A 230686-nucleotide genomic window follows, 5' to 3' on the forward strand; every position below is an offset into this window, starting at 1 on the left:
CGATCATCGTGCGGATCTGGAAGACCAGCAGCCAGGCGATGAGCCCGGGCAGGAAGATCAGCCCGCACAGCACCGTCACCGCCGTCAGCCAGTTGTCGCGCTCCCGGCGGATGCGGTTCGCCGCCAGGCAGTGCTCGACGACGACCTGGGGTTCGGTGCCGAACGACTGGATGAGCGCGCCGCGGCCGCTGCCGAGCATCCGGTCGTGCACGGCCCGCGAGAACGCCTCGCCCAGATTGGGCACGAAGAGCTTGAGCTTGCCCGCCTTGACCGTCGACTTGTGCCATTCGTTGTTGGCCTTGAGGATCTCCCCGACCTCGTTGTCCCGGTACGCCGCCGAGGCCAGGGCGAAGGTCGCCGCCGTCTGGCCTGCGGCACCCGAGAGCGGGACCTGTGCCCCGGGCCTGAAATCGAATCCCTCGTCCGCCACTGCCGCCCCCATCGCCGCCATGCTCCGCTGCTGCGGCTTTTCCCGACTTCCGTGCTCCGCACACCTGTTGATCAGGTCATCGTCTTGATCAGGTTCTCAGAGTATCCGCCGGGACCGACATCCGTCGGCGGACAGCACAAGCTGCCCGCCGACCCGGAGGGGTGATCGACCGGTGTTTCAACTAGGTGTTTCCCTGCGCCTGTTCGCGGATCTTCTCCGCCAACTGCGCCGGCATCGGCTCGTGTCGGGCGTATGTGCGGTTGAAGCGCGCGGTGCCGTGCGAGAGGGAGCGCAGGTCGACCCCGTACCGTCCGATCTCGATCTCGGGGACCTCGGCCCGTACGAGCGTGCGGTTGCCGCCGGCCTGCTCGGTGCCGACGACGCGACCGCGCCGCCCCGACAGATCGCTCATCACGGCGCCCACGTACTCGTCGCCGACCAGGACCGTCACCTCGGCGACCGGCTCCAGGAGATGGATCCGGGCGTCGACCGCGGCCTCCCGCAGGGCGAGCGCCCCGGCGGTCTGGAACGCGGCGTCCGAGGAGTCCACCGAGTGCGCCTTGCCGTCGAGCAGCGTGATCCGTATGTCGATCAGCGCGTAGCCCGCGGCCACGCCCTTGGCGGCCTGCGCGCGCACGCCCTTCTCGACGGACGGGATGAACTGCCGTGGCACGGCTCCGCCGACGACCTTGTCGACGAACTCGATGCCGGACCCTCCGGGCAGCGGCTCCACCTCGATCGCGCAGATCGCGTACTGCCCGTGCCCGCCCGACTGCTTCACATGACGGCCGCGCCCGGCCGACCTGTCGGCGAACGTCTCCCGTAGGGAGACCTTGTGGGGTACGACATCGACCTGGACGCCGTAGCGGCTGCGCAGCCGTTCCAGGGCGACGTCCGCGTGAGCCTCGCCCAGGCACCACAGGACGACCTGGTGGGTGTCCTGGTTCTGTTCGAGCCGCATCGTCGGGTCCTCGGCGACCAGCCGGCCCAGGCCCTGCGACAGCTTGTCCTCGTCCGCCTTGCTGTGCGCCTGGATGGCGAGCGGCAGCAGCGGGTCCGGCATCTCCCACGGCTCCATGAGCAGCGGGTCGTCCTTGGAGGAGAGCGTGTCGCCGGTCTCGGCACGGCTCAGCTTGGCCACGCAGGCGAGGTCGCCGGCGATGGCGTGCGTGAGGGCGCGCTGCTGCTTGCCGAACGGCGCGGACAGGGCGCCGATGCGCTCGTCGACGTCGTGGTCCTCGTGGCCGCGGTCGGCGAGCCCGTGTCCGGAGACGTGCACCGTCTCGTCTGGGCGCAGTGTCCCGGAGAACACGCGCACCATCGAGACACGGCCTACGTACGGGTCGGACGCGGTCTTCACGACCTCGGCGACCAGCGGTCCGTCCGGGTCGCAGGCCTTCACCTGGCGGGCCCTGCCGTCCGGGGTGGTGACCGTCGGGGCCTCGCGCTCCAGCGGGGTCGGGAAGCCGCCGGTGATCAGCTCAAGGAGCTCCACCGTGCCGAGGCCCTGTTTGGCGCCCTCGGCGGCGGGCGCGGCGGCCAGCACCGGGAAGAAGATCCCGCGCGCGACGGCCCGTTCCAGGTCCTGCACGAGTGTCTTGAAGTCGAGTTCCTCGCCGCCGAGATAGCGGTCCATGAGGGTCTCGTCCTCGCTCTCGGCGATGATCCCCTCGATCAGCCGGTTGCGGGCCTCCTCGATGAGCGGCAGTTGCTCGGGGCCCGGCTCGGACTCCTTGCGCTCCCCGGAGGCGTAGTCGAACAACCGCTGCGACAGCAGCCCGATCAGACCCGTCACGGGCGCGTGCCCGTCGGGGCCCTGCGGGCCGTGCAGCGGCAGGTAGAGCGGCAGTACGGCGTCGGGGTCGTCGGCCCCGAATGCCTCCGCGCAGGTCCGCGTCATCTCGTCGAAGTCCGCCCTGGCCGACTCCAGGTGCGTGATCACGATGGCCCGCGGCATACCGACCGCGGCGCACTCCTCCCACACCATGCGCGTCGAGCCGTCCACCCCGTCCGAGGCCGAGACGACGAAAAGGGCCGCGTCCGCCGCTCGCAGACCGGCCCTCAACTCGCCGACGAAATCGGCGTATCCGGGTGTGTCGAGAATATTGATCTTGTATCCGTCCCAGTCGACGGGTACCAGGGAGAGCTGTACCGAGCGTTGCTGCCGGTGCTCGATCTCGTCGTAGTCGGAGACGGTGCCGCCGTCCTCCACACGGCCCGCCCTGTTCACCGCTCCCGCCGTCAGCGCGAGAGCTTCCACCAGAGTCGTCTTGCCCGATCCGGAGTGGCCGACCAGCACCACATTCCGTACGGACGCGGGGTGGTCGGCCGCCGTAGCCCTGCCGGCGGCTCCGGGGTGTGCATTCGCCTTGTCGCCCATGGCCTTGCCTCCCGTGCACGGTGAGGTCACTGTGGGCGCGGACGCGCGGCGCCGCGTGCGGTGGCGGCTCCGATGACGCCCGCGGTGTCTTCGAGCTTTGCACTCGTGTCACGGTGCGTCCATACAACGGACGCGATCGCGCCGTCCCACGGATGTCATCAGGACGTGACCCGGGGTGCGGGTGCCCGACCGTCGCACAAGCGCACGCGTGGCTACGATGGGCCAGCCGGTGGCCAGCAGGGGCCGCGCGGCCACACCGACCCTCGGGAAGGCCATGCTGAACAAGTACGCGCGTGCATTCTTCACGCGTGTCCTCACACCGTTCGCCGCGTTTCTCATCCGCCGGGGGGTAAGCCCCGACACGGTCACCATCCTGGGCACGGCCGGAGTGATGGCGGGCGCGCTGGTCTTCTTCCCCCGGGGAGAGCTCTTCTGGGGCACGATCGTCATCACACTGTTCGTGTTCTCGGACATGGTCGACGGCAACATGGCCCGCCAGCTGGGCCGCTCCAGCCGCTGGGGAGCCTTCCTCGACTCGACGCTCGACCGGGTCGCCGACAGCGCGATCTTCGGCGGCTTCGCGCTCTGGTACGCGGGCGGCGGCGACGACAACGTCCTGTGCGCCGTCTCGATCTTCTGCCTGGCCAGCGGCCAGGTGGTGTCGTACACCAAGGCCCGCGGCGAGTCGATCGGGCTGCCCGTCGCCGTCAACGGCCTCGTCGAGCGGGCCGAGCGTCTGGTGATCTCGCTGGTCGCGGCCGGCCTCGCGGGCTTCCACAAGACGTTCGGCGTGCCCGGTATCGAGATCCTGCTGCCCATCGCGCTGTGGATCGTCGCCGTCGGCAGTGTCGTCACGCTGATCCAGCGCGTCGTCACGGTCCGCCGGGAGTCCGCCGAGGCGGATGCCGCGGCCGAGGCCTCTCCCTCCACCACCGCCTCCCCGGACAACGCCTCGCACAGCAGCGAGGCCACACCGTGAGCGGTCTGAAGGGCCAGCTCACGTACGCGGCGTACGCGGCGGGCTGGGGAGCCGTCAAGAAGCTCCCCGAGCCCGTCGCCGTACGCCTGGGCCGGACCATCGCCGACATCGCCTGGAAGCGACGCGGCAAGGGCGTACGACGCCTCGAATCCAACTACGCGCGCGTGCTGCCCGACGCGAGCCCGGAGCGGCTCACCGAGCTCTCCAGGGCCGGCATGCGCTCGTACCTGCGTTACTGGATGGAGTCCTTCCGGCTGCCCGCCTGGAGCCGGGAGCGCATCAAGGACGGCTTCGACGTGAAGGACGTCCACCACCTCACCGACGGGCTCGCCGCCGGGAAGGGCGTCATCCTCGCGCTGCCGCACCTGGCCAACTGGGACCTCGCCGGAGCCTGGGTCACCACCAAGCTGGACACGCCGTTCACGACGGTCGCCGAGCGGCTGGAGCCGGCGAAGCTGTACGACCGGTTCGTCGCCTATCGCGAGAGCCTCGGTATGGAGGTCCTGCCGCACAGCGGCGGCACCGCGTTCGGCACACTGGCCCGGCGGCTGCGCGACGGCGGCCTCGTCTGTCTGGTCGCCGAGCGCGATCTGTCCGCCTCCGGGGTCGAGGTCAAGTTCTTCGGGGACGCCACCCGGATGCCCGCGGGTCCGGCACTACTTGCCCAGCAGACCGGTGCGCTGCTGCTGCCGGTGACACTCTGGTACGACGACTCGCCCGTGATGCGGGGCCGGGTCCATCCACCCGTCGACGTCCCCGAGTCAGGTAGCCGGGCCGAGAAGACGTCTGTCATGACGCAGGCGCTGGCCGACGCCTTCGCCACGGGTATCGCCGACCATCCGGAGGACTGGCACATGCTGCAGCGCTTGTGGCTCGCCGACCTGGAGCCCCGCTCCGGGCCGGCCGAGGGGGAACAGCCGTGAGAATCGGCATCGTCTGTCCGTACTCCTGGGACGTGCCCGGGGGAGTCCAGTTCCACATCCGCGATCTGGCGGACCACCTCATCGGCCTCGGACACGATGTCTCCGTCCTCGCTCCGGCCGATGACGACACCCCCCTTCCGCCGTACGTCGTCTCGGCCGGCCGTGCCGTCCCGGTGCCGTACAACGGCTCGGTCGCGCGCCTCAACTTCGGGTTCCTGTCGGCCGCGCGGGTGCGGCGCTGGCTGCACGACGGCACGTTCGACGTGATCCACATCCACGAGCCGGCGTCGCCGTCCCTCGGCCTGCTCTCCTGCTGGGCCGCACAGGGGCCGATCGTCGCCACCTTCCACACGTCGAACCCGCGGTCCCGGGCGATGATCGCGGCGTACCCGATCCTGCAGCCCGCCCTGGAGAAGATCAGCGCGCGCATCGCGGTGAGCGAGTACGCGCGGCGCACCCTCGTCGAGCACCTGGGCGGCGACGCCGTCGTCATCCCGAACGGTGTCGACGTGGACTTCTTCGCGAAGGCGGAGCCCAAGGGCGAGTGGCAGGGAGAAACGATCGGCTTCATAGGGCGTATCGACGAGCCCCGCAAGGGACTGCCGGTCCTCATGAAGGCGCTGCCGAAGATCCTCGCCGAGCGGCCGGGGGCCCGGCTCCTGGTCGCCGGGCGCGGCGACGAGGAGGAGGCGGTCGAGAAGCTCCCCGCGGAGCTGCGGTCGCGCGTCGAGTTCCTCGGCATGGTCAGCGACGAGGACAAGGCGCGGTTCCTGCGCAGCGTCGACCTGTACGTCGCGCCCAACACCGGCGGCGAGAGCTTCGGGATCATCCTCGTCGAGGCCATGTCGGCGGGCGCGCCCGTGCTCGCCTCCGACCTCGACGCGTTCGCGCAGGTCCTCGACCAGGGCGCGGCGGGCGAGCTGTTCGCCAACGAGGACGCCGACGCGCTGGCCGCCTCGGCGGTACGGCTGCTCGGCGACCCGGCGCGCCGCGCGGAACTGCGCGAGCGGGGGAGCGCGCATGTGCGGCGTTTCGACTGGTCGACGGTCGGCGCGGACATCCTGTCCGTCTACGAGACGGTCACCGACGGAGCCGCCGCGGTCGCCGCCGACGAGCCGCACGAGCCGGGCGGGCTGCTGGCCCGACTCGGCCTGGTCCGGGACTGAGAGCGGGAGGGAACGCGCGTGGTGGGGGACATGGGTGGCGGGGGGACGTGCGTGAAGTCCGGGAGGTGCCCCAGGAGGCCACCAGGACCCCTCTGGCGGCCGAGGAGGAGCTGCGCACCCGCTCGGTCTTCGCCACCGAGATCGGCGCGCAGCTGGCCCGCCAGGGGTGGGCCGTCTTTCCCGCGCACACTCCGGAGGAGCGCATCCGGCTCTTCGCTGTGGCGCGGATCATCGAGGAGCGGCTCGGACACCGGGTCGAGGCCGTACCGGAAGACATCCTTTCCATGCGGTTCACGCTCGTGGGCGCCGCCCCTGAGGTCGGCCCGGCGGCCGGCGCAGCCGGACAGCCGAACGGCTGAGGCCCTCGGCGGCGCCCCGCGCAAGGCGCCGCCGAGGGCGACGGAGGGGCCGGGCCGGTTTCCGCGCCCCGGGGGAGGCAGCCCGCCCCGTCCCGGTGCTCCAGTGAGAGCACTGCCGAGGCGCCGCCCGTCGCAGCACTGCCGTCGCGCCTTCCCGCGGCTCGGTCGCTGATCGTCGTGCGGGGCGATGCCGGGGCGGGCGGCCCGGGACGCACCGGTAGCCTGTGCGCCCGTGACCTCCACACTGATCTGGATCGTGGTCGCCCTCGTGGCGATCGGCCTCTACCTGAGCTGGACCGCGGGCCGTCTCGACCGGCTGCACTCGCGGATCGACGCGGCACGGGCCGCGCTCGACGCCCAGTTGCTCCGGAGGGCGTCGGTGGCACAGGAACTGGCCACCTCCGGAGTGCTCGACCCGGCCGCCTCGATCGTGCTCTACGAAGCGGCGCACGCGGCCCGCCAGGCCGAGGAGGACAACAGGGAGGTCGCCGAGAGCGACCTCAGCCAGGCGCTGCGGGCCGTCTTCGGAGAGGTCCAGCAGGTCGAGGCGGTGCAGGCGGTCCCCGGTGGCGAGGACGCGGCACGTGAACTCGCCCAGGCGGTCCGCCGGGTGCCGATGGCCCGGCGCTTCCACAACGACGCCGTACGGGCGGCCCGTGCCCTGCGCCGCCACCGCAAGGTGCGCTGGTTCCGGCTGGCCGGCCACGCGCCCTTCCCGCTGGCCTTCGAGATGGACGACGAGGCTCCGGTCGCCCTCGCGGACCGCCCGGGAACGTAGTCCACGCGCGCGTGGACCCCGGGAAAGGCTTCCAGCCACGGGATCCGACGCCGTCGGGCACACCGCACGACGTCCCTGGTCACGGCCCCGGCCGCCCCACCTGACCACGGGAAACGCGCCCGGAGGCGCGGAAAATGAGCCACCGCCTCCCCATTGGCCCTTGCAGTGGCCTGGTCCTCAAGCGTTTCCTCGGTGTCTGCAGAAGCCCTCTTTCACCGAGTGAGGTCAACCCTTGTCCAGCACGCTCTCCACTCCCGCCCAGCCCACCGACACCCCTGCCACCGGCACCGCGCGCGTGAAGCGCGGCATGGCCGAGCAGCTCAAGGGCGGCGTGATCATGGACGTCGTCACGCCGGAGCAGGCGAAGATCGCCGAGGACGCGGGCGCCGTGGCCGTCATGGCCCTGGAGCGCGTGCCCGCCGACATCCGCAAGGACGGCGGCGTGGCGCGCATGTCCGACCCCGACATGATCGAGGGCATCATCGAGGCCGTGTCCATCCCGGTGATGGCCAAGTCGCGCATCGGCCACTTCGTGGAGGCCCAGGTCCTGCAGTCCCTCGGCGTCGACTACATCGACGAGTCCGAGGTCCTCACCCCCGCGGACGAGGTCAACCACTCCGACAAGTGGGCCTTCACGACCCCCTTCGTCTGTGGCGCCACCAACCTGGGCGAGGCCCTGCGCCGCATAGCCGAGGGCGCCGCCATGATCCGCTCCAAGGGCGAGGCCGGCACCGGCAACGTCGTCGAGGCCGTCCGCCACCTGCGCCAGATCAAGAACGAGATCGCCAAGCTCCGCGGCTACGACAACAACGAGCTGTACGCCGCCGCCAAGGAACTGCGCGCCCCGTACGAGATCGTCAAGGAGGTCGCCGAACTCGGCAAGCTCCCGGTCGTCCTGTTCTCCGCCGGTGGTGTGGCCACTCCCGCCGACGCCGCGCTGATGCGCCAGCTCGGCGCCGAGGGCGTCTTCGTCGGCTCCGGCATCTTCAAGTCCGGCGACCCGGCCAAGCGCGCCGCCGCCATCGTGAAGGCCACCACCTTCTACGACGACCCGAAGATCATCGCGGAGGCGTCCCGCAACCTCGGCGAGGCCATGGTCGGCATCAACTGCGACACCCTCCCCGAGGCCGAGCGCTACGCGAACCGCGGCTGGTAACCACCCATGACCGAGGTACCTGTCGTAGGTGTCCTGGCTCTCCAGGGCGACGTACGGGAGCACCTGGTCGCCCTGGCCGCGGCGGACGCCGTGGGCAGGGCGGTCCGGCGCCCCGAGGAACTCGCCGAGGTCGACGGACTCGTCATCCCCGGCGGCGAGTCCACCACCATTTCCAAACTGGCCGTCCTCTTCGGCCTGATGGAACCCCTCCGCGCGCGTGTGCGGGCCGGGATGCCCGTCTACGGCACCTGCGCGGGCATGATCATGCTCGCCGACAAGATCCTCGACCCGCGCTCGGGCCAGGAGACCATCGGCGGCATCGACATGATCGTGCGCCGCAACGCCTTCGGACGGCAGAACGAATCCTTCGAGGCGACGGTCGACGTGAAGGGCGTGGCGGGCGATGCCGTGGAGGGCGTCTTCATCCGTGCCCCCTGGGTCGAGTCCGTGGGCGCGGAGGCGGAGGTGCTGGCCGAGCACGACGGCCACATCGTCGCCGTGCGTCAGGGCAACGCGCTCGCCACGTCGTTCCACCCGGAACTGACCGGCGACCACCGCGTGCACGGCCTGTTCGTCGAGATGGTGCGCGCGAACCTGGCTCCGGGGTCCTAGTAGGATTCCTGGGGTTCGTAAAGAGTTGGGTTACGCGAAGGAGACAGGCAGATGTCCGGCCACTCTAAATGGGCTACGACGAAGCACAAGAAGGCCGTGATCGACGCCAAGCGCGGCAAGCTCTTCGCGAAGATGATCAAGAACATCGAGGTCGCGGCCCGTACCGGCGGTGCCGACCCCGCCGGTAACCCGACGCTCTTCGACGCCATCCAGAAGGCCAAGAAGAGCTCGGTCCCGAACAAGAACATCGACTCCGCGGTCAAGCGCGGTGCCGGTCTCGAAGCCGGTGGCGCCGACTACGAGACGATCATGTACGAGGGCTACGGCCCGAACGGTGTCGCGGTGCTCATCGAGTGCCTCACCGACAACCGCAACCGCGCCGCCTCGGACGTACGCGTCGCCATGACCCGCAACGGCGGCAACATGGCCGACCCGGGTTCCGTCTCGTACCTCTTCAACCGCAAGGGTGTCGTCATCGTCCCCAAGGGCGAGCTGGGCGAGGACGACGTCCTGGGTGCCGTGCTCGACGCGGGCGCCGAGGAGGTCAACGACCTGGGCGAGTCCTTCGAGGTCATCTCCGAGGCCACCGACCTGGTCGCGGTGCGCACCGCCCTTCAGGACGCCGGGATCGACTACGACTCCGCCGACGCCAACTTCGTCCCGACCATGCAGGTCGAGCTGGACGAGGAGGGCGCCAGGAAGATCTTCAAGCTCATCGACGCCCTTGAGGACAGCGACGACGTGCAGAACGTCTTCGCCAACTTCGACGTGAGCGACGAGGTCATGGAGAAGGTGGACGCGTAGCGCCGCCACGAGCCGCACGGGTTCAACGGGCCGACGGGACACACTCCGTCGGCCCGTCGCTTTGTCGGGCGTCGCTGGTGAGCGATGTCGGTGGCACCCGATAGCCTGCACGAACTGGGGGTACCTCCCAGCGGTGGCCGGGGGAGATCGAAGGAGGGGCAGGGGTGCGGGTACTGGGCGTTGACCCCGGACTGACCCGGTGCGGTGTCGGTGTGGTCGAAGGTGTCGCAGGCCGGCCCCTGACCATGCGCGGCGTCGGTGTCGTACGCACGCCCGCCGACGCGGAGTTGGGGCAGCGCCTCGTCGCCATCGAGCAGGGCATCGAGCAGTGGCTCGACGAGCACCGGCCCGAATTCGTCGCTGTGGAGCGGGTGTTCAGCCAGCACAACGTCCGTACGGTGATGGGCACGGCCCAGGCCAGCGCGGTCGCCATGCTGTGCGCCGCCCGGCGCGGGATTCCCGTGGCCCTGCACACGCCGAGCGAGGTCAAGGCCGCCGTCACCGGTAACGGCCGCGCCGACAAGGCCCAGGTCGGTGCCATGGTCACCCGGCTCCTCCGGCTCGACGCACCCCCGAAGCCCGCCGACGCGGCGGACGCCCTGGCCCTCGCGATCTGCCACATCTGGCGCGCGCCCGCGCAGAACCGCCTGCAGCAGGCCGTCGCCCAGAACCGGCTCCAGCAGGCCGCCGCCCTGCACGCGTCGAAACTCGCCTCGCAACAAGCACCGGGCCGCGCGGCGACCGACGGACCGAACCACGCACCGCCCCACGCACCGCCCCACGCACCGAAAGGCCGTACCGCATGATCGCCTTCGTCAGCGGCCCCGTCGCCGCCCTCGCGCCAGACTCCGCGGTGGTCGAGGTGGGCGGCATCGGCATCGCGGTCCAGTGCACACCGAACACGCTCTCCGGACTCCGCATGGGCCGGCCCGCCAAGCTCGCCACCTCCCTCGTCGTACGGGAGGACTCACTGACGCTGTACGGCTTCGCCGACGACGACGAGCGGGGGACCTTCGAGCTGCTGCAGACCGCGAGCGGAGTAGGCCCGCGCCTGGCCCAGGCCATGCTCGCGGTGCACAGCCCCGACGCCCTGCGCCGCGCGGTGTCCACCGGTGACGAGAAGTCCCTCACCGCCGTCCCGGGCATCGGCAAGAAGGGTGCCCAGAAGCTCCTCCTGGAGCTCAAGGACCGCCTCGGCGAGCCCCTCGGCACCGGCGGTCAGGCCATCGGCACGCCCGTCACGGCCGGCTGGCGCGAGCAGCTGCACGCCGCGCTGATCGGCCTCGGGTACGCGACCCGCGAGGCCGACGAGGCGGTCTCCGCGGTGGCGCCGCAGGCGGAGGCGGCCGGGACGCCGCAGATCGGCCAGCTGCTGAAGGCCGCCCTGCAGACCCTCAACAGAGCGCGTTGAGCTCCGCGGGAGGTGCGGTCGTGAAACTGCGGGTCCGCTGTGGCTGGTCGCGCAGTTCGCCGCGCCCCTCCGGTGCGCGGCCCCGCCCGCCCCATGCCCGTACGACCCGGACCCACTACCTCGCGAGGCACAGCACATGAACTGGGACGACACGGCCGACGACGACACCGCCGAGCGGCTCGTCGGTGCGTCCGCCGATCATGAGGAGCAGGCCGTCGAGGCCGCCCTGCGTCCCAAGGACCTCGGCGAGTTCATCGGCCAGGAGAAGGTCCGCGAGCAGCTGGACCTCGTCCTGCGGGCCGCACGCGCGCGTGGCGCCACCGCCGACCACGTCCTGCTCTCCGGCGCCCCCGGCCTCGGCAAGACCACCCTGTCGATGATCATCGCCGCCGAGATGGAAGCCCCCATCCGCATCACCAGCGGCCCCGCCATCCAGCACGCGGGCGACCTCGCCGCGATCCTCTCCTCCCTCCAGGAGGGCGAGGTCCTCTTCCTCGACGAGATCCACCGCATGTCGCGGCCCGCCGAGGAGATGCTCTACATGGCGATGGAGGACTTCCGCGTCGACGTGATCGTCGGCAAGGGCCCCGGCGCCACCGCCATCCCGCTCGAACTGCCGCCCTTCACGCTCGTCGGAGCCACCACGCGCGCGGGCCTGCTGCCGCCCCCGCTGCGGGACCGCTTCGGCTTCACCGCCCACATGGAGTTCTACGAGCCCGCCGAGCTGGAGCGCGTCATCCACCGCTCGGCGAACCTGCTGGACGTCGAGATCGACACCGCGGGCGCCGCCGAGATCGCGGGCCGCTCACGCGGCACACCCCGTATCGCCAACCGCCTCCTGCGCCGCGTCCGCGACTACGCCCAGGTCAAGGCCGACGGCTTCGTCACGCGCGAGATCGCCGGCGCCGCCCTCGCCGTCTACGAAGTGGACAGCCGGGGCCTCGACCGCCTGGACCGCGGTGTCCTCGAAGCGCTGATCAAGCTCTTCGGCGGCGGCCCGGTCGGTCTGTCCACGCTCGCCGTCGCCGTGGGGGAGGAGCGCGAGACCGTGGAGGAGGTGGCCGAGCCCTTCCTCGTCCGTGAGGGGCTACTGGCCCGTACGCCCCGCGGGCGGGTGGCGACACCGGCGGCGTGGGCGCATTTCGGCCTCACCCCGCCCCGGCCGTCAACCGGTGGAAACGGACAACAGGACCTGTTCGGGGCGTGACGGCGAGGGGGCTCGCGGGGTCAGGAACCCCGGTGCCATGCTGAGCGTTGTTCCTTGACGGCGGACTCGCTTAGACTCCGCCGATGCCGCCTTTGCCGGCGGCGCACATACCCCATCCATCAGGCCGCTCACCATCGCGGTCGAATGAAGGAAGTTCCGTCCCGTGAGTCTCGTGACCCTCCTCCCGTTCATCGTGCTCATCGGGGCCATGTTCCTGATGACCCGGTCGGCCAAGAAGAAGCAGAATGCGGCTGCGCAGATGCGCAACGACATGCAGCCCGGCTCCGGCGTCCGCACGATCGGTGGCATGTACGCAACGGTGAAGGAGGTCAACGAGGACACGGTCCTCCTTGACGCGGGCCCGGGAGTCGACCTGCTCTTCGCGAAGAACGCGATCGGCGCGGTCCTCAGCGACGACGAGTACAACCGCCTCGTTCACGGCATCGAGCACGACCTCAAGGAAGACGAGTCCGTCGTCCCGGACGACGCCTCCTCCCTCACCGAGACCGACGAGCCCGCCGACGCTTCCGACGACAAGCCCATCGACCTCGGCAAGAAGGACGCGGCAGACGAGCCCGTCGAGGAGTCCGCGGACGCGGAGCCGAAGAAGGCCGATGAGGCTGACCTGAAGAAGTCCGACGGCGAGTCCGACGCGAAGTAGTCATGACCGGGGACCGCGGAGTGCGCCGCTCGCGCGCCGCGGTCCCCGGGACGTGTGGCTTCGCACGGAATCTCGACACCATTCATGCCCGTCCGCGCAGGTACTTCGGTCACCGGGCGGACGAAGAGGGAGAACGAGAAGGTGGCAGCACCTAAGAAGGGCCGACAGGGCACCCAGGGCAGGCCGGGGCGCACCTTGGCCCTGATCCTGATCGCCATCGTGGCGCTCACCGGCGGCATGTTCGCCTCCGGACACTCGACGCCGCGCCTCGGCATCGACCTCGCCGGCGGTACGAGCATCACGCTCCAGGCGAAGAACGAGCCGGGCCAGAAGAACGCGATCAACCCGACCAACATGAACACCGCGGTCGACATCATGAACCGCCGTGTCAACGGTCTGGGCGTCACCGAGGCGGAGGTGCAGACCCAGGGCGACAGCAACATCATCGTCAACATCCCCAAGGGCACCAACTCCGAGCAGGCCCGGGAACAGGTCGGCACCACCGCCAAGCTCTACTTCCGTCCCGTCCTGACCACCGAGGTCTCCGGTGGGGACCCGGCGGCCAGCCCCTCGCCGAGCGCCTCCAGCAGCGCCTCCACGGGTTCGGACAAGGACACAGACAAGGACAAGGCCACCGACAAGGCCACCTCGTCCGCGTCGCCCTCGGCGACTTCCAGCACGCAGGGCCGTGCGGTCACCGACGCGCTGAAGGCCGACCCCACCCCGTCGGGCAGCGGTTCCGCCTCGTCCAGCCCGTCCGCCTCGCCGTCCGCGAGCACCGACCCGGCGACCGCCAAGCTCCAGGCGGAGTACACCGCACTGGACTGCACCAAGAAGACGGTCCGCGCGAAGGCCGGTGACGGCGCCAAGGCCAGCGACCCGACCGTCGCCTGTGGTCAGAACTCCCAGGGCCAGTGGCAGAAGTACATCCTCGGCCCGGCCGAGGTCGAGGGCACGGACGTCGACAAGGCCTCGGCCCTGTTCGACACCCAGGGTGCCGCGGGCTGGAAGGTCACCATGGACTTCACGTCCAAGGGAGCCAAGAAGTTCGCGAGCATCACGGGCAAGCTGGCGCAGAACCAGTCCCCGCAGAACCAGTTCGCCATCGTCCTCGACGGTGAGGTCGTCTCCGACCCGTACGTCAGCCAGGCGCTGACCGGCGGCAGCGCGGAGATCTCCGGCAGCTTCAAGCAGCAGGAGGCCGAGGACCTGGCCAACATGCTGTCGTACGGCGCGCTGCCGCTCACCTTCACGGAGGCGAGCGTCGACACCGTCACCGCCGCGCTCGGCGGCGAGCAGCTGGAGGCCGGTCTGATCGCCGGCGCCATCGGTCTGGCGCTGGTCATCATCTACCTGGTGGCCTACTACCGGGGTCTGTCGCTCATCGCCATCGCCTCGCTGCTGGTCTCCGCGGTCATGACCTACGTGATCATGTCGCTGCTCGGCCCGGCCATCGGCTTCGCCCTGAACCTGCCGGCGGTCTGCGGCGCCATCGTGGCCATCGGCATCACGGCGGACTCGTTCATCGTGTTCTTCGAACGCATCCGTGACGAGATCCGCGAGGGCCGTACGCTGCGGCCCGCGGTCGAGCGCGGCTGGCCGCGCGCCCGGCGCACCATCCTGGTCTCCGACTTCGTGTCGTTCCTCGCCGCAGCCGTGCTCTTCGTCGTCACGGTCGGCAAGGTCCAGGGCTTCGCTTTCACACTGGGTCTGACCACCCTGCTCGACGTGGTCGTCGTCTTCTTCTTCACCAAGCCGCTGATGACGATCCTCGCCCGCAAGAAGTTCTTCGCGGAGGGCCACAGCTGGTCCGGCCTCGACCCGAAGCGACTGGGCGTCCAGCCGCCGCTGCGCCGCACCCGTCGCGTGTCCGCTCCCGTCGACACGAAGGAGGCCTGAGATGTCGAAACTCGGCACCCTCGGCGCCCGGCTCCACCGCGGCGAGATCGGCTACGACTTCGTAGGCAAGCGCAAGCTCTGGTACGGCATCTCCATCCTGATCACCATCACGGCCATCGTCGGCCTGGCGGTGCGCGGCCTGAACATGGGCATCGAGTTCCAGGGCGGCGCCGTCTTCACCACCGAGAGGACCAGCGTCTCGGTGAGCCAGGCCGAGACGTACGCGGAAGAGGCCTCCGGCCACGACGCGATCGTCCAGAAGCTCGGCAACGGCGCACTGCGCATCCAGATCGCCGGCATCGACACCGGCAAGTCCGACCAGATCAAGCAGGAACTCGCCAAGGACCTGAAGGTCAACCCGGAGAAGATCAACGCCGCCCTGGTCGGTCCCAGCTGGGGTGATCAGGTCGCCAACAAGGCCTGGCAGGGCCTGGCGATCTTCCTGGTCCTGGTCGTGATCTATCTGGCCATCGCCTTCGAGTGGCGTATGGCGGTGGCCGCGCTCGTGGCGCTCATCCACGACATCACCATCACGGTCGGTGTCTACGCCCTGGTCGGCTTCGAGGTCACCCCGGGAACGGTGATCGGTCTGCTGACGATCCTCGGTTACTCGCTCTACGACACGGTCGTCGTCTTCGACAGTCTCAAGGAGCAGACGAAGGACATCACCAAACAGACCCGCTGGACCTACAGCGAGATCGCGGACCGCTCGATCAACGGCACCCTGGTGCGTTCCATCAACACCACGGTGGTCGCGCTGCTCCCGGTCGGCGGCCTGCTGTTCATCGGTGGCGGCGTGCTCGGCGCGGGCATGCTCAACGACATCTCGCTGTCGCTGTTCGTCGGCCTCGCGGCCGGTGCGTACTCCTCGATCTTCATCGCCACGCCGCTCGTCGCCGACCTCAAGGAGCGCGAGCCGCAGATGAAGGCCCTCCGCAAGCGCGTGCTCGCCAAGCGCGCCGCGGCCGCCGCGAAGGGCGAGTCCCTGGAGGCCCCGGTCGTCGACGACGGCTATGACGAGGACCACGAAGACGCCGACGCGACGCCCGCGGTCGTCGGACCGCGTGCCCAGCGTGCCCAGCCGTCGTCCCGTGGCAGGGGGCGCGGCCGGCCGTCCGGGAAGCGCCGATGACCGGCATCGAGGAGCTGCTGCTCAGCCGCATCCGTGACGTCCAGGACTATCCGGAGCCGGGAGTGACGTTCAAGGACATCACCCCGCTCCTGGCCGACCCGGCGGCGTTCACGGTGCTCACCGACGCGCTGGCCGAGATCAGCGTCCGCAGCGGCGCCACGAAGATCGTGGGCCTGGAGGCCCGCGGCTTCATCCTGGGCGCGCCCGTCGCGGTCCGCGCCGGGCTCGGCTTCATCCCCGTACGCAAGGCGGGCAAGCTCCCCGGAGCGACGCTCGGCCAGACGTACGACCTGGAGTACGGCTCCGCCGAGATCGAGGTGCACGCTGAGGACCTGAGCGCGGACGACCGCGTCATGGTCGTCGACGACGTCCTCGCCACCGGCGGCACCGCCGAGGCCTCGCTCCAGCTGATCCGGCGGGCCGGTGCCCGGGTCGCCGGCGTCGCCGTCCTCATGGAGCTCGGGTTCCTGGGCGGCCGCGCCCGGCTTGAGCCGGCCCTGGAGGGCGCCCCGCTGGAGGCGCTGCTCAAGGTCTGAGCAAAACCCCCCTGAGCAACCCCTGAGGCACCCGCAGGACACCCCTGAGGCACCTGCAGGACACCGCGGAGGCGGGCCCGGAGGAATCCGGTGCCCGCCTCTCGCGTTTCTCCCGTAGAAGGCGGTCTCACCGGCCGAAGGCGAGTCCGGAGCCCAGGATCGCTACCATGGGGTCTCCGGAGCCTGACCGGGGACCCGGATCGCGCACGAGGAGTCCTCTTGCCAGACGAGGCCCAGCCACTCACCGCCGCCAAGCCCGAGAAGTCCGCGGCGCCCGCAGGCACGCCCGCACCGCCCGCGAGCGCGCCCGCGAAGAACGGCTCCGCCGAGCCCGCGGCCGGAGCCAAGGCGGCCGAGCGGCCACGCCCCGAGCCGGCCGCCCCCGAGCGTCAGGCACCCGCGTCCGCGGCCCGTCCCACGGCCGGCCAGCCCGCACGCTCCGGCGGCGGCTCCTCCAACCGCGTGCGCGCCCGGCTGGCCCGTCTCGGAGTCCAGCGGTCCAACCCGTACAACCCGGTCCTGGAGCCCCTGCTGCGGATAGTGCGCAGCAACGACCCGAAGATCGAGACGTCCACGCTCCGCCAGGTCGAGCGCGCCTACCAGGTCGCCGAGCGCTGGCACCGCGGCCAGAAGCGCAAGAGCGGCGACCCGTACATCACGCACCCGCTCGCCGTGACGACGATCCTCGCCGAGCTGGGCATGGACCCGGCCACGCTCATGGCGGGCCTGCTGCACGACACCGTCGAGGACACCGAGTACGGCCTGGACACCCTCAAGCGGGACTTCGGCGACCAGGTCGCGCTGCTCGTCGACGGCGTCACCAAGCTCGACAAGGTCAAGTTCGGCGAGGCCGCGCAGGCCGAGACCGTCCGCAAGATGGTCGTCGCCATGGCCAAGGACCCGCGCGTCCTGGTCATCAAGCTCGCCGACCGTCTGCACAACATGCGCACGATGCGCTACCTCAAGCGCGAGAAGCAGGAGAAGAAGGCCCGCGAGACGCTGGAGATCTACGCTCCGCTGGCGCACCGCCTGGGCATGAACACCATCAAGTGGGAGCTGGAGGACCTCGCCTTCGCGATCCTCTACCCCAAGATGTACGACGAGATCGTGCGCCTGGTCGCCGAGCGCGCCCCCAAGCGCGACGAGTACCTCGCCATAGTGACCGACGAGGTCCAGTCCGACCTGCGCGCGGCCCGCATCAAGGCGACCGTCACCGGCCGCCCGAAGCACTACTACAGCGTCTACCAGAAGATGATCGTCCGCGGCCGTGACTTCGCGGAGATCTACGACCTGGTGGGCATCCGAGTCCTCGTCGACACGGTCCGCGACTGCTATGCGGCGCTGGGCACGGTCCACGCCCGCTGGAACCCGGTTCCGGGGCGGTTCAAGGACTACATCGCGATGCCCAAGTTCAACATGTACCAGTCGCTGCACACGACGGTGATCGGTCCGAACGGCAAACCGGTCGAACTCCAGATCCGTACGTTCGACATGCACCGCCGCGCCGAGTACGGCATCGCCGCGCACTGGAAGTACAAGCAGGAGCCGTCCGCCGGCGCCTCCAAGGTGCGCACGGACGCGCCCAAGGGACTCGGCAAGGACAAGGACGCCGTCAACGACATGGCGTGGCTGCGCCAGTTGCTCGACTGGCAGAAGGAGACCGAGGACCCCAGCGAGTTCCTGGAGTCCCTGCGCTTCGACCTGTCCCGCAACGAGGTCTTCGTCTTCACGCCGAAGGGCGACGTCATAGCGCTCCCGGCCGGGGCGACGCCGGTGGACTTCGCGTACGCGGTCCACACGGAGGTCGGCCACCGGACCATAGGAGCGAGGGTCAACGGACGCCTCGTACCGCTCGAATCCACCCTGGACAACGGCGACCTGGTCGAGGTCTTCACCTCGAAGGCCGCCGGCGCGGGCCCGTCCCGCGACTGGCTGGGCTTCGTGAAGTCCCCGCGCGCCCGCAACAAGATCAGGGCCTGGTTCTCCAAGGAGCGCCGCGACGAGGCGATCGAGCAGGGCAAGGACGCCATCGCGCGCGCCATGCGCAAGCAGAACCTGCCGATCCAGCGCATCCTCACCGGCGACTCGCTGGTCACGCTCGCGCACGAGATGCGCTACCCCGACATCTCGTCCCTGTACGCGGCGATCGGCGAGGGCCATGTGGCCGCGCAGAACGTGGTGCAGAAGCTCGTCCAGGCGCTCGGCGGCGAGGAGGCGGCCACCGAGGAGATCGACGAGAGCGTCCCGCCCGCCCGCGGCCGCGGCCGCAAACGCCGGTCGAACGCCGACCCGGGCGTCGTCGTCAAGGGCGTCGACGACGTGTGGGTCAAGCTCGCCCGCTGTTGTACGCCCGTGCCCGGCGACCCGATCATGGGCTTCGTCACGCGCGGCAGCGGCGTATCGGTCCACCGCACCGACTGCGTCAACGTCGACTCGCTGTCCCGCGAACCCGAGCGCATCCTCGAGGTCGAGTGGGCGCCCACCCAGTCCTCGGTCTTCCTGGTCGCCATCCAGGTGGAGGCGCTGGACCGCTCACGGCTCCTGTCGGACGTCACCAGGGTCCTGTCCGACCAGCACGTCAACATCCTGTCGGCGGCCGTCCAGACGTCCCGCGACCGGGTGGCCACCTCCCGCTTCACCTTCGAGATGGGCGACCCGAAGCACCTGGGCCACGTCCTGAAGGCGGTCAGGGGAGTCGAGGGCGTGTACGACGTGTACCGGGTGACATCGGCGCGCAGACCGTAATCGGGCACTACGTAGAGGGGCTTCACGTACGTCACGTACGGAAGCCCCTCTACGTAGAAGCGGAAAAACTCAGCCGCCGAACTCCTGCAGACCCTTCAGAGCCTGCTCAAGGAGCGCCTGGCGGCCGTCGAGCTCCTTCTGGAGCTTGTCCGCCCGCGCGTTGTTGCCGGAGGACCGCGCAGACTCGATCTGGCCCCGGAGCTTGTCCACGGCCGCCTGGAGCTGCCCGGTCAGACCCTCGGCACGCGCGCGTGCCTCCGGGTTCGTCCGGCGCCACTCGGCGTCCTCGGACTCCTGGAGGGCCCGCTCCACCGTGTGCATCCGGCCCTCGACCTTCGGGCGGGCGTCACGCGGCACATGGCCGATGGCCTCCCACCGCTCGTTGATCGAGCGGAAGGCGGCCCGCGCCGCCTTCAGGTCGTGCACCGGGAGGAGCTTCTCGGCCTCCTCGGCCAGCTCCTCCTTGAGCTTCAGGTTCTCCGTCTGCTCCGCGTCCCGCTCGGCGAAGACCGAGCTGCGCGCCGCGAAGAACACGTCCTGGGCACCGCGGAAACGGTTCCACAGATCGTCCTCGTGCTCGCGCTGGGCACGGCCCGCGGCCTTCCAGTCCGCCATCAGCTCGCGGTAGCGGGCGGCCGTCGGACCCCAGTCCGTCGAGCCGGACAGCGACTCGGCCTCCGCGACCAGCTTCTCCTTGGTCTTGCGGGCCTCCTCGCGCTGCGCGTCGAGCGACGCGAAGTGCGCCTTGCGGCGCTTGGAGAACGCCGAGCGCGCGTGCGAGAAGCGGTGCCACAGCTCGTCGTCGGACTTCCGGTCGAGCCGAGGCAGACCCTTCCAGGTGTCCACGAGCGCCCGCAGCCGCTCACCGGCGGCCCGCCACTGGTCGGACTGGGCCAGCTCCTCCGCCTCGGTGACCAGCGCCTCCTTGGAGTGCCGGGCCTCGTCGGACTGCTTCGCCCGCTGGGCCTTGCGCTCCTCGCGGCGTGCCTCGACCGTCTCGACGAGCTTGTCCAGCCGTACCTTCAGCGCGTCCAGATCCCCGACCGCGTGGTGGGCGTCCACCTGCTCGCGAATGTGGTCGATGGCGATCTGGGCGTCCTTCGCGGACAGGTCGGTGGTCTTCACTCGTCGCTCGAGGAGGCCGATCTCCACGACCAGGCCCTCGTACTTGCGCTCGAAGTAGGCCAGTGCCTCGTCGGGAGAACCGGCCTGCCAGGAACCGACGACCTGCTCGCCGTCGGCCGTACGCACGTACACGGTCCCCGTCTCGTCGACGCGGCCCCATGGGTCGCTGCTCACAGCGCCTCCTCCACATGATGCCTGCGTGGGGCTGCTTTGCCCCCGGGCATCGTCCACAGTTTCGTCACGGCCAACATAGGCGACCGGCGGGGCGGCTGTCCGCATCCCGCGCGACCGAAATTTCGCTGCTGGAGGTCAGGATTTCGTTACGGTCGCCTTGTCGATCACGACGGTCGCATTGGGTGCGCCGTCGCCCTGGCCAGTGCTCTCGCCGGCCTTGGCGATTTTCTCCATGACCTTCATGCCCGATTCGGAAATAGTGCCGAACGGTGTGTAGTTGGCCGGCAACGGACTGTCCTGGTACACGAGGAAGAACTGGCTGCCGCCGGAGTTGCGGCCTTCCTTCGTCTGCGCGTTGTACTGGTTGGCCATCGCCACCGTGCCCGCCGGATACACGCCGCCCTTGAGGCGCTTGTCCTTGAGGTTCTCGTCCGGAATCGTGTAGCCGGGACCGCCCATGCCGGTGCCCTGCGGGTCGCCGCACTGCAGCACGAAGATGCCGTTCGTGGTCAGGCGGTGGCACTTGGTGTGGTCCAGATAGCCCTTGCCCACCAGGAAGTTGAACGAGTTCACGGTGCGCGGGGCCTTCGAGGCCGGCATGTCGATGTCTATCGTGCCGCAGGTCGTCTGCAGCTTCATCGTGTAGTCCGCCGACTTGTCGACGGTCATCGCCGGCTCCTTCTTGTAGCTCAGCGACTTCACCTTGCCCGCCGCGGCCTTCTCGCAGGGGTCCGGTGCCTTGCTGGGCGCGGAGGGGCTCGGGCTGGCCTCGGCCGCCGCGTCCGACTTGTTGTCGTCGCTCTTGAAGACCCCGGTCGCGTACGACACCACGCTGCCCACGACGACGACGCCGAGGACCGACGCGATCACCGCGTTGCGAGCGTGGGCCTTGCGCCGAGCGGACGTGCGCCGCTGCTGTTGCCGCAAGAACTTCTCCCGGGCGAGCTGACGCCGCCGCTGTTCCTGGGTGACCACCGGGTTATCTCCTCATGCGTCTCGTACGTCAGGTGGGACGCGTGCGTCTGTTGAGCCGACCGCCTGCGTGTGACCCGTACCGTATATGGGTTCGCTGTGGTTCCGGCAGCGCCGGTAGGCTCTGATCCACAGCCAGGCCATTCCCCTGTACGACATACCGAAGGACGAACGTGCTCATTGCCGGGTTCCCCGCCGGGGCCTGGGGCACCAACTGTTATCTGGTCGCCCCCGCCGCAGGCGAGGAGTGCGTGATCATCGACCCGGGCCATCAGGCCGCCCAGGGAGTCGAGGAAGCGCTGAAGAAGCATCGGCTCAAGCCCGTCGCGGTCGTCCTCACCCATGGCCACATCGACCATGTCGCCTCGGTCGTCCCGGTGTGCGGAGCGCACGACGTACCGGCGTGGATCCACCCCGAGGACCGGTACATGATGAGCGACCCGGAGCGGGCGCTCGGCCGTTCCATCGGGATGCCGCTGATGGGCGAGCTGACCATCGGGGAGCCGGACGACGTGAAGGAGCTGACGGACGGCGCCGCGCTGAAGCTGGCCGGTCTCGACTTCTCCGTCGCGCACGCGCCCGGCCATACGAAGGGGTCGGTGACGTTCCGGATGCCCGAGAACACGGAGATCCCGTCCGTGTTCTTCTCCGGGGATCTGCTCTTCGCCGGCTCCATCGGACGCACCGACCTGCCCGGCGGCTCCCACACCGAGATCCTCGACTCGCTGGCCCGTGTGTGCCTGCCGCTCGACGACTCGACCGTGGTGCTGTCCGGCCACGGCCCCCAGACGACCATCGGCCAGGAGCGCGCCACCAACCCGTACTTGCGGCAGGTGGCGGCGGCCGGCCCGGGAGCGGACCCGACCTCCGCTCCTCGACGAGGAATGTGACGAGACTTCCCGTGAGCACCTTCAAGGCCCCCAAGGGCACGTACGACCTGATTCCGCCGGACAGCGCGACGTTCCTCGCGGTGCGCGAGGCGATCGCCGCGCCCCTGCGGAACTCCGGTTACGGATACATCGAGACGCCCGGATTCGAGAACGTCGAACTCTTCGCGCGCGGGGTCGGTGAGTCCACCGACATCGTGACCAAGGAGATGTACGCCTTCGAGACCAAGGGCGGTGACCAGCTGGCGCTGCGCCCCGAGGGCACGGCCTCCGTGCTGCGCGCCGCCCTCGAAGCCAACCTGCACAAGGTGGGCAACCTCCCCGTCAAGCTCTGGTACTCCGGCTCGTACTACCGCTACGAGCGCCCCCAGAAGGGCCGTTACCGCCACTTCTCGCAGGTCGGCGCCGAGGCGATCGGGGCCGAGGACCCGGCGCTGGACGCCGAGTTGATCATCCTGGCCGACCAGGCGTACCGCTCGCTCGGGCTGCGGAACTTCCGGATCCTCCTCAACTCGCTGGGCGACCAGGAGTGCCGGCCCGTCTACCGGGCCGCGCTCCAGGACTTCCTGCGGGGGCTGAACCTGGACGAGGAGACGCTCCGGCGGGCCGAGATCAACCCGTTGCGGGTTCTCGACGACAAGCGGGACGACGTCCAGAAGCAGCTGGTGGGCGCCCCGCTGCTGCGGGACTATCTCTGCGACTCGTGCAAGGCGTACCACGAGGAGGTGCGCGAGCTGATCACGGCCGCCGGTGTCTCCTTCGAGGACGATCCGAAGCTGGTCCGCGGGCTGGACTACTACACCCGCACCACCTTCGAGTTCGTGCACGACGGTCTCGGTTCGCAGTCCGCGGTCGGTGGCGGCGGTCGCTATGACGGCCTGTCCGAGATGATCGGCGGCCCTGCGCTGCCGTCCGTCGGGTGGGCCCTCGGGGTCGACCGTACGGTCCTCGCGCTGGAGGCCGAGGGTGTGTCCCTCGAACTGCCCGCGTCCACCAGTGTGTTCGCGGTGCCGCTCGGGGACGAGGCTCGGCGGGTGCTGTTCCGGGTGGTGACCGAGTTGCGCAGGAACGGGGTCGCGGCCGACTTCTCCTACGGTGGCAAGGGGCTCAAGGGGGCCATGAAGAACGCCAACCGTAGTGGCGCCCGCTACACCGTCGTCGCCGGTGAGCGTGACCTCGCCGAAGGCGTCGTCCAGCTCAAGGACATGGAGTCCGGCGAGCAGGTCGCCTTCGGCGTGAACGAGATCGTGGCGGAACTGGAATCCCGGCTGAGCTGAGCGGCGACGGGCTGGGGCTTGCGTTTCCTCGCCCCCGCCGCCCCTACCCGTCCCGTCCCTGGGGGCTCCGCCCCCAGACCCCCGTATCGCGCTGACGCGCTCGTCCTCAAACGCCGGACGGGCTGAAAATCAGCCCCTCCGGCGTTTGAGGAGCGGGGGTTCGGGGGCCGGCCCCCGAAAGGGACGGGAATGGGTAGGGGCGGCGGGGGCGAGAGATCCTCAGTCGAGGAGACCGAATCGCATCGCGTACGTCACCGCCGCCGTGCGGTCGGTCACCCCCAGTTTGCCGAACGCTCGCAGCAGATGCGTCTTCACCGTCGACTCGCCGATGAAGAGCCGACGCCCGATCTCCGAGTTCGTACAGCCGTCCGCGACCAGCCGCAGAACGGCAACCTCCCGCCCGGACAACCGCGGCCGCTCCGACTGCGTACGGAGCCGGTCGACCAGCCGGGCGGCAACGGCCGGTGCCAACACGGTCTCGCCCCGCGCGGCGGCCCGTACCGCGTCCGCCAACGCCCCACGCGGCAGATCCTTGAGGAGATAGCCCGCGGCCCCGGCCTCGACGGCCCGCAGGATGTCCCGGTCGGTGTCGTACGTGGTGAGCACGATGACGCGGCACGGCAGCCCCGCCTCCGTCATCCGGAGGATCGAGTCGACACCCCCGCCACCGGGCATCCGCAGATCCATGAGGACGATGTCGGGCCGCAACTCGGCGGCGAGGGCCTCGGCCTGCGGCCCGCTGGAGGCGTCGGCGACGACTTCGAGGTCGGGCTCGGCGCTGAGCATCGCGCGCAGGCCCTCGCGTACGACGGGATGATCGTCGGCGAGGACGATCCGGATCACGGGGTACTCCTTTCGGGTGTGGGTGGTACCGGCAGCCGGACGGTGATCGTCGTGCCGTCGCCGGGGGCGCTGTGCACCCGGGCGGTCCCGCCCACCTCGGCGGCCCGTGCGCGCAGCCCAGCGAGCCCGTAGCCAGGGGCCGGTGCCATCGGGTCGAAGCCGCACCCCTCGTCGCGTACGGACACGGTGAGCGCCGCGTCGGCGTACGTGAGCGCGACACTGACCGGAGCCGAACTCCCCGCGTGTTTGCGGGCGTTGGCGAGTGCCTCCTGGCAGGAACGGAGGACCACGACCTCCGGCCCGGCGGGCAGCGCGCGGACGGGGCCGGAGACGGTCACCGACGCCCCGTGGCGCGCGGCGAGCCGGCGCAGCGCGTCCGGCAGTGAGGCGCCGTCGAGGTCGGCGGGCGTGCCACCGGCGACGAGGGCCCGAGCCTCGGCGAGACTCTGCCGCGCGGTCTCGTCCATCAGGGCCAGATGGCGGCGGGCCTGTGCCACGTCGGAGCGGTCCAGCTCGGCCTCGACCGCCTGAGTCAGCATCAGCAGACTGGTGAAGCCCTGCGCGAGCGTGTCGTGGATCTCCCGGGAGAGGCGTTCGCGCTCGGCCAGCGCGCCATGTGCTGCCGAGAGCCTGGACAGTTCATGGCGGCTGGCGTCCAACTCGGCGATGAGATCGGCCCGTTCCCGGCTCTGCTCGATGACACGGATGATCCAGCTGCCGATGGCCGCCGAGAAGACGACACTGACCACCGCGGAGACGGAGTTGACGAAGAGGATCCGCGGTCCCGGCCGCCAGAGCAGCGACCAGCCCACCACCGGCACGACGTTGATGACGAGCACGGCCGCCATCGCCCAGCGCATCCGCAGCGCCATGAAGCACTGCGGGATGAGGGCGAAGGTCAGCACCCGGGTCTCGCCGACCATGATGCCGGGCGGCAGGAAGAGGAGGACCGCCCCGGCGACATAGCCGAGGGACCGCCGCTCGTCCCGGCCCTCGGCCAGCAGGACCGGCCGTCCCACCAGCACGTACCAGGGAACGAGGAGCGCGAGCAGGCCGATGGTGACCAGTCGCACCGGTCGTCCCGGATCCGCCGCGCCCAGCACGAACACCACTGTGGCCGCCCACACCACCGCGAAGTACGGATCCCAGAGCCGGAAGGTCCGTTCCCAGACGTTCGGTCCCGCGGGCCCTGCCCCTGACGCGTCGCACGATTCCACCGCGGCGCTCACCGGTCGCGCTCGCTCTTCCAGCGGAAGGTCAGCAGGCACAGCAGCAATCCTCCGACGCACCAGGCCCCCAACACCAGGGCCACGCGCCCGAACTCCCAGCTCCCCGCCTGTTCGAGGACCTGCGCCGACTCCGGCAGGAACACCCCGCGCAGGCCCTGGCACATCCACTTCAGCGGGAACAGCGCGCCGATGTCGAGCATCCAGTCGGGGATGGTGCCGACGGAGATGTACACGCCGGAGATGAACTGCAGGACCAGGAAGGGGAGTACGACCACGGACGTGGCGCTCTTGCCGGAGCTGGGGACCGAGCTGATCGCGATGCCCAGCAGGGCGCACGCGGTCAGACCGAGGACGAAGATCCATGCGAAGTCGAACCACTTCCCGGCGCTCGAAGGCAGCTCCACGTCGTACAGCGTCGTACCGACGACGAGCATGACCGCCGTCTCCAGGACACCGGTGACCAGGACCAGCCAGATCTTCCCGAGGAAGTACGCGGCCGGGGGCATCGGTGTGCCGCGCAGCCGGCGCAGCACCTTCTCGTCCCGCTCGATCGCGATCGACGTACCGAGCGACTGGAAGCTGGTGGTCATGATGCCCGCGGCCATCATCGCGGGGACGTACAGCTGCGAGGCCGTGATGCCCGCGCCCGCCACGTCATCGCTGAAGATCGACGCGAAGAGGAACAGGAAGACGATCGGGAAGGCGAAGGTGAACACCGCCTGGTCGCGCTGGCGGAAGAACAGTCTGATCTCCAGGGCGCCCCGATGGAGGCCCAGTCCCCAGGCTGCGGGGAGCTGTCCGGTGGCGGCCCCGGACCGTACGGAGGTCGTGGTCATGGTGCCGCCTCCTGCCCGGTCAGCCGTAGGTAGACGTCCTCCAGGGTGGGGCGGCTCACCCGCAGTCCCGGGATCTCTCCGTCGAAGCGGCGCATCAGCCCGGCGATCGTGCGCGTGGGCGTTCCGGTGTGTTCGCGACCCTGGGTGCCGTCGGGTTCCGTCCATTGGACGGTGGCCTCGGTGCCGTACCGGTCGCGCAGGGTCGCCGGTTCTCCCTCGGCCACCACCTGCCCCTTCGCGATCACCGCGAGCCGGTGTGCGAGTGCCTCCGCCTCCTCCAGGTAGTGCGTGGTCAGCAGGATCGTCGTGCCCTCGGCGGACAGCTTCCGGATCAGGTCCCAGAACCGGCGGCGGGCTCCCGGGTCGAAGCCGGTCGTGGGCTCGTCCAGGAGCAGCAGTTCGGGGTCGCCGATCACACCGAGCGCCACGTCGAGCCGTCGCCGCTGACCGCCCGACAGCGCCTTGATCCGGCTGCCCGCCTTCTCCTCAAGACCCACCAGGCCGATGACCTCATCCGGGTCGCGCGGCCTCGCGTAGTAGCGCGCGAAATGCCGCACGGTCTCCCGGACCGTCAACTCGGCGGGTGCGGATTCGTCCTGCCAGACGATGCCGACTCGCGAGCGCCACGCGCGCGTGCCCGTCGATGGATCCGAACCCAGGACCGAGACGTCACCCGCGTCCCTGGAACGGTTGCCCTGGAGGATCTCCACGGTGGTGCTCTTGCCCGCTCCATTGGGTCCGAGCAGGCCGAAGACCTCGCCCCGCCGTATCCCGAGATCGATGCCGTCGACGGCGGTCACGTCCCCGTACCGCTTGCGCAGTCCTCGTACGTGCACCGCGAGTTCGTTCGCGTGTGCTGTCATGCCGTCGAGCGTCCCGCCGAAGCGAACGTTCCGGGACCACCGCGCGTACTTCCTTATGTCCATCGAACGGTGGACACGCGTGTGTGTGCGGCACAATGACCGTGCCCGGAAGGCCCCCTCAAGCTACGGAAACGGCGTGATGAGCAAGACGACAGTCAGGGAAGGCATCAGCACCGACTCCCACGACCAGGAAGGCGCCGAGGCCCCACGGTCCGTGGGCGGCGGTCGTTTCCTCGCTGTTCTGCTGGTGATCACGGGCGCGGCCGGACTGCTGGCCTCCTGGGTCATCACCATCGACAAGTTCAAGCTGCTGGAGGACCCGAACTTCACCCCGGGCTGCAGCCTGAACCCGGTGGTCTCCTGCGGCAACATCATGAAGAGCGACCAGGCCTCCGCCTTCGGGTTCCCGAACCCGATGATGGGCCTCGTCGCGTACGGCATCGTGATCTGCGTCGGCATGAGCCTGCTCGGCCGTGCCACCTTCCCGCGCTGGTACTGGCTGACCTTCAACGCGGGCACGCTGTTCGGCGTCGGCTTCTGCACCTGGCTGCAGTACCAGTCGCTGTACAACATCAACTCGCTGTGCCTGTGGTGCTCCCTGGCCTGGGTCGCGACGATCATCATGTTCTGGTCCGTGACCTCGCACAACGTCCGCAACGGCTTCCTGCCCGCGCCGGGCTGGGTCAAGGGCTTCCTCGCCGAGTTCGCCTGGGTGCTGCCGGTCATGCACATCGGGATCATCGGCATGCTGATCCTCACGCGCTGGTGGGACTTCTGGACCAGCTGACGGATCGGCCGCCGGTGAACGACGTTCCGGCGGAACCGGTGAACTCCACCGGGCCGACGGCGTTGTCAGTGGCGTGACATAGGGTTTTGGACGTGGAGCCCGACCTGTTCACCGCCGCAGCCGAAGAACGCCAGGAGAAGGACCCGTCCAGCAGTCCCCTGGCCGTACGGATGCGCCCGCGCACCCTCGACGAGGTGGTGGGCCAGCAGCATCTGCTGAAGCCGGGCTCACCCCTGCGCAGACTGGTCGGTGACGGCGGAGGTCCGGCGGGCCAGTCCTCGGTCATCCTCTGGGGACCCCCGGGCACCGGCAAGACGACCCTGGCGTACGTGGTCTCCAAGGCCACCGACAAGCGTTTCGTGGAGCTGTCCGCGATCACCGCCGGTGTCAAGGAGGTCCGCGCGGTCATCGAGGGCGCCCGCCGTGCCACCGGAGGCTTCGGCAAGGAGACCGTCCTCTTCCTCGACGAGATCCACCGCTTCAGCAAGGCCCAGCAGGACTCCCTCCTCCCGGCCGTCGAGAACCGCTGGGTGACGCTGATCGCCGCGACCACCGAGAATCCGTACTTCTCGGTGATCTCTCCGCTCCTGTCCCGCTCACTGCTCCTGACCCTTGAACCCCTCACGGACGACGACCTGCGCGGACTGCTCCGCCGGGCCCTCGCCGACGAGCGCGGCCTCAAGGACGCCGTCACCCTCCCCGAGGACACCGAGGAACACCTGCTGCGGATCGCAGGCGGTGACGCCCGCCGCGCGCTGACCGCGCTGGAGGCCGCGGCCGGATCCGCGCTCGACAAGGGCGAGCCGGAGATCACCCTCCAGACCCTGGAGGAGACGGTCGACCGGGCCGCCGTGAAGTACGACCGCGACGGCGACCAGCACTACGACGTGGCGAGCGCCCTGATCAAGTCCATCCGCGGCTCGGACGTGGACGCCGCGCTGCACTACCTCGCCCGGATGATCGAGGCCGGCGAGGACCCCCGGTTCATCGCCCGCCGCCTCATGATCTCCGCCAGCGAGGACATCGGCCTGGCCGATCCGACCGCGCTGCCGACAGCCGTCGCCGCCGCCCAGGCCGTCGCCATGATCGGCTTCCCCGAGGCCGCGCTCACCCTCAGCCACGCCACCATCGCCCTCGCCCTGGCCCCGAAGTCCAACGCGGCGACGACGGCGATCGGCGCCGCCATGGAAGACGTACGCAAGGGCCACGCGGGCCCGGTGCCGATGCATCTGCGCGACGGGCACTACAAGGGCGCGGCCAAGCTCGGCCACGCGCAGGGGTACGTGTATCCCCACGACCTGCCCGAGGGAATCGCCGCCCAGCAGTACGCGCCCGAGGAGCTCAAGGACCGCGAGTACTACACCCCGACCCGCCACGGAGCCGAGGCGCGCTACGCGGACGCGGTGGAGTGGACCAGGAAGCACCTCGGTCGAGGGCGGTCCTGACCACCCTGTAGACTCCTCGAAGCGCTGCGTCCCGTGTCCGGCCTCCTGTAATAAGGCAGCCGACATCACCAGAACGGGACATCCAGCCGGAGCCCTCACCGCAAGGCGGGGATTCCAGGAGCGTCGCGCACCGTCGAAGGTGTCGCGGGCAGCCCACCACCCTCTCGGATTCCCGGGAATCGGTCGGTGGGCCACTCGCGTGCTGCACGTATGTGCCCAGCACAGGGAGCGGCTGCCCCGCAGGTCCGACCGACCGGACCCGCAGGGTTTCCCTGGCTGCGGATTGCGACCTCCCCTAACCCTGGTGAAGCCGTATTCGCATCAGAAACATGAGGTGTTTGGTTCATGCCGAACCAGTCCCGCCCCAAGGTCAAGAAGTCGCGTGCCCTCGGCATCGCGCTGACCCCGAAGGCTGTCAAGTACTTCGAGGCCCGCCCCTACCCGCCGGGCGAGCACGGCCGTGGCCGTAAGCAGAACTCGGACTACAAGGTCCGTCTGCTCGAGAAGCAGCGTCTGCGTGCGCAGTACGACGTGTCCGAGCGCCAGCTCGTCCGCGCCTACGAGCGTGCCGCCAAGACGCAGGGCAAGACCGGTGAGGCCCTGGTCATCGAGCTGGAGCGTCGTCTCGACGCCCTGGTTCTGCGTTCGGGCATCGCCCGCACGATCTACCAGGCCCGCCAGATGGTCGTTCACGGCCACATCGAGGTCAACGGTGGCAAGGTCGACAAGCCGTCGTTCCGCGTCAAGCCCGACGACGTCGTGATGGTCCGCGAGCGCAGCCGCGAGAAGCCGCTGTTCCAGGTTTCCCGCGAGGGCGGCTTCGCCCCCGACGGCGAGACCCCGCGTTACCTCCAGGTGAACCTCCGCGCCCTGGCCTTCCGCCTGGACCGCGAGCCGAACCGCAAGGAGATCCCGGTGATCTGCGACGAGCAGCTCGTCGTCGAGTACTACGCCCGCTGATCACCCTCAGCCGGATGTAGCACCACCTGTGCGTCAACCCGTCGTCTCCCCACCCTTGCGGGTGGGCGAGGCGGCGGGTTTTCGCATGTCGGGGGGTTCCGGCAGCCCGCGCGGCGGCGGCAGCGCACCGAGCAGCCGCGGCCGGGTGTGCCCGAGCGCCCGGCCCACCGCCGCCTGCCGGCCGAGCCGCGCACCCGCCCGTACGCACTCCTCGTACCGCTCGTCGCCCAGCCGTTCCCGGGCCGTCGCCTCGCACTGCTCGTGCGGGGCGTTGTAGTAGGCGGAGCCGAACAGCGGCAGGCCCACCGACGGCCACATCCGGGACGCGGAGCCCTGGAGGACCGCGGCCTCGGCGGCGTCGCCCTCCGCCGCCGTGATCAGCGCGAGCAGCTCCATCGCCAGGACCGTGCCGAGCAGGTCGTTGAAGACGTGGTTGATGTCCAGGCACTCGACCAGCAACTGCCGGGCGCCTGCCAGATCTCCCTCGGTCCAGGCCGCGTACGCCAGGACGTACAGCGCGTAGGCGAGGGTCCAGCGCTCGCCGTGGTCCGTACAGACGCGGCGCACGTCCTCGCACAGCCGGACCGCGCCCGGCAGATCGCCCTGGAAGGCCAGCGTCATCGCCAGCTCGACCTGGCCCATCAGCACATTGCTGTTGAGCTCGCCGATCTCGTGATAGCGGTCGAGCGCCGAACGCAGCAGTGTCTCCGCGCGGGCCATGTCGTCGGTGACCAGGGCAAGACAGCCGGTGCGGTGCTCGGCGTAGGCCAGCGCGAGGGGGTTGCCGCTGTCCTCCGCCTTCTCCCGGCACTCGGCGAGCGCGGCGAGCGCCGACACCGTGTCGCCCTGGAGGATCGCCACATAGCCGAGCACCCACAGCGCCTTCAGCCGCGAGCGCTCGTGCTCGGTGTCGAGGCGAACGGTCCGCTCCAGCCAGTGCCGCCCCTCCGACAGCCGGCCGCAGCCGACCCAGTAGAACCAGAGCGTGCCCGCGAGGTACTGGCCGAGATGGCCGCCGCCGGGCTCGGACAGACACTGCTCCAGGGCGCAGCGCAGATTCGGCAGCTCAGCCTCGACGCGCGCGGCCACCTCGCGCTGCCGGGGCGAGAACCAGTCGAGCTCGCACCAGGTGGCGAGCCCCATGTACCAGTCGCGGTGGCGCCGCCGCAGCCGAGCCGTGTCGTCCGTCGCCGCCAGCCAGTCGGTGCCGTACGCCCGGACCGTGTCCAGCATGCGGTAGCGCACACCGGCCCGGGTCTCCTCGCGGGTGACCACCGACTGCGCGAGCAACTCGCCCAGCACGTCGAGGATGTTGTCGGGGTGCAGGCCGTCGCCCCCGCACACGTACTCCACGGCCTCCAGGTCGAACTGCCCGGCGAACACCGAGAGCCTCGCCCACAGCAGCCGCTCCTCCGGTGTGCACAGCTCATGGCTCCAGCCGATCGCCGTCCGCAGCGTCTGGTGGCGGGGGAGCGCGTCACGCCCGCCACCCGTCAGCAGCCGGAAACGGTCGTCGAGCCGCGTCAGCAGCTGAGCGGGGGAGAGGGTCCGCAGCCGTCCCGCCGCCAGCTCGACCGCGAGCGGCAGGCCGTCGAGCCGGCGGCACAGTTCGTGCACGTCCGCGCGGTTGCCGTCATGGAGGGTGAACCCCGGAGTGCTCGCGGCCGCGCGGTCCGCGAACAGCTCGGCGGCCTCCCGCTCGGTCAGCGGCGCCAGCGGGAACAGCCGCTCGCCCTCCACCGCCAGCGGCCTGCGCCCCACGGCGAGCACCCGCAGCCCCGGCACCCGCCGCAGCAACTCGCCGACCAGCGAGGCACACGCGTCCACCAGATGCTCGAACCCGTCGAGTACGAGCAGGAGTTGACGCTTCGACAGATGGTCGAGCAGCACCTGGCGGGGCGGCCGGGACGTGTGGTCCGTCAGACCGAGGGCCTCCACGACCGCGTACTCGACGAGCTCCGCCTCCCGCACCGCGGCCAGCTCCACGCGCCACACCCCGTCGCGCGGCCGGGTTCTGGCCGCCGCACGCGCCGCGAGCCGTGACTTGCCGACCCCGCCGGGCCCCGTCACGGTGACCAGGCGTGCCGCACCGAGGGCCGCACCCAGCTGCGTGAGTTCGGCCGCGCGGCCCACGAACGCGTTGAGCTCCAGGGGCAGATTCCCGGCCCGGTGACCGCCGGCCCCCGCACCGGAACGCTGAGAACGTCGCATGGGGAACGGAGCGTACTCATCCGTAAGCACTCCGTACAATCGCTTCGTGCAACTCCGGCTCCGGCGGGCGGTAATCCGGTACGGAGCCCCAGCCCCGGCGCGATAGGCTCGGGGGACGACTTTTCGATGTTTTCGATGTTGAGGCACGATCCAGGGAGCGGGTGCGCAGTGTCCGGTGGAGAGGTGGCCGGGATCCTGGTGGCCGTCTTCTGGGCGATCCTGGTCTCCTTCCTCGCGGTGGCACTCGCGAGGCTGGCCCAGACGCTCAGGGCGACCACCAAGCTCGTCGCGGACGTGACCGACCAGGCCGTCCCGCTCCTGGCAGACGCCTCCTCGGCCGTGCGCTCCGCACAGACCCAGATCGACCGGGTGGACGCCATCGCGTCGGACGTCCAGGAGGTCACGTCGAACGCGTCGGCGCTCTCCACGACCGTCGCGTCCACGTTCGGCGGCCCGCTCGTGAAGGTCGCGGCGTTCGGCTACGGCGTGCGCCGGGCCATCGGCCGCCGCGAGGACGCGCCCGCCAAGCCCGCGCGACGTACCGTGATCGTGGGCCGCACCGTCCCGTCGGCGCGACGGGGAAAGCGGAAGAAGGACTGACGCAGCGATGTTCCGCCGTACGTTCTGGTTCACCGCGGGCGCAGCCGCCGGTGTGTGGGCCACCACCAAGGTCAACCGCAAGCTCAGGCAGCTGACGCCCGAGAGCCTCGCGGCCCAGGCCGCCGACAAGGCGCTCGCAGCGGGCCACCGCATCAAGGACTTCGCACTCGACGTCCGCGACGGAATGGTCCAGCGGGAGGCCGAACTCGGCGAGGTGCTCGGGCTGAACGCCGATCCCGAACTGCCCTCCCCGCGGCGCGTCGCCGCCATCGAGAACAGCAACGACCCGAAGTACAGCAAGAACCCGACGTATGTCGAGAGGTCGACGTACTCGTACAACCGGAATGAGGACCACTGATGGAGTCGGCCGAGATTCGTCGCCGCTGGTTGAGCTTCTTCGAGGAGCGCGGTCACACCGTCGTCCCTTCGGCGTCGCTCATCGCGGACGACCCGACTCTGCTCCTGGTCCCGGCCGGCATGGTGCCCTTCAAGCCCTACTTCCTGGGTGAGGTCAAGCCGCCCTACGCCCGCGCCACCAGCGTCCAGAAGTGCGTCCGTACGCCGGACATCGAAGAGGTCGGCAAGACCACCCGGCACGGCACGTTCTTCCAGATGTGCGGCAACTTCTCCTTCGGCGACTACTTCAAGGAAGGCGCCATCAAGTACGCCTGGGAGCTGCTCACCAGCCCCCAGGACAAGGGCGGTTACGGCCTGGAGCCGGAGAAGCTCTGGATCACCGTGTACCTGGAGGACGACGAGGCCGAGCGCATCTGGCACGAGGTCGTCGGCGTGCCCAAGGAGCGCATCCAGCGCCTCGGCAAGAAGGACAACTACTGGTCCATGGGCGTCCCGGGCCCCTGCGGCCCGTGTTCCGAGATCAACTACGACCGCGGCCCCGAGTTCGGCGTCGAGGGCGGCCCGGCCGTCAACGACGAGCGGTACGTGGAGATCTGGAACCTCGTCTTCATGCAGTACGAGCGCGGCGAGGGCACCTCGAAGGAGGACTTCGAGATCCTCGGCGACCTGCCGAGCCAGAACATCGACACCGGCCTCGGCCTGGAACGCCTCGCCATGATTCTGCAGGACGTGCAGAACCTGTACGAGATCGACACCTCCATGGCCGTCATCAAGAAGGCCACCGACCTGACCGGTGTCGAGTACGGCAGCGGCAAGGACTCCGACGTCTCCCTGCGCGTGGTCACCGACCACATGCGCACGTCCGTGATGCTCATCGGCGACGGTGTCACCCCGGGCAACGAGGGCCGCGGCTATGTGCTGCGCCGCATCATGCGCCGCGCCATCCGCAACATGCGTCTGCTGGGCGCCACGGGTCCGGTGGTCAAGGACCTCGTCGACACCGTCATCGAGATGATGGGCCAGCAGTACCCGGAACTCGTCTCCGACCGCGAGCGCATCGAGAAGGTCGCCGTCGCCGAGGAGAACGCCTTCGTCAAGACGCTGAAGGCCGGCACGAACATCCTCGACACCGCCGTCACCGAGACCAAGGCCGCCGGCGGCCAGGTCCTCGCCGGCGACAAGGCCTTCCTGCTCCACGACACCTGGGGCTTCCCGATCGACCTCACCCTGGAGATGGCCGCCGAACAGGGCCTCTCCGTGGACGAGGACGGATTCCGGCGCCTGATGAAGGAGCAGCGGGAGCGCGCCAAGGCCGACGCCAAGTCCAAGAAGACCGGCCACGCCGACATGGGCGCCTACCGCGAGATCGCGGACGCCGCCGGCGAGACCGACTTCATCGGCTACTCGGACACCGAGGGCGAGTCCACGGTCGTCGGCATCCTGGTCGACGGTGTCTCCTCGCCGGCCGCCACCGAGGGCGACGAGGTCGAGATCGTCCTCGACCGCACCCCGTTCTACGCCGAGGGCGGCGGCCAGATCGGCGACACCGGCCGCATCAAGGTCGACACCGGTGCCGTCGTGGAGATCCGTGACTGTCAAAAGCCGGTCCCGGGGGTGTACGTCCACAAGGGCGTCGTCCAGGTCGGCGAGGTGACCGTCGGCGCCAAGGCCCAGGCCGTCATCGACGTGCGCCGCCGCACGGCCATCGCCCGTGCCCACTCGGCCACGCACCTCACGCACCAGGCCCTGCGCGACGCCCTCGGCCCGACGGCCGCCCAGGCCGGTTCCGAGAACCAGCCCGGCCGCTTCCGCTTCGACTTCGGCTCCCCGGCCGCCGTGCCCACGGCCGTGATGACGGACGTCGAGCAGAAGATCAACGAGGTGCTCGCCCGTGACCTGGACGTCCACGCCGAGATCCTGAGCATCGACGAGGCCAAGAAGCAGGGCGCCATCGCCGAGTTCGGCGAGAAGTACGGCGAGCGTGTCCGCGTCGTCACCATCGGCGACTTCTCCAAGGAGCTGTGCGGCGGCACGCATGTGCACAACACCGCCCAGCTGGGCCTGGTGAAGCTGCTCGGCGAGTCGTCGATCGGTTCCGGTGTACGCCGTATCGAGGCCCTGGTGGGTGTCGACGCCTACAACTTCCTCGCCCGTGAGCACACGGTCGTCGCCCAGCTCCAGGAGCTGATCAAGGGACGTCCGGAGGAGCTCCCGGAGAAGGTCTCCGCCATGCTCGGCAAGCTGAAGGACGCCGAGAAGGAGATCGAGAAGTTCCGCGCCGAGAAGGTGCTGCAGGCCGCCGCCGGTCTCGCCGGTTCCGCCAAGGACGTACGCGGTATCGCCCTGGTCACCGGTCAGGTGCCGGACGGCACGGGTGCCGACGACCTGCGCAAGCTGGTCCTCGACGTCCGCGGCCGTATCCAGGGCGGACGGGCCGCCGTGGTGGCCCTGTTCACCACGGTCAACGGCAAGCCGCTGACGGTCATCGCCACCAACGAGGCCGCCCGCGAGCGCGGCCTCAAGGCCGGTGACCTGGTGCGTACGGCCGCCAAGACCCTCGGTGGCGGCGGTGGCGGCAAGCCGGACGTCGCCCAGGGCGGCGGCCAGAACCCGGCCGCCATCGGTGACGCCGTCGACGCCGTCGAACGCCTCGTGGCCGAGTCGGCCAAGTGAGCGAGGGCGAGCGGGTCATGCGCCGCGGCCGCCGTCTCGCCATCGACGTCGGGGACGCCCGGATCGGGGTCGCCTCGTGCGACCCCGACGGGATCCTCGCCACTCCGGTGGAGACCGTGCCGGGACGCGATGTCCCCGCCGCCCACCGGCGCCTGAAGCAGTTGGTCGAGGAGTACGAGCCGATCGAGGTCGTCGTCGGACTCCCTCGCTCCCTCAAAGGGGGCGAGGGCCCGGCCGCCGTCAAGGTCCGCGCCTTCGCACAGGAGCTCGCCCGGGGGATCGCACCCGTTCCGGTGCGGCTCCTGGACGAGAGGATGACCACAGTGACGGCCAGTCAGGGACTGCGCGCCTCGGGCGTGAAGTCCAAGAAGGGCAGATCGGTCATTGACCAGGCAGCGGCCGTGATCATCCTCCAGCAGGCACTGGAGTCCGAACGGGCGTCAGGTACATCTCCGGGCGAGGGCGTCGAAGTGGTCATCTGATCGCGGTACGGTAACGTTCCGCGCGATGCGTTGGTGTTCGAATAACCTCCGCACAGGAGAGAGGCGGACGGGAGCCGAGCCACAGCCACCGCGACCGCCGCCTCGCGGCTCTAGGGGATCGATGACTGAGTATGGCCGGGGCCCAGGCTCCGAACCGTGGCATCCGGAGGACCCGTTGTACGGGGACGGCGGATGGGGAGGACAGGAGGCCAACGCGGCCCAGTCCCCCTACGGCGGCCAGCCGCAGCAGCATCCGCAGGAGCCGCAGCAGCAGTACGGCGACTGGGGAGCCGCCCAGCAGGCCGGCTACGACCAGGGCCAGCAGCAGTACTACCCCCAGGGTCACCAGCAGCAGTACGTCCAGGATCAGCAGTACGGCGGTCAGGCTCCGCAGCAGTACAACGGCCAGGGCGGGCAGGGGTACCACGACCAGGGTGGTCAGCAGTACAACAACGGTCAGCAGTACGGCGACGGCCAGCAGTACAACGGTCAGCAGTACAACAACGGCCAGCAGTACAACGGTGGCTGGGACAACACGGGCCAGCAGCACCCGCAACAGCATCAGCAGAACCAGCAGCAGCCGCAGGTCCCGTACGGCGTCGATCCGAACGATCCCTACGGCGGCCAGGCCGCCGCGTACGGCGGTCAGCAGTCCGACTACTACGGGACCCCCGACGCGTATCCGCCGCCGGAGCCGCCGAGCCGCCGCGGAGTCGAGCCGGAGCCGCCGCAGACCGACTGGGACCCGGGTCCCGACCAGGGCGAGCACGCGTTCTTCGCGGGTGGCAATGACGACGACGATGACGACGACCTCGATGAGGACGCCAAAGGCCGTCGGCGCGGCAAGGCCGGAAAAGGCGACAAGGGGAACAAGAACAAAGGCGAGAAGAAGAGCCGGGGCGGCTGTGCCTGTCTGGTCGTGGCGCTCGCCCTCACCGGAGTGGTCGGCGGTGGCGGCTATTTCGGCTACCAGTTCTACCAGGATCGTTTCGGCTCGGCGCCGGACTACGCGGGCGACGGTACGAGCGACCAGGTGACCGTCGTGATTCCCAAGGGCGCCTTCGGATCGGTGATCGGCCAGAAGCTGAAGGCGGCGGGCGTCGTCAAGAGTGTGGACGCCTTCGTGTCGGCCCAGGGGAAGAATCCGGACGGCGACAAGATTCAGGCGGGCTCCTATCTGCTCAAGAAGGAGATGTCCGCAGAAAGCGCTGTCGCGCTGATGCTCGACCCCAAGAGCCAGAACAACCTGGTCGTCAGGGAAGGCCAGCGGAACGTCACGGTCTACGAGGCGATCGACAAACAGCTGGGGCTTTCCAAGGGCACCACCGCGGATGTCGCCGAGAAGAAGTACAAGAGCCTCGGACTTCCGGACTGGGCGAACAACGACAGCGACATCAAGGACCCGCTGGAAGGATTCCTCTATCCGGCGACCTACCCCGCAGCCAAGGGAATGAAGCCCGAGGCGGTCCTCAAGGAAATGGTGTCGCAGGCCAAGCGGGAGTACGCCAAGTACGACCTGGAGAAGAAGGCCAAGGAACTCAACCTGAACGACCCGTTGCAGGTCGTCACGGTTGCGAGCCTCGTCCAGGCCGAGGGAATCACGCACGACGACTTCAAGAAGATGGCCGCCGTCGTCTACAACCGGCTGAAGTCGACGAACGACGTCACCAACCAGAAGCTTGAATTCGACTCGACCTACAACTACCTCAAGGGTCAGAGCAAGATCGACATTGCGACGAGCGAGATCCGCAATTACGACGACCCGTACAACACGTACTTCTACAAGGGTCTTCCGCCCGGGCCGATCGGAAATCCGGGTGCCGACGCGATGAAGGCGTCGGTGAGTCCGGACGGCGGTGCGTGGATGTTCTTCATCTCCATCGACGGGAAGAAGACGGACTTCACGAAGACCTTGAGCGAGCACGAGAAACTGGTTAAGGAATTCAATGCACGGCGCAACAAGGACTGACGGAGACCGGAAGCGTCGAGCCGCCGTACTCGGTTCCCCGATCGCCCATTCCCTTTCCCCGGTGCTGCACCGGGCCGCATACCAGGAACTGGGCCTCGACGACTGGTCGTACGACCGTTTCGAGGTCGACGAGGCGGCGCTGCCGGAATTCGTCGGGAAACTCGGTCCCGAATGGGCCGGGCTGTCGCTGACGATGCCGCTGAAGCGGGCGGTCATTCCACTGCTCGACGAGATCAGTGAGACCGCCTCCGCCGTCGAGGCCGTGAACACGGTGGTGTTCACCGAGGACGGGCGGCGCCTCGGCGACAACACCGACGTCCCCGGGATGGTCGCCGCCCTGCGAGAGCGGGGGATCGAGCAGGTGGACTCCGCGGCGATCCTCGGCGCGGGCGCCACCGCCTCCTCCGCGCTGGCAGCCCTCTCCAGGATCTGTACGGGCGAGGTCGTCGCATACGTCCGCAGCGAGGCGCGCGCCGCCGAGATGCGGCAGTGGGGCGAGCGGCTCGACGTAGAGGTGCGTACGGAGGATTGGGCGGACGCGGAGCATGCCCTGCGCGCGCCGCTCGTCATCGCCACCACCCCCGCGGGTACCACCGATGTCCTCTCCTCCACGGTCCCCGAGCGGCCCGCCACGCTCTTCGACGTGCTGTACGACCCGTGGCCCACCGAGCTCGCGGCGCGCTGGTCAGCCTATGGAGGAGCCGTCGTCAGCGGCCTCGACCTGCTGGTGCACCAGGCGGTGCTCCAGGTCGAGCAGATGACCGGGCGTGTGCCGGCCCCGCTGGACGCCATGCGCACAGCGGGCGAGAAGGCGCTCGCGAGCAGGTAGGACCGGCCTATACGATTCGGCCTTCGGTTCCGCAGGGGGCGGAACTCGGGGGAGCCGGGGGGCTGATCCATGCGTGTGACGCTGGCGTCGTGGAAGTCGGAGATCTTCGATGTAGTGCTGCGCTTTCTGCCGGACTGGGTGCAGCTGGCCGTGCTCTGTCTCGTGGTGGCCGTCGTACTCGCGACCTGGGCCTACAAGCTGAAGCACAAGCTCGCCCACCGGCGGGCGGTGCGCGCGGGACAGCCCGTCCACGCGGCGGCGCAGTACGGGCAGGGCCGCGGCGCCGACTACCTCGGTGCCTACGCACCCCAGGCCCGCCAGGACGACGCCACGACCTGACCACCTCGCCGTCCGCCTGATGGACCTGCGGCGGGGCGGGCGGCGCGGACGTGGGAGGATCGTTACCGGCGGGCCAGGGCCGCGCACCCGGTCACGCCGTCGCCGTACGCGAGGACGCGCGTACGCAAAGGCAGCACGCAGTACCAGGGCGCGAGCATGAGGAGCACCGTTGAGCAGGTTGCGCTGGCTGACCGCGGGGGAGTCCCACGGTCCCGCACTTGTCGCGACGCTGGAGGGACTTCCCGCCGGCGTGCCGATCACCACGGAGATGGTGGCCGACCACCTGGCCAGGCGGCGCCTCGGGTATGGACGCGGCGCGCGCATGAAGTTCGAGCGCGACGAGATCACCTTCCTGGGCGGCGTACGGCACGGTCTCACGCTGGGCTCCCCGGTCGCGATCATGGTGGGCAACACCGAGTGGCCCAAGTGGGAGCAGGTGATGGCGGCCGACCCCGTCGACCCGCAGATCCTCGCCGAACTGGCCCGCAACGCCCCGCTGACCCGGCCCCGGCCCGGTCACGCCGACCTCGCCGGTATGCAGAAGTACGGCTTCGACGAGGCCCGGCCCATCCTGGAGCGGGCCTCGGCGCGCGAGACCGCTGCCCGGGTGGCACTGGGCGCGGTGGCGCGTTCGTACCTGAAGGAGACGGCTGGCATCGAGGTCGTCTCGCACGTCGTCGAGCTGGCCGCCGCGAAGGCGCCGTACGGCGTCTACCCGACCCCCGCCGATGTGGAGCGGCTCGACGCCGACCCGGTGCGCTGCCTCGACGCGGACGCGTCGAAGGCGATGGTCGCGGAGATCGACCAGGCCCACAAGGACGGCGACACGCTCGGTGGCGTGGTCGAGGTCCTCGCGTACGACGTGCCGGTGGGCCTCGGCTCGCACGTGCACTGGGACCGTCGGCTCGACGCCCGGCTCGCGGCCGCGCTCATGGGCATCCAGGCCATCAAGGGCGTCGAGGTCGGCGACGGCTTCGACCTCGCGCGGGTGCCTGGCTCCAAGGCCCACGACGAGATCGTGCGGACCGACGAGGGCATCAAGCGGACCTCGGGGCGCTCCGGCGGCACCGAGGGCGGTCTGACGACCGGCGAACTCCTGCGCGTACGGGCCGCCATGAAGCCCATCGCGACCGTGCCGCGCGCGCTGGCCACCATCGACGTGGCCACCGGCGAGGCGACCAAGGCGCACCACCAGCGCTCGGACGTGTGCGCGGTCCCCGCCGCGGGCATCGTCGCCGAGGCCATGGTGGCGCTGGTCCTCGCGGACGCGGTGGCGGAGAAGTTCGGTGGTGACTCCGTGCCCGAGACCCGGCGCAACGTCGAGTCGTACCTCCAGAACCTGGTCGTGCGGTGAGCGCTCCGCGCGTGATCCTGGTCGGCCCCATGGGGGTCGGCAAGTCCACGGTGGGCGAGCTGGTCGCCGAGCGGCTCGGCTGCGCCTACCGGGACACCGACGGCGACATCGTGGCCGAGCAGGGCCGCACCATCGCGGACATCTTCGTCGACGAGGGCGAGCCCGCCTTCCGCGCGATCGAGAAGCAGGCGGTGCACCGCGCCCTGGCCGGGTACGACGGCGTGCTGGCACTCGGCGGCGGCGCGATCCTCGACGCGGACACCAGGGCGCTGCTGGCCGGACAGCCCGTCGTGTACCTGTCGATGGACGTCGAGGAGGCGGTCAAGCGCACAGGTCTGAACACGGCAAGGCCGCTGCTCGCCGTCAACCCGCGCCGGCAGTGGCGCGAGCTGATGGACGCCCGCCGCCACCTCTACACCGAGGTCGCGACCGCCGTGGTGGCCACCGACGGCCGCACCCCCGAAGAGGTCGCCCAGGCGGTCCTCGACGCACTGGAGTTGAAGGAAGCATGAGCGAGGCAGTGACGCGGATCCACGTCGGCGGCACGGCGGGCAGCGAGCCGTACGAGGTCCTGGTCGGACGCCAACTGCTCGGTGAACTGGGCACGTTGGTCGGGGAGCGGGCCAAGCGGGTCGCGGTGATCCACCCCGAGGCGCTCGCCGAGACCGGCGAGGCGCTGCGGGCCGACCTGGCCGGGCAGGGCTTCGAGGCCGTCGCCATCCAGGTGCCCAACGCGGAGGAGGCCAAGACCGCCGAGGTCGCCGCGTACTGCTGGAAGGCGCTCGGACAGTCCGGCTTCACCCGCACCGACGTGATCGTCGGCGTGGGCGGCGGGGCGACCACCGACCTCGCCGGGTTCGTGGCGGCGACCTGGCTGCGCGGAGTGCGCTGGATCGCCATCCCGACCACCGTGCTGGGCATGGTGGACGCGGCGGTCGGCGGAAAGACCGGCATCAACACCGCCGAGGGCAAGAACCTCGTCGGCGCCTTCCACCCGCCCGCCGGTGTGCTGTGCGACCTGGCCGCCCTCGAATCGCTGCCGGTCAACGACTTCGTGTCCGGACTCGCCGAGATCATCAAGGCCGGCTTCATCGCCGACCCGGCGATCCTCGAACTCATCGAGGCCGACCCGCAGGGCGCCCGCACCCCCGCGGGACCGCACACCGCCGAGCTCATCGAGCGCTCCATCAAGGTCAAGGCCGAGGTCGTCTCGTCCGATCTGAAGGAGTCCGGGCTGCGCGAGATCCTCAACTACGGGCACACCCTCGCCCACGCCATCGAGAAGAACGAGCGCTACGAGTGGCGGCACGGCGCGGCGGTCGCGGTGGGCATGCACTTCGCGGCCGAACTGGGCCGACTCGCGGGGCGCCTCGACGACGCGACCGCGGACCGGCACCGCACGATCCTTGAGTCGGTCGGGCTGCCGCTGAGCTACCGCTACGACCAGTGGCCCAAGCTCCTGGAGACCATGAAGGTCGACAAGAAGTCCCGCGGCAACCTCCTCCGCTTCATCGTCCTCGACGGACTGGGCAAGCCCACCGTCCTGGAGGGCCCCGACCCGGCGGTGCTCCTCGCCGCCTACGGCGAAGTGGGCGAATAGCCCCCTCCAGCGAAACTTGGTCTGATTTGCCTTGTGCGGAGGGGCACTTCGGACCGTTCCCCGCCGTTCACCAAACGGCGGCCGAGGACGGTACCGTTCGGTAGGGAGCGGGGCGGGTGCCCCGCTCCCAGCGCCAATTGCCTGCGGCGAGTCGGCCAAAGACACGAGACGGAGTGGCACCGGATGCAGCACGCAGTGGGGTCTCCGCTGCCGCCGCCCCACCAGCCGGGGCACGGACCGGCCGCCGGCTGGTCGCCGGCCGCACAACACCCGGGACCGCACCACCCGGGCGCCCACCCGGGTTCCGCGCCTGCGCCCCAGGGGCCCGCGGGCCCGCCCCCCGGCTTCGCCGGAGCGCCGACCGGGCCCACCGCCCCCCATCCGCCCGGCCACGCGCCCGCCCCGCATCACGCGGTCCCGCACCACGCCCCTCCGACACCGGACACCACGGGCCACGTACAGCTGCCGCCGGGCGGTCCCGTTCCGATGCCGAGCGCGCCGCCGACCGCAGGCACGCCCGATCCGACGTCCACCACCCTCGCCGTCCTGCTCATCGGACCCGCGGGCGCCGGCAAGACCAGCGTCGCCAAGTACTGGGCGGACCACCGCAGGGTGCCCACCGCGCACATCAGCCTGGACGACGTACGTGAATGGGTGCGCTCGGGCTTCGCGGACCCGCAGTCGGGGTGGAACGACCACTCGGAGGCGCAGTATCGTCTCGCCCGCCGCACCTGCGGCTTCGCGGCCCGCAACTTCCTGGCCAACAACATCTCCTGCATCCTCGACGACGCGGTCTTCCCCGACCGTCCCGTCGTCGGCCTCGGCGGCTGGAAGCGGCACGTCGGTCCCGGCCTGCTGCCGGTCGTCCTCCTTCCGGGCCTGGAGATAGTCCTGGAGCGCAACGCCGAGCGCTCCGGAAACCGCCGCCTCACCGACGAGGAGGTCGCCCGCATCCACGGCCGCATGGCGGGCTGGTACGGCTCGGGCCTCCCGATCATCGACAACTCCCAACTCGACGTCCCCCAGACGGCCCGAGTCCTGGACGACGTACTGGCAAGATCAATCGCAAGCCCCCCGCAGTGGTAGTGGTAGGGGACTGGTAGGGAACTTCGAAGAGGGGCCGAGCCCCTCCCACCCAAGGGGCGCGGGGAACTGCGCGACCAGCCCCCACTCACCCGCACCCGGCACACAACCTCCGGTCGCACCCCCGCCCTCCGTCCGGACCCCCACTCGGCCTCCCTCAACCGGCGCCAACCCCGCGGAGCTCATACGCTCGGGTCATGTCAGAGGCGTACGCGGCCCGCCGCGACCGGCTGAGAGAGCGCTGCACGGCAAGCGGCAGCGCCACCGCGCTGATCTCCCGCCCCGCCAACGTCCGCTACCTCGCGGGCGTGGCCCCCCACGGCGCCGTTCTCCTGCTGGGGAAGACCGAGGACCTGCTCGTGTACGGCGGTCCGCCCGAAAGCCCGCTCGACGAGGGCAGGCCGGACGAGGCCCTCCGGGTGCACACGCTGCCGAGTCCCGGAGGCGACCCCGCCGTCGCCGCCGCTGACCTCGCCGCGGCCCAGGGCGCCGACTCCCTCGCCGTCGAGGAGCACCACCTGACCGTGACCCGGCACCGGGCGATCGGCTCGGTGGCGCCCCGGCTGCGCCTGGGAGACCTCGGCGCGGCCGTCGAGCAGCTGCGTGTGATCAAGGACGAGGAGGAGATCTCCTGCCTGCGGATCGGCTCGGAGATCGCCGACCAGGCGCTGAGCGAGCTCCTGGAGTCCATCCTCGTAGGCCGCACCGAACGCCATCTCGCCCTGGAACTCGAACGCCGTCTGGTCGACCACGGCGCCGACGGCCCGGCCTTCACGACCTCGGTCGGCACGGGCCCGAACTCCGGGCGCCGCGGCCACCGGCCCTCCGACCGCCGGGTCGAGGAAGGAGATTTTCTCTCCGTCTGCCTCGGCGCGACCTACCGCGGCTACCGCTGCGAGATCGGCCGCACCTTCGTCATCGGGACCTCGCCCGCCGACTGGCAGATCGAGCTGTACGACCTCGTCTTCGCATCCCAGCGGGCCGGCCGCGAGGCTCTGGTGCCCGGCGCCGCCTACCGTGACGTGGACCGTGCGGCCCGCCAGGTTCTCGACTCCGCGGGCTATGCGGACGGCCTTCCTCCGCTGACCGGACACGGTGTGGGGCTCGAAATCGACGAGGACCCGCAGCTGGCCCCCGCGGCCATGGGTAAACTGGACGCTTGCGTGCCGGTCACCGTCGAACCGGGGGTCCACATCCCGGGCCGGGGCGGTGTCCGGATCGATGACACGCTCGTCGTGCGCCCCGAGGCGGACGGCGGACCCGAGCTACTCACCATCACGACCAAGGAGCTGCTCGCGCTCTAGCTTCCCGCTGTGCGCGTGTTCCGGGGTCGTCCACGTCAGTCCAGGAGATTCCGCAACCGTGGCTTCCACGAACGACCTCAAGAACGGCCTGGTGCTCAAGCTCGAAGGCGGCCAGCTCTGGTCCGTCGTCGAGTTCCAGCACGTCAAGCCCGGCAAGGGCCCGGCCTTCGTGCGCACCAAGCTGAAGAACGTGCTTTCCGGCAAGGTCGTCGACAAGACGTTCAACGCCGGCGTCAAGGTCGAGACGGCCACTGTCGACAAGCGTGACATGCAGTTCTCCTACATGGACGGCGAGTACTTCGTCTTCATGGACATGGAGACCTACGACCAGCTGATGGTCGACCGCAAGGCCGTCGGCGACGCCGCCAACTTCCTGATCGAGGGCTTCACCGCCACCGTCGCCCAGCACGAGGGCGAGGTGCTCTTCGTCGAGCTGCCGGCCGCCGTCGAGCTGGTCATCCAGGAGACCGAGCCCGGCGTCCAGGGCGACCGTTCCACCGGCGGCACCAAGCCCGCCACCCTGGAGACCGGTTACCAGATCCAGGTCCCGCTCTTCATCACCACCGGTGAGAAGATCAAGGTCGACACCCGTTCCAGCGACTACCTCGGCCGGGTGAACAGCTAACCGTGGCTGCCCGCAACACGGCCCGCAAGCGCGCCTTCCAGATCCTCTTCGAGGCTGACCAGCGCGGCGTGGACGTCCAGACGGTCCTGGGTGACTGGATCCGGCACTCCCGGACCGACACCCGGCAGCCGCCGGTGAGCGAGTACACCATGCAGCTCGTCGAGGGCTACGCGAAGTACGCGAAGCGCATCGACGAGCTGATCTCGCAGTACGCGGTGAGCTGGACGCTCGACAGGATGCCGGTCGTCGACCGGAACATCCTGCGTCTTGGCGCCTATGAGCTGATCTGGGTCGACGAGACCCCGGATGCCGTGGTGCTCGACGAGGCCGTGCAGCTCGCCCAGGAGTTCTCCACGGATGAGTCGCCCGCCTTTGTGAACGGTCTGCTCGGCCGGTTCAAGGAGCTCAAGTCGTCGCTTCGGCGCGACGACGCCTGAGCCTTGGCCTCAGCGCGCCGTACGGTGCGATGTGACGTGCGGGTCGTGGGGCTGGTCGCGCAGTTCCCCGCGCCCCTTCGGGGCGCTCCCGTACGGAACGAGGCTTGACGAAAGAACGCCGGAGGGCCCCAGCATCGCGCTGGGGCCCTCCGGCGTTCCCGTACCTCCAAGACGTCCTCTGCGGCCCGCAGAAAGCCGCCGGGGTGGCCGGAACCGTTTGGTTCCGGCCACCCCGGCGGCACGTTTCTTCTTAGTGCTGGTGCGGGTCAGGCGTCCTCGTGGGAGACCGCGCGGCGCGCGTCGGCGTCCAGGACGCCCCAGCTGATCAGCTGCTCGGTGAGGACCGAGGGGGACTGGTCGTAGATGACGGCGAGCGTGCGCAGGTCGTCCTGGCGGATCGACAGCACCTTGCCGTTGTAGTCGCCGCGCTGGGACTGGATCGTCGCCGCGTAGCGCTGCAGGGGGCCTGCCTTCTCGGCCGGCACGTGGGCCAGCCGCTCAAGGTCCAGGACCAGCTTCGGCGGCGGCTCGGCGGCGCCGCCCGGAGTGGTGCCGGGCAGCAGCTCCTGCACCGGCACGCCGTAGAAGTCCGCCAGCTCGGCGAGACGCTGCACGGTCACGGCGCGGTCGCCGCGCTCATAGGAACCGACCACGACCGCCTTCCAGCGGCCCTGGGACTTCTCCTCGACGCCGTGGAGGGAAAGGCCCTGCTGGGTGCGGATGGCGCGGAGCTTGGCCCCGAGCTGTTTGGCGTATTCGCTGGACATATAGCTCCCCGGCACTGTGTCGACGTGCGGCTCGGCCGCGCGGCTGGTGACTCACTGTGAGGTTACGCAGCGTGACTCTGCCTCGTCAAGCCGAATGGTCCGGACCGACCCTTCCGTGGAGGCCCGGTACGGCTGGTGCCAAGGGGGTGATCAGGGGCGTTGCCGGGCTGGTACCGTGGATGGCGCAATTCCGACGTCCTTTAATGATCCGTCCCGTGAGGCGGAGAAGGAGGTCCGTTTCGTATGGACTCAGAGCAGGACAAGCAGCAGTACGAGGCCGACGCACGGCCCGTTCTGGAAGCCCCCGACATCGCGCGGGTGCTGACCCGCATCGCCCACGAGATCGTCGAACGCGCCAAGGGCGCCGACGACGTGGTGCTTCTCGGCATTCCGACCAGGGGCGTCTTCCTCGCCCAGCGGCTGGCCGCCAAGCTGGAGGAGATCACCGACCGCAAGATCCCGGTCGGCTCCCTCGACATCACCATGTACCGAGACGACCTGCGCATGCATCCGCCGCGCGCGCTGGCCCGTACCGACATTCCCGGTGACGGCATCGACGGCCGTCTGGTCGTCCTCGTCGACGACGTGCTCTTCTCGGGCCGCACCATCCGGGCCGCCCTCGACGCGCTGAACGACATAGGGCGTCCCCGCGCGGTACAGCTCGCGGTCCTCGTCGACAGAGGTCACCGCGAACTCCCGATCCGCGCCGACTACGTCGGCAAGAACCTCCCCACGTCGTTGCGGGAGACGGTCAAGGTCCAGCTCGCCGAGGAGGACGGTCGCGACACCGTGCTGCTCGGTGTGAAGCGGACCGCCCGGCCCGGCGAGCAGTAGCGGCACACCGCCGTACGTCCGCTCGTACGACCCCGAGTGCGCTTTCGCGCGCCCGCGTCCGCCCGGCCGTGCCCTTTCGAGGGGACACCTCCCGGGCCCCCGCTTCCCGACCTGAACTGCCTTACGGAGCCTGAAAGATGCAGCGTCATCTCATCTCGGCCGCCGACCTCACCCGCGACGACGCCGTCCTGATCCTCGACACCGCCGAGGAGATGGCCCGGGTCGCCGACCGGCCGATCAAGAAACTGCCGACCCTGCGCGGCCGCACCGTCGTCAACCTCTTCTTCGAGGACTCCACCCGGACGAGGATCTCGTTCGAGGCCGCGGAGAAGCGTCTCTCCGCGGACGTCATCAACTTCACCGCCAAGGGATCCAGCGTCTCCAAGGGCGAGTCCCTGAAGGACACCGCGCAGACCCTCGAAGCCATGGGCGTCGACGCCGTCGTCATCCGGCACGGCGCCTCCGGGGCCCCGTACCGGCTCGCCACCTCCGGCTGGATCGACGCCGCCGTCATCAACGCGGGCGACGGCACCCACCAGCACCCCACCCAGGCCCTGCTCGACGCCTTCACCATGCGGCGCCGGCTGGTCGGCCGGGACGCGGGCCTCGGCCAGGACCTGGCGGGCAGGCGCATCACGCTCGTCGGCGACATCCTGCACAGCCGGGTCGCCCGCTCGAACGTCGACCTGCTGCACACCCTCGGCGCGGAGGTCACCCTCGTGGCTCCGCCGACCCTGGTGCCCGTCGGCGTCGAGTCCTGGCCCTGCGAGGTCTCGTACGACCTGGACAGCACGCTCTCCAAGTCCGATGCCGTGATGCTGCTGCGTGTGCAGCGCGAGCGGATGAACGCGGCGTTCTTCCCGACCGAGCGCGAGTACTCACGGCGCTACGGGCTCGACGGGGACCGGATGGCGAAGATGCCCGAGCACGCCATCGTGATGCACCCCGGGCCGATGGTCCGCGGCATGGAGATCACCGCCGAGGTCGCAGACTCCGAGCGCTGCACCGCCATCGAGCAGGTCACCAACGGTGTCTCGATCCGGATGGCCGTGCTCTACCTGCTTCTGGGCGGCAACGAGCCCGCCGTCACCCACACCCGTACCGAGGAGAAGTAAGTCACATGAGCAAGATCCTTATCCGTGGTGCGAAGGTGCTCGGCGGCGAGCCGCAGGACGTCCTGATCGACGGTTCCGAGATCGCGGCCGTGGGCAGCGGCCTGTCGGCCGAGGGCGCCGAGGTCGTCGAGGCCGACGGCAAGGTGCTCCTGCCGGGGCTCGTGGACCTGCACACCCATCTGCGCGAGCCGGGCCGAGAGGACTCCGAGACCGTCCTGACCGGTACGCGCGCGGCGGCCAGCGGCGGCTACACCGCCGTGTTCGCCATGGCCAACACCTTCCCGGTCGCCGACACCGCCGGTGTCGTCGAGCAGGTCTACCGGCTGGGCCAGGAGCACGGCTACTGCGACGTGCAGCCCATCGGCGCCGTCACCGTCGGCCTGGAGGGCAAGAAGCTCGCCGAGCTGGGCGCGATGCACGAGTCCGCCGCCGGCGTCACGGTTTTCTCCGACGACGGCAAGTGCGTCGACGACGCCGTGATCATGCGGCGCGCTCTCGAATACGTGAAGGCCTTCGGCGGGGTCGTCGCCCAGCACGCGCAGGAGCCCCGGCTCACCGAGGGCGCCCAGATGAACGAGGGCGTCGTCTCCGCCGAGCTGGGCCTGGGCGGCTGGCCCGCGGTGGCCGAGGAATCGATCATCGCCCGGGACGTCCTGCTCGCCGAGCACGTCGGATCGCGCGTGCACATCTGCCACCTGTCGACCGCGGGATCGGTGGAGATCGTGCGCTGGGCGAAGTCCCGCGGCATCGACGTCACCGCCGAGGTCACCCCGCACCACCTCCTCCTCACCGACGAGCTGGTGCGCTCGTACAACCCCGTCTACAAGGTCAACCCGCCCCTGCGCACCGAGCGCGACGTGATGGCCCTGCGCGAGGCGCTCGCCGACGGCACGATCGACATCGTCGCCACCGACCACGCCCCGCACCCGCACGAGGACAAGGACTGCGAGTGGGCCGCGGCCGCCATGGGCATGGTGGGCCTGGAGACCGCGCTGTCCGTCGTCCAGCAGACGATGGTCGAGACCGGGCTGCTGGACTGGGCAGGCGTCGCCGACCGCATGTCGTTCAGGCCCGCCGGCATCGGCCGGGCGCAGGGCCACGGCCGTCCCGTCTCGGCAGGCGAGCCCGCCAACCTCACCCTTGTCGACACGGCATACCGTGGAGCCGTGGACCCCGCGGGCTTCGCTTCGCGCAGCCGCAACACTCCGTACGAGGGTCGTGAGCTGCCGGGCCGTGTCACGCACACGTGGCTGCGGGGCAGGGCCACGCTCGTCGACGGGAAGCTCGCGTGACATCACTCACCCCCATTGCAGCGCAGATCACGGCGGACATCGCCGCGGAACAGAAGTCCGCGGAGGTGACCGACTGGGCCGCCCGCATCGGCTGGCTCGTCGGCCTCGTCCTGTTCATCGCGCTCGTCTACTGGCTGATGCGCGAGGGCTGGAAGTGGCGCGGCGCACTCCAGGGCGACCTTCCGGAGCTGCCCACCGCGCCGGAAGAGCCCGGCGAGGCCAGACTGACGATGAGCGGCCGCTACCACGGCTCCACCACTGCCGGGCAGTGGCTCGACCGCATCGTGGCGCACGGACTGGGCACCCGCAGCCGGGCCGAGGTCACGCTGACGGACGAGGGTCTCGATGTCGTACGCCCCGGAGCCGCCGACTTCTTCGTGCCCGTCGCGCAACTGCGTGAGGCCCGGCTCGACAAGGGCATCGCGGGCAAGGTCCTCACCGAGGGCGGGCTCCTCGTCATCACCTGGGAGCACGGCGACCGGCTGATCGACTCCGGCTTCCGCTCCGACCACGCGGCCGAACACAACGAGTGGGTCGACACCCTGAACCACATGATCAACACGAGCGACAAGAGCGACAAGACGGAAGGCGCACGATGACGACCTCCATCCAGGGAACCGCCTCACAGAGGCGAAAGGCGGCTCCCGCCGTACTCGTCCTGGAGGACGGCCGGACCTTCCGCGGCCGCGCCTACGGGGCCGTGGGGGTGACCTTCGGCGAAGCGGTGTTCTCCACCGGCATGACCGGCTACCAGGAGACCCTCACCGACCCGTCGTACCACCGCCAGGTCGTCGTGATGACCGCCCCGCACGTCGGCAACACCGGCGTGAACGACGACGACCCCGAGTCGAAGCGCATCTGGGTCGCCGGTTACGTCGTACGGGACCCCGCGCGCGTGCCCTCCAACTGGCGCTCCCGGCGCTCGCTGGACGAGGAGCTCGTCCGGCAGGGCGTCGTGGGCATCAGCGGGATCGACACCCGTGCGCTCACCCGCCATCTGCGCGAGCGCGGCGCCATGCGCGTCGGCATCTTCTCCGGCAACGCGCTGCCCGACGAGGGCACCATGCTCGCCGAGGTGCGCCAGGCCCCCGAGATGAAGGGCGCCAGCCTCTACGAGGAAGTGGCCACCAAGGAGACGTACGTCGTCCCCGCGATCGGCGAGAAGAAGTACACCGTCGCCGCCGTGGACCTCGGTATCAAGGGCATGACCCCGCACCGCATGGCCGAGCGCGGCATCGAGGTGCACGTGCTGCCCGCGACGGCGAGCGTCGAGGACATCTACGCGGTCGAGCCGGACGGCGTGTTCTTCTCCAACGGTCCCGGCGACCCGGAGCAGGCCGAGCACCCCGTCTCCTTGATGCGTGCCGTCCTGGAGCGGAGGACCCCGCTCTTCGGCATCTGCTTCGGCAACCAGATCCTCGGCCGCGCCCTCGGCTTCGGCACGTACAAGCTGAAGTACGGCCACCGGGGCATCAACCAGCCGGTGCAGGACCGTACGACCGGCAAGGTCGAGGTCACCGCGCACAACCACGGGTTCGCCGTCGACGCGCCGCTCGACAAGGTCTCCGAGACCCCCTACGGACGTGCCGAGGTCTCGCACGTCTGTCTGAACGACCAGGTCGTCGAGGGGCTTCAGCTGCTCGACCAGCCGGCGTTCAGCGTCCAGTACCACCCTGAAGCGGCAGCCGGCCCGCACGACGCCGCCTACCTGTTCGACCGCTTCACGTCTTTGATGGACACAGTCCTGATGGAGGGCCAGCGTGCCTAAGCGCACCGACATCCAGTCCGTCCTGGTCATCGGCTCCGGCCCGATCGTCATCGGCCAGGCCGCCGAGTTCGACTACTCCGGCACCCAGGCCTGCCGCGTCCTCAAGGCCGAGGGCCTGCGGGTGATCCTCGTCAACTCCAACCCGGCGACGATCATGACCGACCCGGAGATCGCCGACGCGACGTACGTCGAGCCGATCACCCCGGAGTTCGTCGAGAAGATCATCGCCAAGGAGCGGCCGGACACCCTGCTGCCGACGCTCGGCGGCCAGACCGCCCTCAACACCGCGATCTCCATGCACGAGCAGGGTGTGCTGGAGAAGTACGGTGTCGAGCTGATCGGCGCCAACGTCGAGGCGATCAACAAGGGCGAGGACCGCGACCTCTTCAAGGACGTTGTCGAGGCCGTCCGCGAGAAGATCGGGCACGGCGAGTCCGCCCGCTCGGTCATCTGCCACTCGATGGACGACGTGATCCAGGGCGTCGAGACGCTCGGCGGCTACCCCGTCGTCGTCCGGCCCTCCTTCACCATGGGCGGCGCCGGCTCCGGCTTCGCGCACGACGAGGAGGAACTGCGCCGGATCGCGGGCCAGGGCCTCACGCTCTCGCCGACCACCGAGGTGCTCCTGGAGGAGTCCATCCTCGGCTGGAAGGAGTACGAGCTGGAGCTGATGCGCGACAAGAACGACAACGTCGTGGTCGTCTGCTCCATCGAGAACTTCGACCCGATGGGCGTCCACACCGGCGACTCGATCACCGTGGCGCCCGCGATGACGCTGACCGACCGCGAGTACCAGCGCCTGCGCGACATCGGCATCGCGATCATCCGTGAGGTCGGCGTCGACACCGGCGGCTGCAACATCCAGTTCGCGGTGAACCCGGACGACGGCCGCATCATCGTCATCGAGATGAACCCGCGGGTGTCGCGCTCCTCGGCCCTCGCGTCGAAGGCCACCGGCTTTCCGATCGCCAAGATCGCCGCCAAGCTGGCCGTCGGCTACACCCTCGACGAGATCCCGAACGACATCACGGAGAAGACCCCGGCGTCCTTCGAGCCCACGCTCGACTACGTGGTCGTCAAGGCCCCGCGGTTCGCCTTCGAGAAGTTCCCCTCCGCCGACTCCACGCTGACCACGACCATGAAGTCGGTCGGCGAGGCCATGGCGATCGGCCGCAACTTCACCGAGGCGCTGCAGAAGGCGCTGCGGTCGCTGGAGCGGAAGGGCTCGCAGTTCACGTTCGTCGGCGAGCCCGGTGACAAGGCCCTTCTTCTGGAAGAGGCCGTCCGGCCGACCGACGGGCGCATCAACTCCGTCATGCAGGCCATCCGCGCGGGCGCCACGCCCGAGGAGGTCTTCGACGCCACGAAGATCGACCCGTGGTTCGTGGACCAGCTGTTCCTGATCAAGGAGATCGCGGACGAGCTGGCCGCCGCCGACAAGCTGGACCCGGAGCTGCTCGCCGAGGCCAAGCGCCACGGCTTCTCCGACGTCCAGATCGGTGAGATCCGCGGCCTGCGCGAGGACGTGGTGCGCGAGGTGCGGCACGCGCTGGGCGTGCGCCCGGTCTACAAGACAGTCGACACCTGTGCCGCCGAGTTCGCGGCGAAGACGCCGTACTTCTACTCCTCGTACGACGAGGAGTCCGAGGTCGCCCCGCGCGAGAAGCCCGCGGTGATCATCCTCGGCTCCGGTCCGAACCGCATCGGCCAGGGCATCGAGTTCGACTACTCCTGCGTCCACGCCTCCTTCGCGCTGAGCGACGCGGGCTACGAGACGGTGATGGTCAACTGCAACCCGGAGACCGTCTCCACGGACTACGACACCTCCGACCGCCTGTACTTCGAGCCGCTCACGCTCGAGGACGTGCTGGAGATCGTCCACGCGGAGACCCTCGCCGGACCGATCGCGGGCGTGATCGTCCAGCTCGGCGGACAGACGCCGCTTGGCCTCTCGCAGGCGCTCAAGGACAACGGCGTGCCGGTCGTGGGCACTCCGCCCGAGGCCATCCACGCCGCCGAGGACCGCGGCGCCTTCGGCCAGGTCCTCGCCGAGGCCGGCCTCCCCGCGCCGAAGCACGGCACCGCCACCACCTTCGCCGGGGCCAAGGCCATCGCCGACGAGATCGGCTACCCCGTCCTCGTCCGGCCGTCGTACGTGCTCGGCGGGCGCGGCATGGAGATCGTGTACGACGAGACGCGGCTGGCCTCGTACATCGAGGAGTCCACCGAGATCAGCCCGTCCCGGCCGGTCCTGGTCGACCGCTTCCTGGACGACGCGATCGAGATCGACGTGGACGCGCTGTACGACGGCCACGAGCTGTACCTCGGCGGAGTCATGGAGCACATCGAGGAAGCCGGCATCCACTCCGGCGACTCGGCGTGCGCGCTGCCCCCGATCACACTGGGCGGCTTCGACATCAAGCGCCTGAGGGCCTCCACGGAGGCCATCGCTCGCGGAGTGGGCGTGCGCGGACTGATCAACATCCAGTTCGCGCTGGCGGGCGACATCCTGTACGTCCTCGAAGCCAACCCGCGTGCCTCGCGCACCGTTCCCTTCACCTCGAAGGCGACCGCGGTGCCGCTGGCGAAGGCCGCCGCCCGGATCTCGCTGGGCGCGACCGTCGCCGAACTGCGCGCCGAGGGGCTGCTGCCGGCCGTCGGTGACGGCGGTGAACTGCCGCTGGACGCCCCGATCTCCGTCAAGGAGGCCGTCATGCCGTGGTCGCGCTTCCGCGACATCCACGGCCGTGGCGTCGACACGATCCTCGGCCCGGAGATGCGCTCCACCGGCGAGGTCATGGGCATCGACTCGGTGTTCGGCACGGCGTACGCCAAGTCCCAGGCGGGCGCATACGGTCCGCTGCCGACCAAGGGCCGTGCCTTCATCTCGGTCGCCAACCGGGACAAGCGCTCGATGATCTTCCCGGCGCGTGAACTGGTCGCCCACGGCTTCGAGTTGCTCGCCACGTCCGGCACGGCCGAGGTGCTCAAGCGCAACGGCATCAACGCCACCGTGGTGCGCAAGCAGTCCGAGGGCGAGGGCCCGAACGGCGAGAAGACGATCGTCCAGCTCATCCACGAGGGCGAGGTCGACCTCATCGTCAACACGCCGTACGGCACCGGGGGTCGCCTCGACGGCTATGACATCCGTACGGCGGCGGTGGCCCGTTCGGTGCCCTGCCTGACGACCGTCCAGGCGCTTGCCGCGGCCGTCCAGGGCATCGACGCGCTCAACCGCGGTGACGTGGGCGTGCGTTCCCTCCAGGAACACGCCGAGCATCTGACCGCGGCTCGTAGCTAGGCGCTCCGCCTGCCGCAGGTGCTTCGTCCGCGGGTCCGCTGTGGCTGGTCGCGCAGTTCCCCGCGCCCCTTTGGGGCGCGGGGCTGCGGGATCAGCCTCTTCTTTAGGAAACCGACCATGTACAAGCTCTTCTTCCGGCTCGTGTTCCAGCGCATGGACCCCGAGCAGGCCCACCACCTCGCCTTCCGCTGGATCCGGCTCGCCGTCCGTGTCCCCGTTCTGCGGACCTTCGTCGCCGCAGTGCTCGCGCCCCGGCACAAGGAGCTGCGGACGGAGGCGTTCGGGCTGCGGATGCACGGGCCGTTCGGGCTCGCTGCGGGCTTCGACAAGAACGCGGTCGCCATCGACGGGATGTCGATGCTCGGCTTCGACCACGTCGAGATCGGCACGGTGACGGGGGAGGCCCAGCCGGGCAACCCCAGGAAGCGCCTGTTCCGTCTTGTGCCGGACCGCGCGCTGATCAACCGCATGGGGTTCAACAACGAGGGCTCCGAGGCCGTGGCGGGGCGCCTGGCGGCCCGTACGCCCGTCTTCAGGACCGTCGTGGGCGTCAACATCGGCAAGACGAAGGTGGTTCCGGAGGCCGAGGCCGCCGCCGACTACGTGAAGTCCACCGAACGACTGGCCGCGTACGCCGACTACCTCGTCGTCAACGTGAGCTCGCCGAACACGCCCGGACTGCGCAACCTCCAGGCCACGGAGTCGCTGCGGCCCCTGCTGACCGCCGTCCGTGAGGCCGCCGACCGGACGGTGACCACGCGCCGCGTCCCGCTATTGGTGAAGATCGCGCCCGACCTCGCCGACGAGGACGTCGACGCCGTCGCCGACCTCGCCGTCGAACTCGGCCTGGACGGGATCATCGCCACGAACACCACCATCGCGCGCGAGGGGCTCGGTCTGAAGTCCGAACCCACCCTGGTCGGAGAGACCGGCGGACTCTCGGGCGCCCCGCTCAAGGCGCGCTCCCTGGAAGTGCTGCGGCGCCTCTACGCGCGCGTGGGGGACCGGATCACCCTCGTGGGCGTCGGCGGGATCGAGAACGCCGAGGACGCCTGGCAGCGGATCCTCGCGGGCGCCACGCTCGTCCAGGGCTACAGCGCCTTCGTCTACGAGGGCCCCTTCTGGGGCCGTGCCGTCCACAAGGGCCTCGCCGCCCGCCTGCGCACCAGCCCGTATGCCAGCCTCGCCGACGCGGTCGGCGCCGACGTAAGGAAGACGACGGTATGACCGAGCCCTTCGGATCGCGGCTGCGCCGCGCCATGGACGAGCGTGGGCCGCTGTGCGTCGGGATCGACCCGCACGCCTCCCTGCTCGCGGACTGGGGTCTGAACGACGACATCGCGGGTCTTGAGCGCTTCAGCCGCACCGTCGTCGAGGCCCTGGCCGACCGGGTGGCCGTGCTCAAGCCCCAGAGCGCGTTCTTCGAGCGCTTCGGGTCGCGCGGTATCGCCGTACTGGAGAAGTCGGTCGAGGAGGCGCGGGCGGCCGGTGCGCTGGTCGTCATGGACGCCAAGCGCGGCGACATCGGCTCGACCATGGCGGCGTACGCCTCCGCCTTCCTGGAGAAGGGCTCGCCGCTCTTCTCGGACGCGCTCACCGTGTCGCCGTATCTCGGCTACGGATCACTGAAGCCTGCGGTCGACCTCGCGCGGGAGAGCGGCTCGGGACTGTTCGTGCTCGCGCTGACCTCCAACCCGGAGGGCGGCGAGGTGCAGCACGCGGTGCGCCCCGAGGACACGGCTCTGCGGAACGTGGGCGCGACGATGCTGGCCCATCTCGCCGAGGAGAACGCGGGGGAGACCCCGATGGGCTCCTTCGGGGCGGTCGTCGGCGCCACGCTCGGCGATCTGTCCTCGTACGACCTCGACATCAACGGCCCGCTCCTCGCGCCCGGAATCGGTGCCCAGGGGGCCACGCCGGCCGATCTGCCGGGCGTGTTCGGCGCGGCGGTGCACCGGGTGGTCCCGAACGTCAGCAGGGGTGTTCTGCGTCACGGACCCGACATCGGCTCGCTACGCGCGTCATCGGACCTCTTCGCCGAGCAGATCAGGGCGGCCGTGGCGGCTGCCCAGGGGTTTAAGTGAGCGTCCTTCAGGCGTCCCGAGTCTGAATACATCCTCAAATCCGGGGCATTTTGTCCGGAATGTCGGACTCGATAGAGGCTGACCAGGACTTTTCCGCTGTTCTCGCTGACTCCGGCGGACTTGCCCGCTAGTCTCCGACGCAGAGTGAACGGGCAAGAGCGTTGCTCGTTGCTCCCCAGGTGTGGGGCGACTAGGTTCCTCACCGGTCCGTATCCGACAGTTCGACATCCGAGGTGACGTAGGCGTGGCTCTTCCGCCCCTTACCCCTGAACAGCGCGCAGCCGCGCTCGAAAAGGCCGCCGCGGCTCGCCGGGAGCGGGCCGAGGTCAAGAATCGACTCAAGCACTCCGGCGCCTCCCTTCACGAGGTCATCAAGCAGGGCCAGGAGAACGACGTCATCGGCAAGATGAAGGTCTCCGCCCTCCTGGAGTCCCTGCCGGGCGTGGGCAAGGTCCGCGCCAAGCAGATCATGGAGCGACTTGGCATCTCCGAGAGCCGCCGTGTGCGCGGTCTCGGCTCCAACCAGATCGCGTCTCTTGAGCGCGAGTTCGGCGGCGGTGCTGCCTGACGTTCTCGGGCACCCCTGAGAACCTGGATAATCACCGCATGGCTGCAACACCCCGGGGGACGACCCCCGTACCCCCGGACGTACGTCCGCGGCTGACCGTGCTCTCCGGCCCCTCGGGGGTCGGCAAGAGCACGGTCGTCGCCCATATGCGCAAGGAACACCCCGAGGTCTGGCTCTCGGTGTCGGCCACGACCCGCAAGCCGCGCCCCGGGGAGAAGCACGGTGTCCACTACTTCTTCGTCAGTGACGAGGAGATGGACAAGCTGATCGCCAACGGCGAACTGCTCGAATGGGCGGAGTTCGCGGGCAACCGCTACGGGACACCGCGCAAGGCCGTGCTCGAACGGCTGGAGTCGGGCGAGCCGGTCCTCCTGGAGATCGATCTCCAGGGAGCCCGGCAGGTCCGCGAGTCCATGTCGGACGCTCTGCTGGTGTTCCTGGCTCCCCCCTCCTGGGAGGAGCTCGTGCGCAGACTCACCGGGCGGGGCACCGAGCCGCCCGAGGTGATCGAGCGCCGGCTGGAGGCCGCCAAGATCGAACTGGCGGCCGAGCCGGAGTTCGACGTGACCCTGGTCAACACCTCCGTCGAGGACGTGGCGCGCGAGCTGCTAGCCTTGATGGAAGTTGTTTGATCTTTCAGGTCACTGTCAGGTCAATTTCCACCTTTCGGAAGGCAGAGCGTGTCCTCTTCCATCACCACGCCCGAGGGCATCATCAACCCTCCGATCGACGAGCTCCTCGAGGCAACCGACTCGAAGTACAGCCTCGTGATCTACGCCGCCAAGCGCGCGCGCCAGATCAACGCGTACTACTCGCAGCTCGGTGAAGGCCTCCTTGAGTACGTCGGTCCCCTCGTCGACACCCACGTCCACGAGAAGCCGCTCTCGATCGCCCTGCGCGAGATCAACGCGGGTCTCCTGACGTCGGAGGCCGTCGAAGGCCCGGCGCAGTAATATTTTCGGCTTGCAGTTTGTTTTTCCACAGGCTCGGCAGCGCGACTGCCGAGCCTGTGGTGTGTGATGGGGACGTACGTTTTCCGAGGTCCGGGGAGAGACGTGGACAAGCCGAAGGTCGTACTGGGGGTCAGCGGTGGCATCGCCGCGTACAAGGCATGTGAGCTGCTGCGGAGACTGACGGAGTCGGGACACGACGTGCGCGTCGTGCCGACGGAGTCCGCGCTGCACTTCGTCGGCGCCGCGACCTGGTCCGCGCTCTCCGGCCACCCCGTGTCCACCGAGGTCTGGTCGGACGTCCACGAGGTGCCACACGTCCGCATCGGACAGGGGGCCGACCTGGTCGTCGTCGCCCCCGCCACCGCGGACATGCTCGCGAAGGCCGCCCACGGCCTCGCCGACGACCTGCTGACGAACACGCTGCTCACCGCCCGGTGCCCGGTCGTCTTCGCCCCCGCCATGCACACCGAGATGTGGGAGCACCCGGCCACCCAGGAGAACGTGGCGACGCTGCGCCGCCGCGGCGCCGTCGTCATCGACCCCGCGGTGGGGCGCCTGACCGGTGTGGACACCGGCAAGGGGCGGCTGCCCGAGCCGTCGGAGATCTTCGAGGTCTGCCGCAGGGTGCTCGCGCGCGGCGTCACCGAGCCCGACCTCGCCGGCCGTCACGTCGTCGTCAGCGCCGGCGGCACACGCGAACCGCTCGACCCCGTCCGCTTCCTCGGCAACCGCTCCTCCGGGAAGCAGGGGTACGCCCTCGCGCGCACCGCTGCCGCCCGGGGCGCCCGGGTCACGCTGATCGCCGCGAACACCGGCATGCCGGACCCGGCCGGTGTCGACGTCGTACAGGTCGGGACCGCCGTGCAACTGCGCGAGGCCGTGCTCAAGGCGGCGCCGGACGCCGACGCCGTGGTGATGGCGGCGGCGGTCGCCGACTTCCGGCCGGCGGCATACGCGGCCGGAAAGATCAAGAAGAAGGACGGCCAGGAACCGGAGCCGATCGTTCTGGTCCGTAATCCGGACATCCTCGCGGAGATCTCGGCGGACCGCGCCCGCCCGGGCCAGGTGGTCGTCGGTTTCGCCGCCGAGACGGACGACGTGCTGGCCAACGGCCGGACGAAGCTCCAACGCAAGGGCTGCGACCTCCTGGTGGTGAACGAGGTCGGCGAACGCAAGACCTTCGGCTCCGAGGAGAACGAGGCGGTCGTGCTCGGCGCCGACGGAAGCGAGACCCCGGTGCCGTACGGGCCCAAGGAAGCCCTGGCCGAGACCGTGTGGGATCTGGTGGCGCGTCGCATCGGGTGAATGTCCTATTCGCTTCAACAGACCCACTGGAACCGTCGGACAGGGGTGTGGGAGCCTGGCGCAGAAGGTTCGTCGTGTCGCAGAATGCCCGTGCCGCAGGTCACAGCGCTTCCGAGAGGCGAGACAGTAGCCCGGCGGCAGAGCGCGACCGATAAACTGTTCTCGGACGACGCCGGGCGCAGCTCCCGGCCGTCCGCCAATGATCAGCCAGCAGCCGCTGCAACCTCAGGGAGCGTTGTGTCCCGTCGCCTGTTCACCTCGGAGTCTGTGACCGAGGGTCACCCCGACAAGATCGCTGACCAGATCAGTGACACCATTCTCGATGCGCTTCTGCGCGAGGACCCGAAGTCCAGGGTCGCCGTGGAGACGCTGATCACCACCGGCCTGGTGCACGTGGCCGGAGAGGTCACCACCAAGGCGTACGCGCCGATCGCGCAGCTCGTGCGCGACAAGATCCTCGAGATCGGCTACGACTCCTCGAAGAAGGGCTTCGACGGCGCGTCCTGTGGCGTATCGGTGTCCATCGGCTCGCAGTCGCCCGACATCGCGCAGGGCGTCGACACGGCGTACGAGAAGCGTGTCGAGGGTGACGAGGACGAGCTCGACAAGCAGGGCGCCGGCGACCAGGGCCTGATGTTCGGCTACGCGACGGACGAGACGCCGGCGCTGATGCCGCTCCCGATCCACCTCGCGCACCGACTCTCGCGCCGCCTCTCCGAGGTCCGCAAGAACGGGACGATCCCGTACCTCCGCCCGGACGGCAAGACCCAGGTCACCATCGAGTACGACGGCGACAAGGCGGTCCGTCTGGACACGGTCGTCGTCTCCTCGCAGCACGCGTCGGACATCGACCTGGACTCCCTCCTGGCCCCCGACATCCGCGAGTTCGTGGTCGAGCCGGAGCTGAAGGCACTCCTCGACGACGGCATCAAGCTGGAGACCGAGGGCTACCGCCTGCTGGTCAACCCGACCGGCCGCTTCGAGATCGGCGGCCCGATGGGCGACGCCGGCCTCACCGGCCGCAAGATCATCATCGACACCTACGGCGGCATGGCCCGCCACGGCGGCGGCGCCTTCTCGGGCAAGGACCCGTCCAAGGTCGACCGCTCCGCCGCGTACGCCATGCGCTGGGTCGCGAAGAACGTCGTCGCCGCGGGCCTCGCCACCCGCTGCGAGGTCCAGGTCGCCTACGCCATCGGCAAGGCCGAGCCCGTCGGCCTCTTCGTCGAGACGTTCGGCACCGCCAAGATCGACGCCGAGAAGATCGAGACGGCCATCACCGAGGTCTTCGACCTCCGCCCGGCCGCGATCATCCGCGACCTCGACCTGCTCCGCCCGATCTACGCCCAGACCGCCGCGTACGGCCACTTCGGCCGTGAGCTGCCCGAGTTCACCTGGGAGAAGACGGACCGGGTGGACGCGCTGCGGAAGGCTGCGGGGCTGTAGAACCCCAGAACCCGCCGTTGGTAGGCGAACTTTTTTCGGCGAGGCCCGGCGCCCCTGAGGGGGCGGCCGGGCCTCGGCTTTTCATTCCTCGGGTTCCGCAGTTGTTTCTTCCGCGTCGTCCGTGGCCGGTCGCGCAGGGGCGAAGCGTCGCCGGAGCTCGTCTACGATGTCCGACTTGCCGTGTGCGTGGGCCAGGTGGATGAGCCGTTCGGCGAAGAGATCCAGGTCGGGATCGGCGGGTGCGAAACCGAACCACGCCAGAAACGAGTCGAGGGAGGTATCGGGCCCTGCTCCCTTGCTCGATGTGGCGGCACCCCAATCGGGCGGCTGTTCCCACTCCGGTGGCGAGTGGTGGCCTGCACGGACATCGGCATACGGTGCGGTAGGCGGGGACACCAGATGCTCGAAGACCGGTGCGACGCTCTCGTTGTTGGCCGCGGCGGACAATTGGGCCAGTAGGCCGATGTGATCGACGGCCCCCTCGACCTCCTTGTCGTTACGGGAGAGCCACCACACCACGGCGGTGCCCGTGTCCTTGAGCACGTCGTCGCCCAGATAGGCCCGCTTGCTTCGTTCGTAGTTACGCTCGTGCTCCCACACATCCTCGTCCTTGCGGACATTGGAGAGCTTGGTGAGCCGTTCCCGGTCCAGTTCGGGGAGGTTGAGCGAGACGTCCTGGGCCATAGCCATGATGCGACCGCCGGAGTCGGGGCGCATCATGCCAAGAACGCCGTCGAGTTGGTGCTGTACGAAGGCGCTCCGATTGGGCGGCTGCTCCGCGGTCACCACGCGAGCGCGCTGGAGCACGGCGTCGACGGCAAGTCCCGCGGGGTTGATGTATGGGGCGTCCTCGGCCGTTTCCAGTACCAGCCATCGCACGGTGGCGGAGAAGGAGAAGTCGTAGTCCGCGACGGAACTCGGCAGGGCCACATGCGCGATGCGTTGCTCCTGGCGCTGCGGTTCCGGGAACTGGAGGTCGGGTTCCGGACGGAATTCGCGTGGGAATGCTTCCGGCTCAGGGGCTAGCACTCTGTGTGTCACCAGTGCGATGACCAGCAGGAGCGCGGCAGTCGTGGGCCACGCCCACAGCGGCCAGGCGGCGCTCAGCCCGAGGATGACCAGTACCAATCCCAGAATGACGGTGACGAAGAGTGTCATCGTCCTCTGACCAGAACTCATGAAGGCCCCCGATATCAGGTGTCAGACGGCTTGTTCGTAGGGCTCGATGCCTTGAGCGGCGTTGATCCTCTGGAGCAGGCAGGAGACGGTGTCCGCGCGTGTTTCGGGGCCGCGGGCATCACTGCGCTGCCAGCCGAGAGCGACGCGGTAGAGGTGGCCGGAGACGCGGCTGTCCGCCGCACAGGCCGCCACGAGAATCGCAAGCGAGCGGTCGCGGTGACGGCGGTCCGTGCACGTGTCGAGCCAGTGGCCCACGGGCGTGGCCCAGGAGCCGACGGGTCGCCTCAGCACCGCGGTCCAACTCGCGGTGAGAGACTCCCTCACGGTCCGGGATCCGGTGAGCCGTGTCGGATCGGCGAGTGCCAGGAAAAGCTCGAAGTCCGCTGCCCACTGGCTCTGGTCGATGCCCGCGCTCAGTCGGTCCAGCAGGCGGCGGTAGAGCCGGCTGTCACTCTTCGCCAGGCGCAACAGCGCGTCTTGGGCATTCACTCGCACCTGGCCGTTCGCTCTGCGGGCCAGATGATGCAGCCGGACGAGTGCCTGATCAGGGTGTGAGCGGCCCATCGTCTCGGAGCACACGACGATGAGGACCCCTTTCAGCCCCGGACTCGTCTCCGTGCTCGTCGCCCAGTCGTAGATCTGCTGCCGGAAGGTACGCCCGTACTGGTCGTGGTCCAGTCCCAGCGCCAGCACCTGCGCGGCGTCGGCGACGAGATGGGCCCGAGCACCCCGCCTTGTCCATTGCTCCGCGAGCCAGGTCAGATCCTCGGGACGGCCCGTACGCAGGCTCTGCTCGGCGAACCGCTCCACCGCCTTCCTCCGGTCGAGCTGAGTGAGAGCGGGCTCGGTCAGACACGTCCTGAACCAGTCGCGCAGTTGCCTGCGGATGTCGGGCATGAAGGTCCAGAAGTGCTCCCGGACGGCACGATCGTATCCAGCACGCCGGAACTGCACCTGACCGTCCGGCAGGGTCTCGGCTCCGATACCGGTGAACTCCGCGTGAAGGTCGGCCCGGTCGAGCCGGGGCGCGGGATCCGGCGGGTGGCTGAGGATTCCGAGCAGGGCATTCGTGGCCTGGAGCACGATCCCCGGAGGGGTGCCGTGGAACATTGCGAGGGACAGCAGAAGTGCCCTTTGCCTGCCGCCGTGCCCGGTGGAGATGTCCGCCGCGACACGTGCGGTCTGGTTGTGTTGACCGGCGAGGGACTCGGAGAGCCAGTGTGAGAAGCCGCGTTCGGCTCCCGAGGTGTTCCGGCAGCGCTTGATCCGATCGGCCAGCTCCGACACGTCCCGCAGAGGTGCCTGGGCCAGGTACGAGGCCAAGTCGTGACCGCCGCCTTCTTCCGCCGATGGCAGGATGTCCTCGCACCGCAGATGGCGGACGAACACCCTCTTCGCCGCAGGGCGGCCGATCTCCACGGTGAACCGTCGCAGATTGCTCTGGAGGAGGTAGTTCAGGTGATGCGGCAGCACCACCGCGAGATGGGCGTCGTGACTGAGGATGCTGCTGCGGAAGTCAGAGAGCACCTGTTGCACGGCCACATAGCGCGACTCGTCGACCCCGGACAGGTCCAGGAGAAGCCGGTCGCCGTCGTTGATGTCATGGGTGTCGAGCGGCGACGCGGTTCTGTCGTCCGCCGTGTCGGGTAGCTCATGGAGGCTACCTCGGCTTGCGGAGAGCTCGTGGAGCAGCATCAGCGCCGCAGTACGTCGGCCGCTGCCCGGGAGCCCATCGACGAGCACCGTGTGCGAGCGGCGAAGCTCTTCGCGGGCCTGCTGCAGACGCGGGGGCGGTACGAACCGTTGGTAGAGATGATTGCGATCGCTCTGCGCGATGGTGAGGCGCCGCTTGCTCGCCTGCTCCCGCAACCGTGATTCGGCAGCACGGAGATAGAAGTTGAACTGATGCCCCTCACCGCTGTGAACCCCGCCGAGCGCCTCATTGATGTACGAGCCGATCGTTTCGTTCACTGTTCGTCGCCCTCGCGAGGAGCGCGCGGGCCGAACCGCTGACGTATGCCGCCCCGGTTGTCCCCGGCGAAGTGGTTCGAACCGTCACCGCTGATGTGAGAGCCGCCGTACAGGTTGCCCCGACCTGTGTGCAGCGGACCGTGGGCGTCGTTCACGAAGGTGCCGACCGACCCCGAGACCTGGCCGATTCCACCACTCTGGTGGTCATTGCGGACCGTCGGCTCTTGGTCGGGCACCGTGGCATCGTCGGGTCGGGTCTGGCGGTCCAGCGCTGCCAGTCCAGGTACCTGTTGTACGAGGCGGTCGCCGAGCCCGGTCAGATCCGAGTCCATGGTGTGCAGGTCGATGCGTACGTACTGGCACTCGGCGAGTTCGCCGAGCGACGAGGGCAGGCGATGCGGATCGAGCTGTTCCACGTGTCGGCCGATCAGCAGGGGAACGACCAGCGCGCCGGAGGACAGCGCCTCCTCGATCTCTCGTCGCACCCAGTCCTGGGGGTTGTCCAGCGCCCTCTTGGCGGGCTGATGCCGATCAGGGGCATCGAGCCACTCCTCGTCGATGACCGCGAGCAGAACTTGACTGCGCCGGGCTGCCTGGTCCAGGGTCTCGACGTAGTTGTTGCCAGGGGCGATGGACTTCCTGGCGAGGAAGACGCTGTCCGGGCCGAACCTGGTGGACAGCCTGTCGTCGCACCCGTACGCGACTGCCTTGCCGCCTTTGGTCCGGTAGTTGATGAAGATCTCGTGCACGGTTCGTCCTTTCTAGGAAGCGGTGCTGAAAGCCAGTGCGGAGCCCAGCTCCGGGGCGAGTGCTCGTACTGAGGCCTGACGGGAGTGCCGCCTGAGCGTGTGCGACAGCCGACGGAGATCCGCGGAGACGGTCGCGGAGCGTGTGAGCCGTACGCAGGGAAGGATGTCGCCCGCGACCGCGCATGCCTGGTCGATATCACCGGCCCCTGCATGGGCCAGCGCGCGCCGGACGCCGTATCGGGCCCGGGTCCGCAGGGCATGCTCCGGAATCCGTCGGGTCTCCACGTCGAGCGACTCGGCAGCCTGCCGCGGACGTCCGAGGTCGTACAGACACCACCCTGTGAACATCGAGACCACATCGGGTACGTGGGACGCGCCGAGCACGGGCTGATCGGCATCCGCTCCGTCCTGTGCGAGCAGCTCACGCGCTCGGTCCAGACTGCGCATGCACGAGTCGTAGTCGCCTTCGACGGCTCTGCTCTGCGCGAGATGCTGCGCCGCGAGCCCACGGACGCGAGATGGTGCCGTGCTCTCCAGGGCGCGGGTGGCGAGTTGAGCGGCCTGGGCGACGTCTCCTCGGTACAGGCTGATCAATGAGCCCCGGACGTGTGCGTACATGGCCAGACCGGTGTCCTGGCCCGCGTTCGCCAGTTGCACTGCCCGCTCGGTCCACCACAGCGCCGACGCGTCGTCGCCGCACTCCTGCGCCATCCACCCGGCGTATTCGGCATATCGCGAGGCCAGGATCAGGAGTGAGCGTCGGGTACGGGGACCGGTGCGCAGAGCGAGCTGCTCCAGGCTGTGGGTCTGCGCGATGAGCGAGGGCAGGACGCTGGCCGGCCCTGAAGCCTGGCCGAAGCGCCGGAACTGGTCGAACATGAGACGGGACGCGTCGACGACCGTCTCGGATCCCTCGTCGACCGAGGACTGGAGCCGTGGATCACCTGCTCGCATGGTCAGTACGGACGTGGCTCCGGCGGCGATGACGTCGCGCCGCGTCACAGGCCGGAATGAGCTCGAACCGTCCTTGCCCAATTGCATCAACCACACCTCATCGTCATGAACGGGACGGGGCAGAGGCGGTCGGGAGCATTCGACGGGTACGAGCTCGGCCAGCGCGCCGTCCGCCTTCAGCTGGGCGTCGCACAGCCGTGCCAGCTCTGGTGACGGACGCTTGAGACCTCGCTCCACCTTGCTGAGCTGGCTCTTGCTGTAGTGCACACGCTGTCCGAGTTGTTCCAGTGACAACTGAGCGGCCATGCGGCGCCTACGTAGTTCCTGCCCGAAGTCGTGCGACTGCTCCAGCACTTCAACCTCCGTCACTCACCGGCCAGCAGCCGATGAGCGCCGCGAATCAGCGTGCGGCTGGACGGCTGGGCCGAACAAGGCGAATAGGCGGTTTCCCGTTTCCTCTTCCGGAGGGAAGCCGACCTGGAGCGAGGTGTCGAGAAAGCGATATCGGCCATGGCTTCGACCAAGATCCATGGCAGAAGCGCCCCAGGGGCGTTCGTGATCCGGGGCCGGGCTGATCTCGGGCGCGTGGTGGTGTCAGTGGGGTCTGGTAGGAATGTTGCTGTGAGCAGCGCGGATGGGCGTGGGGAAGGTGGGGCCGAGGGTGCCCCGCCCGAGCAGCTTGCGTTGATTCGGGATGCCGTGCGGAAGGCGCCGCGGGCCAAGCCGCGGACCTGGCGGGGGGCCGCGGTCGCCAAGGAGCTGCCCGTGGCGCGGGTGCTCGTCGACAAGGGTGTGCTGCATCTCGACCGGTACTTCGACTATGCCGTGCCCGAAGAGCTCGACGCCGATGCACAACCGGGGGTGCGGGTGCGGGTGCGGTTCGGGGCCGGGCGGCATCGCGTGCGGGAGGGGCGGCGCGAGGGCGGGGGGCTGATCGACGGGTTCCTGATCGAGCGACTGGCCGAGTCCGACTACTCCGGGCCGCTGGCCGCCCTCGCTCAAGTCGTCTCGCCCGAGCCTGTGTTGAGCGAGGAGTTGCTGGGGCTCGCCCGGGCCGTCGCCGATCGGTACGCGGGGAGTCTGGCCGATGTGCTCCAGCTGGCCGTGCCGCCGCGCAACGCCAGAGCCGAGCAGAAGCCGTCGCCCGAGCCGTTGCCGGTTCCCGAGGCTCCCGGGGTCGGGTCCTGGGCCCGGTACTCGCGGGGGGCCGCCTTTGTCGAGTCGCTCGCGGGCGGCGGGGCGCCCCGGGCCGTGTGGAATGCGCTGCCGGGGCCCGGCTGGGCCGAGGAGTTGGCGCGGGCCGTGGGGGCGACGCTCGCCTCGGGCCGTGGCGCGCTCGTCGTCGTGCCGGACGGGCGGGCCGTCAGCCGGGTCGACGCCGCGCTGACCTCGGTGCTGGGCGAGGGGCAGCACGCCGTGCTCACCGCCGAGGCCGGACCCGAGAAGCGGTACCGGCAGTGGCTCGCGGTGCGGCGTGGGTCCGTACGGGCTGTTGTGGGGACCAGGGCCGCCATGTTCGCGCCTGTGCGGAATCTGGGGCTTGTCGCCATGTGGGACGACGGGGACGGCAGCCACAGCGAGCTGCACGCCCCCCAGCCGCATGCGCGGGAGGTGCTGTTGCTGCGGGCCGCACACGACAAGTGCGGGTTCCTGCTGGGGAGTTGGAGCTGCACTGTCGAGGCCGCGCAGCTCGTGGAGAGCGGTTGGGCGGCTCCGATCGTTGCCGAGCGGGAGCAGGTGCGGGGGGCGGCTCCGCTCGTACGGACCGTGGGAGACGGGGATCTCGCGCGCGACGAGGCGGCGCGCGCCGCACGGCTGCCCACCCTCGCCTGGCAGGTCGTACGGGAGGGGCTGAAGCAGGGGCCGGTGCTGGTGCAGGTGCCACGGCGTGGCTATGTGCCGCGGATGGCCTGTGCACAGTGCCGGGCGGCTGCTCGGTGTCGGCACTGTGCCGGGCCGTTGGAGGGACAGGATGCCGGCGGGCTGCGGTGTGGGTGGTGCGGGCGGGACGAGCCGGAGTGGCGCTGTCCCGAGTGCGGTGGGTTCCGGTTGCGGGCGCAGGTCGTGGGGGCGCGGCGGACCGCCGAGGAGCTCGGGCGGGCCTTTCCGGCCGTCCCTGTACGGACGTCGGGGCGCGAGCAGATCCTGGACACGGTGCCGGGAGCGCCCGCGCTGGTCGTCAGCACGCCGGGCGCTGAACCCGTGGCCGAGGGCGGGTACGCGGCCGCGCTGCTGCTCGACGGCTGGGCGATGCTGGGGCGGCCCGATCTGCGGGCCGGCGAGGACGCGTTGCGGCGGTGGATCGGGGCGGCGGCGCTCGTGCGGGGGCAGCGGGACGGCGGCACCGTGGTGGTCGTCGCCGAGCCGACGCTGCGGCCGGTGCAGGCGCTGGTGCGGTGGGATCCGGTGGGGCACGCCGTCCGTGAGCTGGCCGAGCGTGCCGAGCTGGGCTTCCCGCCCGTGTCGCGGATGGCTGCCGTGTCCGGGACGGCGGAGGCGCTCGCCGGATTCCTGGCCGCCGTCGAACTGCCGCGTGAGGCCGAGGTGTTGGGGCCCGTGCCGGTGGCTCCGGCGGATCCCGGGCGGCCACGGCGGACTGGGGCACCACCGGTGGGTGAGCCGTGGGAGCGGGCGCTGATCAGGGTGCCGCCGGGCAAGGGGGCCGCGTTGGCCTCCGCGCTGAAGAACGCTCAGGCGGCTCGGATGGCGCGTGGGGGGAGCGGTGGCAGTGCGGGCGGCGGGGGGAGTGACGTGGTGCGGATTCGGGTCGACCCGCCGGATATCGGGTGACCGTTGCCGTTGCCGTTGCCGTTGCCGTTGCCGTGCCGTGCCGTGCCGTGCCGTGCCGTGCCGTGCCGTGCCGTGCCGTGCCGTGCCGGAATCGGCTTCGGGATCGGGTTCGGGTCCGGTGAGGGCGGTCGGGTGTCTGCGGGTGTTCGTTCGGGCATATGGGTCTGCCCCCGAGCCTGGTCGGGGGCAGACAGGTGGGTGTGGGGTCAGCCGTTGCGCGGGCCCGGGAAGGCGCTCGGCCTGATGATGTCCTCGCGGAGCGTGGGGCTGCCCGATGTCGGCTGGGTGGGCATCGGGATCGGCATGGAACGGGCCGCGGGGACCGTGGGAAGGCCGGTGTTGACGGCGACCGTGCGGGAGGAACCCGACGGTTCCGTGGCGCGCTCGGCCTCGGCGGCGGCCTGGGCCGCGGCCCGGCGGGCGCCGTAACGGCGGTGCACCGCCTGTTTGGTGACCCCCAGTGCCGAGCCCACCGCGTCCCACGAGAAGCCCAGAGAGCGGTCGAAGTCCACGGCGGCGGTGACCAGGGTCTCGACGCTGTCCCGCAGCTCCTGGGCGAGGCGGACGGTCGGTGCGGGAGCCCGCCCGTAGACGACGAAGCCCGTGGACGGGCCGGAGCGGCGCGGGCGGTAGACGTTGCCCAGCTGGGCTGTCAGCGTGCGCAGTGCGTCCACCTGCCGGCGGACCCGCTCGATGTCCCGCACCAGCAAGTGCAGGCTGGCCCGAGCCTGGGCGTCGTGGGTTGCGTGGTCGGCCATGAACAAGCCTCTCGAACCGGCGTTGAAAAGGACCGGGCCGCGAGTGCGGCCCGTTTTGGTCAACTCTTTCTTGACCAACGCGTTTGAGGGTGAGTGGTCACGCTTATGGGGCGTGGGGGCATATGCGTACGCCCCCGGCGGCTGGGCGTGCGCTCGCCTCGGCCTTCTTGTTCGGCCTTCACCTTCCTTGGCGATGAGCGGGTCCCGCCCGAACTGCCCGCACCGGTCGCACGGTCCACGCCGCCCCATAGACTGGTGTGCTGCCCGTCATGAACTCGCCCGAGAGGCCGACTGCCACCCATGAAGCTCGTCTTCGCCGGTACCCCCGAGGTCGCCGTTCCCGCTCTGGACGCCCTGATCGCCTCCGGGCGGCATGAGGTGGCCGCCGTCGTCACCCGGCCCGACGCGCCGGCGGGGCGGGGGCGCAGGCTTGTCGCGAGCCCTGTCGCCCAGCGGGCGGAGGAGGCCGGCATCGAGGTGCTCAAGCCGGTGAAGCCGCGGGACGAGGCGTTTCTCGCGCGGCTGAGGGAGATCGCGCCGGACTGCTGCCCCGTGGTCGCCTACGGTGCGTTGCTGCCCCGGGTCGCGCTCGACATCCCCGCCCAGGGCTGGGTCAATCTGCACTTCTCGCTGCTGCCCGCGTGGCGTGGGGCGGCGCCCGTGCAGCACGCGGTCATGGCCGGGGACGAGATCACCGGGGCCTCCACCTTCCTCATCGAGGAGGGGCTCGACTCCGGGCCCGTCTACGGGACGGTCACCGAGGAGGTGCGGCCCACCGACACCAGCGGGGATCTGCTGACGCGGCTCGCCTTCGCGGGAGCGGGGCTGCTTGCGGCGACCATGGACGGGATCGAGGACGGCACGCTGAAGGCTGTGCCTCAGCCGGGGGAAGGCGTCACGCTGGCGCCGAAGATCAGCGTCGAGGACGCGCACGTGGACTGGGCCGCGCCCGCGCTTCGCGTCGACCGGGTCGTACGCGGGTGTACGCCCGCGCCGGGGGCGTGGACCGTGTTCCGGGGGGAGCGGCTCAAGTTGATCCAGGTTGCGCTTGCTCCTGAGCGGACGGATCTTGCTCCGGGGGCGTTGGGTGTCGGCAAGAACAATGTGTACGTGGGGACCGGGTCGTGTGCCGTTGAGTTGCTGTGGGTGCAGGCGCAGGGGAAGAAGCCGATGCGGGCGGCGGATTGGGCGCGGGGGGTTCGGATCGGGTCCGGTGAGGAGGTGGGGGGCTGAGGGGTGCTTTCCGGCGGTCGGCTCGGTGTGGGTGAGGGACGGCCGGGGTGTCGTGCGCGGGCCCGGTGGGGGCTGGTCGCGCAGTTCCCCGCGCCCCTAAAAGATGCGCAGTTCCCCGCGCCCCCAAAGGTGCGCAGTTCCCCGCGTCCCCAAAGGTGCGCCGTTGCCCGCGCCCCTGAAGAACTAGCCGTCCGTCCCCATCCATGCACGCGTGCCCTGAAAAGGAGCGCGAGCGTGTCCGCGACGTACGCTGGACCCGTACCTCTTCCACGAACCGGAGCACCTTTTACGTGAGTGAGCAGTCCCGTCGGCCCCGGCAGCAGGGCAAGCCGTACCGTCGTCCCAAGAAGGACCCCGTGCGGATGCTTGCCTTCGATGCGTTGCGGGCGGTGGACGAGAGGGACGCGTACGCGAATCTCGTGCTGCCGCCGCTGCTGCGTAAGGCGCGGGAGAAGGGGGACTTCGACGGGCGGGACGCGGCGCTGGCCACGGAGCTGGTGTACGGGACGCTGAGGCGGCAGGGGACGTACGACGCAGTCATCTCCGCGTGTGTCGACCGGCCGCTCCGCGAGGTCGACCCGCCGGTGCTGGACGTGCTGAGCCTGGGTGCGCACCAGCTGCTCGGGACGCGGATCCCGACGCACGCCGCCGTGTCCGCGTCGGTCGAGCTGGCGCGGGTCGTGCTCGGGGACGGGCGGGCGAAGTTCGTCAACGCCGTGCTGCGGAAGATCGCGCAGCACGATCTCGACGGCTGGCTGGAGCTGGTCGCGCCGCCCTACGACGAGGACCCCGAGGACCATCTCGCCGTGGTGCACTCGCATCCACGATGGGTCGTCTCGGCGTTGTGGGACTCGCTGGGCGGCGGACGCGCGGGGATCGAGGATCTCCTCGAAGCCGACAACGAGAGGCCCGAGGTGACCCTCGTGGCCCGCCCGGGGCGCTCCACCGCCGATGAGATCCTCGGCGCGCTCGGGGACGAGAACGCCCTGCCGGGGCGCTGGTCGCCGTACGCCGTGCGGCTGTCCGAGGGCGGCGAGCCGGGCGCCATCGACGCCGTACGCGAAGGGCGTGCGGGCGTGCAGGACGAGGGCAGCCAGCTCGTGGCGCTCGCCCTCGCCAACGCGCCCCTCGACGGACCGGACAAGGCATGGCTCGACGGCTGTGCCGGACCCGGCGGCAAGGCGGCCATGCTCGCCGGACTCGCCGCCGAGCGCGGGGCCCTGCTGCTCGCCTCCGAGAAGCAGCCGCACCGGGCCGGCCTCGTCGCCAAGGCGCTCGCCGGGAACCCCGGGCCCTACCAGGTCATCGCCGCCGACGGGACACGGCCGCCGTGGCGTGCGGGCACGTTCGACCGCGTACTGATGGACGTGCCCTGCACGGGTCTTGGCGCCCTGCGTCGTCGTCCCGAGGCCCGCTGGCGGCGGCGCCCCGACGACCTGGACGGGTTCGCGCCGTTGCAGCGCGGACTGCTGCGTACGGCGCTCGACTCGGTGCGGGTCGGCGGTGTCGTCGGGTACGCCACCTGCTCACCGCACCTCGCGGAGACCCGGGTCGTGGTCGACGACGTGCTCAAGCAGTACGGCGGCTCGGCCGAACTCCTCGACGCCCGCCCGCTCTTCCCGGGCGTACGGGCGCTGGGCGACGGCCCCGACGTACAGCTGTGGCCGCATCTGCACGGGACGGACGCCATGTATCTGGCGCTGATCCGCCGGACCGCCTGAGCCCAGGCGAAGGGCGGGGCTCGTCCCTTGAGCCATTGACACCGACAGGCCGGTCTACTCCGACGGGGCCGGCGGGCCTCCTGGCTTCGGCGCCGGTTCCGGAGATCCTGACCCGGACCCGGTGGGCGTCGCTCCGGTCCCGGCTCCGGCCGTCGGCGGCGGACCCGCCGCGCCCCCGTCCTCGTGGGCCAGCCGGTGCGGCCACCACACCTTCGGGCCGACGTCCAGGAACAGGGACGGCACGAGCACCGAGCGCACGATGAACGTGTCGAGCAGTACGCCCAGCGCGACCGCGAAGCCGATCTCGGCGAAGGCGACCATGGGGAGCGTGCCGAGGGCGGCGAACGTTCCCGCCAGGACCAGGCCCGCCGAGGTGATGACCGCGCCGGTGGTGGCCAGGCCCGTCACCACGCCCTTGCGGGTGCCCTGGCGGGCTGCCTCCTCGCGGATGCGGGTGGTCAGGAAGATGTTGTAGTCGATGCCCAGGGCGACCAGGAACACGAAGACGAACAGCGGGAAGTCCGTCGACTCGCCCGCGTAGTCGAAGATGTGGCGGAACGCGAGCGCACTGATCCCCAGCGCGGCGGCGAACGACAGCACCACCGTGCCGATCAGCAGCAGTGGGGCGACCAGGGCCCGGAGCACGGCGCCCAGGATCAGCAGGACCACGATGAGCACCAACGGGATGATCAGGATGTTGTCGTGCGTCGTCGCCTTGTCCATGTCGAGCAGTGAGGCCGTGCCGCCGCCCACCTGGGCGTCGGCGTCGGGTACTTCGTGCACGGCGTCCCGTACCCGCTCCACGGTCTGTTTCGCGGCCTCGCTGTCCGCGGGGGCGGTCATGGTGGCCTCGAAGAGGACCTTGCCCTCGAACTCGGGTTTCGTGCCCGGCGGCAGGCCCAGGGATTCCGGTACGACACCGCGGGTGGCCGCGACCGCCTGGCCGACCTCCTCGGCCTGGGCGCGGTTGCTGACGATGACGAGCGGATCGCCGCTGCCCGCGGGGAAGTAGCGCGCGGACACCTCCTGGCCGACGATCGAGTCGGGTTTGCCGGTGAAGGCGTCGGCGTTGCTGATGCCCTCCGCGCGCAGCTGGATCAGGCCCAGCGACAGCAGCGCGAGCGCCGCCGCCGTGACGCCCCAGATCAGCCGCGGGCGATGGGTGATGCGGTTGCCCATCCGCGCCCAGACACCGCGCTCGGTCGGGTCGGGGGAGCCGAAGTGCGGGATCACCGGCCAGAAGATCCAGCGGCCGAAGATCACCAGCAGGGCCGGGAAGAGGGTCATCATCGCGGCCAGTGCCACGGCGACGCCGATGGCCGCGACCGGGCCGAGGCCGCGCGTCGAGTTCATCTCGGCGGCGAGCAGCACCAGCATGCTCAGCACGACGGTCGCGCCGGACGCGAGCACCGCAGGGCCCGCCCGGTGCAGGGCGAGCGCCATCGCCTCGTGGCGGTCCTCGTGGCGGCGCAGTTCCTCCCGGTAGCGGGCCACCAGGAGCAGGGCATAGTCGGTCCCCGCGCCGAAGACGAGGACGGTGAGAATGCCCGCGCTCTGGCCGTTGACGGTCAGGCCCGCGTGCTCGGCGAGGAAGTAGATCACCGCCTGCGCGGTGAACAGTGCGGCGACCACGCCGAGCAGTGGTACCAGCAGCAGGGTGGGACTGCGATAGGTCAGCAGCAGCATCACGATGACGACGGCCATCGCCGAGAACAGCAGCGTGGAGTCGATGCCCTCGAAGGCCTCGGAGAAGTCCGCGGACGTACCGCCAGGGCCCGTCACATGGACGGCGAGCCCGTCGCCGCCCTTGCCGACCACGTCACGGATCGAGTCGACGGCGGGCGAGATCTCCTCCCAGCCCTTCTCGTCCATCCTGATGGGGACGAGGATCTGGGCCGCACGCGGATCGCTCTGCCGGTCGAAGACCGGGCCCCGGGTCTCCGCGCCGAGGATGCCGTGGGCGCGCAGCTCCTTGATCTGGCGTGCGTCCTCGGCGATCTCCGCCCGTTCCTCGGCGGTGAGGCCGCTCTCACGGGCGTACACGACCACCGCGGGGATCTGTTCCGGCCTGAAGTCCTCGGAAATCTCCAGGACTTGGGTGGACTCGGCGGATCCCGGCAGCCAGGACGCCGCGTCGTTGTCCTGCGCGTCGGTGAGTTTCGAGGCGAAGGGCGCCGTCAGGAACAGCAGCACCAGCCACAGTCCCACCACGATCCATTTGCTGCGTCGGCCGCACACCAGCCAGCCGACCCCGCGTCCCTGCTTCCCCTGTGCGTCCGTCATGGCGACCCCCGTAGCCGCGTGTGGAGCTGGTGGGCCGACAAGGATGGCACGGGCCACGAGGCCGGTGCAGTCCCTCGGCAGGATTGGTATATACCGACAGGTTCGGGTCGAGGACCCCGGGGACCTCGACGACCGGGGAGAACAACCGGCGCCGGGCATGGCAGGCTTAACGCATGGCCGCGCAGATCAACCCCAGCATCCTGTCCGCCGACTTCGCCCGCCTTGCCGAGGAGGCAAAGGCGGTGGAAGGGGCTGACTGGCTCCATGTCGACGTGATGGACAACCATTTCGTCCCGAACCTCACGCTAGGTGTGCCGGTCGTAGAGTCTCTGGCGCGTGCTACGGACACGCCGCTGGACTGCCATCTGATGATCGAGGACGCCGATCGGTGGGCGCCACAGTACGTAGAAGCGGGTGCCGGTTCCGTCACCTTCCATGTCGAGGCGGCCGCCGCACCCGTGCGGCTCGCCCGTGAGATCCGGGCCAAGGGCGCCCGGGCCTCCATGGCCCTGCGGCCCGCGACTCCCATCGAGCCGTACGAGGATCTGCTCCCCGAGCTCGACATGTTGCTGATCATGACCGTCGAGCCCGGCTTCGGAGGCCAGGCCTTTCTCGACATCATGCTGCCCAAGATCCGCCGCACCCGCGAGTTGATCAACAAGCACGGTCTTGAGCTGTGGCTGCAGGTCGACGGCGGGGTCTCGGCCTCCACCATCGAGCGCTGCGCCGAGGCGGGCGCCGACGTCTTCGTCGCCGGTTCGGCGGTGTACGGGGCGGCCGACCCCGCCCAGGCGGTACGTGCATTGCGCACGCAGGCGGAGGAGGCGACGGCCCAGGCAGCATGGGCATGCGACCACTGAGCCAAGGGAACGTGAACGCCGCCCCTCAGGGCTGATCAAGTACGCCGGATCTGCAAGGATGAACGGCGAATCCAGAGTGTGAACAGCAGTGAGGAGATCGCCGTGTCGGGTATGTCGGCGGGCCGGTCGGCCATGCGGATGGGACCCGCTGAGCTGGTGCAGGCGGCGGCCATGGCCCGCCGTTTCTACCTTGAGGGCAAGTCCAAGATCCAGATCGCCGAGGAGTTCGGCGTCAGCCGCTTCAAGGTGGCCCGGGTCCTGGAAACCGCTCTCGAACGGGATCTCGTGAGGATCGAGATCCGCGTCCCCGCCGAGCTGGACGCGGAGCGCTCGGACGCGCTGCGCGCCCGTTACGGCCTGCGGCATGCCGTCGTCGTCGAGTCCCCGGCGGAGGCCGAGGAGTCGCCCGACCCGGAGAACCTCGGTGAGGTCGCCGCCGACCTGCTCGGTGAACTCGTCGCCGAGGGCGATGTGCTCGGCCTCGCCTGGGGCCGTTCCACCATCCACATGGCGGCCGCGCTCGACCGGCTGCCGCCGTGCACGGTGGTGCAGTTGACGGGTGTCTACGACGCCGGGACGGCCGAGCGCGGCTCGGTCGAGGCGGTCCGCAGGGCCGCCCAGGTCTCCGGCGGGGACGCCCATCCCATCTACGCGCCGATGCTGCTGCCGGACGTGGCCACCGCGGCGGCGCTGCGCAGCCAGACGGGGATCGCCCGCGCCTTCGAGTACTTCGACAAGGTCACCGTCGCCTGTGTGTCGATCGGCTCCTGGGAGGCGGGCATCTCGACGGTGCACGACATGCTCACCGAGGAGGAGCGCGCCCACTACGCCACCCTCGGTGTGGCCGCCGAGATGTCAGCGCACCTCTTCGACTCCGAGGGCCGTCGCGTCGGCCGGGACCTGGGCGAGCGGTGCATCACCGTCGAGGCCGACCGGCTGCGGCGGATCCCCGAGGTCGTCGCGATCGCCGGCGGCCAGCGCAAGGCCGCCGCCATCGACGCGGTACTGCGCTCCGGCCTCGTCACCAGCCTGGTGACGGACACGGCGGCCGCGGACTACCTGATGACGGCGGGTCCGGCACCGCGTCCGGCACTGAACCGGGCGGACCCGGACGGGCCCTGAGCCCGCAACGCTCCGAACGGCGGCTCGGCGACGCGCCGCGTGGGGACGGCTGTGGCAGCATCGGCGACATGCTGCTCCGGTCCGTCCCCCGTCTGTTTCCGGGGCTGTTCCTCTGTCTGGTCGCATGTCTTGTCGCGGTGCTGTCGACCGGCTGTTCGTCGTCGGACACCACGACAGGGAGCGGTACCGGCACCGGGTCGGCCACGAGCGCCTCGGCCCCCTCCTGGGCCGCGGGCATGGGGACGGTCGAGGAGGCGCGGCTTCCCGCCGAGGCCCGTCGGACACTCGCCCTCATCGACGAGGGCGGCCCCTTCCCGTACGCCAAGGACGGCTCGGTGTTCGGGAACTTCGAGCGTGAACTGCCGCGGCACGAGCGCGGCTACTACCGCGAGTTCACGGTGCGGACGCCCGGCGAGCGGGACCGCGGGGCCCGGCGCATTGTCACGGGGCAGGGCGGCGAGGTCTACTACACCGATGATCACTACAACTCCTTCAGGGCGGTGCTGAGATGACGCACGACGTGGCGGGCCGCCACCTGGTCGCGCTCGACCTCGACGGCGTCGCGGACAAGGCGGGCCTCATGGAGCGCTGCGTGAGCGCCCTGGAGCTGCCGGACTGGTTCGGGCGCAACTGGGACGCGCTCGCCGACAGCCTCGGCGACTCCTCCGTCTGGCCCTCGCCCGCCGTGGAGAAGGGGCTGCTCATCGTCGTCACAGGCTGGCAGCCGTACGCGAAGGCGCGGCCCGACGAGTGGGAGATCGCGCGGGACGTGTTCTCCCGGGCGACGGACGGCACCCCGGCGCTCACCGTGGCGCTGGCGCTTGGAGGATCGCACCAGTAGCCCCCTGACCAGCCTGGACGATCGGCCCGGGGCGTGTTCACCCACCGACATGGGACAATGAGGTACGTGCTCTTCCCTCGGGCTGTCCTGTTCGGGGGCCACCTCTGAACGACTGGGATGTGCAGCACGTGCGTTTCCTCAACGACATCCAGCCCGCGTACGACCTGACGTACGACGACGTCTTCATGGTGCCGAGCCGCTCCGCGGTCGGTTCGCGGCAGGGCGTCGACCTGGCTTCGCCGGATGGCAGCGGGACCACGATTCCGCTGGTGGTGGCCAACATGACGGCCATCGCGGGCCGCCGGATGGCCGAGACGCTGGCCCGCCGGGGCGGCCTCGTCGTCATTCCGCAGGACATCCCGATCGAGGTCGTGACCGAGGTCGTCTCCTGGGTCAAGAGCCGTCATCTCGTGCTGGACACCCCGATCGTGCTGGCCCCGCACCAGACGGTCGCCGACGCGCTGTCCCTGCTGCCGAAGCGCGCGCACAACGCCGGTGTCGTGGTGGACGGCGAGGGCAGGCCGGTCGGCGTGGTCACCGACGCCGACCTGAGCGGCGTCGACCGCTTCACACAGCTGTCCGAGGTCATGTCCCGGGACCTGCTGCTGCTCGACGCGGACATCGAGCCGGGCGAGGCGTTCAACAGGCTCGACCACGCGAACCGCCGTTACGCGCCCGCCGTGGACAAGGACGGCAGGCTCGCCGGCATCCTCACCCGCAAGGGCGCCCTGCGCGCCACGCTCTACACCCCGGCCACCGACGCGGACGGCAGGCTGCGCATCGCGGCCGCCGTCGGTATCAACGGCGATGTCGCGGGCAAGGCCAAGCAGCTCCTCGCGGCCGGCGTCGACACGCTCGTCGTGGACACCGCGCACGGCCACCAGGAGTCGATGATCTCCGCGGTCAAGGCGGTCCGCGGGCTCGACCCCCAGGTGCCGATCGTCGCGGGCAACATCGTCGCCGCCGAGGGCGTACGCGACCTCATCGAGGCCGGCGCGGACATCATCAAGGTCGGTGTCGGACCCGGCGCCATGTGCACCACGCGCATGATGACCGGTGTGGGCCGCCCGCAGTTCTCGGCCGTGCTCGAATGCGCCGCCGAGGCGAAGAAGTTCGGCAAGCACGTGTGGGCCGACGGCGGTGTGCGCCACCCTCGCGACGTCGCCATGGCGCTGGCCGCCGGCGCGTCGAACGTCATGATCGGTTCCTGGTTCGCCGGTACGTACGAGTCGCCGGGCGACCTCCAGCACGACGCCAACGGGCGCCCCTACAAGGAGTCGTTCGGCATGGCGTCCGCGCGCGCGGTGCGCAACCGCACGTCGGAGGAGTCCGCGTACGACCGTGCCCGCAAGGCGCTGTTCGAGGAGGGCATCTCGACCTCCCGGATGTTCCTCGACCCGACCCGGCCGGGCGTCGAGGACCTGATCGACTCGATCATCGCGGGCGTCCGCTCCTCCTGCACCTACGCCGGTGCCAACTCCCTGGAGGAGTTCGCCGAGCGGGCCGTCGTCGGCATCCAGAGCGCGGCGGGCTACGCGGAGGGCAAGCCGCTGCACGCCAGCTGGAGCTGACGCAACTCCCTTCAGTACGGCCCCTGTTGTCCCGCTTACCGGGAAACGGGGGCCGTGCCGCTTCCCGGTGTCGCTAGGGTCGGGCGGATGAGGATCGTCGTCTGCCGGGCCGAGGACATCGCGGTGCTGGAGCGGTTCATGCCCTCGCACAGCGTGGACGGGAGCCACGGGGCTCGGTTCGCGCGGCAGGAGGCGGGCGACAGCAGCTATCTGATCCCCTGGCTCGACGGACTGCCCGTCGGCCACGCGGAGGTCCGCTGGACCGGATGCGAGGCTCCCGAGGTGCGGGCGGTCCAGCCCGGCTGTCCCGAGCTCAACGGACTGTTCGTCTGGCCCGCTTCGCTCCGCTCGCGGGGCATCGGAACGGCACTGGTGCGTGCCGCCGAGGAACAGGCCCTCGCCCGCGGCACCGGGCTCATGGGGCTCGGCGTGGGCGACGACAACCCGACGGCCGCGCGGCTCTACGCCCGGCTCGGCTACCGGCCCACCGTGCCGTACGTCGACCGCTGGGCGTATCTCGACGTGGACGGTGTGCGCCAGGAGTGCGCCGACCCCTGCGTCTTCCTGGTCAAGGATCTGTCGTCAGGCCCTCTTGACGTCAAGCCTGCCTGACGAGACGCTGGCGTCATGACGACACCGCAGAGCATCGAGCCCCAGTACACGCTGCGGACGGCCGTGGCCCGTCTCGACGAGCTGCGGGTGCGTGAGTCGCTGGCCGGGGCGGGGAGCGACGAGGAGGCCCTCGACCGGGGCGAGCTGCTCGAACTGCTCGCGCTGAGCGAAGTGGTGGCCCGCAAGGCCGCGTACGGGCGCCAGTTGAGCGTGCGCGCGGCGCGTCGGGCCGGGGCGTCCTGGTCGCAGATCGGGGCGGCCCTGGGCACCAGCAAGCAGGCTGCCTGGGAGGCCCACAACCGGTGGATCGACGAGCAGGCGGCGGTCCATGCCCATGGGCGGCCCGGGCAGCTGGGCTTCGACGAGGACGACGTGGCCGAGGCGCGGGCGCTCGCGGGAGAGCCGGACGGGGCCTGAACGAGCGGCCTCCGGGCCTGCGCCGCGATCGGGCTGCGGGCCCGGGCGGCGGTCGAGTGGCGGGCCTGGGCGGCGAGCGGAGGGACGTCCTGCGCGAGTGGCTTCCGGGTCTGCCCTACGGTCCGGCGGCGGGCCGACACGAGCGGTCTCCCGGGCCTGTGCGACGGTCGGGTGAAGGGCCTCGGTGGCGGCCGGGCGGCGGGTCCGCGCAACGGTCGAAAGGGTCCGCGCAACGAACACGCGCCTGTCCGCGATCAACGCAACGATCTTGCGGAGGCGCGCAAGGTTGCTGCATTACGGCTGGAAAGGCTGTCCTCGTAGAGTCATGCGCTGAACGTAGTGTGGCGGGGACCCCGTGCACGGTGGTCCCCTTCCTTCGGACTGCCGTGGGGCCGCGCCGCCCTGACCGGCAGCGATGAAGGAGCCAGCCGCGTGCTCGACCACGGCGCACCCCCGCAGTCCCGCAGTCACCCCACCCCCGAGCCCCCGGGAGCCGGCGCGCGCCTGATGCGCCGCAAGCCCGTGGAGAGCCTGGTCGCGGAGGGTGGCCAGGGCGAGGGCGGCAGCCTGCGGCGCTCCCTCGGCCTCTGGCAGCTGACTATGATCAGCATCGGCGCCACGCTCGGCACCGGCATCTTCGTGGTGCTCGGCGAGGCCGTCCCCAAGGCCGGCCCGGCCGTCACCGTCTCCTTCGTGATCGCCGGACTCACGGCGCTCTTCTCCGCCCTCTCGTACGCCGAGCTGGCGGGCACCATCCCGGTCGCCGGGTCCTCGTACTCGTATGCGTACGCAACCATGGGCGAGCTCATCGCCTGGATCTGCGGCTGGTGTCTGGTCCTGGAGTACGGCGTCTCCGTCGCGGCCGTCGCCGTCGGCTGGGGCGAGTACCTGAACGAACTGCTCGACGGCACGATCGGCGTCACCATCCCGGACGCGCTCTCGGCGCCACCCGGCGACGGCGGCATTTTCAACCTGCCCGCGCTCATCGTCGTACTGCTCGCCATGGCCTTCCTGCTCGGCGGTGCCCGCGAGTCGGCGCGCGCCAACACCGCCATGGTCGTCGTGAAGATCGCCGCGCTGCTGCTGTTCTGCGCGATCGGCGTCCAGGGCTTCCGCTCCGGCAACTACGATAACTTCATGCCGCTCGGCATGGCGGGCGTCAGCGCCGCCGGAGCAACCCTCTTCTTCTCGTACATCGGATTCGACGCGGCCTCCACGGCGGGCGAGGAGGCCAAGAACGCCCAGCGTGATCTGCCGCGCGCCATCATGCTCTCCCTGATCATCGTGACCGCGCTGTACGTGCTCGTCGCGGCCGTCGCCGTCGGCGCGAAGCCCTGGCAGGGCTTCACCGACTCGGAGGCCGCGCTCGCCGGGATCATGAAGGACGTCACCGGGGACGCCTTCTGGGGCACGCTGCTCGCGGCCGGCGCGGTCATCGCCATCGCCAGTGTCGTGCTGACCGTGCTCTACGGGCAGACCCGCATCCTCTTCGCCATGTCCCGCGACGGGCTCGTACCGAAGGCCTTCTCGCGCGTCCACGCGAAGACCGGAACGCCCCGCGTCAACACGGTCATCGTGTCCCTGTTCTGCGGTGTCCTCGCCGCCGCGATTCCGCTCGGGCAGCTCGCCGACGCGACCAGCATCGGCACGCTGTTCGCCTTCGCGCTGGTCAATGTGGCCGTCGTGGTGCTGCGGCGTACGCGGCCCGAGATGCCCCGTACGTTCCGGGTGCCGCTGTCGCCGGTGATGCCCGCGCTGGGCTTCGCCTTCTGCGTGTGGATGATGGGCAGCCTCGACACCGTGACCTGGGTCGTCTTCGGGGTCTGGATGGCCGTCGGGCTCGTGTTCTACTTCAGTTACGGCTATCGCCGCTCCCATCTCGCCACTCCAGAGAAGTGATCCACCCGCAGTGCTGAACGATCTCGACGAACGCATCGTGCACGCCCTCGCCGAGGACGCCCGCCGCTCCTATGCCGACATCGGGCAGGAGGTGGGGCTGTCCGCGCCCGCGGTGAAACGGCGGGTGGACCGGTTGCGGGCCACCGGGGCGATCACCGGGTTCACCGTTCGGGTCGACCCGGCTGCGCTCGGGTGGGAGACCGAGGGGTTCGTCGAGATCTACTGCCGGCGGAACACTTCGCCGGAGACGATTCAGCGGGGGCTTGAGCGGTATCAGGAGGTTGTTGCCGCGTCCACGGTTACGGGGGAGGCGGATGCGATGGTTCAGGTCTTCGCTTCTGACATGCGGCATTTCGAGCGGGTGCTTGAGCGGATTGCCGGGGAGCCGTTTGTGGAGCGGACGAAGTCCGTGTTGGTGCTTTCGCCTTTGTTGCGGAGGTTTTCTTCGGGGTCGCCCACGTAGGGGGTTGTGTGGGGTGGTGTTGCGGCTGCGGGTTCGTTGTGGCTGATCGCGCAGTTCCCCGCGCCCCTGAAGACTGCGCAGTTCCCCGCGCCCCTGAAGACTGCGCCGTTCCCCGCGCCCCTAAAAACAGGGGCGCTTCCGTCCGCGGTTGCGTGCGGGTTCGTCGTGGCTGAGTGCGCAGTTCCCCGCGCCCCTGAAAGACAAGAACGGCGCCGTCCGTGTCGTCGGTCAGAAGTCTGACTGGCCCGACTGTCTTGCCAAGGCGTTGTTCGCTATTGAGTTGTGGACGCTGAAGGTGATGGCGTCCGGGCGGTAGCGGTCGTCGGACCATTCGACGGGGCGGCCCTCGCGGGTTGTTGTGACGCGGCGGACTCGTAGGAGGGGGCTGGTGCGGCGGACGTCGAGGAGGTCGGCGTCCTGGGCGCCGGCCGCCACCGCGTCGATGACGTGCTCGCCGTAGGCGAAGACGAGGCCCGTGTCCTCGTAGAGGCGCTGGGTGACCGAAGGGCAGTCCGGTTCGACGGCCTCGACGGCGGGGGAGATCCAGGCCGCGTAGACCGTGCGCTCCAGGAGGACCGGTTCGCCGTCCAGGCCGCGTACGCGCAGGACGTGCAACACCGGGGTGCCCGTGGGCAGTTGGAGGCGGACGGAGTCCTCGGGGGTGGCCGGGCGGTACTGCGACGACACCACGTGGCCCGTCGCCTCGCGGCCCATCGCGCGGGCCCACTGGGCGAAGCTGCGCAGCTCCTCGAAGGACTGGCTGCGGCGGCTCGCGAGGACCACGCGGCGCGCGCCCTGCCGGGAACCGATGAGGCCCTCGGCGGTCAGGGCGGCGACGGCCTGGCGGACGGTACCGCGGGAGACGCCGTAGCGGGCCGCGAGGTCGGTCTCGGCGGGCAGTCGACTGCCCACGGTGTACTCCTCGCGGTCGATCGCCCGTCTGAGTTCCTCGGCGATCTCCTCGTGTCGCGTCGCCATGCTCCCCCTCTGTGCGCAGGTGTGTACCGCTTGACCAGCCTAGACGACGATCAAGGGTGACACGTGCACCCGGCGAGTGGCAGTGAAATCAAGGGCCATGGTTTCGCCAGAGTTTACGAACAGGACATCAACGCCGGGCCTACTGAGGCCAACTTGTTCAGACAAGTTGTGCTGACAAGCTCTCAGTCTCGTGTGACCCCTGCGCGCACCCCTGGAGAAGACCGTGAACGTGTCCCTGCCGAGAACAGCCGTCTTCGTCGGCGCCGCCGCACTCGCCCTGAGTGCCTGCGGAGCGGCCCCCGACGACAACGCCTCCACCACCACCGACGGCAAGAGCGCCGCCACCGCGACCTCCGCGGAGGCCTTCGGCGGCATGGACGCGCTGGTGAAGGCGGCCAAGAAGGAAGGCACGCTGCAGGCGATCGCGCTGCCCCGCGACTGGGCCAACTACGGCGCCCTCATCGACGGCTTCCAGAAGAAGTACGGCATCAAGATCGAGGTCGAGAACCCCGCCGGCAGCAGCCAGGACGAGATCAACGCCGTGACGTCGAGGAAGGGCCAGGACCGGGCGCCCGACGTCCTGGACCTCGGCAGTTCGTTCGCGCTCAGCGCCGCCCAGCAGGGACTCCTCGCGCCCTACAAGGTCGCGGGCTTCGCCGACATCCCCGAGGGGCAGAAGGACGCGCAGGGCCGCTGGTTCAACGACTACGGCGGCTACATCTCCATCGGCTGCGACGCCAAGCGCGTGAAGACCTGCCCGACCACCTTCGCGGACCTGCTGAAGCCGCAGTACAAGGGGCAGGTCGCGCTCAACGGCAACCCCACCAAGTCCGGTTCGGCCTTCGGCGGCGTCTGGGCGGCCTCCCTCGCGAGCGGCGGCTCCTTCGACGACATCCAGCCCGGCCTCGACTTCTTCGCCAAGCTGAAGAAGAACGGCAACTACACGCCCGTCGAGTCGACTCCCGCCACGGTCGAGAAGGGCGAGACGCCGATCAGCATCGACTGGGACTACCTCAACGCCGGCTACGCCGACGAGTTCAAGAAGAAGGGGCTCGACTGGAAGGTCGCGGTCCCGTCCGACGGCAAGTTCTCCCAGTACTACTCGCAGGCCATCAACAAGGACGCCCCGCATCCGGCGGCCGCCCGCCTGTGGCAGGAGTACCTCTACAGCGCCGAGGGCCAGAACCTCTGGCTCAAGGGATACGCCCGCCCGGCCCTGATGACCGCCATGGAGAAGGCCGGCACGCTCGACAAGGCCGCCGCCGCCAAGCTCCCCGAGGTCTCCGGGACGCCCGCCTTCCCGACCGAGGCCCAGCAGAGCAAGGCCAAGACCGTGCTCGGCCAGGGCTGGGGCAAGGCCGTCTCCGGATGACCGCGACCCTCACCCGTGTGGACGTGGCGCCTGTCGCTTCCCAGAAGCGGCGGCGCCACGCGCCCGGCTGGCTCGCCGTCGTCCCGCTGCTCGCCTTCGTGGCGCTCGCCTTCGGGATCCCCGCGCTGGCCATGCTGAACGGCGCGTTCACCGTCAAGGACCCGGCCACCGGGGCGACCTCGTACACCACGGCGAACCTGACCGCCTCGCTGAAGGGCGCGTATCTCACCGCCCTGCTCGGCAGCGTCAAGCTGTCCGCCGTCTCGGCGGTCATCTCGACGGTGTTCGGCTTGCTGGTAGCCCAGGCCGTGGTGACCTCCCGCTTCCGCGCTCTGCGCGAGGCCGTGCTCACCGCGTCCGGCGTGCTCGCCAACTTCGGCGGTGTCCCGCTGGCCTTCGCGTTCGTCGCCACGCTCGGCAACTCCGGTGTGCTGACCCGGCACCTGGGCCTCGCCGACAAGGGCTGGGACCTCTACAGCTTCTCGGGGCTGGTGATCGTCTATCTCTACTTCCTGATCCCGCTGATGGTCCTCACCATCACTCCCGCCCTCGACGGACTGCGCGTCCAGTGGCGCGAGGCCGCGCGGAACAACGGGGCCACCGCCGTCCAGTACTGGCGGCACATCGCCCTGCCCGTCCTCGCGCCCTCCCTCCTCGGCGGATTCGTGCTGCTCTTCGGCAGCGCCTTCGCCGCGTACGCCACCGCCGCGGCCATGGTGGGCAGTTCGGTCCCGCTGGTCACCCTGCAGATCGCCGACGCCATCTCCGGCAACGTCCTGGTCGGCCAGGAGAACGTGGCGCTCGCCCTCAGCCTCGACATGGTCCTCGTCGCGGGCCTGGTGATGGCCGTGTACCTGCCACTGCAACGACGGAGCGCGCGATGGCTCGACAACTGAACCGGTCCGTACGTCCCTGGCGCGGGGTCGTCCTCGCAGGTGCCGCGCTCTACTTCCTGGTGCCGCTGGCCGCGTCCGTCGTCTTCACCGTCGACGTGCCGGGGCAGGGCGTCACCTTCGACGCGTACACGCAGATCTTCGGCACCGACGGGTTCGTCTCCAGTCTGCTGCTCTCGCTGGAACTGGCCGCCGCCACCATCGCGATCGTGCTGCTGCTGATGGTGCCCGCGATGGTCGCGCTGCGGCTCGGCGCGCCGAAGCTGCGGCCCGTCGTCGAGATCGTCTGCTCGCTGCCGCTCGTCGTCCCGCCCATCGCGTTCGTCGCCGGGATCGGCACCGTCCTGAAGTGGGGGCCCGAACACCTCTCCCGAACCCCGCTGTTCCAGACGTTCGTGTCGATCCAGAACCCCGACTTCCCGTTCGTCCTCGTCCTCGCGTACGTCGTGATGGCGCTGCCGTTCGTGTACCGGGCCCTGGACGCCGGGCTGCGCGCGATGGACGTACGCACCCTCGTCGAGGCCGCCCGCAGTTGTGGCGCGGGCTGGCCGCAGGCGCTCGTACGGGCCGTGCTGCCGAACCTGCGCGGGGCGCTGCTCAACGCGTCGTTCCTCACACTGGCCCTGGTGCTCGGCGAGTTCACCGTCGCCCAGCTGCTCGGCTTCCAGCCGTTCGCCGTGTGGATCGTCAACGTCAGCGGTTCGCAGGCCCAGTTGTCCGTCGCCGTGTCCGTGCTCAGCCTGCTCGTCACGTGGGCACTCCTTCTCGCGCTCGCCGGGTTCGGCGGGCGCTCCCGTACCGCTCCCCGGGGATGAACCATGACCGCAACCACGCTTGAGAAAACGGCCACGACGGCCGCCACCGTCGAATTCCGGGGCCTGCGCCGGGAGTTCGGCAAGGCCGTCGCCCTCGACGGGCTCGACCTGACCGCACGGCCCGGCGAACTCCTCGCCCTGCTCGGCCCTTCCGGCTGCGGCAAGACCACGGCCCTGCGGATGCTCGCCGGGTTCGAACACCCCGACTCCGGCGAGGTGTTGGTCGACGGCGAGGACGTCACGCGCGTCCCGGCCCACCGGCGCGACGCCGGGATGGTCTTCCAGTCGTACAGCCTCTTCCCGCACCTCAGCGCGCTCGACAACGTCGCCTTCGGGCTGCGGATGCGCAAGGTGCCTACGACCGAACGGCAGTCGCGCGCGGCCGAGTTGCTCGAACTCGTCGGGCTCGGCGACAAGGGCGGGAACTTCCCGCACCAGCTCTCCGGCGGTCAGCAGCAGCGCGTCGCGCTCGCCCGCGCGCTCGCGCTTCGGCCACGCGTCCTGCTCCTCGACGAACCGCTGTCGGCGCTCGACGCCAAGGTGCGGCTCACCCTGCGCGAGGAGATCCGCCGGCTCCAGCAGGAACTCGGCATCACCACCCTGTTCGTGACGCACGATCAGGAGGAGGCCCTGTCGATGGCGGACCGGGTCGCCGTGATGCGCGCCGGACGGCTCGAACAGTGCGCCGCTCCGGCGGAGTTGTACGGGAGGCCCGCGACCGCGTTCGTCGCGGAGTTCGTCGGTACGATGAGCCGCATACCGGGCCGGGTGACCGACGGGACGGCCGAGGTGCTCGGGCAGCGGCTGCCGGTCGACGGCGAAGCGCCCGCCTCGCCGGAGGTGGACGTGCTCGTGCGGCCCGAGGCGCTGCGGGTGACGGCCGAGGACACCTCGGACGCCCGGGTCGTCTCCTCCGCCTTCCTCGGTGCGGCCACCCGCGTCACCGTCCGGCTCGCCGACGGCACCGAGGTGAAGGCCGACCTGCCGACCCACGAGGCCGCCGCGCTGGGCGCGGGCACCGCCGTGACCGTGAGCCTGCCGGAGCGTCCCGTCCTGGTCGCCGACCGCCTGTGAGAGAGAGCCGCGTGACCCCCCACATCCCCCACACCACCCCGGCCGGCCACACCCCCCGCCGTTCCCAACAGCCGCTCCAGGCCGTCCTGTTCGACATGGACGGGACCCTCGTGGACACCGAGCGGCTGTGGTGGGAGGCGGTCGAGCACGTCGCGGCGGGGCTCGGCCGGTCGCTCACGGAGGCCGACGAGGAGGACGTGCTCGGGCGGCCCGTCGAGCACACCGCCGAGATGCTGAGCCGGGCCACGGAAGCCCCGTTCGCCGAGGTCGCCGCCGATCTGCACCGGGAGTTCGCCGTCCGGGTGCGCTCCGGTGTCGTCGCCAGGCCCGGCGCGCTCCGGCTCCTCGACGCCCTGGCCGCGGACGGCGTGCCCACCGCTCTGGTGACCGCGTCGCCGCGCGCCATCGCGGACCTCGTCGTCGAGGGCCTGGGCGCCGGACGCTTCGCGGTCACCGTCACCGCCGACGACACCCCGCGCACCAAGCCCGCCCCCGACCCGTATCTCGCCGCCTGCCGCGCCCTCGGCGTCGAACCCGCCTCCTGCGTGGCCGTCGAGGACACCAGGACCGGTGTCTCCTCGGCGGAGGCGGCCGGCTGCACGGTGCTCGCGGTGCCGTCGCTCGCCCCGATCGCCGCCGCGCCCGGCCGCACGGTCCGCGAGAGCCTGGAGGACGTGACCCCGACCGGACTGCGCGACATGATCACCTCCCGCGAACCGTCCGGCCTGCCCGAACCGTCCGGCCGCCCGGACATCCCCGGCCTCCCCGACGCGTCCGACCTGCGTGAACTTCGCGTGATGAGCTGGAATCTCTGGTTCGGCGGCACCAAGGTCCGCCATCACCGCGAGAAGCAGCTCAAGATCATCCTGGAGGCCGGTGTCGACGTGGTCGGGCTGCAGGAGACGTACGGCACCGCCGCCCGGGAACTCGCCGACGCGCTGGGCTGGGAGTACCACCAGGCGGGCGAGAACCTCGGCGTCATCAGCCGGTATCCGATCACCGGCCGGCTGGGCGCCGCGGACCCCGGCTTCTACGGGGCGACCGGTGTACGCGTCACGCTCGGCGTGGGCCAGGACGTCGTGCTGTGGAGCGCCCACCTCGACTACACGCCGTACGGCCCGTACGAGGCCTCCTTCGACGGGCTCCCCGCGCCCGAACTGGCGGCCCACGAGTCCGTACGGCTGGGGCAGGTACGGGAGATCCTGGCCGCGATGGCCCCTGACCTGGCGGCCCGCGACACCACTCCCGTCCTTCTGGTCGGCGACTTCAACGCACCCTCCCACCTGGACCGCGAGGACGCCGAGTGGCCCGTGACCAGGGCCGCGGAGGAGGCCGGCCTGCGCGACTCCTACCGGGAGGCGCACCCCGACCCGGTCGGGAGCCCCGGCCACACCTGGTCGCCGGTCCACACCGAGCACGAGGACGGCAGCGGGCGCCCGGAACCGCAGGACCGGATCGACTACGTGCTGTACGCGGGCGCCGGGCTCCGGGTCCTCGACTCCCGCACCCTCGTCACCGGCACCCCGCGCACCTGGCCCGACGTCGAGGGCAACGACTGGCCGTCGGACCACGCGGCGGTGATCACGACGTTCGCGCTGGGTCGTGAAAGGGGTCCCGTCTGAGCGACCCGCGCCCCTTCAGGGGCGCGGGGAACTGCGCGACCAGTCCTCACCCGGCCCGCAGAATTAATCACCGCGCCCCCGGCTGAGCGCCTAGCATTGCTGTCATGACCTGGCGACATTGATCCACCAGCCGTGCCTCCCGAGGGGCCCGAGGACCGCCTCGGACGCCGTATCTCCGGCGTCCGAACTGTCCCTGCGGTCCCTACGGGAAGGCCTCATGACTCTCTCACCTGCGCGTGTGCCCGGCACCGGCCCTGGCTCCGGCCCCGCCGTCCGGCGGCTGACGACCACGCTGTACGGCTACGCGTTCCTCGACGACTTCGTCCTGCTCTACCCGGTCTACGCCCTGCTGTTCAGCGACACGGGGCTCACGGTCTGGCAGATCTCCTCGCTGTTCTGCCTGTGGGCGCTGACCGGCGTCCTGCTGGAGATCCCGTCCGGCGCCTGGGCCGACGCCGTGTCGCGGCGCCTGCTCCTTTGGTTCGGACCGCTGCTCACGGCCGCCGGATTCGCCCTGTGGGTACTCGCCCCGTCGTACTGGGCCTTCGCCCTCGGCTTCGTCCTCTGGGGCGCCAAGGGAGCGCTCGGCTCCGGCGCGCTGGAGGCGCTGGTGTACGAGGAGCTGGACCGGCTCGGCGCGGCCGACCGGTACGCGACCGTCATGGGCCGGGCCCGCGCGGCCGGGCTCGTGGCCGTGATGGCGGCGATGCCGGGGACCGGCCCGGTGTTCGCGTTCGGCGGCTACCCGGCCGTCGGGTTCGCAAGTGTGCTGGCCTGTCTGCTGGCGGCAGCCACCGCGGCACGCTTCCCGGAGCACCGAAAACCGGCTGACGCTGCAATGGGTCGGCGCGACGGCTGGACCCGGACGCTGCGGGCCGGGCTCGCGGAGGCCCGTGGCGACCGGTCCGTCCGTGGCGCCCTGCTGCTGGTCCCGGCCGTCACCGCCGTGTGGGGCGCCCTCGACGAGTACACACCGCTGCTCGTCCGCGACACGGGCGTCGCGGAGAGCGCGGTCCCGAACTGGCTGTTGCTGATCTGGGCGGGGGCGACGGTCGGCGGGCTGCTGGCCGGCGCGGGCAGGCGGCTGGGCACGGGCGGGTTCGCCGGTCTGCTCGCGGTCTCCGCGGTGGCACTGGCCGCGGGGGCGTGGGTGCGGACCCCGGCCGGCATCGGCCTTGTGGCGCTCTCCTTCTGCGGTTTCCAGCTGGCGAGCGTGCTGGCCGACGCCCGGCTCCAGGACCGGATCGGCGGAACCGGCCGGGCCACCCTGACCTCGGTGGCCGGGGTGGGCACCGACCTGACCACCATCGCCGTGTACGGCACCTACGGGGTGATCGGGTCGGCGACCACGCACGGTGCCGCCTTCGCCCTGTTCGCGGTGCCCTACCTCGTGACGGCCGCGCTGCTGGCGGCCGTCGGAAAGGCGGCGGCCGGGAAGAGGGCCAGCGGGAAGGGGGCCGCCCGCGCGGCTAGAACTTCGGGTTCCAAGGCACGACCGTGAAGTCTCCCGTGCCCTTCTTGACCTTCTCGAAGGGCGCGGAGCCGACGCACTTGGGCAGGTCCTTCGTCTCGACGGGGTTTCCGGTGGAGGCCCAGCTGTACCCGAGCCGGTCCTGCCCTCCGGTGTCATGGACGGTGATGCCGACCCGCTTGCCCTTGGCGCCAGGCAGGTCCGAATCGGTGACGACACCGGAGACGACGGCCACCTTGCCGCCGGTGACGAGGCAGTCCACCTCGGCCTTCGCCCAGGCACCGTCGCCGCCCGCGTAGTGGCTCCACTCGAAGGTGCCGGTGGCCTTCAGCGGATCGTCCGTGTCCTTCGCCGCCAGATGCGCGTCGAAGGAGAACGTGATGTCGTCCCCGGCCGACCGGTACAGCTTCGCCCTGCCGGTGAGCGCGGCGGCCTCACGCCGACGCTCACCGGACGCGGAGGTGGACGCGGAGGCGACGGAGGGCGCTGACGCGGTCGAGGCAGTGGACGGCGTTGAGGCCACTCCGGTGGTGGCGGTCGACGGCGTGGTGGAGGCGGTGGCGGACGAGGTGGCCCCGGCGGTCCCGGCGGTCCCCGTGGCCCCGGCGGTCACGAGCAGAGCGGCACCGAGCACGGCGGTCTTCGTACGGCGGTTCATGTCGGCCCTTCGTGGTTCGTTGGGTGGTTCGACGGCGGGTGCGGACAGCACTCACTGTCCCGGCGCCGGCGCCGCGCCACATCGCGCCGCAGGCTGCACCGCGCCTCCGCCACCCGGCGGGGGAGCGCGCCCCTGACCTGCGCCCCTGGGAGGAAGGCCCTTCATCCCAGGGGCGCAGGTCAGGGGCGCGCAACGAATCGCCGCCGTACCGCCGACGGACGCAACGATTCGTTCACCGGCGCGCAACGGCTCCTCCTTGTCCGCCCGAGCCCGTCGCCCGTACCGTCTATCTGGCCCCCCGAACCGCCTCCGATCCCGGTGAGGAACACGCATGCGCACCGCCCTGCTCCAGAGCTCCGGCCGTCCCGGCTCGGTCGTCGAGAACCTCAAGGTCCTCGACGAGGCCGCGGGCCGTGCCGCCGCCGCGGGCGCCGGGCTCCTCGCCGCCCCGGAGATGTTCCTGACCGGCTACGCGATCGGCGCCGACGTGCGCCGGCTCGCCGAGCCCGCCGACGGTGACTCCGCGGACGAGATCGCCGAGATCGCCTCCCGGCACGGCGTGGCCATCGCCTACGGCTACCCGGAGCGCGCGGGAGAGCTGGTCTTCAACTCGGCCCAGCTGATCTCCGCCGACGGCACGCGCCTCGCCAACTACCGCAAGACCCATCTCTTCGGCTGCTTCGAGCAGGAGTGGTTCACGCCCGGCGACGAGCCTGTCGTCCAGGCCGAGCTCGACGGCCTCCGCGTCGGCCTGATGATCTGCTACGACGTGGAGTTCCCGGAGAACGTCCGCGCGCACGCCCTCGCCGGCACCGACTTCCTCGTCGTGCCCACGGCCCAGATGCACCCGTTCCAGTTCGTCGCCGAGTCCGTCGTACCGGTGCGTGCCTTCGAGAACCAGATGTACGTCGCGTACGTCAACCGGGTCGGTGCGGAAGGGGAGTTCGAGTTCGTCGGGCTCTCCACGCTGGCCGGCCCCGACGGGGGCGCCCGGGCCCGAGCAGGCCGCGGCGAGGAACTCGTCCTCGGTGACGTGGACCCCGCCCTCCTCGCCGCCTCGCGCGAGGCCAACCCGTATCTGAAGGACCGCCGCCCCGGCCTCTACGGGTCCCTCGTCTGACCTCCCCCGATCCACCGGGCCTGCCCCAGCCCCCCAGGCAGCCTCACCACCCAGCTTTCCCCGCAAGGAGTCCGTACCCCATGACGTCCACGGTGCCCCCCGCCGTCCCGCACACCGACGCGCAGCCGCCGATCACCATGTTCGGCCCGGACTTCCCATACGCGTACGACGACTTCCTCGCGCACCCCGCGGGCCTCGGCCAGATACCGGCGACCGAGCTCGGCACCGAGGTCGCCGTCATCGGCGGCGGTCTGTCCGGCATCGTGGCCGCGTACGAGCTGATGAAGATGGGCCTCAAGCCCGTCGTGTACGAGGCCGACAGGATCGGCGGACGGCTGCGGACCGTGGGCTTCGACGGGTGCGACCCCTCCCTCACCGCCGAGATGGGCGCGATGCGCTTTCCGCCGTCCTCCACGGCACTCCAGCACTACATCGACCTGGTGGGGCTGCGGACCGAGCCGTTCCCCAACCCCCTCGCCGAGGCGACCCCTTCGACCGTCGTCGACCTCAAGGGCGAGTCGCACTACGCGACCAGCGTCGACGACCTGCCGCAGGTCTACCGCGACGTGATGAACGCGTGGAACGCCTGCCTCGAAGAGGGCGCCGACTTCTCCGACATGAACCAGGCCATGCGTGAGCGCGATGTGCCGCGCATCCGCGAGATCTGGGCGAAGCTCGTCGAGAAGCTCGACAACCAGACCTTCTACGGCTTCCTCTGCGAGTCGGAGTCCTTCAAGTCCTTCCGGCACCGAGAGATCTTCGGCCAGGTCGGCTTCGGTACCGGCGGCTGGGACACCGACTTCCCGAACTCCATCCTGGAGATCCTGCGCGTCGTCTACACCGAGGCCGACGACCACCACCGCGGCATCGTCGGCGGCAGCCAGCAGCTCCCGCTGCGCCTGTGGGAGCGCGAGCCGCAGAAGATCGTGCACTGGGCGTACGGCACCTCGCTCGCCACCCTGCACGACGGGACACCGCGGCCCGCCGTGACCCGTCTGAACCGCACGGCCGGCAACGGGATCACGGTCACCGACGCCTCCGGCGACATCCGTACGTACCGGGCGGCGATCTTCACCGCCCAGTCCTGGATGCTGCTGTCCAAGGTCGCCTGCGACGACGCGCTCTTCCCGATCGACCACTGGACGGCGATCGAGCGCACCCACTACATGGAGTCGAGCAAGCTCTTCGTGCCGGTCGACAGGCCGTTCTGGCTGGACAAGGCCGTCGACGACAGGGGAAATCCGACGGGCCGGGACGTCATGTCGATGACGCTCACCGACCGCATGACGCGCGGCACCTACCTCCTCGACGACGGGCCGGACAAGCCCGCCGTCATCTGCCTCTCCTACACCTGGTGCGACGACAGCCTGAAGTGGCTGCCGCTGTCCGCGAACGAGCGGATGGAGGTCATGCTGAAGTCGCTCGGCGAGATCTACCCGAAGGTCGACATCAGGAAGCACATCATCGGCAACCCGGTGACCGTGTCCTGGGAGAACGAGCCCTACTTCATGGGCGCGTTCAAGGCCAACCTGCCCGGTCACTACCGCTACCAGCGGCGCCTGTTCACCCACTTCATGCAGGACCGGCTGCCCGAGGACAAGCGGGGCATCTTCCTCGCGGGCGACGACATCTCCTGGACGGCCGGCTGGGCCGAGGGCGCCGTACAGACCGCCCTCAACGCCGTATGGGGCGTCATGCACCACTTCGGCGGCGGAACGGACCCGGCCAACCCGGGCCCCGGCGACGTATACGACGACATCGCCCCGGTGGAACTGCCCGAGGACTGAGCGCCCCAAAGGGGCGCGAGGAACTGCGCGACCAGCCCCCACCGGCCCGCAGACAGATCACAGCGTTCCCAACGGAGTGAGCAAGCACCGGCCGACCAGGCCAACCCCCGTGTCGAGCCGCTCGACGAACTCCCCGGCCAGGTCGGGGAGTTCCCGCAACGCCCACACGGCCCGCGCGGCGGACCACGCCGCGTCCCGCGCCCGGTCCAGACTCCACGCGCCGAGCAGATGGGTCAGCGGGTCGGCGATCTGGAGGAGATCGGGGCCCGGCATCAGATCTTCGCGGATCCGCTCCTCCAGCGAGACGAGGACGTCACCCACGCGATCGAACTCGTCCTCCAGCTCGGCCGGTTCGCAGCCGAGCGTACGACAGGTGTCCACCACCGCGAGCGCCAGATCGTGCCCGATGTGCGCATTGATGCCCGCAAGGGCGAACTGCAGCGGACGTACTCCGGGATGGCGCCGGAGCTGGAACAGCGGCCGCCAGCAGGCGGGCGGACGACGCTCGTCCGCCACCGCCTCGACGGCGTCCAGATAGCGCTCGGCGAACCGCACGTCCAGCGTGATCGCGGCGCGGGTGTCGATGAAGTGCCCTGTCTCCAGGCGCCGGTCGACCTCCTCGGTGACGGCGAGGTAGACACGGTTGAAGACCGCGACACCGTCCCGCTCGGGCCAGGCCGCACCCAGCGCACGCATCCGGTGCACCACCGCGTCGACGCCGTGCACGCGAGCTGTGAACTGTTCCAACGGCACCATGGGGGCAGGGTCCCAGGCCTACGCTGTGCCGAGGGCCGCCGGGCCGAGCGCTTCCCCAGAACGGGGGAACACGCGGGACCCGGCGGAGGGGGGAGCACCACGTGTCAGGGCAACGTGCCCATCGCCTGGCCGCACGCAGGGCCGAGCGCAGGCGCGCCGCCCGGCGCGGCGCCATGGTCGCCGTGGCGTCCGCGGTCGTCGTGGTCGGCACCGTGACGGGGATGATGTCCGCGCTCGACGACGGTCGGGGCAGCGACGAGGCGCGTCCCGACGTCACCAGCTCACCGCTTCTGCAGCCGCTGCCCGGCGTGCCCACGCCGTCGCCCTCGAAGACGTCCGCCTCACCGTCCCCGTCGCCCTCCCCGACGAAGGCGAAGCCGAGCCCGAAGCCCTCGAAGAGCGCGTCGACGAAACCGAGGACGGAGCCCGTGTCGGTGCAGCTGTACCGCCATCCCGAGTCCCAGGTACTCGACTGGGTCCGTGACCATCGCGACGACCCGCGCCGCCCGCTCATCGAGTCCCGGATAGCCGACCGGCCCGCCGCGGTGTGGTTCGCGGACTACACGCCGTCGAACATCACCGCCCGCGTCAGGGCGGTCACCTCGGCCGGCTCGGCGAAGGACAGGGTCCCGGTCGTCGTCCCGTACGCGATATCGAACCGGGACTGCGGAGGGGCCTCGCAGGGCGGTGCGCCGGACCTCGGGGCGTACGACGGGTGGATCGACAAGTTCGCGGCGGGCCTCGGTTCCGAGGAGGTCATCGTGGTCCTGGAGCCGGACGCGATCGCCCAGTCGGACTGCCTGTCCGAGGGCGACCGGGCCGCCCGCTTCGCCTCGCTGGCCCGCGCGGGACGCGTCCTCAAGGCGGCGAACCCGAAGGCGCGGGTCTACTTCGACGCGGGCCATTCCGACTGGAACACCCCGGAGAAGCAGGCCGGACTGCTGCGCCGGGCCGGTGCCGCGTCCGCCGCCTCCTCGGACGGCATCTTCAGCAACGTCTCGAACTTCAACCGGACGGGCGACGAGATCGCGTACGTCCGCCGGACCCTCGACGCCCTCGGCGGCCCCGCGGGCCTGGGCGCCGTCATCGACACCAGCCGCAACGGCAACGGCGCCCCGGCCGACGGCGAGTGGTGCGACCCAGCGGGCCGCAAGCTCGGACAGGCGCCGACCATGAGCACCGGAGAGGCGCGGATCGACGCCTACCTGTGGGTGAAGCTGCCCGGCGAGTCCGACGGCTGCAAGGGCGCCCCGGGGACGTTCACCCCGGACTACGCCTACGACTTGGCACGCTGACCGCCCGCCGAGTCGGATCCCGAGCCCGATGCCGAGTCGGAGCCGGAGCCGTAAGACGACGTGCCCTCGTCCAGCAGCGGCTCCTGCGACTTGAGGTGCGCGGGAGCCATGGCGCGCAGCGCGTGGTACCCGATGATGACGACGAGCGTCCCGAGCGCGATGCCGCTCAGCGAGAACGTGTCGGTGAACTCCAGCGTGACGTTGCCGACGCCGATGATGATGCCCGCCGCGGCCGGCACCAGATTCAGCGGATTGCGCAGGTCCACCCCGGCGTTGAGCCAGATCTGCGCGCCCAGCAGGCCGATCATGCCGTACAGGATGACCGTGATCCCGCCGAGCACACCGCCCGGAATGGCGGCCACGACCGCGCCGAACTTCGGGCAGAGGCCGAAGAGCAGCGCGAAGCCCGCGGCGGCCCAGTAGGCGGCCGTGGAGTAGACACGGGTCGCGGCCATGACGCCGATGTTCTCGGAGTACGTCGTGTTGGGCGGGCCGCCCACGGCGGTGGAGAGCATCGAGCCGACGCCGTCCGCGGAGATCGCCGTGCCCAGCCTGTCGTCCAGCGGGTCGCCGGTCATCTCGCCGACCGCCTTCACATGGCCCGCGTTCTCGGCGACCAGCGCGATGACGACGGGCAGCGCCACGAGGATCGCCGACCACTCGAAGGACGGGCCGTGGAAGTTCGGCAGCCCGATCCAGTCGGCCCGGCCCACGGCGGAGAGGTCGAGCCGCCAGTGATCGGTGAGTCTGCCGCTCGCGTCGACCGAGTGGATCCGCCCGAAGACGCGGTCGAAGACCCAGGAGATCCCGTACCCGAAGACCAGCCCGAGGAAGATCGCGATCCGTGACCAGAAACCGCGCAGGCACACCACGGCCAGAGCCGTGAACACCATCACGAGCAGGGCCGTCCACTGGTCCTGCGGCCAGTACGTCGAGGCGGTGACCGGCGCCAGGTTGAAGCCGATCAGCATGACGACCGCGCCCGTGACGATCGGCGGCATCGCGGCGTGGATGATCCGCGCCCCGAACCGCTGCACCGCCAGACCCACGAGGAACAGCGCGACCCCGACCACGAAGACGGCACCGGTCACGGTCGCACTGCTGCCGCCCTGCGCTCGGATCACCGCCGCGACGCCCACGAAGGACAGCGAGCAGCCGAGATAGCTGGGCACCCGGCCGCGGGTCGCGAGCAGGAAGATCACCGTCGCGACACCCGACATCATGATCGCGAGGTTCGGGTCCAGGCCCATCAGGACCGGCGCGACGAAGGACGCCCCGAACATCGCCACCACGTGCTGGGCACCGAGCCCGGCCGTACGCGGCCACGACAGCCGTTCGTCGGGGCGGACGACCGCCCCCGGCGCGGGCGTGCGCCCGTCACCGTGCAGCTTCCAGCGCACGCCGAGGTCCATGGTGGGTTCCGCTTTCTCTGTACGTCGAGATCCTGACGTCGACGGACCGACGTCAAGATCCGTAAGTGAAGATCAGCGCCATGGTAGGGCGGAGCGGGGAGGGCGACCGGTTCAGGGCCGGCGATCCGGAACCGGCGCGTCCGCCGGGCTGACCTTCCCGCCGGCGGTGCGGCCGCTGGCACGCAGCACGTTCGCGAACGAGGCGAGACCGAGAGTCAGCACCGTCACCAGGACGAACGACGTCACCAGGCTCGTCGCGTCCGCCACGGCCCCGATCGCCGACGGCGCGATCAGGCCCGAGGTGTACGTGATGGTGGCGACGCCCGCGATGGCCTGGGACGGGTTGGGGCCGCTGCGACCGGCCGCCGCGAAGCAGAGCGGGACGACGACGGCGATGCCGAGGCCCAGCAGGGCGAAGCCGGCCATGGCCGCCGCGGCGTTCTGGGCCAGTACGACGAGCAGCGCGCCGAGGGTCGCGAGGGCGCCGCTGACCCGTACCGTGCGGACCGGGCCGAAGCGGTCCACCACCGAGTCGCCGGCGAACCGCGCGATCGCCATGGTGAGCGTGAAACCCGTCGTGGACGCGGCCGCGACCCCGGCCGAGCTGTCGAGGACGTCCCGCAGATACACCGCGGACCAGTCCAGGCTCGCCCCCTCCGCGAACACCGCGCAGAAGCCGATCGCACCGATGAGCAGCGCCGACCTCGGAGGCAGCGCGAAGCGCGGGGGCGGTTCCTCGTCCTCGGTGGGACGCAGGTCCAGCACCCACTGGCAGGCGGCCACGCCGATCAGCGTGAGCGCCACGGCGGCGAGCGCGTGGTGCAGACGCGCGTCCGAGCCCAGATGGGCGGCGACGGTACCGGCCGCCGAGCCGACCAGGGCGCCCGCGCTCCACATCCCGTGCAGCCCCGACATGATCGACTTGTCGAGCCGGTTCTCTATCTCGACACCCAGGGCGTTCATCGCCACATCGGCCATGCCCGCCGTCGCGCCGTAGACGAAGAGGGCCATGCACAGGGTCAGCAGGTTCGGCGCGAGTGCCGGGAGGACGAGAGCGAGCGTCCACAGCGCGATCAGGCCGCGCAGGGCCCTGCGGGCGCCGAAGCGGTGACTGACACTGCCCGCGAGTGGCATCGCGACGGACGCGCCGATCGCCGGGAACGCGAGTGCCAGGCCGAGCTGGCCCGCGCTCACGGAGGCGTGGTCCTGGATCCACGGGACGCGGGTCGCGAACGAACCGGTGACGGCACCGTGCACGGCGAACACCACCGCCACGGCGTACCGGGAGTGCTTCACCTCGCGCCGGTCGTAGACCACTTCACCCATTTTCCCGGTCCCTCCCTGTCCTCTCCCCACTGTGCCGCCGTAAACTATCAGGGACCCTGCCTGATAGATAGGCGGTATCGGGCCCTGCCGCCCCGGCGCCCCCGATCTGGAAGGATCCCGGCATGCCCGCATCACCGAGCACCGCCCGGGCCATCAACGACCGGCTCGCCCTGCGCCTCCTGCAGCAGGAAGGCCCTTTGACGGCAGGGCAGTTGAAGCAGCTCACCGGCCTGTCCCGGCCCTCCGTCGCCGACCTGGTGGAACGCCTCGCCGCGGCCGGACTCATAGGCGTCGTGGGGGAGTCGGGCGAACAGCGACGCGGCCCGAACGCCCGCCTGTACGGGATCGTCGCCGACCGCGCGCACCTGGCCGCGCTGGACGTACGGACCGAGGGCGTGGCCGTCCTCGTGTCGGATCTGCTCGGCTCGGTGCTGGCCGAGGCGTCGGTGCCGATCGGCGACGGTACGGACACCGGGCCCGCCGTCGAGCAGGCGGTCACGCTGGTCGAACGTACGGCCAAGGAGGCGGGCGTCGAGCGGCTGCACACCATCGGCGTCGGCGCCCCCGGGCTGATCGACCCCGCCACCGGAGAGCTCCGCGACTCCTCGGGACTGCCCGAATGGCACCGCCGCCTCGCCGCGGCGTTGCAGGAGCGACTGCCGGCGCGCGTCCTCGTCGAGAACGAGACCAACCTCGCGGCGCTGGCCGAGCAGCGCGACGGGGCCGCACAGGACCGCGACACCTTCGTCCTGCTCTGGCTCGGCCACGGCATCGGCGCGGCCGTCGTCCTCGACGGCGTCCTGCGCCGGGGTGCCTCCGGCGGTACGGGCGAGATCGGCTTCCTGCCGGTGCCGGGCACGAGCGGCATGCCGTCCGCGACGGGCTGCGAGGGCGGCTTCCACTCCCTGGCGGGCGCCGCCGCGATCTCCGAACTGGCGGGGCGCTACGGGATCGTGGCGCCCGCCGCGCCGCACGAACCGTATGCGGCGGCGCTGGTGCGGGAGGCCGTGGCGCGGGTCGGGGCCGATGCCGAGGACCCCCTGGCCTCGGGTTTTCTCGACATGCTCGCCGAACGCGTTGCCCTCGGTGCCGCGTCCGTCGTCGCCGTCCTCGACCCCGGTTGCCTGGTGCTCGCGGGCGAGATCGGCGGCGCGGGCGGCGAGGTGCTGGCCGCCCGCGTCCGGGACCGGGTCGGCCGTATGTCGCCGCTGCCCACCGAGGTGCGGGCCGGAACCCTGGGCGGCGGCGCCGTGCTCCGTGGGGCGCTGCTGATGGCGCGGGACGGGGCCCAGGACGAACTGTTCGCGCCTCCGGAGAGGTGACGCTCGTCTACGAAGAGGCGAAGGGCCGCCTCCGGAGGGATGACGCCGGTCCCTGGAGAGACGGCGCACGGGGGCGGTCGATGTCCGGGAAACGGAGACCCGGCGGCGGGGCAAGGGCCTCCGTCACCGCCGCCGGGTCGTTCTGGGGGCGGGCCGGCGAACGCGGAGCCCGTGGAGGCGTCGGTGAACGCAGACCCTAAAGAGGACTAGACCAAAGCGTCAATAGGTATGGACCAATCATAAGCTGCTGTGTCTGAAAGGTAGTTGGTCCGCCACGAGTGTCCAGTGAAGTCCATCGCCACACCCTGTGAGGCAGCCCACAACATTCGCCCGCATGGGCGTCGATCAGGCGTGGCACACTGAGTCTGTACCAGAAGCAGCGCACTCCGGGGTCGGTGAAAGTCCGAACCGGCGGTTACAGTCCGCGACCCGGTCGCTTCCAGCGGCCGGTTGACCAGGTGAAATTCCTGGACCGACGGTTAAAGTCCGGATGGGAGGCAGTGCGCGGCGGGCGGGCATTCGTGCGCGCCGCCGTCTGTTTCGACGTGTCCCACGGGCACGTCCTACTCTCGGCGTCGCCCTCGGTGTCCTCGCTCGCTCATATCTGTCGTCATCGACAGGCCCCGGAGTCCGTGCCCGAAATGGCAGGAGGACCCGGGAAGTGTTCACCGGAATCGTCGAAGAGCTGGGTGAGATCACCGCCGTCGAGAACCTCGGTGACGCCTCCCGTTTCCGGCTCCGTGGCCCCGTAGTCACCGAAGGCGCCCGCCACGGCGACTCCATCGCCGTCAACGGCGTCTGTCTGACGGTCGTCGAGCACGAGGGCGACGAGTTCACCGCCGACGTGATGGCGGAGACCCTGGACCGCTCCAGCCTCGGCGCCCTCGCCGTCGGCTCCCGCGTCAACCTCGAACGCCCCATGGCCGTCGGCGAGCGCCTCGGCGGGCACATCGTGCAGGGCCATGTGGACGGCACGGGCGAGGTCGTCGAGCGCAAGCCGTCCGAGAACTGGGAGATCGTGAAGATCTCCCTCCCCGCGGACCTCACGCGCTATGTCGTCGAGAAGGGCTCCATCACCGTCGACGGCATCAGCCTGACCGTCGTCGAGGCGGGCCCCGACTTCTTCACCGTCAGCCTCATCCCGACCACCCTCGACCTGACCACGCTCGGCCTCAAGCAGCCCGGCGACCCGGTCAACCTCGAGGTCGACGTGATCGCCAAGTACGTCGAGCGACTGCTCGGCTCGCGAGCAGAGCAGCCGGCCGCGCTGCCCGGCACCCAGGGAGCGACGCCGTGAACTGGCTCAACTCCGAGGCGTTCACGCTCTTCGACCAGCACATCAAGTGGGCCGACATGATCGGCAACGTGATCGGTCTGATCGGCCTCGCGCTCGGCTGGCGGCGGTCCATCTGGACCTGGCCCGTCCAGTTCCTGTCCGGCGCCATCCTCCTCGCGGCCTTCGCCACCGCCCACCTCTCCGGCAGCGCAGGCAAGCAGCTGGTGGTCATGGCCGTCGCCCTGTGGGGCTGGTGGCAGTGGAACCGCGGCAAGGGCGGCGCGCAGGACGGCTCCATCGCCGTCCGCTTCGCCACCTGGCGCGAGCGCGGCTACCTCCTCGGTGCCGCGGCAGTCGGCACCCTCGCGGTCGGCGGCCTGTTCACCGCCTACCCGACGCTGTCCTGGGACCCCTGGCCGGACGCGTACATCTTCGTCGGCACGGTCGTCGCGATGTACGCCCAGGCGCGCGGCATGGTCGAGTTCTGGTTCGCCTGGCTGCTCGTCGACCTGGTGGGCGTGCCGCTGAACTTCGCCAACGGCTTCGCCTTCTCCGGTTTCGTCTACATCATCTACGGCGCGCTCGTCCTGTGGGGCATGCGCGACTGGTGGCTGCGCTCCCGCAAGGCCGGGCAGCCCGTCCTGGAAGGAGCCCCGGCATGACAACCGCGCCGGTTTGGTACAGCACGGGCCATGATCAAGACGCCTCGGACTTCGCGCTCGACCCGGTCGAGCAGGCCATCGCCGACATCGCGGCGGGCCGCCCGGTCGTGGTCGTCGACGACGAGGACCGGGAGAACGAGGGCGACCTCGTCATCGCCGCCGAGAAGGCGACCCCCGAGATCGTCGCCTTCATGATGAGCGAGTGCCGCGGTCTGATCTGCGCGCCCATGGAGGGCGACGAGCTCGACCGCCTCCAGCTCCCGCAGATGGTCGAGAACAACACCGAGTCGATGCGCACGGCCTTCACGGTCTCCGTCGACGCGGGCCCCGCCTACGGCGTGACCACCGGCATCTCCGCCGCCGACCGCGCCACCACGCTCCAGCTGCTGGCCGGCGGCGAGGCCGAGGCGAGCGACCTCGTGCGCCCGGGCCACATCTTCCCGCTGCGCGCCAAGCCCGGCGGCGTCCTGGTCCGCAACGGCCACACCGAGGCCGCCGTCGACCTCGCCCGGCTCGCGGGTCTGCGCCCGGCCGGTGCCATCGTCGAGATCGCGGGCGAGGACGGCCGGATGCTGCGGCTGCCCGAGCTGATCCCGTTCGCCCGCAAGCACGGCCTGACGATCATCTCCATCGAGGACCTGATCGCCTACCGCCGCTCCGCCGAGCCCACGGTCCGCCGTGAGGCCGAGACCCAACTGCCCACCGCCTTCGGCGAGTTCACGGCCTTCGGCTACCGCTCCATCGTGGACGGCGTCGAGCATGTAGCCCTGGTCCACGGCGAGATCGGCGACGGCGAGGACGTCCTGGTACGCGTCCACTCCGAATGCCTCACCGGCGACATCTTCCACTCGCTGCGCTGCGACTGCGGCCCCCAGCTCGAAGCCTCCCTGGAGCGCATCCAGGCGGAGGGCCGCGGCATCGTGGTCTACCTCCGCGGCCACGAGGGGCGCGGCATCGGGCTCCTGTCCAAGCTGCGCGCGTACGAACTCCAGGAGCAGGGGCACGACACCCTCGACGCCAACCTGGAGCTGGGCCTGCCCGCCGACGCCCGGGACTACGCGGCCGGCGCGCAGATCCTGGAGGACCTCGGCGTGCGCAGCCTGCGCCTGATGACCAACAACCCCGAGAAGACCGACGCGCTCGTCCGGCACGGCCTCAAGGTCACCCACCGCGAGCCGATGCCCGTACAGGCGGGCGAGCACAACCTCCGGTATCTGCGCACCAAGCGGGACCGGATGGGGCACGACCTGCCCTGGCTGGACACGACGACCGTGTCCGCCTGCGGCAACCAGTAACGAAGAAAAAGCACGAGGAGACACAGACGTGAGCGGCAAGGGTGCACCCGAACTGTCCGTACGCAACTGCAGTGACCTGCGGGTCGCCGTCATCGCGGCGCAGTGGCACGAGAAGGTGATGGACGGTCTCGTCGACGGCGCGCTGCGCGCCCTGCACGAGCTGGGAATCGACGAGCCGACCCTCCTGAGGGTCCCCGGCAGCTTCGAGCTGCCGGTCGTCGCGAAGGTCCTCGCGGGCCGCGGGTACGACGCGGTCGTCGCGCTCGGCGTCGTCATCCGCGGCGGCACTCCCCACTTCGAGTACGTGTGCCAGGGCGTCACCCAGGGCCTCACCCAGGTCTCGATCGACACCGGCGTGCCCATCGGCTTCGGTGTGCTGACCTGCGACACCGAGGAACAGGCCCTGGACCGCGCGGGCATCGAGGGCTCGAACGAGGACAAGGGCCACGAGGCGGTGACGGCCGCCGTGGCGACGGCGGCCACCCTCCGCTCAGTATCCGAACCCTGGCGCTGAGCGAACGGCGGTTGCGCGTAGGGTGGGCAGCACCATGTCCAAGAAGACTTTCGAGGAGCTCTTCACCGAGCTCCAGCACAAGGCCGCCAACGGCGACCCCGCCACTTCCCGCACCGCAGAGCTGGTCGGCAAGGGGGTCCATGCCATCGGCAAGAAGGTCGTCGAAGAGGCCGCCGAGGTCTGGATGGCCGCCGAGTACGAGGGCAAGGAAGCGGCCGCCGAGGAGATCTCGCAGCTGCTCTACCACGTCCAGGTGATGATGGTCGCCCGCGGCATCTCCCTGGACGACGTGTACGCCCATCTCTGAGCCGCGACTCCGAGAACTCCGAGCCGTACCTCCGAGAAGCACGCCCACTCACGCACCGTACGAGCGAACAGCCGTACGGACGAACAAAGGAAGCCGACCTCATGCTGCGCATCGCCGTCCCCAACAAGGGTTCCCTGTCAGGCCCCGCGGGGGAGATGCTGCATGAGGCCGGCTACCAGCAGCGCAGGGAGGCCAAGGAGCTCAGGATCGTGGACCCGGAGAACGAGGTCGAGTTCTTCTACCTCCGCCCCCGCGACATCGCGATCTACGTCTCCTCCGGCAAGCTCGACATCGGCATCACCGGCCGCGACCTGCTCATCGACTCCGCGGCCCACGCGGAGGAGATCCTCCCCCTCGGCTTCGCCCGCTCCACCTTCCGCTTCGCCACCAAGCCCGGCACGGCCGACGCGGTCGAGGACCTGGCAGGCAAGACCGTCGCCACCTCGTACGAGGGCATCGTCGCCAAGTACCTCGCCGACAAGGGCATCGACGCGTCCGTCGTCCACCTCGACGGAGCCGTCGAGACGGCCATCGAGCTCGGCGTCGCCGAGGTCATCGCGGACGTCGTCGAGACCGGCACCTCGCTGCGCAACGCGGGCCTCGAGGTCTTCGGCGATCCGATCATGAAGTCCGAGGCCGTCGTCATCCGGCGCACCGGCGCGGAGGCCACCGAGGACGCCGAGCCCAAGGTGCAGCAGTTCCTGCGCCGCCTCCAGGGCGTCCTCGTCGCGCGGACCTACGTGATGATGGACTACGACTGCCGGGTCGAGCAGCTGGAGAAGGCCGTCGCCCTCACCCCCGGCCTGGAATCGCCGACCGTCTCGCCGCTGCACAACGAGGGCTGGGTCGCCGTGCGCGCCATGGTCCCGTCCAAGGAAGCCCAGCGGATCATGGACGACCTGTACGACATCGGCGCGCGGGCCATCCTGACCACGGCCATCCACGCCTGCCGCCTCTGAGGACGACCACCATGTCCGACACACCAGAGCTGCCCGCTCTTCCCGTCACGTTCCGGCCGGGCCGCACCCGAGCCGTCCTGCTGACCGCGGGCACCACGATCTTTGTGGTCATCACCACGGTCGCGATGCTGCTGGAGAAACTCAGCCCGGGGGAGCGCACCAGCTTCGTCTTCACCGGCGCCCTGCTCTTCGGGGTGCTCGTGCTGCTCTCGCGGCCGAAAGTCGTCGCCGACGAGTCCGGCGTGACCGTCGTGAACATCGCCGGCCGCCGGAAGCTGGCCTGGGCGGAGATCCTGCAGGTCAACCTGCGCCCGGGCGACCCGTGGGTGTTCCTGAACCTCAGCGACGGCACCAGCCTGCCCGCGCTCGGCATCCAGCCGGGCATCGCCAAGCAGCACGCGATCCGCGACGCCCGTGCGCTGCGCGCCCTTGCCGAGGCCCGCTCCATCCGGGACCCCGAAGGGCAGCGGGACGACCGGCACGACGAACATCACGGCTGACTCTCGGCCTTCCACCCTGCCGTACGGGCCCATGTCTTGATTAATCTGTTGGCGGAGGCGTTTTCATCGCGCCTCCGCCTCTGCCTTCCCACCCGGGATCCAGAGGCCCCCTGCTATTTCGAGGAGTGACTCCCTCCAGCGATGGACGGATCGTCCTGTAGTACCTGCGCCGCCCCCTCCCGACATATCGAGGCGGCGGCATGACCATCCCCCTGCTGCTCCTCGGAGCGGCGTTCCTGTTGATTCTCGCCAACGGTTTCTTCGTGGCGGCCGAGTTCGGCCTCGTCACGGTGGAGCGCCCCGACGCCGAGAAGGCCGCCGCCGAGGGCGACCGACGGGCCCGTACGGTCGTCAACTCACTCAAGGAGCTGTCCTTCCAGCTCTCCGGCACCCAGCTCGGCATCACCATCACCTCGCTCGTCGTCGGCATGCTCGCCGAACCGGCGCTCGCCGAGCTCCTGAACGGCCCCATCACCGCGGTCGGCATTCCCGAAGGCGCCGTGTCCGGTGTCGCCGTGGTCATCGGCATGCTGCTGGCCTCGGCCGTGCAGATGGTGATCGGCGAGCTCGTGCCCAAGAACTGGGCGGTCTCCAGGCCCATGCAGGTCGCGCGGTTCGTCGCGGGCCCGCAGCACGCCTTCTCGACCGTGTTCCGGCCGGTGATCTCGGGGCTGAACTCCGTGGCCAACCGGCTCGTGCGCACCCTGGGCGTCGAGCCCACCGCGGAGCTGGCGTCCGCCCGCACCCCCGAGGAGCTGGTCTCCCTGGCCCGGCACTCGGCCCAGGCGGGCGCCCTGGAACAGGACACCGCCGACCTGTTCGTCCGAACGCTCTCGCTGGCCGACCTCACCGCGCAGCACGTCATGACCCCGCGCGTGAAGGTCAGTGCCCTCCAGTCCTCCGCGACCGCCGAGGACGTCGTGAACCTCACCCGCGCCACCGGCCTGTCCCGCTTCCCCGTCTACCGGGAGCGGATCGACGAGATCGTCGGCATGGCGCACCTCAAGGACGCCCTCGCGGTGCCCTCGCAGGACCGCCTGCGCACGCCCGTCACCAGGATCGCCCAGGCCCCGCTGCTCGTCCCGGAGACGCTGCCCGTGCAGCCCCTCCTGGAGCGGCTGCGCAACGAACAGCCCATCGCCGTCGTCGTCGACGAGTACGGCGGCACGGCCGGCGTGGTCACCCTGGAGGACATCGTCGAGGAACTCGTCGGAGAGGTCCGCGACGAGCACGACGGCCACGACGTACCCGAACTCGCCGCCGCACCGGCCGAGGACGGCCGGCCCGCCTGGGACGCCGACGGCAGCTGCCGCGTCGACATCCTCCAGCGCATAGGCCTGGACGTCCCCGAGGGCCCGTACGAGACGGTCGCCGGCCTGGTCGCCGATCTGCTCGGCCGGATCCCCGCACCCGGTGACAAGGCGGAACTGCCCGGCTGGCGCCTCTCCGTGCGCCAGGTCGGGCACTACCGGGCCGAGCGGGTCCGGCTGGTCAGGACCGCCGGTGCCGCTTCGGCCGCCGTCTCCGCTTCCGTGGTGGAGGCAGCCCGATGAGCGTGCTCCAGCTCCTGTTCGCGGCCCTGCTCGTGCTCGCCAACGGCTTCTTCGTCGGCGCCGAGTTCGCGCTGGTCTCCGTCCGCCGCAGCCAGATCGAACCGCTCGGCACCGCACGGGCCCGCCAGGTCATGTACGGCCTGGAGAACCTGCCGCAGATGATGGCCGCCGCGCAGTTCGGCATCACGGTCTGCTCGCTCACACTCGGCGCCGTCGCCGAGCCCACCGTCGCGCACCTCCTGGAGCCGGTGTTCCACGCCGTGCACCTGCCCGAGGGCATGATCCACCCGCTCGGGTACGTCATAGCCCTCGCCGCGGTCGTCTTCCTGCACCTCGTCGTCGGCGAGATGCTGCCGAAGAACCTCGCGATGTCCGCCCCCGAGAAGACCGCGCTGTGGCTCAGCCCCGGCCTGGTCGCCTTCGCCCGGCTCTGCAAGCCGGTGACGCTGGGCCTCGGTGCCTGCGCCCGTGTCATCCTGCGGCTCTTCCATGTCGAGCCCAAGGACGAGGTCGAGGCGGTCTTCACCAGCGAGCAGCTCAACCGGCTGGTCGAGGACGCGGGACAGGCGGGCCTGCTCGACCCCGAGGAGCAGGAGCGGCTGGAGGACGCCCTGGAGCTGGGCTCCCGCCCGGTCACCGACGTGCTCCTGGACGGCGAGTCCCTGGTGACCGTCGGCCCCTCGGTCACCCCGGGCCAGGTCGTCGCACTCACCGCCCGCACCGGGTACTCCCGCTTCCCGGTGGCCGCCGAGAACGGCGCCTTCATGGGCTATCTGCACGTGAAGGACGTACTCGACCTGGAGGAGTCCGAACGGGCCGTGCCGCAGCAGGTCTGGCGCCCCATGACGACCCTCGGGGCGGAACTCCCGCTGGACGACGCCCTGACCGTGATGCGCCGCGCCGCGACGCACCTCGCCCAGGTCGCCGACGCGTCGGGGAAGGTGCTCGGCCTGGTCGCCCTGGAGGACGTACTGGAACTGCTGGTCGGCGAGGTCCGCGACCCGGCACACCGGGAGGCACCGGCGGTACGGGTGGGCGAGCCGCGCAAGGAGGCGCCGGATCCGGCCCTGGGTCCGGAGACGCCGGAGCAGGCGTTGGCGAGCTGAGGGCTCACGAACCGGGTGGGGCCGCGGAAACCGGAAGGTTTCCGCGGCCCCACCCGGTTTCGCGTGTCGCTCACATCGGCGAAGGATCCTGCGGCCCCCGCCCCGACAACACCTCGCCGTACGCCTGCATGAGATCGGCCAGCCGAAGCGTGGACAGATCATCGCGCGTGAGGTGACCCGGGTACACCGAGAGCCGCAAGTCACGGTACGCACAGCTCTTCTCGTACAGGGTCCGCAGAAACCGCCCGTTGCCGAGCTCGTCGATCCAGCCCTGATCGACAACGTGCCCGCTGATGGACCGCAGCTCGTCGAGCGCCTCCTCGTCCCACACGTCCCCGTTCTCCGCGGCCAGCACTTCACCGATCGAGGTGAGTTCGAGAGGCCGGTACGACGGGAAGTCGACGCGGGTCGTGAAGCGGGACGAAAGCCCGGGGTTGGCGGCCAGGAGCCGGTCCATGCCCTCGGGATAGCCGGCGAGGATCACCACCAGGTGGTCCCGGTTGTCCTCGGCGCGCTTCAGCAGCACCTGCAACGCCTCGTCGCCGTACGCGTCGCCCTTGCCGTAGCCGGAGTTGGAGAGGGAGTAGGCCTCGTCGACGAAGAGGACGCCGCCGATCGCGGAGTCGATCAGTTCGTTGGCCTTCACAGCGGTCTGGCCGAGATACTCGCCCACCAGGTCGGCGCGCTGGGCCTCGACGAGATGGTCGCCGCCGAGCAGGCCGAGCGCGTAGAAGACCCGGCCGAGAATCCGGGCCACGGTCGTCTTGCCGGTGCCGGAGGGCCCCGAGAACACGAAGTGCCGCTTCGGCGGCTGGACCGGCAGACCCTGCCCGGCCCGCAGCCGCGCCATGTTCAACTGCGCGGACAGCGCCTTCACCTGGCGCTTGACCGGTTCCAGACCGACCATGCGCTCCAGCTCCAGAAGCGCCTCTTCGAGCAGTGCCGGATCGGTGGGCCCGGTCGGCAGATGCGGCGGACGCACCGGCACGATGGCCTTCTCGCGGACCCGGTCCGCCTCGGAGGGCAGCGCGCCGGGCGGCGGCAGTTCGGGATCCGAGAGCTTGAGATCACGGCCCTCGCCGCCGAACAGCGGGTCGACACCGTCCGGGCCGTCCAGGATGTCCTGGCCGACACCGGTGAGCGTGATCGCCGCGAGGTCGGCCGTGTCGTCGTACCCGTCGCCCTCGGAGATCGCCGCGAGCCGCGCGGAGGTGTCCATGAAGGCCGGGTCGACCCGGTGCACCGCCCGGTACAGGGGGAGCGCGGCGGCGGAGCGGCCCGTGCCCTCGTGCGCCCGCGCCAGCCAGTACCGCAGCTCCTTGCGCTGCGGCTGCTCGCTGCGACAGCGCATGAGCGCGGACGACAGCAGCGGCTCGGCCTGCCCGAACATCTCCAGGCGCACCCGTGCCATGCCGCCGAAGAGACCCGCCTCGATGCCCAGCATCGGATCGTCGATCAGCGGATCCGTGTGCCGGACCAACTGCTCCCAGTCCTTGACGAGATACGCCCGGCAGGCGTGCAGGAACCGCACCTGCGGATCCGCGTCCACGGGCGGCAGGCTCGCGAGCGCCCGGTCCAGCTCCGGGACATGACGCCCGTCGAGCCAGTGCGAGGCGTGCGCGAGCAGCAGATCGCGCGGCGACTCCAGGACCGGCTGCACCCACCAGCCCAGCCAGTACCAGGAGTTGAGCGTCCGCCGGTGGCGGGAGCGCTGTTCCCCGAAGCGCTCCCGGTGCCGGAACATCCGCAGCAGCGCCGTCGTCGTGTCGATGCGCAGCGCGTGCAGCCCGAGCCAGCCGTCGGCCATGCCCGGATCCATCCGGACCGCGGCGCGGAATTCCTCCTCCGCCTGCGGATAGGCCCCCATCGTGTAGGCGTCCACACCTCGCAGCCAGGCGAGGTCGGCCGGGGCCTCGGGGCCCTGCGTGCCGAAGTCCATCACGTCCCCCACAAACCGTGCCCCCGTTGATCGCCGGGCGGGCCGGTGCCCGTCGGCAGTCTTCGTCGAACCGCTGTGCCGCGGACGGGAGTTGCGTTCGGTGCGGAGAGCAGCCGTCCGAATGTCGCACCGAGAGGCATCGTACCTGCGGGGCAGTACCGGGCCGAAGGGTGCCGCACGACAGGTTCTCCGAGGTGGGAGCAGATGGGGCGCACTCGGTTTGGTGACCGAGGGTGAACGAATCGCGCCTCGGAGCGTCCGAAAAACGGCTGTGGGCAGAACGAAGCCCCCGATCACGGGGGAACAACCGGGGGCTTCGCGTCTGCGGGGCGGCCTCAAATGGCCGCACATTCAGAACGTAAGTCCTGTACGGCCCCCGGGTCAAGCCGAGTTGGAGCACTCAGGCAACTTCTCAGAAGTGGGTCTTCACAAGTTCAGCACACAGACGCTGGACCGTCACGGTCCGTGACCGAGAGGCTCTTCGCTGACGTCGCAGCAGGTCCCTGGAGCACCTCGTACCCCTCTGAACACTGCAGCACCAGAAGATCGGCGAACGGTTTTGACGGGTCTTTGGCGAAGTGTCGACGCTCGGCGCGGACCCACCCCTCCCAGAACTCGTCCTGCGCCGAACCGTCCCGCTGCCGCCCGCGCGCCCACGCGTCCTCGTCGGCCAGTTCCATCCACAGCAGCCGCGCCAGCCACGGCCTGAGCGCGCGACGGCCGGCGCCCACCCCCTCGACGAGGACCACGGGCGCGGGCGGCAGGGTGCGGGCCGCTCCGAAGCCGCGGGTGTCCCAGTCGTACGGCAGGTAGTGCGCCGCCGTGCCGTGCGACAGCGGCTCGACGACCTCCCGGAGGAGCCGCCCGGTCCAGGCGAAGAGTTCCTCGTGCGTGGCGATGTCGTCCAGGTGGAGCACGGGAGCCCCGCCCAGTGCCTCGGCCAGCCGGCCCGCGAACGTGGTCTTCCCCGAGCCCGCGTGCCCGTCGACGCCGATGAGCCGGACGGGTCCGCAGGAGGGCGGCAGCCGGTGCAGCCGGGAGGCGAGCGCGTGGAGATGAATGAGGGATCCCTGGGTGCGGTGCGGTGCGGTTCTTTGAGGTGTCGTGCGGCGCGGAGTGGTGCGGCGCGTATGTGCGTCGTCCGGACGGAACCGGGCACGTGCGCCGGGGCGCTCCTGGGGTTCACTCTAGCGAGGCCACCCTCGGGCGACCGGGGGAGAAGGAGCCGTCGTCCTGTCGCGGTCATGCCAGTGGTATCGACCAATATTTGTCGGCGCCGCGACACGCGAAGTGCTGGCAGAAGCCGTGATCGCGAACCATAGTTGCCCCACACCCACGCATTGGACCTGCCCGTTCCGGACACCTGGGGGTCACCCGCCCATGACCAGAGCTGAACAGCCGTCCCGCAGAAGTCTCCTGGCCGTGGCCGTCGCCGCGGCCACCGCGGGCGCCGCGAGTCCGGCGGCGGCCGCCGCCGGCTCGACGGCCGGCCCCGCGAGAACCAGGACCGCCGCCCCGTCGAAAGCCCCGTCGCGCCTCGTGGACAACCATGCCTGGACTTCGTACACCGACTGGCGCGGTGGTACCGCGGCAGGGACCCGTGCCGTGCCGGGGGCGAGGCCGGGCCTGGCGATCGGGACGCCCGAGGGCCGGACCGACTACAAGGACCCGCACACCGGTACGACCGCCACCTGGGAGTACGCGCGCTGGACCTCGCCCGTCCACCGCCTCGCCGTCCCCTCTACCGAGGTCATCCCGTCCTGGAACGCGCGGACCCCGGCGGGCACCTGGCTCCAGGTCGAGCTGTCGGGCGCGTACTCCGACGGCAAGGACACGCCCTGGTACGTGATGGGCCGCTGGGCGGCAGGGGACCAGGACATCCGGCGGACCTCGGTGGACGACCAGAGCGACGGCAGGAGCAGTGTCTGGACGGACACCTTCTCCATCGACGACGCGGCCTCCGGGCTGCGGCTGGTGTCGTACCGGCTGCGGCTGACCCTGTACCGCAAGCCCGGGACCACGGCCACGCCGACCGTGTGGCGGCTCGGCGCGATGGGCTCCGACATCCCGGACCGCTTCACCGTCCCGGCCTCGACGCCCGCACTCGCGCGGGAGCTGACGGTGCCGCGCTACTCGCAGGAGATCCACGCCGGCCAGTACCCCGAGTACGACAACGGCGGCGAGGCCTGGTGCAGCCCCACCTCCTCCCAGATGATCATCGAGTACTGGGGGCGGAAGCCCACGGCGGCCGACCTGGCCTGGGTCAAGCCCGAGTACGCGGATCCCCAGGTGTGCCACGCCGCCCGGTTCACCTTCGACCACCAGTACAACGGCTGCGGGAACTGGCCCTTCAACGCCGCGTACGCGGCGACGTACAAGGACCTCCAGGGCGTGGTGACCCGGCTCGGCTCGCTCGCCGACCTGGAGACGCTGATCGCCGCCGGAATCCCGGCCATAACGTCCCAGTCGTTCCTCAAGACCGAGCTGACGGGCGCGGGGTACGGCACCGCGGGCCATCTGATGACGGTCATAGGGTTCACCCCCGACGGCGACGTGATCGCCAACGACCCGGCCTCGCCGGACAACAACGCGGTCCGGCGCGTCTACAAGCGGCGCGAGTGGGAGAACATCTGGCTCCGCACCAAGCGGTACAACGCCTCCGGGGCGGTCGTCTCCGGTACCGGCGGGGTCTGCTACGTCTACTTCCCGGCCAGTCCCACGGCCGCCCAGCGGAAGGCGCTGGCGGCGGTGGGCATCCGCTGACCGACGGCTGTGCGAGGGGCTGCTGTGGCGGGTGCCGCAGCAGCCCCTCGCGCGTGACCAAGGTCTCTCCCGCAAAAGCCCGAACCGGTGGCAAGGTGGACAGAACGGTGGGGGGAGTCCACTGCAAGACCGATGTGAGCGAGCTGCCATGACCACGACCTCAGCCACCGCCGGACGTGTCCGTACCCGTACCGGCGGGCCCAAGGACGACGGCCCGAAGATCCTCGAGCACATCGTGGGCTGGACGTTCGTGGTGGTGCTCGCGATGCTCGTGACGCAGCTCGGCCTCGTCTGATCGCGGTCGAAGAGAGTCGAACAGGCTGGTGGCACTGCTCTGCCATACTGCGGGGGTCCCGCTCGCAGTTGGAGACCAGGTCCGGAATTGAGTAACAGTCAGCAGCGTGATGCCGACCGCCCCGGAGCGCGCGGCACCGACCGTTCCTTAGCGCGCCGCGCCGAACTCATCACCATCGGGCGGAAGTTGTTCGCCGATACGTCCTACGACGCACTGTCGATGGACGACATCGCGAAACAGGCGCAGGTGGCCAAGGGACTGATCTACTACTACTTCAAGTCCAAGCGCGGCTACTACCTGGCGATCGTCCAGGACTCGGTGGCCGAGCTGATCTCCCGGGCGGCCGGTGGCCTCGAACTGCCCCCGGCGGAGCGGGTGCACCGCACCATCGACGGCTATCTGCGCTACGCCGAGAACAACCACGCCGCGTACCGCACCATCATCAGCGGGGGCGTCGGTTTCGACGCCGAGGTGCACGCCATCCGGGAGGGCGTGCGGGAGGCCATCGTAGAGACGATCGCCGAAGGGGCGTACGGGCGACGGAAGATCGCCCCGCTGCCCCGTATGGCGCTGCTCGGCTGGCTGTGCAGCGTCGAGGGGGCCACCCTCGACTGGATCCACCACTACAGCCTCCCGCGCGACCTCATGCGCGAGCTGCTGGTGAAGATGCTCGGCGGCACCATGCGCGCCATCGAGGAGCTGGACGCCTCCTACCCGGCCCCGCAGGCCGCACGCCGGGACGCGTGAGCGACGGCGGGCGGAGCCGAGGGCAGGAACGCGCGGAGGGCAGGAACGGGTGAAGGGCGGGAGCCCGTCGACCGGCCCCCGCCCCTCACCCAAATGCCCTACCGGCGAGGCTAGTTGATCGCCTTGATCAGCTCGCCGTTCGACGTGTCACCGCTCAGCTCCCAGAAGAACGTGCCGCCCAGGCCCTGCGCGTTCTTGTAGTTCATCTTCCCGGCGATGGTCGACGGGGTGTCGTAACTCCACCAGTTGTTCCCGCACTTGGCGTACGCGGTGCCGCCGACCGTGCCGGTCGCCGGGCACTTCGTCTTGAGCACCTTGTAGTCGTCGATGCCCTGCTCGTACGTTCCCGCCGCCGGGCCGGTGGCCGTGCCGCCGGGCGCCGCCTGGGTGACACCGGTCCAGCCGCGACCGTAGAAGCCGATGCCGAGCAGCAGCTTCGAGGCCGGGACGCCCATGCCCTTGAGCTTGGCGATGGTCGCGGAGGTGTGGAACTCCGCCTTCGGGATGCCCGAGTAGGAGTTCAGCGCCGAGTGCGGAGCCGTGGGACCGGTCGCGTCCCAGGCACCGAAGAAGTCGTACGTCATCGGGTTGTACCAGTTGACGTACTGGGCGGCGCCCGCGTAGTCCGCCGCGTCCAGCTTGCCGCCGGCCGTGGCGTCGGCCGGGATCGCCGAGGTGACGAGCGCGGAGCCGCCGAACTTGGCGCGCACCGCGGACATCAGGTTCTTGTACGCGGCCCGCCCGCTGGTGTCACAGGTGGCCCCGCACGCGTTCGGGTACTCCCAGTCGATGTCGATCCCGTCGAAGACGTCCGCCCACTTCGAGTTCTCGACCAGGTCGTAGCAGGACTGGGCGAAGGCGGCCGGGTTCCTGGCCGCCTCGGTGAAGCCCGCCGACCAGGTCCAGCCGCCGAAGGACCAGAGGACCTTGAGGTTCGGGTGCTTCTTCTTCAGCTCGCGCAGCTGGTTGAAGTTGCCGCGCAGCGGCTGGTCCCAGGTGTCCGCGACGCCGTCGACCGACTCGGCCGCGGTGTGCGTCCGCTCGGTCGCCGCGTAGTTGTCGCCCATCGCGCACTTGCCGCCGGTGACGTTGCCGAAGGCGTAGTTGATGTGCGTCAGTTTGGCCGCCGAGCCGGACGTCTCGACATTCTTGACCAGGTACTTCCGGTCGTAGGTGCCCCATTCGGTGAAGTAGCCGACGACCTTGGAGCCGGCCGCCTTCGGAGCCGCGGCCTGTTCGGCCGGGCCGGCCGCGGTGGCCGTGCCCGCGCCGGCGAGCAGACCCGCGCCCAGAACGGCACAACACGCGGCGGATACGAGCGCCCGGAATCGGACGCGGGGGCGGAGCGAGCTGAACATCGTGTCTCCTCGTGGGGGAGAGGGGAACGCGCGCCATTTGGCATGAACGCGGTGAAGCGTTGGAGCGAAACAGTAGGAGGACTAGACCAGTACGGTCAATGGTTCGGACCAATTCGGCACAGGAATCCTTTACTCTTGAGTAAGCGGTCGTTAACTGGTGACGGGATGCCTCCGATCGGGCATACTCACAGCGCACAGCCGCTGATCAGCCGCTTCCGTGACCCGGGGGCGCCGAGCATCGACAGTGCCCAGTAAGACCAGGCGGGGCAGCCCCACCCAGGTGTGCGTTCGCCGAAGTGCCCGACAGGGAGGAGAGCGTCGCCATGCCCGACCGCGCCCCGCAGCCGGTGGACCGTCAACTGCCCACGGACGAGGCCCGGGATCTGATCTCGCTCGTGCGTGACATCGCGCAGCGCGAGATCGCCCCGAAGGCGGCCGAGGAGGAGGACGCCGGGCACTTCCCGCGCGAAGTCCTCACGCTGCTCTCGGAGTCGGGGCTGCTCGGCCTCCCGTACGACTCCGAATACGGCGGCGGAGACCAGCCGTACGAGGTCTATCTCCAGGTCCTCGAAGAGCTGGCCGCCGCCCGTCTCACCGTCGGCCTCGGCGTCAGCGTGCACACGCTCGCCTGCCACGCCCTCGCCAACTACGGCACCAAGCAGCAGCAGGTCGAGCATCTCCCGGACATGCTCGGCGGCGGACTTCTGGGCGCCTACTGCCTCTCGGAGCCCGCCTCCGGCTCGGACGCCGCGTCGCTGCGCACAAAGGCGGTGCGGGACGGCGACAACTGGGTGATCACGGGCACCAAGGCCTGGATCACGCACGGCGGAGTCGCCGACTTCTACACCGTGCTCGCGCGCACCGGCGGCGAGGGGGCGCGGGGCATCACGGCGTTCCTGGTGCCCGGCGACGCCGAGGGGCTGAGCGCCGCGGTGCCCGAGAAGAAGATGGGCATGAAGGGCTCACCCACCGCCCAGGTCCACTTCGACGGGGTGCGGATCCCGGACGACCGGCGCATCGGCGACGAGGGGCAGGGCTTCGCGATCGCCCTGTCCGCGCTCGACTCGGGGCGGCTCGGCATCGCGGCCTGCGCGATCGGTGTGGCCCAGGCCGCGCTGGACGAGGCCGTCGGGTACGCCACCGGGCGGCAGCAGTTCGGCCGCCCGATCGCGGACTTCCAGGGCCTGCGTTTCATGCTCGCGGACATGGCGACCCAGATCGAGGCGGGCCGCGCGCTGTACCTCGCCGCGGCCCGGCTGCGTGACGCGGGCCGGCCGTTCGCCAAGCAGGCGGCCATGGCGAAGCTGCACTGCACCGACACCGCGATGAAGGTCACCACGGACGCCGTCCAGGTGCTCGGCGGGTACGGCTACACCGCGGACTTCCCCGCGGAGCGCTTCATGCGCGAGGCCAAGGTGCTGCAGATCGTCGAGGGCACCAATCAGATCCAGCGGATGGTCATCGCCCGTCACCTCGCGGGTCCCGAGTCGCGCTGAACCTCCCGTACGTGTACATCGCCGAGGGTGCCGCCAGCCGGGCCCACTCCGGGTCGTGGCGGCCCGGCAGGGTCCGGCCCCGGTCCGCCCAGGTGCGGATCAGGGCGCGGTAGATGGGGGGATCCACGGGTTGATGCTGCACGTGGGATCCCTGAGTTCCCTGTGATCCCTGAGTTCCGTGTGTCCAGTGAATCCCTTGAGTCCACTGAGTTCCCTGCGTCCACTGGGTCTCCTGTGGCCCCGGATTCCCCAGGGACCCCTGGGGAACCGATTCTGCCGACGGGGGGAAGGGGATCCGGCGGCGGCGCTCGGCTTCTGCGTATGTGGGGGTCATACCGGGGCCAACGGGTCCACGGCCGGACAGGTCACCGGCGCGGGGATTCGCCAGTGAGTTCGCGGCACGCCCTTGTCCGGGGCGCCGCCGGTCCGTATGAGGGGCGCACCGGACTCTGGCCCCCTACGGCCTTCTGACGTACCGTCAACTCCGCCGCCGGGGGCCGCACCCCTCCGGGCGACGTCACGCGCCGTACGCCCCGGGAGGCCCCCGATGCCCGACGACCGCCCCGTAGCCCTCGACGAGTACCCCGTGCACCAGGTCCCCCTCTCGATGAAGCACGTGGCGACGGGGGACCGGAACGCCTACGACCGGTGCATCTTCCAGGTCTTCGACCACCAGGGGCGGGCGCTGCTCATCCTGGGGCTGGGGGTGTACCCGAACGTCGGGGTGATCGACGCGTACGCGACCCTGCGCGTCGGTGACACCCTGCACGCCGTACGCGCCTCGGACGCCCTGGACGACGACACCCGGATGACGATGGCGGTCGGTCCGCTGCGGATCCTGGTCGAGCGCCCCCTGAAGGACTTCGTCCTGAGCTGCGCGGCCGACCCCGACGACCCGGACGGACTGTCGTACGAGATCACCTGGTCCGCGGACTTTCCCGCGCTGTGGGAGCCGCATCACGTCCAACGCCGGGGCGCCCGCCTCACGTTGGAGGGCCGGCGCTTCGTGCAGGCGGGCCGGTGCGAGGGCTGGATCCGGGTCGCGGGGGAGGAGATACGGCTGTCGGGCGACGGCTGGACCGGCACCCGCGACCGCAGCTGGGGCACGCGCCCGCTGCCCGGCGAGGAGGGCGGCCGGCTCGCCGAGGAGCACCGGACCGAGGGCTTCCACTGGCTCTGGTGTCCCGTCCGCTTCGAGGACCGCTTCCTGATGGTCGTCACCCAGGAGGACGCCGACGGCTACCGCACCCTGAACGACGCCACGCTCGTACGGAACGGGGAACGCGACCGCCAACTGGGCTGGCCCCAGGCCGAGATCACCTACCGGAGCGGAACCCGGCACCCGGAGCGCGCGATCGTCCACCTCGGCGACTTCCGCAAACCGTCGGAGCTCGGCGTCGAGATCCTCACCTCCTCGCCGCTCGCCGTCGGAGCCGGCTACCCGCCCGCCGACGACTGGCAGCACGGCACCTGGCGGGGACGCGGCTGGACCGACCGGCGTACGTACGACCTTTCGGACCCGGCCGCACTCGGGCTCGCCGCGTACGGCGTGACCGACCACGCCGCCCGCTTCACGCTCGACGGGCAGGTGGGGCACGGGATCTTCGAGCACGGCTCGTTCGGACGGCACGACCCGAGCGGGTTCACCGGCTTCGACTCGGTGGCGTCGTAGGCAAGTTGACGCGAGGAAGGGAGTGGAGCGATGGCAACGGCACCCCGTCCGCGTACGACCACACGTGACCCGGAGGAACTCGCGCAGCGGCTGACCGCCTGGCTCGCCGGACGGCTGCCCGGCGCCAAGGCGGTCGACGTCCGTGTCCCCGCCTCCAACGGACTCTCCAGCGAGACCCTGCTCTTCGACATCGAGCACCCCGAACCCCCGCTGCGTGCCTGCGCGTTGAGGCTCGCGGCGGACCCGGCGGCGTACACCGTCTTCCCGGTCTACGACCTGCCGCGGCAGTACCGCACCATGCGGCTGGTGGCGGACCGCACGGACGTGCCCGTGCCGCGGGTGCAGTGGCTGGAGGAGGACCCGGGGTCCCTCGGGGCGCCCTTCTTCGTCATGGAGCGCGTGCAGGGCCGCGTACCGCCGGACGTCATGCCCTACACGTACGAGGGCAACTGGCTGCACGCGGCAAGTGACGCCGAGCGGGAGCGACTTGAGGACGCCTCCGTCGGACTCCTCGCCCGGCTCCACGACCAAGTCCCGGTGGGCGAGGCTGACTTCCTCGTCTCGCCCGGAGACGGCAGCGCGCTACGACGTCATGTGGAGGCCCAACGCACGTACTACGAATGGGTGATTGACGGGCTGTCACGATCGCCCCTGATCGAGGACGCCTTCGACCGGCTCGACGCGCTGTGGCCGCACGACGAGGGCGAGACGGTCCTCAGCTGGGGTGACGCACGCATCGGAAACGTCATCTATGACGGCTTCGAACCCGCCGCGGTCCTCGACTGGGAGATGGCGGCACTGGCCCCGCGCGAGGTCGACCTCGGTTGGATGATCTACCTGCACCGCTTCTTCCAGGACCTCACCGTGAGCTTCGGCCAGCCCGGACTGCCCGGCTTCCTGCGCCGGGACCACGTGGAGTCGCGCTACGCCGAACTCACCGGCCACACACCGCGGGACATGGACTTCCACATCCTGTACGCCGCCCTGCGGCACGCGGTCGTCATGCTGCGCGTCGCCTACCGGCAGGTGCACTTCGGTGAGAGCGCCGTCCCCGCGGATCCGGACACACTGATCCTGCACCACGACAGCCTGCGAGCCATGGTGCAGGGCAGTTACGGGAACTGAGGACCGCTCAGGCGGAAACCGGCCTGTGCTTCTCAGGCGGCCTGGTCGCGCATCACCGGTACCCGCATGGGGCGCGAGCCGGGGCCCCCGACGTGCGAGAACGGCTGCGTACGCCAGTCGAGACCCTGAGGGAGCGTCAACAGCAGGGCGGTGTCCTGCTCCTGAGCCTCCATCGTCTCGTCGGCGGGCCGGGCCTCGGCCGCCGTACGGCCCGTACCTGCGCAGACCGTGAGCCCGAACGGGTTCCACGGCGACGCGCACAGCGCGTGCTCCGGCAGGATCTCCTCGTCCGCGAGGAGCGCGATGGGCTGCGCGCAGTCCGGGCAGATCACCCGGTACATCTCGAAGGTGTCGTACGCGTCGAACTCCTCGGCGTCAGATTCGACGCCCTCCGGCTCGGGCTCGACGACGGGCTGCTGCCGCTTGGGCGCGGTGCGACCAGGGCGCTTCAGACTCTGCATGGGCTACTCCCCCTCGGGTGGGCCGACAAGGCACTGCGACCTCGACCACAGCAAGCACTTCCCGCCCCGTCTCTGCGGTAATCACGAGAACATCACGGAACCGACCGCCGCGATGTGGCGTTCGTCACATGCCGCGTGCAGGTGCCCGACCCGGTGGTTTTGTCCCCCGGGTGTCTCGCCCGCTTCTTCAGGCCACATCACAAACAGGGTATGACCTGCGCCGCAGAGTACCCGAGGGGATCAAGGGCATGTAGGTTCTCCGCCATGGAGGAGCTGGACCGCCACATCGTGCAGCTGCTCGTCGAAGACGGGCGGATGAGCTACACCGACCTGGGCAAGGCCACGGGCCTGTCCACGTCGGCCGTGCACCAGCGGGTGCGCCGGCTTGAGCAGCGGGGCGTCATCCGCGGCTATGCCGCGGTCGTCGACCCGGAAGCCGTCGGGCTGCCGATCACCGCCTTCATCTCGGTGAAACCGTTCGACCCCAGCGCCCCCGACGACATCGCCGAACGGCTGGCCGACGTCCCCGAACTCGAGGCCTGCCACAGCGTCGCGGGCGATGAGAACTACATCCTCAAGGTCCGCGTCTCGACACCGCACGAGCTGGAGGAACTCCTCGCGCGCGTGCGCACGCTGGCGGGCGTCTCGACACGTACGACGGTGGTTCTCTCCACGCCGTACGAGGCCCGGCCACCGAAGATCTGACGCCCGCGCGCGTGAGACCCCGAGTGTGGGACCCCCGTGCGCGGGGCGGGTGCGCCGAGGGGCGAGACTGTTCCCCATGAGTGAGAGCACCGCCACCCCCCGAACGATGTTGCTGCGCGGCGGGGAGGTGCACAGTCCCGCCGACCCGTTCGCCACCGCGATGGTCGTGGAACGCGGGCAGGTCGCCTGGGTCGGCTCCGAGGGCGCGGCCGACGCGTTCGCGGACGGTGTCGACGAGGTGCTGGACCTCGAAGGGGCGCTCGTCACCCCGGCGTTCACCGACGCGCATGTGCACACCACGGCCACCGGACTCGCCCTCACCGGCCTCGACCTCTCCGACGCCCGCACCCTCGGCGAGGCGATCACCCTCGTACGGGACTTCGCGGCCGCCCGCCCCGCCGACCGGGTACTCCTCGGGCACGGCTGGGACGCGTCCCGCTGGCCCGAGCGGCGGCCTCCCCGGCGGGACGAGCTGGACGAGGCCACCGGCGGACGCCCGCTCTACCTCAGCCGGATCGACGTCCACTCGGCCGTCGCCACCACGGCACTGCTGGACATGGCGCCGGGCGTACGCCGGGCGGCCGGCTTCGAGGACGGCGAACCGCTGACCCGCGACGCCCATCACGCCGTACGCGCCACCGCGTTCGCAGCCGTGACGCCGGAGCAGCGCACCGAGGCCCAGCGCGCCGCGCTGAAGCACGCGGCCTCGCTCGGCATCGGCTCCGTCCACGAGTGCGCGGGCCCGGAGATCTCCTCCGAGGACGACTTCACCGGGCTGCTGCGGCTCGCCGCGGAGGAGACCGGGCCCCGGGTCGTCGGCTACTGGGCCGAACAGGGGGAGGAGGGCGTGGCGAAGGCCCGGGCGCTGGGAGCGGTCGGCGCCGCGGGCGACCTCTTCGTGGACGGCGCCCTCGGCTCGCACACGGCCTGCCTCCACCAGCCGTACACCGACGCCGAGCACACCGGCACCGCCTACCTGGACGCCGCCGCCGTCGCCGCCCATGTGGTGGCATGCACCGAGGCGGGCCTCCAGGCGGGCTTCCACGCCATCGGGGACGCCGCGGTGACATCCGTGGTCGACGGAGTCCGCGCCGCCGCCGAGAAGGTCGGCCTGGCCCGCGTACGCGCCGCCAGGCACCGGGTCGAGCACGCCGAGATGCTCACCCCGGAGACGATCGCCGCCTTCGCCGAACTCGGCCTCACCGCCTCGGTCCAGCCGGTCTTCGACGCGCTGTGGGGCGGCGAGGACGGTATGTACGTCGAACGCCTCGGCGCCGAGCGGGCGCGGGCGCTCAACCCGTTCGCGGCCCTGCTGCGGGCCGGGGTGCCGCTGGCCTTCGGCTCCGACAGCCCCGTCACACCGCTCGACCCGTGGGGCACCGTCCGCGCCGCGGCCTTCCACCGCACCCCGGAGCACCGGGTGTCCGTGCGCGCCGCGTTCACGGCGCATACGCGGGGCGGCTGGCGGGCGGTCGGACGCGACGACGCGGGCCTCCTGGTACCCGGCGCGCCCGCGGACTACGCCGTGTGGCGCACCGACGAGCTCGTCGTCCAGGCCCCGGACGACCGGGTCGCCCGCTGGTCGACCGACCCGCGCTCCGGCACCCCCGGACTGCCCGACCTCACGCCCGGCGCGCGACTGCCCGTCTGTCTGCGGACGGTCGTGGGCGGACGGACGGTATTCGTACGGCCGGACGAGTGATGTCCCGGGGTGGCGCGGCGTCGATCATGGCCCGGCGCCCCGTCGCTCGACCTGCGTATCCTCCGCGCTGACCAGGCATTTGAGGGAAAACCAGCAGGTCAAACGACTGTTGACAGCGAGCGGCAGGTGGCCGGTAGGTTCGGCCGGGTCCACCACCGGACGTCCGACCGGTGAACTTCCGCGCAGTCGCCGCCGCGCAGTTGGGTCAGGGGTGGTGTGCCGCACCGGTACACCACCACTGGGAGCCAGGCCCAGCGCCCGCGCCACGGGGCGAGGGAACGTTCCGGCTCGGATGGTGTGACCCGGGTGGGGCCCGGACGCTCAGTAGACAACGGCTTTCGGTCGACCCGCAGCCAGCGGGTCCCAGGTCGGCCCGAAGGGCGCCGGGCCCCGATCCGCAGTCCCACCTCCTTCTGGCCCCTTTCCGGCCCTCTTCCGGGAACTTTCACGTCGGTGCCTCACCGGCCTGAAGAGCGACGCTCGCTATGGTGGAGCCCCTCGCACGGAAGTCTTAAGGGGAAGCTGTGAACGACGGTGGTGGGCGACAGTTCGGTCCGCTCGGCACGACCTTGGTGATCATCCCGACCTTCAACGAGGCGGAGAACATCAAGGCGATCGTCGGCCGGGTGCGGGCCTCCGTGCCCGCGGCGCACGTTCTGATCGCCGACGACAACAGCCCCGACGGCACCGGCAAACTCGCCGACGAACTGACCGTCGAGGACGACCAGGTCCACGTGCTGCACCGCAAGGGCAAGGAAGGCCTCGGCGCCGCCTATCTCGCGGGCTTCCGCTGGGGCCTGGAGAACGGGTACGGCGTACTGGTCGAGATGGACGCCGACGGCTCGCACCAGCCCGAGGAACTGCCCCGGCTGCTCACCGCCCTCAAGGGGGCCGACCTCGTGCTCGGGTCCCGCTGGGTGCCGGGCGGGCGGGTGGTCAACTGGCCCAAGTCCCGTGAGTTCATCTCGCGCGGCGGCAGCCTGTACTCGCGCGTCATGCTCGACGTGCCGATCCGCGACGTCACCGGCGGCTACCGCGCCTTCCGCCGCGAGACCCTGGAGGGCCTCGGCCTCGGTGAGGTCTCCTCGCAGGGCTATTGCTTCCAGGTCGACCTGGCCCGCCGCGCCGTCAAGGCCGGCTATCACGTGGTCGAGGTGCCCATCACCTTCGTCGAACGCGAGCTGGGCGACTCCAAGATGAGCCGCGACATCCTGGTGGAGGCCCTGTGGAGGGTGACCACGTGGGGGGTCGGGGAGCGGGCGGACCGGATTCGCGGGCGTCGGAAGTCCTGAGGCGGGTTCGGGGCGAGGGGTTAAGCGTGAGGGCTGAGGGCTGAGGGCCGACGGGTAAGGTCCGGGGCCCGGGTTTTGGCTCTGGGGCCTCGGGCCTGGGGCGCCGGTTCGGGGCCCCGCGATCGGGGCCGATGGCCGGTTCTTGTGTGGTCCCGCTGTCGGAGGCGGGCGGCTCCGCTTCACAGGTGGTGCTGACCACGCGTTTATCCCGTACTGAGCCGTGCCCAGGCACACTGGACGCATGACGACTGGCGCTTCGACTCCGCCCCACCCCGCACGGCCCCGGCGCTCCGGCCCGCTCAGGTATCTGCCGCTCGGCATCGCCGCATGGCTGGTGCTGGAGATCTGGCTGCTGATCATGGTGGCGGGCGCCACGAGCGGCTTCACCGTCTTCCTGCTGCTGGTCGCCGGATTCGTCCTCGGCTCCGTGGTCATCAAGCGGGCCGGACGCCGTGCCTTTCGCGCACTGAGCGAGACGCTGCAGCAACAGCAGAGCGGGGCGTTGCCGCAGGGCGGTACGAATTCCGAGGGCAACGGGCTGATGATGCTGGGCGGGCTGCTGCTGATGCTTCCCGGGCTCATCTCCGACGCGCTCGGGCTGCTTCTGTTGGTGCCGCCAGTGCAGAAGGGGTTGAGCCGGTATGCGGAGCGGACGTTTGAGCGCAAGATGCGGGAGGCCGGTGCTGGGACGCTCGGGGGTGCCTTCCAGCAGGTGCGTATCCATCGGCCCGACGGGAAGGTCGTTCCTGGCGAGGTCATCCGTGACGACGAGTCGCGGGACCGTCGTCAGGAGGACTCGGGCCCGAGGCCCCCGCTGAACGGCTGAGCCTAGGGCTTTTCTTCGCCCCCGCCGCCCCTACCCTCCCCCACTCTCGGCTTCGCTCGAGCGGGGGGACCCCCATCGTCCCTTTTCAGGGGCTCCGCCCCCGAACCCCCGCTCCTCAAACGCCGGACGGGCTGAAATGCCTTGGCGAGCTGAGATACCTGCGGGCCGGGATACCTAAGGGGCGCGGGGAACTGCGCGACCAGCCACAGCGCGCCCGCCCGCGTATTTCAGCCCGTCCGGCGCTTGAGGACAAGGCGCCCAAAAGTCACCCGAACGCACAAAACCGCAGGCACCGTACCCGGAGGTACGGCACCCGCGGTTGGGTGCGTGCGTTGTATGCCGCCCAACCCCCGGAGGGGTTACGCGGACTTGCGGCTGTCCCGAGGGTGGACCGCGATGTTCATGGCTCCGGAGCGAAGTACAGCCAAGCGCTCTTCGAGGACCTCTTCGAGTTCCTCTCGCGTGCGCCGCTCCATCAGCATGTCCCAATGCGTGCGCGCGGGCTTGGCCTTCTTTTCCTCAGGGCCGTCGCCGTCCACCAGGAGTGCCTGGGCCCCGCAGACCTTGCACTCCCACTCCGGCGGGATCTCCGCCTCCACCGAGAAGGGCATCTCGAATCGATGGCCCTTCTCGCATGCGTACTCCACGGCCTGGCGCGGGGCCAGGTCGATGCCGCGGTCCGTCTCGTAGCTGGTCACCACGAGGCGCGTGCCGCGAAGAGCTCGCTCACTCATGAATCGTGCCTCCCGGGCTTGTCGCCCACAGGACAGGTGTCGCTGTCGTCGTCATCCGGTCAACGTCCGGTCGGCGGTAAAGATTCCCGTTCCGGGTCATGCGTCGCCGTCGTAGCCGCCCCTTGTTGTACCCACCTGCGCCCGGTTTGTCACATCTGAGGGCAGATGTCACCCAGCGTTTCGGCATCTTTGACGCGCAGTAACGGTACGCCTGGCAGGCCAAACGCGTACACTACCGGCCTTTGGCCTCCGGCGCTAAATCCTGTCCGGAACGGGGTTGCCCGCGTCGCGCACAGCCCGGCGTACCGGAACCCTCGCGAGCAGCACGAATCCCAGCACGAAGAAGGCCACGAGCGAGATGATCGCGTCCCGATAACTTCCGGTTAGCTGGTACGTCAGACCGAACAGAAGAGGGCCGAGCCAGCTCATACCGCGGTCGCTCATCTCGTACGCCGAGAAGTACTCGGCCTCCTTGCCCGGCGGCACCAGATGCGAGAACAGGGACCGGGACAGCGCCTGGCTGCCGCCGAGGACGAGCCCGATGCCGGCGGCGAGGACGAAGAACCAGACGGGCGCGCCGGCGGGCAGGAAGTAACCCGCGGCCAGCGTCACCGTCCAGGCGATCAGCGAGCCGAGGATGGTCCGTTTGGCGCCGTACGTCCGGGCGAGTCGCCCCATCCCGAGCGCCCCTGCCACCGCGAGCAGCTGGACCAGCAGCACGGCGACGATCAGCGTCGACTGGTCGAGACCCAGTTCCTCGGATCCGTACACGGATGCCTGGGAGATGACCGTCTGGATGCCGTCGTTGTAGACCAGATAGGCGAGCAGGAAGGCGAGCGTCAGTGGCTGGTGGCGCATGTCCCGCCACGTGGCCGCCAGCTGCCGCCAGCCGTGCGTGGACGTACCCGAGGAGGGCGTCGTGCGGCGGTCGCGCAGCCGTTTGAGCGGTACGAGCGTGAAGGCGCCCCACCAGATACCGGCCGAGGCCAGGCAGATGCGGACCGCCGTCGACTCCGAGACGCCGAAGGTGTCGTGGGCCGTGTAGAGGATCAGGTTCGCGACCAGGACCAGCGCGCCCGACGCGTAGCCGAAGGCCCAGCCTCTCGACGAGACGGCGTCGCGCTCCTCGGGCGGGGCGATCTGGGGGAGGTAGGAGTTGTAGAGCACCATCGAGACGGCCAGTGAGGCGTTGGCCACAATCAGCAGGAGGCCGCCCAGCAGATAGCGGTCGCCGTCCAGGAAGAACATGCCCGCGGTGGCCGCGGCTCCCAGATAGGCGGCGACCGCGAGGAGCGGCTTCTTGCGGCCCGTGCGGTCGGCCGCCGCGCCCGCCAGCGGCATCACGAAGATCGACAGGATGACGGACGCCGACACGCAGTACGCGAAGAAGGAACCGGCGCGCAGGGGGATCCCCAGCGGGTGCACGAATCCGTCGGCGTCCGCGGCCGCCTTGGCGACCGAGGTCAGATAGGGGCCGAGGAAGACGGTGAGGACGCTCGTCGAGTAGACGGAGCAGGCCCAGTCGTAGACGTACCAGCCGCGTTGTTCGCGCCGCCGTTCCGCGGCCTCGTCGGCCGCTTGTTCCCGCACGGTGTCGGTGCCCACCCGTGCCCTCGCTTCCCCGTCGCAGTCCCCGTACGCGGACGCCGCGCGGGGCGCCGGGGCCGTCAGACCCAGGTGCCGCGGTCCTCCAGGACCCCGCGCAGCGTCTCGATGTGATCGGTCATGATGCCATCGACTCCCAGGTCCAGGAGCCGGTGCATCCGTGCGGGGTCGTTGACCGTCCAGACGTGGACCTGCAGCCCGCGCGCGTGGGCCGCGCGCACGAACCGGTGATCGACCACGGGGATGCCCGACTGGGACTCCGGCACCTGGGCGCAGACCGCCGAGCGGCGCAGCGGGGCCGGGATCCCCCACGACCGCAGACGCAGTCCGAGGACGCCCCGGGTGCCGTACGAGGTGGCCAGGCGCGGACCTGCCAGGCGCTGCGCGCGGGCGACCCGCGCCTCGGAGAAGGAACCGACGCAGACGCGGTCCCAGGAGCCGGTGCGGCGGATCAGGTCGAGCAGGGGGTGCAGGGCGGGCTCCGCCTTGATGTCGACGTTCCAGCGGACGTCCGGGAACGTCTCCAGCAGCTCCTCGAAGAGGGGGACCGGTTCCGATCCCGCCACGCGCGCGTGGCTCACGTCGTCCCAGGGGAGGTCCGCTATCCGGCCCGCCCCGTCGGTCACCCGGTCCAGCGTCGCGTCGTGGAAGGCGACGAGTTTTCCGTCCGCCGTGGCGTGTACATCGGTCTCGATGTATCGGTAGCCGGCCTCGACCGCGCGCCGGAACTGTGCCGCGGTGTTCTCCAGGCCGTCAGCGTCCCCGCCCCGGTGGGCGAAGGCGATCGGGCCGGGATGGTCGAGGTAGGGGTGGCGTATACGGGTGCTCACCCGCGCAGTATCGCCTGCTCCGGTGGCCCGGCGGCAACGACCGTGCTGCCGCCCGATGATGCCGAGGGGACGGCGAACACGCGCAGGAAGAGCTGGGCCAGCGGGCCGATGGCCACCGCGTACAGGACCGTGCCCACGCCGACCGTGCCGCCGAGGACGAAGCCCGTGGCCACCACGGCCACCTCGATGGCCGTACGCACCAGACGGATCGAGCGGCCGGTGCGCCGGTGGAGGCCCGTCATCAGGCCGTCGCGCGGGCCCGGACCGAAACGGGCCGCTATGTAGAGGCCGGTCGCCACACCGTTGAGGAGGATGCCCGCCACCAGCAGGGGGATGCGGATTCCGAGCGCGTGCGCGTCCGGGACCAGGGCGAGCGTGCCGTCCATGGCGATCCCGACCACGAAGACGTTGGAGACCGTGCCGAGGCCCGGGCGCTGGCGCATCGGGATCCACAGGAGCAGCACCACGGCGCCCACGATGATCGACACGACGCCGATCGTCAGTCCGGTCATCTCGGCGAGGCCCTGGTCCAGGACGCTCCAGGGCGCCAGGCCCAGGCCCGCCTCCACGAGGAGGGCCACGCTCGCGCCGTACAGCGCCAGACCCGCGTACAGCTGGAGCAGTCGGCGGGTGAGGTGCCTCGATCGCGGGCTCGATGGCGGACCCGACAGCCGATCCGACGGCCGATCCGACGGCGGAGTGGACAAGATGTGCCCCCTGGTGGTGATAGTGGCCTGGCCCGTGACACTCTGTGGCTTGAGAAGAAACCTCTTCCATGGCCAATTCGGGGAAGGTGGACTGGAAATCATGGCGCAGTGGACCTCGGCGGTGGGTGCCGCTCAGCTCGCGCGGCTGCTCAACTCCCAGCAGGAGCGCCCCGCGGGCCCCGGCACACGCCGTCCGCCCGCCTATCGCGCCCTCGCCGACGGCGTGCGTCTGCTCGTCCTCGAAGGGCGCGTCCCCGTCGCCGCACGGCTCCCCGCCGAGCGCGAACTGGCCCTCTCCCTGTCCGTGAGCCGCACCACGGTGGCGGCCGCCTACGAGGCGCTGCGCGCCGAAGGGTTCCTGGAGTCCCGCAGGGGAGCGGGCAGCTGGACGGCCGTACCGGCCGGGAACCCACTGCCCGCGCGCGGCCTGGAACCGCTGCCGCCCGAGGCCCTCGGCTCCATGATCGACCTGGGCTGCGCGGCCCTGCCCGCCCCCGAGCCATGGCTCACCCGTGCCGTCCAGGGCGCGCTGGAGGAGCTACCGCCGTACGCCCACACGCACGGCGACTATCCGGCGGGGCTGCCCGCGCTGCGCGAGATGCTGGCCGAGCGGTACACCGCGCGCGGCATCCCGACCATGCCCGAACAGATCATGGTGACCACCGGGGCCATGGGCGCCATCGACGCCATCTGTCACCTCTTCGCCGGGCGCGGCGAACGCATCGCCGTCGAGTCGCCGTCCTACGCCAACATCCTTCAGCTGATGCGCGAGGCCGGGGCCCGGCTGGTGCCCGTCGCCATGGCCGAGGGGCTGGCGGGCTGGGACATGGACCGCTGGCGGCAGGTGCTGCGCGACGCGGCGCCCCGGCTGGCCTATGTCGTCGCGGACTTCCACAACCCGACCGGCGCGCTCGCCGACGAGGACCAGCGGCGGCGGCTCGTCGACGCGGCCCGCTCCGCCGGCACGGTGCTGATCGTGGACGAGACCATGAGCGAGCTCCATCTGGACGAGGGCGTCGAAATGCCGCGTCCCGTCTGCGGTTTCGACCCGGCCGGGTCCACGGTCATCACCGTCGGCTCGGCCAGCAAGGCGTTCTGGGCGGGGATGCGGATCGGTTGGGTCCGTGCCGCTCCCGACGTGATCCGCAGTCTGGTCGCGGCCCGCGCGTACGCGGACCTCGGCACCCCCGTCCTGGAGCAGCTCGCCGTGAACTGGCTGCTCAGCACCGGTGGCTGGGAGCAGGCCGTGGACATCCGGCGCACCCAGGCCCGCGAGAACCGCGACGCGCTCGTGACGGCCCTGCGCCGTGAACTGCCCGGCTGGGAGTACGACGTGCCGCGCGGCGGGCTCACCCTGTGGGTGCGTACCGGCGGACTGTCCGGTTCACGGCTGGCCGAGGTCGGTGAGCGGGTGGGCGTGCGCGTGCCCTCCGGGCCCCGCTTCGGGGTCGACGGTGCCTTCGAGGGCTATGTGCGGCTGCCGTTCACCGTCGGCGGCGCGGTGGCCGACGAGGCGGCGACGCGCCTGGCCGCGGCCGCCCGGCTGGTGGAGTCGGGGGCGAACGGCGGAACGGAGTCGCCGCGCACGTTCGTGGCGTGACGCTTCCGGATGCGCCTTGTGCGGTGACGTCCCCAGAGCCCTGCGCTCCGGCAACGCTCGGCACTCCTGGCCGCTGCCGACCGGCCAGTGGCGAGGGGAGTGGACGGAGAGAGGGCGCCACGCGTTCTCGTGCGTGGCGCCTCGCCCTCTGCCCGTTCAGCCTTCCGCGGGGACGCCCAAGGCACCCGGAGCGGTGAAGCGCACGGGGCTTTCCGGGGCTGCGTCCGCGAGGTCCGCCGGTGCCGGGCCCGTCGGCTCGGCGTCCGCCGGAGTCGTGCGCGCCGGCAGCAGACCGACCACCGCCCGACGGTGGGCCTCGCTCGTCGCCTCGTCGTACGGGTCCGGGGTCGCCGGGACCTGGAGACGGTGGACCGGGCCCGAACCCAGCCGGGCGTAGCCGCGGCCGGGCGGCACGTCCGGTGTCGGAGTCGTGGGCGGGGGAGACCCGAGCACCGCTTCGAGCTGGCCCGTGGACGCGGGACCGAGCACGACACGCGCGCGTGTGTGCCCGCGTACCGCCTCGCTCAGTGACTCCAGGGCGTCGAACTGCTCGGCCACCACCACCGTCACACCCGCCGCGCGGCCGTGGCGCAGCGGCACCTGGAGGAGGGACTGGGGGTCCTTGCGGCCGTCGGCCGCCGCGAGATGGCCGAGCACCGTCGGACGGTCGAGGAGCAGCCAGAGGGGACGCCTGGTGTCCTCCGGCGGGGTGTGCCCCGCCTGCCGGGCGCGGTTCGCGGCGATGAGCCGGCGCTCCGTCTCGTGCGCCGCCCACTCCAGGCTCGCCAGCGCGCCCGCCAGGCCGCACTCGATGCCCAGGACGCCGTCGCGGCCGGTCAGACACGCGAACTCGCCGCTGCCGCCGCCCTCGACGATCAGTACGTCGCCGTGCTGGAGGGCCTGCAGCGCCATCGAGCGCAGCAGGGTGGTCGTGCCGCTGCCGGGCCCGCCGACCGCGAGCAGATGCGGCTCGGTCGAACGCGCGCCCGTGCGCCAGACGACCGGCGGGGCGTCCCGCCGCTCCTCGCCGAAGGTGAGCGGAAGCGTGCGCTGGACGCCGGCCGGGTCGGTGAAGCCGAGGACGGTCTCGCCCGGGGCCGTGACGAAACGCTGGGCGGCGACATCGGTGGGAAGCGGCGGCAGCACCGTGACCGAGAGCTGGTTGCCCTCCTCGTCCCACGCGAAGCGGTACTCGCGCCCGCGGCCCGACTTGGTGTGCAGCAACTGCTCGATACGGGCACGCGCGTCCGCCTCCCCGTCGGTGAAGTACGCGGGGTAGTGGAGCGAGAGATGCGAGACACGGCCGGTGTCGTCGAACTCGTACGAGGTGAAGGCCTTGTCCCACTCGCCGCCGTGGGCGTAGAGCGGGGCCGGGTCCTCGGGAACCGAGAAGTAGGGGACGAGTGCTTCGTAGAGCGATTCGAGGCGCTTGGCCTGCGCCTCGTCGGGTCCTGACGGCCCGGTCGGGGTGCGGTCCCTGCCGTGCCACGCCGATGCACCCATCAGGGTGACGATGGCGAGCAGCGGCCCGTACGGGACGAGGGCCACGACCAGGACGACCGAAGCCACCAGGAACAGCAGTGGACCGCGCCGGTCCTTGGGGGTGTCCGCCCACTTGCGCCGTCCGGCGGCAGCCAGCCGGCGCAGTCCACGGGTGACCGTGATCAGTGGGTGAAGGACGTCGGTGGCGCTGTCGGCGGCCGTCCGGGCCAGGTCCCGACTGCGGGCGATCTGCGCGCTGCCGGTACTCAGAATGCGGGGAAGAGGGCGCCGGGCCACTGCTGTCTCCTGGAGGTGCGTGCGAACGGGATGGGCGTCAGAACTTGATCCCGCCGAGCAGCCCGGCCAGGCTCGCGCCGCCTGCCGTGATGCTCGGAGCGATGGCCGTGCCCGCGAGGTAGAACCCGAAGAGGGCGCAGACCAGCGCGTGCGAGGCCTTGAGGCCGTCCTTGCGGAAGAAGAGGAAGACGATGATGCCGAGCAGCACCACACCTGAGATGGACAGGATCATGAGAGTTCTCCTGGTCGATGGGGACAGTCACCATGAGTACTTCCAGGCTCACAGGATGTATCCATACGATAAAAGGTGCAACAGAGTGAAATTCCGCTTATTTCACCCCGATGGCCCTGCCTGACAGGGCCTCCAGGGCGGCCGCTCGACGGTTTGCCGGATTCGTGGTGATCTTTGCCTCGGCCGGGCCCGGTCATGTGCCCGCGAAGCCAGTACGCTGGCGATTCACTCGTACGGCCGCACCGCTGACGGCCGCACGTTCCCGCAGTCCCGTTCGTTGTCGCATGTGTTGTCGCAGTGAGAGGCGGTCCCGCCGATGAGTGAAGCCCCCGACCCCGAGGTCGTGGAGCTGGCGACCAAGATCTTCGATCTGGCCCGGAAGGGGCAGACCGAGGCGCTGGTGGCGTATGTGGACGCGGGTGTTCCGGCCAATCTCACCAACGACCGCGGCGACTCGCTCGTGATGCTGGCCGCCTACCACGGCCACGCCGACGCGGTCCGCGCCCTCCTGGAGCGCGGCGCCGAGGCCGACCGCATCAACGACCGAGGCCAGACTCCGCTCGCCGGAGCCGTGTTCAAGGGCGAGGACGCCGTGATCCGGGTCCTCCTCGACGCCGGTGCGGACCCCTCGGCGGGCACGCCCTCCGCCGTCGACACGGCTCGGATGTTCGGCAAGGCCGAATTGCTCGAACTGTTCGGCGTGCACTGAACAAGACGCCTTGACCAGGCGAAACAACGATTTTGGGGGAGGCGGTACGGGGCCGCCGGAAATGCGGTCGCGGCAGCGAGAACCGCTGGGTCATCATGACGTCGTGATTCACGTACGCGATGGCTGGGCAGGTGTTGCCGCACCGCGCGGACCGTGATGCGGCCCGCACGGGCCACCGACGAGAGGCAGAGGAAGATGGTCTACAGCAAGCAGGAAACGGCGGGCGCCCCGACGTGTTGTCACGCGGCCAGGTAAAGCAGGATCCCCGGTTGCGTCGACGCTTGATGTGAGGCTGTTTCCCATGTTCGATCCGGTCATAGCGCCCAGCGGTACGCTGCTCGGCCTGCTCCAGAGGGGCCGCGGCGACGGCACGCTGCACGCGCTCACCGCTCCGCGCGCCGAAGCGCTCGCGGCACTGAACCAGTGTGTGCTGCGCGACCCCCGCCACGACTGGCAGGTGGAGAACCGCTCCCTCTACTACGCACGTCTCTTTCTCGATCTGAGCGGCGAGCTCGACGAGATCGAGGCGCACCTCTTCGACGCGGACGACGTCCTCGACACGGACGAGTCACGCACGGGCCTCGCGCTGGCCGTCCTCGGTCACCTCGCCTCGTACGGCAGGCGGGACGCGCTCGAACTGCTCCGGCGGTACGCCGCCTGCGGCGCCAACTGGGCCTGGGCCCTCGACGAACTGGCGCTGCGCGACGACGACGCCGGACTGCGCGCCCTGGCGGCCCCCGTCCTCGCCCGGTTCCCCGCGGATCCCGAGGGCGAGGCCGAGTTGGCGGTCGTCGTACGGGACTCCTTCGAACCGCGGCCCTGGCGCCTGTGGGCCGACGATCCCCGCGAATCCATCGGCGCACGTGTGCGCGGCGCCCAGGAAGCGGGCTCCTTCGACCGATGGCAACGGCAGATGCGACCGTCCGGGCCCCGCCCGGGGTGGAGCGTGCGGGCCGTCTTCGAGTGGGCCCAGCAAGGCATCGAACGCGGAGCGGCCCTCCATGTGCCGGCCGCGCGATGCCTCACGGCCGTCGCGGGACCCGAGGACCGCCCCGAGATCCTCGAGGCCGCCCGCTCCGGGGACGACGGCGCGCGCTGCACCGCCCTGCGCTATCTCGCCGACAGCCAGGATCCCGACGTACTCGATCTCATCGAGGCCGCCCAGGCCTCCGCCTCACGGCTCGTCGTGGACGCCGCCGTGGACGCCTTCGAACGGATGCGGTCCATCGCCGCCGTGGAGCGGGCGCGCGGCTGGGTCCACCGCCCCGACGCCCTCGGAGAGGCCGCCGGGCGCGTCCTCGCCTGCCGGGGCGGCGCAGCGGACCGGGAGCTCGTCCTCGGCGCCCTGCGCGAGGCCGTCCGGGGCGACGGGCCCGACGCCCCGACCCTGTGGACCCTCGTCGACGGCGCCGGACGGCTGGGCATCGCCAACGCGGCCCCCGTACTGCGGCATGTCTACCGGGAGACCGCCTCGTCCCATCTGCGCGGGCGCGCGGCCCGTGCGCTGGCCGCCACCGATCCCTCGTTCCCCGCCGGATTCGCCGTCGAGTGTCTCTGGGACTGCGAGGAGACCACCCGTGAGGTGGCCGCGCGGAACGCCGAGACGGGTGATGCCCGAGTGGTCGACCAGCTCCGGCGGCTCGCCGCCGATCCGGCCGAGGAGGCCGAGGTACAGACCGCGGTACGCAGCCGCATCGGACCGGACGCGTCCGCCGTGTGAGGCGACCGAGTGGGACAGCGGTGTGAGACCGCCGTGTGAGCGATCCGTCGTCGGCCCGTATCCCATTGGTACGGGCCCGGACGCCGGAGCGTGACCGGCCTGTGATGCAGGGGCATGCGGAGCGCAACGCTCACGGGACGTTCCTCATCCGGAAAGATCCACGTTGACGCGTCCACGTCCGGCCCGACGACAACACGGGTATGCGTGTCGTCATCGTGACCGAATCCTTTCCCCCCGATGTGAACGGCGTGGCCCACTGCGCGCTCCAGACCGCCCGACACCTCGTCGAGCGCGGTCACGCCCCCATCGTCGTCGCCCCGGCCACCGCTGCCGGGAACGGGCCCGACGCCCACGCGCCGTGCCCCGTCGTCCGAGTCCCCTCCCTACCGCTCCCCGGCTACCCCCAGGTCCGCGTCGCCCTCCCCAGCCGACGCGTCGCCGCCGCGATCACCGAACACCGCGCCGACATCGTCCACCTGGCCAGCCCCTTCGTCCTCGGCGTCCGTGGCATGACGGCCGCCGCCCGGCTCGGCATCCCCGCCGTGGCCGTCTATCAGACCGACCTCGCCGGCTACGCCCGCACCTACGTGCACGCGGGCGAGGCCGCCGCCTGGCGTCGCATCCGCTCGGTCCACGCCGCCGCGGACATCACCCTCGCCCCGTCCACCCCGGCCCTGCACGACCTGGAGGCACACGGTGTGCCCCGGGTACGGCTGTGGCAGCGCGGTGTGGACACCGTTCGTTTCCGGCCGGAACACCGGGACGACACACTCCGCCGTGAACTCGCCCCGAACGGCGAGCTGATCGTCGGATACGTCGGCCGCCTCGCCCCCGAGAAGCAGGTCGAACTCCTCGCCGGAGCCTGCGGCCTGAACGGCGTACGAGTGGTCGTCGTCGGCGACGGACCCAGCCAGCCGAGCCTGACGCAGGCCCTGCCCGGGGCCGTCTTCCTGGGCCGTCGTACCGGCGACGAACTCGCCCGGATCTTCGCCTCGCTGGACGTCTTCGTGCACACCGGACCGTTCGAGACCTTCTGCCAGACCGTCCAGGAGGCGATGGCGAGCGGCGTCCCGGTCGTCGCCCCCGCCGCGGGCGGACCGCTCGACCTGGTGGCGCACGGGCGTACGGGACTCCTCGTCCCGCCGCGCGACGAGGCCGCCGTGCGCGACGCGGTGTGGTCGCTCGCCGCCGATCCCGCACTTCGAGCCGCGTACGGCGCCGAGGCGCGGCGGACCGTCGAGGGCCGCACCTGGGCGGCCGTCGGGGACCAGCTCATCGGGCACTACACCGAGGTGCTCGCCGGACGGGCGGTGGTCGCGGCATGAGCAGGCCCCTGCGGATCGTCCGGCTCGCCAACTTCGTCGCCCCCGCCTCGGGCGGCCTGCGGACCGCGCTGCGCGAACTGGGCGCCGGATACCTGGCGGCCGGGCACGAGCCCGTACTGATCGTGCCCGGCGAGCGCGCCTCGGACCGCGAGACCGAACAGGGGCGGGTGATCACGCTGCCGGGCCCGCTGCTGCCCGGCACCGGCGGCTACCGCGTCCTCACCGACAAGCGGCGTGTCGCCGGCCTCCTGGAGGCACTCGCGCCCGACCGCCTCGAGGTGTCCGACCGTACGACGCTGCGCTGGACCGGCGTCTGGGCGCGGCGCGCCCGGGTGCCCGCCGTGATGGTCTCCCACGAGACCGCCGACGGCGTACTGCGCACCTGGGGCCTCTCCGAGGGCATGGCCCGCAGGACCTCCGACGCCCTCAACATCCGTACCGCCCACCACTATTCACGGATCGTGTGCACCACGGAGTTCGCGGAGCGCGAGTTCGTCCGCATCGGTGCCCGCAATGTCGTACGCGCCCCGCTGGGCGTCGACCTGGAGGGCCGGCACCCCGCGCTGCGCGACCCGGGGCTGAGGGCCCGGCACGCGCGCGAGGACGAGGTCCTGCTCGTGATGTGCTCCCGGCTGTCCGTCGAGAAGCGGCCCGGCACGGCGCTCGAAGCCCTGGAGGCGATGCTGCGCCGCGGGCGGCGCGCGGTGCTCGTGGTGGCCGGTGACGGGCCGCTGCGGGCCCGCCTCGAACAGCGGGCGCGCGAACGGCGGCTGCCGGTCACCTTCCTCGGACATGTCGGCGACCGCGCGCTCCTGAGCGCTCTCCAGGCCTCCGCTGACGTGTGCCTCGCCCCCGGGCCCGCCGAGACCTTCGGGCTCGCGGCCCTGGAGGCGATGGCCTGCGGCACGCCCGTCGTCGCCAGTGCCTCCTCCGCGCTCTCGGAGGTCGTCGGCTCCGCCGGAGCCACCGCCGCGGACAACGGAGAGGCGTTCGCGGACGAGATACGGATGATCCTGGACCGGCCCGAGAGCGAGCGGCGGGAGGCCGCACGCGCGCGTGCGGCCTGTTTCGGATGGCCGGCCGCCGTCGAGGCGTTCCTCACCGCCCACGACACCGAGGTCCGCGTGGGGCGGCCCGAGGCGCCCGCGGCGGCCCCCACGGTGGAACGGGCTCGGGAGGGCGTCGTATGAGACCCCTGCGGTTCGTGGCGCTCGGTGACTCCCTCACCGAAGGGGTGGGAGATCCCGTGGGCGAGGAGTGGCGCGGCTGGGCCGCGCTGCTCGCCGCCGGGCTCGCACCGGCCGACGCGCCCGTGGAGTTCGTCAACCTCGCGGTCAGCGGCGCCCAGACGCGTGACGTCCTGGAACGCCAGACCCCGGCCGCGCTGGCCGAGCGGCCGGACATCGCCTCGGTCGTCATCGGCGTCAACGACACCCTGCGGTGCACCTTCGACATCCACGCCGTGGCCGAACGGCTCGACGAGGTGTACGCCGCGTTCACCGGGCAGGGCGCGCTCCTGCTCACCGCCTGTCTGCCCGACCCCGGCTCGATGCTGGGGCTGCCCGGGGCGCTGGCCCGCCCGCTCGCTCGGCGTCAGCGGGCCGTGAACGCGGTCGTGCACGCGCTGTCCGAGCGGCACGGAGCGGTGCATCTGCATGCCGCGGAGGGCGACTGGGTCACCGACCGGGCCATGTGGAGCTCGGACCGGCTGCACCCGGGGGAGCGGGGGCATCGGCAGCTCGCGCTCCACTTCCACGCGCTGCTCGCCGAGGCGGGCACCGCGACGGGGGTCGCGCCTTCCGCCGCGCCCGAGTTCCCCGAACCCACGCGGTCGGCCAGCCTGTGGTGGCTGGCCACCGCCGGGACCGGGTGGGTGGCTCGCCGCTGCACCGATCTGTTGCCCCAACTCCTCAGCCTGGCCGCGTCCGAGGTGCGTCACCGGGCGCGGGGGACGAGCGCGCGGCTCGACCTCAGTGCGTCCCATGCGGTGGCCGCGGCGCTGGCTGCTCTGTCGGTGAGCGGCGAGCAGCCGGACGCGGCCTAGCGCTCCGCGGGGTGGGCCGATATCTGGATGCGGGTCCGTTGTGGCTTGTCGCGCAGTTCCCCGCGCCCCTGAAGGGGCGCCCGGCACTTGGCCTGCTCCCTCGTCAGCGGCGGCGTACCACTACGAAGCGCACCGGGGTGCCCGGGACCGCCTGGGCCGTGGCGGGGAGGTCGGTGGGGCGGACGACCGCTATCACCGGGTAGCCGCCGGTGGTCGGGTGGTCGGCGAGGAACACCACGGGGCGGCCGTCCGGAGGAACCTGGACGGCGCCCAGCACCATTCCCTCGCTGGGCAGTTCGCCCGGTAGCGCCCGCTCAAGGGCGGGACCCTCCGTGCGCAGGCCGATGCGGTTGCTCGCCGAGGAGACCCGGTAGGTGTGCGTGGTGAGGGTGCGGATCGCCGCGGTCGTGAACCAGTCGTCGCGTGGGCCGAGTGTCACCCGCAGGATGAGTTCGGCGGGAGGCCGCGGGTGCGGGACGACGTCCACGCGCGCGTGGGGGGCCGTCGGCGTGCCCAGGGGGAGCACCGTTCCGTCGGTGAGGGGCGGCGGGCCCAGGCCCGACAGCAGGTCCGTCGAGCGGCTGCCGAGCACCGGCTCGACGGTCACCCCGCCCGACACGCCCACGTAACTGCGTACTCCGGAGACCGCCGTTCCCACGGACAGCAGTGCCCCGGCGGGCACACGCACCGGGGCTCCCCAGGCGACCGGGCGCCCGTCCACGGTGACCGGGCACGGGGCACCTCCCACGGCGACCATCACGGTCGAACGCGGCCGTACGTCGCAGCCGTTGAGCGTGGTCTCCAGGAGGGCGGCCCCGGGCGGATTGCCGACGAGCCGGTTGACCAGGGCGGCGGCGGGCGCGTCGAGCGCTCCGGAGCGCGGTACGCCCAGGTGCGCGTGGCCCGGGCGTCCCTGGTCCTGCACGGTGGTCAGCGCCCCGGCCCGTACGACGGCGAGTGCGCGGTCCGTCATCAGGACTCCACCGGGACGAAGCGGACCGGCGTGCCGGGCGACAACAGCGCGGCGGGCACGCGCGCGTGGTCCCACAGGACGACGTCCGTCGTCCCGATCAGCTGCCAGCCGCCCGGCGACGAGCGCGGGTACACGCCCGTGTACGGACCCGCGAGGCCGACGGAACCCGCAGGGACGGTCGTACGGGGTGTCGCGTGCCGGGGCACGCCGTAGCGGGCCGGGAGCCCGGTCAGATAGCCGAAGCCCGGGGCGAACCCGCAGAAGGCGACCCGGAATTCGGCCGCCGCGTGGATCCGCGCGACCTCCTGCGGGGACACGGCCCAGTGGCCGGCGACGGCCGCGAGGTCCGGGCCGTCGTAGCGGACGGGTATCTCGACGACCTCCTGCGCGCGCGCAGGCGCGGGCGGCAGCTTCGACGTGGTCAGCCTGGCGGCCAGCCCGGCCGGGTCGTCGAGGCCGTCCAGAAGGACCGTACGAGCCGCCGGGACGAGCTCGCGCACGGAGAGCGAGCCCTCCGCGCGGCGTCGGAGCAGATCGGCGTGCAGGGCCTGTGCCTCCTCGTCCGTCGACACCTCGACGAGCAGCGCACGGTCGCCGACCGGCAGTGCCCTCATACGAACGCCTCCACACGGATGCCCGACTCCTCGAGCCGTGCACGGACCAGGCGGGCCAGGTCCACCGCGCCGGGCGTGTCGCCGTGCAGGCACAAGGAGCGGGCCCGAACCGGGATGTCACGCCCGGATCGGGACGTCACGACACCAGAACGGGCGAGGGTCACCGAGCGTTCCACGACGGCGGTCGGATCGGTGATCACCGCGCCGTCCCGGCCGCGCGGCACCAGCGTGCCCTCGTCGGTGTAGGCGCGGTCCGCGAACGCCTCGGTGACGACCGGGAGTCCGGCCTTCGCGGCCACGTCGAGGAGACGCGAGCCGGGCAGGCCGAGCACCGGGAGCGCGGCGTCCGCGAGCCGCACGCCCTCCACGACCGCACCGGCCTGTTCCTCGTCGTGCACGACGCGGTTGTAGAGCGCGCCGTGCGGTTTGACGTACGCCACGCGCGCGCCCGCCGCGCGCGTGAAGACCTCCAGGGCGCCTATCTGGTAGGCCACTTCGGACGCCAGCTCGTAGGGCGGCACGTCCATCGCGCGTCGCCCGAAGCCCGCCAGGTCCCGGTAGGAGACCTGGGCGCCGATCCGTACGCCGCGCTCGGCCGCCAGGTCGCAGACCCGGCGCATGGTGGCCGCGTCCCCGGCGTGGAAGCCGCAGGCCACGTTGGCGCTGGTGACGACGGACAGCAGCTGTTCGTCGTCGGTCAGGCGCCAGCGGCCGAAGCCCTCGCCGAGGTCGGCGTTCAGATCGATCGTGCTCATGGAGTGCCGTTCCTCCCGGTCAGGCGACGCGGTACTGCTCGTCGCGGGCGTCGGTGATGAACATCTGGCCCGGCGAGTGTGTGATCGCGAACGGTGGGCGCGAGGCCATCACCGCGGCCTGCGGCGTCACACCGCAGGCCCAGAACACCGGGATGTCGTCCGGCCCGGCCTCCACCGGATCGCCGAAGTCGGGGCGGGCGAGGTCCTCGATGCCGAGGCCGCCCGGATCGCCGCAGTACACCGGGCTGCCGTGCACCGCAGGCAGCAGGCTGGTCTCCCGGATCGCCGCGGGCAGGTGCTCGGGCGGCACCGGACGCATCGACACCACCATGGGCCCGTGCAGCCGCCCCGCGGGACGGCACTGGCGACTGGTCACGTACATGGAGACGTTGCGCCCCTGCTCGATGTGGCGCATCGGCACCCCCGCCTCGGACAGCGCCGACTCGAAGGTGAAGCTGCACCCGATGAGGAACGACACGAGGTCGTCGCGCCAGTGGGCCAGCACGTCCGTCGGCTCCTCGGCCAACTCGCCGTGCTCCCACACCCGGTAGCCCGGCAGATCGGTCCGCAGATCGGCGTCGGAGGCCAGGACGGTCGTCCAGGAACCGGCGTCGGTGACGTCGAGCACCGGGCAGGGCTTCGGGTTGCGCTGGCAGAACAGCAGCATGTCGTACGCCCAGTCGGCCGGCACCGAGATCAGGTTCGCCTGGGTGTGGCCCGCCGAGCAGCCCGCGGTGGAGCCGGACACCCCCGAACGGAACCGGGAGCGTGCCTCTGCCGGGCTCCACGCGTGCGCGTGGTCGTCGAGAAGGTTCAGGGGGCGGTGTTGCGTACGGTTCACAGGAGCTCCTTCCCACGGGTCTCGGGCAGACCGATCAGGGCCAGCGCCGCGAGACCGTATCCGATCGCGCCGAAGACCAGCGCGCCCCCGACGCCCCAGCTGTCGGCCAGGAAGCCGACCACCGTCGGGAAGACCGCGCCCACGGCACGGCCGGTGTTGTACGTGAAGCCCTGTCCCGTGCCGCGCACCGCGGTCGGGTACAGCTCGCTGAGGAACGAGCCGAAGCCGCTGAAGATCGCCGACATACAGAAGCCGAGCGGGAAACCGAGCACCAGGACAAGGGTGTTGGCGCCGCTCGGGATGTTCGCGTAGGCCAGGATGCAGACCGCCGAGAGGATCGCGAAGAGCAGGATATTGCGCTTGCGGCCCAGTTTGTCGGTGAGATAACCGCCGGTCAGGTAGCCGATGAAGGCCCCGGATATCAGGAACGTGAGGTAGCCGCCGGTGCCGACGACGGACAGCCCGCGGTCCGTCTTGAGGTAGGTCGGGACCCAGGTGGCCAGCGTGTAGTAGCCGCCCTGGACGCCCGTGGAGAGCAGGACCGCGAAGATCGTCGTCTTCAGCAGTCCGGGCGCGGCGGCCGTGCCCGGCTTGAAGATCGCGGCGAACGAGCCCTTCTCGGGGCTCTCCTTGCGGCGCTGGGCCGCCTCCGGCGCGTCCTTCACGTTGCGGCGCACCCAGACGACGAGCAGGGCCGGCAGCGCCCCGGTCCAGAACATCACGCGCCAGGCCAGGTCGTCGTCCAGGTACTGGAAGACCAGCGTGTAGACCAGCACGGCGAGTCCCCAGCCCACGGCCCAGGAACTCTGGATCGCGCCGAGCGTGCGCCCCCGGTGCTTGGGGCTCGCGTACTCGGCGACCAGGATCGCGCCGACCGCCCACTCACCGCCGAAACCGAGCCCCTGGAGAGCGCGGAAGACCAGCAGGGTCTCGTAGTTGGGCGCGAAGCCGCAGGCCACGGTGAAGACCGCGTACGTGATGACGGTGATCATCAGCGCCTTGACGCGCCCGATCCGGTCAGCGATCACACCCGCCGCCGCGCCGCCGATCGCGGACACGACCAGCGTGACGGTCGTGAACAGCCCGGTCTGACCGCTGTTGAGACCGAAGTACGCGGACAGCGCCACCATGCTCAGCGGCAGCGTGAAGTAGTCGTACGAGTCCAGCGCATAGCCGCCGAACGCGCCGCCGAAGGCGCGGCGGCCGCGCGGACCCAGGGCCCGCAGCCAGGCGAACGCGCCCTCGTCGGCGGTGGGTTCACCCGCTCCGGGGCGCGTCTCGGTGTTCAGGGCCTGCGGTGGAGGGGTCGTGCTCATGGGCACCTCGCAGATGAGGGACGGGAGGGTGCTTGAGGACTGAGCCGTGCGGAAGCACTTGCGGGCCGGACTGTGCCGAACTGTGGCGTGCGGAAGCCGTCGGCTCCGGAGTGAGCGGCCGGTGCCTGACTAGCAAGGTAGAGGATCGTTGAACGATCCCTCAATACCCATGTTGTTTCGTTCTTGTATCTGCGATTGAATTCGGGCGTGGCCGAACTGAACGGACTGGCGGACGACCGCGCGCTGCTGGGTCGCACCAGCACCGCCGAGCGGGTCTCGGACATCCTCAGAAGCCGGATCGCCGAAGGGTTCTTCCCGCCCGGCACACGGCTTTCGGAGGACAGCATCGGCAACGCGCTCGGCGTCTCACGCAACACGCTGCGCGAGTCGTTCCGGCTGCTCACGCACGAACGGCTGCTGGTCCACCAGCTCAACCGGGGTGTCTTCGTGCGGGTCCTGACCGTCGAGGACGTCGAGGACATCTACCGCACCCGCAGCCTCGTCGAATGCGCCGTCGTACGCGGACTCGGCGAACCGCCCTACGCGGTGGACGGCCTCGCCAGGGCCGTCGCGGACGGGCGGCGGGCCTCCCGTGAAGGTGACTGGAAAGGCCTGGGTACGGCCAACATCCACTTCCACCGGGAGCTGGTCGCGCTCGCCGGGAGCGCCCGCACCGACGAACTGATGCGCAGCGTCTTCGCCGAACTCCGCCTCGCCTTCCACCTCGTGGACGACCCCCGCCGCCTGCACGAGCCGTACCTCGCCCGCAACGGCCAGATACTGCAGGCACTCCAGGACGGCGACCGCGAGCAGGCCGAGAGCCTGCTCGGCGTATACCTGGACGATTCACGCAAAAGGGTCGTGGAGGTCTACGGCCGTCGAGTGGCGGAGGAGGGCTAGGCAGCGCCCCGAAGGGGCGCGGGGAACTGCGCGACCGGCCGCAGTCAACCCGCGGACAACGAACCACCCGCAGTAACCCGGCGATCCCAGCGGAGCGTTTCGGTCGTTGTCAGACCGAGGACCTAGTCTGTGCACCGTGACTTCGCCTGCATCGACGGACAGCGTTCCGCCCCAGCTCAGCGCGGGGCCGCGCCCCGCACCGGGCCCGGCCGCCGACGAGGGACTGGCGCGGCGGCTGCGCGCGCTCGCCTGCACCGCGCCGCTGCACGACCTCGACGTACGCAAGGCGAACCTCGCGGGTGAGTACTCGGTGTACGGGATGGCGGAGGTGGCCCTCGCCGCCATCGACCTCGTCACACTGAACATGGACTTCGACACGGGCGCCGACCACGACCAGATAGTGGCCAGGCTCATCCCGCGCATCGCCGCCCAGGCCCCGCGCCGGCCCGTCGCAGAGCACGAGCGCGTCGCCCGCTGGGTCCTGGAGAACCTGATCAACGTCGGCAGTGTCGACCGCGGCTTCCGTGCCGTATACGGCACGTTCGCGCCCGACGGTTCGTATGTGCGCCGGGACTACGACTTCAAGCTCATCGAGGAGGTGCCCGGCTACGGAGGAAGCGTGTATCTCCGTACGACCGACGAGGCGGTCAACGTCCTCGTGGGCGCCCTCGACACCGACGTCACCAGCGCGCAGATCGCCGCCGAGGTCAAGCTGGAGGTGCTGATCAGCCGGGGCCGGCTCGCGGACGCGCAGCTCGCCGCCGAGCAGGCCCGCTACCGCACCGTGCAGTATTCCGAGACGCTCCGCAGGGCCTTGGACGCGACCCGGCGCAACGTACGGGCGGTCGACTGGCTGCAGGCCGTGCCCGACATGATCGCCGAGGCGCTCGACCATGTCGCCGACCGCTACCGGCACGAGAACGCGATCCTCACGAACATCCGCAAGGCGCGGGACGAGTCGGAGGACGCCGAGCAGAAGCGGCGGGCCGCCGAACTCGTCGACATCGTCAAGGACTGCATCCGCCGGCACACGCAGCTCCAGTCCCGGCTCCTGGAGGCCGGGCCGCTGTTCCGCGCCGAGCAGGACCGGCAGGCCTTCGCGACACCTATGACGACGTCGGGGATAGATCTGTACGGGCATCTCGTCGCGCCCGTACTGCCGTTGCCCGTGGAGCGGGCGCTGCGGGTGACCGACGCGTTCTTCGCCCGTGGGACGGGGCTTCGGACGCCCGCGTCCGTTCGGGTCGGGGATCTGGTCGAACTGCTGCTGACACCACCCATGGAGCGGGAGCACCTCGGGGCCGAGATGCCCGAGCCGGATCTGATCGCCACGCCGGACGACAGCCGGTTCAGCGAGGAGCAGCTCGCCGCCGCGATGGAGCTGCTCGACCTGCCGGCCGACGCGCCGCGTCGGCTGTCCGGGCTGCTGGCCGACGCGCGGCGCCGGGATCCCGAACTGCCTTATCTGCTCGCCCTGCTGGCCGTGCACGCGGCCAGTCCGCCGGTCGGTACGGCGTATCGGCAGGGTGAGGAGAAGCTGTTGTTCGCCGTGGACGACGGGACCGAGCTGGACGATCCGGAGTTCGGTGGGGCCGATTTGATCGTGGGGATGGCTTTGCTGGATGCGGTGGGGATGGCGGCGGATCGAAAGGATGCGGCGTGAGCGGTTCGCTGGGTCTGCCCTGTGACTTCGGGTTGTCTGTCACCTGCGGGCCCGTTGTGGCTTGGCGCGCAGTTCCCCGCGCCCCTGAAGGGGCGACCGATGGCGGCCCCGTTTCGCAGAGCAGCCCCGTTTTTGAGAGCAAGGAGTCCCAGCCGTGACCGAGCACGTTGAGTGGGGGGAGCCGGACGTACCGGCCGTGCCGGTGCCGACCGGCGCCGTCACGCCCGCCGACGCCGCCGATGGGGCGCGCCTCGTGGCTTTTGGGTTGCAGCCGAAGTTGCAGCCCGCGCGGGATCAGGAGTATGCCGAGCTGTTGCGGAGGTATCGGGAGGATCCGGCCTTCGCGCGGCTGGCGGATGCCGTTGCGACCGGGCTGGGGCTTGTTGTCCTTGAGGTGTCCCCGCGGGCGGGCATGGCGGTGACCGCGGCCGAGGACTCGGTGTTCGCCGTGCGGATGGGCGACTACGCGCGGCGGACGTCGGCCGACTCGGGGGACCGGTTCCTGCACGGGCTCGCGCACCTCGCCGTCGCCGCCATGGCGTTCCCGCGCCCCGAGGACCTCGCCGACGACGGGTACATCGGGCGGGTCTCCGTCAACGGTGTCGACGCCTTCGTGCGGCAGGCCTGCCGCAGGCTGGAGGAGCGGGCCGACGAGCAGGGGGAGAACACCGACCCGGCGACCGACGCACCCGGTCTTGAGGCCGCCTGGCGGATCTGGGCGCGGCGCAGCTCCACCGGGGCCACCAAGGACGCCCGAAGACTCGCCGGTTCGACCACCGGCATCATCGGCAAGGCCGTCGCGTTCCTCACCGACTCGGGGTTCCTGCAGCGCACCGGGGACGACGGCGGGGGCACGTACCGGACGACCGCCCGCTACCAGCTCCAGGTCCGGGACATGGCGGGCAGCGCCGCGATGGCCGAGCTGCTGGAGCTCGGCATCGTGCCGGTCACCGACGGCACCGCCAGCCTGCTGCCCGCCGAGGACACCGAGGATCTGGAGCTGGCCGCCGATGCCGGACTGCCGTTCCACTCGTGAACCGGCGGTCGGCCCATTGACCTCGACCTACTGACCTCGGCCCGCCGGCCCCTGTCCACCGCTCCGACCCTCTGACCGACCGCCTCAACTCCCTTTACGACTACGAGAGTCCGCCGCCATGTACGAGCTGTCCCGGGTCCGCCTCTACTCCATCGGGCCTGCCGGTGCGCGCTACGCCGACACCGTGCTGGACCTGCGGGGTGTCGGCGAGCCCGTGCCCGACCCCGCGCCCACGCAGGCGGAGTTCTTCGAGGAGGAGCCCGTCGGGCCGCCGCGCCGCCCCGCGCCCGCCGGTGTGCTCTTCCTGGAGAACGGCGGCGGCAAGTCCGTACTGCTCAAGCTGATCTTCTCCGTGATGCTGCCCGGCCACCGGAACACGCTGGGCGGCGCCAGCTCCGGTGTGCTGCGGAAGTTCCTGCTCGCGGACGACTGCGGGCATGTGGCGCTGGAGTGGCAGCACACGCTCACCGGCGAGTGCGTCGTGGTCGGCAAGGTCAGCGAGTGGCGGGGGCGCCAGGTCTCCAACGATCCGCGGAAGTTCGCGGAAGCCTGGTACTCGTTCCGGCCCGGGCCCGGGCTGAGCCTGGACAATCTGCCGGTCGCCGAGGCCACTTCCGTGCGGCCGTCCGCCGAGGGCGCATCCGGCGCGCAGGGGCGCCGGCGGACCATGAAGGGCTTCCGGGACGCGCTCACCGAGGCCGGCAAGGCGTACCCGCACCTCGAAGTGCACTGGGAGGAGATCCACGACCGCTGGAACGAACACCTCGGCGACCTGGGTCTGGACCCCGAGCTCTTCCGCTACCAGCGCGAGATGAACGCCGACGAGGGCGAGGCCGCCGGTCTCTTCGCCGTCAAGAAGGACTCCGACTTCACCGATCTGCTGCTGCGCGCGGTCACCGACACCCGGGACACCGACGGGCTCGCGGACCTGGTCGGAGGGTTCGGCAACAAGCTGGGGCGGCGGGCCGAGCTGATCGCCGAGCGCGAGTTCACCGCCGGGTCCGTCGACCTGCTCGGGCGGATCGTCGAGGCGACCGGGACCCGTGCGCGCGCACGGGACATCCACGCGGGCGCCGAGCGGCGTACGAGGACACTGGCACGGCGGCTCTCCGCGCGCGCCGGACAGGAGCGGGGCCGCACCGGCGACCTCGCCCAGCAGGTCACCGCCGCCGCCCACCGGGTCACCGAGGCCGACGGCTCCCGTGAGCGCAGCGCGCTGATCTCGGCCCAACTCGCCTACCGGCACGCCTCCTTGGCCCTCGCCGGGGCCGAGAAGGGCGCGGCCGCGCAGAAGCGGGAGCTCGCCGACGCGCGCACGCTGCACTCCGCGTGGCAGGCCGCCGAGCTGGTGCTGCGGCACCGCGCCTCCGCCGACCGCTCCGCGCGCGTGGCCGTGGCCATCCGCGAGGCCGAGCGGGACGCCGCGCCGGCGCTCGCCGCACGCGCCAAGGCCGCCGCCGATCTCGTACGCGCCCTGCACGCCGCGGCCGAGGGCGCCGAGACGGTCGCCAACGAGGAGGAGGAGCGGTCCGCCGCGCTCCAGGAGGTCGGCGAGGCGGCCTACCGGGACTCGACGTCCGCCGCCACCGAGGCACAGCGCGCCCGCAGCGAGATCGGCCATCTGCGTCAGCGTCTCAGCGAGGTCGAGCAGGAGACCGCCGAGGCGGTGCGCGCCGGGTGGCTCGACGACACCGCCCCCGACGCCGACCCGGCCCGTGCCGCGCTCGCCGCCAGTGATGCCGAGAAGACCGCCGTCGCCGCGTGGGACACCGCGCGCGAGGCGTCCCGCCGCACCACGGAGCACTCCCGCGAGGCGGCGTCCGCCGAGTCCCGCGCCGAGCTGACGGCGGCCCGCGCGGCCGACGCGGCGACGGCCGCCGAGCGCGCCTACGACGCCGAGCGGGGGACCGCTCGGGCGCTGGCGGGGGAGGAGCGGCTGGCCGAACTGCTGAGCCTGCCGGGTGCCTTCGGCGGTTCGGGGGGTTCCGGGCGCGGCGGGTTGCCGCAACCACGACAGGGCGTGGGCACCGGTTCCACCGAGGGCGCCGCGAGTGCGAGCGGCGCCGTCCGTGCGAGCGTCGGCGCGCGAGCGGGCGGAGCCGACTCTGGGAACACATCCGGCCGTGCTTCCGGGACGGGACCCGGCGCAGACGTAGCGGGCACCCGTCGAGGGCGGAGCGGCCCGGACGTCGAAGCCCTCTCGGACGAAGCGCCCCTCTCCGCCGAGGAGTTGGACCACTACGCCGACGAGCTCCGGCAGCTTCTCGACGACGGGGTCGCCTCCGCCGAACGGCAGCTCTTCGAGTTGCGGACCGCGGCGGCAGACGACGCGCGGATCCTCGGCGCGCTCGGTGACGGCGGGCTGCTGCCGCCGGGACCCGACGTGCTGGCCACCGTGGAGTACCTGGGCGAGCACGGCATCCCCGCGCTCCCCGGCTGGCGCTATCTCGCACAGGCCGTCGACCCCGTCGACCACGCGCGCGTGCTCGCCGCGCGGCCCGAGCTGGTCGACGGCGTGGTCATCACGGACCCGGCCACCCATGCGAGGGCCCGCGAAGCCCTCGTCGACGCCGCGCTGCTCCCGCGCTCCGCGGTGGCCGTCGGCACGGCCGCCGCGCTGCTCGCCCCGACCCCGGCCCCCGACGCGGGCGACGGGGACGTCTTCCTCGTACCGCCGAACCCGGCCATGCACGACGAGCACGCCGCCGACGAGGAGCGGCAGACGCTGCGCACGCGCGCGGCCGAACGGGACGAGGAGATCCGGGAGTTGGCGGCCCGGCTCGCCAAGGACCGGGAGCTGGCCGCACGGCTCGCCTCCTGGCGCACGGGCTGTCCGGCGGGGCGGCTCGCCGAGCTCGCCACGGCGGCCCACGACGCGCGCGCGTTCGCCGAGGAGTCCGAGGCCGAGCTGTCCGAGGCGCGTACGGTCCGGGCCGAGGCCGACGAGGCGGCGGCCGAGGCGGCCCTCGTAAGGGACGAGCGGCAGGAGGCCGCGCAGCGGGCCCGGCGCGCCGCCGACGCCCTCGCCGGGCTCGCCTTCCGGCTGCGCGAGCGGGCCGGCTGGCAGGTCAAGCTGCGTGAACTCGCCGACGACGCCGCCGAGTCGGAGGCCCGCGCCCAGTCCTGCCTGGAGCGGGCCCGCGCCGCCGACGAGGACCGGCGTGGCGCCCAGCGCGCCGCCGACGACGCCCGCCGCACAGCCCGCGCACTGCGCGGCGAGCGTGCGGAGATCGCGGGCGCCCCCGACGACGTGCCGGAGGCCGACCCGGCCGCCGCCAAGTCGTCGCTGCCCGCCCTGCGCGAGGCCTACCGCGCCGCCTCCCAGCTCTACGAGCAGGTCGGCGTCGGAGCCGACCTGCGGGCCGAGCAGTCCCGGGCGGAGAGCGACGAGAGCGCGGCGCTCGCGGAGCTGGAGCGGCTGAGCAACAAGGTGCGTACGCGCGCAGCCCAGCTCCTGGAGTCGACCGACGGCTCCGACGGACCCTCCCGGCAGGCCGCCGCGGCCCGCGCCGAGGAACTGGTCCAGCTGCTGGAAACGCGTATGTCGACCGCGAGCGAGCAGCTCGGACGGCTGCGGGGCGAGGCCGAGCGGCACGCGCCGGAGGACGGCGAGGCGCACACCGAGCTGCCCGAGGACCTGGTCCCGCGCGACGCCGAGCACGCACAGAGCCTGCTGCGCACCGCCACCGGTGAACTCGCCTCCCGCACCGAGGCGTTGAGCCAGGCACGCGCGGCCCACGCCGAACTGCTCGACGCCCACCGCGCCGCCGAGGACGCGGCAGGCGGTTTCGACGAGACGGCCGCCCTGCTCCGGGACCTCCTTCGGGAGCACTCGGACGAGGAACACGAGGAGCCCGAGCCCTACCCCGGCACCCTCGAAGAGGCCCGGCACTCCGCCGCCGAGTCCCGCCGTTCCCTGCGCGGCTGCGCGGCCGACCTCTCCGCCGCCGAGACCTCGGTGCGCGAGGCGAGCGACGTACTCGTCCGGCACGCCAACTCGACGCGCTACGAGCAGGTGCGCACGCCCGCCCGCCAGCAGATCCGCGAGCTGCCGGCGTCCTCCCTGCCCGAGCACGCACAGAAGTGGGCGGACGCCTTCGCACCCCGACTCCGGGTCCTGACCGACGAGTTGGAGCAGCTGGAGCGCAACCGCGACTCGATCGTCGACCGGTTGCGCGGGCTCGTGGAGTCCGCGCTCGCCACCCTCAGGTCGGCCCAGCGCCTGTCCCGGCTCCCCGAGGGGCTCGGCGAATGGTCCGGGCAGGAGTTCCTGCGCATCCGCTTCGAGGAGCCCGACCAGGCCACACTCGCCGAGCGGCTCGGCGAGGTCGTCGACGAGGCGACCCGCGCGGCCGTCAAGAAGAACTCCGACATGCGCCGCGACGGAATGTCCCTGCTGCTCAGAGGGGTCAGCGCGGCGCTCCAGCCCAAGGGCATCGCAGTCGAGATCCTCAAGCCCGACGCCGTACTGCGCGCCGAGCGAGTACCGGTCGGACAGATGGGCGACGTGTTCTCCGGCGGCCAGCTGCTCACCGCCGCGATCGCGCTGTACTGCACGATGGCAGCCTTGCGCTCCAACGACCGGGGCCGCAGCGACAAGCACCGGCATGCCGGCACGCTCTTCCTGGACAACCCGATCGGCCGCGCCAACGCGACGTATCTGCTGGAGCTCCAGCGAGCCGTGTCGGACGCGCTGGGCGTCCAACTCCTCTACACCACAGGTCTGTTCGACACGACCGCGCTCGCCGAGTTCCCCCTGGTCATCCGCCTGCGCAACGACGCGGACCTCCGCGCGGGGCTGAAGTACATCAGCGTGGAGGAACACCTCCGGCCGGGCCTCCCGCGGGAGGCCCCCGCCGGGGAGGCGGTACACACGGAGATCACGGCGACGCGCATGTACAAGAGGCCGGCAACCAGCGCCCCATAAGGGGCGCGGGGAACTGCGCGACCAGCCACAACGGTCCCGCAGCTCCCCACAACCCCCTACGAGGCGTCCTCCTTCAAAAGATCAGCACACTTCTCACCGATCATCATGGTCGTGATGCACGGATTGACGGCCACAAGATCCGGCATCACGGACCCGTCCGCGACCCGCAGCCCTTCAATCCCCTTCACCCGAAGCCGGGCATCCAGGGGCGCCGAGGCGTCGTCGTCCGCACCCATCTTCACCGTGCAGGACGGGTGATAGACCGTGTTGTGCGTCTTGTGGATGTAGTCGAGCAGCTCGTCGTCCGTGCGGACATCCGGCCCGGGGGCCAGCTCCGCCCCGGCCCACCCGCTCAGCGCGGGCTGCTCCGCGATACGCCGGGCCAGCTTCAGGCCGAACGTCATCACGCGCGCGTCGTGCTCGTGCGTGAAGTACCGCGGATCGACCTTGGGCTTGTCCCGGAAGTCGCGCGTCCGCAGCCGCACCGTGCCGCGCGACTTCGCGCTCGTCACGTTCGGCGTGAGACAGAACGCGTTCTCGGAGGTCGGATAGCCCCACCGGGCCGTGTTCATGTCGAACGGCACGGACCCGTAGTGGAACATCAGGTCCGGCCGGTCCAGGCCGGGCTCGGTGTCGTAGAAGATGCCCGCCTCCCACCACTGGCTGGAGGTGGTCGTCATGGGCTGCTTGGCGTCCCACATGATGACGCCCTCGGGGTGGTCCTGAAGGTTCTCGCCCACGCCGGCCGAGTCCACCACCACCTCGACACCCACCTCGCGCAGATGCTCGGCGGGCCCGATGCCCGACAGCATCAGCAGCTTCGCGCTGTCGATGGAACCGCACGACACGATCACCTCGCGCCTGGCCCGTACCGTCCGGGTGTGGATCAGGTCCGGGTCCAGGTACTCGGCGCCCACGCAGCGCCGCCCGTCGAGCACGAGCTTCTTGGCCCGCACCCCGGTCCGTACGTCCAGGTTCGGACGCTTGCCGAGGATCGGGTGCAGATACGCGACCGACGAGGACTGGCGGATGTTGTTCTCGTCGGAGTTGATCTGGAACCAGTTGGCCCCGCGCACAACCGTCCTGCCGGTGTTGAACGCGGTGGTCGGGATGCCCGCCTGGGCGCAGGCCTCCAACAGGGCGGTGCCGCACGGGTCGTCGCTCTTGAGTGTCCGCAGCTTCACGGGCCCCGTACGACCGTGGTGCTCGCCCGGAGCGTCGTTGTTCTCCAAGCGCTGGTAGAGCGGGAAGAGCTCGGCCGCGCTCCAGCCCGTACAGCCCGCGGCCGCCCAGCCGTCCAGGTCCTCGGCCGGTGCCCAGAAGGCGATACAGGAGTTGTGCGAGGAACAGCCGCCGAGCACGCGGGCGCGGGCGTGGCGCATGAAGCTGTTGCCGCTGGCCTGCGGCTCGACGGGGTAGTCCCAGTCGTAGCCGGACTCAAGGAGTCCCATCCAGCGTTCCAGCTTCATGACGTCGTCGTCGCCGACGTCGCTGGGCCCCGCCTCCAGGACGCACACCGTGACGGACGGGTCCTCGGAGAGCCGGGCGGCGACCACATTGCCCGCGGTGCCTCCGCCGACCACGACGTAGTCGAACTCGTCTTCGTTCATGGGGAGTTGACCTCCTTGAGTCCTTGCGACGTTCTGCCTTCGGATCGGGCGCTCAGTCGGCCGTCGGGGTGGCCGCGGGCGAGGAGGGCGGAAGAGGTGTGTCGGGGGACTTGTACTGGTGCTCGGCGAGCACCCCGGTGCGGTGGCGCTGCACGAGCCAGTAGTAGGCGAAGCCGCCGCCCATCACGATGCCGACGAACAGGACGGCACCCCACCGCAGATACCAGTGGTACGGGGCTGCCGCGTTGTAGACGGCGGCGCGCGGCCAGATCAGGTTGATCATCATGGCCGTGCCCCAGACCACGGCGACGATGTTGACGGGCAGTCCCCAGCGGCCGAGCGAGAACTTGCCGTCGCCCGCGGGCTGCCACTTGCCGCGCAGCCTCGCCACCAGCATGGGCCCGGTGACCAGCAGATACGCGAGGTAGATCAGGATGATGCCGATACTGGTGACCACGGTGAAGATCTGCGGCTGGCGGATGTTGACCACCAGGATCGCCAGCGCCAGGATGCCGATGATCACCGCGGGCAGGATCGGGGTCTGGAAGCGCGGATGGACCTTGGCCAGCTTGGAGGATGCGGGCAGGTTGTTGTCGCGGGACATCGCGAACGCCAGCCGGATCGCCGCCGTGTGCACGGCCAGGGCGCACACGGTGACCGCGATGAACACGCACCACAGCATGGCCTTGCCCGCGTCCTCGCCGAGCACGTTGAGGACGACGTACTGCAGACCGTCCGTGGACAGCTTGTCGCCCTTCAGGCTGGACACGCTCATCAGCGCGAGCAGCAGGATGAGCCCGCCGAGGATGAACGAGGCGACGATGGCACGGAGGATCGCGCGCGGCGCGTTGCGCGACGGGTCCAGGGACTCCTCGCCGAGCGAGGCGGCCGTGTCGAAGCCGTACATCACGTACGCGGACGCCAGCGACGCGATCAGGAACGCGCCGAGGTAGCCGCCGGGCTGGCCCGCTCCCGTGCCGTTCGTCTCCAGCACGACCCCCGGCCCACGGGTGATGTTCACGGCGAACAGCACGATCAGTACGACCGTGGCGATCAGCTCGATGAAGACGCCCGCCGTGTTGATCCGGGCCATCAGCTTCACGCCGAGGGCGTTCACCAGGGTGGTGAAGATGATGAGTACGGAGGCCAGCAGCACGGCGTTGGTGGCGACGTCGTACTTGCCGGTGCCGTCGCCCACGAACTGGAACGTGGAAGAGATCTGAGGAAGCGTCAACTGATACGCAAGGGCCACGGCCGCGATCGACACGATCGAGGCGATCAGCATCGTCCAGCCCGCCAGCCAGCCTATGTGCGGGTTGCCCACCTTCTTGGACCAGTTGTAGACCGAGCCGGCCACCGGATAGCGGGCGGCGAGTTCGGCGAAGCAGAGCGCGACCATGAACTGGCCGACGAAAACCATGGGCCAGGACCACCAGTAGGCGGGCCCGCCGCTGCCGTAACCGAAGTAGAAGAGCTGGAAGGTGCCGGTGAGGATGGAGATGTAGCTGATACCGGCGGCGAAGGTGTGGAAGTTGCCGAGCGTGCGCTTCAGTTCCGGCTTGTAGCCGAACTCGTTGAGCTCGGAGTCGTCGTTACTGTGTTTCTCAGGTGGTTGAGCGGTGGTGGTCATGAGGCGCCTCCTGGGAAGGGGGAGTTCTCCCGGGCGGGAGGGGAGTGCGGCTCGTGCGGGGTCGTTGGTGCGCGGATGCTGGATCTCAGGGTGAAGAAGGCTGGATCTTACGGTGCTCGCGACTGGTTCTGACCATGAGGAGTGCCGGTTTTTTGCGATGGATGCGGAGAGCCGGCCCCGGGGACATGGATCAGGAGAACCAGCCCTGTGGACTGGGATTGGTCGTGCGCCAGATGTGTTTGGTCTCGCGGTACTCGGCAAGACCGGCAGGACCGAGCTCCCGCCCGAACCCGGACTGCTTGTAACCGCCCCACTCGGCCTGTGGGACGTAGGGATGGAAGTCGTTGATCCAGATGGTGCCGATCCGCAGCGCGGACGCGACCCGCTGGGCCTTCGCCTCGTCGGAGGTGAAGATTCCGCCGGCCAGACCGTAGATCGTGTCGTTGGCCAGCCGCACCGCCTCCGCCTCGTCCGTGAACCGCTCCACGGTCAGCACGGGCCCGAAGGACTCCTCCTGGACGACCGACATGGGGCCGGAGCACTCGTCGAGCACGGTCGGCGGGTAGTAGAAGCCGTCCGGGTGCGGAGGATCGGCCGGCCGCTCCCCGCCGCAGCGCAGGACGGCGCCCTCCTCCAGGCCCTTGGCGACGTACGCCTCGACCTTCTCCCGGTGGGCCGCCGAGATCAGCGGACCGGTCTGTGCCTGTTCGTCGAAGGGTCCGCCCAGCCTGATCAGCCGGGCCCTGCGGACGACCTCGTCGACGAACCGGTCGTGCAGCGAGTCCTCGACCAGGAGCCGCGCCCCGGCCGAGCAGACCTGCCCGGAATGCAGGAAGACGGCCGTCAACGCCATGTCGACGGCCGTCTCGAAGTCGGCGTCGGCGAAGACGATGTTCGGGTTCTTGCCGCCCAGTTCGAGGGCGACCTTCTTCACCGTCCCGGCCGCCGCGGCCATGAGTCTGCGGCCGGTCTGCAGACCGCCGGTGAAGGAGACCAGGTCCACGTCCGGATGATCGCCCAGCGGAGCGCCGGCCTCGGGACCGGCGCCGAGCACCAGGTTCGCCACACCGGCGGGCACCCCGGCCTCCTCCAGGAGGCGCATCAGATGGATCGCGGTGTGCGGGGTCAGCTCGCTCGGCTTGAGCACGAAGGTGTTGCCCGCGGCGAGCGCCGGAGCGACCTTCCACGCCGTCTGGAGCAGCGGATAGTTCCAGGGCGTGATCAGCGCGCAGACACCGACCGGTTCGTATACGACCCGGCTGTCGACGCCCTCCGTGCCCGTCTCCACGACCCGGCCGGACTCGCTCGCGACGAGTCGGCCGAAGTAGCGGAAGCAGTTCTCGATGTCGTCGATGTCGTACTCGCTCTCCACCAGGCGCTTGCCGGTGTCGAGGGACTCCGCGCGGGCGAGTACGTCCTTGTCGCGGGCGAGCAGGTCGGCGACCCGGAGCAGCAGGTCACCCCGTTCGTTCGGGGGCGTCCGGGGCCAGGGGCCGTCGTCGAAGGCGCGGCGTGCGGCCGCGATCGCGTCGGCCGTGTCCTGGGGGCCCGCCTCGTCCACGACGGCGACGAGTGAACCGTCGGCCGGACAGCGGATCTCGCGGGTGCCCTTCTCCCGCGCGCTCGTCCACGTGCCGCCGATATAGAGATCAGCCATCCATGCCTCCCAGCATGCCAATGAGCCACTCGTGGAAAATCCCGATGTGGTGCTCGGTGGGCACCAGCACCCCGCCCCTCCGGTAGGCACGGGACGCCATCGCGGGCTGCGTACGCTCGCAGGCCTCGAAGTCCTGGGCGTTGACCCGGTGGAAGAGTTCCACGGACTTCGAGACATCGGCGCCCGACTCGACGACCTCGGGTGCGTAGAGCCAGTCGCACTCCACGATCGTCCGGTCCTCGGCGAGGGGGAACATGCGGTGCAGGATGACATGGTCGGGGACGAGATTGATGAACACGGTGGGTTTGACCGTTATCGCATAGTAACGACGGTCCTGATCCTCCGCGACTTCGGGAAGCTTCCCGAAGCCCTCGCTGCCGTCGACGGTGAAGCCCTTGACCTCCTCGCCGAACTCGGCGCCGTGCCCCACGTAGTACTGGGCCGCGTAGCCGTCGGCGAACTCGGGGAGGACGTCGGTGAGCTCGGGGTGGATCGTCGCGCAGTGGTAGCACTCCATGAAGTTCTCGACGATCAGTTTCCAGTTCGCCTTCACGTCATAGGTGATGCGTTTTCCGAGGGCGAGGTTCTCCGTGCCGTAGTGCTCGATGGCCGCCACGTTCCCGAGCCGCTCGACGGCCGCGCCCATCACAGTCTCCTCGAAGGACGGCGGCTCGTCGGCCAGACAGACCCAGGCGTAGCCGAGCCACTCCCGCAGCGCGATCTTGACCAGGCCGTACTCCGTCCGGTCGACGTCCGGCATCTTCACCAGGTTCGGCGCCGCGATCAGTCTGCCGTCGAGGTCGTACGTCCATGCGTGGTACGGGCACTGGAGGTTGCGCCGGACCTCGCCGGCCTCCTCCAGACAGAGACGGGCCCCGCGGTGGCGGCAGACGTTGAGGAAGGCGCGCAGTTCACCGGTGCGGGACCGGGTGATCAGGACGCTCTCGCGGCCCACCTGGACCGTGCGGAACGCGCCCGGTTTGGCCAGGTCGGCGCCGCGGATCGCGCAGAACCACATCGACTCGAAGAGCCGTTCCTGCTCCTGCCGGAAGATCTCCGGGTCGGTGTAGTAGTGCCCCGGAAGGGTGGCGATCAGGCTGGGCGGCAGCTGACCGGGGGCGGAGACGGGGGCGGGGGAGACGGGGGTCGTCGTCACGTGCGTGCTCCTCAGGCGGGCGCGGCGGCGAGGCGGAGGGGGTCGAACAGGCCGATCGGGTGAGCGGTGGTGCCCGTGAGCGCCAGATCGGCGAGGATCTCGCCGACGACCGGCACGAACTTGAATCCGTGCCCGGAGAACCCGCAGGCCACGGTCACGGACTCCGGGTGCGCGGGATGCCGGGCGATGACGAAGTGCTCGTCAGGGGTGTTGGAATACATGCAGGTGGCGGCCTTCAGGAAGGTGCCGGGCAGGTCCGGGACGCAGCGGGACATGTGGTCCGCCATCGCCCCGATCTCGTCCTCGTGGACCGTGCGGTCGATGTTCTCCGGGGTGCACTCGACGCCCTTGCGGAAGAAGGCGACCTTGGCGCCCAGCTCCGGCCCGTCGATGGAGGGGAATCCGTAGACCTGGACGTCGTCAGCGTCCTCCCAGATGTAGATCGGATGGTTCTCGGGCAGGAACGGCCGGACCCCGCCCCTCGGCTGGAACCAGTACATGACCTGCCGCTCGATGCTGAACGGCACCCCGAGATCGGTGAGCAGTTGCGGCGCCCACGCGCCCGGGCAGATCACCAACTGGCTCGCGGTGTACGTGTTCTCGGCCGTGTGGACGCGAACCCCGTCCCGGTACGGCTCCCAGCGGGTCATCGGCTCGTCGAAGTGCAGGTCGGCGCCCTGCCGGGTGGCGAGCTGGAGATGGGCCGCGACCATGTTCTCGGGGCGGACCAGGCCGGCCTTCTTCTCGTAGAGCGCGACCTCGTCGTCCTTCGGGTTGAGCGTCGGGAAGCGGCGGCGGATCTCGGCCGCGTCCAGCATCTCGTGGGGCAGGTCCCACTGCGTGGCCGAGCGCAGCGAACCGGAGACGGTCAGCGAGTCGGGAGGCCCGACCATCACACCGCCGCACAGCGTGGCGATGTCCCGGCCGGTGGCCCGCTCCACGTCCTCGTACAGCTCGTACGCGCGCAGCAGCAGCGGTACGTACGCCGGGTCCTCGAAGTAGGACTGCCGGGTGATCCGCGAACCACCGTGACTGGAACCGCGGTTGTGCACCGGCCCGAACTTCTCCAGCCCGAGCACCCGCACACCGCGCGAGGACAGATGGTGGGCGGCGGCACTGCCCATACCACCGAGACCGATGACGATCACGTCGTAGGTAGGGGACACGGGGGACCTCCAGGGCTCGTGATGGTGATGCGCCTGCTCATTGGCGCCCCTTCAGGGGCGCGGGGAACTGCGCGACCAGTCCCCACCGGCCCGCAGGCCGACGACGACTCCCGCGAAGCGATCAACACCGGATGCGGGTCATCTTCGGATCGAAGAGCGGCTCATCGGCAACGGTCGCGGGCACCTTCTCGCCGAAGTACTCCACATGGACACTCGCCCCGGTGGGGAGCACGGGCAGCCAGGCGTACGCGACGCACCGGCCCAGCGTGTATCCGTACGACGCGCTGGTGACGTAACCCGCGGGGGAGCCGTCCACGTACACCGGCTCCTTGCCGAGGACCACGGACGCCGGGTCGTCGAGGAGCAGCGGCGTGAGCCGGCGCCGCGGCTCGCCCCGGGCCTGAAGCGCCGCCATCCCCGTGAAGTCCCCCTTGTCCAGGCGGACGGCGAAGCCGACCCCGGCCTCGTACGGGTCGTGCTCGTCGGTCATGTCGACGCCCCACGCGCGGTAGCCCTTCTCCAGCCGCAGGCTGTTGAAGGCCGAGCGCCCGGCGGCGATGACGCCGTGCTCCCGGCCCGCCTCCCAGAGCGTGTCCCAGAGGCGGAGCCCCAGGTCGGCGGAGGTGTAGAGCTCCCAGCCCAGCTCGCCGACGTAGCTCAGCCGCATGGCGGTGACCGGGACATGGCCGAGATACGTCTCCTTCGCGCGGAAGTAGCCGAAGCCCTCGTGCGAGAAGTCGTCGCGGGTCAGCGGCTGGACGAGGTCGCGGGCGAGCGGACCCCAGACGCCGATGCAGCAGGTGCCCGATGTGATGTCCCGGATGTGCACGCCCTCGGATGCGTGCCTGGTCAACCAGTCCAGGTCGGCGGGGGAGTTGGCGCCCACCTGGAAGCGGTCGGGCCCGAGCCGCGCGACGGTGAGGTCGGAACGGATGCCGCCCGTCCCGTCCAGGAGCAGGGTGTACGTGACCGCGCCGGGCTTCTTGCGGAGGTTGTTGCTGGTCATGCCGTGCAGGAAGTCGAGGGCTCCGGGGCCGGTGACCTCAAGGCGGCGCAGGGGGGTCATGTCGTAGAGGGCGACCTTCTCGCGGGTCGCCCTCGCCTCGGCCGCCGCGATCGGCGACCAGTAGCGCGCCGACCAGGCGTCCCGCTCGGGGAGCGGGCCGAGGGTGTCGACGAGCGGGGCGTTCGCCTCGTACCAGTGCGGGCGCTCCCAGCCACCGCCCTCCAGGAAGTACGCGCCCAGCTCTTGCTGGCGGGCGTGGAAGGGGCTGACCCGCAGCGGACGCGGCCGCTCCATCGGCTGGAGCGGGTGCAGCACGTCGTACACCTCGACGAACTGCTGCGAGCCGCGGTCCTTGATGTACGCGGGGGAGCGCTGGGCGTCCTCGAAGCGGGTGAGGTCGCACTCGTGGGCGTCGGTCTCGGGGCGGCCGTCGATCATCCACTCGGCCACCGCCTTGGCGACTCCGGCCGAGTGGGTGACCCACACGGCCTCCGCCAGCCAGAAGCCACGCAGCGCACGGGACTCGCCGAGCACCGGCATGCCGTCGGGCGTGAAGGAGAAGACGCCGTTGAAGCCCTCCTCGATCTCCGCCTCCCGCAGGGCCGGCATCAGTTGGCGGCAGTCGTCCCAGCTCGGCGCCCAGTCCTCCTCGGTGAAGGGGAACGAGGACGGCATCTCCATGTCGTTCGCGCGCGCCTCGTCGTAGTCGAGGATCGCGAACGGGTCGACGGGGAGCGGCTTGTGCGCGTAACTGCCGATGCCGATGCGGTCGGTGTGCTCACGGAAGTAGAGGTCGCGGTCCTGGAAGCGGAGGATGGGCTTCGAGGCCTCTTCGGTGGCTTCGGCCAGTTCGGGGAGGGGCCTGGTCCGCGCGTACTGGTGGGCGAGCGGTTGCAGGGGTACGTCGATGCCGGCCATGCGGCCGATGACCGGGCCCCAGAAACCGGCCGCCGAGACCACGTGGTCGGCGGGGAAGGTGCCCCGGTCCGTGACGACCGCGGTGACCTTGCCGGCTTCCTGCTCGATGCCGGTGACCGTGTGCCGGTCCAGGAATCGGGCGCCGCGGCTCTCGGCCCGGGTCAGCTGGGCGCGGGACGCGAGCAGCGCGCGGGCCAGGCCGTCGTCGGGGGTGTGGAAGCCGCCGAGGACCATCGACTGATCGATGAGCGGCCACAGTTCCTTGCAGCGGGCCGCGCTCACGATCTCGCCTCGGATGCCCCAGGAAGCGGCGTATCCGGCCCGGCGGTGCAGCTCGGCCAGGCGCTCGGGAGTCGTCGCGAGCTCGAGGCCGCCGACCGGGTTGAAGCAGGAGACCCCGTCCACCTCGAGGGAGTTGAACTTCTCGACCGTGTACCGGGCGAACTCGGTGAGGGTCTTAGACGGGTTCGTCTGGAAGACCAGGCCGGGCGCGTGCGAGGTGGAGCCGCCGGGAGCGGGCAGCGGTCCCTGTTCGAGGACGGTGACGTCGGTCCAGCCGCGGGCGGTGAGCTCGTCGGCGAGGGAACAGCCGACGATGCCGGCACCCACGATGACCACACGGGGGTTCGTTTCGGGCGTGCTGGACATGCCCCTCCTTGTCGTGGTGGGGGTTGTCGTGGCGGGGGTGAACGCGCTCAGGGAGCAGGGACGTTGGGGCGTTCGGCGGCGATCGTGGTGTCCTCGCCGTGTCCGGTGTGGACGTCCGTGTCGCCGGGCAGCGTGAGCAGCCGGTTGCGGATGGAGGTCTCGATGGTCGGCCGGTCGGAGTAGGAGCGGCCGGTGGCGCCGGGACCGCCGTGGAAGAGGGTGTCCCCGGTGAAGACCGCGTCGAGGAACGTGGCGTACAGGGAGCAGCTGCCCCAGGTGTGGCCGGGATTGTGGATCACCTGGAGCTCGATCCCGGCGACGCCGATCCGCTGTCCGTCGGAGAGCTCGCCGTCCGGTTTGCGATCGGGGTGCGTGGCCGCCCACAGCTCGTGGTCGGCGGGGTGCAGGAGGACGGGCGCGCCGGTGAGCTCGGCCAGTTCGGCCGCCGCGTCGACGTGGTCGTCGTGCGCGTGGGTGCACACGACGGCGACCACCTGGCGGCCCGCCACGGCCCGGTGGATCGTACGGGCGTCATGGGCGGCGTCGACGATCAGTACCTCTTCGTCGTCGCCGACCAGCCAGACGTTGTTGTCGACGTCGAAGGTCTCGCCGTCGAGGCTGAACGTGCCGGAGGTGACCACCCGCTCGATCCGTACGGTCCCCCGGGCGCTCACAGGACCACCACCGAGCGCAGCACCTCGCCGCGGTGCATCTTGGCGAAGGCCTCCTCGACCTGGTCGAGCGCGATGGTCTCCGTGACGAAGGCGTTGAGGTCCAGCAGTCCGTACAGGTACTGGTCGATGAGGAACGGGAAGTCGCGGCTGGGCAGGCAGTCGCCGTACCAGGAGGACTTGATCGCGCCGCCTCGGGAGAAGATGTCGATCAGCGGGAGTTCGATCTTCATGTCGGGGGAGGGGACGCCGACCTGGACCAGCAGGCCGGCGTGGTCGCGCATGTAGAAGGCCTGCTCGAAGGTCTCCGGGCGGCCCACGGCGTCGATGGCGATGTCCACGCCGAAGCCGTCGGTGAGCGCCCGCACGGCCTCGACCGGGTCGGTGCCACGGGAGTTGACCGTGTGGGTGGCGCCGAACCTCTCTGCCTGGTCGAGCTTCTTGTCGTCGATGTCGACGGCGATGACCTTCATGGCGCCGTTGAGGCAGGCGCCCGCGATGGCCGCGTTGCCGACGCCGCCGCAGCCGATGACGGCGACGGTGTCACCGCGGCCGACGTTGCCGGTGTTGACGGCCGCTCCGTAGCCGGCCATCACACCGCAGCCGATCAGGCCCGCGGCCTCGGGCCGGGCCGCCGGGTCGATCTTCACCGCCTGTCCGGCCGCGACCAGGGTCTTCTCGGCGAAGGCGCCGATACCGAGGGCGTTGCTGAGCGGGGTGCCGTCCAGGAGGGTCATCGGCTGGGTGGCGTTGCGTGAGTCGAAGCAGTACCAGGGACGGCCACGGCGACAGGAGCGACAGGAACCGCAGGGGGCGCGCCAGGCCAGGACCACATAGTCGCCGGTCTCGAGGTCGGTCACGCCCTCGCCGATCGCCTCGATCGTGCCGGCCGCCTCATGGCCCAGCAGGAACGGGAAGTCGTCGTTGATCGCGCCCTCCCGATAGTGCAGATCCGTGTGGCAGACCCCGCAGGCCTGCACGGAGACGAGCACCTCGCCCGGACCCGGATCGGGAACGACGATCGTCTGCACCTCGACGGGTGCGCCCTTCTTCACAGCGACTACGGCACGGACCTCGTGTGGCACGACCAAGCTCCTCTGCTGTTGCGCAATGCACTATGGGTTGCGCGATGAGGAACATAGTGAGAACGCCGCCAAGGGGCCGTCAAGAGGTGCGGGTTAATCCTTGGCAAAAGGAACGGGCGGCACGAAATCTGTCCGACACACAGAAACGCGGGGCCAGGTGTTCCTGGCCCCGCGCTTCGTGCCGTGTCCCTCCGGCGACCGGTCCCCGGCTCCGGTCCGTGTCCGGTGCCGCTTCCGTCAGAAGCCGTATCCCATCCGGCGCGACAGGTCGGCGGCGGCTGCCGCCGTGCGCTTGGCGAGATCGGGCAGCCGGTCCGAATCCAGCCGGTACACCGGACCCGAGACGCTGATCGCGCCGATCACCTTCCCGTCGTGGGCGCGCACCGGGGCGGCCGTCGCGGCCAGCCCCAGCTCCAGCTCCTCCAGGGCGAACGCGTACCCCTGCTCCACCACGGCCTCCAGCTCGCCGCGCAGCGCGGCCGTACCGGTGATCGTGCGCTCGGTGAAACGCGGGAGCGGCCTGGCCAGCAGTCCTTCCCTCAGGGTCGGCGGCAGATGCCCCAGCAGCACCTTTCCGCTGGACGTGGCGTGCAGCGGGGTGCGTCTGCCCAGCCAGTTCTGCGCGGTGACGGACGCGGCGCCGCGGGCCTGCATGATGTTGACCGCCGCGTTGTCGTCGAGGACCGCGATGTTGACGGTCTCGCCCACCTCGTCCGCGAGTTCGCGGCACACGGGCACACCCTCCTGGGAGATGTCCAGACGCACTGCCGCCGCCCCCGCCAGGCGTAGTACGCCGGCGCCCAGGTAATACTTCCCGCGGTCCTTGGCCTGGGCGACCAATCCCCTGTTCTCCAGCACTCCGAGAAGCCGGAAGGCGGTGGACTTGTGCACCTCCAGCTCGTCGGCGATCTCGGTGACGCCCGCCTCGCCGAGCCGGGCGAGGATCTCCAGCACGCTCACGGCGCGGTCCACGGACTGGACGGCGCTCCCCGCGCCCCTGCTCTGCTTCCCGGGTGTCTCCTCTGTGCGGTCAGCCTGCTTCTGCGTGCGGGTCATAACTCAACTCTCACCACCTGGCGGCCCGGATTGAGCCGCATCTGCCGGAAGCCCTTGACGTGACGGGCATCCCGCGCGGATTCTGTTGCGCATAGCGCTCCCTCGTGCGCCATACGAAACATCATGTTACCGAAGAGTCCGTGACCGGGAAGGTCTCGGACCAGACCGGACCTGAGAGGTCCCGGACCGTGGGTCCTGGACCGAGAGGGGGGCCCGTGATTCCCGTCTGCCGCCTTGATGACCTCCCCGCGGGCGAATCCGTCCGTATCGACACCACACCGCCCATCGCCGTGTTCAACGCCGACGGCGAGCTGTACGCCATCGATGACACCTGCACCCACCAGGATGCGTCCCTCTCCGAGGGCTGGCTGGAGGGTTGTCTGGTCGAATGCCCGCTCCACGCGGCGTCATTCGATCTCCGCACCGGCCGGCCGACGTGCCTTCCCGCACGTCGGGCCGTCCGCACCCACCGTGTCACCGTCGACGACGGGATCGTCCATGTCCACGTGGCGGCCGAAGTGGTGGCCGTGGTGGCGTCCGAAGAGGAGGGCACGGCGGCATGAAAACCGTGACCGTCGTCGGGGCCTCGCTCTCCGGGCTGTACGCGGCCAGGGAACTGCGTGCCCAGGGGTTCGACGGGCGACTGGTGGTCGTCGGGGACGAACCCCACCGCCCCTACGACCGCCCCCCGTTGTCCAAGGACTTCCTCACCGGCCGGTCCGGCGAGGACCGACTCGCGCTCTCCGACGCCGAGGAGACCACCGAGCTCGACGCCGAGTGGCTGCTCGGCGTCCGCGCCCGCGGCCTGGACGCGCGCGGCCGGACCGTCCTCCTGGGCGACGGCCGGACCGTCTCCACCGACGGCGTGATCATCGCGACCGGAGCCTCCGCCCGCAGGCTCCCCGGCTGCGAACTCGCCGGAGTCCACACCCTGCGTACCCTCGACGACGCGCGTGCGCTGCGCGCCGAACTCGGCGCGGGCACCCGCCGTGTCGTCGTCATCGGCGGCGGCTTCATCGGTGCCGAAACCGCCTCCTCCTGTGCGGGACTCGGCCACGACGTCACCGTCGTCGAGGCCGCGCCGCTGCCGCTGGTGCCCCAACTCGGCCCGGAGATGGCCGCGGTGTGCGCCGGACTGCACCGGCGCGGCGGCGTCGACCTGGTCACGGGCACCGGCGTCGCCGGGCTGCGCGGCACGGTCGCGGTGACCGGCGTGGAACTCGCCGACGGCCGGCTGCTCCCCGCCGACATCGTGATCGTCGGCATCGGCGCCATCCCCAACACCGACTGGCTGGCGGGCTCGACGCTCGCACTGCACGACGGAGTGCTGTGCGACGACGGCTGTGTGACGGCTCTGCCCCAGGTGGTCGCCGTCGGTGACGTCGCCCGCGTCGGCGGCACCCGCGCCGAACACTGGACCAGCGCCACCGAACAGCCCCGGGTCGCCGTGCGCAACCTCCTCGCGGGGCACACGGCGGAGACCGTGCGCCCACTGCCCTACTTCTGGTCCGACCAGTACGGAGCACGGATCCAGTTCGCCGGCCGGCGGCTCGACACCGACACCGTCCGGATCGCGGAGGGCGGCGTCACCGACGGCACGCCCGACGAGGGCGGCTTCCTCGCCCTGTACGAGCGGGACGGCCGGACGACGGCGGTGCTCTCCGTGGACCGACCACGACCGTTCATGCGCGCCCGGCGCGAACTCGGACGCGGGGTGACGGTGGCGGAGGCGGCCGTTTCCTAGCGGGGCGGGGCTACCCCCGATGGGAGGGGGTTGCCCCGTGTCCTGGCGGGGGAGGGGCGTCGCCGCGGCCGCGCCCCGAGGCCGCCCCGGGGCAGTGCCCTGGAGCGCTCCATGAGGGGTGCTTGCCGTGAGGTGCCGACAGCGGGGTGTCGACAGCGGGGTGTCGACAGCGGGGTGCCGACCGAAAGGCGCTTGCCGAGAAGCGCTTGCCTGGAGGCGCTTGCCGAGGGGCGCCGCCCTTCCAGCAGAGGGGCGCCGCCTCTGGGAGTGCGACTAGGAGTGCGACAACTGGCCCGCGCCGCCGCCCTGTCGGCGTATCCGCTCCTTGGTCCGCTCCGCCGATCGCTCCTGGCGCCGTGCCTTGCGCCGCTCGCGCCGCAGGGCACGGGCCGTGCTGCTGGGCACCGACACCACGCCGTTGCGCTGGTTCCACACCTGGCGGGTCACCCATACGTCCAGGGCGCCCCAGGTCGCCACCACCGTGCTCGCCACGCTGCTCAGCACCATGGGGAACGCGAGCCAGGAACCGGCCAGCGTGCACAGGAAGGCGACCATCGCCTGGATCAGTGTGACCGCGATGATGATGACGGCCCGCACCGCGGACGCCCGCACGGGATCGGGCAGCCGGCGCCTGGTCGCGGGCTCTTCGACCCACAACTGCCGGTAGTACCCCTGCTCTTCGGCCTCCGCCTCGGCCTCCATGGCGGCTTCCGCCCCCGCGTTGGTGACACGTTCCGGCCCGGCATTCGCGACGTGTTCCGCCTCGCCGTTCGCGACGGCTCCCGCCCTGGTCTCCGTCTCGGTCTTCGGCCCCGCTTCTGCTTCCGCCTCCGTGTCCGCGATGGTTTCCGTCCCGGTCTCCGCGTCCGTTCCCACCACGAACCGAGCCCCCCTGGCCGGCCCCGCCCCGGTTTCCGCTCCAGCCCCTGTCAGGGACCCCCTCTCGGCCGCCCTCAATGGGACGTCGGCCGGGATGTCGGCCGGAATGTCGTGATCCTGTGTCTGTGGACCCCGCCGTGCCCCCGTGGCTTCCGCGACGCCCGTCCCGACTGTCCCGTGCCGCTCCGCCGTGCCCATCAACTCGTCACTCCCCAACCGCCCGACAACCGCCTGCTCCGGAGTCACGAGAACCCCGGCTCCCCATTGGGTGCCCGGCTTGCGCTGTTTTACGCTGCCTGAGCGCGGCATGCGGCACCTGCTGCCGATTCCGCCTCCAACTTCCGTACAGACAGACGATCGACGTAACGCGAAGATTCCCGTCGACCGTAAAATTCCGGCCAACTGGCCCACTGTGCGGACCGGATGGCGTCCCGTGTCCCGTGTCGGATTCGGGGAGGCAATCTCCCGCAATGAACGGACAACTCCTGATGTCCTGTTACCGTCCCGGAACGAGTCGGTCCGGACAGGCCTTCGAGATACCACTGTGTCGGTAGTAGGCTCACGCCGTTTGTTGACGCACATGTGTGCCCCCGCTCGCCGGGGGTCGAGCTGGGGGAGGCCATGCGCTTTCGCGGGAAGTCCATCCGCCGGAAGATCGTGGCGCTGTTGCTCGTGCCGCTGGTTTCCCTGACCGGGATCTGGGGCTTCGCCACGGTACTCACGGGGCGCGAGGTCAACCAGCTGTTCGACACGACGTTCATCGTCCAGGAGATCGGCTATCCGACCGAGGACGTCATCAGCGTCCTGCAGGACGAGCGCCGTCAGACGCTCGTCTATCTCGCCGACCCCCGGGCCTCCGAGGCGCTCGCCGATCTGCGGCGTACCCGGACCGCCACCGACGAGGTCGTGTCGAAGATCCGCAGGAACGCCAAGGACGGCGATCTGCGGGACGAGATGGGCACGGAGACCACCGAGCGGCTCACCGCGATCCTGGACGCCTTCGACGGCGTCGGTCCGCTGCGCCAGAGCGTCGAGGACGGCACCGTCACCCGCCTCCAGGCACTCGACCTCTACAACCGCCTGGTGGACCCCTGTTACACCCTCCTGGCCAATCTCCAGGTCCTCGACAACGTGGACGTGGACAAGCAGGGCCGCGCCCTCGTCAACATGTCGCGCGCCCGTGAGCTGCTCGCCCGTGAGGACGCCCTCCTCGGCTCCGCCCTCGTCGTCGGCCAGGTGACGCGCGAGGAGGCCCGAGACGTCTCCGACCTCGTCGCCCAGCGCGCGCTGATGTACGAGGTCGGCCTCCCGCTGCTGCCCAACGCCGAGCGCGCACGCTACGACCGCTACTGGAAGAACGCCGCCACCGCACCGCTGCGCGTGGCCGAGCAGTCCGTCATCGCCTCCGCTCCCGGTGAGCCACGCGGAGTCACCGCGAAGAGCTGGGACGGCGTCGCCGGCGACGTCCTCGACGGGCTCGACAAGCTCAACACCCAGGCGGGCGACCGCTTCCAGGACCGTGTGCGCCCCGTGGCGATTGGCGTCATCGTCAAGGCGGGCGTCGCCGGAGTGCTGGGTCTGGCCGCGCTGCTGGTCTCGCTCTTCATGTCCGTACGCATCGGCCGCAGCCTCGTCCGCGACCTGCGCCGGCTCCGCCAGGAGGCCCACGAGACCGCCGGCGTACGGCTGCCCAGCGTGATGCGCCGCCTCTCCGCGGGCGAACAGGTCGACGTGGAGACCGAGGTCCCGCGCCTGGAGTACGAGAAGAACGAGATCGGCGAGGTCAGCCAGGCCCTCAACATCCTCCAGCGGGCCGCCGTCGAGGCCGCCGTCAAACAGTCCGAGCTGCGCAGCGGTGTCTCCGAGGTCTTCGTGAACCTCGCCCGTCGCAGCCAGGTCCTGCTGCACAAGCAGCTCACCCTGCTCGACACCATGGAGCGCAGGACCGACGACACCGACGAACTCGCCGACCTGTTCCGCCTGGACCACCTGACGACCCGTATGCGCCGGCACGCCGAGGGCCTGGTGATCCTCTCCGGCGCCGCCCCGTCCCGGCAGTGGCGCAAACCCGTCCAGCTGATGGACGTCGTACGCGCCGCCGTCGCCGAGGTCGAGGACTACGAGCGCATCGAGGTACGAAGGCTGCCGCGGATGGCCGTCACCGGGTCCGCGGTCGCCGACGTCACCCACCTCGTGGCCGAACTCCTCGAGAACGCCACGGTGTTCTCGCCGCCGCACACAGCCGTCCAGGTGCTCGGCGAGCGCGTCGCCAACGGCTTCACCCTGGAGATCCACGACCGCGGCCTCGGCATGGCCGCGGAGGCACTCCTCGACGCCAACCTGCGGCTCGCCGAGACCCCCGAGTTCGAGCTCTCGGACACCGACCGGCTCGGTCTCTTCGTGGTCAGCCGGCTCGCCCAGCGGCAGAACGTCCGTGTCTCGCTGCAGCCGTCCCCGTACGGCGGCACCACCGCCGTGGTCTTCGTCCCGGACGCGCTCCTCTCGGACGACGTGCCCGACACGAACGGCATGGGCTTCCGGCTCGACCGGGCACTCCCTTCGAAGAAGGACGGCGAAGAGGGCCGTACGGCCGCCCTGTCCCAGGTGCCGGTCACGCTGCCCGGCCGGACCGCCTCGATGCTGGACGGACCCGTCGAACTGGAGGCGCCCGTCGATCTGGACGCCCTCGACGACTTCCCGGACCCCCTCGACGACCAGGAGGGCGAACGCGGCGGCATCTTCCGCCCGCGCCGCTCCATCGCCGGGGTGCCGGGGGACCAGCAGCAGGTACGGCCGGATTCGCGCGAGCCGTCGCACGCCGACGGCGACGCCGACGAGCCGTCCGGCGGGCCCGTGCGCCTCCCGCGCCGCCGGGCCCCCAAGCTGGTCAGCTCCCACGGGCGCCCCGTGACCCAGACCAAGACACGGCGCGACGAGGCGACGGACCGCGCGGACGCCGACGAGGTGACGGAACTGCCCCAGGCGGCCCGGGAGTCGTCCGAGCGGCCCGGTGTGCTGGAGGACCTGCCGAAGCGGTCGAGGAGCGTCAGGCGGGGACCGTCCCGCCGTGAGCCCGGGGACTCCCTCGGCTCCCGCCGCGGTCCCGCGGACGACTGGCCCGGAGCCACCGACTCGGCCGAAGACGCTGTGGAGCGCCGTCAGGCCCTCGGACGTGGCGGCGAGCGCGGCGGCCCGGCGGACCCCGGCGAGGCGCTCACGCGCGGACCTGAGGCCGTCGAAGGCCACCGGGACGCGGACGCCCCGGCCCTTCCCCAGCGCGCGTCGCGTCGTGGCGTCGAGTCCGGCGGCACCCATCCCGGCGCCCCGGCCGGCGGCGGAACCCGCCCCGGCGCGGCTGCCGGAGGCGGTACCGGCGCACTGCCCCGCCGCGTACGACAGGCCAATCTGGCCCCTCAGCTCAAGGACGGCCCCGACCGGCGAGCCGCGAACGACGCGGCCCGCGCGGAGCCGACGGAGCGTGACGCCGACGAAGTACGCAACCGTATGGCCTCGCTCCAGCGCGGCTGGCGACGCGGCCGTGAGGAGAACGCCGAGGGCGACGAGGCCCAGGACGGCACAGCACCAGGAACGACTAAGGGAGACGGTCGATGACCGCACCGAAGGCCGCCGGCCACACCACGACCAGCACGTCGACGGGGGAACTCAACTGGCTCCTCGACGACTTGGTGGCGCGTGTCGCCAGCATCCGCAAAGCACTCGTGCTCTCCGGGGACGGCCTCCCCACGGGGGTCTCCACCGACCTGACGAGGGAGGACAGCGAACATCTGGCGGCCGTCGCCTCCGGGTTCCACAGCCTTGCCAAGGGCGTCGGGCGACACTTCGAGGCGGGCAGCGTCCGCCAGACCATCGTCGAACTGGACGAGGCCTTCCTGTTCGTCACGGCCGCGGGCGACGGCAGCTGCCTCGCGGTCCTCTCCGACTCCGACTCCGATGTCGGGCAGGTCGCGTACGAGATGACACTGCTGGTCAAGAGGGTCGGCGCACATCTGGCCGCCGCTCCGCGCACCGAATTGCCCTCGGGCGGGTAGTGGGATGGCATGAGCGGAGACAGTCAGGGGATGTCCCACTGGTTCGACGACGAGGCCGGACCCGTGGTCCGTCCGTATGCCATGACACGCGGCCGCACCACAAGCGCGGCCCAGCACCGCCTCGACCTGATCGCGGTGGTCGTGACCGAGCTGCACGCCGAGGACCCGGAGGCGGACCACTCGCTGTCCCCGGAGCACGTGGACATCGTCGGGCTGTGCCGTGACGCCCCCCAGTCGGTCGCCGAACTCGCCGCCGAACTCGACCTGCCCGTCGGGGTCGTGCGCGTTCTCATCGGCGACCTCGTGGACGACGAGCTGGTCCATGTGACGCGTCCGGTGCCACCGGCCGAGCTGCCGGACGAAAGCATTCTCCGCGATGTGATCAGCGGCCTCCGGGCCCTGTGACGCGACCCGGAGGCCCGGCCGATCCGGGCCTCCGCGTCAGACGGCCCCGACGGCCCCCACGGCCTCGGACGACCCCGGCGACCTCAGGCGACCGGGGCGATGGCACGCCCGGCCCACGCGGGCGCCGTCTCCATCAGCGGGGCGAGCCGGTCGCGGACGCCCTCCGGCAACGCCGTGGCCCGTCCGGCCTTCTGGTCCACGTGGAGGGCGAGCAGTTCCGTCGTGGCGACCACGTCTGCGTCCGCGTCAGGTACGGCATTCGCCGCGTCCAGGACGTACATCTCGTGCGTGAAGTGAGCCTTCTTGCCGACCGCCCCGAGGATCCGGGTGCGGACGCCCAGATGGGCCCCCTCGGGTACGTCCCGCAGATAGCGGATGTGCGACTCGACGGTGTAGAGCGAACAGCCGCTGTCCGCGCGGTACGAGGCGTCCATGCCCGTCGCGTCCATCATCGCGTCGGTCGCGTGGCCGAAGACGAGGACGTAGAACGCCTCGCTCAAGTGCCCGTTGTAGTCGATCCACTCGGGGCGCACGGTCTCGCGGAAGAGCGGCAGGGACGTCATCGGGCGCCGGTCCCGGGCAGCCGTCCGGTGGCGCGCAGGACGTCTATGACCCCCTGGTCGCGCTCCGCGACGAGGTCCGCGATGGTCCGTCCGTCGGAGGCGTCCGCACAGCCCGCGACCACGGCGTCGTAGAGCGCCCCGTCCAGCTCCGGGGCCTCCAGCCGGGTCCACGGGGACTTCAGGGACGGGCCGAAGTGGTCCAGCATGTGCGCCATGCCGCCCTCCCCGCCGGCCAGCGCGAAGGTGAGCATCGGGCCCATGAACGCCCAGCGCAGACCTGGGCCCTCGGTGATGGACCGGTCTATCTCACGCACCGTCGCCTCGCCGTTGGCGACCATGTGCAGGGCCTCCCGCCACAGCGCCTCCTGGAGACGGTTGGCGATGAAACCGGGGACCTCGCGCTCCATGGTGATCACGGACTTGCCCGCCAACTCGTAGAAGCGGGAGGCCCACTCGACCGCCGATGCGTCCGTGCGCTCGCCGCCGACGACCTCGACGAGCGGGATGAGATACGGCGGATTGAAGGGGTGGCCGACGATCAGCCGGCCCGGCGTGACGGCCTCCGTCTGCATGTCCGTCATCGGATAGCCGGACGTGGACGAGGCGATGACGATCCCGGCGGGCGTCGCCGCGTCCAGCTTCGCCAGCAGCTCACGCTTGAGCTCCAGCTTCTCCGGGGCGCTCTCCTGCACGAACTGGGCCTCCGACACCGCTTTTTCGAGCGTGCCGGTGACCGTGAGACGGGCGGGGGAGGCGCCCGGCGCGAGACCCAGCTGCTCCAGCGCGGGCCACGCGGCGTCCACGAGACGGCGCAGCCGCGCCTCGGCGTCGGGCGCCGGGTCCCACGCCCTGACGGCATACCCGCGGGCCAGGAAGTGGGCGACCCAGCCGCCGCCGATGACCCCGGCACCGACGCACGCCACGGTCCGTACGTCCTGGGGGGCGGGCCGGGTCACGGAGGTCCGCGCGGTGTCGGGGGCGTCTGAAGTGTGGGGCACCGAGGGCTCCTTGAGGGCTCGACGTGGGGGGACGGCGGCTGCGGCGGACGGCAGTCTGCGGGGCGTGCGGTAGCTGAGAGGCGTGCGGTCTTCGTGGGGCGTGCGGTGTCCGTGGGGCGTGCGGTCACTGTGGGGCGTGCGGCCGGCGCGGACCTCGTTCCGCGGGTCAGCCACGTGGCTTGAGGCCGAGTTTCAGCCGGGCCTCGTCCGGCGTGGCGACGCGCGCCCCCATCGCCTCGACGATCGTCACCGCGCGCTCGACCAGCTGTGCGTTGGTCGCCTTGACGCCCTTGCCCAGGTAGAGGTTGTCCTCCAGACCGACCCGTACGTGCCCGCCGAGCAGCACCGACTGGGCGACCCACGGCATCTGCATCCGCCCGAGGGCGAAGCTGGCCCACTGGGCGCCCTCCGGCAGCATGTTCACCATCGACTGCAGTACGCCCGGATCGGCGGGCGCGCCCCACGGGATGCCCATGCACAGCTGGAAGACGGTCGGATCGTCCAGCAGCCCCTCGGTGCGCAACTGCTTGGCGAACCAGAGGTGCCCGGTGTCGAAGATCTCCAACTCGGGCCGTACGCCCAGCTCCTGGATGCGCCTCGCCCCCGTACGGAGCATGTCCGGGGTGGACACATAGAGGTTCGAGCCGTCGCCGAAGTTGAGGGAGCCGCAGTCCAGGGTGCAGATGTCGGGCAGCAGGTCCTCGACGTGCGGCAGCCGGTCGAGTCCGCCCACGAGGTCGGTGCCGGGCAGGTGCCGCAGCGGCTCCTCCGGGTCGATCACCAGATCGCCGCCCATGCCCGCGGTCAGATTGACGACCACGTCCGTGCCGGTCTCCCTGATGCGCTCGACGACCTCCCGGTACAGCCGCGGGTCGCGGGAGGGCGCCCCCGTCTCCGGATCGCGCACATGGATGTGGACGGCGGCCGCTCCGGCATCCGCTGCCTCGACGGCGGAGCGGGCGATCTGCTCGGGGGTCACGGGGACGTGCGGACTCTTCCGCACGGTGTCGCCGGCACCGGTGAGGGCGCACGTGATGATGACGTCCTGGTTCATGGTCATGCGGGGGCCTCCGCTGTGCGGGGGTGGGGGCGGGGGTCAGGTGGGGTGGTTGCTTGCATGGCTGCTCGTATGGCGTTCATGCGTCGCATATAACGAACATGCCGCCTGTGGCTGCGGTCCGTCAAGGGCGCCCGTCCGTGGCACCGGGGCGCGGGCTGCGCCGCCGTTTCAGTACGGGTCACGCAGCACGCAGCACGCAGCACGCAGCACGCAGCACGCAGCAGCAGCCGGGCTGCCCGCAGCGGCCCACCGGGGTGCCTGCCCAACCGCCCGGAACTCGCCGTCACCCGCCCCGAGGTGTCACAACGCCCGCGCCGCCCGCGCAACCTCCTCCGCCGCACCGCACGCCAACGCGCCCAGCGCCGGGAAGCGGGACTCGGGCACCCGGTCCTGCGGGCCCCAGATGCTGAGCACGGCGAACGGCCGGTCGCGGGTGCCGAGGACGGGCGCGGACACCCCGTACAGATTCCGCTCCATCTCGCCCGCGCACACGCTGTATCCGCGCTCCCGCGTCTCGGCCAGCTCCGCGCGCAGCCGCCCCCGGTCGGCGACAGTCGTGTCGGTGTACGCGGTCAGCGGCTCGGCCAGCAGCACGTCCACCTCTTCCGCCGGCAGCCAGGCCAGCAGCGCCTTCCCGGTCGAGGTGGCGTGCAGCGGTGCCTGCCGCCCGAGCCACTTGGCGCTGAGGACCACCGGGGGAGTCACCTCGTCGATGTACGTCAGCCCGAGCTGCTGCACCACCGCGAGGTTGGCCGTCTCGCCCGTCTGCTCGCTTACCTGGCGCAGGATGCCGTGGGAGCGCCGGATGAGCCCGTCGAACCCGGCGGCCGAGGCCATCCGGGCGACCGCGAAGCCCACGGTGTAACGGCTGGTCAGCGGATCGCGCTCGACCATGCCGTACTGCTCCATGGTGGACAGCAGCCGCCAGGCCGTGGCCCGGTTGAGCCCGCAGCGGATCGCGAGATTCGTCGCCGTTTCGCCGTCAGGCGCGCTGTCCGCCGTCGCCTCCAGCAGGGTGATCGCCCGCTCCAGGGACTGGACCTTGCCGGATGATCCGCCGGGCTCGGCGAGACGTGAGGCGGTGCCGTCAGTGCCGCCGGTGTCGCCGGTGATGTTGTCGGTGGTGCTGTCATCTGCGCGAGGGGGCTCGGGCGTACGCATTTTCCTTGGCTCCTGACAGTTCGGCCGGAATTCGGCCCCTTGGCCAGTTTGAGTTCGGCCTTAGCTTCTCATTATCCGAGCGACAGTCGCGCTATGTGAACGACCCAGTGACCGAACAGGTGAGGCCGGGCGTCAAGCGCCCCCTGCTCTGGACCGAACGCCGAGGTGCCGGACCCCGATATGATCTGACCGATCGTCGAAAGGCACCTCCGGCTCAGGGTCGGAGCAGCGCGACATCGGGGAGACAGACGTGAAGGGCTGGCAGTTCTGGGTCGACCGCGGTGGCACCTTCACCGATGTCGTCGCCCAGCGCCCCGACGGACGGCTGCTCACCCGCAAGCTCCTCTCGGACAACCCGTCCCGGTACGCCGACGCCGCAGTGGCGGGCATCCGCGAACTCCTGACCGAAGCCGGTGACGCCTCGACGGGACGGGCATCCGGGCAGGAACCTGGTCACCACAACGGCCTACCGGTGGAATCCGTTCGTATGGGCACCACCGTCGCCACCAACGCTCTCCTGGAGCGCAAGGGCGAACGCACCCTCCTCGTCGTCACCCGCGGCTTCCGCGACGCGCTGCGGATCGCCTATCAGAACCGCCCTCGGATCTTCGCCCGCGAGATCGAACTCCCCGAACTGCTCCACGAACGCGTCATCGAGGTCGACGAACGCATCGCCGCCGACGGCACCGTCCTGCGCGCCCCCGACCTGGACGCCCTCGCCGGGCCCCTCCAGGAGGCGTACGACGCCGGAATCCGCGCGGTCGCGGTCGTCTGCATGCACAGCCACCTCCACCCCGCCCACGAACAGGCCGTCGGCGAGCTGGCCGCCCGCACAGGCTTCCCGCAGATCTCGCTCTCCAGCGAGGTCAGCCCCCTGATGAAGCTCGTCCCGCGCGGTGACACGGCCGTCGTCGACGCCTATCTGTCGCCCGTCCTGCGCCGCTATGTGCAGCACGTCGCCGACGAACTCCACGGCGTACGACTGATGTTCATGCAGTCCAACGGCGGCCTCGCCGAAGCCGGACAGTTCCGCGGCAAGGACGCCATCCTCTCCGGGCCGGCCGGCGGCATCGTCGGCATGGCGCGGATGTCTCAACTGGCCGGCTTCGACCGCGTCATCGGCTTCGACATGGGCGGCACCTCCACGGACGTCTCGCACTTCGCCGGTGAGTACGAACGCGTCTTCACCACCCAGCTCGCCGGGGTTCGGCTGCGCGCGCCCATGCTGGACATCCACACCGTCGCCGCGGGCGGCGGATCCGTCCTCCACTTCGACGGCTCCCGCTACCGCGTAGGGCCGGACTCGGCGGGAGCGGACCCGGGCCCCGCCTGCTACCGAGGCGGCGGCCCGCTCACCGTCACTGATGCCAACGTGGCCCTCGGCCGGATCCAACCCGCCCATTTCCCCAAGGTGTTCGGCCCCGACGGCGACCGGTCGCTCGACGAGGCCCTCGTCCGTGACCGCTTCACCGCCCTCGCCGACGAGATCCGCGAGCGGACCGGCGACGACCGCACGCCCGAGCAGGTCGCCGAGGGTTATCTGCAGATCGCCGTGGCCAACATCGCCAACGCCGTGAAGCGCATCTCGGTCCAGAAGGGCCACGACGTCACCCGCTACGCACTGACCACCTTCGGCGGCGCGGGCGGCCAGCACGCCTGCATGGTCGCCGACTCGCTCGGCATCCGCACGGTCCTCGTGCCGCCGATGGCCGGGGTCCTCTCCGCACTCGGCATCGGGCTCGCGGACACCACGGCCATGCGCGAACAGTCCGTCGAGGCGCCCCTGGAAGCCTCCGCGATGCCCGGCATCCTCAAGACCGCCGACAGCCTGGAGGGCGCGGCCCGGGCCGAACTCCTCGCCGAGGACGTCCCCGAGGACCGCATCCGCGTCACCCGCCGGGCCCAGCTGCGCTATGACGGCACGGACACGGCCCTCACCGTCGAGCTCACCGAGCCCGACGCCATGACCCGCACCTTCGAAGACCGCCATCGCGCCACCTACTCCTTCACCCTCGACCGTCCGGTCGTCGTCGAAGCCCTCTCCGTGGAAGCCACCGGTCTCACCGAACCCCCCGATCTCTCCGCCCTCGTCACCCCGCACTCCGCACCCGGCACCCCGGAGACGGTCAGCCTCCACACCGGCGGCGCCTGGCGCGACGTACCCCTGCGCCGCCGCGAGGAACTGCCCCCCGGCGACACCGTCACCGGCCCCGCGATCATCACCGAGGCCAGTTCGACGACCGTCGTCGACGACGGATGGCAGGCGGCCATGACCGACGACGGGCATCTGGTCATGGAACGCGTGGCGGTCACGGAGAGTTCCGATCTCGGCACGGAAGTCGACCCCGTACTCCTGGAGGTCTTCAACAATCTCTTCATGGCCATCGCCGAACAGATGGGCGCCCGCCTGGAGTCCACCGCCCAGTCGGTCAACATCAAGGAGCGACTGGACTTCTCCTGCGCGCTCTTCGATCCCGACGGCAACCTGGTCGCCAACGCCCCCCATATCCCGGTGCACTTGGGCTCGATGGGCACCAGTGTCAAGGAGGTCATCCGTCGCCGTGGCGACAGCATGCGCCCCGGGGACACGTACGCGGTCAACGACCCGTACCACGGCGGCACCCACCTCCCCGACGTCACGGTGATCACCCCGGTCTTCGACACGGAGGGTGACGGCACAGGGGGCGACGACACAGCCGGCCGCGACGATACGGACGGCGGCGCGGACGGCGGGCGCATCCTCTTCTACGTCGCCTCGCGCGGCCACCACGCGGAGATCGGCGGCATCGCGCCCGGGTCCATGCCGGCCAACAGCAGCACCATCGAGGAGGAAGGCATCCTCTTCGACAACTGGCTGCTCGTGGAGGGCGGCCGTCTCAGGGAGGCCGAGACCCGAAGCCTCCTCACCGAGGCGCCCTTCCCCTCGCGCAACCCGAAGACCAACCTCGCCGACCTGCGCGCCCAGATCGCCGCCAACCAGAAGGGCGTCGACGAAGTCGCCCGCATGATCGAGCACTTCGGGCTCGACGTCGTCCAGGCGTACATGAAGCACGTCCAGGACAACGCCGAGGAGGCGGTCCGCCGCGTCATCGACACCCTTGAGGACGGCGAGTTCGCCTACGAGACCGACTCCGGCGCCGTGATCCGGGTCCACGTCTCCGTGGACCGCGAAAGTCGCTCCGCGAAAGTCGACTTCACGGGCACGTCCCCGCAGCTCGCCACCAACTTCAACGCGCCGTTCGCGGTGGTCAACGCGGCCGTCCTGTACGTCTTCCGCACCCTGGTCGCCGACGACATCCCGCTCAACGACGGCTGCCTGCGGCCCCTCGACATCGTCGTACCGCCCGGCTCGATGCTCGCCCCGCGGCCACCGGCCGCCGTTGTGGCGGGAAATGTGGAGACGTCACAGGCGATCACCGGCGCCCTGTACGGTGCTCTCCGAGTGCAGGCCGAGGGCTCCGGCACCATGAACAACGTCACCTTCGGCAACGAGCGGTACCAGTACTACGAGACCGTGGCCTCCGGGTCCGGTGCGGGCGACGGCTTCCCCGGCGCGCCCGTCGTACAGACCCACATGACCAACTCGCGACTCACGGACCCCGAGGTCCTGGAGTGGCGACTGCCGGTTCAGCTCGACGAGTTCGCCGTACGACGCGACAGCGGCGGGGCCGGACGGTGGCGGGGCGGTGACGGTGCCGTACGCCGCATCCGGTTCCACGAGCCGATGACCGTCTCCACGCTCTCCCAGCACCGCAGGGTCCCGCCCTACGGTATGGCGGGCGGCGAACCCGGGACGCTGGGCGCCAACCGTGTGGAGCGCGCGGACGGCACGGTCACCGAACTCGCCGGGAGCGACGCGGCCGAGGTCGGCCCCGGCGACGTGCTGGTCATCGAAACACCCGGCGGCGGCGGATACGGTCCCCCACCGCCCGGCACCACCGAAGCAAGCGCCACGAACGAACCAAGCGCCACCAACGAACCAAGCTCGACCACCGATGCAAGCTCCACCGAAGCACGCGACACCACTGAAGCAGGAGAAGAGAACGATGATCTTCGGGCGCACTGAGCGCGGCAAGGCCCCCGTCGAACCCGTCACGCTCAAGATCCTCGTGGCGGGCGGTTTCGGCGTGGGCAAGACCACCATGGTCGGCGCCGTCAGCGAGATCAAGCCGCTGCGCACCGAGGAGCTGCTGACCGAGGCGGGCCGTCCCGTCGACGACACCAGCGGTGTGGAGGGCAAGCACACCACCACGGTCGCGATGGACTTCGGCCGCATCACGCTCCGCGAGGACCTGGTGCTGTACCTCTTCGGGACGCCCGGTCAGAACCGTTTCTGGTTCCTGTGGGACGAGCTCGCCACCGGCGCCCTGGGTGCCGTCGTCCTCGCAGACACCCGCCGCCTGGAGGACTGCTTCGCCGCCGTCGACTACTTCGAGCGGCGTTCCATACCCTTCGTGGTGGGCGTCAACTGCTTCGAGGGCGCGGCCCGTTACCCCATCGAGGACGTCCGCCAGGCCCTCGACCTCGACCCCGGAGTCCCGGTCGTCCTGTGCGACGCGCGCGGCCGGGAGTCGGTCAAGGAAGTCCTCATCGAGGTCGTCCAGCACGCGATGGCGTACGCCGCCGAGCGCCGCCAGACCGTCACCACCTGAGACTCCGGACGGCGACACCCGACCGGCCCGGGCCGGACCGATACCGGCACGAGTACGACCCGTACCCCCGCCGACAGGGGTACGGGCCGCAGTCCTCAGGCACTCCTCGCAGGACAGGCCGCACGCGCGTGCGTGGCCAACGATGCCGCACGCGCGCGTGGACCTCGAAAAACGGCCGGGTCAGCCCTCGCCGTCCTCGTGCCAGCCGAAGCTCTTCTCCACCGCCTTGCGCCAGTTGTGGTACTCGCGGTCACGGACGGACGCCTCCATGTTCGGCGTCCACTCGACGTCCTTCTGCCAGTGCGACTTCAGCTCGTCGAGGTCGTTCCACACGCCGGTCGCCAGACCGGCCGCGTACGCCGCTCCCAGGCAGGTCGTCTCGGAGACCTTCGGGCGGATCACCGGCACCCCGAGCACATCCGCCTGGTGCTGCATCAGCAGATTGTTCTTGGTCATGCCGCCGTCCACCTTCAGGGTCGTGATCTGCACCCCGGAGTCCTGGAACATGGCGTCCACGACCTCACGCGTCTGCCAGCTCGTCGCCTCCAGGACGGCCCGCGCGAGGTGTCCCTTCGTGACGTACCTGGTCAGGCCGGTGACGACACCGCGTGCGTCGGAGCGCCAGTAGGGCGCGAACAGGCCCGAGAACGCGGGCACGATGTACGCGCCGCCGTTGTCGTCGACGCTCGCGGCGAGGGTCTCGATCTCGTCGGCGCTGCGGATGATGCCGAGCTGGTCGCGGAACCACTGCACGAGCGCGCCGGTGATCGCGATGGACCCTTCGAGGCAGTAGACCGGCGCCTCCGATCCGATCTTGTACCCCATCGTGGTCAGCAGCCCGTTCTTCGAGGGCACGGGCCGGTTCCCGGTGTTGAGCAGCAGGAAACTGCCCGTCCCGTACGTGTTCTTGGCCGTGCCCACGTCGTAGCAGGCCTGTCCGAACACCGCGGCCTGCTGGTCGCCCAGCGCCGACGCCACCGGGACGCCCGCGAGTTGGCCGACGGCGGTCCCGTACACCTCGGACGAGGACCTGATCTCCGGGAGGACTGCCTCGGGGACGTTCATCGCGGAGAGGATGGACTGGTCCCACTGGAGTGTTTCGAGGTTCATCAGCATCGTGCGGCCGGCGTTGGTCACGTCGGTGACGTGCTTTCCGCCGTCCGTGCCGCCGGTGAGGTTCCAGATCAGCCAGGAGTCGATCGTGCCGAAGGCGATCTCGCCGCGCTCGGCGCGGGCCCGCAGTCCCGGCACGTTGTCGAGCAGCCAGGCCGCCTTGGGCCCGGAGAAGTAGCTGGCCAGCGGCAGTCCGGTCTGCTCACGGAAACGGTCCTGCCCGTCCGAGCCGCCGAGTTCGTTGCAGAGTGCGGAGGTACGGGTGTCCTGCCAGACGATCGCGTTGTGCACGGGCTTGCCCGTGGCCCGGTCCCAAAGGACCGTCGTCTCGCGCTGGTTGGTGATCCCCATCGCGCTGAGCTGGTCGGCGCGGAGCCCGGCCTTCGCGAGGGCGCCCGCGACCACGGCCTGCACCTTCGACCAGATCTCGGTGGCGTCGTGCTCCACCCAGCCCGGCTTGGGGAAGATCTGGCGGTGTTCTCGCTGGTCGACGGCGACGATGGCGCCGTCCTGGTTGAAGACGATGCAGCGGCTGGACGTGGTGCCCTGGTCGATTGCGGCGACGAACTTGTCCGTCATGACGTCCCCTTCGTCGGATTCTTCGGACGGCTGCCTCAGAAGGCTGCTTTGAAGATGAGCCCGGCAAGCACGCCGCCGATCAGCGGGCCGACCACCGGGATCCACGAGTAACTCCAGTCCGACGTCCCCTTGTTGGGGATCGGCAGGATGGCGTGGGCGATGCGCGGGCCCAGGTCACGGGCCGGGTTGATGGCGTACCCCGTCGGACCACCGAGCGACAGACCGATGCCGACCACCAGGAACGACACGATCAGGATCGCGGTGCCGGACTCGCCGAGCCCCTTGGTGAGGCCGAATGCCAGGATCGGCAGCACCAGACCGATGGTCGCGATGATCTCCGTGATGAGGTTCGCCACGGGATTGCGGATCGCGGGGCCCGTGGAGAAGATCCCGAGCGTGGGCTGCGCGATCTCCTCTTCGGCGTTGGCCTGGAACTGGGCGAAGTAGACCAGCCAGCACAGCACCGCGCCCAGGAAGGCGCCGACCATCTGTCCCGCGATGTAGATGTGGACCTTGTCCCAGTCCCCGGTGTCGATGGCGATGCCGACGGTCACCGCGGGGTTGAGGTGCCCTCCGGACAGCGGCGCGGCGGTGTAGGCACCGGCCAGTACGCCGAAGCCCCAGCCGAACGCGATCACGACCCAGCCGGCGTCCTTCGCCTTTGAGTAGTTGAGTACGACCGCGGCGACCACTCCGGCGCCGAAGAGGATCAGAATCGCTGTGCCGATGACCTCACCGACGAATATGTCTCCGTTGCTCATGGCGGCTCCTAGGCCCAGGCCCGGGGCGATCCGCCCCGGTCCACCGTGCAGGGTGCGTTCCCATGGCTACTTCAGCCGAGAGCAGGGAGATCCCGCGCCCCGCCCGGCGTCCGTGACGAGCGTGCCGTCGTAGTCGAATCGCCCGTGGGGGCATGACCCGTTGGCGCAGGCGAGGGCCCGCGCGGCGCAGTGCCTGAATACGCCGGAATGCGGCGATGCCGACTGACACCGGAAGTGTTCACCGGCACTGTGAGAGCGTCAAGGTCGCGGGCGACAACGGTTCGGGCCCACGCAAACGACTCGACGGGGCGGCCGCGTTCCGGGGCGTGTACCCGGCGGCGGAGAGCGAGGAGCCGCCGGGTTCCACGGCGGGAGCCGTGCGGAGCCCGTCGGCGTTCGACTCGTCAGCGGGAACGCGGCCTTCGAGGCGCGTCCACGTCGGTGCATGGCGTGGGCGCCGGTGACCCGGGGCGGAGAAGACGGCCCGAGAGATCTCCCGAATCGGCCGGGCCGATGGCGTGGTTCACAGCATCGCGGGGCGAGCCGCTGCGGTCCCGCCAGCCCTCAGCCGCCCGGCAGCCTACAGCCGACCGCAGCTCTCAGCCGCTCTGCAGTCCACAGCTGACCGCAGTCCTCAGTCGACCTGCAGCTTCAGCCGACCGCAGCTCTCAACTCCCGGGGAGTCCACCAGTTGCCCGGGAGCCCACAACTGACCCCAGTCCTAAGCCGACCTGCGGCCTCAGCCGACCGCAACCCTCAGCCGCCCGGGGGAGCCCTCAGCTGCGAGCCGGCCGGTCGCCCCGGCGCGGCCGCGCCCTGAGCCTCGGTACCCCCACCACCTCGGTACCCCCCGCCGCCGCTCGGCCGCCCCCGGCCGAGAGCCACTCACCCCCGCCCCGGCCCGCCCGCCCAACTCTCGGCATGTGCCGGTGCGGCCCCCGACCCGCGTCGGATCTCGTGGCCCGGCAGGCCCGCGCGGCCCAGTACCCAGCTGGCCCCCCGGAGGGACTTCGCGGCCTGCTTGAGGGGCGCCAGACACGCGGCGGCCTCGCGGTGGTCGGTGACGCTGCCAGGGGCGCACAGCACGGTGGCGAGGGACAGGGTGACGGCGAGCCCGCCCGCCGACCAGGGCGTGTCGAGCACCGACGTGGCCAGTGGATCGAGCCACTCCGGATCAGCCAGGACCAGGAAGTCGTCACCGCCGATGTGCCCCACGCGCGTGGCCCCGGACGCGGCCGCCTGCAGCGCCCGCCCCACCGCCCGGATCAGCTCGTCGCCCGCAGCGAACCCCGCACCGTCGTTGACCCGCTTGAAGCCGTCGACGTCCAGCCAGCTCAGCGCGAACACCCGCCCGTCGGCGATCCACCGGTCCACCTCACCGGTGATCGCGTCCGAACCGGGGAGCCGCGTCAGCGGATTGAGCGCGGCGGCCTCCTCGACACGGCTCTCCGCCAGCGCCCGTACGAGATCCGCCAGCCGTACGACGCCCACGCACCGCCCGAGCCGGTCGACGACCGCGACATCGTCCGACGTACGGTCCGGCGCCCCGTCCGCCACCACGTCGAGAACCTCCCACGCGGTCGCGTCGACCCCGACCGTGCGCGGCGGATCGCCCAGCCGCGCGGCGGGCCGGTCGGCGTACAGCGCGTGCCCGTAGCGCCCCGACAGCGACAGCAGGAACCGCGAGCGGTGCACCGACCGCACCGGCACCCCGGCGGCGTCCACGAGCACCACCCCGGAGACCTCCGGCGATCCGGTCAGCAGCGCCCGCACCTGCCCCGCGGACGCCCCGGCGGGCAGCAGCGCGGCAGGCCGTACGAACTGTCGTACGGGCGGCCCGTAGGGCGGCGTCGCCGCGGCCACGGGCGAGAGGGCCGGAACGTACACATCCGCCGCGGGCCGCCGTGCCGGAGGCGCGAACAACTCGCCCTGTGCCAGCTGCGCGCCCGCGGACACGGCCGCCGCGCACTGCGACTCGGTCTCGACGCCCTCGACGGACAACAACGCCCCGAGCTGCTCGCACAGCGTGCGCATCGCCCGCACCACCGCCGGCCTCGACAGCAGGGACGCGTCCAGCTTCACCAGGTCGGGCGCGAGATCCGCGAGCACCCGCAGGGGCACGTCACCGTCGCCGATGCCGTCCGCGCAGATCCGGAAGCCCTCGTCCCGCAACACCGTCACCGCTTCGATGAGCGCCTGGTGCGGTACGTGGGTGAAGGGCGGTCCGACGTCGACCGTCACCTCCCACGGCATGCGCCCGGCCTCCCGCACCTCGTCACGGAGCGCGGCGAGCCCGCCGAGATCGGCGAGGGTCCCGGCGAACACGTTGACATGCAGCGGCAGCAGCGTCTCCTGACGGGCAGCCGCCCGCATCGCCAACGCGGCCAGCCGGCCGTCGAGTTCGGGATCCCGGCGCGCCTGCGCGAGGATGTCACCGGACTCCGGACGGGCGAGTATCTCCAGCGCCGTAACCCCTCCGGTCGTCAGGTTGACGACCGGCTGGAAGGCGAAGCGGACAGTATCCGTCCAGGAGGGCACGGAAGCATAATGACGCCACCCGCGTACGCCCAGGCGCAGTTCACGAGCTGTTCACGCACGATTTCGGACCGATCACACAGTGTGCGGACGACCCCCGCCGGCACGCCGGGTCTCCTCACCTGACGGCGATCACGGACGACCCGTGCCCGAACAGCCCCTGGTTCGCGGTGATCCCCACCCGCGCACCCGCGACCTGCCGGTCACCCGCCGCTCCTCGCAACTGCCAGGTGAGCTCGCAGACCTGGGCGATGGCCTGCGCCGGAACGGCCTCTCCGAAGGAGGCGAGTCCGCCGCTGACGTTCACCGGTATTCGTCCTCCCGGCGCCGTCGCGCCCTCCCGCAGCAGCTTGGCCGCCTCGCCCTCGCCGCACAGCCCCAGATCCTCGTACCACTGCAACTCCAGGGCCGTGGACAGGTCGTAGACCTCCGCGAGCGAGAGATCCTCGGGGCCGACGCCCGCCTCCTCGTATGCGGCCCGCGCGATCGACGCGCGGAACGTGTCGGCCGCGGGCTCCGCCGCGACCGCGGAGTCCGTCGCGATGTCGGGAAGGTCGAGCACGGTGTTGGGATAGCGCGGCGTCACCGTGGACACCGCGCGGATCCGCACCGGGTCCGCCGCCCCGTGACGGCGGGCGAACTCCATGCTGGACAGTACGAGCGCCGCCGCCCCGTCCGAGGTCGCGCAGATGTCGAGCAGCCGCAGCGGATCGGCCACGACGGCCGAGGCGGCGACCTCCTCGGCCGTGACCCGCTTGCGGTAGCGGGCATTGGGATTCAGCGCCCCCAGAGCCGCGTTCTTCACCTTGACCTGCGCGAAGTCCTCCAGCGTGTCCCCGTGGACGGCCATCCGCCGCCGCGCGTACAGCCCGAAGTACGTCGGATTCGTCGCCCCCAGGACCCGGAACCGCAGCCAGTCCGGATCGTCGGGCCGGTCCCCGCCCGGGGGCCGGAAGAAGCCCTTCGGGGCCGCGTCCGCGCCCACCACCAGAACCACGTCCGCGAGACCCGAAAGGATCTGCGCCCGCGCGGTGTTGACGGCCTGCGCCCCCGACGCGCACGCCGCGTACACGCTCGCGACCCGGGCGCCCTGCCAGCCCAGTGCCTTGGCGAACGTCGCCCCCGCCACATACCCCGGATAGCCGCCACGGACCGTGTCCGCGCCGACGATCGAGCCGACGTCCCGCCAGTCGACTCCCGCGTCGGCGAGCGCCGCGCGCGCGGCCACCGTCCCGTACTCCACGAAGCCGCGCCCCCACTTGCCCCAGGGGTGCATGCCCGCGCCGAGCACCGCCACCTCGTCCGTCATGCCGTCACCCCCGTCGGCCGCCAGTGCCAGGTCGTCCAGGTCGTGTCCGCGTCCTCGTTCAGCACGCCCGGGACAACCTCCACCTCCATGCCCACCGCCAGGTCGGCGACGGTCACCCCGGGAACGGTCTGTCCGAGCACCACGAGCCGTTCGGATTCCAGTTCCACAGCGATCAACGCGTACGGCCGCCATTCGAGTTCCGGATCGGACACATAGGGTGACGGCGGTCGGTAGCGGCTGTCCGTGTACGACCACACGCGGCCGCGCCGCGACAGCGGGACCTCCGCCAGCTCGCCGCCGGGGCAACCCGGATTGCGGCAGAAGGCGTCCTCACGTGGGAAGAACACCGACGCGCAGGCCGAGCAGCGCGTGCCGAGGAGCCGGAACTCCTCCCCCTCGCCGGTGAACCAGCCGGTGACAACGGGTGTACGGGTGCGCGACAAGATCCCTCCACAGCGCCGGATCTGACGGAACGTCAGAAGTGTGCCACGGGCGGAGTCGATTGGGCAGGGCGCCGGAGTGCCTCACGAGGAACGATCCGGTCCGTCAGAAGAGAACCGATCAGGCCTCCTGAGCGTCGGAGTATCGGTAGGGACGGCCGGGGCCCACGGGGGTGGTTCCGGCCGTCCCTCGTCCCCGAGCCACGCGGGTCGCCTCCGGCCCCGGCCCTGTCCGCTCACTCGATCGGGCGCGGACTGTATCCGATCTCTTCCCCCGGGGAACCTGCACCTGATAGATGCAGGGAACATGACACGACTCTCCATGGCGGTACGCGGTCTCGTCACCGTCCTCGCCGCCCTGCTGGCCGTCACCGCGGCCTCCGCGACGGCCCGGGCCACGACCGAGCCGAAGGCTCCCGCCGACTTCGTGGCCCTGAGATCCGTGGACCCCACGATCATCGAGGAGATCCGCTACTTCACCCCGCACAACTTCGTGGGCGAGCGCATCGACGGCTACCGGCAGCCCCTCTGCATCCTCACCAGGCCCGCCGCCGAAGCCCTCCACCAGGCCCAGCAGCGACTGCTGGTGCAGGGCTACTCCCTGAAGGTGTACGACTGCTACCGCCCCCAGCGGTCCGTGGACCACTTCGTCCGCTGGGCCAAGGACCTCGAAGACCAGGCCATGAAGGGCGAGTTCTACCCGAACGTCGACAAGACCCGTCTGTTCGAGGACGGTTACATCGCGGAGAAGTCCGGCCACAGCCGCGGCTCGACCATGGACCTCACCCTCGTGAGGCTCCCGGCCCTGCCGACCCGCCCGTACGTCCCCGGAGAGCCCCTCGTGCCCTGCTTCGCACCCCAGGGTGAGCGATTCCCGGACAACTCCGTGGACATGGGCACCGGTTACGACTGCTTCGACACCCTCTCGCACACCCTCGACCCGCGCATCCAGGGACAGCAGCGCACCAACAGGCTGCTCCTGAAGGACACCCTCGAAGGCCTCGGTTTCGTGAACCTGGCCGAGGAGTGGTGGCACTTCACGTACAAGCCGGAGCTGTACCCCGACACCTATTTCAACTTCCCGGTGTCGAGGAAATCCCTCATCCAGTCTCACTGAGGCGGCCCGCGCAGCCGTCCTTGTGATGATCGGATACAGTCCCGGGCGTGTCTCCAACCCAGATCCCGTCCGCCAACTCCGCGCCGGACTCCCACTGTTCGAGCTGCGGCGCGCCCTACGGAGAGGGCGTTTCCGGCTGGCCCCGCACCTGCTCCTCCTGCGGCACCGTGGCCTATCGCAACCCGACTCCGGTCGCGGTGGCCCTGCAACCCGTGTACGACACCAAGGGCGCGGCCCTGGTCGTCATCACCCGGACCATCGCTCCCGCGCGCGGGGGCATAGCCCTGCCCGGAGGGTTCATCGACCAACGGGAGGACTGGCGGCAGGCCGTCGTCCGTGAGCTCAAGGAGGAGACGGGCATCGCCGCGGCCAGCCGCGACGTACGGCTCGTCGACGCGCTGAGCTCGCCCGACGGCCACCTGCTGCTTTTCGGAGCCCTCCCGGAGCGTCCGGTGTCCGACCTGCCGCCGTCCGTCGCGACCGACGAGACCGAGGGCTGGCAACTGCTGCGCAGGGCGACCGAACTCGCCTTCCCGCTGCACACCCTGGCGGCGAAGGCGTGGTTCGAGGGCCGGTACGTCTGAGAGCTCTTCACGAGCCCCCGGCGGGGTCACGCCCGACTCGGGCGTGACCCCGCCGGGGGCTGTGGCCCCCTTCAGGGGCGTGTCACAACGCTCCCAGCCCTCGCACCCGAACGGGCAGTGACGGCTCACTGCGACCGTCCTCGCCGTACCGCTCGACGATCACCCGCTTCCCCTTCCGACGCGTCACATAGCGATCGATCTCCGGCTCCTCCCAGCCGTCGCCCGCGTCCTCCACCACCAGCCCGCCCCCGGTCCGTCCGCGGGCGGGCGCCCACACCTCCAGCTCCAGCCCGCCGTCCTCGCCACGCACCGGCAGGACCGCCCCCGCACGGGCCAGAACCGGAATCCGCGACAAGGGGGCGTCGATCAGCACCTGAGCGGGCCCTTCGTACGCCTCCTCGGTCACCGTGTCGTACCAGCGCCCCCGCGGCAGCTGCACCGCACGCCGATCGGCGCCCGGGTCCAGCACCGGCGCCACCAGCAGACAGTCACCGAGCAGGAACGCGTCCTCACAGTCCCGCAGCGCCCTGTCCTCCGGCGCGCCCCACCACACCGGCCGCACATAGGGCGCACCCGTACGGCGTGCCAGATGCGCCAGCGTCATGAAGTACGGCAGCAGCCGCCGCCGTTCGACGAGCGCCACGCGCGCGTGCCCGAGAACGTCGTCCCCGAACTCCCAGGGCTCCCTGCGCCCCGCCCGCAGACTCGCGTGCGTACGGAACAGGGGCAGGTACGCGCCCAGCTGGAACCACCGCAGATACAGCTCGGGGGAGGGGCTGCCGTCGAAGCCGCCCACATCGGGGCCCGAATACGGCACGCCGCACAGCCCGAGGCCCATCACCAGCGACAGGGACGCCCGCAGACCGGGCCACCCCGTGGCCACGTCCCCGGACCAGGTCCCTCCGTAGCGCTGCATTCCGGCCCACCCGGAGCGGGAGAACAGGAACGGCCGCTCCTGGGGCATCAGTTCGCGCAGGCCTTCGTAACCCGCCCGCGCCATGCCGAGCGCGTACACGTTGTGCGCCTCGCGATGGTCGCCACCGCGACCCTCCAGGTCGTGCCGCGCCGAACGGGGCAGCGTCGACTCCCCGAAGGCGGCGAAGGACACCGGCTCGTTCATGTCGTGCCAGAAACCGGCGAACCCCTGGGAGAGCCGCTCTTCGTAGAGACCGCCCCACCACCGGCGCGTACGCGCGCGCGTGAAGTCCGGATAGACCACCTCACCCGGCCAGACCACACCACGCACCGGCTGCCCGGCGGCGTCCCGCACAAAGGCCTCCTCGGCGGTCCCGCTGTCGTACACGGCGTTGCCGGGATCGGCCTTCACCGCCGGATCCACGATCGACACCAGCCGGATCCCGTCCCGGCGCAGTTCCTCGGCGAGCACCGGCAGCTTCGGGAAACGGTCCCGGTCGACCGTGAACACCTGATGCGCGTCGAAGTGGTCGATGTCGAGGTGCACGGCCTCCAGCGGCAGCCCGCGCTCGTGATAGCCGCCGACGATCCGCCGCACCTCCTCCTCGCTCCCGAAGCCCCACCGCGCGTGATGGTGGCCCAGGGCCCAGGCCGGCGGCAGAGCGGCGGCTCCGGTGAGAGACGCCCAGGCGTGCAGCACGCGCGCGGGGTTGCCCACCATCACCCAGCAGCGCAGGGGCCCGCCGTCCATCCGGAGTTCGCTCGTCCCGGCCCGGTCGTGCCCGGACCCGGCACCCTCCTCGCCCTCGCGCAACGTCACACCGCCGTCCCACGTGCTGTCGTGGAACACCAGGTGGGTGGCCGCGTCGGCCACCACCATCTGCACCGGCATGGTGATGTACAGCGGATCGTCGCCGGGCCCGAACGCGTGCCCCGGATCCGTGTTCCACAGCCGATACGTTCCGTCGCGCAGCCGGGGCCCCGACGCGCGCCCGCCCAGGCCGAAGAACCGCGCGTCCGCGGCCACTTCGGACCGCTGCATCCAACGCGCCTCCCCACCACCCACCGGCTCCCACCACCGCGGCGGCAGATCCCGCCGCAGGGTCACCCCGCCCGGCGTACGCACCTCCACGGCGCCGTGCCGCGAGACGACCACCGTCATCCGCTCCGCCACGACCCGCCAGGCGCCGTCCTTGTCCGGCTCCAGCAGGGCCCGGGGGTCCGGTTCGGGAGAGGGACCCGCGAGCGCGTACGACGGCTCGGGCCCCGCCCCGTCCCAGCCCCAGAAGACAGCCCCGCCGGTCGTGACGGTGATCCGCAGCTCCGACCGGGTGAACCGGACGACCCCGCCACCGGGGCCCGGCTCCACACCCAGCACGGGCCCGGGAACCCGCGCACGCTCGGCGCCCCGCGCCGGCAGTCCCGAGGCGTCGGCGCGCCTCCTCCGCCACGCCGCCCGCACGGTGCGCAGCCCCTGGGCCGATCCCACCGAACCGACCACCTTCATCGAACGCACCAGGTCACGACCGTCCATGCTGCTCAGCCTGCCACTCGAAACGGCCGATGAGTGAGTCGTTCAACTTCCGTTCACCCGTGGTAGGAGCACATCTTCACGAGCCGGACTATGTGGGGCTCGCCCTGGTGCGGATGTCGATCACATGGCATCGTCCGTGTCAGCCGCGTGACGCGCACACCCCAGCCCGTGCGCGGTACACGCACACGACGCGCACAGTCCGGGAGCCGCCCCATGACCTCAGCGAACCCCTCGCCGCTCTGGCAACCCGACCCGGGCCGTATCGCCCAGTCACAGATCACCCGATTCCAGACCTGGGCGGCCGAGCACCACGGAGCCCCCGCCGAGGGCGGGTACGCCGCTCTGCACCGCTGGTCCGTGGACGAACTGGACACGTTCTGGAAAGCCGTCACCGAGTGGTTCGACGTACGGTTCTCGACCCCCTACGCGCGCGTGCTGGGCGACCGCTCGATGCCGGGCGCACAGTGGTTCCCCGGAGCCACCCTCAACTACGCCGAGCACGCCCTGCGAGCGGCCGACACCCGAGCGGACGAACCCGCCCTCCTCCATGTCGACGAGACCCACGAACCGACCCCGGTCAGCTGGTCCGAACTGCGCCGCCAGGTCGGCTCCCTGGCCGCCGAACTCCGTGCCCTCGGCGTACGCCCGGGGGACCGCGTCAGCGGCTACCTCCCGAACGTGCCCCAGGCCGTCGTCGCCCTTCTCGCCACCGCGGCCGTCGGCGGCGTCTGGACGTCCTGCGCCCCCGACTTCGGCGCCCGCAGCGTCCTCGACCGCTTCCAGCAGGTCGAACCCGTCGTCCTGTTCACCGTCGACGGCTACCGCTACGGCGGCAAGGAGCACGACCGCCGCGACACCGTCGCCGAACTGCGCCGCGAACTGCCCACCCTGCGCGCCGTCGTCCACATCCCGCTGCTCGGCACCGAACCCCCCGAGGGCGCCCTGGAATGGTCGGCCCTCACATCGGCGGACGTGACACCCCTCTACGAAGAGGTCCCTTTCGACCACCCCCTGTGGGTGCTCTACTCCTCCGGCACGACCGGCCTCCCCAAAGCCATCGTCCAGTCCCAGGGCGGCATCCTCGTCGAGCACCTCAAGCAGCTCGGCCTCCACTGCGACCTGGGGCCCGAGGACCGCTTCTTCTGGTACACGTCCACCGGCTGGATGATGTGGAACTTCCTTGTCTCCGGCCTCCTGACGGGCACCACGATCGTCCTGTACGACGGCAGCCCGGGCTACCCGGACACCGCCGCCCAGTGGCGTATCGCCGAACGCACCGGCGCCACCCTCTACGGCACCTCGGCGGCATACGTCATGGCCTGCCGGAAGGCGGGCGTCCACCCCTCCCGTGACTTCGACCTCTCCCGCGTCCAGTGCGTCGCCACCACCGGCTCGCCCCTGCCGCCCGACGGATTCCGCTGGCTGCACGACGAGGTGCGCGAGGACCTGTGGATCGCCTCCGTCAGCGGCGGCACCGACGTGTGTTCCTGCTTCGCCGGAGCCGTGCCCACCCTCCCGGTCCACGTCGGCGAACTCCAGGCACCCGGCCTCGGCACCGACCTCCAGTCCTGGGACCCCAGCGGCGAACCCCTCATCGACGAGGTCGGCGAACTCGTCGTCACCAACCCCATGCCGTCGATGCCCATCCGCTTCTGGAACGACCCCGACGGCAGCCGCTACCACGACAGCTACTTCGACACGTACCCCGGAGTGTGGCGCCACGGCGACTGGATCACCGTCACCTCACGCGGCTCCGTCGTCATCCACGGCCGCTCGGACTCCACCCTCAACCGCCAGGGCGTCCGCATGGGTTCGGCCGACATCTACGAAGCCGTGGAGCGGCTCCCCGAGATCCGAGAGTCCCTCGTCATCGGCATCGAACTGCCCGACGGCGGCTACTGGATGCCCCTCTTCGTCCACCTCGCTCCAGGAGCCGAACTCGACGACGCCCTCCTGAACCGCATCAAGCAGACGATCCGCGAGCAACTCTCCCCCCGCCACATCCCCGACGAGGTCATCGAGGTACCCGGAGTCCCGCACACCCTCACCGGCAAGCGCATCGAGGTCCCGGTCAAACGCCTACTCCAGGGCACCCCCTTGGAAAAGGCGGTCAACCCCGGCTCCATCGACAACCTCGACCTGCTCCGCTTCTACGAGGAACTGGCCCGCAAACGAGCCTGACCAACCCCATACGCCAGCGCCGCCTCGGGCGTGCTCCCCACGTCCGAGGGGCGTTGTCAGTGCCGCCGATTACTGTGAGTGAGCATTGATCGACTGCACGCAGGGGGAAAAATGGCACACACCCAGCACCAGACCATGCGACGCGTCCTGCGCCGTGAAATCGCCGGAACCATCGGCCTGTTGACCGACGAGCAGGACTTCACCGCGATGCGGCGGCGCTACCGCACCTTCACCTTCGACAACCACGCGAGCTATCTCCAGCAGGTGGAAGCCCTGCTCCGAACCCTCGCCTCCCAGGGCGGCCACACCACGGTGGCACTCTTCGACCCCGAGGAGTACGCGGAATTCTGCGCCGAACACGGCCTGGAACCCGACACACCGTCCAGCCGCACCCGATTCACCGCGGAACTCGCCGCGACAGGCGCAACCGTCCCGTACGAGGGCCAGCCCCTCGACCACCTCGTCCCGAACCTCATCGACGAAGCCGTCCGCCAGGCCACTTGGGAGTACGCGACTACGCTGCTTTCCCGCATCGGCACCTGCGCGTCCTGCGGCGAGGACATCGGCCGAGTCGCCTTCGTACGCGCCTCCGACCTGCTCGTCCGCATCCTCGACGCCTCGGGCCCTGGCGAGCGCCACCTCGTGTGCAGCGTCTCCACGGAGCCCGAAACACTCGTAGCGGTCCTCCGGGCCGACGACGACCAGCACGGAACACCCCACCTGGACGAGTCCGAGGCACTCGAGTTCACCACCGTCCTCGCACTGGGCATCGCCACCCAGAGCCCCGGTGGCCTGGTCATGCGCGTCGGCACCCCCGACACGACCGACCGTGTCTACGGCTGGCGCCTGCGCGGCGAAGGCCTGGAACCGCTCACCGCCGGCGAGGTCTTCGACGCCTACTGCACCGACGTCGTCTCCGGCGACCTCGTCTCCCCGGAATCGGGCGTCGACTACTGCGCACCGCCCGACCTGGGGGAGGAAGGACCCACGACACGGCACAGGCACTGAACACACGAGGGGCGCCCCACTCTCAGGTGGGGCGCCCCTCGATCACGGCCGATCAGCGACAACGGCACACGGCACCGCCGGCTGACGGCACCGACTACTCGCCGGACAGCACCGCCTGGGCCGCCGTGCGCGCTTCCTCGGCACTGTCGCAGGCACGCGCGGCCGCCGCGGCACGCTCGCACTGCGCCAGCGTGTACTTGGCCAGCGTCGCGCGGACATAGGGAATCGACGCGGCACCCATGGAGAGAGAGGTGACACCGAGACCGGTCAGCACACACGCGAGCAGCGGGTCCGAAGCGGCCTCGCCGCAGACACCGCAGCTCTTGCCCTCGGCCTTGGCCGCCTCGGCGGACAGCGCGACCAGGTCGAGCAGCGCGGGCTGCCACGGATCCTGCAGCCGGGACACGGCACCCACCTGGCGGTCGGCGGCGAAGGTGTACTGCGCGAGGTCGTTGGTCCCCAGCGACAGGAACTCGACCTCCTGCAGGATCGACCGCGCCCGCAGAGCGGCCGACGGAATCTCGACCATGGCACCGAACTTCGCCCGCAGACCCGCCTCACGGCACGCGTCGGCGAACGCCTTGGCGTCGGCACGGTCCGCGACCATCGGCGCCATCACCTCGAGGTAGACAGGCAGTCCCTCGGAAGCCTTCGCGAGCGCCGTCAGCTGCGTCCGCAGCACATCGGGGTGGTCGAGCAGCGAGCGGAGCCCGCGCACGCCCAGCGCCGGGTTCGGCTCGTCGGCCGGCGTCAGGAAGTCGAGCGGCTTGTCGGCGCCCGCATCGAGCACCCGCACCACGACCCGCCCTTCGGGGAAGGCCTCCAGCACCGTGCGATACGCCTCGACCTGCTTCTCCTCCGACGGCGCGTTCTTGCTGTCGTCAAGAAAGAGGAACTCGGTACGGAACAGACCCACGCCCTCGGCACCGGCCGCGACCGCCGCGGGAACGTCCGCGGGACCGCCGACATTGGCCAGCAGCGGCACCTTGTGCCCGTCCGAGGTGGCACCGGGCCCGGTCGAGGCGCCCAGCGCGGCCTTGCGCGCAGCGGCCGCGGCCTCCATCTCGGCCTTCTTCTCCGCACTCGGATTCACGAAGATCTCGCCGGTGCTGCCGTCCACGGCGACCAGCGTGCCCTCGGCAAGCTCCCCCGCGCCCGGCAGCGCCACCACGGCGGGAACACCGAGCGCCCGAGCCAGGATCGCGCTGTGGCTGGTCGGCCCACCCTCCTCGGTGACGAAACCGAGGACCAGCGTCGGGTCCAACAGAGCGGTGTCGGCGGGTGCGAGGTCACGAGCGATGAGGACGTACGGCTCGTCGCTGTCCGGCACACCCGGCATCGGCACACCGAGGAGCCGGGCGACGATACGGTTCCGCACGTCGTCGAGGTCCGCCACACGACCGGCGAGGTACTCACCGGCATTCGCCAGCAGCGCGCGGTACGAGGCGAACGCGTCGTACACCCCGCGCTCCGCCGTGCTCCCGACCGCGATACGCCGCTCGACATCGGCCATGAGCTCCGGGTCCTGGGCCATCATGGCCTGGGCCTCGAGAACGGCCTGGGCCTCGCCGCCCGCCAGATTGCCGCGTGCCATCAGGTCGGCCGCAACGGCTTCGACGGCCTTGCGGGCGCGCCCCTGTTCGCGCTCCGCGTCCTCCGTCGGTATCTGCTTGGCAGGCGGCTCCAGCACCGCCGTTCCCATGTGCCGAACCTCGCCGATCGCCACACCGTGGCTCACGCCGACGCCTCGCAGCGTTGTCTCCATGTCACCGTCTCCGATAGAGCGGCGGGTCCCGCCGCCGCGATGGTTGTCGTGCCTGCTGTTCATGACGGCAGGGAAGTCAGTGCCAGCCGAAGAGAGCGTCGCCAGCCTTCACGTCCGCGTCAACGCTGACATCGGAGAGGGACTCGGCTGTGGCTTCGAGTGCCACGATGGGGCAGATGGGGGACTTGCCGGCGGCCTCGACGGCAGCCGGGTCCCAGCGCACCACGGACTGGCCGCGCTGCACGGTGTCGCCCTTGTTGACGAGCAGCTCGAAGCCCTCGCCGTTGAGCTGAACGGTGTCGATACCGAGGTGCGTCAGCACTCCGTGCCCCTCTTCGTCGACGATGACGAAGGCGTGAGGGTGGAGCGAGACAACAACGCCGTCGATGGGGGCGACGGCCGCCGAGGCCTCCCGGACGGGGTCGATCGCGGTGCCGGGGCCCACCATGGCTCCGGAGAAGACCGGATCAGGTACAGCTGTGAGTCCGATGGTGCGTCCTGCAAGAGGGGACGTCACGGTGGTCATGGGAAGCCTCCCAGGGGCGGAGATGCATATGGGCCGTCGCTGCCTGTCCTGGACGGCGCACTGCTCAGCAGCGTAAGTCATATGAAGTGCCGGTTCCGCACGAGAGGACCCGGTTGGCGACCGTAGAGCGCGGCACAAACGATTTGCACGCGCTCCGCAGCCGCATGTAGAGTCGTACACCTGCTTGAGGCCGAGTGACGCGACCAAGCGTCCTTGCCTGGCAGCATCCAACTTGTCGGATCCTATCTCGGGGTCTGGTTCTGCATGTCCGCAGAACCGTGGTCAGAGAGACGGAAAATCACTGATAGAGTTTGGAACACCGAAGGGAAGCGCCCAGAGGAAAGCCACGAGAGATTATCTCGGGTGAGTACGAAGGAAGCGTCCGTTCCTTGAGAACTCAACAGCGTGCCAAAAATCAACGCCAGATATGTTGATACCCCGTCTCCGGTCGTCATGGCCGAAGATGAGGTTCCTTTGAAAAAGTCCTGCCGGGCATGGTTCCGGCAGGCGCACAGCGAGGACGCAGTGAACGACTAGTCTTATTCCGGCTGGTTGTTCCGCTCTCGTGGTGTTCTCCCGATTACGGGAATACATTCACGGAGAGTTTGATCCTGGCTCAGGACGAACGCTGGCGGCGTGCTTAACACATGCAAGTCGAACGATGAAGCCCTTCGGGGTGGATTAGTGGCGAACGGGTGAGTAACACGTGGGCAATCTGCCCTTCACTCTGGGACAAGCCCTGGAAACGGGGTCTAATACCGGATAACACTCCTGCAGGCATCTGTGGGGGTTGAAAGCTCCGGCGGTGAAGGATGAGCCCGCGGCCTATCAGCTTGTTGGTGAGGTAGAAGCTCACCAAGGCGACGACGGGTAGCCGGCCTGAGAGGGCGACCGGCCACACTGGGACTGAGACACGGCCCAGACTCCTACGGGAGGCAGCAGTGGGGAATATTGCACAATGGGCGAAAGCCTGATGCAGCGACGCCGCGTGAGGGATGACGGCCTTCGGGTTGTAAACCTCTTTCAGCAGGGAAGAAGCGAAAGTGACGGTACCTGCAGAAGAAGCGCCGGCTAACTACGTGCCAGCAGCCGCGGTAATACGTAGGGCGCAAGCGTTGTCCGGAATTATTGGGCGTAAAGAGCTCGTAGGCGGTCTGTCGCGTCGGATGTGAAAGCCCGGGGCTTAACCCCGGGTCTGCATTCGATACGGGCAGACTAGAGTGTGGTAGGGGAGATCGGAATTCCTGGTGTAGCGGTGAAATGCGCAGATATCAGGAGGAACACCGGTGGCGAAGGCGGATCTCTGGGCCATTACTGACGCTGAGGAGCGAAAGCGTGGGGAGCGAACAGGATTAGATACCCTGGTAGTCCACGCCGTAAACGGTGGGAACTAGGTGTTGGCGACATTCCACGTCGTCGGTGCCGCAGCTAACGCATTAAGTTCCCCGCCTGGGGAGTACGGCCGCAAGGCTAAAACTCAAAGGAATTGACGGGGGCCCGCACAAGCAGCGGAGCATGTGGCTTAATTCGACGCAACGCGAAGAACCTTACCAAGGCTTGACATCGCCCGGAAAGCATCAGAGATGGTGCCCCCCTTGTGGTCGGGTGACAGGTGGTGCATGGCTGTCGTCAGCTCGTGTCGTGAGATGTTGGGTTAAGTCCCGCAACGAGCGCAACCCTTGTTCTGTGTTGCCAGCAACCTCTTCGGAGGGTTGGGGACTCACAGGAGACTGCCGGGGTCAACTCGGAGGAAGGTGGGGACGACGTCAAGTCATCATGCCCCTTATGTCTTGGGCTGCACACGTGCTACAATGGCAGGTACAATGAGCTGCGATGTCGCAAGGCGGAGCGAATCTCAAAAAGCCTGTCTCAGTTCGGATTGGGGTCTGCAACTCGACCCCATGAAGTCGGAGTTGCTAGTAATCGCAGATCAGCATTGCTGCGGTGAATACGTTCCCGGGCCTTGTACACACCGCCCGTCACGTCACGAAAGTCGGTAACACCCGAAGCCGGTGGCCCAACCCCCTTGTGGGGAGGGAGCTGTCGAAGGTGGGACTGGCGATTGGGACGAAGTCGTAACAAGGTAGCCGTACCGGAAGGTGCGGCTGGATCACCTCCTTTCTAAGGAGCATCTAGGCCGCCAAGTTCTGCTTGGTGGTCCAGGGCCATTACGTCGGCACACGTCCGACGGTGGTTGCTCAAGGGTGGAACGTTGATTATTCGGCCGGTTCACGAGCCGGAGGCTTGCAAGTACTGCCCTCGTAAGAGGGTGTGGAAAGCATGATCTCTGGGCGGGAGCCGGCTGGGCACGCTGTTGGGTGTCTGAGGGTACGGACCTTGTGTCTGGATCTTCAGTGCCGGCCCCGGTACAGCATCGCGTGAGCGGTGTGTGACGGGTGGTTGGTCGTTGTTTGAGAACTGCACAGTGGACGCGAGCATCTGTGGCCAAGTTTTTAAGGGCGCACGGTGGATGCCTTGGTACCAGGAACCGATGAAGGACGTGGGAGGCCACGATAGTCCCCGGGGAGCCGTCAACCAGGCTTTGATCCGGGGGTTTCCGAATGGGGAAACCCGGCAGTCGTCATGGGCTGTCACCCACATCTGAACACATAGGGTGTGTGGAGGGAACGCGGGGAAGTGAAACATCTCAGTACCCGCAGGAAGAGAAAACAACCGTGATTCCGGGAGTAGTGGCGAGCGAAACCGGATGAGGCCAAACCGTATACGTGTGAGACCCGGCAGGGGTTGCGTGTACGGGGTTGTGGGATCTCTCTTTCACAGTCTGCCGGCTGTGAGACGAGTCAGAAACCGTTGGTGTAGGCGAAGGACATGCGAAAGGTCCGGCGTAGAGGGTAAGACCCCGTAGTCGAAACATCAACGGCTCGTTTGAGAGACACCCAAGTAGCACGGGGCCCGAGAAATCCCGTGTGAATCTGGCGGGACCACCCGCTAAGCCTAAATATTCCCTGGTGACCGATAGCGGATAGTACCGTGAGGGAATGGTGAAAAGTACCGCGGGAGCGGAGTGAAATAGTACCTGAAACCGTGTGCCTACAAGCCGTGGGAGCGTCGCTCATCAAGTTTACTTGGTGGGTCGTGACTGCGTGCCTTTTGAAGAATGAGCCTGCGAGTTTGCGGTGTGTTGCGAGGTTAACCCGTGTGGGGAAGCCGTAGCGAAAGCGAGTCCGAACAGGGCGATATAGTAGCGCGCTCAAGACCCGAAGCGGAGTGATCTAGCCATGGGCAGGTTGAAGCGGCTGTAAGAGGTCGTGGAGGACCGAACCCACCAGGGTTGAAAACCTGGGGGATGACCTGTGGTTAGGGGTGAAAGGCCAATCAAACTCCGTGATAGCTGGTTCTCCCCGAAATGCATTTAGGTGCAGCGTCGTGTGTTTCTTGCCGGAGGTAGAGCACTGGATAGGCGATGGGCCCTACCGGGTTACTGACCTTAGCCAAACTCCGAATGCCGGTAAGTGAGAGCACGGCAGTGAGACTGTGGGGGATAAGCTCCATGGTCGAGAGGGAAACAGCCCAGAGCATCGACTAAGGCCCCTAAGCGTACGCTAAGTGGGAAAGGATGTGGAGTCGCAGAGACAACCAGGAGGTTGGCTTAGAAGCAGCCACCCTTGAAAGAGTGCGTAATAGCTCACTGGTCTAGTGATTCCGCGCCGACAATGTAGCGGGGCTCAAGCGTACCGCCGAAGTCGTGTCATTCGTACACATATCCCCAACGGGAGTACGGATGGGTAGGGGAGCGTCGTGTGCCGGGTGAAGCCGCAGCGGAAGCTAGTGGTGGACGGTTCACGAGTGAGAATGCAGGCATGAGTAGCGATACACACGTGAGAAACGTGTGCGCCGATTGACTAAGGGTTCCTGGGTCAAGCTGATCTGCCCAGGGTAAGTCGGGACCTAAGGCGAGGCCGACAGGCGTAGTCGATGGATAACCGGTTGATATTCCGGTACCCGCTGTGAAGCGTCAAACATTGAACCAGGCGATGCTAAGTCCGTGAAGCCGCCCTGGAGCCTTCGGGCAAAGGGGAGTGGTGGAGCCGACGGACCAGACCTGTAGTAGGTGAGTGATGGGGTGACGCAGGAAGGTAGTCCAGCCCGGGCGGTGGTTGTCCCGGGGTAAGGGTGTAGGCCGAGTGGTAGGTAAATCCGCTACTCATCAAGGCTGAGACCTGATGCCGAGCCGATTGTGGTGAAGTGGATGATCCTATGCTGTCGAGAAAAGCCTCTAGCGAGTTTCATGGCGGCCCGTACCCTAAACCGACTCAGGTGGTCAGGTAGAGAATACCGAGGCGTTCGGGTGAACTATGGTTAAGGAACTCGGCAAAATGCCCCCGTAACTTCGGGAGAAGGGGGGCCATCACTGGTGATCGGATTTACTCCGTGAGCTGGGGGTGGCCGCAGAGACCAGCGAGAAGCGACTGTTTACTAAAAACACAGGTCCGTGCGAAGCCGTAAGGCGATGTATACGGACTGACGCCTGCCCGGTGCTGGAACGTTAAGGGGACCGGTTAGTGCACTTTCGGGTGTGCGAAGCTGAGAACTTAAGCGCCAGTAAACGGCGGTGGTAACTATAACCATCCTAAGGTAGCGAAATTCCTTGTCGGGTAAGTTCCGACCTGCACGAATGGCGTAACGACTTCTCGACTGTCTCAACCATAGGCCCGGTGAAATTGCACTACGAGTAAAGATGCTCGTTTCGCGCAGCAGGACGGAAAGACCCCGGGACCTTTACTACAGTTTGATATTGGTGTTCGGTTCGGCTTGTGTAGGATAGCTGGGAGACTGTGAAGTCATGGCGCCAGCCATGGTGGAGTCGTCGTTGAAATACCAGTCTGGTCGTGCTGGATGTCTAACCTGGGTCCGTGATCCGGATCAGGGACAGTGTCTGATGGGTAGTTTAACTGGGGCGGTTGCCTCCTAAAGAGTAACGGAGGCGCCCAAAGGTTCCCTCAGCCTGGTTGGCAATCAGGTGTTGAGTGTAAGTGCACAAGGGAGCTTGACTGTGAGACCGACGGGTCGAGCAGGGACGAAAGTCGGGACTAGTGATCCGGCGGTGGCTTGTGGAAGCGCCGTCGCTCAACGGATAAAAGGTACCCCGGGGATAACAGGCTGATCTTCCCCAAGAGTCCATATCGACGGGATGGTTTGGCACCTCGATGTCGGCTCGTCGCATCCTGGGGCTGGAGTCGGTCCCAAGGGTTGGGCTGTTCGCCCATTAAAGCGGTACGCGAGCTGGGTTTAGAACGTCGTGAGACAGTTCGGTCCCTATCCGCTGTGCGCGTAGGAATATTGAGAAGGGCTGTCCCTAGTACGAGAGGACCGGGACGGACGAACCTCTGGTGTGCCAGTTGTCCTGCCAAGGGCATGGCTGGTTGGCTACGTTCGGGAGGGATAACCGCTGAAAGCATCTAAGCGGGAAGCCTGCTTCGAGATGAGTATTCCCACCAACTAGATTGGTTAAGGCTCCCAGTAGACGACTGGGTTGATAGGCCGGATGTGGAAGCCCTGTAAGGGGTGAAGCTGACTGGTACTAATAGGCCGAGGGCTTGTCCTCAGTTGCTCGCGTCCACTGTGTCAGTTCTGAAATAACGAACGACACGTCTCCCCTCCTGGGCCACAGGGGGGTTGAGGCACCGGTTCAGAATTTCATAGTGTTTCGGTGGTCATAGCGTGAGGGAAACGCCCGGTTACATTCCGAACCCGGAAGCTAAGCCTTACAGCGCCGATGGTACTGCAGGGGGGACCCTGTGGGAGAGTAGGACACCGCCGAACTCCTTTTAGAGCTCCGGTTCTTGGACTTTCAGTCCAAGAACCGGAGCTTTTTTGTTTTCCAGGACGCCGGCCGAACCCCCTCCGCGCTGCGGGCAGATGCCTGAGGGTAAGGTCAGGGGGCATCGTTGGCACGTTCCCACAGGAGGCCCCCGGGTGGAGGTCCAGGAGACCCGCGTCCAGACAGACCGGGTCCTCACCATCCCGAACATCCTCAGCATGGCGCGTCTCGCAGGCGTGCCGCTGTTCCTGTGGCTGATCCTCAGGCCGGAGTTCGGCGGTCCCCAGAGTGACGGCTGGGCACTCCTGGTGCTCATGCTGAGCGGCATCAGCGACTATTTGGACGGCAAGCTGGCCCGTCGCTGGAACCAGATCAGCAGCCTCGGCCGGCTGCTGGACCCCGCGGCCGACCGTCTCTACATTCTGTCGACTCTCGTCGGGCTCACCTGGCGCGAGATTCTGCCGCTCTGGCTGACAAGCGTCCTGCTGGCGCGTGAGCTGCTTCTCCTGGTGATGGTGGGCATCCTCAGGCGGCACGGCTATCCGCCACCGCAGGTGAACTTCCTTGGGAAGGCTGCTACGTTCAACCTGATGTACGCCTTCCCGTTGCTGCTGCTCAGTGACGGAAGTGGATGGCTTGCGTCACTCGCTGCTATTTTCGGATGGGCGTTCGCGGGATGGGGTACAACGCTCTACTGGTGGGCAGGGATCCTCTACGTGGTTCAGGTCCGCCGCCTTGTCCGCGCGGACACCATGGCCGATTGAGCTCGCCGAATGGGCGGCCGTTAGTGGCCTCTGATGGCCCGCAAGCAGAATGTGCGGGACAATCTGACGGGTGAAGTCGGCTAGACCGTCGTCTCTTCAAGGAGGACGCTTCCGACATGAAGGCCGTCGTGATGGCCGGAGGTGAAGGCACACGCCTTCGCCCCATGACCTCAAGCATGCCCAAGCCGCTCCTGCCCGTGGCCAATCGCCCGATCATGGAGCATGTGCTGCGGCTGCTCAAGCGGCATGGGCTCAACGAGACCGTCGTTACTGTCCAGTTCCTGGCCTCTCTCGTCAAGAACTACTTCGGTGACGGTGAAGAGCTCGGTATGGAGCTCACCTATGCCAATGAGGAGAAGCCACTCGGTACTGCCGGCAGTGTCAAGAACGCCGAGGAAGCGCTGAAGGACGACACCTTCCTCGTGATCTCCGGTGATGCTCTGACCGACTTCGATCTCACTGATCTGATCAATTTCCACAAGGAAAAGGGTGCGCTGGTCACCGTCTGTCTGACCCGTGTCCCGAATCCGCTGGAATTCGGTATCACCATCGTGGACGAGGAAGGCAAGGTCGAGCGCTTTCTCGAGAAGCCCACCTGGGGCCAGGTTTTCTCGGACACCGTGAACACCGGTATCTACGTCATGGAGCCAGAGGTATTCGACTATGTCGAGGCCGATGTCTCCGTCGACTGGTCCGGCGATGTCTTCCCTCAGCTGATGAAGGAGGGCAAGCCGATCTACGGCTATATCGCCGAGGGCTACTGGGAGGACGTGGGCACGCACGAGAGCTATGTGAAGGCGCAGGCCGATGTCCTGGAGGGCAAGGTCGACGTCGAGCTCGACGGCTTCGAGATCTCGCCCGGGGTCTGGGTCGCGGAGGGTGCCGAAGTACACCCCGACGCCGTGCTGCGAGGCCCGCTCTACATCGGGGACTACGCCAAGGTCGAGGCCGACGTCGAAATCCGCGAGCACACCGTCGTGGGTTCCAACGTCGTCGTCAAGACCGGGGCGTTTCTGCACAAGGCCGTGCTGCACGACAACGTGTACATCGGCCAGCACAGCAATCTGCGCGGTTGTGTCATCGGGAAGAACACCGACATCATGCGGGCCGCGCGCATCGAGGACGGCGCCGTCATCGGTGACGAGTGCCTGGTCGGTGAAGAATCGATCGTTCAGGGCAATGTGCGGGTCTATCCGTTCAAGACCATCGAGGCCGGCGCCTTCGTCAATACGTCGGTCATCTGGGAGTCCAGGGGCCAGGCCCATCTCTTCGGAGCCCGCGGAGTCTCCGGGATCCTGAACGTGGAGATCACGCCCGAGCTCGCCGTACGCCTCGCGGGTGCGTATGCGACGACGCTCAAGAAGGGCTCGACCGTCACGACCGCCCGTGACCACTCGCGTGGCGCGCGTGCGCTCAAGAGGGCGGTCATCTCGGCGCTGCAGGCCAGCGCCATCGACGTACGGGACCTGGAGAACGTGCCGCTGCCGGTGGCGCGGCAGCAGACCGCGCGGGGCAGTGCCGGCGGGATCATGATCCGGACGACGCCCGGGGTTCCCGACTCCGTCGACATCATGTTCTTCGACGGGCGCGGGGCGGACCTGTCGCAGGGGAGCCAGCGGAAGCTGGACCGGGTGTTCGCGCGGCAGGAGTACCGGCGTGCTTTCCCGGGCGAGATCGGGGACCTGCACTTCCCGGCCAGCGTCTTCGACTCGTACACCGGTTCTCTGCTGCGGAATGTGGACAACACCGGGGTCGCCGAGTCAGGGCTCAAGGTGGTCGTGGACGCGTCGAACGGTAGTGCCGGGCTGGTGCTGCCCAGCCTTCTGGGCAAGCTCGGGGTCGATTCGTTGACCATCAATCCCGGTCTCGACGAGTCGCGGCCCACGGAGACCGCGGATGCCCGCAGGTCGGGGATGGTGCGGCTCGGAGAGATCGTGGCGTCCGCGCGCGCCGCGTTCGGGGTGCGGTTCGACCCGGTGGGCGAGCGGTTGTCGCTCGTCGACGAGAAGGGGCGGATCATCGAGGACGACCGGGCTCTGCTGGTCATGCTCGACCTGGTGGCCGCCGAACGGCGTAGCGGGCGGGTGGCGTTGCCCGTGACCACCACGAGGATCGCCGAGCAGGTGGCGGCGTACCACGGGACCCAGGTCGACTGGACGACGACGTCGCCGGACGATCTGACGCGCGTGGGGCGCGAGGAGTCGACGATCTTCGGAGGCGACGGGCGCGGTGGCTTCATCGTGCCGGAGTTCAGCAGCGTCTTCGACGGCACGGCGGCCTTCGTACGGCTCATCGGGCTGGTGGCGCGGACGCAGCTCACTCTCAGCCAGATCGACGCCCGGATTCCCCGGGCGCACGTCCTCAAGCGCGATCTCGCGACTCCCTGGGCGGTCAAGGGGCTTGTGATGCGGCGCGTGGTCGAAGCGGCCGGCGACCGGTTCGTGGACACGACCGACGGCGTACGAGTGGTGGAGACCGACGGGCGCTGGGTGATGGTTCTTCCGGACCGGGCGGAGGCGGTCACGCATCTGTGGGCCGAAGGGCCCGACGACGCGTCCGCGCAGGCCCTGCTCGACGAGTGGTCGTCGGTGGTGGACAGCGCCGGTCGCTGAGCTGCACGCGCGCGTGCCGGACGTGCTCCAAAGGGGCACGTCCGGCACGACGGTGGGGCCATTCGGAGGTACTGGCCGCGACGTGCGACGATGTGCGGCATGCCGCAGCAGCCCCCCGTTCGGAGCACTTCTACGCGCCCCTCGCGCCCGGACGCATCCATGTCGCTGCTCACCAACGTCATGGACCACAGCCTCGACGACGGGTACGCGGAGGCGGCTGCCCGGAAGAAGGCCGACGGGACCGGCGCCCTGCCTAAGACATTGCGGGCGAAGCTCGGACTCGCGGCCGGTCTGGTGCTCGCGGCCCTCGTGGTGACCGTGGGGGCCGCGCAGGCGCGGATAGCGGCCCCGGTCGTCGCCAAGGAGCGCGAGGAACTCATCGACCGCATCGACCGCGAGACGTCGGCGGCCGACAAGCTCGAGGACAGTATCGACAAGCTCCGCGACGACGTGAGCGCGCGGCAGCGCGAGGCGCTCAAGAAGCACGGCGGCGAACAGGGCGAGCTGGTGGGCATCCTGGCCGGAGCGGTCGAAGTACATGGTCCCGGCGTGAAGCTCGTCGTGAACGACGCCAAGGAAGCAGAGCAGGGCGGCGACGGCGACGCACGCGAGACGTCGGGCTTCTCCGACACCGGGCGCGTACGCGACCGCGACATGCAGCGCGTGGTCAACGGCCTGTGGGAGTCGGGCGCCGAGGCCATCTCGATCAACGGGCAGCGGCTGACCGCACTGTCCGCGATCCGGGCCGCGGGTGACGCGATACTGGTCGACAACAAGCCCCTGGTGCCGCCCTACACGGTGTTGGCGGTGGGGGACGGCGAGCGGCTGAGAACCGAGTTCCAGAACAGCGGTGACGGACAGTATCTGGACGCCCTGCGGAAGAACTTCCATATCCGGACCGGCATTTCCGTTGAGGACGACGTCCGGCTGCCCGCCGCACCGAGTGTGATCGTACGAACAGCACAACCGAGCACAGAGAAAGGCACATCGTGATCGCCGTACTGGGCCTCGTCGTGGGAGTCGTGGCTGGATTGTTGGTCCGGCCCGAGGTTCCGGCGGTGGTCGAGCCCTATCTTCCGATCGCCGTCGTCGCGGCGCTCGACGCCGTGTTCGGAGGTCTGCGGGCGATGCTCGACGGCATCTTCGACGACAAGGTCTTCGTGGTGTCGTTCCTGTCCAACGTTGTCGTGGCCGCGCTGATCGTCTTCCTCGGCGACAAGTTGGGTGTGGGCGCCCAGCTGTCCACGGGTGTCGTGGTCGTCCTCGGCATCCGGATCTTCTCCAACGCCGCGGCGATCCGTCGTCACGTGTTCCGGGCGTGAGGCCGATGAGCAACCAGGACGAGAACCCAGAGACCCCAAAGACCCCAGAGATCTCAGAGACCTCGCAGTCCCCTGAGACCCCCAGGAGCCCGGACGCCCCCGAGACCTCCGAGAACCGCCTGCGCAAGGAACTTCCCGAAGAGGTGCGGGCGGAGGAGGCGCGGGCTCGGGAGAACCCCGAGTCGCCCGACGCCGAGGCGGAACCGAGCAAGCCGGTTCTGACCGGCCGGCAGCGGCTGGTGAAGGGTCTTTGGCCGCCGCGTGTGTCGCGTGCGCAGTTCATCGTGGCCCTGCTGCTGTTCGGCCTCGGCTTCGGTCTCGCCGTCCAGGTGGCGTCCAACAGCGACAGCGACGGCGCCCTCCGCGGTGCGCGTCAGGAGGATCTCGTACGCATCCTCGATGAACTGGACGACCGCACACAGCGTCTGGAAGAGGAGAAGCAGGGGCTGGAGGATCAGCGCACCGAGCTGGAGAACAGTTCGGACCAGGCCGAGGAGGCCCGCAAGCAGACGGTCGAGAAGGAGAAGCAACTCGGCATCCTGGCGGGCACCGTGGCGGCGCAGGGTCCCGGCATCACGCTGACCATCGGGGACGAGAAGGGGACGGTCGAGGCCGACATGCTGCTCGACGCGATCCAGGAGCTGCGTGCCGCCGGGGCGGAGGCGATCCAGGTCAACGGCGTACGGGTCGTCGCGGGCACCTATCTGACGGATGTGAGCGGTGGAGTCGCCGTCGACGGGAACAAGATCAGCGCCCCCTATCGTTTCAAGGTCATCGGCAAGCCTCAGGACCTCGAACCGGCGCTCAACATCCCGGGCGGTGTGGTGCAGACTTTGGAGAAGGAGCAGGCCACTGTCACGGTGGAACGATCGGACAAGATCATCGTGGACGCCTTGCGACCGGCGAAGCGGCCTGACTACGCTCGGTCGTCCTCCCAGTGAACAGGGGGTGCTTGGGGGCCCCTCGTCGAGGGCATGAGGTTGCGGGGGGTCGACGCACCGAATGGGTGGTGCGTGGTGGAAACTGTCTGGTGGATACGGACGTTGTGAGGGTGTCCGGCTCGGCCGGTGTGTGCAATCAGGGTTCGTCCTGCCCCACGGGCGGGTCTGTTTCGGTCAAGGGGAATCGCCCGTGAAGTTGTTTGCGAAGTTGTTCGGCAAGAGCGCGCGAGAGGGCAGCGACAACGCGACTGCCCGCCATCGCGCACTGCGCCCCTCGGAGAGTGAGGACCAGGGGGACCGCCCCCTGTTCCGCGATCAGGTCGGTGGTCCGGGTGGTGACATTTCCGGTGGTCAGGGCGCGCCGTCTGTTGACCCTGCCCAGTCGGGACGCATAGGTTTCGGCTCCGACCCGTATGCGTCCAATGCCCCGACGGGGCAGCCGCGGCAGGAGGATCCGTCCATGTCGGCCCTGGTGTGTACGAGGTGCGGTAACCGCAACGCGGAGGCGAGCCGCTTCTGCTCCAACTGCGGTGCTCCGTTGCGGGCCGGGGCGACGCCCGAGCGTCCGTCGGAGACCACCTCGACGATCTCCATCTCGGGCCTTGAGGCCTACGACGCCGAGGTCACCGGCCAGACGCAGATGCCGATGCTCTCGCCCGAGGCGCAGGCCGCCGTCGACGCGCTGCCGCTCGGCTCGGCGCTCCTGGTGGTGCGCCGTGGGCCCAACTCGGGCAGCCGCTTCCTGCTGGACGGCGAGCTGACCACCGCCGGCCGTCATCCGCAGAGCGACATCTTCCTGGACGACGTGACCGTGTCGCGCCGCCATGTCGAGTTCCGTCGGGTTCCCGACGGCTCGTTCACGGTGGCGGACGTCGGCAGCCTCAACGGCACGTACGTCAACCGGGAGCGGATCGACTCGGTCCCGCTGTCGAACGGCGACGAGGTGCAGATCGGCAAGTACCGGCTGGTCTTCTACGCGAGCCAGCGGGGTATCTGACCCGCCCCCGGACCCGGTCCGGGGGGACCCTCAGGAAGGTCCATGTTTCGAACACCGAGCGGCGGTGTCGGCCACGGCACCGCCGCCATGGACAACGGACTGATGAGCATCGGCACGGTGCTCAATGTGCTGCGCGACGAGTTCCCCGAAGTCACCATCTCCAAGATCCGTTTCCTGGAGTCGGAGGGGCTCATCGAGCCGCAGCGGACACCGTCGGGGTACCGGAAGTTCAGCCCGGGCGATGTCGAGCGCCTCGGGCACGTCCTGAGGATGCAGCGGGACCACTATCTGCCCCTGAAGGTGATCCGCGAGCACCTGGACGCCGTGGAGCGCGGTGAGGCGCTGCCGTTGCCGTCCGTGGGGCGTCAGCGCGACGGCGAGGCGCTCTGCGAGCCCGAGGGGCCGACCGTGGCCAGGATCGGTCGGGCCGAGCTGCTGGCCGCCGTGGAGATCGGCGAGCAGGAGCTTCAGGAGTGGGAGTCCTACGGGCTCATCACACCGCTGCCTGAGGGGGTCTACGACGCCGAGGCGGTGACCGTGGCCGGTCTCGTCGTGGAACTGGGGCGGTTCGGGATCGAGCCGCGCCATCTGCGTGCCGTGAAGGCCGCCGCCGACCGTGAGGCCGGCCTTGTCGACCAGGTTGTGGCCCCGCTGCGGCGTCACCGCAATCCGCAGACCAGGGCGCACGCGGAGGCGCAGACCAAGGAGCTGGCGGGGCTCGCGGTGAAGCTGCACGCCGCGCTGGTGCAGTCCGCGCTCGGGGTGCGGCTGCCCTGACCCGGTGGGTCGCGCGAAGAGCGGTATCGGCCGCCCATTCCGTGCCCGACTACCCAAAGATGCCGGGCACGGCCTAGGGTTGCTGTGTGAACGAGCTCGACGTCGTAGGTGTCCGGGTCGAAATGCCCTCCAACCAACCGATCGTGCTCCTGCGTGAAGTGGGAGGCGACCGTTACCTCCCCATCTGGATCGGGCCCGGGGAGGCGACGGCGATCGCCTTCGCTCAGCAGGGCATGGCCCCCGCGCGACCGCTGACCCACGACCTGTTCAAGGACGTGCTGGAGGCCGTCGGCCAGGAGCTCACCGAGGTGCGCATCACGGACCTGCGGGAGGGCGTCTTCTACGCGGAGCTGGTGTTCGCCAGCGGGGTCGAGGTGAGCGCCCGGCCGTCCGACGCCATAGCGCTCGCGCTGCGCACCGGAACGCCGATCTACGGCAGCGACGGGGTGCTGGACGACGCCGGCATCGCGATCCCGGACGAGCAGGAGGACGAGGTGGAGAAGTTCCGCGAGTTCCTCGACCAGATCTCGCCCGAGGACTTCGGGACCAACAGCCAGTGACCCTCAGGCCCGGGCTCCAGTGACCCTCCGGGACCGCCGGACGACAGGCCGTACGGCGGTTGTCCCGAGAGCATTCGGCTAGCCTTTCCCCGCGGTGGGACACGGGAAACCACTCCTAGGGTGATTATCACTCGGCGTGCCGAGTGTGGCGGTCGTTGACGCACCCCCGGTGGCTGCCTACCGTCGAGAAGGCAGGTCAAGGACGGAGGTCGGCGTGAGAAGCAGCGGCGACGGTACGGCTGGGGGTGCCCCCGGACCCGGTCTGGGGGAGAGCAGCCCGTACCCGCTTCACAGCAGCGCGGCCGATCACGTACAGCGGCCGACAGCGGTGCCCGAGGACGGCGGGGTGGCGTCCGAGGAGGTCGGTTATCGCGGGCCCACGGCCTGCGCGGCCGCGGGCATCACCTACCGGCAGCTCGACTACTGGGCCAGAACGGGTTTGGTCGAGCCGAGCGTGCGGGCCGCCTACGGGTCGGGGACGCAGCGGCTCTACAGCTTCCGGGACGTAGTCGTCCTGAAGATCGTCAAGCGGTTCCTCGACACCGGGGTCTCGCTGCAGAACATCCGCACGACGGTCCAGCACCTGCGTGAGCGCGGGTTCCGGGACCTGGAGCGGATGACGCTGATGAGCGACGGCGCGACGGTCTACGAGTGCTCCTCGCCCGACGAGGTCCACGCGCTCCTCCAGGGCGGCCAGGGCATCTTCGGGATCGCGGTGGGCGTGGTCTGGCGGGACGTGGAGAGCGCCCTCTCACAGCTGCACGGGGAGCGGGTCGACACGGGCGAGACGCTTGTGCGGCCCAATCCGGCGGACGAGCTGGCGCGGCGGCGCAATCGCGCGGTCTGAAGCGGCGGGGCCTGTCGGGGCCGTCCGGCCCTGACGCCCGCCGCCTGCTTTCCGTCGTCCGGTGTCCGTCGTCCGGTGTCCGTCGTTCGGCTGTTCGGGCGGTCCGGCTCCGTGCCGGTCCGCAGTGCATTGTCAGTGGCGTAGGGCAGCATCGGACATGTGAGAACCGCGCCCACGATCCTGCATCTCGACATGGATGCCTTCTACGCCTCGGCGGAGCAGGCGGCCAAGCCGAGCCTGCGCGGGAAAGCGGTCATCGTGGGCGGGCTCGGGCCGCGGGGCGTGGTGGCGACCTGCTCGTACGAGGCACGGGTCTTCGGGGTGCATTCGGCGATGCCCATGGCGCAGGCCCGCCGGCTGGCGCCGAACGCCGCGTATCTCGTACCGCGCTTCGGGCTCTACCGGGACATCAGCGAGCAGGTGATGGGCCTGTTGCGGGATCTGTCGCCGCTGGTGGAGCCGTTGAGCCTGGACGAGGCGTTCGTGGATCTGGAGGCCGGGCGGACGGCCTGGGACGCGGAGTCGGCGCGGCTGACCGGGGTGAAGCTGCGCGGGGACATCAGGGCCGTCACCGGTCTGACCGGCTCCGTGGGTCTCGCCGCCTCCAAGATGCTCGCGAAGATCGCCTCCGAGCAGGCCAAGCCCGACGGGCTGGTGCTGATCGAGCCGGGCACCGAGCGGGAGCTGCTGGCCCCCATGTCCGTACGCACGCTGCCGGGCGTGGGGCCCGCCACGGGGGACCATCTGCGGCGGGCCGGGATCACCACGGTCGGGGAGATCGCCGAGGCGGGCGAGGACGAGCTCGTACGGCTCCTGGGGAAGGCCCACGGGGTCGCGCTGTACGCCATGGCGCTCGCGCACGACGTGCGGCCCGTGGTGGCCGAGCGGGACACCAAGTCGGTCTCCGTCGAGGACACGTACGACGTGGACATCCATGACCGGGTGCGAGTGCGGATGGAGGTCCAGCGGCTCGCCGACCGGTGTGTGGGGCGGTTGCGGGACGCGCATCTGTCGGGGCGGACCATCGTGCTGAAGGTCCGGCGGTACGACTTCTCGACGCTGACCCGGTCCGAGACGCTCAGGGGGCCCACGGACGACCCCGCGGTGGTGCGGGAGGCCGCCGCGCGGTTGCTGGAGTCCGTGGACACCACGGGCGGCGTACGGCTGCTGGGGGTGGGGGTCTCGGGGCTCGCCGACTACACGCAGGAGGATCTCTTCGCGCAGGCTCGGACGGCTGCCGCCGCTGCGGCCGCTGTCGCTGCCGCCGAGGAGGTCGAGCACGCGGAGAAGGAAGAGGTCGAGGAGGCGGTGGAGGAGCCGGTGCCTCCGGCGGAGCGGCGGTGGCATGCGGGGCACGATGTGCGGCATGCCGAGTTCGGGCACGGGTGGGTGCAGGGGAGTGGGCTGGGGCGGGTGACTGTGCGGTTCGAGACGCCGGGTTCCCCTCCGGGGCGGGTGCGGACGTTTCGGAGTGATGATCCTTTGTTGGAGGTTGCGGAGCCGTTGCCGTTGGTTGAGCGGCGGCCTGGGGGTGTGGGGGCGCCTGCGGGGTCGCCTGCGGCGGGCGGGGAGGGTGACGGGGGTGCGATTGTGGCTGCGGGTGCGTGGGGGCTGGTCGCGCAGTTCCCCGCGCCCCTGAAGAGTGCGCAGTTCTCCGCGCCCCCAAAGAAAGCCAGGGCCGCTGTCGCTCCTGGGGGTGGGTGGTTTCCGTGACCCCTGAAACGTTCCCTACGGGGACTCGTCCTTGCCTGCCAGGTGGCCGAAGTCGTGGTCCGGGAAGGGGGGTGGGGGGGCTACGTCCAGGCCGTAGTGGTGGTAGAGCTGGAGTTCTTGTTCGGGGGAGAGGTGGCGGCCCACTCCGAAGTCGGGGGCGTCCTTGATCAGGGCGCGTTCGAAGGGGACGCGCAGGGCCCCGTCGGCCAGCTCGCTGGGCTCCAGGGGGACGAAGGCGTCTCTGCTGAACAGGCCGGTGCGTATGGCCGCCCACTCCGGTACGCCGGTCGCATCGTCGAGGTAGACCTCGTCGACCGTGCCGATTTTGGTGCCGTTGCGGTCGAACGCCTTGCGGCCTATCAGGTTGCGCGGATCGATGTCGGTCTGCACGGGCCCTCCAGCTGCTCGCAACTCATCCGTAAGCACTACGAAAGAGCACTTTGAGGAGGGCGGCCACTCGAGGGAACCCCGCTGGTACGCTGGGCAACGGCTGCTGACCCCGTGCGGGAGAGTCCTCCAGGCTTCATCGGAGGCGCCGAAGGAGCAAATCCTCCCCGGAATCTCTCAGGCCCACGTACCGCATGGACGAGGTCACTCTGGAAAGCAGAGCGGTGTTCGAGTTTTTTTGGACGGGTTCCGCTCTCACCGACGGTGAAAGCCGGTGCGCCTTCACGGGCGGGCCGGTGAAGCTCTCAGGTTGAGATGACAGAGGGGGAGGCCGTCCGGGCACCCATGCAGTGGTGCCCTCGAAGGTCGTCAGACCAGGAGGCCTCCGCAATGACCGTCCATCGTATTCCGCTCTCAGAGCTCGAACAGGGAATCCCCTTCGAGCAGCGCCACATCGGGCCCGACACCGAAGCCCGGGCCAAGATGCTCGCGCACGTGGGGTACGGCTCGCTCGACGAGCTGACGGCCGCCGCGGTCCCGGATGTGATCAAGAACGCCGACTCGCTCGAACTGCCGGGCGCCCGCACCGAGGCCGAGGTACTGGCCGAGCTGCGCTCCCTCGCGGACCGCAACCAGGTGCTGGATTCCATGATCGGGCTCGGTTACTACGGGACGTTCACGCCGCCTGTCATTCTGCGCAACGTCATGGAGAGTCCGGCCTGGTACACGGCGTACACGCCCTACCAGCCCGAGATCTCACAGGGCCGGCTCGAGGCGCTGCTGAACTTCCAGACCGTGGTCGCCGAGCTGACCGGACTGCCGACCTCCGGAGCCTCGCTGCTCGACGAGGGCACGGCGGCCGCCGAGGCCATGGCGCTGTCGCGGCGCATGGGCAAGAACAAGAAGGGCCTGTTCCTCGTCGACGCGGACACCATGCCGCAGACCATCGCCGTGATCGAGACCCGCGCCGAGCCGACCGGCGTCGAGGTCGTCGTCGCCGACCTGAGTGACGGCATTCCGGCCGGGCTCGCCGAGCGCGAGATCAACGGCGTGCTCCTCCAGTACCCCGGCGCCTCCGGTGCCGTACGGGACCTCAAGCCCGTCGTCGAGCAGGCGCACGAGTTGGGCGCGGTCGTCACCGTCGCCGCCGATCTGCTCGCCCTGACGTTGCTCGCCTCGCCCGGTGAGCTCGGCGCCGACATCGCGGTCGGCACGACCCAGCGCTTCGGTGTGCCGATGGGCTTCGGCGGGCCGCACGCCGGATACATGGCCGTGCGCGAGAAGTTCGCGCGCAGCCTGCCGGGCCGGCTGGTCGGCGTCTCGGTCGACGCGGACGGCAACAAGGCGTACCGGCTCGCGCTGCAGACGCGTGAGCAGCACATCCGCCGTGAGAAGGCGACCAGCAACATCTGTACGGCTCAGGTGCTGCTCGCCGTGATGGCCGGGATGTACGCCGTCTATCACGGTCCCGAGGGCCTGAAGGGCATCGCCCGGCGCACCCACCGGTACGCCACAATCCTCGCCGCGGGTCTGAAGGCCGGCGGGGTCGAGGTCGTCCACGAGGCGTACTTCGACACGCTGACCGTGCGGGTGCCGGGCAAGGCGGCCGAGACGCTCGCGGCGGCGCGCCGGGGCGGGGTCAACCTCCGGCTCGTCGACGCAGACCATCTGTCCCTCGCCTGCGACGAGACCACCACGCGGGCTCAACTGGGCGCCGTCTGGGCCGCGTTCGGGGTCGACGGTGACGTGGCCGTGCTGGACGGGGCGACGGAGGACACGCTGCCGGCCGCGCAGCTGCGCACCGACGAGTACCTCACGCACCCGGTCTTCCACCAGTACCGTTCCGAGACCGCGATGCTGCGCTACCTGCGCCGGCTCGCCGACCGCGACTACGCGCTCGACCGGGGCATGATCCCGCTGGGCTCCTGCACGATGAAGCTCAACGCGACGACCGAGATGGAGCCGGTGACCTGGCCCGAGTTCGGGCAGCTGCACCCCTTCGCGCCCGCCGAGCAGGCGCAGGGCTATCTCACGCTCATCCGTGAGCTGGAGGAGCGGCTCGCCGAGGTCACCGGGTACGACAAGGTGTCGCTGCAGCCCAACGCCGGTTCGCAGGGCGAGCTGGCCGGTCTGCTGGCCGTACGCGGCTATCACCGGGCCAATGGCGACGAGCAGCGCACGGTCTGCCTCATCCCGTCGTCCGCGCACGGGACGAACGCCGCGAGCGCGGTGATGGCCGGGATGAAGGTCGTCGTCGTGAAGACCGCCGACGACGGCGAGATCGACGTCGAGGACCTGCGGGCCAAGATCGAGCAGCACCGCGACGAGCTGTCGGTGCTGATGATCACGTACCCCTCGACGCACGGGGTGTTCGAGGAGCACGTCGCCGACATCTGCGCCCAGGTGCACGAGGCGGGCGGCCAGGTGTACGTCGACGGCGCCAACCTCAATGCGCTGGTGGGGCTCGCCAAGCCGGGGCACTTCGGTGGCGACGTCTCGCACCTGAACCTGCACAAGACGTTCTGCATCCCGCACGGCGGCGGCGGTCCCGGCGTGGGTCCGGTCGGGGTGCGCTCGCACCTGGCGCCGTACCTGCCGAACCACCCGCTGCAGCCGGCCGCCGGCCCGGAGACCGGCGTGGGCCCGATCTCGGCCGCTCCCTGGGGCTCCGCGGGCATCCTGCCCATCTCCTGGGCGTACGTCCGTCTCATGGGCGGTGAGGGGCTCAAGCGGGCCACCCAGGTCGCCGTGCTCAGTGCCAACTACATCGCCAAGCGTCTTGAGCCGCACTACCCGGTGCTCTACACCGGTCCCGGCGGGCTGGTGGCGCACGAGTGCATCATCGATCTGCGGCCGCTGACCAAGGCGACCGGTGTGAGCGTCGACGACGTCGCCAAGCGGCTGATCGACTACGGGTTCCACGCGCCGACGATGTCGTTCCCGGTGGCCGGGACGCTGATGATCGAGCCCACGGAGAGCGAGGATCTGACCGAACTCGACCGGTTCTGCGAGGCGATGATCGCCATCCGTGGGGAGATCGAGAAGGTCGGTTCGGGCGAGTGGGCGGCGGACGACAACCCGCTGCGGAACGCCCCGCACACGGCCGCCGCGCTCGGCGACGCCTGGGAACACGCGTACAGCCGCGAGGAGGCCGTCTTCCCGGCGGGTGTCTCGGCCGCTGACAAGTACTGGCCGCCGGTGCGCCGGATCGACCAGGCGTACGGCGACCGGAACCTGGTCTGCTCCTGCCCGCCGCTGGACGCCTACGAAGAGTAATCACCGACAGACATGCGTCGGGGCCGGTTCCGGGATTGCTTCCCGGGCCGGCCCCTCATGTGTCCGGACGGCCTGCCACGCCGCCCTTGGCGTACCGCGCCGCTCAGGCGGCGGTCATCACGTCCATGGCCACAGGGCGATGTGGAGCGATGATCCGGCCGTCCGGCAGGAGCTCACCGGTGTCCTCGAAGAGGAGAACGCCGTTGCACAGCAGGCTCCATCCCTGCTCCGGGTGGTGCGCCACAAGAAGCGCGGCCTCCCGGTCGGCGGAGTCGGCTGTCGGGCACGGTGGCTGGTGCTGGCACATTGATGGGATCTTTCGCTTTGGTGTGAGGTCGGTGATCGGTGTCGTGTCTGTTCCGCGGCTCGAACTGATGCTCATTGCCGCCCCCCGTTTGTCAGATGGTCCGGAACCCAGTGTTGCCCTACGGGCGTCAATCCGCAGGGATTTGGCGTCAGCGCTCCTCACAGGTTGATGACGCATCACCCGTGCGGACGGTTCATTCCAACTGGGCTGTCTCTTCGGGTGGTTAGTAATGGTCGGATGGGGCTAGTCCGGACGGGCCGGGGGTGCGCAGCGTCCCTCGGTCGTCACTCCACGCAACACCGTCCCCAAAGCAGTTCCGTCCCCGCGCAGCAGCGTGCCCCGCGGCCGGGGTGGGGCCGCGGGGCACGGAAGCCGGGGTGCGCTCAGGCGGGTGAGCCGAGCAGCGGGGCGGGCGTCGGCGTCGGTGTGAGCCGATGGGTCAGGACGGGCAGCAGCTCGGCCACGCGGTGCGGTCGGTGCGCGGCGATGCCGGGCGGGGCGGGAGCCAGTGGCACCAGGAGGTCGGTGGCCGCCGGATGGCCCTCGGCGCCGTCGGCCGCGCAGTCGCCGTGCAGCCAGAGTGTGAGCATGTAGAGCTCGGGTACGGACAACAGACGGGCCTGGTACGACCCGGTCATCGTCTCGGCCTGGCGCAGGGCGCGCTCGGTGGCGGTGACGTACGGGCCCTCGAAGAAGTGCGAGAAGGCCCAGCCGTCGGGGGTCAGCCTCGTTTCCGCGGCAGCCACGGCGCGTTCGCCGCAGCGGATCAGGAAGCGCCACCCGGCCAGGCGGGTGGCGGAGGTGCCCGCCGGGGTGATCCGGTCGAGTACGTGGACGGGCAGCGGCAGATCGGGTGTGGCGGGTCCCTGGGCGTTGCGCAGGGACGGGGTACGCGCTTCACGGACCGCGGTGGGGGAACCGAGGGCGGTGAGGACGGTGCGCAACGCGGGCGCGGGAGCCGGGGGCACATGCAGCGGCATGGTGGGTCGCCTCTCATTCGACAGGCATGGTGGCGCGAGGGCGGGGGCGGACGGCGCTGTCAGCTCTCGGGTCAGAGGGGCGAGGGCCCAAGGTCCGGTCGTCAAAGTGACGTCGTTCGCACGAAGGGTCGGCCGCGTGGCGGGCGGCACTTTGACGGCAGGACCTACCATGGCGAACGCCAACTCTCTGCCTCGTTCGCGGAGTTTATACGACACGTGTTCTGACGGTGTTTCGTCTAGCCGTTCCGCGCATTAAGGGCAAGAGACAATTCGGTCGGCGTGACGTGCGTTTGGTCCTGGTTCTCCAGGGGTACCCGTCGATGACCTCGGAATATGCCACCGGGGTGGACGGCCGGTTCCTGTCGGCGTTTTTCACGACAGGGCAGATCGTCGAAAGCGAGCACTGACCCATGCCTGGTGAATGTGCCTGTGGGCATCTGCGTTCGGAGTAGCGCCCGGGGGGTCTGTTCCGGGGCGTTATCGATCACACTGCCTGGGCATCATCCCACGTGACCCGGGACATCAGCGGCCGGTTCGTCGGGCTGCCCAGTCGAGGAGGGACACTTCGATGGGGGAGAAGGTCGTGGCGGGGCCGATCGGTCTGTCCGATCGGCAGCGGTACCGCGAAAAGCTTCAGCAGTGTCTGGCGGGGCTGGCGCGGTTGCTGGCGGAGAAGCGGTTCGACCGCCCCAAGAATCTCATGGGCCTGGAGATCGAGCTGAATCTCGCCGGTCCTGGCGGCATGCCGAGAATGATGAATGCGCAAGTACTCGAGCGCATCGCGAGCCGGGATTTCCAAACAGAACTCGCCATGTTCAATCTGGAAGTCAACATTGCTCCCCATCGGCTCGGCGGCCGTGTATTCGACCGGCTCGCCGAGGAGTTGCGCACGTCACTCGCATATGCCCACCGGAAGGCGAACGAGGTCGATGCCGGAATCGTGATGATCGGTATTCTGCCGACGATCGCCCGCGACGACCTGGTCTCCGCGAACCTTTCCGACGTGGACCGCTACACGCTGCTCAACGACCAGATCGTGGCGGCACGCGGCGAGGACTTCAGGCTGGACATCGAGGGTGTGGAGCGGCTCAGCTGCACCTCGGCGTCCATCGCGCCCGAAGCCGCCTGCACCTCCGTGCAGTTGCACCTCCAGGTCACGCCCGGACGCTTCGCCGATGTGTGGAACGCGGCGCAGGCGGTGGCCGCCGTCCAGGTCGCGGTGGGCGCCAACTCTCCCTTCCTGTTCGGCCGCGAGCTGTGGCGCGAGTCGCGGCCCCCGCTGTTCCTGCAGTCCACCGACACCCGTCCGCCCGAGCTCCAGGCGCAGGGGGTCCGGCCGCGCACATGGTTCGGGGAGCGCTGGATCTCGTCGGCGTACGACCTGTTCGAGGAGAACCTGCGGTTCTTCCCGCCCCTGTTGCCCATCTGCGACGAGGAGGATCCGCAGAGCGTCCTCGACAAGGGCGGCACGCCCCGGCTCGCCGAACTCGTGCTCCACAACGGCACCATCTACCGCTGGAACCGCCCGGTGTACGGCATCGACGACGGCGTCCCGCATCTGCGCGTGGAGAACCGCGTGCTGCCCGCGGGCCCCACGGTCACCGACGTCATCGCCAACGCGGCCTTCTACTACGGGCTCGTACGGGCCCTCGCGGGCGAGGCGCGGCCGGTGTGGACACGGCTGCCCTTCGAGGCCGCGGCCACCAACTTCGACCAGGCCTGCCGGTACGGCATCGACGCGCGGCTGGAGTGGCCGCGACGCGGCAGGTACGGCGGGACCACGAAGATGCCCGCGACACAGCTGGTGCTGGACGAACTGCTGCCCCTCGCGGCGGCGGGCCTGGACGCGTGGGGCGTCGAGCCGGCCGACCGGGACCTCTACCTCGGTGTCATCGAGGAGCGCTGCAAGCGGGGCGTCAACGGGGCCTCCTGGCAGTCCCGTACGTTCCACAAGGCGCTGGAGGGTGGCATGGGGCGGGATGCGGCGCTGGCCGCCATGACGAAACGATACGCCGAGCTGATGCACCTCGGTGAGCCCGTACACGCCTGGCCGGTCGGGTTACCGGCGCCCGCCGTTTCGCTCGGGTGAGGTCGGCGGGGTGACGTGTGGTGGTCGGTGAGCGGACGTGTCGTGGTGCGGTGAGCGGGTGATCACCTTTGGTCGCCGGCCCGTACGACGGCCTTGAGGATCACCGAGTGGATCTGGGACGGGTCGGTGACCAGATGGGCCGACCCCCCGGTCGCCTCGGCGATCTCGTCGAGCTCCTTCTTGTCGGCCTCGGGACCCACCGCGATCGCGATCAGCGGTACCGGGCGGTCCGGATCGGTCAGCTGCCGGAGCTGGGTGACGAGGGCGGAGCGCGAGATGCTCCCCGGGTCGTCGTTCGCGCCGTCGGTCAGCAGTACCAGCCCGTTGAACTTGCCCTTCGTGTAGGAGGCCGTGGCCTCCTTGTACGCCGCCAGCGTGGTGTCGTACAGGCCTGTGGCGCCGTCCTTGACCGGCTTCAGGCTGTCGAAGGCCGCCGACAGCAGGTCCCGCTGGGTGCTGCCTGCCGCACGGCCGGCCAGCCGCTCGGTCGGAACGAGCACGCGGTAGTCGCGTTCGCCGTCGACCTTCCTGGAGAACGTCCAGAGCCCCACCTCGTCCTGAGGGGTGAATGAGGCCAGTGCTTGCGACAACGCCGCCTTGGTCACCTCCATACGGGACTCGCTGGTGCCCGGCACCGGCTTCGACATGGACGCGGAGATGTCGACGACCGTGGTGAGCCGGGCGCTCCGCACGGTGATCGTCCACATGCCGAGGGCCTCCTCGACCTCCTTGTCCGTGACCGGCTCCTCCGGCAGCTCCTTGTACGGCTGCGGGGCGCGGCCGCCGGCGCGGGTCACCAGCTTGTCCGGGATGTCGTCGTCATCCGTACGGAAGCCGTGCTTCTCCAGGATCCGGCGCCCTTCCGGTTCGCCGAGGAGGGTCATGAACCGCAGCGCGGCCCGGCTCTCGTCCGTCGTCAGCGCCGGCTCGTCCACCAGCGCGAACGGGTAGTCGAGCAGGGGCGAGCCGTCCTTCGGATAGAAGAAGTCGAGGTCGTCGCCGCTGTCCGCGGTCGTGTTGTACGCGAACGCCGCCTGCTCGGAGAGGATCAGCGCCTGGTTGCGCTTCGGGTTGCCCTGCTCGGTGCCGGAGAGGTCGCGGGGCAGGGTGTCCAGGACCTGGCTGTCGCTGTCGGAGGCGCGCAGCGAGAGGGCCTTCGCGGTGGCCGCCGCCAGGATGTCGCCGTCCTTGGCCCTGCCCACCGCGTGCGTCAGACGCGTCAGGGCGAGCAGACCGGTGGCACTGCGCGACGGGTTGCCCGCCCCGAGTCTCAGCCGCTCGCTCGTCGTCGTCGCGTCCGCCAGCTCGGTCCAGCTGTATGTCTTGAGGGGCCACCCGAGCGACTTCGCGGCTGTCGGGATCATGGCGAAGCCCACGGGTGACGAGGCGACGTTGCCCGCGGGCGTCACCGGGGTCGACTTGCCGTCCGCCATGATCCGGTTCACCCACACACCCGAGTCCGGCACCCATGCCTCGAACTCGGTGGCGCTCTTCTCCTTCGACCGCAGGGCGTCCGTGACCTTGTACGCCTCCCGGGCGGTCACCTGCACGTCGAGGCAACTGCCGTCGGACGTCACGTCGTTGTCCCGGGCGTAGCCGGCCGCGTCCTTGAGCGCGGGCGCGATGCCTGGAGCGGCGGCGATCCTCAGGCGTACGGCACTGTCCCAGCAGGACGAGCCGAAGGAGAGCACGCCGCCCTCGACCGCGGCCGCCGTGCCCGCGGCGAGGACGAAGACGAGAGCCGTCGTGAGCGCCACGTTGCGGCGCCGCGCGCGCCGCCGGGGGCCGGTGGCGCCCGACCGGAACCCGTCGGGCAAGCTGTGACGTCCCATGGCGGTCGTGCCCTTCCCTGTCGAACCGGAGTCGTTGAAGCAGTGAAATGGCCGAATGCTATGGCATCGGGGGAGGGGTGCCCGCAGGGTGTCCGTCCCCCCGACGGCTTGTCGCGCACGATCTTCGCAACTTCTTTCGAGACCCTAGCGGGGCGAAGATGGGGATGAGGCGGGATTGCTCAACTGGAGGCAGGAGTGCACGTGGAGGCTGGGTCGGTGGCTGATTCTTTTCCCGAGGACCGGCCCTCGCGGCGGATTCTCCGCGACGAGACACTACTTGTACTGGGAGTCTCGCTCGGGGCCAGCGGAGTCTCCGCGCTGATCAGCTTTGTCGGTTCGGTCACCAAACCGGGAGGACTCAAGGACCAGGCGGCCACGCTCAACGCCTCGGCCGCACCCGGCCGTCCATGGCTCGATCTGGCGTGGCAGCTGTTCGGGATCGCTTCCGCGCTGGTGCCGGTCGCCCTCGTCGCGCACTTCCTGCTGCGCGAGGGGAAGGGGCTGCGCACGCTCGGCTTCGACCGCACCCGTCCTTGGCCGGACCTCGCCCGGGGTGCCGCGATCGCCGCGGTGATCGGCAGCTCGGGCATCGCCTTCTATCTGGCGGCCCGCGGACTCGGTTTCAACCTCACCGTGGTGCCCGAGGCGCTGCCCGAGGTGTGGTGGAAGTACCCGGTGCTGATCCTCTCCGCGATCCAGAACTCGGTCCTGGAGGAGGTCATCGTCGTCGGGTATCTGCTGCGCCGACTCGACCAATTGGGCTGGACACCGGTCGGCGCCCTGGTGGCCAGCTCGGTGCTGCGCGGCTCCTACCACCTCTACCAGGGCATCGGCGGGTTCATCGGCAACATGGTGATGGGCGTGGTCTTCGTCTACCTGTACCGCCGGTGGGGCCGCGTGGGGCCGCTGGTCGTCGCCCACTCGCTGCTCGACATCGGGGCGTTCGTCGGGTACGCGCTGCTGGCGGGGAAGGTGGGCTGGCTGCCCACCGCGTGAACGGCGGGAAGCGTGAACAGCGCGAAGGGGGCGTACGAGATCTCGTACGCCCCCTTCGCGCTGTTCAGGCGAGCAGTTCGCCCTCGATGACGGTGACGGCGCGGCCGGTGAGCAGCGTGCGGTCGCCACGGAGTTCGGTCCGTACGAGGCCGGAGCGGGAGGAGGCCTGGCGGCCGGTGAGGGCGGTGCGGCCGAGGCGCTCGGACCAGAAGGGCGCGAGGGCCGTGTGCGCGCTGCCGGTGACCGGGTCCTCGTCGATGCCGATGTTCGGGAAGAAGCAGCGGGAGACGAAGTCGTAGCCCTCGGAGGGGTCTGAGGCGCGAGCCGTGGCGATGATGCCGCGTTCCGAGTAACGGGCGAGGGACGCGAGGTCGGGGGAGAGGCCCAGGACCGTCTTCTCGTCGTCCAGTTCGATCAGCAGGTCGCCGACGTTCGGGCCCGTGTCGTGGGCGGTGAGCGGCTCGGCCCCCAGCGCCTCGGCGACGCCCTGCGGGACCTCGACCGGGGTGAGCGGGGCCGTCGGGAAGTCCAGGGTGATCGAGCCGTCGTCGTGCGCCGTGGCGATGAGCACGCCGCTCCTGGTCGCGAACCGTACGGGTCCCGGGGCGGCGCCCGTCGTGGCCAGCACGTGTGCGGTGGCGAGTGTCGCGTGGCCGCACATCGCCACCTCGGCGGCGGGCGTGAACCAGCGCAACGCCCAGTCGGCCTCTCCGTCCGCCGGTAGGGGGTGGGCGAACGCGGTCTCTGCGTGGTTGACCTCCAGGGCCACGTTCTGGAGCCAGGCGTCGTCCGGGAAGGACGTGGAGGCGTCGAGGAGGAGGACCCCGGCCGGGTTGCCGGCGAAGGGGCGGTCGGTGAAGGCGTCGACGATTCGAATCCGCATGAGGCAGACGCTAGGCGCTGGTCAGAGGCCCGGGCCAAGGCCAATCCGGGGCGGGTGGACCTGTGGTGGGGCCTGGGGGATCCATGGGGCTCGTGGACGTGCGTGCGTGGCGGCGACGCCCGCTTCCGGCGGCCTTTCGTCGGCGGGCCTTGTCAGCCGAACTGTTCCGATATATCGTTGACGCATCGCGACAGATCAACGATCGAATGGAGTGATTGCGATGCGTTCCCATGGAGAGGAATACGGACCGGGGTTCGGCCCCGGTGAAGGACGTGGCCGCGGACGCGGCGGACCCGGACACCCCGGTCGGGGTGGTTTCGAGGGTCGGCGTTCCGCCTTCGGTCCCTTCGGACCCGGTTTCGGTGGTCCCGGCTTCGGCCCGGGCCCCTGGGGCGGGCGCGGAGGCCGGGGCGGACCGCGCGGCAGGGCACGGCGTGGCGACGTACGCGCGTCGATCCTGGCCCTGCTCAAGGACCGGCCGATGCACGGTTACGAGATGATCCAGGAGATCGCCGAGCGCAGTGGCGGGGCGTGGAAGCCCAGCCCCGGTTCGGTGTACCCCACCCTTCAGCTGCTGGAGGACGAGGGCCTGATCAGCAGCGCGACCGAGGGTGGCAAGAAGCTGTTCTCGCTCACCGACGCCGGCCGTACCGCGGCCGACGAGGGCCCCGAAGCGCCCTGGGAGGACGCCGGGCGTGGGGTCGACTGGGAGGCGCTGAGCGACATCCGGCAGGCCGGCTTCGGTCTGATGGAGGCGTTCGGGCAGGTCTGGAAGACCGGCAGCAAGGAGCAGCGCGAGAAGGCGCTGACCGTCATCAACGACGCGCGCAAGAAGCTGTATCTGATCCTCGCCGACGAGGACTGATGGTCCGCCAATGGGGGGTACTTCGACTTCGAGGTACCCCCCTTTAGCGTGTGGCGTCCAGCGTGTGGCGTCGCGTGTGTGACGGCCTTCCGGACCGGTTCTAGGCCACCAGCCCGCCCAGTTTGCGCAGGGACTCGTGCAGGGCCGCCGTCGCCGAGTCCTTCAGCTTGCCCGCCATCAACGAGACGGCGGCGCCCGTGAACTCGCCGTCGATACGGACGGTCGTGGCCCCGCCGTCCGGGGTCAGCGTGTAGCGCGTGGCGACCGTCACGCCCATCGGGCCCGCGCCGCGGATCGCGAGCAGACGGGCGGCCTCCAGCTCCTCGATGGTCCAGTTGACCTCGGCCGGGAAGCCCATCAGCTTCATGTTCTCCTCGAAGGTACCGCCGACTTCGAGCGACTCGGGACCGCCCTTCGGGAAGCTGGTGTGAGTGGAGTTCCACTCGCCGTACGAGGAGAAGTCCGTGAGCTGCGCCCAGACCTTCTCGGCGGGCGCCTCCATCCGTGCTTCCGCGCTGACTTCGGCCATGCGACCACCCCTCGTCTCGGGTGCTGCGCCGGGCGCAGCTGGCTACGGTGTCGCGGAACGTAGCCGCAGGGCCCTCAACATTCAATACTGATGAACCGTCAGGAAGTGTGGAGGCGGGCAGCACGGAGATGGGGCGGGCGCTTGTGGCGGGTGCTCAGTCGACCCGTCGTATCACCGCCGCGTCGAACAGGTCCCAGGCGCGCGGGTGCGGCCCTTCGTCGTGGCAGTGCCAGGCGTCCCAGAACAGGTCGGCGGGCAGCGCGTCGTCGGGGGCGTAGACCCGGTACGCGTACTGCCTGCCGTCGATGGCCGGCAGGACCACCAGCCAGCACCCGCTCTCCATGCAGCGTTGGACGAGCGCCGGTGCGATGGCGGTTGCGCGAGGGGCGCAGGGCAAGGCGGCGCGCGCCTGTCGGGGGAAACGGCGTGATGTCATCCGTAAGGAGGAGGAGCCGGACAGTGATGCCCACCCTGTGTCGGACGCGAGAATGCTTCCCCGCGAGGATGACTCGATCCGAAGGGACTGATGGGGTAAGGGATGTGCAATCCCGTACTTCCCACCAGCAGGCCGCCGGGCACGACCCGGTCCGCGTGGACATCGAGGCCCGGCTCAGCGCGGAGCTGGCAGCGGTGGTCATCGGTGCGCGCAGACGGGCGCTGCGGGACGGGGACCGGCAGATCGACACGGCTCATCTGCTGCACACGCTTCTGGAGTCCGACCCCGAGGTGCGCGAGGCCTTCGAGAGCGGCCCTCAGGTCGCCCGGCTGCTCGGATACCTCGTCCAGCGCAGCATCGGCTACGGACTCCGCTGGCAGAGCTCCGTCGAGGACTCCGGTGCCATACCCGTGGTGACCGAGGACGGGTGGTCGCCCGTGGCGGCGGGCGCCCTGGAGGTCGCCTGCGAGCGGGCCCTGCGACGCGGCGACGAACGCGCGGGCGCTGTCGACCTGCTCGCGGCGATCGTCGCCGAACCCGAGTCGCGGGCGGTGGAGGTGCTGGGACGCGCGGGGGTCGACGTACCGGTGCTGCTCGCGCGGATCGATGCCGCGACGGGCCGGGGCATCGAGGCCTGAGCCGGGACCGGTGCGTGCAGGGCCGTCGCCGGTCCACTCGATGAGACAGGTGTCATTGGGGGTGACGCTCATGTCGTCGCCTGTCATCATGTGCCGGTGCATACGTCTGAGAGCAGTCAGGGCAACCGCGGGAGGGGCTTCGGGCTCGGCCTCGCGCTCGCGTCCGCGGTCGCCTTCGGGGGATCCGGTGTCGCGGCCAAGCCGTTGATCGAGGCGGGGCTCGACCCGCTGCACGTGGTGTGGCTGCGAGTCGCCGGCGCCGCGCTGGTGATGCTGCCGCTGGCCGTGCGCCACCGGGGGCTGGTGCGCAGCCGACCGGCGCTGCTCGCCGGGTTCGGACTGCTCGCCGTGGCCGGTGTCCAGGCCTTCTACTTCGCCTCGATCTCGCGCATCCCCGTCGGGGTCGCGCTGCTCGTCGAGTACCTCGCGCCCGCACTCGTCCTCGGCTGGGTGCGGTTCGTGCAGCGGCGGCCGGTGACCCGTGCCGCGGCCCTCGGGGTCGTGCTAGCCGTCGGAGGTCTCGCCTGTGTCGTCGAGGTGTGGTCGGGGCTGAGCTTCGACGTCATCGGGCTGCTGCTCGCGCTCGGCGCCGCCTGCTGCCAGGTCGGCTACTTCGTCCTGTCCGACCAGGGCAGCGACGCGGGCGCGGAGGCCCCGGATCCGCTCGGCGTCATCGCGTACGGACTGCTGGTCGGCGCGCTCGTCCTGACGGTCGTGGCACGGCCGTGGGGCATGGACTGGTCGGTGCTCGGGGGCACCGCCGACATGGACGGCACGGCGGTCGCGGCCTACCTGCTGCTGGGCTGGATCGTGCTGATCGCGACCGTCGTCGCCTATGTGACCGGCGTCCGGTCCGTGCGCAGGCTCTCGCCCCAGGTGGCAGGCGTCGTGGCCTGTCTGGAAGCGGTCATCGCGACCGTGCTCGCCTGGGTCCTGCTCGGAGAGCACCTGTCGGCGCCGCAGATCATCGGCGGCGCGGTCGTCCTGTGCGGCGCCTTCATCGCCCAGTCGTCCACGCCCGCCAAGGCCTCACAGACACCGGTGGCAGGAGGCACGGGCGAGGGCGAAAGGGAGTTGTCGGCGCGGGGCACCGCCGTCTAAGCTCCCGATCATGCATTCGGACGCACTCGTTCTTCCGCCTCCGGCCGCCTGAGGCGGGCCCTCCGGAATCCCTGCCCGGCCACAGGCCGGGCGGAACGGTGCTGCCCGCGGATGAAGTCCGAGGACCATCCGCGCCGAGACGACCCACCTGGTCGCGGCGACTCACCCGTCTGACGAGGCTCGTACGCCCGGTCCGGGCGACGTGCCGCTCGTACGGCGCGACGTGGTCCTTTCCCGAACTTCTGCGGATCTGCGGAGAGAACACGTGTCGCATGCTGTCTCCGGCCTGCCCATCGGGCGAGGCCTCCTCTATCTGACCGTCGCCGGCGCCGCCTGGGGCACCGCGGGCGCGGTCGCCTCACTCGTCTACCGCGCCAGCGACATGGGCCCCGTCGCCCTGTCCTTCTGGCGCTGCGCGGGCGGCCTCGCCCTGCTGCTCGCCGTCCGGTCGCTCCGGCGCCGGCCACGCCCCACCGCACGCCCCCTCCTTCGTACGAGGCTGCTGCGGACCGGAGCCACGGGCGTGGGGCTCGCGGTCTTCCAGACCGCGTACTTCGCCGCCGTCGAGGCCACCGGACTCGCCGTGGCCACGGTCGTCACCCTCGGCGCCGGTCCTGTCCTCATCGCGCTCGGCGCTCGGCTGACCATGGGAGAACGGCTCGGGCGCGCGGGATACGCCGCCGTCGCCGGGGCGCTCGCCGGGCTCGCGGTGCTCGTGCTGGGCAGCGGTGGCGCGTCGGTCCGGCCGTCGGGCGTCGCGCTGGCGGTCGTGTCCGCCGCGGGGTACTCCGTGATGACGCTCCTGACCCGCTGGTGGGGGCGTGACGGCGGCACCGACGTGTCCTCGACCACCGTGGGGGCGTTCGCCGTCACGACCGTGTGTCTGCTGCCGTTCGGGATCGTCGAGGGACTGGTGCCGCACACCGCCGAACCCGCCCGCGTCATCGCGCTGGTGGCGTTCATCGCCGCGGTCCCGACGGCCCTCGCCTATGCCCTGTACTTTGCGGGCGCGGCCGTCGTCCGCTCGGCCACCGTCTCCGTGATCATGCTGCTCGAACCGGTGAGCGCGGCGGTCCTGGCCGTCGGACTGCTCGGCGAGCGGCTGACCGCGGCCACGGTCGCGGGGACGCTGTTGATGCTCGGGTCGGTGGCGGGGCTCGCGCTCGCGGAGGCGCGGGGCACGCGGACCGTGGGGCGGGCTCCCGAGGAGGAACCGGCGCTGCTCTGAGGATCCGCGGGCGCCGGGGAACGCCGGTACCGGCCGTGTGGGCCCCGCCCCGTAGGGTCCACACGACCGGTCACCGGTGAGGGAGCCCGTGCCACCTCGGCGTCACCTGCTGCCGCGTCGCCGCAGCAGGTGTTCCCGCGCCGCCGTGTCGCGCGGACCGCCTCTTGTGGTCAGTTCGGCCACGACACGGTTCTGGATTTCCTCCGGCCGGTGATTCGCGTACTTGAATTTCGCGCGTACGTCCGTCACTTCGAGCCGCAGGCCGCGGATCCCGGAGAGGAGGCGGCCGAACGGGGCCTCGCCGACCGCCGCACGCGCTGAACCGCCCTCGGGCTGGAAGTGGCCGAGCTGGCGGTTGATGAGTTCGGCCTTCTCCGCCGGATCGTCCACCAGATGGGCGGTGCAGCGGAGTTGGACCGCCGCGTAGAAGCTCGTCGGAGTGCCGTGCTCGGGCGGGGAGTCCGGTGGAGCCTGCCAGGGGCCGGGCACGTACACGTAGTCGTCGACCACGCTCAGGGTCACGACCGGGTTCGCCTCAAGGGCCGGCCACACCGGGTTCGGACGGGCCAGGTGGGCGAGGACCAGTCCGTACGGTCCGGGCCCGGCCTCGTGGACGAAGTGCATCGGCTGGACGTGCGGCGGTTCGCCGGGCAGGCCGTTCACGGAGAGCTGGCCGAAGTCGTGGACGGCCAGCCACTTCTGCCATTCGGCGTCGTCGTGGGGCGCGTCCCAGGGGTGTATGAGCATCACAGGACCGCCAGGTAGTCGGGGACCTCGATCCCGGGGGCGAGGTCGGCGGCGGGGAGCGGGGCGCCGTATCCCTTGCGGAGCGGGAGGACTCCGGTCCAGTGCGGCAGGCCGAGGTCCTCCGGCTCGTCGTTCGGGCCGCCGGTGCGCAGCTTGGCCGAGACCTCGGCGAGGTCCAGGCGGAGCACGGCGGTGGCGGCCAGCTCCTTGCCGTTGGCGGGCCGGGAGTCGTAGGAACGGCCGGGCACCACGTGGTCCACCAGCGCGTCCAGGGCCTCCCGCTTCTCGTCGGGGTCCGTCACCTGGTGGGCGATGCCGTGCACCACCACGGAGCGGTAGTTGATCGAGTGGTGGAAGGCCGAGCGGGCCAGCACCAGCCCGTCGACGTGCGTGACGGTGACGCACACCGGCAGACCCGGGTCGGCCTGTCCCGCCATCCGCAGCGGGCGCGAACCCGTCGAGCCGTGCAGATAGAGGTGCTCGCCGACCCGCCCGTACAGCGTGGGCAGCACGACCGGCGCACCGTCGCGCACGAAGCCCAGATGGCAGACGTACCCCTCGTCGAGGATCGAGTGCACCATCTCGTGGTCGTACGCCGCACGCTCCTTGGAGCGGGTGGGGACGGTGCGGTCGGTCGGGGTGTAGGTGGCGGGGTGCGGGGCGGACGTCTCCGTCATCGTGCTCTCCAGGTCTGTGTGTCGTCGTCTGTTCTCGCACGTACGCCGTGCTCGCCTTGCGTGGCTTATTGCACTAGTGCATACTCTGCTTTGTGCTAGAAGAGTATCGGATCGAGGGTGGACGCGCTGCTGAGATTGCGGCCAGCGTCGAGCGCGCGGTGGGTTCGGGGCAGCTGGAGCCCGGTCAACTTCTGCCGCCGATGCGGGAGTTGGCGGGACGGCTCGGGGTGAATCCCAATACCGTCGCGGCCGCCTATCGCACCCTGCGTGAGCGCGGGGTGATCGAGACGGCGGGCCGGCGCGGCAGTCGCGTACGGTCCAAGCCGGTGACGACCGCACGGGAGATCTCCCGCCTGGATGTGCCGCCGGGGGTGCGGAACCTGTCCGACGGCAATCCGGACCCGGCCCTGCTGCCCACGCTCGCCGGGGTGTTCGCGGCTGCCGCGGCCCACGCGGACCGGGAACCGGTGCTCTACGGAGAGGCCGCCGTGGAGCCGGAGTTGGCGCGCCTCGCGCGTGCGGACCTGGACGCGGACGGCGTGCCGGACGGGCCGGTCGTGGTCACCTCGGGCTCGCTCGACGCCATCGAGCGGGTGCTGGCCGTGCACCTCAGGCCCGGTGACACCGTCGCCCACGAGGATCCCGGCTGGCGCAGCGTGCTCGATCTGATCCCGGCGCTCGGGCTGCGGGCGGTTCCGATCGGCGTTGACGACGAGGGGCCGCTGCCCGACGACGTACGAGCCGCGCTGGAGGGCGGGGCGCGGGCGCTGATCGTCACCGACCGCGCGCAGAACCCGACCGGCGCCGCGGTGAGCGCCACGCGCGCGCGTGCCCTGCGTTCCGTGCTGGCCGACCACCCG

Annotated in this window: 196 protein-coding genes, 3 rRNA genes and 2 riboswitches (2 of these 201 cut by a window edge); of the genes, 131 read left to right on the forward strand and 68 right to left on the reverse strand. The window is 70.2% G+C overall.

Going from position 1 to position 230686, the window contains the following annotated elements:
* Positions 1 to 442, reverse strand: the beginning of a protein-coding gene (locus JEQ17_RS38100; RefSeq protein ID WP_200399484.1) for a hypothetical protein. Its footprint begins 1226 nt before the window's first position; only the first 442 of its 1668 coding nucleotides appear in the window; it begins with the start codon at positions 440 to 442; the stop codon falls past the left edge of the window.
* 169 nt (positions 443 to 611) lie between these two features.
* Complete coding sequence (locus tag JEQ17_RS38105; RefSeq protein ID WP_200399485.1) at positions 612 to 2810, reverse strand: elongation factor G-like protein EF-G2; 2199 nt, start codon at positions 2808 to 2810, stop codon at positions 612 to 614.
* Between the two features lie 217 nt (positions 2811 to 3027).
* Here JEQ17_RS38105 and pgsA point away from each other — a divergent pair, with 217 nt between their 5' ends.
* From pgsA to JEQ17_RS38185, 16 genes are all read left to right on the forward strand, one after another.
* On the forward strand, positions 3028 to 3789 hold the full coding sequence (gene pgsA / locus JEQ17_RS38110) for a phosphatidylinositol phosphate synthase (RefSeq protein WP_200401935.1): 762 nt from the start codon (positions 3028 to 3030) through the stop codon (positions 3787 to 3789).
* On the forward strand, positions 3786 to 4712 hold the full coding sequence (locus JEQ17_RS38115) for a phosphatidylinositol mannoside acyltransferase (RefSeq protein WP_200399486.1): 927 nt from the start codon (positions 3786 to 3788) through the stop codon (positions 4710 to 4712). Before pgsA ends, JEQ17_RS38115 begins: the two co-directional genes overlap by 4 nt.
* Positions 4709 to 5878 carry a glycosyltransferase family 4 protein gene (locus JEQ17_RS38120; RefSeq protein WP_200399487.1) on the forward strand — a complete coding sequence of 390 codons (1170 nt, stop codon included), beginning with the start codon at positions 4709 to 4711 and terminating at the stop codon, positions 5876 to 5878. Before JEQ17_RS38115 ends, JEQ17_RS38120 begins: the two co-directional genes overlap by 4 nt.
* A gap of 47 nt (positions 5879 to 5925) precedes the next feature.
* Positions 5926 to 6237: a hypothetical protein gene (locus JEQ17_RS38125; RefSeq protein WP_200399488.1), complete on the forward strand. Its 312-nt coding sequence runs from the start codon at positions 5926 to 5928 to the stop codon at positions 6235 to 6237.
* A gap of 232 nt (positions 6238 to 6469) precedes the next feature.
* Complete coding sequence (locus JEQ17_RS38130; RefSeq protein WP_200399489.1) at positions 6470 to 7015, forward strand: LemA family protein; 546 nt, start codon at positions 6470 to 6472, stop codon at positions 7013 to 7015.
* A 232-nt stretch (positions 7016 to 7247) separates the two neighbouring features.
* Complete coding sequence (pdxS, locus tag JEQ17_RS38135; protein WP_200399490.1) at positions 7248 to 8171, forward strand: pyridoxal 5'-phosphate synthase lyase subunit PdxS; 924 nt, start codon at positions 7248 to 7250, stop codon at positions 8169 to 8171.
* Between the two features lie 6 nt (positions 8172 to 8177).
* Positions 8178 to 8783 (forward strand): pyridoxal 5'-phosphate synthase glutaminase subunit PdxT, encoded by a 606-nt coding sequence (gene pdxT / locus JEQ17_RS38140; protein ID WP_200399491.1) that lies wholly within the window; start codon positions 8178 to 8180, stop codon positions 8781 to 8783.
* Positions 8784 to 8834: 51 nt separating this feature from the next.
* Positions 8835 to 9587 carry a YebC/PmpR family DNA-binding transcriptional regulator gene (locus tag JEQ17_RS38145; RefSeq protein ID WP_055614442.1) on the forward strand — a complete coding sequence of 251 codons (753 nt, stop codon included), beginning with the start codon at positions 8835 to 8837 and terminating at the stop codon, positions 9585 to 9587.
* A 164-nt stretch (positions 9588 to 9751) separates the two neighbouring features.
* Positions 9752 to 10393, forward strand: coding sequence for a crossover junction endodeoxyribonuclease RuvC (ruvC, locus tag JEQ17_RS38150; protein ID WP_200399492.1), 642 nt, complete (start codon positions 9752 to 9754; stop codon positions 10391 to 10393).
* Positions 10390 to 10998, forward strand: coding sequence for a Holliday junction branch migration protein RuvA (gene ruvA / locus JEQ17_RS38155; RefSeq protein ID WP_200399493.1), 609 nt, complete (start codon positions 10390 to 10392; stop codon positions 10996 to 10998). The genes ruvC and ruvA overlap by 4 nt, the downstream gene beginning before the upstream one ends.
* A 136-nt stretch (positions 10999 to 11134) precedes the next feature.
* A complete protein-coding gene (gene ruvB, locus JEQ17_RS38160; protein ID WP_200399494.1) occupies positions 11135 to 12205 on the forward strand; it encodes a Holliday junction branch migration DNA helicase RuvB in 1071 nt (356 codons plus the stop codon).
* A gap of 163 nt (positions 12206 to 12368) precedes the next feature.
* Positions 12369 to 12866: a preprotein translocase subunit YajC gene (gene yajC / locus JEQ17_RS38165; protein WP_055614438.1), complete on the forward strand. Its 498-nt coding sequence runs from the start codon at positions 12369 to 12371 to the stop codon at positions 12864 to 12866.
* Between the two features lie 141 nt (positions 12867 to 13007).
* Positions 13008 to 14765 carry a protein translocase subunit SecD gene (gene secD / locus JEQ17_RS38170; protein WP_200399495.1) on the forward strand — a complete coding sequence of 586 codons (1758 nt, stop codon included), beginning with the start codon at positions 13008 to 13010 and terminating at the stop codon, positions 14763 to 14765.
* Between the two features lies 1 nt (position 14766).
* The gene (gene secF / locus JEQ17_RS38175; protein ID WP_200399496.1) at positions 14767 to 15897 is read left to right on the forward strand and encodes a protein translocase subunit SecF; all 1131 of its coding nucleotides are present in this window, start codon (positions 14767 to 14769) and stop codon (positions 15895 to 15897) included.
* The gene (locus JEQ17_RS38180) at positions 15894 to 16433 is read left to right on the forward strand and encodes an adenine phosphoribosyltransferase (protein WP_200399497.1); all 540 of its coding nucleotides are present in this window, start codon (positions 15894 to 15896) and stop codon (positions 16431 to 16433) included. Before secF ends, JEQ17_RS38180 begins: the two co-directional genes overlap by 4 nt.
* 219 nt (positions 16434 to 16652) lie before the next feature.
* Complete coding sequence (locus tag JEQ17_RS38185; RefSeq protein ID WP_200399498.1) at positions 16653 to 19178, forward strand: RelA/SpoT family protein; 2526 nt, start codon at positions 16653 to 16655, stop codon at positions 19176 to 19178.
* Between the two features lie 69 nt (positions 19179 to 19247).
* Here the strand turns inward: JEQ17_RS38185 and JEQ17_RS38190 are convergent, their stop codons facing one another.
* The gene (locus tag JEQ17_RS38190; RefSeq protein WP_200399499.1) at positions 19248 to 20477 is read right to left on the reverse strand and encodes a DUF349 domain-containing protein; all 1230 of its coding nucleotides are present in this window, start codon (positions 20475 to 20477) and stop codon (positions 19248 to 19250) included.
* Between the two features lie 135 nt (positions 20478 to 20612).
* Complete coding sequence (locus tag JEQ17_RS38195) at positions 20613 to 21452, reverse strand: peptidylprolyl isomerase (RefSeq protein ID WP_200399500.1); 840 nt, start codon at positions 21450 to 21452, stop codon at positions 20613 to 20615.
* Positions 21453 to 21622: 170 nt separating this feature from the next.
* On the opposite strand from JEQ17_RS38195, the gene JEQ17_RS38200 reads away from it, so the two are divergent.
* A complete protein-coding gene (locus JEQ17_RS38200) occupies positions 21623 to 22339 on the forward strand; it encodes an MBL fold metallo-hydrolase (protein ID WP_200399501.1) in 717 nt (238 codons plus the stop codon).
* 11 nt (positions 22340 to 22350) lie between these two features.
* Positions 22351 to 23613 (forward strand): histidine--tRNA ligase, encoded by a 1263-nt coding sequence (hisS, locus tag JEQ17_RS38205; protein ID WP_200399502.1) that lies wholly within the window; start codon positions 22351 to 22353, stop codon positions 23611 to 23613.
* 219 nt (positions 23614 to 23832) lie between these two features.
* Here hisS and JEQ17_RS38210 read toward each other — a convergent pair whose 3' ends face one another.
* From JEQ17_RS38210 to JEQ17_RS38225, 4 genes are read right to left on the reverse strand one after another with little or no spacing between them, the layout of a single operon-like run.
* Positions 23833 to 24456, reverse strand: a complete 624-nt coding sequence (locus tag JEQ17_RS38210; protein ID WP_200399503.1) for a response regulator — start codon at positions 24454 to 24456, stop codon at positions 23833 to 23835.
* Positions 24453 to 25724: a sensor histidine kinase gene (locus JEQ17_RS38215; RefSeq protein ID WP_200399504.1), complete on the reverse strand. Its 1272-nt coding sequence runs from the start codon at positions 25722 to 25724 to the stop codon at positions 24453 to 24455. Before JEQ17_RS38215 ends, JEQ17_RS38210 begins: the two co-directional genes overlap by 4 nt.
* Positions 25682 to 26521: an ABC transporter permease gene (locus JEQ17_RS38220; protein ID WP_200399505.1), complete on the reverse strand. Its 840-nt coding sequence runs from the start codon at positions 26519 to 26521 to the stop codon at positions 25682 to 25684. Before JEQ17_RS38220 ends, JEQ17_RS38215 begins: the two co-directional genes overlap by 43 nt.
* Entirely contained in the window at positions 26518 to 27384 is an 867-nt protein-coding gene (locus JEQ17_RS38225) for an ABC transporter ATP-binding protein (protein WP_200399506.1), read from the reverse strand. The genes JEQ17_RS38220 and JEQ17_RS38225 overlap by 4 nt, the downstream gene beginning before the upstream one ends.
* 139 nt (positions 27385 to 27523) lie before the next feature.
* On the opposite strand from JEQ17_RS38225, the gene JEQ17_RS38230 reads away from it, so the two are divergent.
* The 3 genes from JEQ17_RS38230 to rpsD all read left to right on the forward strand — a co-directional run bounded on the left by JEQ17_RS38230 (position 27524) and on the right by rpsD (position 30576).
* Entirely contained in the window at positions 27524 to 28171 is a 648-nt protein-coding gene (locus JEQ17_RS38230) for a vitamin K epoxide reductase family protein (RefSeq protein ID WP_200399507.1), read from the forward strand.
* A gap of 92 nt (positions 28172 to 28263) precedes the next feature.
* Positions 28264 to 29616: a replication-associated recombination protein A gene (locus JEQ17_RS38235; protein WP_200399508.1), complete on the forward strand. Its 1353-nt coding sequence runs from the start codon at positions 28264 to 28266 to the stop codon at positions 29614 to 29616.
* Positions 29617 to 29961: 345 nt separating this feature from the next.
* Positions 29962 to 30576 (forward strand): 30S ribosomal protein S4, encoded by a 615-nt coding sequence (rpsD, locus tag JEQ17_RS38240; RefSeq protein WP_200399509.1) that lies wholly within the window; start codon positions 29962 to 29964, stop codon positions 30574 to 30576.
* 33 nt (positions 30577 to 30609) lie between these two features.
* On the opposite strand, the gene JEQ17_RS38245 is transcribed toward rpsD, so the two are convergent.
* On the reverse strand, positions 30610 to 32787 hold the full coding sequence (locus tag JEQ17_RS38245; RefSeq protein ID WP_200399510.1) for an ATP-binding protein: 2178 nt from the start codon (positions 32785 to 32787) through the stop codon (positions 30610 to 30612).
* Positions 32788 to 32922: 135 nt separating this feature from the next.
* Here JEQ17_RS38245 and JEQ17_RS38250 point away from each other — a divergent pair, with 135 nt between their 5' ends.
* From JEQ17_RS38250 to nusB, 14 genes are all read left to right on the forward strand, one after another.
* Positions 32923 to 33387, forward strand: a complete 465-nt coding sequence (locus JEQ17_RS38250; protein WP_200399511.1) for a DUF948 domain-containing protein — start codon at positions 32923 to 32925, stop codon at positions 33385 to 33387.
* 7 nt (positions 33388 to 33394) lie between these two features.
* Positions 33395 to 33745: a DUF6167 family protein gene (locus JEQ17_RS38255; RefSeq protein WP_200399512.1), complete on the forward strand. Its 351-nt coding sequence runs from the start codon at positions 33395 to 33397 to the stop codon at positions 33743 to 33745.
* Positions 33745 to 36417, forward strand: coding sequence for an alanine--tRNA ligase (gene alaS / locus JEQ17_RS38260; protein ID WP_200399513.1), 2673 nt, complete (start codon positions 33745 to 33747; stop codon positions 36415 to 36417). Before JEQ17_RS38255 ends, alaS begins: the two co-directional genes overlap by 1 nt.
* A gap of 17 nt (positions 36418 to 36434) precedes the next feature.
* The gene (ruvX, locus tag JEQ17_RS38265) at positions 36435 to 36899 is read left to right on the forward strand and encodes a Holliday junction resolvase RuvX (protein ID WP_200401936.1); all 465 of its coding nucleotides are present in this window, start codon (positions 36435 to 36437) and stop codon (positions 36897 to 36899) included.
* A 121-nt stretch (positions 36900 to 37020) separates the two neighbouring features.
* The gene (gene mltG, locus JEQ17_RS38270; RefSeq protein ID WP_200399514.1) at positions 37021 to 38868 is read left to right on the forward strand and encodes an endolytic transglycosylase MltG; all 1848 of its coding nucleotides are present in this window, start codon (positions 37021 to 37023) and stop codon (positions 38866 to 38868) included.
* Positions 38846 to 39697, forward strand: a complete 852-nt coding sequence (locus JEQ17_RS38275; protein WP_200399515.1) for a shikimate dehydrogenase — start codon at positions 38846 to 38848, stop codon at positions 39695 to 39697. Before mltG ends, JEQ17_RS38275 begins: the two co-directional genes overlap by 23 nt.
* 69 nt (positions 39698 to 39766) lie before the next feature.
* Positions 39767 to 40036: a hypothetical protein gene (locus JEQ17_RS38280; protein WP_200399516.1), complete on the forward strand. Its 270-nt coding sequence runs from the start codon at positions 39767 to 39769 to the stop codon at positions 40034 to 40036.
* Positions 40037 to 40205: 169 nt separating this feature from the next.
* Entirely contained in the window at positions 40206 to 41390 is a 1185-nt protein-coding gene (gene aroC / locus JEQ17_RS38285; RefSeq protein ID WP_055618429.1) for a chorismate synthase, read from the forward strand.
* A 29-nt stretch (positions 41391 to 41419) separates the two neighbouring features.
* Positions 41420 to 41902 (forward strand): shikimate kinase, encoded by a 483-nt coding sequence (locus JEQ17_RS38290; protein WP_200401937.1) that lies wholly within the window; start codon positions 41420 to 41422, stop codon positions 41900 to 41902.
* A complete protein-coding gene (gene aroB / locus JEQ17_RS38295) occupies positions 41899 to 42990 on the forward strand; it encodes a 3-dehydroquinate synthase (protein ID WP_200399517.1) in 1092 nt (363 codons plus the stop codon). Before JEQ17_RS38290 ends, aroB begins: the two co-directional genes overlap by 4 nt.
* A gap of 183 nt (positions 42991 to 43173) precedes the next feature.
* Positions 43174 to 44076 (forward strand): Pro-rich N-terminal domain-containing protein, encoded by a 903-nt coding sequence (locus JEQ17_RS38300; protein WP_200399518.1) that lies wholly within the window; start codon positions 43174 to 43176, stop codon positions 44074 to 44076.
* Between the two features lie 194 nt (positions 44077 to 44270).
* On the forward strand, positions 44271 to 45377 hold the full coding sequence (locus JEQ17_RS38305) for an aminopeptidase P family protein (protein ID WP_200399519.1): 1107 nt from the start codon (positions 44271 to 44273) through the stop codon (positions 45375 to 45377).
* Positions 45378 to 45435: 58 nt separating this feature from the next.
* Positions 45436 to 46002 carry an elongation factor P gene (gene efp / locus JEQ17_RS38310; RefSeq protein ID WP_055613844.1) on the forward strand — a complete coding sequence of 189 codons (567 nt, stop codon included), beginning with the start codon at positions 45436 to 45438 and terminating at the stop codon, positions 46000 to 46002.
* A gap of 2 nt (positions 46003 to 46004) precedes the next feature.
* Positions 46005 to 46439 carry a transcription antitermination factor NusB gene (gene nusB, locus JEQ17_RS38315; protein WP_200399520.1) on the forward strand — a complete coding sequence of 145 codons (435 nt, stop codon included), beginning with the start codon at positions 46005 to 46007 and terminating at the stop codon, positions 46437 to 46439.
* 266 nt (positions 46440 to 46705) lie between these two features.
* On the opposite strand, the gene bldD is transcribed toward nusB, so the two are convergent.
* Positions 46706 to 47206, reverse strand: coding sequence for a transcriptional regulator BldD (bldD, locus tag JEQ17_RS38320; protein ID WP_027751102.1), 501 nt, complete (start codon positions 47204 to 47206; stop codon positions 46706 to 46708).
* A gap of 243 nt (positions 47207 to 47449) precedes the next feature.
* On the opposite strand from bldD, the gene pyrR reads away from it, so the two are divergent.
* The 13 genes from pyrR to metK all read left to right on the forward strand — a co-directional run bounded on the left by pyrR (position 47450) and on the right by metK (position 61872).
* Positions 47450 to 48040 carry a bifunctional pyr operon transcriptional regulator/uracil phosphoribosyltransferase PyrR gene (gene pyrR / locus JEQ17_RS38325; protein WP_200399521.1) on the forward strand — a complete coding sequence of 197 codons (591 nt, stop codon included), beginning with the start codon at positions 47450 to 47452 and terminating at the stop codon, positions 48038 to 48040.
* 137 nt (positions 48041 to 48177) lie between these two features.
* On the forward strand, positions 48178 to 49155 hold the full coding sequence (locus JEQ17_RS38330) for an aspartate carbamoyltransferase catalytic subunit (protein WP_200399522.1): 978 nt from the start codon (positions 48178 to 48180) through the stop codon (positions 49153 to 49155).
* A gap of 5 nt (positions 49156 to 49160) precedes the next feature.
* Positions 49161 to 50447, forward strand: a complete 1287-nt coding sequence (locus JEQ17_RS38335) for a dihydroorotase (RefSeq protein ID WP_200399523.1) — start codon at positions 49161 to 49163, stop codon at positions 50445 to 50447.
* Entirely contained in the window at positions 50444 to 51046 is a 603-nt protein-coding gene (locus tag JEQ17_RS38340; RefSeq protein WP_234048519.1) for a PH-like domain-containing protein, read from the forward strand. The genes JEQ17_RS38335 and JEQ17_RS38340 overlap by 4 nt, the downstream gene beginning before the upstream one ends.
* Entirely contained in the window at positions 51043 to 52215 is a 1173-nt protein-coding gene (gene carA / locus JEQ17_RS38345) for a glutamine-hydrolyzing carbamoyl-phosphate synthase small subunit (RefSeq protein ID WP_200399524.1), read from the forward strand. Before JEQ17_RS38340 ends, carA begins: the two co-directional genes overlap by 4 nt.
* Positions 52208 to 55516 carry a carbamoyl-phosphate synthase large subunit gene (gene carB, locus JEQ17_RS38350; protein WP_200399525.1) on the forward strand — a complete coding sequence of 1103 codons (3309 nt, stop codon included), beginning with the start codon at positions 52208 to 52210 and terminating at the stop codon, positions 55514 to 55516. Before carA ends, carB begins: the two co-directional genes overlap by 8 nt.
* 117 nt (positions 55517 to 55633) lie before the next feature.
* Positions 55634 to 56743 (forward strand): quinone-dependent dihydroorotate dehydrogenase, encoded by a 1110-nt coding sequence (locus JEQ17_RS38355; RefSeq protein WP_200399526.1) that lies wholly within the window; start codon positions 55634 to 55636, stop codon positions 56741 to 56743.
* Positions 56740 to 57600, forward strand: coding sequence for an orotidine-5'-phosphate decarboxylase (pyrF, locus tag JEQ17_RS38360; RefSeq protein ID WP_200399527.1), 861 nt, complete (start codon positions 56740 to 56742; stop codon positions 57598 to 57600). Before JEQ17_RS38355 ends, pyrF begins: the two co-directional genes overlap by 4 nt.
* Before the next feature lie 244 nt (positions 57601 to 57844).
* On the forward strand, positions 57845 to 58168 hold the full coding sequence (locus JEQ17_RS38365; RefSeq protein WP_005319887.1) for an integration host factor: 324 nt from the start codon (positions 57845 to 57847) through the stop codon (positions 58166 to 58168).
* Between the two features lie 38 nt (positions 58169 to 58206).
* A complete protein-coding gene (gene gmk, locus JEQ17_RS38370) occupies positions 58207 to 58800 on the forward strand; it encodes a guanylate kinase (protein ID WP_055613853.1) in 594 nt (197 codons plus the stop codon).
* A 48-nt stretch (positions 58801 to 58848) separates the two neighbouring features.
* Complete coding sequence (gene rpoZ / locus JEQ17_RS38375) at positions 58849 to 59121, forward strand: DNA-directed RNA polymerase subunit omega (RefSeq protein WP_030610454.1); 273 nt, start codon at positions 58849 to 58851, stop codon at positions 59119 to 59121.
* A 102-nt stretch (positions 59122 to 59223) separates the two neighbouring features.
* Positions 59224 to 60426, forward strand: a complete 1203-nt coding sequence (gene coaBC, locus JEQ17_RS38380) for a bifunctional phosphopantothenoylcysteine decarboxylase/phosphopantothenate--cysteine ligase CoaBC (RefSeq protein ID WP_200399528.1) — start codon at positions 59224 to 59226, stop codon at positions 60424 to 60426.
* A gap of 237 nt (positions 60427 to 60663) precedes the next feature.
* Positions 60664 to 61872, forward strand: coding sequence for a methionine adenosyltransferase (gene metK / locus JEQ17_RS38385; RefSeq protein WP_200399529.1), 1209 nt, complete (start codon positions 60664 to 60666; stop codon positions 61870 to 61872).
* Between the two features lie 81 nt (positions 61873 to 61953).
* Here the strand turns inward: metK and JEQ17_RS38390 are convergent, their stop codons facing one another.
* The 4 genes from JEQ17_RS38390 to JEQ17_RS38405 are packed head-to-tail and all read right to left on the reverse strand — an operon-like array spanning position 61954 to position 67079.
* The gene (locus JEQ17_RS38390) at positions 61954 to 63030 is read right to left on the reverse strand and encodes a hypothetical protein (protein ID WP_234048520.1); all 1077 of its coding nucleotides are present in this window, start codon (positions 63028 to 63030) and stop codon (positions 61954 to 61956) included.
* A gap of 42 nt (positions 63031 to 63072) precedes the next feature.
* Positions 63073 to 65022, reverse strand: coding sequence for an ABC transporter substrate-binding protein (locus JEQ17_RS38395; protein WP_200399531.1), 1950 nt, complete (start codon positions 65020 to 65022; stop codon positions 63073 to 63075).
* Positions 65019 to 65771 (reverse strand): toll/interleukin-1 receptor domain-containing protein, encoded by a 753-nt coding sequence (locus JEQ17_RS38400; RefSeq protein ID WP_200399532.1) that lies wholly within the window; start codon positions 65769 to 65771, stop codon positions 65019 to 65021. Before JEQ17_RS38400 ends, JEQ17_RS38395 begins: the two co-directional genes overlap by 4 nt.
* 12 nt (positions 65772 to 65783) lie before the next feature.
* Positions 65784 to 67079, reverse strand: coding sequence for a helix-turn-helix domain-containing protein (locus tag JEQ17_RS38405; protein WP_200399533.1), 1296 nt, complete (start codon positions 67077 to 67079; stop codon positions 65784 to 65786).
* A 267-nt stretch (positions 67080 to 67346) separates the two neighbouring features.
* Here JEQ17_RS38405 and JEQ17_RS38410 point away from each other — a divergent pair, with 267 nt between their 5' ends.
* Positions 67347 to 69515 carry a primosomal protein N' gene (locus JEQ17_RS38410; protein WP_200399534.1) on the forward strand — a complete coding sequence of 723 codons (2169 nt, stop codon included), beginning with the start codon at positions 67347 to 67349 and terminating at the stop codon, positions 69513 to 69515.
* Between the two features lie 206 nt (positions 69516 to 69721).
* Here the strand turns inward: JEQ17_RS38410 and JEQ17_RS38415 are convergent, their stop codons facing one another.
* Entirely contained in the window at positions 69722 to 70273 is a 552-nt protein-coding gene (locus tag JEQ17_RS38415) for a hypothetical protein (RefSeq protein ID WP_200399535.1), read from the reverse strand.
* Positions 70274 to 70573: 300 nt separating this feature from the next.
* Here JEQ17_RS38415 and fmt point away from each other — a divergent pair, with 300 nt between their 5' ends.
* Together fmt and JEQ17_RS38425 are read left to right on the forward strand one after the other, a co-directional pair.
* A complete protein-coding gene (fmt, locus tag JEQ17_RS38420) occupies positions 70574 to 71506 on the forward strand; it encodes a methionyl-tRNA formyltransferase (protein ID WP_200399536.1) in 933 nt (310 codons plus the stop codon).
* Between the two features lie 290 nt (positions 71507 to 71796).
* A complete protein-coding gene (locus JEQ17_RS38425) occupies positions 71797 to 73227 on the forward strand; it encodes an RsmB/NOP family class I SAM-dependent RNA methyltransferase (protein ID WP_200399537.1) in 1431 nt (476 codons plus the stop codon).
* A 54-nt stretch (positions 73228 to 73281) separates the two neighbouring features.
* Here the strand turns inward: JEQ17_RS38425 and JEQ17_RS38430 are convergent, their stop codons facing one another.
* Positions 73282 to 75510 carry an MMPL family transporter gene (locus tag JEQ17_RS38430; RefSeq protein ID WP_200399538.1) on the reverse strand — a complete coding sequence of 743 codons (2229 nt, stop codon included), beginning with the start codon at positions 75508 to 75510 and terminating at the stop codon, positions 73282 to 73284.
* A 173-nt stretch (positions 75511 to 75683) separates the two neighbouring features.
* On the opposite strand from JEQ17_RS38430, the gene rpe reads away from it, so the two are divergent.
* From rpe to JEQ17_RS38475, 9 genes are all read left to right on the forward strand, one after another.
* Complete coding sequence (gene rpe / locus JEQ17_RS38435) at positions 75684 to 76370, forward strand: ribulose-phosphate 3-epimerase (RefSeq protein ID WP_143635342.1); 687 nt, start codon at positions 75684 to 75686, stop codon at positions 76368 to 76370.
* A 78-nt stretch (positions 76371 to 76448) separates the two neighbouring features.
* Complete coding sequence (locus JEQ17_RS38440) at positions 76449 to 77492, forward strand: sugar-binding transcriptional regulator (protein ID WP_200399539.1); 1044 nt, start codon at positions 76449 to 76451, stop codon at positions 77490 to 77492.
* A gap of 68 nt (positions 77493 to 77560) precedes the next feature.
* Positions 77561 to 78004 carry a ribonuclease domain-containing protein gene (locus tag JEQ17_RS38445; protein ID WP_200399540.1) on the forward strand — a complete coding sequence of 148 codons (444 nt, stop codon included), beginning with the start codon at positions 77561 to 77563 and terminating at the stop codon, positions 78002 to 78004.
* A complete protein-coding gene (locus JEQ17_RS38450; protein WP_200399541.1) occupies positions 78001 to 78333 on the forward strand; it encodes a barstar family protein in 333 nt (110 codons plus the stop codon). The genes JEQ17_RS38445 and JEQ17_RS38450 overlap by 4 nt, the downstream gene beginning before the upstream one ends.
* Positions 78334 to 78461: 128 nt before the next feature.
* Positions 78462 to 79904 (forward strand): GuaB1 family IMP dehydrogenase-related protein, encoded by a 1443-nt coding sequence (locus tag JEQ17_RS38455; RefSeq protein WP_200401939.1) that lies wholly within the window; start codon positions 78462 to 78464, stop codon positions 79902 to 79904.
* An 87-nt stretch (positions 79905 to 79991) separates the two neighbouring features.
* Positions 79992 to 80516, forward strand: coding sequence for a GNAT family N-acetyltransferase (locus JEQ17_RS38460; protein WP_200399542.1), 525 nt, complete (start codon positions 79992 to 79994; stop codon positions 80514 to 80516).
* A gap of 15 nt (positions 80517 to 80531) precedes the next feature.
* Positions 80532 to 80933, forward strand: a complete 402-nt coding sequence (locus tag JEQ17_RS38465; protein WP_200399543.1) for a hypothetical protein — start codon at positions 80532 to 80534, stop codon at positions 80931 to 80933.
* A 432-nt stretch (positions 80934 to 81365) separates the two neighbouring features.
* Positions 81366 to 82832 carry an amino acid permease gene (locus JEQ17_RS38470; protein ID WP_200399544.1) on the forward strand — a complete coding sequence of 489 codons (1467 nt, stop codon included), beginning with the start codon at positions 81366 to 81368 and terminating at the stop codon, positions 82830 to 82832.
* Positions 82833 to 82842: 10 nt separating this feature from the next.
* Positions 82843 to 83295, forward strand: coding sequence for an Lrp/AsnC family transcriptional regulator (locus tag JEQ17_RS38475; RefSeq protein ID WP_055618648.1), 453 nt, complete (start codon positions 82843 to 82845; stop codon positions 83293 to 83295).
* A gap of 228 nt (positions 83296 to 83523) precedes the next feature.
* Here JEQ17_RS38475 and JEQ17_RS38480 read toward each other — a convergent pair whose 3' ends face one another.
* Entirely contained in the window at positions 83524 to 84273 is a 750-nt protein-coding gene (locus JEQ17_RS38480) for a GntR family transcriptional regulator (RefSeq protein ID WP_200399545.1), read from the reverse strand.
* Positions 84274 to 84496: 223 nt separating this feature from the next.
* Here JEQ17_RS38480 and JEQ17_RS38485 point away from each other — a divergent pair, with 223 nt between their 5' ends.
* The 6 genes from JEQ17_RS38485 to JEQ17_RS38510 all read left to right on the forward strand — a co-directional run bounded on the left by JEQ17_RS38485 (position 84497) and on the right by JEQ17_RS38510 (position 91550).
* Complete coding sequence (locus JEQ17_RS38485; protein ID WP_200399546.1) at positions 84497 to 85645, forward strand: ABC transporter substrate-binding protein; 1149 nt, start codon at positions 84497 to 84499, stop codon at positions 85643 to 85645.
* Positions 85642 to 86541: an ABC transporter permease gene (locus tag JEQ17_RS38490; RefSeq protein ID WP_200399547.1), complete on the forward strand. Its 900-nt coding sequence runs from the start codon at positions 85642 to 85644 to the stop codon at positions 86539 to 86541. Before JEQ17_RS38485 ends, JEQ17_RS38490 begins: the two co-directional genes overlap by 4 nt.
* A complete protein-coding gene (locus JEQ17_RS38495) occupies positions 86526 to 87353 on the forward strand; it encodes an ABC transporter permease (RefSeq protein ID WP_200399548.1) in 828 nt (275 codons plus the stop codon). The genes JEQ17_RS38490 and JEQ17_RS38495 overlap by 16 nt, the downstream gene beginning before the upstream one ends.
* Positions 87354 to 87356: 3 nt before the next feature.
* Entirely contained in the window at positions 87357 to 88427 is a 1071-nt protein-coding gene (locus JEQ17_RS38500) for an ABC transporter ATP-binding protein (protein WP_200399549.1), read from the forward strand.
* Positions 88428 to 88522: 95 nt separating this feature from the next.
* Positions 88523 to 90049 carry an HAD-IA family hydrolase gene (locus tag JEQ17_RS38505; protein ID WP_200401940.1) on the forward strand — a complete coding sequence of 509 codons (1527 nt, stop codon included), beginning with the start codon at positions 88523 to 88525 and terminating at the stop codon, positions 90047 to 90049.
* A gap of 217 nt (positions 90050 to 90266) precedes the next feature.
* The gene (locus JEQ17_RS38510) at positions 90267 to 91550 is read left to right on the forward strand and encodes an MFS transporter (RefSeq protein ID WP_200399550.1); all 1284 of its coding nucleotides are present in this window, start codon (positions 90267 to 90269) and stop codon (positions 91548 to 91550) included.
* Here JEQ17_RS38510 and JEQ17_RS38515 read toward each other — a convergent pair.
* Positions 91519 to 92178, reverse strand: coding sequence for a Repetin (locus JEQ17_RS38515; RefSeq protein WP_200399551.1), 660 nt, complete (start codon positions 92176 to 92178; stop codon positions 91519 to 91521). The genes JEQ17_RS38510 and JEQ17_RS38515 overlap by 32 nt on opposite strands.
* A gap of 331 nt (positions 92179 to 92509) precedes the next feature.
* On the opposite strand from JEQ17_RS38515, the gene JEQ17_RS38520 reads away from it, so the two are divergent.
* Positions 92510 to 93298 (forward strand): carbon-nitrogen hydrolase family protein, encoded by a 789-nt coding sequence (locus JEQ17_RS38520; RefSeq protein WP_200399552.1) that lies wholly within the window; start codon positions 92510 to 92512, stop codon positions 93296 to 93298.
* 80 nt (positions 93299 to 93378) lie between these two features.
* Positions 93379 to 95085, forward strand: coding sequence for a flavin monoamine oxidase family protein (locus JEQ17_RS38525; RefSeq protein WP_200399553.1), 1707 nt, complete (start codon positions 93379 to 93381; stop codon positions 95083 to 95085).
* 57 nt (positions 95086 to 95142) lie between these two features.
* Here JEQ17_RS38525 and JEQ17_RS38530 read toward each other — a convergent pair whose 3' ends face one another.
* Entirely contained in the window at positions 95143 to 95841 is a 699-nt protein-coding gene (locus tag JEQ17_RS38530) for a DUF5995 family protein (RefSeq protein WP_200399554.1), read from the reverse strand.
* A gap of 173 nt (positions 95842 to 96014) precedes the next feature.
* Between JEQ17_RS38530 and JEQ17_RS38535 the strand changes: the two genes are divergently transcribed.
* The gene (locus JEQ17_RS38535) at positions 96015 to 97136 is read left to right on the forward strand and encodes a glycoside hydrolase family 6 protein (RefSeq protein ID WP_200401941.1); all 1122 of its coding nucleotides are present in this window, start codon (positions 96015 to 96017) and stop codon (positions 97134 to 97136) included.
* Here JEQ17_RS38535 and JEQ17_RS38540 read toward each other — a convergent pair.
* Positions 97118 to 98548, reverse strand: a complete 1431-nt coding sequence (locus JEQ17_RS38540) for a uracil-xanthine permease family protein (protein ID WP_200399555.1) — start codon at positions 98546 to 98548, stop codon at positions 97118 to 97120. The two genes, JEQ17_RS38535 and JEQ17_RS38540, sit on opposite strands and share 19 nt — an antisense overlap.
* Before the next feature lie 111 nt (positions 98549 to 98659).
* On the reverse strand, positions 98660 to 99874 hold the full coding sequence (locus JEQ17_RS38545) for an MFS transporter (protein ID WP_200399556.1): 1215 nt from the start codon (positions 99872 to 99874) through the stop codon (positions 98660 to 98662).
* 122 nt (positions 99875 to 99996) lie between these two features.
* Here JEQ17_RS38545 and JEQ17_RS38550 point away from each other — a divergent pair, with 122 nt between their 5' ends.
* The 10 genes from JEQ17_RS38550 (at position 99997) to JEQ17_RS38595 (ending at position 109368) form a co-directional block, all read left to right on the forward strand.
* Positions 99997 to 101196 (forward strand): ROK family transcriptional regulator, encoded by a 1200-nt coding sequence (locus tag JEQ17_RS38550; protein WP_200399557.1) that lies wholly within the window; start codon positions 99997 to 99999, stop codon positions 101194 to 101196.
* 377 nt (positions 101197 to 101573) lie between these two features.
* Positions 101574 to 101704: riboswitch (FMN riboswitch) on the forward strand.
* Positions 101705 to 101857: 153 nt separating this feature from the next.
* On the forward strand, positions 101858 to 102493 hold the full coding sequence (locus JEQ17_RS38555) for a riboflavin synthase (RefSeq protein WP_200399558.1): 636 nt from the start codon (positions 101858 to 101860) through the stop codon (positions 102491 to 102493).
* Positions 102490 to 103134, forward strand: a complete 645-nt coding sequence (locus JEQ17_RS38560) for a nicotinamide mononucleotide transporter family protein (RefSeq protein WP_200399559.1) — start codon at positions 102490 to 102492, stop codon at positions 103132 to 103134. The genes JEQ17_RS38555 and JEQ17_RS38560 overlap by 4 nt, the downstream gene beginning before the upstream one ends.
* A complete protein-coding gene (locus JEQ17_RS38565; RefSeq protein ID WP_200399560.1) occupies positions 103131 to 104429 on the forward strand; it encodes a bifunctional 3,4-dihydroxy-2-butanone-4-phosphate synthase/GTP cyclohydrolase II in 1299 nt (432 codons plus the stop codon). The genes JEQ17_RS38560 and JEQ17_RS38565 overlap by 4 nt, the downstream gene beginning before the upstream one ends.
* 28 nt (positions 104430 to 104457) lie before the next feature.
* On the forward strand, positions 104458 to 104943 hold the full coding sequence (gene ribH, locus JEQ17_RS38570; RefSeq protein WP_200399561.1) for a 6,7-dimethyl-8-ribityllumazine synthase: 486 nt from the start codon (positions 104458 to 104460) through the stop codon (positions 104941 to 104943).
* Between the two features lie 34 nt (positions 104944 to 104977).
* Positions 104978 to 105250, forward strand: coding sequence for a phosphoribosyl-ATP diphosphatase (locus JEQ17_RS38575; protein WP_031486114.1), 273 nt, complete (start codon positions 104978 to 104980; stop codon positions 105248 to 105250).
* Between the two features lie 101 nt (positions 105251 to 105351).
* Positions 105352 to 106209 (forward strand): ATP phosphoribosyltransferase, encoded by an 858-nt coding sequence (hisG, locus tag JEQ17_RS38580; protein ID WP_200399562.1) that lies wholly within the window; start codon positions 105352 to 105354, stop codon positions 106207 to 106209.
* 11 nt (positions 106210 to 106220) lie between these two features.
* Positions 106221 to 106709, forward strand: coding sequence for a PH domain-containing protein (locus JEQ17_RS38585; protein ID WP_200399563.1), 489 nt, complete (start codon positions 106221 to 106223; stop codon positions 106707 to 106709).
* Positions 106710 to 106909: 200 nt separating this feature from the next.
* Positions 106910 to 108262 (forward strand): hemolysin family protein, encoded by a 1353-nt coding sequence (locus JEQ17_RS38590; RefSeq protein ID WP_200399564.1) that lies wholly within the window; start codon positions 106910 to 106912, stop codon positions 108260 to 108262.
* Positions 108259 to 109368 (forward strand): hemolysin family protein, encoded by a 1110-nt coding sequence (locus tag JEQ17_RS38595; RefSeq protein WP_200399565.1) that lies wholly within the window; start codon positions 108259 to 108261, stop codon positions 109366 to 109368. The genes JEQ17_RS38590 and JEQ17_RS38595 overlap by 4 nt, the downstream gene beginning before the upstream one ends.
* Positions 109369 to 109438: 70 nt before the next feature.
* Here JEQ17_RS38595 and JEQ17_RS38600 read toward each other — a convergent pair whose 3' ends face one another.
* Together JEQ17_RS38600 and JEQ17_RS38605 are read right to left on the reverse strand one after the other, a co-directional pair.
* Complete coding sequence (locus JEQ17_RS38600; RefSeq protein ID WP_200399566.1) at positions 109439 to 111307, reverse strand: AAA family ATPase; 1869 nt, start codon at positions 111305 to 111307, stop codon at positions 109439 to 109441.
* Positions 111308 to 111741: 434 nt separating this feature from the next.
* Positions 111742 to 112368: a uridine kinase family protein gene (locus tag JEQ17_RS38605; RefSeq protein ID WP_200401942.1), complete on the reverse strand. Its 627-nt coding sequence runs from the start codon at positions 112366 to 112368 to the stop codon at positions 111742 to 111744.
* 319 nt (positions 112369 to 112687) lie between these two features.
* Here JEQ17_RS38605 and JEQ17_RS38610 point away from each other — a divergent pair, with 319 nt between their 5' ends.
* From JEQ17_RS38610 to JEQ17_RS38620, 3 genes are all read left to right on the forward strand, one after another.
* Positions 112688 to 114070, forward strand: a complete 1383-nt coding sequence (locus JEQ17_RS38610) for a peptidase C39 family protein (protein WP_200399567.1) — start codon at positions 112688 to 112690, stop codon at positions 114068 to 114070.
* 148 nt (positions 114071 to 114218) lie between these two features.
* Positions 114219 to 114365 (forward strand): SCO1431 family membrane protein, encoded by a 147-nt coding sequence (locus JEQ17_RS38615; RefSeq protein ID WP_200399568.1) that lies wholly within the window; start codon positions 114219 to 114221, stop codon positions 114363 to 114365.
* Between the two features lie 87 nt (positions 114366 to 114452).
* Complete coding sequence (locus tag JEQ17_RS38620; protein WP_200399569.1) at positions 114453 to 115112, forward strand: TetR/AcrR family transcriptional regulator; 660 nt, start codon at positions 114453 to 114455, stop codon at positions 115110 to 115112.
* Between the two features lie 110 nt (positions 115113 to 115222).
* Here JEQ17_RS38620 and JEQ17_RS38625 read toward each other — a convergent pair whose 3' ends face one another.
* Positions 115223 to 116470 (reverse strand): glycoside hydrolase family 18 protein, encoded by a 1248-nt coding sequence (locus JEQ17_RS38625; protein WP_200399570.1) that lies wholly within the window; start codon positions 116468 to 116470, stop codon positions 115223 to 115225.
* Between the two features lie 323 nt (positions 116471 to 116793).
* Between JEQ17_RS38625 and JEQ17_RS38630 the strand changes: the two genes are divergently transcribed.
* Positions 116794 to 117966 (forward strand): acyl-CoA dehydrogenase family protein, encoded by a 1173-nt coding sequence (locus JEQ17_RS38630; protein ID WP_200399571.1) that lies wholly within the window; start codon positions 116794 to 116796, stop codon positions 117964 to 117966.
* On the opposite strand, the gene JEQ17_RS50250 is transcribed toward JEQ17_RS38630, so the two are convergent.
* Positions 117929 to 118108, reverse strand: coding sequence for a hypothetical protein (locus JEQ17_RS50250; RefSeq protein WP_234048521.1), 180 nt, complete (start codon positions 118106 to 118108; stop codon positions 117929 to 117931). The genes JEQ17_RS38630 and JEQ17_RS50250 overlap by 38 nt on opposite strands.
* Before the next feature lie 405 nt (positions 118109 to 118513).
* Between JEQ17_RS50250 and JEQ17_RS38635 the strand changes: the two genes are divergently transcribed.
* Positions 118514 to 119638 carry a hypothetical protein gene (locus JEQ17_RS38635; RefSeq protein ID WP_200399572.1) on the forward strand — a complete coding sequence of 375 codons (1125 nt, stop codon included), beginning with the start codon at positions 118514 to 118516 and terminating at the stop codon, positions 119636 to 119638.
* Positions 119639 to 119668: 30 nt separating this feature from the next.
* On the forward strand, positions 119669 to 120763 hold the full coding sequence (locus JEQ17_RS38640; RefSeq protein ID WP_200399573.1) for a phosphotransferase family protein: 1095 nt from the start codon (positions 119669 to 119671) through the stop codon (positions 120761 to 120763).
* A gap of 32 nt (positions 120764 to 120795) precedes the next feature.
* Here the strand turns inward: JEQ17_RS38640 and JEQ17_RS38645 are convergent, their stop codons facing one another.
* Entirely contained in the window at positions 120796 to 121224 is a 429-nt protein-coding gene (locus JEQ17_RS38645; RefSeq protein ID WP_200399574.1) for a hypothetical protein, read from the reverse strand.
* A gap of 264 nt (positions 121225 to 121488) precedes the next feature.
* Between JEQ17_RS38645 and JEQ17_RS38650 the strand changes: the two genes are divergently transcribed.
* From JEQ17_RS38650 to fxsA, 4 genes are all read left to right on the forward strand, one after another.
* The gene (locus tag JEQ17_RS38650; RefSeq protein WP_055615743.1) at positions 121489 to 121929 is read left to right on the forward strand and encodes an Lrp/AsnC family transcriptional regulator; all 441 of its coding nucleotides are present in this window, start codon (positions 121489 to 121491) and stop codon (positions 121927 to 121929) included.
* Between the two features lie 76 nt (positions 121930 to 122005).
* Entirely contained in the window at positions 122006 to 123631 is a 1626-nt protein-coding gene (locus tag JEQ17_RS38655; protein ID WP_200399575.1) for an amidohydrolase, read from the forward strand.
* Positions 123632 to 124155: 524 nt separating this feature from the next.
* Positions 124156 to 124923, forward strand: a complete 768-nt coding sequence (locus JEQ17_RS38660) for a polyprenol monophosphomannose synthase (RefSeq protein ID WP_200399576.1) — start codon at positions 124156 to 124158, stop codon at positions 124921 to 124923.
* Between the two features lie 241 nt (positions 124924 to 125164).
* Positions 125165 to 125749, forward strand: a complete 585-nt coding sequence (fxsA, locus tag JEQ17_RS38665) for an FxsA family membrane protein (RefSeq protein WP_200399577.1) — start codon at positions 125165 to 125167, stop codon at positions 125747 to 125749.
* A 359-nt stretch (positions 125750 to 126108) separates the two neighbouring features.
* Here the strand turns inward: fxsA and JEQ17_RS38670 are convergent, their stop codons facing one another.
* From JEQ17_RS38670 to yczE, 4 genes are all read right to left on the reverse strand, one after another.
* On the reverse strand, positions 126109 to 126483 hold the full coding sequence (locus JEQ17_RS38670; protein ID WP_003977404.1) for an RNA polymerase-binding protein RbpA: 375 nt from the start codon (positions 126481 to 126483) through the stop codon (positions 126109 to 126111).
* A gap of 255 nt (positions 126484 to 126738) precedes the next feature.
* Positions 126739 to 128088 (reverse strand): MFS transporter, encoded by a 1350-nt coding sequence (locus tag JEQ17_RS38675; RefSeq protein ID WP_200399578.1) that lies wholly within the window; start codon positions 128086 to 128088, stop codon positions 126739 to 126741.
* A gap of 62 nt (positions 128089 to 128150) precedes the next feature.
* Positions 128151 to 128918, reverse strand: coding sequence for a glycerophosphodiester phosphodiesterase (locus tag JEQ17_RS38680; protein ID WP_200399579.1), 768 nt, complete (start codon positions 128916 to 128918; stop codon positions 128151 to 128153).
* A complete protein-coding gene (yczE, locus tag JEQ17_RS38685) occupies positions 128915 to 129625 on the reverse strand; it encodes a membrane protein YczE (RefSeq protein WP_407700116.1) in 711 nt (236 codons plus the stop codon). The genes JEQ17_RS38680 and yczE overlap by 4 nt, the downstream gene beginning before the upstream one ends.
* A gap of 100 nt (positions 129626 to 129725) precedes the next feature.
* On the opposite strand from yczE, the gene JEQ17_RS38690 reads away from it, so the two are divergent.
* The gene (locus JEQ17_RS38690; protein ID WP_200399580.1) at positions 129726 to 131225 is read left to right on the forward strand and encodes an SCO1417 family PLP biosynthesis transcription factor; all 1500 of its coding nucleotides are present in this window, start codon (positions 129726 to 129728) and stop codon (positions 131223 to 131225) included.
* Between the two features lie 156 nt (positions 131226 to 131381).
* On the opposite strand, the gene JEQ17_RS38695 is transcribed toward JEQ17_RS38690, so the two are convergent.
* Positions 131382 to 133004, reverse strand: coding sequence for a P-loop NTPase family protein (locus JEQ17_RS38695; protein ID WP_200399581.1), 1623 nt, complete (start codon positions 133002 to 133004; stop codon positions 131382 to 131384).
* Positions 133005 to 133041: 37 nt separating this feature from the next.
* Positions 133042 to 133236, reverse strand: a complete 195-nt coding sequence (locus JEQ17_RS38700; protein ID WP_055611072.1) for a hypothetical protein — start codon at positions 133234 to 133236, stop codon at positions 133042 to 133044.
* A gap of 316 nt (positions 133237 to 133552) precedes the next feature.
* Here JEQ17_RS38700 and JEQ17_RS38705 point away from each other — a divergent pair, with 316 nt between their 5' ends.
* The 5 genes from JEQ17_RS38705 to JEQ17_RS38725 all read left to right on the forward strand — a co-directional run bounded on the left by JEQ17_RS38705 (position 133553) and on the right by JEQ17_RS38725 (position 139034).
* On the forward strand, positions 133553 to 133945 hold the full coding sequence (locus JEQ17_RS38705; protein WP_200399582.1) for an ankyrin repeat domain-containing protein: 393 nt from the start codon (positions 133553 to 133555) through the stop codon (positions 133943 to 133945).
* A 301-nt stretch (positions 133946 to 134246) separates the two neighbouring features.
* Positions 134247 to 135665 (forward strand): HEAT repeat domain-containing protein, encoded by a 1419-nt coding sequence (locus JEQ17_RS38710; protein ID WP_200399583.1) that lies wholly within the window; start codon positions 134247 to 134249, stop codon positions 135663 to 135665.
* Positions 135666 to 135865: 200 nt separating this feature from the next.
* Entirely contained in the window at positions 135866 to 136990 is a 1125-nt protein-coding gene (locus JEQ17_RS38715; protein ID WP_200399584.1) for a glycosyltransferase family 4 protein, read from the forward strand.
* On the forward strand, positions 136987 to 138180 hold the full coding sequence (locus tag JEQ17_RS38720; protein WP_200399585.1) for a glycosyltransferase: 1194 nt from the start codon (positions 136987 to 136989) through the stop codon (positions 138178 to 138180). The genes JEQ17_RS38715 and JEQ17_RS38720 overlap by 4 nt, the downstream gene beginning before the upstream one ends.
* Positions 138177 to 139034, forward strand: coding sequence for an SGNH/GDSL hydrolase family protein (locus tag JEQ17_RS38725; RefSeq protein ID WP_200399586.1), 858 nt, complete (start codon positions 138177 to 138179; stop codon positions 139032 to 139034). The genes JEQ17_RS38720 and JEQ17_RS38725 overlap by 4 nt, the downstream gene beginning before the upstream one ends.
* Positions 139035 to 139137: 103 nt before the next feature.
* On the opposite strand, the gene JEQ17_RS38730 is transcribed toward JEQ17_RS38725, so the two are convergent.
* Genes JEQ17_RS38730 through JEQ17_RS38750 form a run of 5 tightly spaced genes read right to left on the reverse strand, consistent with a single transcriptional unit; the run spans position 139138 to position 143533 of the window.
* On the reverse strand, positions 139138 to 140007 hold the full coding sequence (locus JEQ17_RS38730; protein ID WP_200399587.1) for a 5-oxoprolinase subunit C family protein: 870 nt from the start codon (positions 140005 to 140007) through the stop codon (positions 139138 to 139140).
* On the reverse strand, positions 140007 to 140621 hold the full coding sequence (gene pxpB, locus JEQ17_RS38735) for a 5-oxoprolinase subunit PxpB (protein ID WP_200399588.1): 615 nt from the start codon (positions 140619 to 140621) through the stop codon (positions 140007 to 140009). The genes JEQ17_RS38730 and pxpB overlap by 1 nt, the downstream gene beginning before the upstream one ends.
* The gene (locus JEQ17_RS38740) at positions 140618 to 141376 is read right to left on the reverse strand and encodes a LamB/YcsF family protein (RefSeq protein WP_200399589.1); all 759 of its coding nucleotides are present in this window, start codon (positions 141374 to 141376) and stop codon (positions 140618 to 140620) included. Before JEQ17_RS38740 ends, pxpB begins: the two co-directional genes overlap by 4 nt.
* Positions 141377 to 141395: 19 nt before the next feature.
* Positions 141396 to 142217: a putative hydro-lyase gene (locus JEQ17_RS38745; RefSeq protein WP_200399590.1), complete on the reverse strand. Its 822-nt coding sequence runs from the start codon at positions 142215 to 142217 to the stop codon at positions 141396 to 141398.
* Positions 142214 to 143533 (reverse strand): MFS transporter, encoded by a 1320-nt coding sequence (locus JEQ17_RS38750; RefSeq protein ID WP_200399591.1) that lies wholly within the window; start codon positions 143531 to 143533, stop codon positions 142214 to 142216. The genes JEQ17_RS38745 and JEQ17_RS38750 overlap by 4 nt, the downstream gene beginning before the upstream one ends.
* Positions 143534 to 143740: 207 nt before the next feature.
* Here JEQ17_RS38750 and JEQ17_RS38755 point away from each other — a divergent pair, with 207 nt between their 5' ends.
* From JEQ17_RS38755 to JEQ17_RS38770, 4 genes are all read left to right on the forward strand, one after another.
* Positions 143741 to 144433, forward strand: a complete 693-nt coding sequence (locus tag JEQ17_RS38755; RefSeq protein ID WP_200399592.1) for a GntR family transcriptional regulator — start codon at positions 143741 to 143743, stop codon at positions 144431 to 144433.
* Positions 144434 to 144569: 136 nt separating this feature from the next.
* On the forward strand, positions 144570 to 146096 hold the full coding sequence (locus tag JEQ17_RS38760; protein ID WP_200399593.1) for a hypothetical protein: 1527 nt from the start codon (positions 144570 to 144572) through the stop codon (positions 146094 to 146096).
* A gap of 154 nt (positions 146097 to 146250) precedes the next feature.
* The gene (locus JEQ17_RS38765; RefSeq protein WP_200399594.1) at positions 146251 to 147132 is read left to right on the forward strand and encodes a hypothetical protein; all 882 of its coding nucleotides are present in this window, start codon (positions 146251 to 146253) and stop codon (positions 147130 to 147132) included.
* A 118-nt stretch (positions 147133 to 147250) separates the two neighbouring features.
* Positions 147251 to 152059, forward strand: coding sequence for a coiled-coil domain-containing protein (locus JEQ17_RS38770; RefSeq protein WP_200399595.1), 4809 nt, complete (start codon positions 147251 to 147253; stop codon positions 152057 to 152059).
* A 56-nt stretch (positions 152060 to 152115) separates the two neighbouring features.
* Here JEQ17_RS38770 and JEQ17_RS38775 read toward each other — a convergent pair whose 3' ends face one another.
* From JEQ17_RS38775 to JEQ17_RS38815, 9 genes are all read right to left on the reverse strand, one after another.
* Positions 152116 to 153669 carry a GMC family oxidoreductase gene (locus JEQ17_RS38775; protein ID WP_200399596.1) on the reverse strand — a complete coding sequence of 518 codons (1554 nt, stop codon included), beginning with the start codon at positions 153667 to 153669 and terminating at the stop codon, positions 152116 to 152118.
* 52 nt (positions 153670 to 153721) lie between these two features.
* A complete protein-coding gene (locus tag JEQ17_RS38780) occupies positions 153722 to 155299 on the reverse strand; it encodes an APC family permease (protein WP_200399597.1) in 1578 nt (525 codons plus the stop codon).
* Positions 155300 to 155489: 190 nt separating this feature from the next.
* Positions 155490 to 156956, reverse strand: a complete 1467-nt coding sequence (locus tag JEQ17_RS38785; protein WP_200399598.1) for an aldehyde dehydrogenase family protein — start codon at positions 156954 to 156956, stop codon at positions 155490 to 155492.
* A complete protein-coding gene (locus JEQ17_RS38790; RefSeq protein WP_200399599.1) occupies positions 156949 to 158112 on the reverse strand; it encodes an aromatic ring-hydroxylating oxygenase subunit alpha in 1164 nt (387 codons plus the stop codon). Before JEQ17_RS38790 ends, JEQ17_RS38785 begins: the two co-directional genes overlap by 8 nt.
* A gap of 11 nt (positions 158113 to 158123) precedes the next feature.
* On the reverse strand, positions 158124 to 159278 hold the full coding sequence (gene solA, locus JEQ17_RS38795) for an N-methyl-L-tryptophan oxidase (RefSeq protein WP_200399600.1): 1155 nt from the start codon (positions 159276 to 159278) through the stop codon (positions 158124 to 158126).
* A gap of 121 nt (positions 159279 to 159399) precedes the next feature.
* On the reverse strand, positions 159400 to 161850 hold the full coding sequence (locus JEQ17_RS38800; RefSeq protein WP_200399601.1) for a GcvT family protein: 2451 nt from the start codon (positions 161848 to 161850) through the stop codon (positions 159400 to 159402).
* Positions 161851 to 161897: 47 nt separating this feature from the next.
* A complete protein-coding gene (locus JEQ17_RS38805) occupies positions 161898 to 162524 on the reverse strand; it encodes an MBL fold metallo-hydrolase (protein WP_200399602.1) in 627 nt (208 codons plus the stop codon).
* A complete protein-coding gene (locus JEQ17_RS38810) occupies positions 162521 to 163606 on the reverse strand; it encodes an S-(hydroxymethyl)mycothiol dehydrogenase (protein ID WP_200399603.1) in 1086 nt (361 codons plus the stop codon). Before JEQ17_RS38810 ends, JEQ17_RS38805 begins: the two co-directional genes overlap by 4 nt.
* Positions 163607 to 163843: 237 nt before the next feature.
* Positions 163844 to 164662 (reverse strand): IclR family transcriptional regulator, encoded by an 819-nt coding sequence (locus tag JEQ17_RS38815; RefSeq protein ID WP_200399604.1) that lies wholly within the window; start codon positions 164660 to 164662, stop codon positions 163844 to 163846.
* Positions 164663 to 164877: 215 nt separating this feature from the next.
* On the opposite strand from JEQ17_RS38815, the gene JEQ17_RS38820 reads away from it, so the two are divergent.
* Entirely contained in the window at positions 164878 to 165225 is a 348-nt protein-coding gene (locus JEQ17_RS38820; RefSeq protein WP_200399605.1) for a bifunctional 3-phenylpropionate/cinnamic acid dioxygenase ferredoxin subunit, read from the forward strand.
* Positions 165222 to 166406 carry an NAD(P)/FAD-dependent oxidoreductase gene (locus tag JEQ17_RS38825; protein ID WP_200399606.1) on the forward strand — a complete coding sequence of 395 codons (1185 nt, stop codon included), beginning with the start codon at positions 165222 to 165224 and terminating at the stop codon, positions 166404 to 166406. Before JEQ17_RS38820 ends, JEQ17_RS38825 begins: the two co-directional genes overlap by 4 nt.
* 273 nt (positions 166407 to 166679) lie before the next feature.
* Here JEQ17_RS38825 and JEQ17_RS50255 read toward each other — a convergent pair whose 3' ends face one another.
* Positions 166680 to 167285: a hypothetical protein gene (locus tag JEQ17_RS50255; RefSeq protein ID WP_234048523.1), complete on the reverse strand. Its 606-nt coding sequence runs from the start codon at positions 167283 to 167285 to the stop codon at positions 166680 to 166682.
* 621 nt (positions 167286 to 167906) lie between these two features.
* Between JEQ17_RS50255 and JEQ17_RS38835 the strand changes: the two genes are divergently transcribed.
* The 3 genes from JEQ17_RS38835 to JEQ17_RS38845 are packed head-to-tail and all read left to right on the forward strand — an operon-like array spanning position 167907 to position 171739.
* Entirely contained in the window at positions 167907 to 170897 is a 2991-nt protein-coding gene (locus JEQ17_RS38835; protein WP_200399607.1) for a nitrate- and nitrite sensing domain-containing protein, read from the forward strand.
* On the forward strand, positions 170894 to 171334 hold the full coding sequence (locus JEQ17_RS38840) for a roadblock/LC7 domain-containing protein (RefSeq protein WP_189839795.1): 441 nt from the start codon (positions 170894 to 170896) through the stop codon (positions 171332 to 171334). The genes JEQ17_RS38835 and JEQ17_RS38840 overlap by 4 nt, the downstream gene beginning before the upstream one ends.
* Before the next feature lie 9 nt (positions 171335 to 171343).
* Complete coding sequence (locus tag JEQ17_RS38845) at positions 171344 to 171739, forward strand: DUF742 domain-containing protein (protein ID WP_200399608.1); 396 nt, start codon at positions 171344 to 171346, stop codon at positions 171737 to 171739.
* Positions 171740 to 171822: 83 nt separating this feature from the next.
* Here JEQ17_RS38845 and JEQ17_RS38850 read toward each other — a convergent pair whose 3' ends face one another.
* The 4 genes from JEQ17_RS38850 to JEQ17_RS38865 form a co-directional block, all read right to left on the reverse strand.
* On the reverse strand, positions 171823 to 172302 hold the full coding sequence (locus tag JEQ17_RS38850) for a thioesterase family protein (protein ID WP_200399609.1): 480 nt from the start codon (positions 172300 to 172302) through the stop codon (positions 171823 to 171825).
* The gene (locus JEQ17_RS38855) at positions 172299 to 173300 is read right to left on the reverse strand and encodes a 3-hydroxyacyl-CoA dehydrogenase NAD-binding domain-containing protein (RefSeq protein WP_407700117.1); all 1002 of its coding nucleotides are present in this window, start codon (positions 173298 to 173300) and stop codon (positions 172299 to 172301) included. The genes JEQ17_RS38850 and JEQ17_RS38855 overlap by 4 nt, the downstream gene beginning before the upstream one ends.
* A gap of 166 nt (positions 173301 to 173466) precedes the next feature.
* A complete protein-coding gene (locus JEQ17_RS38860; RefSeq protein WP_200399610.1) occupies positions 173467 to 174360 on the reverse strand; it encodes a BKACE family enzyme in 894 nt (297 codons plus the stop codon).
* Positions 174361 to 174660: 300 nt separating this feature from the next.
* Complete coding sequence (locus JEQ17_RS38865) at positions 174661 to 175521, reverse strand: IclR family transcriptional regulator (RefSeq protein WP_200399611.1); 861 nt, start codon at positions 175519 to 175521, stop codon at positions 174661 to 174663.
* Between the two features lie 250 nt (positions 175522 to 175771).
* On the opposite strand from JEQ17_RS38865, the gene JEQ17_RS38870 reads away from it, so the two are divergent.
* On the forward strand, positions 175772 to 179587 hold the full coding sequence (locus JEQ17_RS38870; RefSeq protein ID WP_234048524.1) for a hydantoinase B/oxoprolinase family protein: 3816 nt from the start codon (positions 175772 to 175774) through the stop codon (positions 179585 to 179587).
* Positions 179568 to 180173, forward strand: a complete 606-nt coding sequence (locus JEQ17_RS38875) for a GTP-binding protein (protein WP_200399612.1) — start codon at positions 179568 to 179570, stop codon at positions 180171 to 180173. The genes JEQ17_RS38870 and JEQ17_RS38875 overlap by 20 nt, the downstream gene beginning before the upstream one ends.
* Before the next feature lie 180 nt (positions 180174 to 180353).
* Here JEQ17_RS38875 and glpK read toward each other — a convergent pair whose 3' ends face one another.
* The 5 genes from glpK to JEQ17_RS38900 all read right to left on the reverse strand — a co-directional run bounded on the left by glpK (position 180354) and on the right by JEQ17_RS38900 (position 186913).
* A complete protein-coding gene (gene glpK, locus JEQ17_RS38880) occupies positions 180354 to 181865 on the reverse strand; it encodes a glycerol kinase GlpK (protein WP_200399613.1) in 1512 nt (503 codons plus the stop codon).
* A 35-nt stretch (positions 181866 to 181900) separates the two neighbouring features.
* Positions 181901 to 182626, reverse strand: a complete 726-nt coding sequence (locus JEQ17_RS38885; protein WP_200399614.1) for an MIP/aquaporin family protein — start codon at positions 182624 to 182626, stop codon at positions 181901 to 181903.
* 885 nt (positions 182627 to 183511) lie between these two features.
* Complete coding sequence (locus JEQ17_RS38890) at positions 183512 to 185164, reverse strand: GGDEF domain-containing protein (RefSeq protein ID WP_200399615.1); 1653 nt, start codon at positions 185162 to 185164, stop codon at positions 183512 to 183514.
* A gap of 115 nt (positions 185165 to 185279) precedes the next feature.
* Positions 185280 to 186470: a lipid-transfer protein gene (locus JEQ17_RS38895; protein ID WP_200399616.1), complete on the reverse strand. Its 1191-nt coding sequence runs from the start codon at positions 186468 to 186470 to the stop codon at positions 185280 to 185282.
* Positions 186467 to 186913 carry a Zn-ribbon domain-containing OB-fold protein gene (locus JEQ17_RS38900; RefSeq protein WP_200399617.1) on the reverse strand — a complete coding sequence of 149 codons (447 nt, stop codon included), beginning with the start codon at positions 186911 to 186913 and terminating at the stop codon, positions 186467 to 186469. The genes JEQ17_RS38895 and JEQ17_RS38900 overlap by 4 nt, the downstream gene beginning before the upstream one ends.
* A 304-nt stretch (positions 186914 to 187217) precedes the next feature.
* On the opposite strand from JEQ17_RS38900, the gene JEQ17_RS38905 reads away from it, so the two are divergent.
* A complete protein-coding gene (locus tag JEQ17_RS38905; RefSeq protein WP_200399618.1) occupies positions 187218 to 188027 on the forward strand; it encodes a M15 family metallopeptidase in 810 nt (269 codons plus the stop codon).
* Positions 188028 to 188074: 47 nt separating this feature from the next.
* Positions 188075 to 188611: an NUDIX domain-containing protein gene (locus JEQ17_RS38910; RefSeq protein ID WP_200399619.1), complete on the forward strand. Its 537-nt coding sequence runs from the start codon at positions 188075 to 188077 to the stop codon at positions 188609 to 188611.
* 82 nt (positions 188612 to 188693) lie between these two features.
* Here JEQ17_RS38910 and JEQ17_RS38915 read toward each other — a convergent pair whose 3' ends face one another.
* Entirely contained in the window at positions 188694 to 191060 is a 2367-nt protein-coding gene (locus JEQ17_RS38915) for a glycoside hydrolase family 31 protein (protein ID WP_200399620.1), read from the reverse strand.
* A gap of 213 nt (positions 191061 to 191273) precedes the next feature.
* Here JEQ17_RS38915 and JEQ17_RS38920 point away from each other — a divergent pair, with 213 nt between their 5' ends.
* Positions 191274 to 193241 carry an acetoacetate--CoA ligase gene (locus tag JEQ17_RS38920; protein ID WP_200399621.1) on the forward strand — a complete coding sequence of 656 codons (1968 nt, stop codon included), beginning with the start codon at positions 191274 to 191276 and terminating at the stop codon, positions 193239 to 193241.
* A 111-nt stretch (positions 193242 to 193352) separates the two neighbouring features.
* Positions 193353 to 194249, forward strand: a complete 897-nt coding sequence (locus tag JEQ17_RS38925; protein ID WP_200399622.1) for a hypothetical protein — start codon at positions 193353 to 193355, stop codon at positions 194247 to 194249.
* A 94-nt stretch (positions 194250 to 194343) separates the two neighbouring features.
* Here the strand turns inward: JEQ17_RS38925 and ptsP are convergent, their stop codons facing one another.
* Together ptsP and JEQ17_RS38935 are read right to left on the reverse strand one after the other, a co-directional pair.
* A complete protein-coding gene (gene ptsP / locus JEQ17_RS38930; protein ID WP_200401945.1) occupies positions 194344 to 196014 on the reverse strand; it encodes a phosphoenolpyruvate--protein phosphotransferase in 1671 nt (556 codons plus the stop codon).
* 76 nt (positions 196015 to 196090) lie between these two features.
* Entirely contained in the window at positions 196091 to 196540 is a 450-nt protein-coding gene (locus JEQ17_RS38935; RefSeq protein ID WP_200399623.1) for a PTS sugar transporter subunit IIA, read from the reverse strand.
* A gap of 593 nt (positions 196541 to 197133) precedes the next feature.
* Between JEQ17_RS38935 and JEQ17_RS38940 the strand changes: the two genes are divergently transcribed.
* The 13 genes from JEQ17_RS38940 (at position 197134) to JEQ17_RS39000 (ending at position 212855) form a co-directional block, all read left to right on the forward strand.
* Positions 197134 to 198661 (forward strand): 16S ribosomal RNA (locus JEQ17_RS38940).
* 322 nt (positions 198662 to 198983) lie between these two features.
* Positions 198984 to 202106 (forward strand): 23S ribosomal RNA (locus JEQ17_RS38945).
* Between the two features lie 101 nt (positions 202107 to 202207).
* A 5S ribosomal RNA gene (gene rrf / locus JEQ17_RS38950) occupies positions 202208 to 202324 on the forward strand.
* Together the 16S, 23S and 5S rRNA genes form the textbook arrangement of a ribosomal RNA operon.
* 153 nt (positions 202325 to 202477) lie before the next feature.
* Positions 202478 to 203086, forward strand: a complete 609-nt coding sequence (locus JEQ17_RS38955; RefSeq protein WP_200399624.1) for a CDP-alcohol phosphatidyltransferase family protein — start codon at positions 202478 to 202480, stop codon at positions 203084 to 203086.
* Between the two features lie 116 nt (positions 203087 to 203202).
* Entirely contained in the window at positions 203203 to 205698 is a 2496-nt protein-coding gene (locus JEQ17_RS38960; RefSeq protein ID WP_200399625.1) for a mannose-1-phosphate guanyltransferase, read from the forward strand.
* A gap of 90 nt (positions 205699 to 205788) precedes the next feature.
* On the forward strand, positions 205789 to 206691 hold the full coding sequence (locus JEQ17_RS38965) for a DUF881 domain-containing protein (RefSeq protein ID WP_200399626.1): 903 nt from the start codon (positions 205789 to 205791) through the stop codon (positions 206689 to 206691).
* The gene (locus JEQ17_RS38970) at positions 206688 to 207020 is read left to right on the forward strand and encodes a small basic family protein (RefSeq protein WP_003988855.1); all 333 of its coding nucleotides are present in this window, start codon (positions 206688 to 206690) and stop codon (positions 207018 to 207020) included. Before JEQ17_RS38965 ends, JEQ17_RS38970 begins: the two co-directional genes overlap by 4 nt.
* A gap of 5 nt (positions 207021 to 207025) precedes the next feature.
* Positions 207026 to 207961 (forward strand): DUF881 domain-containing protein, encoded by a 936-nt coding sequence (locus JEQ17_RS38975; RefSeq protein WP_234048525.1) that lies wholly within the window; start codon positions 207026 to 207028, stop codon positions 207959 to 207961.
* A gap of 61 nt (positions 207962 to 208022) precedes the next feature.
* Positions 208023 to 208958 (forward strand): FHA domain-containing protein, encoded by a 936-nt coding sequence (locus JEQ17_RS38980; protein WP_200399627.1) that lies wholly within the window; start codon positions 208023 to 208025, stop codon positions 208956 to 208958.
* 42 nt (positions 208959 to 209000) lie between these two features.
* A complete protein-coding gene (ftsR, locus tag JEQ17_RS38985) occupies positions 209001 to 209735 on the forward strand; it encodes a transcriptional regulator FtsR (RefSeq protein ID WP_200399628.1) in 735 nt (244 codons plus the stop codon).
* An 86-nt stretch (positions 209736 to 209821) separates the two neighbouring features.
* On the forward strand, positions 209822 to 210295 hold the full coding sequence (locus JEQ17_RS38990) for a bifunctional nuclease family protein (RefSeq protein WP_006123076.1): 474 nt from the start codon (positions 209822 to 209824) through the stop codon (positions 210293 to 210295).
* Positions 210296 to 210509: 214 nt separating this feature from the next.
* A complete protein-coding gene (locus tag JEQ17_RS38995) occupies positions 210510 to 211142 on the forward strand; it encodes a MerR family transcriptional regulator (RefSeq protein WP_200399629.1) in 633 nt (210 codons plus the stop codon).
* 159 nt (positions 211143 to 211301) lie between these two features.
* The gene (locus JEQ17_RS39000; protein WP_200399630.1) at positions 211302 to 212855 is read left to right on the forward strand and encodes a DNA polymerase IV; all 1554 of its coding nucleotides are present in this window, start codon (positions 211302 to 211304) and stop codon (positions 212853 to 212855) included.
* 15 nt (positions 212856 to 212870) lie between these two features.
* Here JEQ17_RS39000 and JEQ17_RS39005 read toward each other — a convergent pair whose 3' ends face one another.
* Complete coding sequence (locus JEQ17_RS39005) at positions 212871 to 213245, reverse strand: PRC-barrel domain-containing protein (RefSeq protein WP_200399631.1); 375 nt, start codon at positions 213243 to 213245, stop codon at positions 212871 to 212873.
* A gap of 104 nt (positions 213246 to 213349) precedes the next feature.
* Positions 213350 to 213445: riboswitch (glycine riboswitch) on the forward strand.
* 187 nt (positions 213446 to 213632) lie between these two features.
* Between JEQ17_RS39005 and gcvP the strand changes: the two genes are divergently transcribed.
* Positions 213633 to 216518: an aminomethyl-transferring glycine dehydrogenase gene (gene gcvP / locus JEQ17_RS39010; RefSeq protein ID WP_200399632.1), complete on the forward strand. Its 2886-nt coding sequence runs from the start codon at positions 213633 to 213635 to the stop codon at positions 216516 to 216518.
* Between the two features lie 103 nt (positions 216519 to 216621).
* Here gcvP and JEQ17_RS39015 read toward each other — a convergent pair whose 3' ends face one another.
* Together JEQ17_RS39015 and JEQ17_RS39020 are read right to left on the reverse strand one after the other, a co-directional pair.
* Positions 216622 to 216825: a DUF5999 family protein gene (locus JEQ17_RS39015; protein WP_200399633.1), complete on the reverse strand. Its 204-nt coding sequence runs from the start codon at positions 216823 to 216825 to the stop codon at positions 216622 to 216624.
* A gap of 383 nt (positions 216826 to 217208) precedes the next feature.
* Positions 217209 to 217805 (reverse strand): hypothetical protein, encoded by a 597-nt coding sequence (locus JEQ17_RS39020; RefSeq protein WP_189845294.1) that lies wholly within the window; start codon positions 217803 to 217805, stop codon positions 217209 to 217211.
* 568 nt (positions 217806 to 218373) lie between these two features.
* Here JEQ17_RS39020 and JEQ17_RS39025 point away from each other — a divergent pair.
* Complete coding sequence (locus JEQ17_RS39025) at positions 218374 to 219894, forward strand: glutamate-cysteine ligase family protein (RefSeq protein WP_200399634.1); 1521 nt, start codon at positions 218374 to 218376, stop codon at positions 219892 to 219894.
* 62 nt (positions 219895 to 219956) lie between these two features.
* Here JEQ17_RS39025 and JEQ17_RS39030 read toward each other — a convergent pair whose 3' ends face one another.
* Positions 219957 to 221726, reverse strand: coding sequence for a substrate-binding and VWA domain-containing protein (locus JEQ17_RS39030; protein WP_200399635.1), 1770 nt, complete (start codon positions 221724 to 221726; stop codon positions 219957 to 219959).
* Between the two features lie 195 nt (positions 221727 to 221921).
* Between JEQ17_RS39030 and JEQ17_RS39035 the strand changes: the two genes are divergently transcribed.
* Positions 221922 to 222722 carry a CPBP family intramembrane glutamic endopeptidase gene (locus JEQ17_RS39035; protein ID WP_200399636.1) on the forward strand — a complete coding sequence of 267 codons (801 nt, stop codon included), beginning with the start codon at positions 221922 to 221924 and terminating at the stop codon, positions 222720 to 222722.
* A 64-nt stretch (positions 222723 to 222786) separates the two neighbouring features.
* Here the strand turns inward: JEQ17_RS39035 and JEQ17_RS39040 are convergent, their stop codons facing one another.
* A complete protein-coding gene (locus JEQ17_RS39040; RefSeq protein WP_200399637.1) occupies positions 222787 to 223605 on the reverse strand; it encodes a PhzF family phenazine biosynthesis protein in 819 nt (272 codons plus the stop codon).
* A 220-nt stretch (positions 223606 to 223825) separates the two neighbouring features.
* On the opposite strand from JEQ17_RS39040, the gene JEQ17_RS39045 reads away from it, so the two are divergent.
* Positions 223826 to 224470 (forward strand): PadR family transcriptional regulator, encoded by a 645-nt coding sequence (locus tag JEQ17_RS39045; protein WP_079053363.1) that lies wholly within the window; start codon positions 223826 to 223828, stop codon positions 224468 to 224470.
* Positions 224471 to 224570: 100 nt separating this feature from the next.
* Here JEQ17_RS39045 and JEQ17_RS39050 read toward each other — a convergent pair whose 3' ends face one another.
* The gene (locus JEQ17_RS39050; protein WP_200399638.1) at positions 224571 to 224999 is read right to left on the reverse strand and encodes a type II toxin-antitoxin system Rv0910 family toxin; all 429 of its coding nucleotides are present in this window, start codon (positions 224997 to 224999) and stop codon (positions 224571 to 224573) included.
* Between the two features lie 154 nt (positions 225000 to 225153).
* On the reverse strand, positions 225154 to 225342 hold the full coding sequence (locus JEQ17_RS39055) for a hypothetical protein (RefSeq protein WP_200399639.1): 189 nt from the start codon (positions 225340 to 225342) through the stop codon (positions 225154 to 225156).
* A 197-nt stretch (positions 225343 to 225539) separates the two neighbouring features.
* Here JEQ17_RS39055 and JEQ17_RS39060 point away from each other — a divergent pair, with 197 nt between their 5' ends.
* The 3 genes from JEQ17_RS39060 to JEQ17_RS39070 all read left to right on the forward strand — a co-directional run bounded on the left by JEQ17_RS39060 (position 225540) and on the right by JEQ17_RS39070 (position 228402).
* On the forward strand, positions 225540 to 226073 hold the full coding sequence (locus JEQ17_RS39060; RefSeq protein ID WP_234048527.1) for a Clp protease N-terminal domain-containing protein: 534 nt from the start codon (positions 225540 to 225542) through the stop codon (positions 226071 to 226073).
* Between the two features lie 90 nt (positions 226074 to 226163).
* The gene (locus tag JEQ17_RS39065; RefSeq protein ID WP_200399641.1) at positions 226164 to 227174 is read left to right on the forward strand and encodes an EamA family transporter; all 1011 of its coding nucleotides are present in this window, start codon (positions 226164 to 226166) and stop codon (positions 227172 to 227174) included.
* Positions 227175 to 227439: 265 nt separating this feature from the next.
* Positions 227440 to 228402 (forward strand): DMT family transporter, encoded by a 963-nt coding sequence (locus JEQ17_RS39070; RefSeq protein ID WP_200399642.1) that lies wholly within the window; start codon positions 227440 to 227442, stop codon positions 228400 to 228402.
* Between the two features lie 102 nt (positions 228403 to 228504).
* Here JEQ17_RS39070 and JEQ17_RS39075 read toward each other — a convergent pair whose 3' ends face one another.
* On the reverse strand, positions 228505 to 229149 hold the full coding sequence (locus tag JEQ17_RS39075; RefSeq protein ID WP_200399643.1) for an FMN-binding negative transcriptional regulator: 645 nt from the start codon (positions 229147 to 229149) through the stop codon (positions 228505 to 228507).
* Positions 229149 to 229826 carry a pyridoxamine 5'-phosphate oxidase family protein gene (locus JEQ17_RS39080; protein ID WP_200399644.1) on the reverse strand — a complete coding sequence of 226 codons (678 nt, stop codon included), beginning with the start codon at positions 229824 to 229826 and terminating at the stop codon, positions 229149 to 229151. The genes JEQ17_RS39075 and JEQ17_RS39080 overlap by 1 nt, the downstream gene beginning before the upstream one ends.
* A gap of 92 nt (positions 229827 to 229918) precedes the next feature.
* On the opposite strand from JEQ17_RS39080, the gene JEQ17_RS39085 reads away from it, so the two are divergent.
* Positions 229919 to 230686, forward strand: partial view of an aminotransferase class I/II-fold pyridoxal phosphate-dependent enzyme gene (locus JEQ17_RS39085; RefSeq protein ID WP_200399645.1) — the 5' portion only. Its footprint extends 564 nt past the window's final position; 768 of the gene's 1332 nt are visible here — the first part of the coding sequence; the start codon lies at positions 229919 to 229921; its stop codon lies beyond the right edge, outside the window.

Source organism: Streptomyces liliifuscus (assembly GCF_016598615.1).
Taxonomy (GTDB): domain Bacteria; phylum Actinomycetota; class Actinomycetes; order Streptomycetales; family Streptomycetaceae; genus Streptomyces; species Streptomyces liliifuscus.

Excerpts from the sequence above, each read along its gene's own strand:
- JEQ17_RS38635 (WP_200399572.1), top strand. The coding sequence starts at position 118,514 with ATGCCCGACGACCGCCCCGTAGCCCTCGACGAGTACCCCGTGCACCAG.
- JEQ17_RS38300 (WP_200399518.1), top strand. The coding sequence starts at position 43,174 with ATGCAGCACGCAGTGGGGTCTCCGCTGCCGCCGCCCCACCAGCCGGGG.
- JEQ17_RS38615 (WP_200399568.1), top strand. The coding sequence starts at position 114,219 with ATGACCACGACCTCAGCCACCGCCGGACGTGTCCGTACCCGTACCGGC.
- secF (WP_200399496.1), top strand. The coding sequence starts at position 14,767 with ATGTCGAAACTCGGCACCCTCGGCGCCCGGCTCCACCGCGGCGAGATC.
- glpK (WP_200399613.1), bottom strand. The coding sequence starts at position 181,865 with ATGACGGACAAGTTCGTCGCCGCAATCGACCAGGGCACCACGTCCAGC.
- JEQ17_RS38915 (WP_200399620.1), bottom strand. The coding sequence starts at position 191,060 with ATGGACGGTCGTGACCTGGTGCGTTCGATGAAGGTGGTCGGTTCGGTG.
- JEQ17_RS38445 (WP_200399540.1), top strand. The coding sequence starts at position 77,561 with ATGCTGCTCCGGTCCGTCCCCCGTCTGTTTCCGGGGCTGTTCCTCTGT.
- JEQ17_RS38535 (WP_200401941.1), top strand. The coding sequence starts at position 96,015 with ATGGTCGCCGTGGCGTCCGCGGTCGTCGTGGTCGGCACCGTGACGGGG.
- JEQ17_RS38730 (WP_200399587.1), bottom strand. The coding sequence starts at position 140,007 with ATGACGGACCGCGCACTCGCCGTCGTACGGGCCGGGGCGCTGACCACC.
- JEQ17_RS38480 (WP_200399545.1), bottom strand. The coding sequence starts at position 84,273 with ATGGCGACGCGACACGAGGAGATCGCCGAGGAACTCAGACGGGCGATC.
- JEQ17_RS38850 (WP_200399609.1), bottom strand. The coding sequence starts at position 172,302 with ATGACGTCCCTGCCGCTCTTCCGCGAGACCGTGCGCCCCGAGTGGATC.
- JEQ17_RS38720 (WP_200399585.1), top strand. The coding sequence starts at position 136,987 with ATGAGCAGGCCCCTGCGGATCGTCCGGCTCGCCAACTTCGTCGCCCCC.
- JEQ17_RS38815 (WP_200399604.1), bottom strand. The coding sequence starts at position 164,662 with ATGACCCGCACGCAGAAGCAGGCTGACCGCACAGAGGAGACACCCGGG.
- pgsA (WP_200401935.1), top strand. The coding sequence starts at position 3,028 with ATGGGCCAGCCGGTGGCCAGCAGGGGCCGCGCGGCCACACCGACCCTC.
- JEQ17_RS38390 (WP_234048520.1), bottom strand. The coding sequence starts at position 63,030 with ATGACACTCTTCGTCACCGTCATTCTGGGATTGGTACTGGTCATCCTC.
- JEQ17_RS38780 (WP_200399597.1), bottom strand. The coding sequence starts at position 155,299 with ATGACCACCACCGCTCAACCACCTGAGAAACACAGTAACGACGACTCC.
- JEQ17_RS38860 (WP_200399610.1), bottom strand. The coding sequence starts at position 174,360 with ATGACCATGAACCAGGACGTCATCATCACGTGCGCCCTCACCGGTGCC.
- ftsR (WP_200399628.1), top strand. The coding sequence starts at position 209,001 with ATGTTTCGAACACCGAGCGGCGGTGTCGGCCACGGCACCGCCGCCATG.
- JEQ17_RS38545 (WP_200399556.1), bottom strand. The coding sequence starts at position 99,874 with ATGGGTGAAGTGGTCTACGACCGGCGCGAGGTGAAGCACTCCCGGTAC.
- JEQ17_RS38225 (WP_200399506.1), bottom strand. The coding sequence starts at position 27,384 with ATGACAGCACACGCGAACGAACTCGCGGTGCACGTACGAGGACTGCGC.
- JEQ17_RS38845 (WP_200399608.1), top strand. The coding sequence starts at position 171,344 with ATGAGCGGAGACAGTCAGGGGATGTCCCACTGGTTCGACGACGAGGCC.
- ruvA (WP_200399493.1), top strand. The coding sequence starts at position 10,390 with ATGATCGCCTTCGTCAGCGGCCCCGTCGCCGCCCTCGCGCCAGACTCC.
- JEQ17_RS38355 (WP_200399526.1), top strand. The coding sequence starts at position 55,634 with ATGTACAAGCTCTTCTTCCGGCTCGTGTTCCAGCGCATGGACCCCGAG.
- JEQ17_RS39025 (WP_200399634.1), top strand. The coding sequence starts at position 218,374 with ATGGGGGAGAAGGTCGTGGCGGGGCCGATCGGTCTGTCCGATCGGCAG.
- JEQ17_RS39080 (WP_200399644.1), bottom strand. The coding sequence starts at position 229,826 with ATGACGGAGACGTCCGCCCCGCACCCCGCCACCTACACCCCGACCGAC.
- JEQ17_RS38510 (WP_200399550.1), top strand. The coding sequence starts at position 90,267 with ATGACTCTCTCACCTGCGCGTGTGCCCGGCACCGGCCCTGGCTCCGGC.
- JEQ17_RS39075 (WP_200399643.1), bottom strand. The coding sequence starts at position 229,149 with ATGCTCATACACCCCTGGGACGCGCCCCACGACGACGCCGAATGGCAG.
- JEQ17_RS38980 (WP_200399627.1), top strand. The coding sequence starts at position 208,023 with ATGGGTGGTGCGTGGTGGAAACTGTCTGGTGGATACGGACGTTGTGAG.
- JEQ17_RS38565 (WP_200399560.1), top strand. The coding sequence starts at position 103,131 with ATGACAACCGCGCCGGTTTGGTACAGCACGGGCCATGATCAAGACGCC.
- pxpB (WP_200399588.1), bottom strand. The coding sequence starts at position 140,621 with ATGAGGGCACTGCCGGTCGGCGACCGTGCGCTGCTCGTCGAGGTGTCG.
- JEQ17_RS38920 (WP_200399621.1), top strand. The coding sequence starts at position 191,274 with ATGACCTCAGCGAACCCCTCGCCGCTCTGGCAACCCGACCCGGGCCGT.
- JEQ17_RS39020 (WP_189845294.1), bottom strand. The coding sequence starts at position 217,805 with ATGCCGCTGCATGTGCCCCCGGCTCCCGCGCCCGCGTTGCGCACCGTC.
- JEQ17_RS38645 (WP_200399574.1), bottom strand. The coding sequence starts at position 121,224 with ATGCAGAGTCTGAAGCGCCCTGGTCGCACCGCGCCCAAGCGGCAGCAG.
- fmt (WP_200399536.1), top strand. The coding sequence starts at position 70,574 with ATGAAGCTCGTCTTCGCCGGTACCCCCGAGGTCGCCGTTCCCGCTCTG.
- JEQ17_RS38430 (WP_200399538.1), bottom strand. The coding sequence starts at position 75,510 with ATGACGGACGCACAGGGGAAGCAGGGACGCGGGGTCGGCTGGCTGGTG.
- JEQ17_RS39030 (WP_200399635.1), bottom strand. The coding sequence starts at position 221,726 with ATGGGACGTCACAGCTTGCCCGACGGGTTCCGGTCGGGCGCCACCGGC.
- JEQ17_RS38835 (WP_200399607.1), top strand. The coding sequence starts at position 167,907 with ATGCGCTTTCGCGGGAAGTCCATCCGCCGGAAGATCGTGGCGCTGTTG.
- JEQ17_RS38245 (WP_200399510.1), bottom strand. The coding sequence starts at position 32,787 with ATGCGACGTTCTCAGCGTTCCGGTGCGGGGGCCGGCGGTCACCGGGCC.
- JEQ17_RS38975 (WP_234048525.1), top strand. The coding sequence starts at position 207,026 with ATGAGCAACCAGGACGAGAACCCAGAGACCCCAAAGACCCCAGAGATC.
- JEQ17_RS38105 (WP_200399485.1), bottom strand. The coding sequence starts at position 2,810 with ATGGGCGACAAGGCGAATGCACACCCCGGAGCCGCCGGCAGGGCTACG.
- JEQ17_RS38230 (WP_200399507.1), top strand. The coding sequence starts at position 27,524 with ATGAGCAAGACGACAGTCAGGGAAGGCATCAGCACCGACTCCCACGAC.
- JEQ17_RS38415 (WP_200399535.1), bottom strand. The coding sequence starts at position 70,273 with ATGGCCGACCACGCAACCCACGACGCCCAGGCTCGGGCCAGCCTGCAC.
- JEQ17_RS38275 (WP_200399515.1), top strand. The coding sequence starts at position 38,846 with ATGCACGGCGCAACAAGGACTGACGGAGACCGGAAGCGTCGAGCCGCC.
- hisG (WP_200399562.1), top strand. The coding sequence starts at position 105,352 with ATGCTGCGCATCGCCGTCCCCAACAAGGGTTCCCTGTCAGGCCCCGCG.
- JEQ17_RS38965 (WP_200399626.1), top strand. The coding sequence starts at position 205,789 with ATGTGCGGCATGCCGCAGCAGCCCCCCGTTCGGAGCACTTCTACGCGC.
- JEQ17_RS38705 (WP_200399582.1), top strand. The coding sequence starts at position 133,553 with ATGAGTGAAGCCCCCGACCCCGAGGTCGTGGAGCTGGCGACCAAGATC.
- JEQ17_RS38785 (WP_200399598.1), bottom strand. The coding sequence starts at position 156,956 with ATGGCTGATCTCTATATCGGCGGCACGTGGACGAGCGCGCGGGAGAAG.
- JEQ17_RS38800 (WP_200399601.1), bottom strand. The coding sequence starts at position 161,850 with ATGTCCAGCACGCCCGAAACGAACCCCCGTGTGGTCATCGTGGGTGCC.
- JEQ17_RS38585 (WP_200399563.1), top strand. The coding sequence starts at position 106,221 with ATGTCCGACACACCAGAGCTGCCCGCTCTTCCCGTCACGTTCCGGCCG.
- JEQ17_RS38670 (WP_003977404.1), bottom strand. The coding sequence starts at position 126,483 with ATGAGTGAGCGAGCTCTTCGCGGCACGCGCCTCGTGGTGACCAGCTAC.
- carA (WP_200399524.1), top strand. The coding sequence starts at position 51,043 with ATGACGACCTCCATCCAGGGAACCGCCTCACAGAGGCGAAAGGCGGCT.
- ruvB (WP_200399494.1), top strand. The coding sequence starts at position 11,135 with ATGAACTGGGACGACACGGCCGACGACGACACCGCCGAGCGGCTCGTC.
- JEQ17_RS38465 (WP_200399543.1), top strand. The coding sequence starts at position 80,532 with ATGACGACACCGCAGAGCATCGAGCCCCAGTACACGCTGCGGACGGCC.
- JEQ17_RS38145 (WP_055614442.1), top strand. The coding sequence starts at position 8,835 with ATGTCCGGCCACTCTAAATGGGCTACGACGAAGCACAAGAAGGCCGTG.
- JEQ17_RS38590 (WP_200399564.1), top strand. The coding sequence starts at position 106,910 with ATGACCATCCCCCTGCTGCTCCTCGGAGCGGCGTTCCTGTTGATTCTC.
- JEQ17_RS38960 (WP_200399625.1), top strand. The coding sequence starts at position 203,203 with ATGAAGGCCGTCGTGATGGCCGGAGGTGAAGGCACACGCCTTCGCCCC.
- JEQ17_RS38825 (WP_200399606.1), top strand. The coding sequence starts at position 165,222 with ATGAAAACCGTGACCGTCGTCGGGGCCTCGCTCTCCGGGCTGTACGCG.
- rpsD (WP_200399509.1), top strand. The coding sequence starts at position 29,962 with ATGCCGAACCAGTCCCGCCCCAAGGTCAAGAAGTCGCGTGCCCTCGGC.
- gmk (WP_055613853.1), top strand. The coding sequence starts at position 58,207 with ATGGCTGCAACACCCCGGGGGACGACCCCCGTACCCCCGGACGTACGT.
- JEQ17_RS38750 (WP_200399591.1), bottom strand. The coding sequence starts at position 143,533 with ATGAGCACGACCCCTCCACCGCAGGCCCTGAACACCGAGACGCGCCCC.
- JEQ17_RS38690 (WP_200399580.1), top strand. The coding sequence starts at position 129,726 with ATGGCGCAGTGGACCTCGGCGGTGGGTGCCGCTCAGCTCGCGCGGCTG.
- JEQ17_RS38715 (WP_200399584.1), top strand. The coding sequence starts at position 135,866 with ATGCGTGTCGTCATCGTGACCGAATCCTTTCCCCCCGATGTGAACGGC.
- JEQ17_RS38650 (WP_055615743.1), top strand. The coding sequence starts at position 121,489 with ATGGAGGAGCTGGACCGCCACATCGTGCAGCTGCTCGTCGAAGACGGG.
- rpe (WP_143635342.1), top strand. The coding sequence starts at position 75,684 with ATGGCCGCGCAGATCAACCCCAGCATCCTGTCCGCCGACTTCGCCCGC.
- mltG (WP_200399514.1), top strand. The coding sequence starts at position 37,021 with ATGACTGAGTATGGCCGGGGCCCAGGCTCCGAACCGTGGCATCCGGAG.
- JEQ17_RS39045 (WP_079053363.1), top strand. The coding sequence starts at position 223,826 with ATGCGTTCCCATGGAGAGGAATACGGACCGGGGTTCGGCCCCGGTGAA.
- JEQ17_RS38305 (WP_200399519.1), top strand. The coding sequence starts at position 44,271 with ATGTCAGAGGCGTACGCGGCCCGCCGCGACCGGCTGAGAGAGCGCTGC.
- JEQ17_RS38630 (WP_200399571.1), top strand. The coding sequence starts at position 116,794 with ATGCCCGACCGCGCCCCGCAGCCGGTGGACCGTCAACTGCCCACGGAC.
- JEQ17_RS38610 (WP_200399567.1), top strand. The coding sequence starts at position 112,688 with ATGACCAGAGCTGAACAGCCGTCCCGCAGAAGTCTCCTGGCCGTGGCC.
- JEQ17_RS38505 (WP_200401940.1), top strand. The coding sequence starts at position 88,523 with ATGGACGGGACCCTCGTGGACACCGAGCGGCTGTGGTGGGAGGCGGTC.
- JEQ17_RS38865 (WP_200399611.1), bottom strand. The coding sequence starts at position 175,521 with ATGCGTACGCCCGAGCCCCCTCGCGCAGATGACAGCACCACCGACAAC.
- JEQ17_RS38840 (WP_189839795.1), top strand. The coding sequence starts at position 170,894 with ATGACCGCACCGAAGGCCGCCGGCCACACCACGACCAGCACGTCGACG.
- JEQ17_RS38330 (WP_200399522.1), top strand. The coding sequence starts at position 48,178 with ATGCAGCGTCATCTCATCTCGGCCGCCGACCTCACCCGCGACGACGCC.
- JEQ17_RS38180 (WP_200399497.1), top strand. The coding sequence starts at position 15,894 with ATGACCGGCATCGAGGAGCTGCTGCTCAGCCGCATCCGTGACGTCCAG.
- gcvP (WP_200399632.1), top strand. The coding sequence starts at position 213,633 with ATGACCGTCCATCGTATTCCGCTCTCAGAGCTCGAACAGGGAATCCCC.
- pdxT (WP_200399491.1), top strand. The coding sequence starts at position 8,178 with ATGACCGAGGTACCTGTCGTAGGTGTCCTGGCTCTCCAGGGCGACGTA.
- JEQ17_RS38220 (WP_200399505.1), bottom strand. The coding sequence starts at position 26,521 with ATGACCACGACCTCCGTACGGTCCGGGGCCGCCACCGGACAGCTCCCC.
- JEQ17_RS38250 (WP_200399511.1), top strand. The coding sequence starts at position 32,923 with ATGTTGAGGCACGATCCAGGGAGCGGGTGCGCAGTGTCCGGTGGAGAG.
- JEQ17_RS38490 (WP_200399547.1), top strand. The coding sequence starts at position 85,642 with ATGACCGCGACCCTCACCCGTGTGGACGTGGCGCCTGTCGCTTCCCAG.
- JEQ17_RS38935 (WP_200399623.1), bottom strand. The coding sequence starts at position 196,540 with ATGACCACCGTGACGTCCCCTCTTGCAGGACGCACCATCGGACTCACA.
- JEQ17_RS38725 (WP_200399586.1), top strand. The coding sequence starts at position 138,177 with ATGAGACCCCTGCGGTTCGTGGCGCTCGGTGACTCCCTCACCGAAGGG.
- JEQ17_RS38875 (WP_200399612.1), top strand. The coding sequence starts at position 179,568 with ATGATCTTCGGGCGCACTGAGCGCGGCAAGGCCCCCGTCGAACCCGTC.
- pyrF (WP_200399527.1), top strand. The coding sequence starts at position 56,740 with ATGACCGAGCCCTTCGGATCGCGGCTGCGCCGCGCCATGGACGAGCGT.
- JEQ17_RS39015 (WP_200399633.1), bottom strand. The coding sequence starts at position 216,825 with ATGTGCCAGCACCAGCCACCGTGCCCGACAGCCGACTCCGCCGACCGG.
- JEQ17_RS38520 (WP_200399552.1), top strand. The coding sequence starts at position 92,510 with ATGCGCACCGCCCTGCTCCAGAGCTCCGGCCGTCCCGGCTCGGTCGTC.
- JEQ17_RS38525 (WP_200399553.1), top strand. The coding sequence starts at position 93,379 with ATGACGTCCACGGTGCCCCCCGCCGTCCCGCACACCGACGCGCAGCCG.
- JEQ17_RS38450 (WP_200399541.1), top strand. The coding sequence starts at position 78,001 with ATGACGCACGACGTGGCGGGCCGCCACCTGGTCGCGCTCGACCTCGAC.
- JEQ17_RS38515 (WP_200399551.1), bottom strand. The coding sequence starts at position 92,178 with ATGAACCGCCGTACGAAGACCGCCGTGCTCGGTGCCGCTCTGCTCGTG.
- JEQ17_RS38280 (WP_200399516.1), top strand. The coding sequence starts at position 39,767 with ATGCGTGTGACGCTGGCGTCGTGGAAGTCGGAGATCTTCGATGTAGTG.
- JEQ17_RS38770 (WP_200399595.1), top strand. The coding sequence starts at position 147,251 with ATGTACGAGCTGTCCCGGGTCCGCCTCTACTCCATCGGGCCTGCCGGT.
- JEQ17_RS38530 (WP_200399554.1), bottom strand. The coding sequence starts at position 95,841 with ATGGTGCCGTTGGAACAGTTCACAGCTCGCGTGCACGGCGTCGACGCG.
- JEQ17_RS38895 (WP_200399616.1), bottom strand. The coding sequence starts at position 186,470 with ATGACGGACGAGGTGGCGGTGCTCGGCGCGGGCATGCACCCCTGGGGC.
- JEQ17_RS38335 (WP_200399523.1), top strand. The coding sequence starts at position 49,161 with ATGAGCAAGATCCTTATCCGTGGTGCGAAGGTGCTCGGCGGCGAGCCG.
- JEQ17_RS39040 (WP_200399637.1), bottom strand. The coding sequence starts at position 223,605 with ATGCGGATTCGAATCGTCGACGCCTTCACCGACCGCCCCTTCGCCGGC.
- JEQ17_RS38255 (WP_200399512.1), top strand. The coding sequence starts at position 33,395 with ATGTTCCGCCGTACGTTCTGGTTCACCGCGGGCGCAGCCGCCGGTGTG.
- fxsA (WP_200399577.1), top strand. The coding sequence starts at position 125,165 with ATGACGACTGGCGCTTCGACTCCGCCCCACCCCGCACGGCCCCGGCGC.
- JEQ17_RS38550 (WP_200399557.1), top strand. The coding sequence starts at position 99,997 with ATGCCCGCATCACCGAGCACCGCCCGGGCCATCAACGACCGGCTCGCC.
- bldD (WP_027751102.1), bottom strand. The coding sequence starts at position 47,206 with ATGTCCAGCGAATACGCCAAACAGCTCGGGGCCAAGCTCCGCGCCATC.
- JEQ17_RS38290 (WP_200401937.1), top strand. The coding sequence starts at position 41,420 with ATGGGGGTCGGCAAGTCCACGGTGGGCGAGCTGGTCGCCGAGCGGCTC.
- JEQ17_RS38600 (WP_200399566.1), bottom strand. The coding sequence starts at position 111,307 with ATGGACTTCGGCACGCAGGGCCCCGAGGCCCCGGCCGACCTCGCCTGG.
- JEQ17_RS38595 (WP_200399565.1), top strand. The coding sequence starts at position 108,259 with ATGAGCGTGCTCCAGCTCCTGTTCGCGGCCCTGCTCGTGCTCGCCAAC.
- ptsP (WP_200401945.1), bottom strand. The coding sequence starts at position 196,014 with ATGGAGACAACGCTGCGAGGCGTCGGCGTGAGCCACGGTGTGGCGATC.
- JEQ17_RS38655 (WP_200399575.1), top strand. The coding sequence starts at position 122,006 with ATGAGTGAGAGCACCGCCACCCCCCGAACGATGTTGCTGCGCGGCGGG.
- JEQ17_RS38625 (WP_200399570.1), bottom strand. The coding sequence starts at position 116,470 with ATGTTCAGCTCGCTCCGCCCCCGCGTCCGATTCCGGGCGCTCGTATCC.
- JEQ17_RS38710 (WP_200399583.1), top strand. The coding sequence starts at position 134,247 with ATGTTCGATCCGGTCATAGCGCCCAGCGGTACGCTGCTCGGCCTGCTC.
- JEQ17_RS38905 (WP_200399618.1), top strand. The coding sequence starts at position 187,218 with ATGACACGACTCTCCATGGCGGTACGCGGTCTCGTCACCGTCCTCGCC.
- JEQ17_RS38700 (WP_055611072.1), bottom strand. The coding sequence starts at position 133,236 with ATGATCCTGTCCATCTCAGGTGTGGTGCTGCTCGGCATCATCGTCTTC.
- JEQ17_RS38460 (WP_200399542.1), top strand. The coding sequence starts at position 79,992 with ATGAGGATCGTCGTCTGCCGGGCCGAGGACATCGCGGTGCTGGAGCGG.
- JEQ17_RS38775 (WP_200399596.1), bottom strand. The coding sequence starts at position 153,669 with ATGAACGAAGACGAGTTCGACTACGTCGTGGTCGGCGGAGGCACCGCG.
- JEQ17_RS38925 (WP_200399622.1), top strand. The coding sequence starts at position 193,353 with ATGGCACACACCCAGCACCAGACCATGCGACGCGTCCTGCGCCGTGAA.
- JEQ17_RS38575 (WP_031486114.1), top strand. The coding sequence starts at position 104,978 with ATGTCCAAGAAGACTTTCGAGGAGCTCTTCACCGAGCTCCAGCACAAG.
- JEQ17_RS38540 (WP_200399555.1), bottom strand. The coding sequence starts at position 98,548 with ATGGACCTCGGCGTGCGCTGGAAGCTGCACGGTGACGGGCGCACGCCC.
- ruvX (WP_200401936.1), top strand. The coding sequence starts at position 36,435 with ATGCGCCGCGGCCGCCGTCTCGCCATCGACGTCGGGGACGCCCGGATC.
- JEQ17_RS39055 (WP_200399639.1), bottom strand. The coding sequence starts at position 225,342 with ATGGAGAGCGGGTGCTGGCTGGTGGTCCTGCCGGCCATCGACGGCAGG.
- pyrR (WP_200399521.1), top strand. The coding sequence starts at position 47,450 with ATGGACTCAGAGCAGGACAAGCAGCAGTACGAGGCCGACGCACGGCCC.
- alaS (WP_200399513.1), top strand. The coding sequence starts at position 33,745 with ATGGAGTCGGCCGAGATTCGTCGCCGCTGGTTGAGCTTCTTCGAGGAG.
- JEQ17_RS39050 (WP_200399638.1), bottom strand. The coding sequence starts at position 224,999 with ATGGCCGAAGTCAGCGCGGAAGCACGGATGGAGGCGCCCGCCGAGAAG.
- JEQ17_RS38885 (WP_200399614.1), bottom strand. The coding sequence starts at position 182,626 with ATGAGCAACGGAGACATATTCGTCGGTGAGGTCATCGGCACAGCGATT.
- JEQ17_RS38500 (WP_200399549.1), top strand. The coding sequence starts at position 87,357 with ATGACCGCAACCACGCTTGAGAAAACGGCCACGACGGCCGCCACCGTC.
- JEQ17_RS38640 (WP_200399573.1), top strand. The coding sequence starts at position 119,669 with ATGGCAACGGCACCCCGTCCGCGTACGACCACACGTGACCCGGAGGAA.
- JEQ17_RS38740 (WP_200399589.1), bottom strand. The coding sequence starts at position 141,376 with ATGAGCACGATCGATCTGAACGCCGACCTCGGCGAGGGCTTCGGCCGC.
- JEQ17_RS38495 (WP_200399548.1), top strand. The coding sequence starts at position 86,526 with ATGGCTCGACAACTGAACCGGTCCGTACGTCCCTGGCGCGGGGTCGTC.
- aroB (WP_200399517.1), top strand. The coding sequence starts at position 41,899 with ATGAGCGAGGCAGTGACGCGGATCCACGTCGGCGGCACGGCGGGCAGC.